This is a genomic window from Pseudomonas sp. LBUM1671 (genome assembly GCF_059695685.1).
Genome location: NZ_CP166782.1, coordinates 5,748,568 through 5,979,253 on the forward strand (window position 1 = coordinate 5,748,568; position 230,686 = coordinate 5,979,253).

A 230,686-nucleotide genomic window follows, 5' to 3' on the forward strand; every position below is an offset into this window, starting at 1 on the left:
ATTCGCCGGCGGGTACGTAAGCTCGGCAGTGGCCTGGCCAGCATCATCGCAGTGATCGGACTGGCGCTGTTCACCGGTGATCGTTATCTGCCCATCGACTATTGGCTGGCCGACCAGCGCACCGCCACCGGCGAGCAGCGCACCCTGCGCCTGACCGACGGCACGCTGATCAACCTCAACACCCACAGCGCCGTGGATGTGCGCTTCGATGAGAAGCAGCGGCTGATCATCCTTCAGGAAGGCGAGATTCTCGTCGAAACCGGTCACGGCGATGCCCGGCCGTTTATCGTCGAAACCCGCGAAGGCAGCCTGCGCGCGCTGGGCACGCGGTTCCTGGTCAAACGCGAGGACGACGGCACGCGGCTGAGCGTGTTGCAGTCCGCAGTGGCGGCCCATCCGGAATCGAGTCCTGAGGAGCAGATCCTGCGTGAAGGCCAGCAAGTGCTGATGCGCAGCAATGGCCTGGGCCCAATCGTCGCGCTGAACCTCGGCGCCGATGCCTGGACCCGCGGCATGCTGGTGGTGGACAACGCACGACTGGAAGACCTGGTGCACGAACTCGGTCGCTATCGACGCGGGCATTTGGGCGTTGCGCCGGAGGTTGCTGACTTGCGGATCACCGGCAGCTTCCCCCTGCACGACACCGACAAGGCCTTGAGTGCGCTGCTGCCGACCCTGCCCGTGCAGATTGAACAGCACACGCCGTGGTGGGTGACGGTGGCGAAGGCTGAAGCCAAGCCCTGAGAGGTGTTGCGCCTGCTAGGCCGCCTTCGCGGGCAAGCCCGCTCCCACAGGGTTTGGTGTCATTCACAGATTTCCTGCTCGACACAAAACCTGTGGGAGCGTGGCTTGCCCGCGATGGGGTCATCAGCCTCACCGCAATTGATGAATCGAAATTATTTTCATCCAGCCCTATCACTTTTGGATTCTCGTTCGGCACCTAGGCAATTGAGAAATATTTCCATTCAGGAGCCGCTGTATGTCCCGCTCGCTAGACACCTTGTTGCGCCCCAGCTTGCTGGCAGTTGCCATTGCCCTTTGCGCCCCGCTGGCCAGCAGTCAGCTGATTGCCGCCGAACAGGCGTCCAGCGTTCGCGCCTACAACCTGCCGGCCGCGCCGCTGGCCAGCACCCTGAATCAGATCGCCGGCCAGGCGGGCCTCGCGCTGTCGTTGAATCCATCGCTGGCCGCGGGCAAGACTTCCGCGCCGGTCAAGGGCCAGTTCGACGCCGCTACCGCCCTGCGTGAAGCCCTGCGCGGCACCGGTCTGCAATTGGAACAAAGCAGCGCCGGCACCTACAGCCTGGTCGCCATCCCCGAGGGCACGCTGGCCCTGCCGGAAACCGCCGTCATCGGCGTCGAAAATACTGAAAGCGCCTGGGGCCCGGTCGAAGGCTACGTGGCCACGCGCACCGCCGCCGGCACCAAGACCGATACCGCGCTGGTCGAAGCGCCGCGCTCGATTTCGGTCGCGACCCGCCAGCAAATGGAAGATCGCAATGTGCAGAACCTCGACGACGCCGTGCGCTACATGCCCGGTATCGTCGCCAGCAGCTACGGCAGCGACACCCGCGCCGACTGGCTGCGGGTACGCGGTTTCGAACCGACCCAGTTCCTTGACGGCCTGCCGCTGCCAAAAGGCGTCTACGCCAACCCGAAACAGGAAACCTGGAACCTCGATCGCCTCGCCCTGCTGCGCGGCCCGGCGTCGTCGGTTTACGGCCAGACCCCGCCGGGCGGCCTGCTCGACATGGTCAGCCGCCGTCCAACCGCTGAAGACAGCCACGAGATCCAGCTGCAATACGGCAGCGACAACCAGCGCCAGATCAACTTCGCCAGCACCGGCAAGATCGATGATGAAGGTCAGTTCCTCTACAGCCTGAGCGGCGTGGTGCGCGACAGCGGCACGCAGATCGACCACGTCGACAACAAGCGCTACAACATCGCGCCAAGCCTGACCTGGAACATCGACGAAGACACCAGGTTCACCCTGCTCACGCAATTCACCCGCGACGATACCGGCATTACCAGCCAGTTCCTGCCGGTGCAGGGCACCAAGATCGACATGCCGTTCGGCAAGGTTTCCCATCACAAGAACCTCGGCGATCCGGACTGGGAATACTACGACCGCACCTACTACGCGCTGGGCTATGCGTTCGAACATCGTTTGAACGATGTCTGGCAGTTCAAGCAGAACCTGCGTTACACCAAATCCGATCTGTCGTTCCAGGGGCTCACCGTCGGCTCCTACCCGTTCACCCAGGTGGATAGCGACGGCAACGTCGGGCGCACCAGCACCATCGTCGATGAAGACATCAGCCAGTTCGCCGTGGACAACAATTTCCAGGCCGACTTCGCCACCGGCGATGTCCGTCACACCCTGCTGCTGGGTCTCGACCACCAGCGCAGCAACACCAACTACACCTCGATTTTCGGCGACGGGCTGACCACCAACGTCAACAACCCGATCTATGGCCAGCCAATCGTTCGTCCGCCGCGTTCTACCGCGTTCTACGACTACAACCAGAAGACCTATCAGACCGGCCTGTATGTGCAGGATCAAATGGTCCTCGACCAATGGCGCCTGACCGTCGGCGGACGTGAGGATTGGGTCCACACCAGCACTGAGTTCTTCAACAAGGGCGACGCCACCAACACCGAGCGCGACAAGGCCTTCAGCGGCAACGCGGCGATCAGCTACGTGTTTGACTCGGGCTTCGTGCCGTACCTGTCGTACGCCGAATCGTTCCAGCCGACCACCGGCGCATCGGCTTCGACCACCGAGTCGTTCAAGCCGACCGAAGGCAAGCAGTGGGAACTGGGCATCAAGTACCAGCCACCGGGCAGCAACACCCTGCTCAGTGCGGCGGTGTATGACCTGACCCAGAAAAACGTTTCGGTCACCACCACCGTCGGCGCCACACCGATCACCAGCCAGACCGGCGAAGTGAAAGTGAAAGGCCTGGAGCTGGAAGCGGTATCCGACGTCACCGAAAACCTGAAAATCATCGCCGCCTACACCCTGGCCAAGTCCGAAGTGCAGAAAGGCGACAACAAGGGCAATCGCCTGCAATTGATGCCTAACCAACAGGCTTCGCTGTGGGCCGATTACACCTGGCACGCCGGCGTGCTGGACGGCTTCGGCATTGGTGCCGGCGCTCGCTACACCGGCAATACCTACGGTGATCAGGGCAACACCTGGCTGGGCAAGGCCGATGCCTATACCGTGTTCGACGCGGCGGTCCATTACGACCTAGGCCGTCTGGACAACAGTCTGAAAGGCGCATCGCTGGCACTGAACGCGACCAACCTGCTGGACAAGGACTACATCTCCACCTGTGACAGTTTCTATTGCTACTACGGCGACCAGCGCAGCGTCGTCGCCAGTGCAACTTACAAGTGGTAATTGCCTGATCTGAACGCTCCAAGACCAAGCCGTCCCTCGAGGACGGCTTTGGTATTTCTGAAGGCCAACAAATGAAAAGCAAAACGATTCGCCGCTGGTCATGTATTCACACCTGGACCAGCCTGATCTGCACCGTGTTCCTGTTGATGCTGGCACTGACCGGCCTGCCGTTGATCTTTCACCACGAGATCGACCATCTGCTGGGCGATGCCGCCGAGTTGAAGCACATGCCGGCGGACACCCCGCAACTGAATTTGCAGCAGTTGGTGCAGGCGGCGGAAAAACATCGCCCCGGTGAAGTCATGCAGTATTTCGGCTTCGACGAGGAAGAACCCAACGCCGCGATCGCCATCATGGCCGCCACCGCCGGCACCGAACCCAATTCGTCGCACACCTTCATGCTCGACGCCCGCACCGGTGAAGCGCTGGAGATGCCGTCGGCCAATGGCGGTTTCATGATGGTGATGCTGCGTCTGCACGTGGACATGTTCGCCGGTCTGCCGGGCAAGTTGCTGCTGGCGTTCATGGGACTGATGTTTGTCGTGGCGATTGTTTCCGGGATGGTGCTGTACCTGCCGTTCATGCGCCGCTTGAAATTCGCCACCGTGCGTCAGGACAAATCCACTCGCCTGCGCTGGCTCGACCTGCACAACTTGATCGGGGTGGTCACCCTGACCTGGGCGCTGGTGGTCGGGGTTACCGGCGTGATCAGTGCTTGCGCCGACCTGCTGATCGCCGCATGGCGTAACGACGCCTTGAGCACGATGATCGCGCCGTATCGCGATGCGCCACCGCTGACGCAATTGGCGCCGGCGACTCGTTTGCTCGACATCGCCAAAGACGTCGCACCGGGCATGCAACCCGATTTCATCGCCTTCCCCGGCACACGGTTTTCCAGCGAACACCATTACGCTGTGTTCATGAAAGGCAGCACCCACCTGACGTCGCACCTGCTGACCCCGGTGTTGATCGACGCCAGTACCCTGCAAGTTACGGCGGTGGCCGAACGACCGTGGTACATGGACGCCATGGGCATGTCGCAACCGCTGCACTTTGGTGATTACGGCGGAATGCCGATGAAAATCCTCTGGGCGACCCTGGATGTGCTGACCATCGTCGTGCTGGGCAGTGGGGTTTATCTGTGGGTGGTGCGGCGCAGGGCGGCGAAAAAACCGGTGCTCGAACAGGCGGAGGCTCAAGCATGAGGCCACGACAGTCGAACTTCTGGAAGGTCTTCGCCACGCCCACCGTAATTGCGCTGCTCAGCGCCGCGGGGCTGTTCGCCGCGCTGCTGGGCGATGGCGTTTGGGATGCCTTGAGCTGGCTTGGCTTGGGCGTCCCCGCTGTGCTTGCCCTGCGCGGCCTGCTGCAACGCCGCTGATCCTTGTGGGAGCGAGCCTGCTCGCGATGGCGGCCTGACATTCAACAGGGGTGCTGAATGTAAACGACCTCTTCGCGAGCAGGCTCGCCCCCACGATTTTGAGCAATCTCTTGAACGCGCTATGCTGCCCAGCACTGCCCAACTCCGAGACGCTGCCATGTCCGCCCCCAGCATGACCCTGTTCCACAATTCGTTATCGCCCTTCGTTCGCAAAGTCATGGTGCTGTTGCACGAAACCGGTCAGACCGACCGCGTGGCGTTGCAAGACTGCGTGCTCACACCGGTTAGCCCGGATCAGGCGCTCAACGAAGACAACCCGCTGGGCAAGATCCCGGCCCTGCGCCTGGCCGACGGCAACGTCATCCATGACAGCCGGGTGATCCTCGATTACCTCGACCATCAACACGTCGGCAATCCGCTGATCCCCCGCGACGGTTCGGCCCGCTGGCGCCGTTTGACCCTGGCCTCCCTGGCCGACGGGATCATGGACGCTTCGGTGATGGTTCGGTATGAAATGGTCCTGCGAGCCCCCGAGAAGCATTGGGACGAATGGCTCGATGGCCAGCGCAACAAGATTCGTCGCGCATTGGCGCTGTTGGAGAAGGATGCGATTGCCGAGCTGACCAGCCATTTTGATGTGGCGGCGATCAGCGTGGCATGTGCGTTGGGTTACCTCGACTTGCGCCATCCGGATCTGGGATGGCGCGAGGCGAATCCGCAGTTGGCGGCCTGGTATTTTGAAGTGAGTCAGCGGCCTTCGATGGTGGCGACGATGCCTAAGGTATAGACCTGCGCCGACTGTTCCGGCCTCATCGCGAGCAGGCTCGCTCCCACAGTTGATCGGTGGTGTGCACGAACCTTGTGTTCACTGGAGATCCCTTGTGGGAGCGAGCCTGCTCGCGATGGCACCACACCGGATCCATCGGAAACAGCCCATGAACCAGCGTCGCCAACACTTGCCCTTCCCGCTGATCCTCACGCAACCCCAGCGACCGGCTCATTCCACCGCTCCAATATCAAACGCCAGCGGCTTGGCCGGCTTCGGCCCGATTCCGTACCAATCCAGCTTGCGGGTCAGCACCATGAACACACCGAGCAAGCCGAACAGCAACAGCGAGCCCATCAACAGCGCGTAATCCTCGGCACTCAACAAGCCGTAGAGCAAGCCATACAGCGCCGCCAACCCCGCCGAAAAGCTCAAGCCGTGACGCACGCTGCGCAGCACATGGCAGACATAAAAGCCGATCAACAACACGCAGCCGCCCGCCGACAACAGATAAGCCAGGGCAAAACCAATGTGCTCGGACAGCGACAGCAGCAACAGGTAAAAGAACGCCAGCGCCACGCCCACCAATGCGTATTGCACCGGGTGCACCGCCAGGCTTTTCAGCACTTCGAAGAGGAAGAATCCGGCGAAGGTCAGCACGATGAACAGCAGTGCATATTTGATCGCCCGATCGCTCTTCAGGTACTGGTCCACCGGATCGATGAAGCTCACGCCGAAGCTGCGGCCGTTGTATGCCTCGCAACCACCGCCAGACACGCAGCTGCTTAGCGCTTCCTGCAGATTGGTGGAGAAAAACGAGGTCTGCCAGTTGGCGGTAAAGCCTTGATCGGTGACTTCACGCTGGGCCGGCAGGTAATTGCCTATGAAGCTTGGGTGCGGCCAGTTGGCGCTCAGCGACACTTTGCTGGTCTTGCCCACTGGAAGGATCTGCAACTGACCGGTGCCTTGCAGCCGCAGGTCGAAACCGAAGGTCAACTCCGTGGCTTGCTTCGCATCCAGCGCCGGCAACGTCACGTGAACACCTTCGCCTAACCAGCCCACCTGAGTGCCTGGAACAAAGTCCAGGCGCTGGTCATTGAGTTCGAGTTTCAGGGCGTTTTCGATGCCGCGAATGTCGCTGATGCCGACGGCCAGAAACGGCTGGTCGAACTGGTAATCAGCGAAGTCCTCCTTGATGCCCAGTTGCGCCGGGACCGAGAAATGCCCGCTGATACGGTTGTCGGCGTGGAACAGCCGCGCCTCGTAAATGCCTCGGGAACGCAGTTCGGTCTGCACCTGGCCGTCGAGCTCGAAGCGCTCCGGGAGGAAATAAAGACGACCGCGTTCTTCACCGACTTCCTGATAGCGCTCGTTGGTTTTCTCGTTGAGTTTCCAGGTGCGCACCACTTTGCGATACGGCACCACCATCAACGGTCCGCTCAGTTGCTGGCTGTAGCTGGAACTGCGGGCAATGTCTTCAAGCACGCCATCACGCAATTGCTGGCGGTCCTGGATGACGCCGTTAATCATCAGCAACGGAATGAGCAATAACAGAATCAGAAGGGCAATGGCCCCGAGTTTTATGGTCAGGCTGCGGTTCATGGGACTCTCCCTGTTTGGATGGGGAGAGTCTGGGAGGGGTGTGTGGGGGTTTTGTGGGGGGAATGTGGAGACTTTGTGGAGAGTGTTTCAGCGGAAGATCCACCCCTCACCCCAACCCTCTTCCCAGAGGGGAGAGGGGGAAAGGGAGCCGATCTTCAAGTCTTTCAAATGATGAGTCCCACTCGATATCTCAAGTCGCCAATTTTCTACATAACACATCGGTTAGTCCCCTCGCCCCCTGGGAGAGGGTTAGGGTGAGGGGTGATTCTAAGCAGGCATACACAATTTGACTTCAACACCGCCGTCAATATTGCCGATGCTCAATGTCCCGCCATGCAACTTGACCACTTCTTCCACAAAGTTAAGCCCCAACCCGGTGCTCTTGCGCCCACTGTCCGGTCGCGGCAAGGAATAGAAGCGCTCACTCAAACGCGGTAACGCATAGTCAGGAATCGCCTCAGCCTGGTTGAACAGCCTGAACTCGATCTGTTCACCGACCCTCTCGGCGCTGAATCGCAGCACGCCCTGAGGCGGAGTGAAATCCAAAGCATTTTCCAGCAGATTCCCCAACGCCTGACGCAGCAGAAACGGCTCGCCATGCAGGTTCATGTCCGGGGTAATCCGCTGTTCCACACGCAACTTCTTGCCTTCGATTCGCGCGGCCTGTGCATTGAGCAACTCATCCACCAGCCCCGCCAAGGGCACCGCCACCCGCTCTTCCAGCCCTTGGCGCTGCTCAACCTGGGCCAGGTTCAGCAACCGTTCAATCAACTGCTGCATGCGCACACTTTCGCTGTCGATGTTGCTGACAAAACGCTGCCGCTGATCCAACGGCATTTCCCCTTGCAGTAACTCCGCCGCACCGCGAATCGCCGCCAACGGGCTCTTCAATTCATGGGTCAACGTGTGCACATAACGCTCGACGTAGGCTTTGCCTTCCAGCTGCGTTCGCATCTGTTCCACCGCCGTCGCCAGTTGCTCCAGCTCACCGCCGCGATAATGCGGCACCTCGACGCGCCGCCCTTCGCTGACGGCCTGCGCATAGACTGTCATCCGCCGTAACGCCGCACTCAACCACCACGACAACAGCGCGCCGAACAGCAGGCCCAAGCCGATCAACCCGGCGCCATAGGCGAGTAATCGACGCTCGGTGCGATCCACATAAGGCTGCAACGAACTGTTGGGCTTGGCCACGGTGACCACGCCGATGATCCGGCCGTTGTCGCGAATCGGGGCGCCGACGTGCATCACCGAGGAGTTCGCATCATTGGGATCGCTGCGAGTGGAACGCGCACCGTATTCACCGCGCAACGTCAGGTAGACGTCGTTCCAGCGCGAATAATCCTGGCCCACCGCTACGCCGCTGGAATCCAGCACGACGGTGCCTTTGGCGTTGGTGACGTAGATGCGGTGGTTGACCTGATTCTTCGGCAAACCCCAGATGCTTGCCTTAGGCTGCCGTTCGCCATAGGCCTTGAGCAGTTCGGGCCAGCGGTTCTGATTGAGGGTGCCGGCCTTGAAGTCGTCGCGCAGGATCTCGGCCATCAGGTTTGCTGTATCCACCAACGTTTCTTCGGTGGATTGACGCACCCCGGGGCGGATTTCTTCCATCACCGTGTTGAGCACGAAATAACCGGTCAGGCCGATAAACAGCACGTAGACCAGGAAGATCCGGATCCCCAACGGCATCAGCTGTGCCCCGGGCTGTAGCTGTAGCCGAGGCCGCGATGGGTCTGGATCGGTTCGGCGTCAGCCTTCACCAGTCGCAACTTGGCGCGCACGCTTTTGATGTGGCTGTCGATGCTGCGCTCGTAACCGGCATCGGCGGCGACCCCCAGCGCATCGAGCAACTGCTCGCGACTGAAGACCCGTTCGGGTTGTTCCACCAAGCATCGCAGCAGACGGAATTCGTGCCGCGTGAGGATCAATGGCTGATTGCGATAGCTGATCTGCACGCGTTCGCTGTCGATCCGAAACAGCGTCGACGAAACCTCGGCCACCGGGCGCGGCGCCATACGCTTGAGAATCGCCCGGACCCGCGCCGCGACTTCCCGGGGGCTGAACGGTTTGACCACGTAATCGTCGGCGCCGATTTCCAGGCCCACCACGCGATCGATTTCCGCATCACGGGCACTGAGAAAGATCACCGGCACTTCGCTGAAACGCCGCAATTGCTTGCAGGTTTCAAAACCGCTGATGTCCGGCAGGCCAATGTCGAGAATGATCAGGTCGGCCGGCGTCTGGCGCTGATGCTCCAGCGCCGCCACGCCGAGGCTCAACCAGGTCGTGGTGAACCCCTCGCCCTGCAACGCGAATATCAGGGTGTCGGCAATCGCCGCTTCGTCTTCAACAATCAGGATATGAGGCATGGCGTCCGAGCCCGGCAGTTAAGTGGGCGAACGGTGCCCCAAGCCTCACATTCCGTCAATCAGCAGTCGGGTTTGTCGGCGGTGAAACGTCGCGCCGGGTTTACCGCTGCGCCGAATTCACGCAAGGCCTTGGCACCGATCAGCAACGGGTAGTTGAAGCTGCTGCGGTCGGTGAGGTTGACCTCGACGGTGCGCTTGACGTTGCCCAGGCACAGCTCCAGATCCACCACCGGACGCTTGGTTGGCTCGATGGCTTCCTTGTCATCATCGTCTTCTTCGGAGCGGGTCTTGATCTTGCTGATCCGCGCGACCTTGTGTTCGTAGACCTTGTTGCTCGCGTCTTTGGTGGCGAGGCGGAAACGTACCCACTCGTCGCCGTCGCGGCTGAAGGTTTCGATGTCCTTGGCCGACAGCGATGCCGTGAGGGCGCCGGTGTCCATTTTGGCTTTAAGGACTTCGCCGCCGATTTCCGGCAGCGCAATGTATTCGTAACGCCCGTACAGCGTCGGCTCAGCGGCCAGGACCGGCAGGGCCACGAGGGAAAGCAGTGCAAGGAGGGATTTCACGTAGTGGGCATCCTTTGGGAATGGGGGCACAGTGGCCGAATTCTAGACCGCAAACAACAACGATAGTTGGACGAGCATATACCTTTGTGGCGAGGGAGCTTGCTCCCGCTGGGCTGCGAAGCGGCCCCAAAGCTATGTGAATTGACTTGTCAGGAACACCGAATTGAATGGATTTACGGCGGCTTCGCCGCCGAACGGGAGCAAGCTCCCTCGCCACAGGGATCTCATCAGGCTGCAAGCATAACGATGTAAAGGTGAAACATTCGTCACCGCCGATTTGGCCTGCCGCCCGAAGCTGCATATCATGGCGCGCCCAAAGGCTTTCAAGAGTTACTTATGCGCCGCCTGCTCACCGGCTGTTTCGTTACCCTGCTGCTGTTGCTCAACACCCTGGTCCTGTTCGGGCCGCTGATGGTGTTTGCCCTGCTCAAACTGATCCTGCCCGGGCGCTTTCGCGACTACGCCTCATGGGCCGTCATGTGGATCGCCGAGACCTGGGCCGAAATCGACAAGCTGGTTTTCCGCCTGTGCATCCCCACCCAATGGGACATCCGCGGCGGCGATGACCTGCGCCGCGACACCTCGTACCTGGTGATCAGCAACCATCAATCCTGGGTCGATATCCCGGCGCTGATCCAGACGCTGAATCGCCGCACGCCATTCTTCAAGTTCTTCCTCAAGAAAGAACTGATCTGGGTGCCGTTCCTGGGCCTGGCGTGGTGGGCGCTGGATTACCCGTTCATGAAGCGCTACACCAAGGCATTCCTGGCGAAGCACCCGGAACTGGCCGGCAAGGATCTGGAAATCACCAAAGCGGCGTGCGAGTTGTACAAGCGTCAGCCGGTCACCGTGGTCAATTACCTGGAAGGCACTCGATACACCACGGCGAAAAGCGCTCAGCAGCAATCACCGTTCACCCACCTGCTCAAGCCCAAGGCCGGCGGCGTGGCGTTCGTATTGGCGGCGATGGGCGAACAGCTGGACGCCGTTCTCGATGTGACGGTGGTGTATCCGCAGCAGCAGATTCCGGGGTTTTGGGACTTGATCAGCGGCAACGTGCCGAGGGTCATCATCGACATCAAGACCCGCGAACTCGACCCGGCCCTGTGGCAAGGCGATTACGAGAACGACCCGGTGTTTCGCGAAACGATCCAGAACTGGGTCAACCAGCTCTGGATCGAAAAGGATCAACGCATCGACGCCTTGCGCGCCGAACGCCGCTGAATCAACTACCGGTGCCGGCGCCCCAGATCCCGCCCAGGCTTTCCAGCAGCGAACCGCCGACGCCCTGCTGACCCAGGAATTGTAAAAGCACCGGGGCAAACTGACCGATCATGCCGCTGTCCATGCCCAACGCGCTGAAAGCGTTGTTCAGGTCATTGGTGTTTTTCACGCTGCCCAAGGCGTTTTCCAGACCGGCCGATTTACCGGACGATCCGAGCAATCCAGCGAGGGCGCCAAGCTCACCGCCGCCGGACAGCTTGTCGATACCCGGTACGCTTTTCGCCAATTCCGAATAGTCGGTCGAGCTCAACTGATTCTTGGCCAGCCCCAACATCGCCGCGGTGCCGCCGACGGCTTGCTCGGGTTTGACGTTCAACTGCGAAGTCAGCGCGCCCAGCAACCCGGCGGTTTCCTGCGTCGGCGCGGCGGCAGTGGCGGCGTTACCGCCCTGCATGCTCGCGGCCGCTTTGGTCACATCTTCCAGGCTGAAACCGGCGAAGACCGGACTGGCCGCGAGGGTCATCAGCGAAGCCAGTGCAAAACCGCGTGAAATCTTCATCCAGACATCCTCTTGCGCCATGAAAACCGCCCGTGTGTGAGCGGGAAAACTGCCGGTTTGACAGGGGTTTGCTGGGCAATGTTCCTTGCTGCCGCATTTTTACCCCGTTCACACACCTGTGGAGAGAGAGCTTGCTCCCGTTTGGCGGCTAAGCTGTCGCGAAACTGTCAGACACGTTGTGTCTTACAGATAGAAATCACAGCGTTTCGAGCCGCTTCGCAGCTCAACGGGAGCAAGCTCCCCCGCCACAGGGTTGATGTAAAACATCAACAAAAACGGCGACCCTCGGGTCGCCGTTTTGCATTGCGTGAAGGCTTACGCCGCGCTGAACAGTTTGTGCGGATCAATCACAAACTTCTTCGGCACGCCCGCATCGAACTCGCCATAGCCTTGTGGTGCCTGATCCAGGCTGATCACCTGAACGCCCACCACTTCGGCGATGTTGATGCGGTCCCACATGATCGCCTGCATCAGCTGGCGGTTGTACTTCATCACTGGCGTCTGGCCGGTGTGGAAGCTGTGGGATTTTGCCCAGCCCAGGCCGAAGCGGATGCTCAGGCTGCCCATTTTTGCGGCGGCATCTACTGCACCTGGATCTTCGGTCACGTACAGGCCCGGGATACCGATTTTGCCGGCAACCCGCACAACGCCCATCAGCGAGTTGAGCACGGTGGCCGGGGCCTCGTGTTTCACGCCGTCATGGCCGTGGCCGCGCGCTTCGAAGCCTACGGCGTCGACGGCGCAATCCACTTCTGGTTCGCCCAGCAGTGCAGCGATTTGTTCATGCAGCGGGGTGTCAAGGGACAGGTCGGCGATTTCGAAACCCTGCGCCTTGGCGTGTGCCAGGCGGACAGTGTTGACGTCGCCGATGATCACTACCGCAGCGCCCAACAGGCGAGCGGAAGCGGCCGCGGCCAGACCGACAGGACCGGCACCGGCGATGTATACGGTGCTGCCCGGGCCAACGCCGGCAGTGACTGCTCCGTGGTAACCGGTGGGCAGGATGTCGGAGAGGCAGGTCAGGTCGCGGATTTTTTCCATCGCGCGATCGCGATCAGGCAGTTTCAGCAGGTTGAAGTCAGCGTACGGCACCATCGCGTATTCAGCCTGGCCGCCGGTCCAGTCGCCCATGTCGACATAACCGTAGGCGCCGCCCGGACGCGCCGGGTTAACGCTGAGGCAGACACCGGTGTGCATCTCTTTGCAGGAACGGCAGCGCCCGCAAGCGACGTTGAACGGTACGGACACCAGGTCGCCGATCTGCAGGTTCTCGACGTCGCTGCCCTTCTCGATCACTTCACCGGTGATTTCGTGGCCCAGCACCAGGCCGGTTTGAGCGGTGGTACGACCGCGCACCATGTGCTGATCGGAACCACAGATGTTGGTGGAAACCACACGAAGGATGACGGCGTGGTTAATCTTCCTGCCACGCGGGTCCTGCATTTTCGGATATTCGATATTCTGTACTTCGACCTTGCCAGCGCCGAGATACACCACACCACGATTGCCAGACATGCTTTCACCTCGCTGTTGTTTTTATGTAGCGGTCGCGTCGCCATGGAGCGGCGGCGCGTTGATTGCTCGGGTACAGATGCTGTTTATGTGTTGCTTGTAATGGCCTCATCGCTAGCAGGCTAGCTCCCACAGTTGATCTTTGGTGTGACCGAGATCTGTGGGCAGACACAAATCCCCTGTGGGAGCTGGCCTGCCAGCGATGGCGATCTAAAGAACGACGGTTCTGTTCGCGTTGAGAAACACTCTTCGCTCGATGTGATAACCAACGGCCCGGGCCAAGGTCAGCCCTTCGATATCCCGCCCTTTGGCGATCAGATCTTCCGGGTAATGACTGTGGTCCACGGCCTCCACGCCCTGGGCAATGATCGGGCCTTCGTCCAGGTCGTTGTTGATGTAGTGCGCCGTCGCGCCGACCAGTTTCACGCCCTTGTTGTAGGCCTGGTGATAAGGCTTGGCGCCCTTGAAACCCGGCAGCAGGGAGTGATGGATGTTGATCGCCTTGCCGTCGAGTTTGCGGCACAGCTCTGGCGACAGGACTTGCATGTAACGGGCAAGGATCACCAGTTCGGCGCCGGACTCTTCGATCACCTGCCAGACCTGACGCTCCTGCGACGGCTTGTCGTTCGGGTCCAGCGGGAAGTGGTAATACGGAATCTGGTGCCAGTCGGCCAACGGCTTGAGGTCCGGGTGGTTGGAAACCACGGCGGCCACGTCCATCGACAACTGGCCGATGCGCTGGCGGTAGAGCAAATCGTTGAGGCAGTGATCGGCCTTGGAAACCATGATCACCACTTTTGGCCGGTAGTTCGGCTCGGTCAGCTCGAAGACCATGCCGAAGGCTTGACCACGTTCCGCCAAACCTGCGCGGAAGGCTTGTTCGTCGAAGCCGTCAGGCTGGCGGAATTCCACGCGAATGAAGAAACGGCCCGAAAGCCGGTCATCGAAGGAATGGTGCTCGGTGACGTAGCAGCCCTGCTCGAACAGAAAGCGGGTCACCGCGTCCACGGTGCCGAGAACGCTTGGGCAGTCGGCGGTCAGAATCCATGTGTCTGGGGCGCGGCTCATAGTGCGGTGACTCCTGTTCGAAAATACCTGCACAACTTCAAGGCTGTGCAGGATCCTGTGGCGAGGGGATTTATCCCCGTTCGGCTGCGAAGCAGTCGTAAAACCAATCGATACGGTTTAACTGATGGACTTTGGGGCCGCTTCGCAGCCCAACGGGGATAAATCCCCTCACCACAAAAGCCCCTAGCCACAAACGATCATTACGCCTGAACGCTAAGCCCGTATTCGGCCGCCGCATCCTGCAACCACAACCACCAGTAATCCGAGAAGCTGCGACGGATCAGCAGTTCCCAGGTGTCTTCGGCGGTGTGGCGGATCACCAGTTGCGACTTGGCGAACACGGTGCCGACTGCCTTGCCCACCGGGAAGCTGTTGGGGTGCACGTCGTAGCTGGTGGATTTCATCAGCACCTGGCGCACATTCGGGCCGCTCAGTTCGAGGATCTGCTGGCCGCCGCTGACGTTGGTGATCGCAATATGCAGATCGCCCAGCGCTTCACGCAGTTTTTGCTCGGCGGCGAATTCTTCACCGGTCGGCACGATCAGCAGCCATTCATCCGGCCCCATCCATTGCAGGCTGGTTTCGCCTTTGACCACGACGGTCAGCGCACCTGGCAGCTCGATGCCGAGGGCCTTGTGCACGCCAGCGGCGAAGGCAGCATCATGGCCATCGCCACGAATGGTCAGGTGACCGAGGAGTTTTTTCTCACGCACGATCACGCCGGCGCTTTTGCGGCCCTTGCCCACCAGGCTGGCGAGGTCGGCATGATGCAGCGACGACTCGGCCTTGGCCCCGGTGGTTGGGCGTTGTTGGTACACATTGGCTGCGGTCATAAAGCACCTTTCCTGAATTCTGTTGGTTCCTGTGGTGGCTGCACTGCCGTCATCGCCAGCAGGCTAGCTCCCACATTCAACCGCGTTCCCCTGTGGGAGCTAGCCTGCTAGCGATTGGTAGCCCGCCAGCAGATCTCGAGGCCATCAAATGTTCTGGCGATCGCCTTTCGGATCGAAGAACACCGAAGACACAATTTCCGCCTCGATCACGCTGCCATCCGCCAGCGGTGCGAACACCCGCTCACCGATGCGCTTCAAACCGCCCTTCACCACGCCCATGGCAAACGAATAGCCCAGGGAGTTGTGCAGGTAGCTGGAAGTGACGTGACCGACCATCGTCATCGGAATCGTCTGCTTGGTGTTGAACACCAGTTGTGCCCCTTCCGGCAGCCATTTGGTCGGATCGATCGGCTTCAGGCCCACCAGCTGTTTGCGCTGGTCACGCACGCAGTCTTCGCGGTTCATGCCACGCTGGCCGATCCACGAAAACGGTTTGGTGCGACCGACACACCAGCCCATGTTCAGGTCGTCCGGGGTCATCGAGCCGTCGGTGTCCTGACCGACGATGATGAAGCCTTTCTCGGCCCGCAGAATGTGCATGGTTTCAGTGCCATACGGGGTCAGGTTGTACTGCTTGCCGGCCTCGACGATTTTCTCGAGAACGCCCATCGCATAGTCGGCTTGCACGTTGACTTCGTACGACAGCTCACCGGTAAACGAAATCCGGAAAATCCGCGCCGGCACACCGCCGACCAGCGCTTCTTTCCAGGTCATGAACGGGAAGGCTTCGTTGCTCAGATCGGCGTCGGTCACTTCGCTGAGCAGCTTGCGGCTGTTCGGCCCGGACAGGGTCATGGTTGCCCAGTGATCCGTCACGGACGTGAAGTACACCTTCAGGTCTGGCCATTCGGTCTGATGGTAGATTTCCAGCCATTGCAGCACGCGTGCAGCGCCGCCGGTGGTGGTGGTCATCACGAAATGGTTGTCGGCCAGGCATGCAGTCACGCCGTCGTCGAACACCATGCCGTCTTCTTTACACATCAGGCCGTAACGCGCCTTGCCCACATCGAGCTTGGTCCAGGCGTTGGTGTAGATGCGGTTGAGGAACTCGCGGGTGTCCGGGCCCTGGATGTCGATCTTGCCCAGGGTCGAAGCGTCCAGCAGGCCGACGCTGTCGCGCACGGCTTTGCATTCGCGTTTTACGGCAGCGTGAATGTCTTCACCGTTTTTCGGGAAGTACCAAGGACGCTTCCACTGACCGACGTCTTCAAACTCGGCGCCATTCTTCACGTGCCAGTGATGCAGCGCGGTGTGACGCACAGGTTCGAAGATGTGCCCACAGTGACGGCCGGCCACGGCGCCGAAGGTTACCGGCGTGTAGTTCGGGCGGAACATGGTGGTGCCCATTTGCGGGATGGTCACGTTCAGCGAACGGGCGGCGATGGCCAGGCCGTTGACGTTGCCGAGTTTGCCCTGGTCGGTACCGAAGCCCAGTGCGGTGTAGCGTTTGACGTGCTCGACCGACTCGAAGCCTTCGCGGGTCGCCAGTTCAATGGCGGCGGAAGTGACGTCGTTTTGCAGGTCGACGAATTGCTTGGGCCCGCGCGCGGTGCCTTTTTCATGCGGCACTTGGAACAGCGCCAGGGTGGGCTCTTCGAGACGGCTCAGGGCTTTCGGCAACGTGCCTTCGACCACGCTGAAACCGGCTTCGCTGGCTGCGCGAGCGCCGCCTTCAAAACCATCGGCCAACGAATCACCGAGGCCATAGACGCCGTTGATGCCACCGACGCACACGCGTTTCTGCGGTGCTTCGCCCGGTACGAATCCGAGGATGTCTTCACGCCAGGTCGGCTTGCCGCCCAAGTGCGAAGCCAAGTGAACCACCGGGCTGTAACCGCCGGAGCTGGCGATCAAATCGCAATCGAGCCACTCGCCAGGACTGGTCACGGCGTGTGCTTTGACATCGATCGCGGCGACGCGAGCGGCGGTCACGTGTTTGCTGCCACGGGCCTCGATCACGGCGCTGCCGGTCAGGATGCGAATGCCTTTGGCGCGTGCTTCTTCAACCAGCGCTCCACGCGGATTGCTGCGGGCGTCGGCGATAGCCACGACTTGCAGGCTGGCGTCGAGCCAATCCAGCGCTACGCGGTAGGCGTGATCGTTGTTGGTCGACAGCACCAGTTTTTTGCCCGGTGCCACGCCGTAACGGCGCACGTAAGTCGACACAGCGCCGGCGAGCATGTTGCCCGGCACGTCGTTGTTGCCGTAAACCAATGGACGCTCGCAAGCACCAGTCGCCAGCACCACACGTTTGGCGCGAACCCGGTGGATGCGCTGACGCACCTGGCCAATCGGGGCGCGGTCGCCGAGGTGATCGGTCAGGCGCTCATGAATGGTCAGGAAGTTATGGTCGTGGTAACCGTTGACCGTGGCGCGCGGCAACAGCAGCACGTCCGGGGTGTCTTTCAGCTCGGCGATGACGCTGGCGACCCACTCGGCCGCTGGTTTGCCGTCGAGGCTTTCGCGGGAGTCGAGCAGGCTGCCGCCGAACTCTTCCTGCTCATCGGCCAGGATTACGCGAGCACCGCTGCGCGCAGCCGCCAAAGCAGCGGCCAGGCCAGCAGGGCCACCGCCGACGATCAGCACGTCGCAGTGCTGGTTCATGTAGTCGTAGGTGTCCGGATCGTTTTCGGTCGGCGAGCGGCCTAAACCTGCGGCCTTACGAATGTACTTCTCGTAAGTCATCCAGAACGATTGCGGGTACATGAAGGTTTTGTAGTAGAAGCCCGGCGGCATCAGCTTGCCGCCGACCTTGCCGAGAATCCCCATCATGTCGTTGTTCACGCTCGGCCAGCCGTTGGTGCTGGTGGCGACCAGACCTTGGTACAGCGCTTGTTGCGTGGCGCGTACGTTCGGGATCTGCGTAGCTTCGGTCGCGCCGATCTGCAGCACGGCGTTGGGCTCTTCGGCGCCGGCAGCGAAGATGCCGCGCGGACGGGAATACTTGAAGCTGCGACCGATGATGTCGACACCGTTGGCCAACAGGGCAGCGGCCAGCGAATCGCCTTCAAAGCCTTTGTAGACCTGGCCGTTGAAGGTGAAGCTCAACACTTTGTTGCGGTCGATCCGTCCACCGTTGGACAGGCGATTGATCTGGCTCATACCTTCTCTCCCAGAGCCGTCGTGGCCGCTTTCGGGCTATCGGTCTTGTCGGTGAACTGCGGCTTGGCGCCGATCTTGTAGGTCTCGAGAATCTCGTAGGTCACGGTGTCGCGGGTGGCGTTGAAATACTGACGGCAACCGGCGACGTGATCCCACAGCTCGTGGTGCAGACCGCGAGGGTTATCGCGGAAGAACATGTAGTCGCCCCACTCCTCGTCGGTGCAGTTGGTCGGATCCAGTGGGCGCGGGATGTGCGCCTGGCCGGATGCGTGGAATTCCTCTTCGGAGCGCAGTTCGCCGCAGTGAGGACAGAAGATATGCAACATGGGGATTTCTCCTGTTAGTGGGCAACCGCAGCAGCGCCGTGTTCATCGATCAACGCACCGTTGTGGAAACGGTCGATGGAGAAAGGTGCAGCCAATGGGTGCATTTCACCCTTGGCCAGGCTCGCGGCAAACACGTTGCCCGAGCCAGGTGTTGCCTTGAAGCCACCGGTGCCCCAACCGCAGTTGAAGAACATGTTCGGGACCGGGGTTTTCGAAATGATCGGGCATGCATCCGGCGTGGTGTCGACGATGCCGCCCCACTGACGGTTCATGCGCACGCGGGACAACACCGGGAACATCTCGACGATGGCCTGAATGGTGTGCTCGATCACCGGGTACGAACCACGCTGGCCGTAGCCGTTGTAGCCGTCGATACCGGCGCCGATCACCAGGTCGCCCTTGTCGGACTGGCTGATGTAACCGTGTACGGCGTTGGACATGATCACGCTGTCGATAATCGGCTTGATCGGCTCGGACACCAGCGCTTGCAGCGGATGGGATTCGATCGGCAGACGGAAACCGGCGAGTTTGGCCATGTGCCCGGAGTTACCAGCGGTGACCACACCGACGCGCTTGGCGCCGATGAAACCCTTGTTGGTTTCAACACCGATGCACACGCCGTTTTCCTTGCGGAAGCCGATCACTTCGGTCTGTTGAATCAAGTCCACGCCCAAGGCGTCAGCGGCACGGGCAAAGCCCCACGCCACGGCATCGTGACGGGCCACGCCGCCGCGACGCTGGACGGTTGCGCCCATCACCGGGTAGCGGGTGTTCTTGGAGCAGTCGAGGTACGGAATCTCGTCGGCCACTTGTTTGGCATCGAGCAGTTCGCCATCGACGCCGTTGAGGCGGTTGGCGCTCACCCGACGCTCGGAATCACGGATGTCTTGCAGGGTGTGGCACAGGTTGTAAACGCCGCGCTGGGAGAACATCACGTTGTAGTTCAGGTCCTGGGACAGGCCTTCCCACAATTTCATCGCGTGTTCGTACAGGTGCGCCGACTCGTCCCACAGGTAGTTGGAGCGAACGATGGTGGTGTTGCGCGCGGTGTTACCGCCGCCCAGCCAGCCTTTCTCGACCACGGCCACGTTGGTGATGCCGTGTTCCTTGGCCAGGTAGTAAGCGGTCGCCAGACCATGCCCGCCACCGCCGACGATGACCACGTCATAGACCTTTTTAGGGGTCGGCGTGCGCCACATCTTCTGCCAGTTTTCGTGATGGCTGAGGGAGTGTTTGAAGAGGCCGAAGCCTGAGTAGCGTTGCATAGTCATTTACTCCAAAACCGCGCTCAGCGATAAACCGGGAAGTCCGCGCACAGGGCCGACACTTGCTGGGCAACATTCGCTTCCACATCGGCGTCGCCGAGGTTGTCGAGGATGTCGCAGATCCAGCCGGCCAGCGTGACGCACTGGGTCACCTTGAAGCCGCGCGTGGTCACCGCCGGGGTGCCGATGCGCAGGCCGGAGGTGACGAACGGCGACTGTGGATCGTTCGGGACAGCGTTCTTGTTCACAGTGATGTGGGCGCGACCGAGTGCTGCGTCCGCCTCTTTGCCGGTGAGGCCCTGACGGATCAGGCTGACCAGGAACAGGTGGTTATCGGTGCCGCCGGACACTACATCGTAGCCGCGTTTGATAAACACGCCGGCCATGGCCTGGGCGTTGTCGATCACTTGTTGCTGATAGGCCTTGAAACCAGGTTCCAACGCTTCCTTGAAGCACACCGCTTTACCCGCGATCACGTGCATCAGCGGGCCGCCCTGGGCACCCGGGAACACAGCCGCGTTGAGCTTTTTCTCGATTTCTTCATTGGCCTTGCACAGGATCAGGCCGCCACGTGGACCGCGCAGGGTCTTGTGGGTGGTGGTGGTGACTACATCGGCGTACGGCAGCGGGTTCGGGTACAGGCCGGCAGCGACCAAACCGGCGACGTGGGCCATGTCGACGAACAGCAGCGCACCGACCTTGTCGGCGATCTGACGGAAACGCGGGAAGTCGAGGGTCTTGGAGTAAGCCGAGAAGCCGGCAACGATCATCTTCGGCTTGCATTCGACGGCCAGGCGCTCGACTTCGTCGTAGTCGATCAGCCCGGTCTTGGTGTCGATGCCGTACTGCACGGCGTTGTACAGCTTGCCTGAGGACGACACTTTGGCGCCGTGGGTCAGGTGACCACCGTGGGCCAGGCTCATGCCCAGGATGGTGTCGCCCGCCTGGATTAGTGCCAGATAAACGGCGCTGTTGGCCGAGGAACCGGAGTGCGGCTGGACATTGGCGTAATCGGCACCGAACAGTTGCTTGGCGCGTTCGATGGCCAGGGCTTCAACCTTGTCGACGTGCTCGCAGCCACCGTAGTAGCGCTTGCCCGGATAACCTTCGGCGTATTTGTTGGTCAGGCCACTGCCTTGCGCTTCCATGACGCGTTTGCTGGTGTAGTTCTCTGACGCGATCAGCTCGATGTGATCTTCCTGGCGTTGCTCCTCGGCATTCATCGCCGCCAGCAGTGCATCGTCGTAACCCTGGATCTGGTCTTGCTTGCTGAACATCGCGTCTCTCCCAGCGGCATCTATGCGCCATTCGTCTCGGTAAGGCACCGGTGTTTCGACAGTGCCCTTTGATGCGATGGTATGACCGGCGCAGACAGGCCAAATGCCTACGGACGCCACGCAAAGGTGCGTTTACGACATGGGCTGAAATGGCTGACCGGACACAGTCTTCAATTCAGCCAGGATCCCCTGTGGGAGCGAGCCTGCTCGCGATAGCGGTGGGTCAGGCAACATCAATGCTGGCTGTGACGACCTCATCGCTAGCAGGCTAGCTCCCACAGGGTTATGCAACGATTTGGCGGACGAGTAACAGAAGTAAAAAATGCAGCGGATAAAGCGCATACGCCCAACGTCGCATCGGCGGAGGCTGGAGATGTTTGGCATGTCGCAACAAGACCAACCCCAGCAATGGCGCAATCAGACAAGCAGCGATGCCAAGGATCGCGGCACCATTACCGAAACGCGCGGAGTAAAACAGCACCTCCCATTGATTGGCCGCCAGGCACACCAGCCCCGGCAACAGGCTGAAATACCAGGGCCGCCTGATCACCAGCAGCATCGCCAGCGGCAGCAGCACGCCGAAAAAACCGAACATCAGCCACTGCGGAAAAAGCACCGCCAGCACCAGGGCGCCAACCGCGAGCAATCGCGATTGCAGCGTCCTGTCCTGCCAGCCACGCGCCACCAACAACCCCAGCGCCAACGTAGGCATCACGTTCAACGTGTCGGGATCAGGTATGAACAGCCGATACGGAATTTCACTGATGGCGCTGAACAGCAGCAACCAACCCAGATATCGCCACTGGCCGCCGGTTGTCACTGTGCGGCTCCGCGCCAGGTTGGCCGCCATCGCCAGACAAAACCACGGAAACGCCATCCGTCCCGGCACATACAGCAGATCGACGGAATAACCGATATATCGCAGGTGATCGAGCACCATGCTCAATAGCGCCAGCCACTTGAGCAGATCCAGTGCCCCATCCCTTTGCGTCATGTGCATAATTGCCCGTCGTCTTTGTATTGTTCTGTCAGACGCATCCCGTGTGCTCCCCGGATGATCTTCGGTAAAGTGCGCACCATCATTGACCACGAGACGCTTCACCATAAGCGTCTCGACCACGGAAAGCAGGGCCATGACCGATAAGAGCCAACAATTCGCCAGCGACAACTATTCCGGTATCTGCCCTGAAGCCTGGGCTGCCATGGAACAGGCCAACCACGGCCACCAACGCGCTTACGGCGACGATGAATGGACCGCTCGCGCGTCCGATGATTTCCGCAAACTGTTCGAAACCGACTGCGAAGTGTTCTTCGCCTTCAACGGCACCGCGGCCAACTCGCTGGCCCTGTCGTCGCTGTGCCAGAGTTACCACAGCGTGATCTGCTCGGAAACCGCCCACGTCGAAACCGACGAGTGCGGCGCGCCGGAATTCTTCTCCAACGGTTCCAAGCTGCTGATTGCCCGCACAGAAAACGGCAAGCTGACCCCGGAATCGATCCGCGAAGTCGCCCTCAAGCGCCAGGACATCCACTACCCGAAACCCCGCGTCGTGACCCTGACCCAGGCCACCGAAGTTGGCAGCGTCTACACCCCGGAAGAAATCCGCGCCATCAGCGCCACCTGCAAAGAGCTGGGCCTGAACCTGCACACGGACGGCGCGCGCTTCTCCAACGCCTGCGCATTCCTCGGTTGCTCGCCAGCGGACCTGACCTGGAAAGCCGGCGTCGACGTACTGTGCTTCGGCGGCACGAAAAACGGCATGGCGGTGGGCGAGGCGATCCTGTTCTTCAACCACAAACTGGCCGAAGACTTCGACTACCGCTGCAAACAGGCCGGGCAACTCGCCTCGAAGATGCGTTTCCTGTCGGCACCGTGGGTCGGGATCCTGGAAAACGACGCCTGGCTCAAATACGCCAAACACGCCAACCATTGCGCGCAACTGCTGGCGGAACTGGTCAGCGACATCCCCGGCGTGGAACTGATGTTCCCGGTGCAGGCCAACGGCGTGTTCCTGCAACTCTCGGAACCGGCCATCGCCGCGCTGACGGCCAAGGGCTGGCGCTTCTACACCTTCATCGGCAACGGCGGCGCACGCTTCATGTGCTCGTGGGACACCGAAGAAGAACGCGTCCGTGAACTCGCGGCGGATATCCGCGAAGTCATGTCCCACTGATTCCTTCAAACAGCAACCCAATACCTTGTGGTGAGGGGATTTATCCCCGTTCGGCGGCGCAGCCGTCGTAAAACCAGCCAATGCGGTCTGCCAGACAGACCGCGTTCTCAGTATTTGGGGCCGCTTCGCAGCCCAACGGGGATAAATCCCCTCGCCACAAGGGCGCTCCTCCGCTCCCCCCGCCCGCGTCAGCTCCATCGTCTACATTGTTTGTCGAGCCCTCCGCTCAGACAACAATAACCAGGAGCGTACGCATGTCCTTACAAGGCAAAACCCTGTTCATCACCGGCGCCAGTCGCGGGATTGGTCGTGAGATCGCGCTGCGGGCCGCGCGGGACGGGGCCAATATTGTGATTGCCGCGAAAAGTGCCGCGCCTCACCCCAAATTGCCGGGGACGATTTTCAGCGTGGCGCAGGAAGTTGAAGCGGCGGGCGGCAAGGCGTTGGCTTTGCAGGTGGACGTGCGCGATGAGGTCGCGGTGCGTGACGCACTGGCCCAGGCCAACGAGCATTTCGGCGCTATCGATGCACTGATCAACAACGCCGGCGCGATCAAGTTGACTGGCGTCCAACACATCGAGCTCAAACGCTTCGACCTGATGCACCAGATCAACACCCGCGCCGTTCTCCTGTGCAGCCAGGCTGCTTTGCCCTATCTGAAAAAATCCAGCGGCCACATCCTCAACCTGTCGCCGCCGCTGAATCTGGCGAGCAAATGGTTCGCCCAGTACAGCCCCTACACCGTAACCAAATACGGCATGAGCATGCTGACGGTGGGCATGAGCGAGGAATTTGCCAGTTACGGCATCAGCGTCAACTCGCTGTGGCCGCAGACCATGATCGCCACGGCGGCGATCGAGTTTCAGCTGGGTTCACGGGAGTCGTTCAAACATGCGCGCACGCCCGCGATCATGGCGGATGCCGCCCATGTCATTCTGGACAGCAGCGGTCGCAGCATCACCGGGCGGTTGCTGATTGATGAGGAAATTCTGGGTGAGAACGGGGTGACGGATTTTGAAAGGTATCGGTTTGCGCCTGACACCACCGAGCCGCTGATGCCGGACCTGTTTGTTGGTTGAGTGATTTAGGGTGTCAGTTAGATCCGCCCCTCACCCTAACCCTCTCCCCAAAGGGGCGAGGGGACTGACCGAGGCGTTCTTGGAGCTACATCGACCTGAAATATCGGAGTCGAACTCAGGCTCTGAAACCAACGCAGATCTACTCCCTTTCCCCTCTCCCCACTGGGGAGAGGGCTGGGGTGAGGGGGTGGATCTTGAAGTTAATTAACCTTCCAGCCTCAAATCAAAACTCGATCCGCACATCACCCTTCGGCACGCTGCAGCACGACAGGATGTAGCCCTCGGCTTCGTCTTCCTCGGTAATCCCGCCGTTGTGGTCCATTTCGACCTCGCCCCCCAGCTTCAACACCTTGCACGTGCCGCAAATGCCCATCCCGCAGGCCTTCGGGATCAGCAGGCCGAGCTTGGCCGCCGCCGCATGCACGGTTTCGCCCGGTGCCACGCGAATGCTCTTGCCGGACGAGATAAATTCGACTTGATGCAGGTCCGCCAGATCGACTTCCGGCGCGTCCGCAGCAATTTCGGCCTGTTCCACCGCATCCGCACGGGCTTCCGGCGGCGTGGCACCGAACGATTCCTCGTGATAACGCGACATGTCGAAGCCGACTGCTTCGAGCATGCGCTTGACCGCGTTCATGTACGGCGTCGGGCCGCAGCAGAACACTTCGCGCTCCATGAAGTCCGGGGACATCAGTTCGAGCATCTTGTGGTTCAGGTAACCGCGATAACCGGCCCACGGTTCGCCCAGACCATGCTTCTCGCAGATCAGGTGCAGGCTGAAGTTATCGATCCGCGACGCCATGTGTTCCAGCTCGCGGTGGTAAATGATGTCTTTGGGCGAACGGGCGCTGTGGATAAACACCATGTCGACGTTGCCGTTGGTGTCGTAGAACCAGCGCGCCATGGACATGACCGGCGTGATGCCGACGCCGCCGCTGAGGTACAAAACCTTCGGCGCGGTGAAGTCCATGGCGTTGAACAGCCCGACCGGCCCGTGCACCGCCAGCTCCTGGCCTTCGTGCAAGGTGTCGTGCAGCCAGTTCGAGACCTTGCCGCCCGGCACGCGCTTGATCGTCACCGAAAAGCTGTACGGCACCGACGGCGAGCTGGAAATGGTGTAGGAGCGCATGATCGGCACGCCTTCGATTTCCAGCTCCAGGGTGACGAATTGCCCCGGCTTGAAGAAGAACAGAATCGGCTGGTCAGCCATAAAGCAGAAGGTGCGCACATCCCAGGTTTCCTGGATGACTTTGACGCAACGGACGATGTGTCGACCGTTGGCCCAGGTCTGGGTGGTTACCGGATTCAGGAAGCTGTTGGACATGCTGTTCTCCACCGCCGATGGTCGGCCTTATGTTGGCGATTCTGCGTATAGCGCGAGCCACCCATTTACCTATCTGCGACATTCACATACTTATCGCGACCAGCCCGCATCTACCGGGGGTTGCGCGTCGGGAACAGATTGGGCCATGTCGCCCATGGATAAGGTTCTGCCCAGCGCCGGCCCCACACTCGCTCCATACCAAGACACAATCTTTACACCTTGCGTAGCAAACCTGATTAGCCACTTTCGCCGGCCACACAGAATGGCCTTGAGGATCAAATCGATGGACGTCACCGCAAAAATCAGCCTGGGCGATCCGCTGGAACCCGCACGCAAGGCCACCGCGCAGATGCTGCAAGAGCGCGAGCGCACTTTCTCGCTGCCGCAGCCGTTTTACTCTGACGAGCGGCTGTTTGATATCGATATGCAGGAGATCTTCCAGAAAGAGTGGTTGATCGCCGGCATGGCCTGCGAAATCCCGACCAAGGGCAACTACCTGACCCTGCAAGTCGGCAAGAACCCGATCATCGTGATCCGTGGTGCCGAAGGCGTGATCCATGCGTTCCACAACGTCTGTCGCCACCGCGGTTCACGGCTGTGCACCAGCGAAAAAGGCAAGGTCGCCAAGCTGGTCTGCCATTACCACCAGTGGACGTATGAACTGGACGGTCGCCTGTTGTTCGCCGGCACCGAGATGGGCGCCGACTTCGACATGAAGCAGTACGGCCTCAAGCCGGTGAACGTGAAGACGGCCGGCGGCTACATCTTCATCAGCCTGTCGGAAAATCCGCCAGCCATTGATGACTTCCTGTCGACGCTGAACCATTACATGGAACCGTACGACATGGAGAACACCAAGGTGGCGATTACCACCACCTTGATGGAAAAGGCCAACTGGAAACTGGTGCTGGAAAACAACCGCGAGTGCTACCACTGCAACGCGTCGCACCCGGAGCTGCTGAAAACCCTGCTGGAATGGGATGACGTTACCGACCCGCGTGCCGACCAGGCCTTCAAGGACCACGTCGCCGCCTCCGCCGCGGCCTGGGAAGCCGAGAAGATCCCTTACGCCCACGCCAGCTTCGGCCTGCGTAACCGCATCGTGCGCATGCCGCTGCTCAAAGGCACCGTGTCGATGACCCTCGACGGCAAACAGGGCTGCGCCAAACTCATGGGCCGCATCAAGAACCCGGACCTGGGCTCGATGCGCATCCTGCACCTGCCGCACTCGTGGAACCACTGCATGGGCGACCACATCATCGTGTTCACGGTGTGGCCGATCAGCGCTCAGGAAACCATGGTCACCACCAAGTGGATCGTGCACAAGGATGCGGTTGAAGGTGTGGATTACGACGTGGATCGCATGCGTCAGGTCTGGGATGCGACCAACGACCAGGACCGTCGTCTGGCTGAAGAGAACCAGCGCGGGATCAACTCCACGGCGTACCAGCCAGGGCCTTACTCCAAGACCTATGAGTTTGGTGTAGTGAATTTTGTGGACTGGTATAGCGAGCGTCTGCTGAACAATCTGGGCGCGGAACCTGCGCCTTACCTCAAAGGGGTTCCGGTTCAAGGCTGACCGATCCGCTGAGACAAAAAACCGCGAACATGTTTCGCGGTTTTTTTATTGTTCAAATTTCGACCAATCGCTTTAGAGCTGCCACTGGCATGGGGCTGTAGAGGTTCGCAAACAAGTTATCCACACCTTCGCCCACAGCAAATGGGGACAAGTGTGGATTTGCTCAAATCTTTCTCTTCATAAAGTGAATAAAAACCGTGACTTATCCAGAAGCAGGGTTTTGAACAGCGATTGGTTGTTTTTTGATCTATAGCTTGTAAGGCACGTTATACGTGGCTTGCAGCGGATGGCGAACACCTTATCCACAGAAGCGCCAACAGACTTTGGGGGCAACTTTACCGGATCTGTGGAAAACCCTTGAAAACCGCGAAATATCAGGGTTTGCAAGTGGTTTACAACCCAAAACCGTTGATTTGATCGTTTTTTAATCACCAGCCGAATAAGCCCGGTTTATATAGCCTGTAGAGGACAGCGAACATCTTATCCACAGATGCGCTAACAGAGATTGGGGGCAAGTATTGGCGGGCGTACAAAGTTATCCTCCGGAAAAAGCGTGGAAAAACCGCAAGTTAGCCTGGTTGTTTTTTGTACGAAGGGTTGCAGGGCTTGATTTGCATGGGGTGTAGCGAAGGGCAAACATGTTATCCACAGAAGCGCTAACAGGGATTGTGGGTAAAACCGCTCAGAGCCTGTTGAAACACGATAAACCAGAGTCGATGTCCAGATGGACCTCATAGTCATCGAATGCGCGCCACCCGAATAAGATCGAAGGCACGTAGCGCCCCGCCAATAACGACGGAGGAATCGTGAAGCTCGGGTAGTGTTTATAAGTGACCGGCGCGGTACTGCCTGACAAATTCAACTCGCCCTGAAAGGTTTGGTAGTTGGGCCTCGCGGCGACGTGAACGGGAGAGTTGCCCGGCGCGGCGGACGTCAGGTAATCCACGTTGCCGGTGTCGATAATCCCCAGGGTTGCCCGACGATCCAGCCGTGCCGCAATGGTCAATCGTTGATTGATGTCCATGCGCGTATAGGTGATCGGTGAATCACATCGAGTGGGAGGTCGGGCGTTGAACTCAAGGGTTTTCTTCGTGACTTTCAGGCGCCCCAACTTGCCTATCAGGTCCAGACCCAACAGGTTGTCCCGGTCACTGACAAACACCAGCACATTCCTGAACTCGCTTGCGCCGATCTTCAATGACTTGAGGATCCCAAGTTTGGCCGACAGGTCGCGCTCACCGTAAAACGTGCTGTAGCCGTAGTGGGAGTCGGTTAACAACGTGATCCCCATCAGCTTCGCGGTGTCGGCGTTGACGCGGGTTTGAGGGGCTCCGGTGTCCAGGATGAAGCGTGACGTGAAGCCATTGGCCGCTGTGACATCGATATAGGGCAGCACTTCGTCAGACACGTAATCGTCAGTGGGGTAAGGGTAAATCGCGAGGACTTCGCGGCGCTGGGTTCTTTCCACGGAAAAATCGCCGACCGTGCGCAAGGTCGCGATCGACTTGTTGCCGAACATGGAAAACAACCCCTTGAGTTCAGGGTCGTTGGCGATGGCCCGGGCATGACGACGTTTGATCGCCAGATAGTAATCGGGAAGCTGGTTGGCGGCTTTGACCTCGAAGATTCGGGCAAGCACGGTCACTGAACAATTGAGGTTTTCATCAGCCGCCAACACCTTGTCGCACTGCTGCTTCATCTGCGCCAGTGAGGCTTTTCGTCCCGGTTCCGACGCCAGCCATTGATAAAAATCGGGTTCTTTGCCGGTCTCGGCCGTCAAACGCGGGGACACAACCAGCAACACCATCACGGCACAGATCAGACATGTCTCACGTCGACTGACCGCGTTCATGTTCAACCCATTGTTGAAAACGCGTTGTATGAATTAGCGCTGCTGCCCGATCGGGCCGCTCATAGAGAAATGTAGCTCACTAGGGCCGATACATCAGGTAGGCCTCACCCGTGACCCGAATCATCGGGTGGGGCGTGATCTGGCAGGTATCGACGATGCGGAAGCCATGTCGCTCGTAGAAGCGGCGAGCGCCGGTGTTGGCGGCATAGTCGATCAGGCTCAAGCCATTGAGCCCGAGCTGGTTGGCACGGTCGTAGGCATAGGCGAGGAATTGCTTGCCCAGGCCCAGGTTGCGCCAGCCCTCATGCAGCGCCAGGCTGGAAATGTAGAGGGTGTCGGGGATTTCCATCTTCGCGTACGGCGCCAGGACCGGATCGGTCGTCGGCTCTGCCAGCGGATCGTGACGCATCACGTAGCTGTGCATCATGCCGATGACGTTGCCATCGGCCTCGGCAATCAGGCAGTTCTGCCAAGAGAAATCGACATCGTCACGGGCGTAACGAATGGCGCCGACGTCCAGCAGATCCTGACCGGGCTGGGCCAGTTGGCTCCAGATGTAATCGGCAGCCCCCTCCGAGGTGATTTGAAACAGACGCGCAATCTCTCGCGCATCGGCGCGCACTGCCGAACGGAATTCAACGGTCATTGTTTCCCCATAAATGTCGGTGACACCGGCCCCTGTGGAACACCGCCCCCTGTAGGAGCGAGCCTGCTCGCGAAAGCGGTCGTTCAGCCGCAGGGATGTTGACTGACCCACCGCTTTCGCGAGCAGGCTCGCTCCTACATTGGTTATGTGCTGATTTTCGGTTAGCGAACCACGCCTTCTTCGATCAGCAACTTGAGAATGGCTTCGGCACCGGCCTGCGCCGTCACGCCCTTGAGCACTTGCCCACCGCCACCACTGGCCTTGGCCGTCGCGGCTTTCATCCGGTCGGCGCCGCTCTTGGCCTTGATCACCTTCAAGCGTTTGGGCCGTGGTTTGGCCGGTTGCAGGGTGGCGACGGCCAGTAGTTCATCGTCGATGACTTCAACCTCGTCCGCCTGCAACACCCCGCGCCGCGCCGGGCCGTAAGCGCTCTGCCGAGGCTTCGGCGCGGCGTTATCCACAGTCGCCAGAAACGGCAGCCGTACTTTCAGGCGACGGCGCTGACCGCGCGGCAAGGCTTGCAGCACCAGTGCTGAATTACCATCGATGGATTCAACTTGAGCCAGCCCGACTACCAGCGGCCAGCCCAGATTTTCCGCCAGCAGGAACGGCAACATGCCCGAGCCTTCACCGGTTTCCGCCTGGCTACCGGTCAGCACGACCTGAGCCCCGGCGTCACGCAAATACGCGGTCAAGGCCGGCAATGCATCGGCGCCTTCCGGCTGTTCGAGCACATGCAGTTGTTCCAGGCCCATGCCCAGATAAGCGCGCAGCGCCGGTTCCGCGACATCACCGGCATGCAGCACTTGCAAGTTATCCCCAGCCAGTTGCAGACCCAGTTCCACCGCCCGCGCATCCTGCTCCGCGCGACGTGGCCGGCCGGAGGTCGGGTGGGCGCCGATGGACACCAGGCTGATGATTTTCGTGCTCATAACCCTTTCCTTTCCTTAAGCCGCATCGCGCTTGGCTTCGTTGCGGTAAGCCTCTACCGCCGCAATCAAGGCTTGAAGAATCTCGGCGCTCTCGCCGATCACCGACAGGTCGGCCCGTTTGATCATGTCGCACCCCGGATCGAGGTTGATCGCCACCACCTTGTCGCAGGCACCTATGCCTTGCAGGTGCTGGATCGCCCCGGAAATCCCCACCGCCACGTAAACCCGTGCGGTAACCCAGGTGCCGGACGCACCGACCTGACGGTCGCGGGCCATGAAGCCATCGTCCACCGCCACTCGGGACGCACCTTCGGTGGCGCCCAGCGCTTCGGCGGTCTTGTGGAAAAGTCCCCAGTCCTTGACCCCGTTGCCGCCAGAGAAGATGAACTCGGCTTCGGCCATCGGAATCGCCGCCGGGTCCACTGCCACTGCGCCCAAATCTTCGATACGCGACAAGCTGCGTGCGACGGCTGTGGATAACTCCACTGGCAACGCTTCGTGACGGGTTTCGCTGACGGGTTCGGCGCATTCGACGGCGGCCAGAATCAGGCGTGCGACCGGGCGTGCAAGGTCTTGTAACCCAGCGCCGGCGCGGCCGATGCATTCCTGATCCTTGACCTGCCAGACCCGTGTGGCAGGGCGTTCGCCCAGTGCAGCGGCAAAGCGTCGACCCAATTCACCACCGCCGCTGCGGCTGTCCGGCAGTAGCCAATGACGCGGGCTGAACTGGTTATCCACAGCCCGCAGGCCCTGGACCCTTTGTTCCGGTGCATAACCGCTGAATTCGTCGCCTTCCAACACTAGCAAGCGATCGACGCCAGCAGTGGCGAAAGCGTTTTCCTTGTGTTCGCCGAAGACCACGGCCAATACCGCGCCGTCCTTGCCGGCCAGTTGATGGGCCAAGCCGAGCAAATCGCGGTCGTGGCTGCTCAGGCGGCCACCGACCATATCTGGCACCACGCTGATGTAAAACGCAGGTGCAGGCACTTGATGCAGCGGCAATTGCACTTCAACGGCGGCCGAACGTTTGGTCGCCCCGCCCTGTTGAGCGCCGCTGCGGTCAATCCGTTTGATGCCGTTGGGGCCGATAAAACCAATGCCGTGCAGGTTCTTGCGGATGACGCCGTTGGGGCCCATCCAGCTGTGTTGAGCCGGTTGCATGGCCGCGTGCAGCGGGTGCAGGCGGTTGCGGGCAATCCATTCGGCGCGGGGGTCGCGGCGGATAATGTCGCTCATCAGTGGGCCTCCGCAGGTTCACGTTGGGCCGGTGTGGTCGGCTTGCTTGGCGCGGCATCTTCGAGCAACGCGTCGGCCACCAGTTCGGCGATGTCCTTGATCAGCGGTCGCGGTTCGACCACGCCTTCGAGCATCGCGGTGCACTGTGGACAACCCACGGCCACCAGTTCGGCACCGGTTTCGCGGATGTCTTCCATGCGCATGTCGGGGATCCGTTGCTTGCCCGGAATGTCGGTAATCGGCGCACCGCCACCCCCACCGCAGCAGCGCGAGCGGAAACCGGAGCGTTGCATCTCTTTCACTTCAATCCCGAGGGCGCGCAGCACTTCACGCGGCGCCTCGTATTCGCCGTTGTAGCGGCCGAGGTAGCACGGGTCGTGATAGGTCACGCTGCTGCCTTTGTGCTGGCCAAGGTTCAAGGCGCCAGCGCCGATGATTTCTGCCATGTAGGTGCTGTGGTGCTGCACGAGGTAGTTGCCGTCGAAGGCGCCGTACTCGTTTTTCAGCACGTGGAAGCTGTGCGGATCGCAGGTGACGATGCGGTTGAAGTTGTATTTGGCCAGGGTCTGGATGTTGCGCTTGGCCAACAACTGGAAGGTGGCTTCGTCGCCCAGGCGTCGGGCCACGTCACCGCTGTCACGCTCTTCAAGACCGAGGACCGCGAAGTCGACCTTGGCCGCTTTCAGCACTTTGACGAAGGCGCGCAAGGTGCGCTGGTTGCGCATGTCGAAGGCACCGTCGCCGACCCAGAACAGCACGTCGACGGATTTCTTCTCGCTCATCAGATTGAGGTTCAAGTCCGCCGCCCAGTTCATCCGCCCGCCCGGGGCGAAACCGCCCGGGTTATCGGTGGCAATCAGGTTTTCCAGGACTTCGGCGCCCTTGTTCGGGGTCGCGCCTTTTTCCAGGGTCAGATGGCGGCGCATGTCGACGATGGCATCGACGTGCTCAATCATCATCGGGCACTCCTCGACGCAGGCACGGCAAGTGGTGCAGGACCACAGCGTTTCGGCGTCTACCAGACCGTTAACGATCGGTTGATGCGGATTGCCGGCGTGTTCACCGATGGCTTTGCCCGGATACGGACTACCGGCGAACTTGGCGTCGGTGCCACCGGCCAGGCCGACGACCATGTCCTGAATCAGTTTTTTCGGGTTCAGCGGCTGGCCGGCGGCGAATGCCGGGCACGCGGCTTCACATTTACCGCACTGCACACAGGCGTCGAAGCCGAGCAGTTGGTTCCAGGTGAAATCCTTGGGTTTTTCCACCCCCAGCGGTGCGTTCGGATCGTTCAGGTCCAGCGGTTTCAATCCGGTGGAACGACCACCGCCAAAGCGTTCGGCGCGACGGTGCCAGGCCAGGTGCAGGGCACCGGCGAAGGCGTGCTTCATCGGCCCGCCCCAGGTCATGCCGAAGAAAAGTTCGCTAACGCCCCACAGCACACCGACGCCGAGGATCGCTGCTACTACCCAACCACCGAAGTTTTCCGGAAGGATGCCAGCGACTGGCAGGGTCAACAGGAAGAAACTCGCCGAGAACGCCAACAGGCTTTTCGGCAGGCGCATCCACGGCCCTTTGGACAGGCGCGCCGGTGGGTTGCGACGACGCAGATACACAAAGATCGCACCGACGAACATCACCACCGTCATCAACAACAGCGCGTAGCCGAGGATGCGGTTATGCAGGCCAAAACCGTGAACCAGAATCGCCAGCACGATGGACGCCACCGCGCCACCGGCCGTGGCCACGTGGGTGTTGGCGATGTATTTGTCCCGTGCCACGACATGGTGCAAGTCGACCATGTAGCGCTTGGGCATGGCGAACAGGCCGCCGATCAGGTCGACTTTCGAAGCCCGGCCTCGGCGCCACATAGCCACCCGCCGCAACGCGCCGAGGACAGCGAGGCCCAGGGCAGCGAACAACAGGATTGGAAGAAGGGTGTTCAACATGGTGGAGCTCCCAAAGACCTCGGGGTCTTGCAGGTCGAGATGCCTGACTCGGTTCCTGTGGGAGCGGGCTTGCCCGCGATTGCATTTTGTCAGTCACATCTGCATTGACTGACCCACCGCTATCGCGGGCAAGCCCGCTCCCACAGGGTCATGTGCAAGCCGTTAGAAGTCTTTGCACAACCGCAGCGCGTCATAGATCGCCGCGTGGGTGTTGCGCTGTGCCACGCAGTCGCCGATGCGGAACAGCAAGTAGCCGTCGCCCGCCTGGCTCAGCGAAGGTTGCGGCTTGATCGCGAACAGGGCTTCGATGTCCATCTGGCCTTTGTTGCGCGAGCCTTCCTTCATGGCGTAGTAGATTTCTTCGTCCGGACGCACGCCGTTTTCGACGACGACCTGGTCCACCACCCGCTCCTCTTTGGCGCCGGTATATTCGTTTTCCAGCACCGCCACCAGCTTGTCGCCTTCGCGGTAGACCTTCTCCAGCATCATGTCCCCGGTCATGATTACTTCTTTGGGGTACATGCTGCGGTAGTAAGTCGGGAACGACGTACCGCCAATCGCCACGCCCGGCTTGATGTCGTCAGTGACAATCTCGACCTGGCTGCCCTTGTCGGCGAGGAAGTCCGCAGTGGACATCCCGGTGAACTCGCAAATGGTGTCGTAGACCAGCACGTTCTTGCCCGGTGCGACCTTGCCATCGAGGATGTCCCAGCTGCTGACCACCAGGCCTTCAGCCGCGCCCCAGTGTTCGTTCTGCTCCAGGAATGGATGGCCGCCGACGGCGAGCACTACCACGTCCGGACGCAGGTCGAGAATGGTTGCCGCATCGGCGGCCACACCCAAGCGCAAATCAACCTTCAGACGTGCCAGTTCCAGTTGGAACCAGCGAGTGATACCGGCGATCTGGTCCCGTTGCGGGGCTTTCGAAGCGGTAGTGATCTGCCCGCCGATGAATTCTTTCTTCTCGAACAGGGTCACGTCGTGGCCACGTTCAGCTGACACACGCGCAGCTTCCATCCCGGCAGGACCGGCACCGACCACCACGACTTTGCGCTTCACACCGGTCGACTTTTCGATGATGTGCGGCACGCCCATGTATTCACGGGACGTCGCGGCGTTCTGGATGCACAACACGTCCAGGCCCTGGTACTGACGGTCGATGCAGTAGTTGGCGCCGACACATTGTTTGATCTGGTCGACCTGGCCCATTTTGATCTTGGCGATCAAATGCGGGTCGGCGATGTGGGCGCGGGTCATGCCGACCATGTCCACGTAGCCGCCTTCCAGAATGCGGGTTGCCTGGTTCGGGTCCTTGATGTTCTGCGCGTGCAGGACAGGAGCCTTCACCACTTCCTTGATACCGGCCGCCAAATGCAGGAATGGCTCCGGTGGATAACTCATGTTCGGGATAACGTTGGCCAGGGTGTTGTGAGTGTCGCAACCCGAACCCACCACACCGATGAAGTCGATCATGCCGGTGTCGTCGTAGTACTTGGCGATCTGCTTCATGTCCTCGTGGGACAAGCCGTCCGGGTGGAATTCATCACCGCACAGACGGATGCCGACGCAGAAATCCGGGCCGACTTCAGCCCGTACAGCCTTGATCACTTCCAGGCCGAAACGCATGCGGTTCTCGAAGCTGCCGCCCCATTCGTCGGTACGTTTGTTGACCCGTGGGCTCCAGAACTGGTCGATCATGTGCTGGTGCACTGCGGACAATTCAACGCCGTCCAGGCCGCCGGCCTTGGCCCGTGCAGCAGCGCTGGCGTAGTTGCCGATCACCCGCCAGATTTCTTCCGGCTCGATGGTTTTGCAGGTCGCACGGTGCACCGGTTCACGGATGCCCGACGGCGACAGCAGGGTTGGCCAATGCTCGCCGTCCCAACGGGAACGACGGCCCATGTGGGTAATCTGGATCATGATCTTGGCGCCATGCTTGTGCATGGCATCGGCCAGGTTCTGGAAGTGCGGAATGATCCGGTCGTCGGCCAGGTTGACCGACTTCCACCAGCCTTGCGGGCTGTCGATGGCCACGCTGGAGGAACCGCCGCAAATCGCCAGGCCGATCCCGCCCTTGGCTTTCTCTTCGTAATACTTGACGTACCGGTCGGTGGTCATGCCGCCGTCGGTCGCGTAGACCTCGGCGTGCGCGGTGCTGAGCACGCGGTTGCGGATGGTCAGTTTGCCGATCTGGATCGGCTGGAACATTGCTTCGAAAGCCATGGCGGGTTCCTCGACTTACAACGGCTTGACGGTGAACAAACCGTCGTCGTGGCCTTCTTCGGAGCCACCGTAGACTTGTTCGGCAACGGTGTGGATCTTGCTGCCGCGGGCCTGCAGAATCTGGTCCATGGCACCGGCAAACCAGCCAGTGAACATGTAATCGACCTTGCGCCCGACCTTGCCGTACACGTAGACGAACGCCGAGTGTTCGAGCTTGACGCTGGCAGTGCCTTTGTCGAGGTCGATGTCCTGGATCTTGAACAGACCCCAGCCGCGCTGCGACAGACGCTTCATGTAATGCTCGAACACCGCGACGCCTTCCAGGCCGTGGCATTCGGCTTCTTTTTCACACCAGTGCCAGGCGGATTTGTAGCCGGCCTTGTAAAGGATCTCGGCGTAGGCGTCGGCGCCCAGCACTTCCTCGATGCCCATGTGGTTGTTGACGAAGAAATGACGCGGTACGTACAGCATCGGCAGGGCGTCGGAGGTCCAGACACCGGTTTCGCTGTCGACTTCGATTGGCAATTGCGGGGCGATCTTGGCCATGGAAACTTAACTCCAGAAAAATTTGGGTGTTGCCCCCGGCGCGGATGGCCGGGGGAAAGGATTCGTCAGGTGCGGCGGCTTATTCGCCCCAAACGTCTTTCAAGACGTTGACCCAGTTCTCGCCCATGATCTTACGGACCACGCGCTCGGAGTGGCCGCGTTTGAGCAGGGTTTCGGTCAGGTTCGGGAACTCGCCGACGGTGCGGATGCCCAGCGGGTTGATGATCTTGCCGAAGCTGGTCAGGCGGCGTGCGTAGCCCTTGTCATGGGTCAGGTATTCGAAGAAGTCCTGGCCATGGCCCTGGGTGAAGTCGGTGCCGATGCCGATGGCGTCTTCGCCGACAATATTCATGGTGTATTCGATAGCTTCGGCGTAGTCGTCGATGGTCGAATCGATGCCCTTGGCCAGGAACGGCGCAAACATGGTCACACCGACGAAACCGCCGTGATCGGCGATGAACTTCAGCTCTTCATCGGACTTGTTGCGCGGGTGGATTTTCAGACCCGACGGCAGGCAGTGGGAGTAGCACACCGGTTTTTTCGATTCGAGAATGACTTCTTCGGAGGTTTTCGAGCCGACGTGGGACAGGTCGCACATGACGCCGACGCGGTTCATCTCGGCAACGATCTCGCGACCGAAACCCGACAGGCCGCCATCACGCTCGTAGCAGCCGGTACCGACCAGGTTCTGGGTGTTGTAGCACATCTGCACGATACCGACGCCGAGCTGTTTGAACACCTCGACGTAGCCAATCTGGTCTTCAAACGCGTGGGCATTCTGGAAGCCGAAGAGGATGCCGGTCTTGCCCTGCTCCTTGGCCTTGCGGATATCGGCGGTGGTGCGCACCGGAATCACCAGGTCGCTGTTCTCGCGGATCAGTTTCTGGCTGGCGGCGATGTTGTTGACGGTGGCCTGGAAGCCCTCCCACACCGACACGGTGCAGTTGGCTGCGGTCAGGCCGCCCTTGCGCATGTCTTCGAACAGCTCACGGTTCCACTTGGCAATAATCAGCCCGTCGATAACGATGCTGTCGGCGTGCAATTCGGCTGGGCTCATCAGGCTGTCCCCTATTAGCGATTCATGCGCCGAATCGTGTGCCGGCGCTTTGGGGCCAGCATATGCCTGAGGACCGGGGCAGCCGGGTGCAAAAACGACAGGGGGTTTGCCGAAAGCGTCAATCCGCGACAAAGGGTCGTTGATGGACGCAATCGCCCACCTGTTCAAGGGCCGCTGCTTGGGCCAGAATTCGCTGCATTACTGAATTGGAACTGAAAAAATAGGGGCTGCGTCGCAATGAGAACGATCTTCCTGGCTTTGGCACTGATAGCGACCGGCGTACACGCGGCTGAAGAGGCTGACGACAACCCCTGCGACAAGGTCGAAAACGACGTCCAGACCCTGGAGTGCTCCGCCTACAGCAGAACCACCGCCGAAGACCTGCTCAAAGACAACTACCAAAGCCTGAACGAGCGCATGCAGACGGCCTACGGCAAGAACCCGGCGCAACTGACCGACATCACCGCCAAGCTCAAGGCTGCGCAGCAGCAATGGCTGAAGACCCGGGATGCGGATTGCGCGGTAGAAGCGTTTCCGGCGACCAGCGGTAGCAAGGCGTTCACTATTGCGCAGAATGATTGCGTGGCGCGGATGAGTGATGAGCGGTCGGAGTTTTTGGAGTCGATTGGGCAGGAGTGATCCTGAATTTCCGTCGGACGCTGGCACCGTCTCCGGCTTTCGATCCTCAGAAATGCTGTTTCCTACAAACATCGCCGACTTAGCCGACAGCACTCCCAGCACCTCGCAGCAGACCCTGTAGCCCGGGCAACATCCCGACACGCTTCGTTAATTGGCCGACTGAGAGTTATAAGTAAAGATTGGAAAATCTTATAAAAGACTTATATTCTCCCATGAACAGCATTCACTGGACTCGAAAGGCCGTTAAGCAGCTTCTGAAATTGCATTCCGCTCACCAGATCCAGGTTCGTGATGCCGTCACGGTGCTAACTGACATGCCTGATATAAGCAATGTCAAAGCACTGGTCGGCCATGACTACGCCTATCGACTTCGAGTGGGTAACTATCGAGTCATGTTCGACTGGGATGGCGCAATCAAAGTGGTCAGTATTCAAGAGGTCAAAAAACGCGATGAACGCACCTACTGACGTTCAAATCATCAACGACGCAGAGGGGAATCCTGCGTTTGTAGTCATTCCCTACGCGCAATATGTGGCGCAGAAGATTGAGCCCGATCTGATTCCCCATGAAGTGGTCAGCCGTATTGTCGACGGCGCGACTCCGATACGTGCCTGGCGTGAACATCTGAACCTTACCCAGGACGAAGTGGCCAAACGCATGGGCATTTCTCAACCTGCTTTTGCCCAGCAAGAGACGGTCGCGAAGCCTCGCAAGGCCACCCGCGAGAAAATTGCCGCGGCGTTTGGCATCACGGCCAATCAACTTGAGCTGTAGGCTGCACACCACCATTTGTGAAAGGGATCGAAATGAAAATCTGCGGCATCGAAATCAAAGGCAGCGAAGCGATCATCGCCGTGGCCTCTCTTGACGGTCAGACGCTGAGCCACGTCGCCCTGGCCACCAAGAAAATCGCCCTCGACGATGACGACGAAGCCGCCAACGTCAAAGTCTTTGCCGCTCAGGTGGCGTCGTTTGTGCGTGAGAATTCCATCGACCGGATCACGATCAAGAAGCGAAGCAAGAAAGGTGAATTTGCCGGTGGGCCGACCACGTTCAAGATCGAGGGCGTTTTTCAGTTGCTGGAGAGTTGCGAGGTGACGTTGCTGTCGCCGCAGACGATTAATGCGCAGAACAAGAAGTTTGACTTTGCGCTGCCGGAGACGCTGAACAAGTATCAGCATGAAGCCTTCAAAGCCGCCTGTTCAATGTTGATGAAAAGCCGGTAGACAGCGGTGTCCACCTGTAATTTCTGACAGTAGACGGGAACTTCGAATGACGTAAGCATAGGTCTGGATTCTAGTCAGATGCTCCAGACCAATGATGAGCGATTCGACGGCCAACATTCATCACAATACCCCCCTGCTCTGGGGGAACGATCCGCGCGGCCTGACCATCAGGACCGTGGCTTATGAGCGTCGTGATTCCGGTCTCGCTCAGGCACGCATCTCTCGCCAGGAGTTCAATGCACACGGACGCTTGAATTCACAATGGGATTCCAGGCTTCTGGAAAACGGGAGGGGGCCGAACCTCTCGACCATTTTCACGTTGTCAGCCCAACCAATACTCACAAGGAGCGTTGATTGCGGCTGGCGCTTGCTGCTTCTGGGCCCCGCCCATCAACTCCTGCGCGCGTGGGATGGTCGTCATAGTCAGCAACAGATCAAGTACGACGGACTGCTGCGCCGAACTGAAGTGACGGAACACCTCCAAAATGAAGCGCCCTCTGTGACCGAGCGACTGATCTATGCCGATAGTCGCCCCGAACATGCTCGACACAATCAATGCGGTCAACTGATAAGCCAATTTGATTCAGCAGGACATCTTGAGATTGCGGAGTTCGACATACAGGGTCGGAGACTGAGCGAAACCAGACGGTTCTCGAGCGACTTGCAGACACCAGACTGGTCATCCAACCCGGATGAAAACACCACAAGGCTCGAAATTGAATCAAACATCACTCGCAAGAAATACAACGCTCTGGGTGCCGTACTGAATCAGACCGATGCGCGAAACAATCAGCAGATAAGGCTCTACGACGTCGCAGGACAACTTCAAAAGGTTCAGCTAAAACGCCCGAATCTACCCGTCAAAACATTGCTTAGCCACATCACTTACAGCGCAACAGGCAAGGTAGAAAAGGAGACGACAGGTAACGGCGTACAGACGACTCGCCTGTATGAACCCGAATCCGACCGATTGATTCAATACACTGTCGCGGGTCCGGATCACGACTTTCAAAATTGTTTCTATCGCTACGACCGAGTCGGCAATATCTGCGAAATCCAGGACCTGGCACAACCGACGCGTTACTTCCGAAACCAGCGGACCGCGGCTGTCAGCACGTTCAAATACGACACCCTCTATCAACTGATCGAAGCCACAGGTCGCGAATCCGTACCCAATGCTCAGGGTCCGGCCCTTCCCGAATTGCATAAACCGACTATCGATCCCACTCGAATGGGCAACTACAAGCAGACATTTACCTACGACCCGGCGGGAAACCTGAAAACCCTTTGCCATGCAGGAAGTCACCCCTACACCGTCGAAATGGCCATTGACCCCGCAAGCAATCGCAGCCTGAAAAAACCTGACGTGGGTGAACCTGATTTCACGGGCAGCTTCGACAGTAATGGCAACCTGCTGATGTTGTCGCCAGGGGCGGAAAAAATGCGATGGGACGCCCGTAATAGACTGACTGAAGTCATTCAAGTCGCCCGTCGACAAGAACAGAGCGACACTGAATCCTATTGGTATGACAGCGACGGCCAACGATTACGCAAAGTCATACACACCAAGACCAGCGCCTTGATGCGAACAGCCGAAGTTCGTTTTTTGCCGGGGCTGGATATTCATTACGACCCTGACGGAGAAACCCGTCATGTCGTCAATATCGAAGCGAGCCACAGCCGGGTACAGTCGCTGCACTGGCTCACTGACCCGCCGGAAGGCATGGCTAACAATCAGATTCGCTACAACCTGGTTGACCATCAAGGTTCCTGCACTCTTGAGGTGGACGAAGAGGCAGGCTTGCTGACGCAAGAAGGCTATTACGCGTTTGGCGGTACGGCGTGGTGGGCTGCCCGCAGTGACGTCGAGTCCAGGCACAAAAGTATTCACTACAGTGGTAAAACACGGGATACCAGCGGGTTGGTCTACTACGGGTATCGGTACTACGCCCCTTGGCTGTTTCGCTGGATTAATCCTGACCCTGCGGGGTCAGTCGACGGTCTGAACCACTTCCGGTTTTGTAGGAACAACCCCGTTACCTACAAAGACTTCACAGGGGCGCAATCGGTCATCAATGGCGATGGACCGGACGATATCAAGTTGCCGAGCGATATGACCCCCGAGCAAATCGAGACTATTCAATTATCCAAAGGCAAAGGGGCAATGTTAACGGGAACAATCGTGCATCAGATCAGCCTGCCCAAACAGTTCAAGCTCGATAACATGAGCCGCGAAACGTTCAAAAACGCCGGTCCTGGAACAGCATTTACGGCGATCGCCAATGTCTACACAGGAGATATTTACTTTTCCCCACTGGAGTCAAACGCTCGTAGCCTGCCGCCCACCAATCGAACCCGAACCGAATCCTTCGTCACCCACACCCGCCTGGGCAAAGTACCTAACCCGCCAATTGCACATCAGGGCGGTGGCGAGAACCCAAGTCATACGCAGCTGGCTCAACGTGTAGGTCTTGATCAAAAAGACGCGGTTGGTTTCGCCTTGAGTAGCGGTCTGAATCGCGGCATCTACAACATGACCTTCATGTCACGGTCCAGCCAAAACACTCCGCTTGTTGATGATGACTCGAATGACCGACTGAGTTATGTCGATCAAAAAGATCTGCAGAAATATAAATTCGTGACGGAAAGCAGCGGAGGAGTCCTCACCCGGACGCATCAAGTCAGCGTTCTGCCACCTAAGTGGGGGAATGCCATTTATGACTACTTGTCGGGTGAGTTGGGGGAAGACAGTCATGACCAGGACCCCAACGTGTTTGCCAGCAAAACGCGCTCCGAACCGACGGCGTTTGCGCCGCCACCGCCGCCTCCAATGTTGATGGCACAGAAACCGAGTCAGTCGTTACGTCCTCGGGTGGTGCATTAGAAAAAATGCCTATCCCGCACGCCTCAGGATTATTGAGGAGCCGCACGCGTGCCGAAGCCTAGGCTTGCGCTGCCGTTCCTCTACGATCCTCCCGCGGACACCGCGCAAACCTGGCCCGATAACTGCGAGTAAAATACGACGGCGACTCAAATCCGCACGCGATACTCACTTCCAGCACGCTCATGTCGGTCTGCCGCAGCAACTGCCGCGCCTTCTCCAACCGTAATCGCAGGTAGAAATTGCTTGGCGTGTCGTTTAAATGGAGACGAAACAATCGCTCCAGCTGCCGCCGTGTCACCTTGATTGACTCCGCCAATTCCAGCGTACTCAGCGGCGGTTCGCTGTGCTGTTCCATCTCACCAATAACGTGAACGAGCTTCTTGTTGCTGATGCCATACCGCGTGGCGACTTCCATGCGCTGGTGGTCTTTGCGCGGGCGGATGCGGCCGAGCACGAATTGTTCGCTGACCTGAATCGCCAGTTCCGGGCCGTGGGACTGGGCGATGAGGTCGAGCATCAGGTCGATGGACGCGGTGCCGCCGGCCGAGGTGATACGTCGGCGGTCGATCTCGAACAGCTCTTGGGTGACGCTGAGCTGCGGATAGGACTCCTTGAACGCGTCAATGGCTTCCCAGTGCAGGGTCAGACGATGGCCGTCGAGCAGGCCGGCTTCGGCGAGGACGAAGCTACCGGTGTCGATGGCGCCGAGGGTCACGCCCTCGTTGTCCAGTCGGCGCAGCCAGTGTTCCAGCGCGGGTGTGGCGAATTTCAGCGGTTCGAAACCGGCGACCACCAACAGGGTTGCACCTTTCTTCAGCGGCTCCAGCGCCGCGTCGGCGTTGACCGACATGCCGTTACTGGCCAGAACGGCGCCGCCGTCAGCACTCAGCACATGCCAGCGATACAACTCGCCGCGAAAGCGATTGGCGACCCGCAACGGCTCGATCGCCGAGATAAACCCGATGGCCGAGAAACCCGGCATCAACATGAAGTAGAAATCCTGGGACATGGAGCGCACTCGGTTGACGGGTAGCGTGTGGACGTTGATACGCCACTTGCGAGTGGCATTCAAGAGGTCAGGTCGCTGCAGTGCAAGAGCTGGTCGCCGTAGTGCGTTTTAACGGGGGCATTGGTGCGTAACTTGGTCATCACCGGCGCACGAAGACGCCCGGACCCACAATAACGTCTGCCGAGGAACCTGAGATGAAACGACTGATCAGCAGCTGTGTTCTTGCACTCAGCGGTACCGCTTTCCTGAGCGCCAGCGTCATGGCGGCCGAACCTGCTTCATGCCAGAACGTACGCATGGGCGTCGTGAACTGGACCGACGTGATCGCCACCAGTGCCATGACCCAAGTCCTGCTCGATGGCCTCGGCTACAACACCAAACAAACCAGCGCCTCCCAGCAAATCATCTTCGCCGGGATCCGCGACCAGCGCCTGGACCTGTTCCTGGGCTACTGGAACCCGTTGATGACTCAGACCATCACGCCTTTCGTCGACGCCAATCAGGTCAAGGTGCTTGAAGCGCCAAGCCTGAAAGACGCCCGCGCCACCCTCGCCGTACCGACGTATCTCGCCGACAAGGGCCTGAAAACCTTCGCCGACATCGCCAAGTTCGAAAAAGAACTGGGCGGCAAGATTTACGGCATCGAGCCAGGCTCGGGCGCCAACACCCAGATCAAGGCGATGATCGCCAAGAACCAGTTTGGCCTTGGCAAGTTCCAGTTGGTCGAGTCCAGTGAGGCCGGCATGCTCGCGGCGGTGGATCGCGCAGTGCGCCGCAAGGAGGCCGTGGTGTTCTTCGGCTGGGCTCCGCACCCGATGAACGTCAACGTGCAGATGACCTATCTCACCGGCAGCGAAGATGCCCTCGGCCCGAATGAAGGCATGGCCACGGTCTGGACCGTCACCGCGCCGAAATACGCCGAGCAATGCCCGAACATCGGCAAGTTGCTGAGTAACCTGACCTACACCGCCGAAGACGAGAGCCGAATGATGCAGCCGCTGCTGGATCACAAAGACGCTTTCGAATCGGCCAAACAATGGCTCAAAGATCACCCGCAAGACAAACAACGCTGGCTCGAAGGTGTAACCACCTTCGATGGCAAACCGGCCGCTGAGAATTTGAAACTGACCAGCAAATAAACCCCGATTGAACCACCGCATCGCAGCCCTGCGGGGCTGCGAACGGAATCATCACGCCTGCAAGGAACCCGCCTCATGAACCACGACGTCATCATCACCTGCGCACTCACCGGTGCTGGCGACACGACCAGCAAGAGCCCACACGTGCCGGTCACCCCGAAACAAATCGCCGCTGCCGCCGTGGAAGCCGCCAAGGCCGGCGCCACCGTCGTTCACTGCCACGTCCGCAACCCGGAAACCGGCAAGTTCAGCCGTGACGTGGCGCTGTACCGCGAAGTGATGGAGCGCATCCGCGAGGCCGACGTCGACATCATCGTCAACCTCACCGCCGGCATGGGCGGCGACCTGGAAATCGGCGCGGGTGAGAACCCGATGGAGTTCGGCCCGAACACAGATCTGGTCGGCCCGCTTACCCGTCTGGCCCACGTTGAAGAGCTGCTGCCGGAAATCTGCACCCTCGACTGCGGCACCCTGAACTTCGGCGACGGCGACACCATTTACGTGTCCACCCCAGCGCAGCTGCGCGCTGGCGCCAAACGCATTCAAGAGCTGGGCGTGAAGGCCGAGCTGGAAATCTTCGACACCGGTCACCTGTGGTTCGCCAAACAGTTGATCAAGGAAGGCCTGCTCGACGACCCGCTGTTCCAGCTCTGCCTGGGGATCCCGTGGGGCGCCCCGGCCGACACCACCACCATGAAAGCCATGGTCGACAACCTGCCGGCGAACGCTGTGTGGGCCGGGTTCGGGATTGGTCGCATGCAAATGCCGATGGCGGCGCAAGCAGTGCTGCTCGGCGGCAACGTGCGGGTCGGTCTGGAAGACAACATCTGGCTGGACAAGGGTGTGCTGGCGACCAACGGCCAACTGGTCGAACGCGCCTCGGAAATCCTCAGCCGCCTCGGCGCCCGCGTTCTGACCCCGGCGGAAGGCCGGGCAAAAATGGGCCTGACCAAGCGCGGTTGATCCGCACCTACACCTAACCCTGTGGGAGCGGGCTTGCCCGCGATAGCGCCGGTACTACCGATACACCTTCTTCGGCAGGAATACCGTCATCGCAGGCAAGCCAGCTCCCACAGGGATCACCGAACTCTTTAGGACGTCGCCATGAGCTTTATCACTGATATCAAAACCTTCGCCGCCCTGGGCAGCGGTGTCATCGGCAGCGGTTGGGTGTCCCGCGCCCTCGCCCACGGCCTCGACGTTGTCGCCTGGGACCCGGCGCCCGGTGCCGAAGCCGCGCTGCGCAAACGCGTCGCCAACGCCTGGGGCGCGCTGGAGAAACAAGGCCTGGCGCCGGGTGCCTCGCAGGATCGGTTGCGCTTCGTCGCGACCATTGAAGAGTGCGTTCGAGACGCAGACTTCATTCAGGAAAGCGCCCCTGAACGCCTCGATCTGAAACTGGAACTGCACAGCAAAATCAGCGCCGCTGCCAAGCCCAACGCCTTGATCGGCTCCAGTACTTCGGGCCTGTTGCCGAGTGAGTTTTATGAGAGTTCGACCCACCCGGAGCGCTGCGTGGTCGGGCACCCGTTCAACCCGGTTTACCTGTTGCCATTGGTGGAAGTGGTCGGCGGCAAAAACACGGCGCCTGAGGCGATTCAAGCGGCAATGAAAGTGTATGAATCCCTGGGCATGCGTCCGCTGCATGTGCGCAAGGAAGTGCCAGGGTTTATCGCCGACCGCTTGCTGGAAGCGCTGTGGCGCGAGGCGCTGCACCTGGTCAACGACGGTGTGGCAACCACTGGCGAAATCGACGATGCGATCCGTTTTGGCGCGGGGTTGCGCTGGTCGTTCATGGGCACATTCCTGACCTACACCCTGGCGGGTGGCGATGCGGGGATGCGCCACTTCATGGCCCAATTCGGTCCGGCGTTGCAGTTGCCGTGGACGTATCTGCCAGCACCAGAGCTGACCGACAAGTTGATTGATGATGTGGTGGACGGGACCAGTGAACAGCTGGGCAATCACAGCATTTCCGCGCTGGAGCGCTATCGTGATGATTGCTTGCTGGCGGTGCTTGAAGCGGTGAAGACCACCAAAGAGAAGCATGGGATGGCGTTTAGCGAATGATTGCACTTGGCTTGAGATCCCCCTCACCCTAACCCTCTCCCCAGAGGGTAGAGGGGACTGACCGAGGTGTTCTTAGAGCGACATCGACCTGAAAGAACTGAGTCGAACTCAGGCTTTGAACAGCATGGAGATCGGCCCCCTTTCCCCCTCTCCCCTATGGGGAGAGGGCTGGGGTGAGGGGTGGATCTTGAATTACAACCAAATCCTCAAGCGGACACCCGTCATGCCCACCCTAACTACCCACCAAACCAAAATCATCCCCGACTGGGTCGACTACAACGGCCACCTGCGCGATGCCTTCTACCTGCTGATTTTCAGCTACGCCACCGACGCGCTGATGGATCGCCTGGGTATGGACAGCAACAACCGCGAAGCCAGCGGCAATTCGTTGTTCACCCTCGAACTGCACCTCAATTACCTGCACGAGGTGAAGCTCGACGCCGACGTCGAAGTGCACACCCAAATCATCGGCCACGACAGCAAACGCCTGCACCTCTATCACAGCCTGCATCTGGTCGGCGATGACAAAGAACTGGCTGGCAACGAACAAATGCTCCTGCACGTCGACCTCGCCGGGCCGCGATCCGCACCGTTCAGCGAAGACACCTTGAGCAAGCTGCAAGCCATCGTCGCCGAGCAAGCCGACCTGCCTACCCCCGCCTACATTGGCCGAGTGATCGCGTTACCCCCTAAAAAATAACAAGGAGATCGCCATTGAACACCGCCGCTTTTGCCGACTTCCGTACCTACCCGTTGATCAGCGCGTTGACCGCCGTGCATTCCTTGGCGGACCGAATTCAAGTGCAGTGGGCTGACGGCCGGGTCAGCCCGTTTCATCATCAATGGCTTCGCGACAACTGCCCGTGCGCGCAATGCGTCTACACCGTGACCCGCGAGCAAGTGCTGGAAATCGTCGACGTCGCAGAGGACCTGAGGCCGACAGCGGCACACCTCGATGCCGAAGGTTGCCTCAGCGTCGAATGGCACGACGGCCACCTCAGCCGCTTCGACCCGGGCTGGCTGCGGGCTCACGCCTATGACGACGAGTCCCGCGCCGAGCGCCGGGCTGGCAAGCCAACATCCAGGCTGTGGAAAAGCGACTTGCAGCTGCCGGTGTTCGACTACCAGGCGCTGATGAACGACAACGACGCCCTGCTGCAATGGCTGCTGGCGGTGCGCGATATCGGCCTGACGCAAGTGCGTGGCGTGCCCACCGAAACCGGCTCGCTGAAGCTGATTGCCCAGCGGATTTCCTTCATCCGCGAGAGCAATTTCGGCGTGCTGTTCAACGTGCAATCCAAGGCCGACGCCGACAGCAATGCCTACACCGCTTTCAACCTGCCGCTGCACAGCGATTTGCCGACCCGGGAGTTGCAACCGGGGCTGCAATTTCTGCATTGCCTGGTCAATGACGCGGACGGTGGCGAGAGTATTTTCGTCGACGGATTTGCCATCGCCCACGCACTGCGCGAGGAAGATCCCGAGTCGTTCAAGGCCCTGTGTGAAATCCCCGTGGAGTTTCGCAACAAGGACCGTCACAGCGACTATCGCTGCCTGGCACCGATCATCGCCCTCGATGCGTTGGGGCAGGTTTCGGAGATCCGCATGGCAAACTTTCTGCGTGGGCCATTTGATGCCTCGATTGAGGACATGCCCAAGCTATACCGGGCGTATCGGCGGTTTATTGCGATGACCCGTGAAGCGCGCTTTCGGGTGATGACGCGGCTCAATCCCGGCGAGTTGTGGTGCTTCGACAACCGCCGCACTCTTCACGCCCGCAACGCCTTCGACCCCGCCAGCGGCGCCCGGCATTTCCAAGGGTGCTATGTCGATCGGGATGAATTGCTGTCGCGGATTTTGGTGTTGCAACGGTAAACCGCGTCATCGTTCTGCGCGGGCAAGCCTCGCTCCTACAGGGGATCGTATACCTCTGTAGGAGCGAGGCTTGCCCGCGAAGCCGTCAGCCCAGACACCCCGTCCCTTCCTGATTCACAGGCAAAAAAAACCCCGATCAAGCCGTGACAGGATCGGAGCTGAGGAGGGTACTGTTGAGGAGCCGTTGCGCGAGGGTGACCAAACCTTCGTGTTACCAGCTGAGTCCAGTGTGCCCACTCCCTTGATTCACAAGTTAGCCGAAAACGACCTGTTCATAGGTATTGCGGCCATTGCGACAAATCGTCCTTGCCGCCACCCCCTGCCCCTACGAGAATCGATCCACGACACCGTTCCCTGAAGAAGGATTGCGTCATGATGTACGCCGATTTGATAGACCAGGAAGACCTGTTGGGCCAGCTCAAGGCATTGGGATTTGCCGTGCCCCCTGGCGCTAACGCCGAGCAGGCCTGCGAGTGCGCGGTACGAGGTTTGAACAACGAACGGGCAACGGAACTGCGCACGATGGTCAAGCAGATGTACACCAGCAGCGCGACCATCCTGCCGGCGGTGCGCCAGGCGATCGACAAGCAATTGCTGCCTGCGTTGGCGGAGTATCAGCAGAGCCGTAGCGCCTGAGCGGACGCCTTCGCGGGCAAGCCTCGCTCCTACAGGTTTGGCGTCGTATCGAAACATCGCGATCGACACAAAACCTGTAGGAGCGAGGCTTGCCCGCGAATGAAGGCGCCTCGGTCTAGAGCCTTACGCTGGCGAACGTCGACTCATTGCGCGCCTGGCTCAGCGCCGACAACGGCCCGGACAGTGGCGACAGCACCAGCGCTTGCGGCAGCGGCATCATCGCCACTTGTTGCGTGGTGTTGGAGCCTACGCGCTCGTCACGCGGCGGAATGCCGAAGTATTCGCGGTAGCACTTGGAGAAGTGCGGCGTGGACACGAAGCCGCACACCGACGCCACTTCGATGATCGACATCGGCGTTTGCTTGAGCAACTGCCGGGCACGGATCAGGCGCAGTTTCAGGTAGTAACGTGACGGCGAGCAGTGCAGGTATTTCTGGAACAGCCGCTCCAGCTGACGACGGGAAACAGCGACGTACACCGCCAGTTCGTCGAGGTCGATCGGTTCTTCCAGATTGGCTTCCATCAGCGCAACGATTTCCTGCAACTTCGGCTGGTTGGTGCCGAGCATGTGCTTGAGCGGCACACGCTGGTGATCCTGCTCGTTGCGGATGCGCTCGTAGACGAACATCTCCGAAATCGCGGCGGACAGTTCACGGCCGTGATCGCGACTGATCAGGTGCAGCATCATGTCCAGCGGCGCCGTGCCGCCAGAGCTGGTGAAACGGTTACGGTCGAGGGTGAACAGGCGTGTGCTCATGGCCACGCGCGGAAACGCTTCCTGCATCGAAGCCAGGCATTCCCAGTGCACGCTGCAATCAAAACCGTCCAGCAGGCCGGCGCAGGCCAGGGCCCAACTGCCGGTGCAGACCGCGCCGAGACGGCGGGACTGACGCGCCTGGCTTTGCAGCCACGAGACGTGTTCACGGGTAACGGTGCGCTGAATGCCGATGCCGCCGCAGACAATGATGGTGTCCAGAGGGGGCGCTTTGTGCATGGAGCAATCGGGAGTGATCTGCAGACCATCACTGGCCCAGACCTGACCGCCGTCGACGGTGAGCGTGGTCCAGCGATACAGCTCGCGACCGGACAATTGGTTGGCCATGCGCAGGGGTTCCACTGCGGAGGCCAGAGAAATAAGCGTGAAATTGTCCAGCAGCAAAAAGCCGATGGATTGAGGCGCACGGTTCTGGGGTTGGGCCCCGGAGTTGAACGTCGTCATCGCGGTATCTCCTCACACAAAGCGGGTGATGGCCTCAGGCGGAGGCTCTTGTTATTGCCATCGTTCTCGCGTGGGAGACGGGCTTTGTAATGACAGAGCAATTGCCATGCCTAAAGTTGAATGGTCATTCAATAACTCCTGAAAACGACGTCGCGGCGTGTCTATATAAGCCGTGCCGCGAGTAGGGGTTATAAGTGCCATTAACGGAGGGAGGCGCTCTGCCCCGTTGGGCTTGAGCAAATCGGTAGCACTTGTGGGAACAGGGCTACGGCGACCTGATGGAGAGTGTCACCGCAAGCACAGGTGACAGGCGGTAATGGCCAATCTGGATCCCGGATCTTGGACAAGTGGCTTATCTGTAAGCGACGCTCTAAAAGGTGGCGCGTCCAGGATTATGTGTTCACTTAGCGCGCAGTTTTGACTGGTCTGGCGCCTTCGCGGGCAAGCCTCGCTCCTACAGGGATCGCGTGATTCTGTAGGAGCGAGGCTTGCCCGCGAACGGGGTCACCTCGGATTCAGCACTCGACGGCACTAACCGCCAACCCACCCCGCGATGTCTCTTTATATTTGTCATGCATATCAGCACCGGTATCACGCATCGTTCGGATCACCCGATCCAGCGAGATAAAGTGCTGACCATCCCCGCGCAACGCCATCTGCGCCGCGTTGATGGCTTTCACCGCGGCAATCGCATTGCGCTCGATGCACGGCACTTGAACCAGCCCGCCCACCGGATCGCAGGTCAGGCCCAGGTTGTGTTCCAGACCAATTTCCGCCGCATTGCACAGTTGCTCCGGCGTGGCGCCAAGGATCTCCGCCAAGCCAGCCGCCGCCATTGCGCAGGCCGAACCAACCTCGCCCTGACAACCGACTTCCGCACCGGAAATCGAAGCATTCTTCTTGCACAGAATCCCCACCGCTGCAGCACTGAGGAAATAGTCGACCACGTTGGCGTCCGTCACCGCTTCACTGAATTTCATGAAGTAGTGCAACACCGCCGGGATGATCCCCGCCGCGCCATTGGTCGGCGCCGTCACCATGCGCCCGCCGGCAGCGTTCTCTTCGTTGACCGCCAGAGCGAACAGGTTGACCCATTCCATGGCGCTCAAGGTCGAACCGATGACGTTGGGTTTTCCCAGTTCCTGCAAGCTGCGGTGCAACTTGGCCGCGCGACGGCGCACATTCAGTCCGCCGGGCAAGATGCCTTCGTGTTTCAGGCCTTGATCGACGCAATCCTGCATGGCGCGCCAGAGCTTCATCAGGCCACTGCGGATTTCATCCTCGCTGCGCCAGACTTTCTCGTTGGCCATCATCAATTCGGCGACGCGCAGGTTGTGCTGCTTACAGAGGCTGAGCAGTTCGACAGCGCTGGAGAAGTCGTACGGCAATACGGTGCGATCCAGATCAACCACACCGCTGGAAGCCTGCGCTTCGTCCACGACAAAACCGCCGCCGATGGAATAGTAGGTGTCGCGATGCAGCTCGCCGTTATCGCCCTCGGCAACCAGGGTCATGGCGTTGGGGTGAAAAGGCAGGTTTTCGTCGATCAGGCGCATGTCGCGAGCCCAGATAAACGGCACCGACAGGCGACCATCGAGCAACAGGGTGTGGGTCTCGCGCAGGGTGGCGATGCGGATGCCGATTTGCGACGGATCAATCGCGTCCGGCCACTCGCCCATCAGGCCCATGATCACCGCGTTGTCGCTGCCGTGACCAATGCCGGTGGCCGACAGCGACCCATAAAGCTGAACTTCGACGCGCCGCACTTGTTCCAAAAGACCCTGCTCACGCAAACCTTGCACGAACAGCGCGGCGGCCCGCATGGGTCCAACGGTGTGCGAACTGGAAGGGCCGATGCCGATTTTGAACAGGTCGAAAACACTGATAGCCATTACTGCCGAACTCCTGGATGTGCCAACTCCAGGCGCAAAAGCGCCCAGTGACGGAGCTGCTACGCTCAAGCTGCAATCCGCCGGGATGGCCGCATCATCAGGCTTTTGCCGTGTCGTTCGACGTCTCACACCGACGCACTCATGCTCAGCAACGCCGCGGGCGTTTTACGCTGCGTTTTCGCCGTTTTTTTGCGGATCAGTGGGGTAAAGGGGGCTGAAAAAAGCTGTAAACGACGTCACCGACACTGGATGCGACCATCCCTGTACTGGTTACGACGCACCCTGTAGGCGTCAGATTTTCACTGGTACATGATCGTATCGACTCGATTGCAAGGCGCCGTGGTAGAGCTGTCTCCAAAACGCCATCCAACCGCAACCTATAAGTGCGGTGGTCCAGTCGGAACACTGCCAAAAAAAACACCAAGGAGTCCATCCATGAAAGGTTCCCCGTCGTTGTTGTTGGCCGCCATGCTGAGTCTGCCGTTACTGGCTCAAGCTGCAGAACCCGCTCAATGCAGCACCGTAAACTTCTCCGATGTCGGCTGGACTGACATTACTGTCACCACCGCCACCACCAGCGTCGTTCTCGATGCCCTGGGCTACAAAACCAAAACCACGATGATTTCCGTCCCGGTGACCTACAAGTCCCTGGCCGACGGCAAGAACATGGATGTGTTCCTGGGTAACTGGATGCCGACCATGGAAAACGACATCAAGGCCTACCGCGATGCCGGCACCGTGGAGACCCTGCGCGCCAACCTCGAAAACGCAAAATACACACTCGCCGTGCCCGAAGAGTTGTATAACAAGGGTCTGAAAGATTTCGCCGACATCGCCAAGTTCAAGAAAGAACTCGACGGCAAAATCTACGGCATCGAACCAGGCAACGACGGCAACCGCCTGATCCAGAGCATGATCGACAAGAACGCCTTCGGCCTGAAAGACGCCGGCTTCAAGGTGGTCGAGTCCAGCGAGGCAGGCATGCTCTCGCAAGTCGATCGCGCCCAGCGCCGCAACACCGCCGTGGTGTTCCTGGGCTGGGAACCGCACCCGATGAACACTCGTTTCAAGATGAAGTACCTGACGGGCGGCGACGACTTTTTCGGCCCGAACTTCGGTCAGGCGACCATCTTCACCAACACCCGCAAGGGCTACGCGCAGGAATGCAGCAACGTCGGACAGTTGCTGAAAAACCTGGTGTTCACCCTCGACATGGAAAGCACGCTGATGGGCAACGTCCTGGACGACAAAATGAAGCCTGACGCGGCCGCCAAGGCCTGGCTGAAAAAGAATCCACAGGTGCTCGATACCTGGCTCGCTGGCGTGACCACCATTGACGGTAAACCAGGCCTGGAGGCCGTGAAAGCCAAGCTCGCGCAGCCTTGAATTAAGAAGCACCGCTTACGCCGGGCGGGTTCGCTCGCCCGGGCTGTTTATTTCCTTGCATGCGGACGTTCACTACCATGCTGATTGATCAGAAAATACCTCTAGGCCAGTACATCGCAGGCTTCGTTGAATGGTTGACGCAACACGGCGCCAACACCTTCGACGCCATCGCCGTGTCACTGGAAACGATGATCCACGGCGTGACTTTCGCGCTGACCTGGTTCAACCCGCTGGCATTGATCGGCCTCATCGCGCTACTGGCACACTTCATTCAACGAAAGTGGGGGCTGACCGTTTTCGTCATCGCTTCCTTCCTGCTGATCCTCAACCTGGGGTACTGGCAGGAAACCATGGAAACCCTCGCCCAGGTGCTCTTCGCGACCCTGGTCTGCGTGGTCATCGGCGTGCCGTTGGGCATCGTCGCCGCGCACAAACCGATGTTCTACACACTGATGCGTCCGGTGCTCGATCTGATGCAGACCGTGCCGACCTTCGTGTACCTCATTCCTACCCTGACCCTCTTCGGTCTGGGTGTGGTCCCGGGCCTGATCTCCACGGTAGTGTTCGCGATTGCCGCGCCTATCCGCCTGACCTACCTGGGTATCCGCGATGTTCCCGCAGAATTGATGGACGCCGGCAAAGCCTTCGGCTGCTCGCGCCGTCAACTGCTCGCACGCATCGAATTGCCCTACGCCATGCCAAGCATCGCGGCCGGCATCACCCAGTGCATCATGCTGTCGCTGTCGATGGTGGTGATCGCGGCACTGGTGGGCGCCGACGGCCTGGGCAAACCCGTGGTCAACGCACTGAACACTGCTGATATCGCCCTGGGCTTCGAAGCCGGCCTGGCGATCGTATTGCTGGCGATCATGCTCGACCGTATCTGCAAACAACCCGACGCTAAAGTAGGGGGTGACGCATGAGCATTATTCGCTTCGAAGACGTCGACGTAATCTTTTCCAAAGACCCGCGCGAGGCGCTCAAGCTTCTCGACCAGGGCATGACCCGCGACCAGATCCTGAAAAAGACCGGGCAGATTGTGGGCGTTGAAAAAGCCAGCCTGGACGTCGAAAAAGGTGAAATCTGCGTATTGATGGGTTTGTCCGGCTCCGGCAAATCCAGCCTGCTGCGCTGCATCAACGGCCTCAACACCGTCAGCCGCGGCAAGCTGTTCGTCGAGCACGAAGGCAGGCAGATCGATATCGCGTCCTGCACCCCGGCAGAGCTGAAAATGATGCGCACCAAGCGCATTGCGATGGTGTTCCAGAAATTCGCCCTGATGCCTTGGCTGACGGTGCGCGAGAACATCAGTTTCGGTCTGGAAATGCAGGGTCGCCCGGAAAAGGAACGGCGCAAGCTGGTGGACGACAAGCTTGAGCTGGTGGGCCTGACCCAGTGGCGCAACAAGAAGCCTGACGAACTCTCCGGCGGTATGCAGCAACGTGTGGGCCTGGCCCGTGCACTGGCGATGGACGCCGACATTCTGCTGATGGACGAACCGTTCTCGGCACTCGACCCGCTGATCCGCCAAGGCCTGCAAGACGAACTGCTGGAACTGCAAAGCAAGTTGAACAAAACCATCGTGTTCGTAAGCCACGACCTCGATGAAGCCCTGAAGCTCGGCAGCCGTATCGCGATCATGAAAGACGGCCGGATCGTGCAGTACAGCAAGCCTGAAGAAATCGTGCTGAACCCGGCAGACGACTACGTGCGGACCTTCGTCGCGCACACCAACCCGCTGAACGTTCTGTGCGGTCGCAGCCTGATGCGCACCCTGGACAACTGCAAACGCATCAACGGTTCGGTGTGCCTCGATCCGGGCGGCGATTCGTGGCTGGACCTGGCCGAAGGCAACACCATCAAAGGCGCCCGCCAGAACGGTGCGAGCCTGGACCTGCAGAACTGGATTCCAGGGCAAGCGGTTGAGGGCTTGGGTCGTCGACCAACGCTGGTGGACTCCAACATCGGCATGCGCGATGCGCTGCAGATTCGTTATCAGACGGGCAACAAGCTGGTGCTGCACGACAACAACAAGGTTGTGGGAATTCTGGGCGACAGCGAGCTGTACCACGCGCTGCTCGGCAAGAACCTGGGGTAAGGCAGCAGACACAAAAACGCCGCGAGAGGATCGCGGCGTTTTTGTTTATGGGATATCGGGTGATGCAGCGTTGCAGTTGCAACCCCCATCGCCAGCAGGCTGGCTCCCACATTGGAATGCATTCTCTTGTGGGAGCCAGCCTGCTGGCGATGAAGCCGACGCGGTGCTTCAGAGCGAAACACCGCGTCCTTGATTACTTAGCTATAGACCCGGCCAAGGAGCTGCCGATGGCTTTCAAACTGATCGAGCACGTCACGGGTGATCTGATCCTGAGTGAAGCCCATCAAGTCGTAATCCTGGCTGCCGTTGTGCAGGTAAACCTCGGCGCGGTAGTAGCGCGCACGCGGTTCATCAGCGCTTTCAGCCGAGACCGTATCGCTCGCCGCCGCCAGATAGCCATCCAGGCTCACTTCGTAGACAAAAGGGTTGCCCTCTTCCATCTCGATGCGCACACCCATGCAACGCTTGGATTTACCCAGCAACGTTTGCACTTCCAGGCCTTGACCGCGCAATTGCACCGCCGCCTCTTCCAGCGCCGGGCTGACTTGCTTGTCCATGAAGCGCTGAACGATCGACTGGTTCGGTTGCAGGTCCAGCTGCGTCAGACGCTCGCTGAAACCACGACGACCGCGGGCTGCGAGCTCCGCTTGCTCTTGTTCGATCTGCACGTCCTGGCGCATGGCCTTGTGCAAGCCGAACATGAAGAACACCAGCACCACCGAGAACGGCAGACCGGCCAGCACCACCATGGTTTGCATGGCTTCGAAGTTACCGGCGAACAGCAGGCCGATGGTCACCAGCGTAATCACCGCCGACCAAAAGATCCGCAGCCAGTGCGGGGCGTCTTCGTCAACATTGCCGCCCTTGCAGGAAAGGTTGGCCATCATCACCGCGCCAGAATCCGCCGGGGTCAGGAACAGCACGAAACCGACGAAGATCGACACGCCGATCACAATCTTCGACGCCGGGTAATGCTCAAGCAGCTGATAAATCGCCATCGACGGCTGTTCCAGCGCCGTCTTCCCGAGCTCCACCGCCCCATGGTTCATCACCAGGTCCAGGGCCGAGTTACCGAAGATCGACAGCCACGCCAGAGTGAAACCCAGCGGGATCAGCAGCACGCCGGCCACCAGTTCGCGCACCGTGCGACCACGGGAAATACGCGCGATAAACATGCCGACGAATGGGGCCCAGGAAATCCACCAGGCCCAGTAGAACAAGGTCCACAGGCCCATCCAGCGCTCGCTCTTCTCGCCACTGCCTTCGTACACATAGAGGTCGAAGGTTTTCAGTACGATACCGTTGAGGTAGTCACCGATGTTCTGCACGAAGCCGTTGAGCAGGTGCAACGTCGGGCCGAACAGCAGCACGAAAATCAGCAGGCCGCTGAACAGCACGATGTTCAGGTTGGACAGACGACGAATGCCGTTTTCCACGCCGGACACGGCGGCGATGGTCGCCACGGTGCTCATCACAATGATCACGATCAGCAGGTTGGTGTTGTTGTGTTCCATGCCGAACAGGTTTTCAAGGCCCGACGACACTTGCAGCGATCCAATCCCCAGGTTCGTCACCAGACCCAGCAGGGTCACGAACATGCCGAAACCGTCCACCGCGTGACCGGCCGCGCCTTTGACCCAGCGCTCGCCCACCAGCGGATACAGCGCCGAACGCAACGCCAACGGCTGGTTATGACGGTAGGCAAAATACGCCACCGCCAGGCCGACCAAGGCGTAGATCGCCCAGCCATGCAGGCCCCAATGCAGGAACGTCAGCTGTACAGCCTGACGGGCGGCCATATTGCTGCCGGCCACGCCTTCCGGCGGATTGAAGTAGTGGTCCAGCGGCTCGGAAGCACCGAAGTACAGCAGCGAAATGCCGATACCCGACGAGAACAGCATCCCCGCCCAGGCGCCGTAGCTGAAGTCCGGGGTGTCGTCCTTGCTGCCCAGCTTGAGTTTGCCGTAGGACGAAAACGCCAGGCCGACGACGAATACCAGATAGGCAGCGATCACTACCATGTAGTACCAGCCGAAGCTGCGGGACAACCAGGCCTGGGCGATACCGAGCAATCTGCCGGCCTCTTGCGGGGCGATGATCAGAATGGCGGTCAACAACAGAATCAACGCGGTAGAGGTGTAGAACACCCAACCGTTGACCGTCACCTTCTGGGGTGGGGTCTTTATAAGAGAGGCAGAACTCATGGCACAGATGCTCCAGGCAGTGCGAGAGAAGAACACAAGGCAACGCGTTACCCGACTAATCGGTTAGTTGGCAGCCGACCGACGGGTGATATAAAGAGACCCCGAAAAAAGCCCGAAGCCCGGGAGCGCCAGTGCGCGTGGGTTTCGAGCGTTTTCGGATGTCGTTTTTCCGCCCACTACACGTAGGAAAAACCTGTAGGCAGCGACGATTTGTCGCAGATCTTATTCTTTGTTGATTGAACGTTCAATCAAAACAAAATAGACTGGCCTTCAATCCGATAGACGTTTGACGTCCACCGGAAGGCCTAAGGAGATGTGCAAGATGCCCAAGGTCGGTATGCAACCCATCCGCCGCCAGCAGTTGATCGAAGCCACATTGCAGGCGGTCGATCAGGTCGGAATGGGGGACGCCAGCATTGCGCTGATCGCCCGTTTGGCCGGTGTCTCGAATGGCATCATCAGTCACTATTTTCAGGACAAGAACGGCCTGATTGCTGCCACGGCGCAGTATCTGATGAGTGTCCTCAGCGAGAACGTCACCGCGCGCCGTCAGGCGCTGGAGGACAGCAGCCCGCGGGCGCACCTCCAGGTGATCATCGAAGGCAACTTCGACGCCAGCCAGGTCAATGGCCCGGCAATGAAAACCTGGCTGGCCTTCTGGGCCACCAGCATGCACCACCCGTCTTTGCACAGGTTGCAGCGGATCAACGATCACCGCCTGTATTCCAACCTGTGCTGCCAGTTCCGCCGTGTACTGCCGCTGGATGATGCACGCAGCGCAGCACGAGGCCTGGCAGCCCTCATCGACGGTTTGTGGTTGCGCGGAGCCCTGTCGGGAGATGCTTTCGACACTGAGCAAGCGCACCAGATCGCTTACGAATACATGGATTTCCAACTGGCCAAGCAGGTGAGTTAGAGCACACATAACCGCTCAACCCCTGAACTGCTACTGATCGGTGTTGCCACACCTATATGGCTTCACCGCAGTGGTCAACGCCAACCACTTATGCACTTGCGAGGACTTTATGGCCCGTTTCGAACTGCAAAAACTCTACATCGATGGCGGCTACAGCGACGCCAGCAGCGACGCCACTTTCGAAGCCATCAACCCGGCTAACGGAGAAGTCCTCGCAAAAGTACAGCGTGCGACCAAAGAAGACGTCGAACGCGCTGTGGTCAGCGCCGAAAAGGGCCAGAAAATCTGGGCCGCGATGACCGCCATGGAGCGTTCGCGCATCCTGCGTCGTGCCGTGGACATCCTGCGCGAGCGCAACGATGAACTGGCAGCCCTGGAAACCCTGGACACCGGCAAGTCGTTCTCCGAAACCAAGTATGTCGACATCGTCACCGGTGCTGACGTGCTGGAATACTACGCAGGCCTGGTGCCCGCCATCGAAGGCGAGCAGATCCCGCTGCGTACCACGTCGTTCGTCTACACCCGTCGCGAGCCGCTGGGCGTCGTGGCCGGTATCGGCGCGTGGAACTACCCGATTCAGATCGCCCTGTGGAAATCCGCTCCTGCCTTGGCAGCCGGTAACGCGATGATCTTCAAGCCAAGCGAAGTCACTTCCCTGACCACGCTGAAACTGGCCGAGATCTACACCGAAGCAGGCCTGCCAGCCGGCGTGTTCAACGTCCTGACCGGCAGCGGCCGTGAAGTCGGCACCTGGTTGACCGAGCACCCGCGCATCGAAAAAATCTCCTTCACCGGCGGTACCGACACCGGCAAGAAGGTCATGGCCAGCGCTTCCGCTTCGTCGCTGAAAGACGTGACCATGGAACTGGGCGGCAAATCCCCGCTGATCATCTTCGACGACGCCGACCTCGATCGCGCCGCCGACACCGCGATGATGGCCAACTTCTATAGCTCCGGCCAGGTCTGCACCAACGGCACACGCGTGTTCGTACCGACTCACCTGAAAGCCGCTTTCGAAGCCAAGATCGCTGAGCGCGTTGCCCGTATCCGCATCGGCAACCCGGAAGACGAGAACACCAACTTCGGCCCGCTGGTCAGCTTCGCCCACATGGAAAGCGTGCTGGGTTACATCGCCAAAGGTAAGGAAGAAGGCGCTCGCGTGCTGTGCGGCGGCGGTCGTCTGACCGAAGGCGAATTCGCCAAAGGCGCGTTCGTGGCACCGACCGTGTTCACTGACTGCACCGACGAGATGACCATCGTTCGCGAAGAAATCTTCGGCCCGGTGATGGCGATCCTGACTTACGACACCGAAGAAGAAGTGATCCGTCGTGCCAACGACACCGACTTCGGCCTGGCTGCCGGTATCGTCACCAAGGACCTGAACCGCGCTCACCGCGTGATTCATCAACTGGAAGCCGGTATCTGCTGGATCAACGCCTGGGGCGAGTCCGACGCCAAGATGCCGGTCGGCGGCTACAAGCAGTCGGGCGTGGGCCGTGAGAACGGCATCAGCTCGCTGAACAACTTCACACGCATCAAATCGGTACAGGTCGAACTGGGCGATTACGCCTCGGTTTTCTGATCTGCGCGAAGTCTGGAGCGAACGCCATTGTGGCGAGGGGATTTATCCCCGTTGGGCCGCGCAGCGGCCCCTATCCAGACACCGCGACTCTTCAGATAGAACCAGTCGCTGAGTTTACGACTGCTGCGCAGCCGGACGGGGATAAATCCCCTCACCACAGGTTGCGCGGCGTCAAGGCGATCTGCGACCTGACCAACTTCAAAGAGGGTGCATTCAATGTCCCAAGAATTCGATTACATCATCATCGGTGCCGGCTCGGCCGGTAACACCCTGGCGACCCGTCTGACTGAAGACGAAGGCGTCACCGTCCTGCTGCTCGAAGCAGGCGGCCCGGACTACCGTCTGGACTTCCGCACGCAAATGCCAGCCGCCCTGGCGTTCCCGCTGCAAGGCCGTCGGTACAACTGGGCCTACGAAACCGATCCAGAGCCACACATGGACGGTCGCCGGATGGAATGCGGTCGCGGCAAGGGTCTGGGCGGTTCTTCGCTGATCAACGGCATGTGCTACATCCGTGGCAACGCGATGGACTACGACAACTGGGCCAAGCTTCCAGGCCTTGAAGACTGGGACTACCTGAACTGCCTGCCGTATTTCCGCAAGGCCGAAACCCGCGACATCGGCCCGAACGACTACCACGGTGGCGACGGTCCGGTCAGCGTGACCACGCCGAAAGCCGGCAACAACCCGCTCTTCCACGCGATGGTTGAAGCAGGCGTGCAAGCCGGTTATCCACGCACCGAAGACTTGAACGGTTACCAGCAAGAAGGCTTCGGCCCGATGGACCGTACCGTGACGCCGAACGGCCGTCGCGCCAGCACCGCTCGCGGTTACCTGGACGTCGCCAAGAAGCGTTCGACCCTGACCATCGTCACCCACGCGCTGACCGACAAGATCCTGTTCGAAGGCAAGCGTGCCGTTGGCGTGCGTTACCTGATCGGCGCCGCTGAAGAGCGCGTTGAAGCCCGTGCCCGCAAAGAAGTACTGCTGTGCTCCGGCGCCATCGCTTCGCCGCAGATTCTGCAACGCTCCGGCGTCGGCCCGGCTGAACTGCTGAACAAGCTCGACATCCCGGTGGTCCATGACCTGCCAGGCGTCGGCGAAAACCTGCAGGATCACCTCGAGCTGTACCTGCAATACGCCTGCACCCAACCGGTCTCGCTGTACCCGTCGCTGCTCTGGTACAACCAGCCGGCCATCGGTGCCGAATGGCTGTTCAACGGCACCGGCATCGGCGCCAGCAATCAGTTCGAAGCCGGCGGTTTCATCCGTACCCGCGAAGAGTTCGATTGGCCGAACATTCAGTACCACTTCCTGCCAGTTGCCATTAACTACAACGGCAGCAACGGCGTGAAAGAGCACGGTTTCCAGGCGCACATGGGTTCCATGCGTTCGCCGAGCCGCGGTCGCATCCAGGCCAAGTCCAAGGATCCGCGCGAGTACCCAAGCATCCTGTTCAACTACATGGCCACCGAGCAGGACTGGCAGGAATTCCGCGACGGCATCCGCCTGACCCGTGAAATCATGCAACAGCCTGCACTGGACGCTTTCCGTGGCCGCGAAATCAGCCCGGGCATCGACGTGCAAACCGATGAGCAGCTCGACAAGTTCATCCGCGAGCACGCCGAAACCGCGTTCCACCCGTCTTGCTCCTGCAAGATGGGCACCGACGACATGGCCGTGGTCGATGGCGAAGGTCGTGTACACGGCCTGCAAGCCCTGCGCGTGGTCGATGCCTCGATCATGCCGATCATCACCACCGGCAACCTGAACGCACCAACGATCATGATCGCCGAGAAAATCGCCGACAAGATCCGTGGTCGCCAGCCGTTGCCGCGCAGCAAGGCCGATTACTTCGTGGCCGGCGATGCGCCGGTGCGTGGCAAGCCGATGCGGGATGTGAGCCTTACCGCTCAGTAAGACCGTTACACCGCGTCACGGCCAATCGCGGGCAAGCCCGCTCCCACAGGTTTCGAGTAGGATTACATATTTGTGATTCACTCGCGATCAGTGTGGGAGCGGGCTTGCCCGCGATGGGGCCCGCCGCTACAACACATCTCTGCCTGACGCACCCTGGTAATCCCTTCCTACACCGCACCGCCCTTGATCCTACCCCCACGCAGGCCTAATCTAGCGCCACGCAAACGTTTCACCCCCCCTCGCAACATCGATACACCGCCACTCCAGACCAAGGAGGTTCCTGAATGTTCGATTTCCACCCCCAGCTCAAGCAGCGCTTCGCTGCCTTGCGCACGGGCGCTGAATTCTTTTCGCTGCGTTATGTGCGCGAGTCCGGCCAGTACCTGTCGGTGCGCAAGAATGTCGCCGAACCTCCAAGCCTGAGCCGTGACGAAGGCGCGATGCTGACCGTGCGCGTCAACGGCGTCGAAGCCTACGCCGCGACCAACGACCTGTCGCAACAAGGCCTGCAAGCGGCTCTTGAGCGCGCCGAGCAACAAGCCCGCCGACTCAAGCCCCACGCCCTGCTCGACCTGCGCGAGCAAGCCGTCTCCAGCGACCGCGCCGACTACTTTTCGCCGAACCTCGACCAGCCCTTCCCGTCCCTGAGCGATTGCTACCAACTGCTCGGCGCCGAATCCGCGTCCGTGCCCAAGGACGAGCGTCTGGTGAACTGGCAAGTGAGCATCGGTATCACCCATGTCGAGCAGATCTACCTCAACAGCGCCGGCGCGGAACTGCGTCAGGCCCAACGTTTTGTGTACCCGGGCCTCGATGTCACCGCCTACGACGGCAGCGACAGCCAGACCCGCAGCCTGGGCCGCGAGAACTTCGGCCAGCAAGGCAGTGCCGACGTCATCAGCCGCTGCGGCCTGGTCGGAGCGGGGCCGAAAGTCGCCGATCAGGCGCTGCAATTGCTGCTGGCGCCCAACACTCCGCAAGGCCCGCGCGATTTGCTGTTAATGCCCGACCAGATGATGCTGCAGATCCACGAATCCATAGGTCACCCGCTGGAGCTGGATCGCATCCTCGGCGATGAACGCAATTACGCCGGCACCAGTTTCGTCAAGGCAGAAGACTTCGGTCATCTGCAATACGGCTCGAAACTGCTGAACGTAACCTTCGATCCCGATATTCCCGAGCAACTCGCCAGCTACGGCCATGACGACGACGGCACGGCCGCGAGCAAGCAATTCCTGATCAAAGAAGGCCTGTTGCTGCGTCCATTGGGCGGTGCGCTGTCGCAATTCCGTGCCGGCATGGACGGCGTTGCCAACAGCCGCGCCTGTGGCTGGAACCGTCCACCGATCGACCGCATGGCCAACCTGAACATCGAGCCCGGCGATCAACCGCTGGAACAACTGATCGGCAATATCGAACACGGCATCATGATGTCGACCAACCGCTCGTGGTCCATCGACGATGCGCGCAACAAGTTCCAGTTCGGTTGCGAATGGGCGCAGTTGATCGAAAACGGCGAGCTCAAAGGCGTGGTGAAGAACCCGAATTACCGGGCGATTTCCGCGCACTTCTGGAAGAGCCTCAGCGCCGTCGGCGACGCCAGCACCTTCAAGGTCCTGGGCACGCCAAACTGCGGCAAGGGCGAACCGAATCAGGTGATTCGCGTCGGCCATGCCTCGCCGGCCTGCGTGTTCAGCAACGTAGATGTATTTGGGGGAGACGCCTGATGAGTACGTCAAACACTCAGGCCGAGTCGTTCAAAGCCTTGGTCAATTGGCTGCGCGATGCGATTCGCGAGCCGGAGCAATTCACCCTCAGCTACGCCGCCGAGTCCTCGGCCTTCGTGCGCTTCAATCACGGCAAGGTGCGCCAGGCTGGTCAGGTGCAGCAAGCGAGCGTCGGTTTCAAACTGATCAACGACGGTCGGCATGCCGACCTGAACATTACCCTTTCCGGTGATGCTGAAGTTGACCTTCAACGGCTGGCCGAAGGTCTGCAACAGTTGCGCGAAACCTTGCCGCTGCTGCCGCAGGATCCGTATTTGATGCTCAACCACAACGGCTGGCAGAGCAAGAACGTGCAGGCGCATCCGCTGCCGGACACCGAGCAAGTGGTAGCCGAAATCACTCAGGCGGCCGCAGGTCTGGATCTCGTGGGATTCTATGCCGCCGGGCCGATCAGTCGTGGCTTCGCCAGTTCTTCAGGCTCGTTTGGCTGGCATCAGGCCAACAGCTTCAACTTCGATTTCAGCCTGTTCCATGACAATGGCCAAGCGGTGAAAGCCAGCTACGCCGGGCACGACTGGAGCAGCGAAGGATTTGCCAGACGCTTTGCGCAGGCGCGCGAGCAGTTGGAATTCCTGGGCAAACCGCAACGCACCCTGGCGCCGGGTCAGTACCGCGCCTATCTGGCGCCGGCCGCCCTGGGGGAAATCATGGACATGCTGGGCTGGGGCGGTTTCTCGGCGCAGTCGATTGCCAGCAAACACAGCCCATTGCAGAAGCTTTATGCGGGCGACAGCTCGTTCAGCGCGCTGGTGTCGGTCGATGAAAAGGTCAGCGGTTCCTTGAGCCCGGCGTTCTCCGGCGAAGGTTATCCGCGCAGCGATCTCGGCTTGATCGTCGAAGGCAAGGCCGGCGCGCAGATGGTCAGTTCACGCAGCGCCGCCGAGTACGGCCTGACCGCCAACGGCGCCAGCGGTGGTGAAATGCCGAGTGCGGTGAACATGGCAGCCGGCACGTTGCCTGACGCAGAGATTCTCAAGCAACTGGGCACCGGTTTGTACATCAGCAACCTCTGGTACCTGAACTACTCGGATCAACCGGCGGCACGCCTGACCGGCATGACGCGGTTTGCGACGTTCTGGGTCGAGAACGGCGAGATTCAGGCGCCGGTGAGCACCATGCGCTTTGATGACAGTGCCTACAGCTTGCTCGGTTCGCAGCTGGAAGCGTTGACCGAAGAACGTGAGCTTATGTTGTCGGCCAGCACCTACAGCCAGCGGGCCACGGCCTCGGCGTTGTTGCCGGGCGCGCTTGTCAGCCGATTGACCTTAACTCTGTAAACACAAATCCCCTGTACACAGGGGATCCTGTGGCGAGGGGATTTATCCCCGTTGGGCTGCGCAGCGGCCCCAAATTGGTAAACGCGGTTTGACAGACAGACCGCATCAGCCGGATTTACGACTGCTGCGCAGCCGAACGGGGATAAATCCCCTCACCACAGAGTCAGTCCCGCCATGACTTTGCAGTAACTTCGACTCACAAGAGGTCCCATGCCCAACCGCCCGCCTCTCGACGCTGTCACCGCCCGCTGGGTGCCGTGGGTCGTCGCCATTGCTTTCTTCATGCAATCCCTCGACGGGACCATCCTCAACACCGCCCTGCCCGCCATGGCCCGCGACCTGGCCGAAGATCCGCTGCGCATGCAGGGCGTGATCATTGCCTACATGCTCACCGTCGCACTGCTAATCCCCGCCTCGGGCTGGATCGCCGACCGCTTCGGCACCAAGAAAATCTTCTTCGGCGCGATCCTGCTGTTCAGTCTCGGCTCATTGCTCTGTGCGTTGTCGAGCACCCTGAGCATGCTGATCGGCGCCCGGGTGATCCAGGGCCTGGGCGGTGCACTGATGCTGCCGGTCGGGCGATTGGTGGTGCTGCGCGCCTATCCGCGCTCGGAACTGGTGCGGATCATGGGCTTCATCACCATTCCCGGCCTGCTCGGCCCGTTGATCGGCCCGACCATGGGCGGCTGGATGGTCGAATACCTGACCTGGCACTGGATCTTCCTGATCAACTTGCCGGTGGGCGCCGTCGGTTGCTACGCCGTATGGAGGTTCATCCCCGACCTGCGTGGCAGCGAACGCACCCGCTTCGACAGCCTCGGCTTCTTGCTGTTTGGCGCAGCGATGGTGCTGATCACCATCGCCATGGAAGGCCTCGGCGAACTGCACCTGCCGCACCTGCGCGTGATGTTGCTGCTGTTCGGCGGCATGGCGTGTCTGGCGGCGTATTGGCTGCGCGCCGGGCACATCGATAATCCGCTGTTCGCGCCGTCGCTGTTCAAGACCCGGACGTTTGCCGTGGGCATCCTCGGCAATCTGTTCGCCCGCCTGGGCAGCGGCGCCCTGCCGTTCCTTGTGCCGTTGCTGCTGCAAGTGGCGCTGGGTTATTCGCCGTCCCAGGCCGGGATGAGCATGTTGCCGCTGGCCGCTGCGGCGATGGTCGCCAAGTCGGTGGCGCGGCCGCTGATCGAGCGTCTGGGCTATCGCATTGTGCTCACCGGCAACACCCTGGCGCTGGGGCTGATGCTGGCGAGCATGGGCCTGGTCAGCGAGCAGACGCCGTACTGGCTGCTATTGGTGATGCTGTCGATTCTGGGGGCGATCAACTCCTTGCAGTTCACCGCCATGAACACCGTAACCCTGATCGACCTCGACGACGCCAGCGCCAGCAGCGGCAACAGCCTGCTGTCGGTGGTCGCGCAATTATCCCTGAGCCTCGGTGTTGCCTGCGCCGGCGCCTTGCTCGGCGGCTTCACCGCGGAGATCGGCAACGACGGTGTGGACACGGTGCTGGGTGCGTTCCAGCTGACCTTTGTAACGGTCGGGATCATGGCGATGCTGGCCGCGACGATCTTCTCACAGCTTTCACCAAAGGATGGCCGACGGACAGTCAGCCGCGAGCACGATATAGAGCACTGACCTGTAGCAGCTGCCGAGGCACGAGGCTGCGTTGCGTGTCCGCAGGACCGCCCGGGGTCCTCGAGGGCCGCTTCGCAGCCCAACGCAGCCTCGTGCCTCGGCAGCTGCTACGACTATTCGTCCAGAATTTGCAGGTGGAGAGCGCGGGACTGATACACTGCGCGACATTTTGTTTTGCAGGCCAGTCCCGTGACCACCATCGCCACCGCTTTTAATACTTTGCCGCTGTCCGCCGCCATGCTGGCTAACCTCGACTCTTTGGGTTATGCCGAGATGACGCCGATCCAGGCGCAAAGCTTGCCGGTGATCCTCAAGGGGATGGACCTGATCGCCCAAGCCAAGACCGGTAGCGGCAAGACTGCCGCCTTCGGTGTCGGCCTGTTGAACCCGATCAATCCGCGCTTCTTCGGTTGCCAGGCGCTGGTCATTTGCCCGACGCGCGAACTGGCCGACCAGGTTGCCAAGGAAATCCGTCGCCTGGCCCGCGCCGAAGACAACATCAAGGTCCTGACCCTGTGCGGCGGCGTGGCTTTCGGCCCGCAGATCGGCTCGCTGGAGCACGGCGCGCACATCATCGTCGGCACCCCGGGCCGCATTCAGCAGCACCTGCGCAAGGGCTCGTTGATTCTCCATGGCCTCAATACCCTGATCCTCGATGAAGCCGACCGCATGCTCGACATGGGCTTCTACGATTCCATCGAAGAAATCATCGCCCAGAGCCCTGAACGTCGTCAGACCCTGCTGTTCTCCGCCACCTACCCGACGGGCATCAAGCAATTGGCGGCGAAGTTCATGCGTAACCCGCAGATCGTGAAAGCCGAAGCGTTCCACGACGACACGCAGATCGAACAGCGTTTCTACGAGATTTCCCCGGAAGAGCGCATGGACGCCGTGGTCAAAGTCCTCGCGCATCATCGTCCGGCGTCCTGTGTCGCCTTCTGCTTTACCAAGCAGCAGGTTCAGGAAACCGTTGATCATCTGACCTCCAAAGGCATCTCCGCCGTCGGCCTGCACGGCGATCTGGAGCAGCGTGACCGTGACCAGGTGCTCGCCATGTTCGCCAACCGCAGCACTTCGGTACTCGTCGCTACCGACGTCGCCGCTCGCGGCCTGGACATCGATGCGCTGGACATGGTGATCAACGTCGAACTGGCCCGTGACTCGGAAATCCACATTCACCGTGTCGGCCGTACCGGTCGCGCTGGCGAGAAAGGCATCGCGATCAGCCTGGTCGCGCCGTCCGAAGCGCACCGCGCCCAAGCCATCGAGCAATTGCAGAAGTCGCCGTTGAGCTGGGATCAGCTGGACAACCTCAAATCCCAGGGCGGCGCACCGCTGCTGCCGGTGATGAGCACGCTGGTCATTGGCGCTGGCCGTAAAGACAAGGTTCGTCCGGGCGACATTCTTGGCGCACTGACGGGCGATGCCGGTATTCCGGGCGCTCAGGTCGGCAAGATCGCGATTTTCGACTTCCAGGCCTATGTGGCCGTGGAACGCGGGATCGCCAAGCAAGCCTTGCAGCGCCTGAACGACGGCAAGATCAAAGGCCGTTCGCTGCGCGTTCGCATCCTCTAAGAACGCCGCGCCCCCCCTGTAGGAGCGAGGCTTGCCCGCGAAGAACGAACACTCGGTGTATCTGATTCACCGCGTTATCGTTCTTCGCGGGCAAGCCTCGCTCCTACAGGGATCGGGGTAAACCCTGAGATTTGTGTGAGGACACCGTTTTGCGCTCTACCGAAGTCGTGATCATTGGCGCTGGCGCCGCAGGGTTGATGTGCGCACTGACCGCCGCCGGGCGTGGGCGCAAGGTGATGTTGCTCGACCATGCGAACAAGGCCGGCAAGAAAATCCTGATGTCGGGCGGTGGCCGCTGCAATTTCACCAACATGTACACCGAACCTGGCAATTTTCTCTCGCAGAACGAACACTTCTGCAAATCCGCACTGGCGCGCTATACCCAGTGGGATTTCATCGGCATGGTCGCCAAGCACGGCGTGCCGTACCACGAGAAGAAACTCGGCCAGCTGTTCTGCGATAACAAATCCAGCGACATCCTCGAGATGCTGCTCAACGAGTGCGATCAGGTTGGCGTCAGCCTGCACCTGGACACGTCGATCCAGACCATCGAGAAGCTCGAAAGCGGTTATTTGCTGGACACCACGCTGGGCCAGATCACCTGTGAATCCTTGGTGATCGCCACCGGAGGTCTGTCGATTCCGACCCTGGGCGCCACCGGTTTCGGTTATCAAGTGGCCAAGCAATTCGGCCACGACTTGCTGCCAACCCGCGCTGGCCTGGTGCCGTTCACCATCACCGATCAGCTCAAGGAACTGTGCACCGAGCTGTCCGGCACCTCGGTGGATTGCCTGGTGAGCTGCAACGATCAGAGCTTTCGCGAGAACATCCTGTTCACCCACCGCGGCCTCAGCGGTCCGGCGATTTTGCAAATTTCCTCGTTCTGGGAATCCGGCGATACGGTTGAGATCAACCTGATGCCAGACCACGACGTGCCGACCTGGCTGCAACAACAGCAAGCAGAACGCCCGAACAGCGAGTTGAAAACCCTGCTCGGTGAAATCTTCACCAAGAAGATGGCCAACCTGCTGGCGGACAACTGGTTCGTTTCCAAGCCGATGAAGCAGTACACCCACGCGGAAATCGCCGACATCGCCGAAAAACTGGCGGGCTGGAAAGTGGTTCCTGCCGGGACTGAAGGCTACCGCACTGCCGAAGTGACGCTGGGTGGCGTTGATACTCATGAAGTGTCGTCCAAGACCATGGAATCGCTGAAAAGCCCTGGCCTGTACTTCATCGGCGAAGTGCTCGATGTCACCGGCCACCTGGGCGGCTTCAACTTCCAGTGGGCCTGGGCCTCGGGTTACGCCGCCGCGCAATTTGTCTGACCCGCATCAATATGGTATTGGGCTTTTGTGGCGAGGGGATTTATCCCCGTTCGGCTGCGAAGCAGTCGTAAATTTGCAAGCAAGGTCTACCTGACGTAACGCGTTTGCCGATTTGGGGCCGCTTCGCAGCCCGGCGGGGATAAATCCCCTCGCCACAGGGTCAATTCAGACCTGACACCTCCACCAGGAAGGAACAGATTTTGCTGTCAGATGTGATCGGCGCCATTGCGTCGGCGTCATTACTGGCTCAATTTAGCGGCATTGCCTCGGAAGGCCTTCGCACTTCATGTCATCGACCTCATTTCGTCAGTCTCTGCGCCGTCTCTGGGCGCTGGATAAATTCAGCTACAGCGTGCGGGTATTCATCGCCCTGACCGGCAGCATGGCCGTCTGTTGGTATCAGGATGAAATGGGGCTGTTGATCCCGTTGTTCCTGGGGATCATCGCCAGCGCCCTGGCCGAGACCGACGACAGTTGGCAGGGCCGCCTCAACGCGCTGGCCGTGACGCTGGTGTGTTTTCTGGTCGCCGCGTTATCGGTCGAGCTACTGTTCCCTTATCCCGTCTTTTTCATCATCGCCTTCGCCCTCGCCGCCTTCTGCCTGACCATGCTCGGCGCCCTCGGCGAGCGCTATGGCGCGATTGCCTCGGCGACGTTGATTCTGTCGGTGTACACCATGATCGGCGTCGACCAACGCGGCGGCGCGGTCACCGATTTCTGGCACGAACCGGTGCTGCTGGTGGCCGGTGCAGCCTGGTACGGCTTGCTCTCGGTGCTGTGGCAGGCGATGTTTTCCAACCAGCCGGTGCAGCAGAGCCTGGCGCGCTTGTTCCGTGAGTTGGGTTATTACCTGAAACTCAAAGCGTCGCTGTTCGAGCCGATCCGGCAGATGGACGTGGAAGCGCGCCGTCTGGAACTGGCCCAGCAAAACGGACGCGTGGTGGCAGCACTCAATGCGGCCAAGGAAATCATCCTGCACCGGGTCGGCAATGGTCGGCCGGGCTCGAAGGTCAGCCGCTACCTCAAGCTGTATTTCCTCGCCCAGGACATCCACGAGCGCGCCAGCTCTTCGCACTACCCTTACAACGCGCTGGCCGAGGCGTTCTTCCACAGCGACGTGCTGTTCCGCTGTCAGCGCCTGCTGCGCCAGCAAGGCAAAGCCTGCCGGGCGCTGGCGGAATCGATCCAGATGCGCCAGCCATTCATCTACGACGCCAGCTTCGCCGAAGCGTTAAGCGACCTGCACGCTTCCATCGAGCACCTGCGCATCCAGAGCAATCCGGCCTGGCGCGGTCTGCTGCGTTCATTGCGGGCCTTGGCCGCCAACCTCGGCACTCTCGACCGCTTGCTCAGTGACGCCAGCAACCCCGACGCCCTCGCCGACGCCACCGACAGCAGCCTACTCGACCGCTCGCCGCGCAACCTCAAGGATGTGTGGATTCGCTTGCGCACGCAGCTGACGCCGACCTCTCTGCTGTTCCGTCATGCACTGCGTCTGCCCCTGGCGCTGAGCATCGGTTACGGCATGGTGCATTTGATTCACCCGTCGCAGGGTTACTGGATCATCCTCACCACGCTCTTCGTCTGCCAGCCGAACTACGGCGCCACTCGGCGCAAACTCGGCCAGCGGATCATTGGCACCGCAATTGGTCTGACGGTGGCGTGGGCGTTGTTCGACCTGTTCCCCAATCCGCTGGTCCAGTCGTGCTTCGCGATTGCTGCCGGGGTGGTGTTCTTTATCAACCGCACCACCCGCTACACCCTGGCCACGGCCGCGATCACCCTAATGGTGCTGTTCTGCTTCAACCAGGTGGGCGACGGCTACGGACTGTTCCTCCCGCGGCTGTTCGATACCTTGCTCGGCAGCCTGATCGCCGGGCTGGCGGTGTTCCTGTTCCTGCCGGACTGGCAGGGCCGACGCCTGAACAAGGTGCTGGCCAATACCCTGACCTGCAACAGCATTTACCTGCGCCAGATCATGCAGCAATACGCCGCCGGCAAAAGCGACGACCTGGCCTATCGCCTGGCCCGACGCAACGCGCACAACGCTGACGCGGCACTGTCGACGACGCTGGCCAACATGCTCATGGAACCGGGGCATTTCCGTAAGGAAGCGGATGTCGGGTTTCGTTTCCTGGTGTTGTCGCACACCTTGCTCAGCTACTTGTCGGGCTTGGGTGCGCACCGTGAAACCCAGTTACCGGCGGATGTTCGCGAGCATTTGATCGATGGCGCGGGCGTGAGCCTGGCGGCCAGCATCGACGAGATCGCCCAAGGGCTGGCAAGCAAACAGCCGATTGCGATTCAAAGCGATGCGGAAGAGGCGCTGGCCAATACGCTTGAGCAAATGCCGGATGAGATCGATGAAGGGCAGCGGCTGGTGCAGACGCAACTGGCGTTGATTTGCCGGCAGTTGGGGCCGTTGCGCACGTTGGCGGCGCATCTGATCAAGGACACCAGCGAAGCCTGAGATCTGTGGTGACTGGGCGGGCCTCTTCGCGGGCAAGCCCGCTCCCACATTTGGAATGCGTTCCCTTGTGGGAGCGGGCTTGCTCGCGAAGGGGCCATCAGCCGCACCACAAATCTTTGGCTCTACATCCCATGCTGCTTCATCAACCGTTCATAACTCCCATCAGCCTTCATCTCCGCAATCTCACGGTCGAAACTGGCGACGATCTGTTCATGCTGCGGATTCTTCAGGCTGACCAATATGTGCAGGCTGTTCTCGCTCAGCGGTTTGGGCAGGAACTCCACTGAATTGCGCACCTTGGATGATTCCCGAGCCAGGTAATAACGGGCGACGTATTCATCTTCAAGCGTCAACTTGACCCTATCCGCCGCGACCATGCGCACGGCCATGGCGAAGTTATGCACAGGGACTTTCTGCAGCGACACGTCTTCGTCGAATTCCGATGAATAGGCATACCCGCGCACCACCGCAATCGGATAGGTGTGCAGTTGCTGCAGGTTGTTGAACTCGATGGGCGCGTCCTTGCGCTTGAGAAAGCGCACGCGGTTGATCAGGTATTCGCCGGAGAACTGGCCCAGTTTGGTGCGTTCATCGGTGTACCAGGCGTTGACCAGCACGTCGTACCGGCCCTCGCCCACCCCGAGCAACGCTCGCGCCCAAGGCACTTGTTCGAAATCACTGGCGTAACCGGCCCGGGCCAGCGCGGTGCTGACAATGTCCGTGGCCAGGCCGCCATTGACCAGCGTGGCGTCGGTAAACGGCGGCCAGGCGTCCGCGACCAGACGCAGCTTTTCTGCTGCCGCGCTCTGTGTCAGCAACAGCAGCACGATCAAAGCACAAGCTTGATGCAATCGCGGCATGCCAGAAATCCTTAGCGGGCGCGTTGCCCGGCGTGTTTTTCAGCCAAAACTCCAAGACTCATGTACCGACCAGCCAGGTACTCAACATTAGCTCATTGGAGCCACTGCACAGCGCTTCATCGCAGATTACACAAAGAAGACAACCCCGCGCGAAATGAATGGTGGCATTTTGGCCTTTGTCACAGATTTCTCCGCCATAAAGACATCTATCACCGGGACGCTTAGTATCGGAACGACGTTGCTCAAGGAAAGTGAAGATGACAATCGATTGGGTCTGCAAACACCACAGCGATCTGGGGAAGGAGCAGCTGTACGCCATTCTCCAGTTGCGCGCGGAAGTATTCGTCGTCGAACAGAAATGCGCTTACCAGGATGTCGATGGCCAGGATCTGGAAGGTGACACCTGCCATTTGATGGCGTGGGACGGGGATCGGCTGGTGGCCTATCTACGCTTGCTCGACCCAGAAACCCAGGGCGGCGACGTGGTGATCGGGCGGGTGATCATTGCACCTGGCGCCCGTGGCACCGGGCTTGGGCATGAGTTGATGGCCCAGGCGCTGAGGCAAGCCGAAAAGCGCTGGCCTGAAGTGCCGATCTATCTCTCGGCGCAATCGCATTTGCAGGGGTATTACGGGCGATACGGGTTTGTGGTGTCGGGCGAGGAGTTTCTGGAGGATGACATTCCGCATATCGGGATGCGTCGCCCTTGAGGGCCTCTTAGCGGGCAAGCCTCGCTCCTACAGGGATTTCACCGCACCTGTAGGAGCGAGGCTTGCCCGCGAAGACGTCAGCTGCAACGCCACAAAATCACGGGTACTCCAACACCGCTTTGATCTGCCGCAAATTGCGCTCTATCCACCCCCGATCAATCGCCCCCCACTCGCGAATCCGATAGCGTCCCGCATGATTGCGCGCACCCTCTTCCTGCTCGAACTCGCAAATGATGTCCAGGTCCGCCAACGCCGCAATCGTATCCTGCGCCGTGCGCCGGGGCATGCCGGTCACTTCGGTCAGCGCCGGGACACTGCTCGCCAACCCGCTATCGATCAGGTACGCCACGTACAACCGGCGATAGAAGCTGCTTTTGGTTTTGCTTACATCCATCCAGTCACTCCCTTTACTGCATATCCCGCCACGTCAAGTACACCCGCAGATCAAACTCCACCTGGTGATACCCCGGCAACATGTGTTCGCAGAGCTTGTAGAACGCCTTGTTGTGATCCGATTCCTTAAAGTGCGCCAGCTCATGCACAACGATCATTTTCAGAAACTCGGAGGGCGCTTCCTTGAACAACGAGGCCACGCGGATTTCTTTCTTGGACTTGAGCTTGCCGCCCTGCACCCGCGAGATCGTCGTGTGCAAACCGAGGGCGCGGTGGGTCAGGTCGAGGCGGTTGTCGAATAGCACCTTGTCGATGGCCGGCGCATTGCGCAGGTATTCCTGTTTGAGATCCAGCGCGTAGGTGTACAGCGCCTTGTCACTCTGCACTGCGTGTTTTTCCGGGTAGCGCTGGCTCAGGTAGTCGCCCAGCCGATCTTCGACGATCAACTGGCGCACCTGGTCTTGCAAAGCAGCGGGATAGGCCTGGAGGTATTTCAACGCGGTCATCAGGGGCGGCAACACAATCACGGAAAAGGTCGCCAGTGTAGCGAATTCAGCCGGTCAGCGCGCTCCAGTCAAACGGCTCCACAAAGTCGCCAGCGTCTTCGGCCATCATCGGCCGCCCCACCAGAAAACCTTGCACGTACTGGCAACCATTGGCTTGCAGCCACTCATATTGCGCAATGGTTTCCACCCCTTCGGCAATCACCAGCATGCCGTATTGCTTGCACAGATCGATCACATTGCGTACCAGCGCCGCATCCCGTTCGGACGCCGGCAATCGAGCGATCAGATGCCGATCAAGCTTGAGCGTGTCCAGCTCCAGGTCGCGCAGATGCGCCAGTGAGCACGGCCCGGAACCGAAATCATCCAGCGCCACCCGCACCCCGAGATTGCGTAGCAGGCGCAACGTCTTGCGGGTTTCTTCGGGGTTTTGCATCAACGCTTCTTCCGTCACTTCGACTTCCAGATGACGGGGCTGCAAACCGTGACGCTCCAGCACCTGGCGCAATTCAGTGACCAGATTGGGCATGCCGAACTGAGTGCTGCTCAAGCTGACGCCCAACACCAGATCCTCGGCGAACAAGGTTTCCCAGGCTTTGCGCTGGCCAGCCCCGCGATGATAAATCCAGCTGCCCAGACGACTGATCAGCCGCGCCTCTTCCAGCAATGGCAAAAACAGCCCCGGCGGTACATCGCCGACACTCGGGTGTTGCCAGCGCAGCAACGCTTCAAAGCCACGAATCTGCCCGCTGCCAATGGCCACCTGCGGCTGATACACAAGGTTGAAATCACGGTTCTCAATGGCGGCGCGCACGCTTTCTTCGAGCATCAATCGCGAGCGTGCCCGACCGTTCATGTCGTGGTCGTAGAAACGGTATTGCTGGCGGCCGGCACGTTTCGCTTCGTACATGGCGATGTCCGATGCACGCAGCAAGCCATCAAGATTTGAACCGCAATCCGGGTAAGTGGCGATGCCGATGCTGGCGCCCAACGCGATATCCAGGCCATCAATCTGCTGACAGATCGACACCCGCTCGATGAGCTTCTCCGCAATCTTCGCCGCTTGCTCCGGGAACTCCAGATCCAGCAGCGCCGTGAACTCGTCGCCGCCCATGCGCGCCAGAATGTCGAAGGGCCGCAGACAGGCTTTCAATTGCTCTGACACCCAGCGCAGCACTCGGTCGCCGGCATCGTGACCGAGGGAATCGTTGACGCGTTTGAAGCCGTCGAGGTCCAGATACAACAGCACCCAAGCACTATCGGACCGTTCGCCGCGCAGCAGCAGATTTTCAACCGTCTGGTAAAAACCGCGACGGTTGAGCAGCCCGGTCAGCGGATCCGTCACCGCCTGGAATTCCAATTGCTGATGCAGATGGCGCACCACCGACATGTCCAGCACCGTCACCACCATCGCATGCTGCTCGCTGGGCAAAGGCGCGCAAGACAGCGCCACCGGCACTTGCTGGCCGGGCGCCGTTCGCAGCAGCGCGTCGTGCAGGCGCAGTGTTTCGCCACGTTTGTAACCGGTGTAAAGATCAGAATCCGCCCAGACCGGGATATGCGGTTTTTGCAGGAAATCCAGAAACTCCCGGTCTTGCAGGTCCTTCACCGTTGCATTGAGCAAGCGCGACATTGCCGGGTTGGCAAAGCGGATCAGACCGTCCTCACCGACCACCAGGATGCCTTCGGCGGCATTGTCCAGCACCGAGGCATTAAACGCGCGCGCGACCTCCAGATCGTGGCTCAGGCGCTGCAACGCACGGCGATTGCGCTGATGCTCGAGCAACGCCTGGACTTTTGGCTTGAGAATTTGCGGGTCGAACGGCTTGAACAGGTAATCCACCGCGCCACTGGCATAGCCCTTGATCACGGCGTCCTGGGACTGTTCGTTGGCGGTCAGGAAAATAATCGGCGTAAGACGGGTTCGCTGGCTGCCGCGCATCAGGCGCGCCACTTCAAAACCGTCCATGCCCGGCATCTGCACATCCAGCAGCACCAGGTCGACATCGTGTTCGAGTAAAAGACTGAGGGCCTCAAAACCGGAAGCCGCGGTAATAACCTGCCAATCCTGGCGCTGGAGCAACGCGCGCATGCTGATCAGATTTTCAGGGTAGTCATCGACGATTAAAAGGATCGAGTTGCCTTCAGCTGGCGTGGGGGGCGCGCATTCCATGCTGCTTCTCTTGTTCGGGGCGTCAGGCCGGTTTCTCGTGAAAACCGGACAAATACTGAGCCTTCACTCTAGACCGGGATCCGCAAAAGCAGAAGCAGCCAATGCGCCATCATTTAACCATCACGTACATTTGCCGACTAACGGTCGCTTCTACAGCCCCCTGAAACCGGGAAAGATGGCCTTTTAACAGGATTTTGACGCCATCCGTTTGTCATTTACGCATTAACAAATTGAACTTCTGCGCTTATAAGGACTGCCCCCAAGGCGCGTGCCAGAGCTTCTGGCACGCGCGTGCAGTAAAAAATTCGTGGAAGCTTTTGTCTATGATCGATCTCGCAACCTGGAACCTCAGCGTTCCTGTCGGCAATCCGCCGTACACTGTCGACACGCCAAAACTGGTGAACGGCTTCAAGGATCAATACTTCCACTCCGACACCGGCACCCTGTTTTTCTGGTCACCGGTCACCGGCTCCAAAACTGAAAATGCAAAATACCCCCGCACCGAACTTCGCGAAACCTACAGCAACGGCACCCTGAAAAACTGGCTCTACCCGGACGCCGACAACTCCCTGCGCGCCACCCTCGCGGTCAACCAGGTACCGAGCACAGGCAAAATCGTCATCGGCCAGATCCACGCCTATGAAAGCCAGAAACCCATGGTGAAGCTCGAGTATCAGTACAAGACCAGCACACAGTCGGGCAACATCGTCGCCAAGGTACGCATGCGCCCGGATGACGACGAAGGTCGGGTCATCACCATCGCCACCGGGGTGAAGCTTGACCGGGAGTTTTCCTACCTCATCCACCTGAGCCCGGGCGGTGCACTGGGTATCAGTGCGGCGGGTTATCAGTGGGACACCGACATTAGCGCGACATGGCGCGATAAGCCGCTGTATTTCAAGGCCGGGGTCTATGTGCAAGACCACACCGGGTACACCAGCGAAGGCGGGAAAGTGACGTTCAGCAAGCTGGATATTGATCACGATAAGTAAACCTCGCAGCCCGCAATCCCTGTAGCAGCCTGCCGAGCAGCGCGAAGCTGCGTCCGACTGCAAAGCAGTCGTAAAACCACCTGACGCGTTTTTTCAGGAGAAAGCGGTTGCCCGGATTGCCACCGGACGCAGGCTCGACAGCTGCTACAAACCAATCATCTGAGCGTCCGAAAAACTCGTAGGACGCCTCCGACCGTGGCGAGGGAGCTTGCTCCCGCAGGACGGCGAAGCATCCGCACACCCTGCCACCCCATTCCCCAGATCCACCGTACCGCCCCAATTGCGCCGGATGCGCCGCCGAACGGGAGCAGGCTCCCTCGCCACAGGGACCGCGCAACGGTCCTACACCCCGGGGTTCCAGCTATCAAAGTCGCCGCTTATAGATCGCCCCGTCGCTGACAGCAGTCGGCGATAGGGCTTCGCAACCCTACCGAGTTAGAACCACAAAAACCGTCAAAATACGAAACGGGCAGCATTTGCCCGTACTCATCTTTTATGGCGCCTATGCGCGGGAACCTTTAGGGTTTACCGGGTCTTGACCGCTCGGTCTGCGAACCAACGGATAGTTGCCATCCAATTTGTTTCGCAACAAACGATGGAAAATTCTTTCTTATAGTTAAGAATTTTCCAAGTTTAATCACCTACCGCCCCGCCACTTTACCCTGTGTATCACTTCGCCACTGATCACCCCGTCTTGTCCGTCGTTTAGCCGCTAAATAAATGCCTTCAGGCTGCCCCATATTTTATTTTCTAAAAATGGAAACCTTTCTCTAATGCGACAACTTCGCCCGGGATGTCGCGAACCGCAATAAAAAAAGCACCAAACATAACTAAAGCGTCTAAAAAACTGTTACTTCTTACAGTTTCGCTTTATTCCACCGCCTGATTAACTACTCCTCACACAACTAAAAACTATTCGAGAAAAACATGACAACTTTAACCGTCTACTTCTGCGGCACCAGCTCCAGCAAATTTGATAACAACAATGCAAATTACTGGAACGGGGAGCTAATCTCTACGCTTGCTCAAAACAATCTGGGCAAGGAATTTGCCGAGTGGATCGTGATCAACGGTCCAGGAAGTGGCAACTTGCAAGATGATGAACTTTTTACAAAACCGGCCGGTTATTATAAGTGGAATGGAACATTATTTGGTGCGGGGTGGGAGGAAAATGTAAAACATGCAACGCATATTATGAAGGGTAAATTCGACTGGCAGCGAGAAACTTTAACTCAAGAAAACTACCAACAACTTCAGAATGCAGGTATCCCAATAAACGAAGTCACAACCGAAGGTTGCTGGTTCTGGCGAAAGTACGACTATGGTAGTCGCCATGTCACACAACAACAACTGCAAGAACAAATTATCAAAACATTCCGCAGAGACGGAATAATTCCTACTCAAGTCAATCTTGTTGGCTGGAGCCGTGGCGGAATCAGTTGTCATATGCTGGCCAACGACATGCTTAACGATAGCGAACTTCGGGATATACCAGTAAACATACTTGCTATTGATCCCGTTCCGGGACTTTTATATTCAAAAGATAAAAAGGTAGAAATCGGTAGCAACGTCAAAAAATATGTAGCCTTCTATGCTAGGGACGAACGATCAAGGGGATTTGACTGCGTCGTTCCGAAAACGTGTGCATACACCGAGATCTACATTTATCCAATGGCCGGGCGCCATGCGACGTTGGTAGGTAATGCGTCAGTTACCGGTGCACACGGAGATAAAGTACTCCCGGAACCAGGTGAAATAATCCGCCATTACGCTGAAACTTGTTTAAGCCGCTGGGGTGTGCCTATGCAAAAAAAACTCAATTTAACAATCGCAGAACTTGATGAAAAATTAACAAAAATAAAAAACGACTTCGGAAAATATACCGTCATGCGCAGCACAACATATCCTACCGGCAGTAACGAAACTTCGGGAGAACGTACCATATCATCAGGTAGCGAAACTACCAATTTTACAGCAATGAGCGGCGACCGATTTACACCGAATAAGGGACTTTCCGTTGGACATATCTTGACCAGTGAATATTTTTGCGACATCGCTTATTAAAGTACACGTGCAATCACCTAAACAATATTGAAAATATTATTTATTCAAGCACAAGAAATTCAGGATAGCTAACCTATCATTAGCCAAGAGAAGGAACTTCATAATGTCCGATCAACCAGTGAACCTCATCACTCCCGCTCCCATTCTTACCCCCGACGAGATTGCGTATATTAAAAAATACGTCTGGCGGGCGAGTGGACTCAGCGCAAACCTTGAACAAATGAATGATTTTTGGGGAGATGAGAGAACGCCTATAAACTATGAAGAAACTACCACTCTTTACAGCGACGGCATAGTCCGCTTTATCAATAAGGTTGTGAAGCACGCAAAAGAGTGGCCAATTATAGAAACCGACTTAAAAAGTTATTGTTCAACAGCGTCACAAAACTACCAAATCTTCGAGACACAGGTTCTTTCAATAGTGGACACGATCGAAAACCTGTCAGGATACATTGATTACTCCCGTACTCTTCAACAACAAATTGATGCATCACTGGAAAATCCGTCTTCATCTTATTGCCCTTTATGCAATGAAGATCTTGCCAGGCTCTCAGATATTAAGCTTAATATCGACAGTACAAAACCCCACCTCGAAGAACTGGAGAAAGGCAGCAAAGATATTGGCGCAAGCATCATGTCATTTAAAACATCTCTAATGAACATTGTTCAAACAGGTAATGATAGCTATGTGAACTTGGATACAGCGACAGAGATGGCCGAAAAATTGAATTTCATACCGATGGAACAATACCAACGAGTATTTTTCAACACCTACATGAGCATTATACTTGGCCTAGTGCTAAAGGTGATAAAGGAGGCTTCCGGTCAGCAGGTAGAAAACATTGAAGCTGCCGTGACCGCACAGTTGCACCCTAATCATGTAAAAGAATACGACGATACACTTAACGACTTGCCCGTTGACAGTAGAGCCCCGGTAATTGCATTAATAACGCAAACGAAAAAAGGACAAGTCTTATTCCGACAGTTAGAAAGCATGCATGACTGGCTGAAATTGTTTGACAAGCCTTTGACCGATGCCAATAAAGGCGTCGGACAAGTTCGGACCCTCTGGACGAATACAGCTGTAGAACTGGACCGTATTAATGCTAGGGTTACACAAGTGACGCAGTACTCGGATCTGCAGAGTGTTGTGAAATCCCTGAAGTCAGCACTGAAGACTTGGCAAGAAACCGATAAAAACCTACGAACTTTAAATGAACTACTAGAACGAGTTTACCAATAGATCCTTCCATCACTGCTTTATAGAATATTCCGCTATTAATTCTTAACGACAGCAAAAAAAAAGACAAACCGCTACTGGCGTCGTTTGCCGACACCAACAGCCGAGTTGACTTTTGAGCAGATCAACTTTCGTATTGTTCAATAGGACTATTTCAAAACCCACACACAAACCTTTGTAATTCCCCATACAGCGTTCAAAACACCAACCTATTAAAGGAAACTTATCATGGCATACAGCGAGAACTATCCTATTCCCGTAGCAACCGAAAATGATGTATTTGTCATTGAACGCTATGCCAGGAGCGGCAAGGCTATTCCTACAACAGAAGCCGGAGTGCAAGCCAAGTACAAGGACGCAAAACCAGAATGGTTAAAAGACATAACGGCAAACTTTTGTATAATCAACACACACGCTAATTCTTGGGAGAGTGTTCAATCAAACATGATTGAGGTTGCGGCTCTTCTAGTGGGTTTTGCAAAAGACCTTCGCGAATACGGGGATGAAGCCGTCAATATTATTAAAGCCATGGACGGCTATAAGACGCACAAAATTGCAGACTTGACACCTGACCAGCTTGATCAATTTCCTAGTATATCCCTGGATAACGGCGATCAAGAAAACATCCGCGGATTAGATAAAACAGTGGGCTATATAAAAAATTCAATTGCAGAAAAACGAGGCCGTAGCGTCACCATACTAAACGAACTTAGAACTTTTCAAAGAACGATCAGCGAAACAATTAAACCATGGGTCGGGTCAATGATAACCAGTTCAAACCCTGACAAGTTGGACGAAGAAATTTCAGATTTAACAACCCGACTCCTAAAACTCAAAGATGATAAGACAGCCGCTGCCGGGCTCAAAAAATACTCGCAAGATGATACAACACATAAACCTCAAATGTTGTACGAATGGGCCCACGGCAAGAAAAGCATCTCAGATGACCCTACAGTGAGGGAGCTTGCCAAACAGATAGAAGATAATATCGCCCTACTCAGCCAAGACAAAAAATTTAAGGGTTTTCTTCAAATTCTCCACACCAGCATGATTTCGTTATATGACGTAGTCACGCCTGCCATCACCGCTGTCATTCAACTTCAAAGTCATTGGACAGCGACCGAAAAACTTGTTTCTCACTCATCCGATCAATTCACGAACTACAAACTGTTAGGCCAATTTGTTAACAGAATGGAGGAGATGTTAGGTGATTGGCGTACTATTGAGCAAAACTCTTCGGCGCTACAAGAAGCGTTTAGAATTCAGTAATAAGTTTCTTCCCCACCCCCCGATTGAGAATTTTAAGAATGAGCATTGTCAACCTTGTAAAACCGAATCTTCTGGCAACAAAAGACTGCCGAGACTATATCAGCTACTATGCAAACATAAAGCTTAGCAATATTGCAAACGAAACATTAAAGAGTGATCTCCTAGCCGTTGCAAAATATCAAACAGGTGTAGACCAGAGCGTCAATGACATCGTACGCAGCAGCATTGATTTAATGAATTCGGATGACATCCAAAATGTACTGAATGATTATGGCTTAGCTCCAGAATATAAAAACGATCTTAAAACCATTATTGAGCAGAGAAAAAAAGATTTTCTTGCATTACGCAACACTCTTCAGAAGAAGATATATAACCTTGATACAATGAGCTACACAAGCAACCAATATAGATTGGACGAGTTAAGACTGACACTTAAAAACTTACAAGACGTTGCTATAAAAGATAAATCTACGCCTCACTATGATCAACTTCTAACGGCAAGATATGAACTTGACGTATCAATTGACGCGATTCAAAATCAGAGTACATTAGATAAACTAGCGCCTATATTGAACCAAGTGATCAAGACAGCCCAGGATGTTCTGGACAAACCAGCCGATTTCAAAAAGAAGTTAATCGACCAAGGATTGACTATTGCGGCAAGTGCATTAAAATTGTACCAAGAACAAGTCCGCTTAGAAAATATGATATCCGCTCGTAGCAATATCATTGGCCAACTTAATAATCGCGAACTACGCGCCGATGATATTGATCGCCAAATCAAAGCCTGCGTTAATGAAATCAATGATATAAAAGAATACGAATCTATCCCAACTATAAAAAAACAATACGTTGATGAGGCCAATAAAATACTCACTTCTTTTGACTCATTCATTGCTGTTGTATTTTCAAATGAAGACCCGAAAGAAAGTGCAAGTAGTTTCTTAATGCACGCTCCTGCATTTCATGCATATACAGATACTCTCTTCCGGGAATGGCTCCGCGGTTAAATAGAGGGGCGATCATATTGATCGCCCCTTTACCCAACCAGTTTTACCACTTTCCTATCATTGCAGGCGTAGCCTGCACACAAGACCGTTGCTTTACCCGTCGCGTCCAATGAGATCTGCTAGGTCTTCGAAGCGCTACCCCAGCGCCGAAAGCTTCGTAACGAGGGATACTCACGTCACGCATCGCACTAACGGACACGCCGAAGAATTCGAGTGGATCGAATTTTTTCGGGTTTTGCACCGGTAGATGCCAAACGCAGGTCAGTTGATATTGACCTTACGCACGCTATGCTTGAGGACTTCGAAAATCTCTTCAACCGGGACACCGTAGGTTTCTTTGATGTCGAGCTGACCGATGAAGTTCGCAGCGCTAATCAGAGGCACCAACACCTTGGGCTGCACTCCCGAAACACCCGACTCGAAGCAGTGTCTACGAGAATTGCGAAAACGCCTTGCGAGACGTCCGCCGAAAACGAGAAAAGCCCTGCAAGCGTAAACCTGCAGGGCTTCTCGGTCAGGTGACCATCTCATTAAACCCGCCTCTCGGCGGGTTTTTATGCGGTTCAAACACTTAAGGATTAATTAACCTTAGCGTTCAACTCACCCTTCAAATACCGCTGATACATCCCTTCCAACGAGATCGGCTTGATCTTCGAAGCATTACCCGCCGTACCAAACGCCTCATAACGTGCAATACACACATCGCGCATGGCAGTAACAGTCGCGCCGAAGAATTTACGCGGATCAAACTCGCTAGGGTTAGTCGCCATCAACCGACGCATCGCACCAGTAGAAGCCAGACGCAGGTCAGTATCGATATTGACCTTACGCACGCCGTGCTTGATGCCTTCGACGATTTCTTCAACCGGTACGCCGTAGGTTTCTTTGATGTCGCCGCCGTACTGGTTGATGATCGCCAGCCAGTCTTGTGGCACCGAAGACGAACCATGCATCACCAGGTGGGTGTTCGGGATGCGTTTGTGGATTTCCTTGATGCGGTCGATGGCCAGCACGTCGCCGGTAGGCGGCTTGGTGAACTTGTACGCGCCGTGGCTGGTGCCGATGGCGATGGCCAGGGCGTCGACCTGGGTGCGTTTGACGAAGTCAGCGGCTTCTTCCGGGTCGGTCAGCATTTGGCTGTGATCCAGAACGCCTTCGGCGCCGATGCCGTCTTCTTCACCGGCCATGCCGGTTTCCAGCGAACCCAGGCAGCCCAGCTCGCCTTCTACCGAAACGCCGCAGGCGTGAGCCATGGCCACGGTTTGTTGGGTGACGCGCACGTTGTAGTCGTAGTCGGTCGGGGTCTTGCCGTCTTCGCCCAGGGAACCGTCCATCATTACCGAGCTGAAGCCCAGTTGGATGGAACGCTGGCAGACGTCAGGGCTGGTGCCGTGGTCCTGGTGCATGCACACCGGGATGTGCGGGAATTCTTCGATGGCGGCCAGGATCAGGTGACGCAGGAACGGTGCGCCGGCGTATTTGCGAGCACCGGCCGAGGCCTGGACGATCACCGGGGAGTCAGTCTTGTCAGCGGCTTCCATGATGGCGCGCATCTGCTCAAGGTTGTTGACGTTGAAGGCTGGAACGCCGTAGCCGAACTCGGCTGCGTGGTCCAGCATCTGGCGCATGCTGATAAGTGCCATTATGTGTGTCTCTCCCGGTTTGGGTCGTTAATCGTGCCAGCCTGCCGGAGCGGCGGCGGCTATTCAAGTTATTGCAGATCGGGGGTTGGCCCGGGCTGCGAATTCGGTCTTGCCAAAATCTCTATAAGCCATCGAGTTCCCGTAGGAGCGAAGCTTGCTCGCGAAAGCGGTTTTACTGGCAACACATGTGTTGAATGTGATGACGTCTTCGCGAGCAAGCTTCGCTCCTACAGGTTTCGCACAAGCCTTCAATTACTGCGCTTTACAACCGCGGCCAATCAAATCATTGGTGGCGACCCAGTAAACCAGGCCTTCCTCACCTTTTACGTGAAACGCCAGCATGTCGTTGCTGTACAGCGAACCTTCGGCACCCGGCTCAAGCTTCAAGCGGTAGACCTGATCGGCCCCGCCGAGGCGCACGTCGACTTCCTTGCGGCTGTCGTCGCTGTAGCGCCAGAGCACTTTGGCCTGGCTGTCGCAGGTCCAGGTGGTCCAGTTGTCCGTCGATTCGGCAGGCGTGAACAGGTTGAAATTCGAGCAACCGGCCAGCAATGCCAACGCCGTAACGGCGATAAAACCTTTCATCCATGTTCCTCGACTGACGGCGCACGCCGCCAGCCCTGAGTAAAGTGTCTGACCCGTCAAGGGCAACCATGTTCCTTGGCCGGGGTCTGGGTCTCGTATTTCTCCAGGCCATCGGGTCCGGAGCGCTTGTTGATCACCGGGTTGGTTTCCGCTTGCCAGTCGGCCTGGTAGCAGCCTTTTTCCACCGACTGCGGCGCAGGTTCCGGCTTGGCTTTCGGGTTACTCCCGCAAGCCACCAGCATACCCGCAGCGATCAAAAGCGCTAACGGCTTGACCATGGGAACACTCCTTTGCGTAGTCAAATGGACGACCTCAGGCCTTGGCCCGGCTTTCCAGGACTTCAACGGCTGGCAACACCTTGCCTTCCACGAACTCGAGGAACGCACCGCCACCGGTAGAAATGTAGGAGATCTGATCGGCAACGCCATATTTATCGATGGCCGCCAGGGTGTCGCCCCCGCCAGCAATCGAGAACGCAGAGCTTTCCGCGATGGCCTGGGCCAGGACTTTGGTGCCGTTACCGAACTGGTCGAATTCGAACACGCCGACCGGGCCGTTCCACAGGATGGTCTTGGACGACTTCAGCAGCTCGGCAAAATTCGCCGCGGTCTGTGGGCCGATGTCCAGGATCATGTCGTCGGCGGCTACGTCAGCAATCAGCTTGACGGTAGCGGTGGCGCTTTCAGCGAATTCCTTGGCAACCACAACGTCGACCGGCAGTGGCACGCTGACTTTGGCGGCGATTTCGCGCGCGGTGTCCAGCAGGTCCGGTTCGTACAGGGACTTGCCGACCGGGTGACCGGCTGCGGCCAGGAAGGTGTTGGCAATGCCGCCGCCGACGATCAGTTGGTTGCAAATCTGGCTCAGGCTGTTCAGTACGTCGAGCTTGGTCGAGACCTTGGAGCCGGCAACGATCGCAGCCATCGGCTGGGCCGGGGCGCCAAGGGCTTTGCCCAGTGCGTCCAGTTCGGCGGCCAGCAGCGGGCCAGCAGCGGCGACCTTGGCGAACTTGGCCACGCCGTGGGTCGAACCCTCGGCGCGGTGAGCGGTGCCGAAGGCGTCCATCACGAACACGTCGCACAGGGCGGCGTATTGCTGGGCCAGTTCGTCAGCGTTCTTTTTCTCGCCTTTGTTGAAGCGCACGTTTTCGAACAGCACGATGTCGCCGGCTTTGACGTCGACGCCGCCCAGGTAATCGGCGACCAGCGGCACTTCGCGGCCCAGGGCCTTGCTCAGGTAATCAGCGACAGGCTTGAGGCTGTTCTCGGCCGAGAACTCGCCTTCGGTCGGACGGCCAAGGTGCGAGCAGACCATCACGGCCGCGCCTTTTTCCAGGGCCAGCTTGATGGTCGGCAGCGAAGCCAGGATTCGCGCATCGCTGGTGACTACACCGTCCTTGACTGGGACGTTGAGGTCTTCGCGGATCAGTACGCGCTTACCTTGCAGATCGAGGTCGGTCATCTTCAACACGGTCATGGGTCGCATTTCCTACTGTTTTGGAGAGGCTGCTGTTTGCAGATAGTGTTCCGCAACGTCCAGCATTCGGTTGGCAAAACCCCATTCGTTGTCGAACCAGGCCAGGATGTTCACCAGCCGTGGGCCGGAAACTCGGGTCTGACTGGCATCGACGATGGCCGAATGTGGGTCATGGTTGAAATCACAGCTTGCATGGGGCAGCTCGGTGTAGGCCAGAAGGCCTTTGAGCGGGCCACTGGTGGCGGCCTCGCGCAAAATCCGGTTGACCTCGGTGGCGTCGGTGTCGCTGACGGTCTGCATCGTAATGTCGAGGCAAGACACGTTAACCGTCGGCACTCGCACGGCTTTGGCCTGAATTCGCCCGGCAAGTTCCGGCAGCAGGCGTTCGATGCCACGCGCCAGACCAGTGGACACCGGAATCACCGACTGGAACGCCGAACGCGTGCGGCGCAGGTCTTCGTGATGATAGGCGTCGATGACCGGCTGATCGTTCATCGCCGAGTGAATGGTGGTGATCGACACGTATTCCAGGCCAATGGCCTGATCCAGCAGGCGCAATAGAGGAACGCCGCAGTTGGTGGTGCAAGACGCGTTGGACACCAGTAGCTCGTCGCCGGTCAGGCAATCCTGGTTCACGCCGTAGACGATGGTCGCGTCGACATCCGCCTCGCTGGCCATCGGCTGGGAAAACAGCACACGCGGTGCGCCAGCGTCGAGGAACCGCTGGCCATCGGCACGCGTGTGGTAAGCGCCGGAGCACTCCAGCACCAGATCGACGCCCAAGGACGCCCAATCGATGCCTTCAGGGGTGGCACTGCGCAGGACCTTCACGCAGTCGCCATTAATATGCAGACAATCGCCGTCGACCTTCACTTCGCCGGGAAAACGCCCGTGAGTGGAGTCGAAGCGTGTCAGGTATTCGATGCTGGCCATGTCCGCCAGATCGTTGATCGCGACAATTTCAAACCCGGCCTTTTCGCCTCGCTCAAACAACGCACGCAAGACGCAACGACCAATCCGGCCGTAGCCGTTGAGTGCAACTTTGTAAGGACGCGGTTGAGGCATGGGGTTCTCGATTACCGTGGTGAATCTGTCATTGCAGTGTTGGCAGGGCCGACGCCTTCGCGAGCAAGCCCGCTCTCACAGGAGAATGCATTTCCATGTGGGAGCGGGCTTGCTCGCGAAAGCGGCAGTCCAGACGCCGCAACTTCTGGATCAGTCTTCCAGCAGCTCTTCAGCCTGACCCAGGATGTTTTCCAGGGTGAAGCCGAACTCTTCGAACAAGGCCGGCGCAGGTGCCGACTCGCCGTAGGTGGTCATGCCGATCACGCGACCTTCCAGGCCCACGTACTTGTACCAGTAGTCCGCGTGGGCGGCTTCGATGGCGATACGGGCGCTGACCTGCAATGGCAGAACCGCTTGCTTGTAGCCGGCGTCCTGGGCATCGAACACGCTGGTGCACGGCATCGAAACGACGCGAACCTTGCGACCTTGTTCGGTGAGCTTGTCGTAAGCCTGAACCGCCAGGCCCACTTCCGAACCGGTGGAGATCAGGATCAGCTCAGGCTCGCCCGCGCAATCCTTCAACACGTAACCGCCACGGGCGATGTCGGCGATCTGCAGCGCGCTGCGGTCCTGATGCTGCAGGTTCTGACGCGAGAAGATCAGCGCCGAAGGGCCGTCCTTGCGCTCGATGGCTGCTTTCCAGCAAACGGCCGATTCAACGGCATCGGCTGGACGCCAGGTGTCGAGGTTCGGCGTGCTGCGCAGGCTGGTCAGTTGCTCGATCGGCTGGTGAGTCGGGCCGTCTTCGCCCAGGCCGATGGAGTCGTGGGTGTAGACGAACACCACGCGTTTCTTCATCAGCGAAGCCATGCGTACCGCGTTGCGAGCGTATTCCATGAACATCAGGAAGGTCGCGCCGTAAGGCACCAGGCCGCCGTGCAAGGCCACGCCGTTCATGATTGCGCTCATGCCGAATTCGCGAACGCCGTAGTACATGTAGTTGCCGCTGGCGTCTTCAGCCGTAACACCTTTGCAACCTTTCCACAGGGTCAGGTTGGAACCGGCCAGGTCAGCGGAGCCGCCCAGCAGTTCAGGCAACAGCGGGCCGTAGGCATTCAATGCGTTCTGGCTGGCTTTACGGCTGGCGATGGTTTCGCCCTTGGCCGCGACTTCAGCGATATAAGCCGAGGCTTTTTCGGCGAAGTCTTCCGGCAGGTCGCCGCCCAGACGACGGACCAGTTCGTTGGCCAGCTCAGGGAAAGCAGCAGAGTAGGCAGCGAAACGCTGATCCCACTCGGCTTCGGCCGCACGACCGGCTTCCTTGGCGTCCCACTCGGCATAGATGTCAGCCGGGATTTCGAACGGACCGTGGTTCCATTTCAGCGCAGCACGGGTCAGCGCGATTTCCGCGTCACCCAGTGGGGCGCCGTGGCAGTCTTCTTTACCTTGCTTGTTCGGCGAACCGAAACCGATGGTGGTCTTGCAGCAGATCAGGGTCGGTTGCTCGCTTTTGCGTGCAGTCTCGATCGCGATCTTGATTTCTTCCGGGTCGTGACCGTCGACGTTGCGGATCACTTGCCAGTTGTAGGCTTCGAAACGCTTCGGGGTGTCATCGGTGAACCAGCCTTCGACTTCGCCGTCGATGGAGATGCCGTTGTCATCGTAGAAAGCGATCAGCTTGCCCAGACCCAAAGTACCGGCCAGGGAGCCGACTTCGTGGGAAATGCCTTCCATCATGCAGCCATCACCCAGGAACACGTAGGTGTGGTGGTCGACAACGTTGTGGCCAGGACGGTTGAACTGCGCCGCCAGGACTTTTTCAGCCAGGGCGAAACCTACGGCGTTGGCCAGGCCTTGGCCCAGCGGACCGGTGGTGGTTTCAACGCCCGGGGTGTAGCCGAATTCCGGGTGACCCGGGGTGCGGCTGTGCAGCTGGCGGAAGTTTTTCAGGTCATCGATCGACAGGTCGTAGCCGGTCAGGTGCAGCAGCGAGTAGATCAACATCGAGCCGTGACCGTTGGACAGCACGAAGCGGTCACGGTCGGCGAACGATGGATTGCTCGGGTTGTGCTTCAGGTAGTCACGCCAAAGTACTTCGGCGATATCCGCCATACCCATCGGGGCACCGGGATGGCCGCTGTTGGCTTTTTGCACGGCATCCATGCTGAGGGCACGAATGGCGTTGGCACGCTCACGACGGCTGGGCATCGCTGTTCTCCTGCGGGTTCTGTATCGAGAGTGAATAAAACGAAACGGAAAAAAGGCGAGCATTTTCCCTCACCGACCCGCCTCGGGGCAATGACAGATAGTCATCTGAAGGCGTTTTTCCAATGGTTAACAGCGGTTTCGACTGATGAAACCTTTCTGCAGTTCGTTTGTTGACTGAACCTAACGTCTGTAAGTGCCATCTATCGACCAATATCAAAACTTTTTGATATTGCCCTTGCGATGATTTCTACCCGTCACTAGACTGCTGGCCTTATGAATTTACGCGTGCCTTCCATTCGACATGACGATTGCGATGAGCTGGCGGCCCTGTGCAAGGCCGGCGGCGATCCTCTGCGGCTGAATGTATTGCGCGCACTGGCCAACGATTCGTTTGGCGTACTGGAACTGGCGCAGATTTTCGGGATTGGTCAATCCGGCATGAGTCACCACCTCAAGGTCTTGGCCCAGGCCGACCTGGTGGCGACCCGCCGTGAAGGCAACGCGATTTTCTACCGTCGCGCCCTGCCCCACACCGACCTGCTGGGCGGCAAGCTGCACGCCGCCTTGCTCGAAGAAGTGGACAACCTGACCCTGCCGGACGATGTGCAGTCGCGGATTGCTCAGGTCCATGGGCAACGAGCGGCGGCCAGCCAGGACTTTTTCTCCCGGGTGGCGGAGAAGTTTCGCGCCCAGCAAGACTTGATTGCCGGCCTGCCGCAATACCGCGAAAGCGTGGTGACGTTGCTCGACAAGCTGAGTTTCAGTGACGGCGCGACGGCCATCGAAGTCGGCCCCGGCGACGGTGAATTCCTGCCGGAACTGGCGCGCCGCTTCACCCAGGTCACGGCGCTGGACAACAGCCCGGCGATGCTCGAACTGGCGCGTCAGGTCTGCGAACGTGAAACGCTGGCTAACGTCAGCCTGCAACTGGCCGATGCATTGAATGGCGTCAGCCTTCAGGCCGATTGCGTTGTACTGAACATGGTGCTGCACCATTTCGCCGCGCCGGCCGAAGCGCTCAAGCACATGGCCGATTTGCTGCAACCGGGCGGTAGCCTGCTCGTGACAGAGTTATGTAGCCACAACCAGAGTTGGGCCAGGGAGGCCTGCGGTGATCTGTGGTTGGGGTTTGAACAGGACGATTTGGCCCGTTGGGCCACCGCTGCGGGACTCGTTCCCGGGGAAAGCCTCTATGTAGGCTTACGTAATGGTTTCCAGATCCAGGTCCGCCATTTTCAGCGACCGGCTGGCGACACTCACCATCGGTAAATTCAGGAAAAAATCGAGATGAGCGAATACTCCCTCTTCACCTCCGAGTCCGTGTCCGAAGGGCATCCGGACAAAATCGCCGACCAGATTTCCGATGCGGTGCTGGACGCCATCATTGCTGAAGACAAGTTCGCCCGTGTGGCGTGCGAGACGCTGGTCAAGACCGGCGTGGCAATCATTGCAGGTGAAGTCACCACGTCGGCCTGGGTCGACCTGGAAGAAATCGTGCGTAACGTCATTCTGGACATCGGCTACAACAGCTCCGATGTCGGCTTCGACGGTGCCACTTGCGGCGTGATGAACATCATCGGCAAGCAGTCCCCTGACATCAACCAGGGTGTCGACCGTGCCAAGCCTGAAGATCAGGGCGCCGGTGACCAGGGCCTGATGTTCGGCTACGCCAGCAACGAAACCGATGTGCTGATGCCAGCACCGATCACCTTCTCGCACCAGCTTGTGCAACGCCAGGCCGAAGCCCGTAAATCCGGTCTGCTGCCTTGGCTGCGCCCGGACGCCAAGTCGCAAGTGACTTGCCGTTACGAAGGCGGCAAGGTTGTCGGTATCGACGCCGTTGTTCTGTCGACCCAGCACAACCCGGAAGTGTCGTACAAAGACCTTCGCGAAGGCGTGATGGAGCTGATCGTCAAGCACGTACTGCCTGCCGAACTGCTGACCAAAGACACCCAGTTCCACATCAACCCGACTGGCCAGTTCATCATCGGTGGCCCGGTGGGTGACTGCGGCCTGACTGGTCGCAAGATCATCGTCGACAGCTACGGCGGCATGGCCCGTCACGGCGGCGGCGCGTTCTCCGGTAAGGATCCATCGAAGGTTGACCGTTCGGCTGCCTACGCCGGTCGTTACGTGGCCAAGAACATCGTTGCCGCCGGCCTGGCCGAACGTTGCGAAATTCAGGTTTCCTACGCGATCGGTGTTGCCCAGCCTACGTCGATCTCGTTGAACACCTTCGGCACCGGCAAGATCAGCGACGACAAGATCGTCAAACTGGTTCGCGAAATTTTCGACCTGCGTCCATACGCGATCACCACCATGCTCGACCTGCTGCACCCGATGTACCAGGAAACCGCTGCGTACGGCCACTTCGGTCGTACCCCGGCAACCAAGACTGTGGGCGAAGACACCTTCACCACGTTCACCTGGGAAAAGACCGACCGCGCCGACGACCTGCGTACTGCAGCCGGCCTGTAAGACTTTCCTGGCGGCACCAAAAGCCCCGCACGGTTCGCCGTGCGGGGCTTTTTATTGCGTGCAATTCGATAGAACGCAGCCTCGTCTCACTCGACAGCAGCTACAAAAATATCTGTAGGAGCTGTCGAGTGAAACGAGGCTGCGATCTTTTGATCTTTATATCGAAACACACCGAAAAACATCGCTGCTGCCGACGCCCGAAAGCTGACTAACCTTGAAAGCATTCCCCCTGAGCAAGGACGCTCACGATGCTTCTGCGCCTGTTTTCCGCTTTGTTCCTGACCCTGTTTTGCCTGAGCTCAACGGCCAACGACTGCCCCGACTGGTCACCCGCCCGCGCCCTGGACGAAATTACCGCCCTGCAACAACAAATCGATTTCTGGGACGACCACTATCACCGCAACGGACGCTCACTGGTCGCCGACGAAATCTATGATCAGTCCCGCGCACGATTGAGCGAATGGCGTGAATGTTTTGATTTGAGCCTGGCGCCCGACCCCTTGCGTACGGCGGGCGGCAAGATTGCCCACCCCATCGCCCACACGGGCCTGGAAAAACTGCGAGATGGGCCGGCGGTCGAGCATTGGCTACGCAAGCGCGATGACCTCTGGATACAGCCCAAGGTCGACGGCGTGGCCGTGACGTTGATCTATCGCAACGGCTCGCTGCATCAAGCGATCAGTCGGGGTGACGGCTTGAACGGTCAGGACTGGACCGCATCGGCCCGACTGATTGAAGCCATCCCCCGGCAACTGCCGCACCCCTTGAATGTGCTGGTGCAAGGCGAACTCTATTGGCGCCTGACCGACCATGTGCAAGCCAAGGCAGGCAGCCTCAACGCCCGCTCCACGGTGGCCGGGTTGATGGCGCGCAAAGAGCTGAACGCCGAACAGGCCGGTGGTATCGGGTTGTTTGTCTGGGACTGGCCACAAGGTCCGGCAAGCCTGCCGGCCCGCGTGGCGGCGCTCGGTGAAATGGGTTTTCCGAGCACGGCGCCTTACAGTCAGCCGATCAAGGGATTCGCCGACGCGCAACGATGGCGCGATCACTGGTACCGCACGCCCCTGCCCTTCGCCAGTGATGGCGTCGTTTTGCGGCAGAGTCAGCGTCCACCCGCCGAACGCTGGCAGGCGCGGCCGTCATTCTGGAGCGTTGCCTGGAAATACCCCTTCGCCCAGGCACTGGCCGAAGTGCGCAAAGTCCATTTTAAAATTGGCCGCACGGGGCGGATTACACCGGTGCTGGACCTCACACCAGTGAAGCTCGATGACCGACAGATCAAGCGGGTGAGCGTCAGCTCCCTGCAACGCTGGGAGGCGCTGGATATCCGCCCCGGGGATCAGGTGTCCATCAGCCTGGCGGGCCTGACCATTCCAAGGCTCGATAGCGTCGTGCTGCGCAGTACCGAACGCACTGAATTGAACGTGCCATCGGCAGCAGACTTTCATCAATTGAGTTGCTGGCAACCGACATCAGGCTGCGAGAGCCAATTTCTCGCGCGCCTGACCTGGCTCAGCAGCAAACAGGGACTGGCTTTGCCTCATCTCGGCCCTGGCACCTGGGAGAAACTTTTCGAAACAGGCCGCCTCAACAGCCTGCTGGATTGGTTGACCCTCGATGCTCAAGAGCTTGCTAACATTGATGGCTTCGGCGAACGCAGCGCGGCTCGCCTTTTAAACAGTTTCAACAGCGCCCGGCAACGTCCGTTTGCTCGCTGGCTCAAAGCCTTGGGGTTGCCGCCCACCGGCCAGGCACGGCTTGCCGATTCATGGCAGGAACTGGCGAATCGAAATACCGAACAATGGCAGGCAGAAGCCGGTATCGGCCCGGGACGCGCGGCGCAATTGAACGCCTTTTTTCGCGACCCGCACGTCCTGGCACTGAGTCAAACATTACGCATGGCCGGGATTGACGGCTTTTAAACGCCGAGACACCTGGCAGCCCGGGAACCCAAAGGTGGCGACGGGCTCAAACGCCCATCGCCACATCGACCCGATTGTCTTTGCACATGGAGCTTTTATGAAATTTCTTTCACCGCTCGCCTTGCTGACCCTTTGCAGCGTGATGGCCGCTCCCCTGATGGCCGCCGAAGAAGCCCCGGAACTGACCGGCTGTGCCGCGAAGAAACAGGGGATCATCACTCAGATCGAACTGGCCAAATCCCACGGCAACGCCGAACAGCAGGCCGGCCTCGAAACGGCCCTGAGCGAAGTCACCGCCCATTGCACCGACGCCTCGCTGAAGAAGGAACGGGAAAACAAGGTGCTCGACGCCAAGCATGAAGTCAGCAAGCGTCAGGCCGACCTGGACAAAGCCATGAAGAAAGGCGACCCGGAGAAGATCAACAAACGCAAAGACAAACTCGCCGAGTCTCGCAAGGAATTGCAGGACGCGCTCGATGAGCTGGATAAATAAGCCATCACAGAATCGTGCGGCTTGCCTGTGGCGAGGGAGCTTGCTCCCGCTGGGCTGCGAAGCGGCCCTAAACGCGCTTATCCAGGCAGACCGCATTTTCCTGGTTTACGACGGCTTCGCCGCCCAGCGGGAGCAAGCTCCCTCGCCACAGTTGCGCAGCAGGTCTCCCCAGATCACACCCGAGAATCAATGATCCCGAAATTCTTTATGGCAGGCACTGCAGGCATCTTCGACTTTCTGTACCGCCGGCCCCAGGTTACTGGCCTTGTAAGGTTGAACCTTGCTGGCAATCACCAATTCACCGGTGGCGGCTTCAAGGGTGCGGGCCATTTCCTGGAAGCGTGTCTGCTGCTGCCACACATTGTCCTTGGCGCTGGTGTGATCTTCTTCGCGCACCTGCGGGAAATGTTTCCACGGCTCACGGGACAACGTGTCGAGCTTCACGGCGCCTGCCTCGAATTTCGGACCGTCGAAGGGAATACGACCACGCAACATGCCGCCCAAGTCTTCGCCGGTCTTGAGCATCTGTTTGAAGATCGCCTTGCGTTGGCCCAGTGGCGAACTCGGGTCGACACCACCGCAAGCAGACAACGTCAGGCAGGCCAGCAATACAACAGAAAGTCTTTTAAGAGTCATGGTGGCTTCAGGTCACGGGAAACGGCGGCCAGTATCCTCGTGTCATCGGCAAAGACCAATAGCCCTATTATCAATACGGGTTGTTTGAGCGCATGGAGCACTCAGGCAACCGGCAAAGGAATTACTCCATGAACAGCCGTTTCAAGGCATTGCGTCACCACCTCGTGTGGACTCTTCCAATGGTGGCCGTGCTTGCTGGCTGCACCGGCGGCGATAAAAGCACGCCTAAAACCCACGCGCTGGCGACCTACTCCAGTGCCACTTGGGAAGCGCTGCCGGCCGTGTCCGACAACGACCTCGTCGCCGGTTTCGGCTCGTGGCGCAGCGCCTGCACCCGACTCAAGGCCGACCCGGTCTGGGGTGCGACCTGTGCGGCTTCAGCTAATGTGCCGCAAACCGCCAACGACATCCGCGGCTTTCTCAAGCAGAACCTCGACGTCTACGGCCTGCGCGCCGCCAATGACAACCCCAACGGTTTGATCACCGGCTATTACGAACCGGTCTACCCCGGCAGCCTGACCCAGACCGACGTGGCAAACATCCCGGTGTACGGCGTGCCCGAGGACATGATTATCGTCTCCCTGGACAGCATTTACCCCGAACTCAAAGGCAAACGCCTGCGCGGACGCCTCGAGGGTCGCGTACTGAAGCCTTACGACGATGCGGCAACGATTGAGACCAATGGGGTGAAGGCGCCAGTGGTTGCCTGGCTGACCGACCCGATGAACCTGCAATTCCTGCAAATCCAGGGTTCGGGTCGCATCCAGCTCGACGACGGTCGTCAGTTGCGCATCGCTTACGCTGACCAGAACGGCCATCCGTACCGACCAATCGGGCGCTGGCTGGTGGAGCAAGGCGAGCTGAAGAAAGAAGACGTGACCATGGGCGCCATCAGCACATGGGCCAAGGCCAATCCGTCGCGCATTCCGGAATTGCTGGGCAGCAACCCGAGTTATGTGTTCTTCACCCGCAACCCGGACAGCAACGAAGGGCCTCGCGGCTCGCTGAACGTTCCGCTGACCGCCGGTTACAGCGCGGCAGTGGACCGCAAGGTGATACCGCTGGGCAGTCTGTTGTGGCTGTCCACCACCAAACCGGACGGCACCGCACTGGTACGGCCCGTGGCAGCGCAAGACACCGGCGGCGCGATTGCCGGCGAAGTGCGTGCGGATCTGTTCTGGGGCACCGGCGAGGCCGCCGGGCAATTGGCCGGGGACATGAAACAGCAGGGGCAGATCTGGATGCTGTGGCCTAAAGGCGCGGCGTTGCCGCAAGTGCCGCAGGTGGCTGATGCGGTGAAGGCGAATCCTTAAGTTCTACGGTGGCTGATGCATAGCCTTCGCGAGCAAGCCCGCTCCCACATTTAATACAGGTCGCGCACCAATCAAATGTGCACTGAAGATCAAATGTGGGAGCGGGCTTGCTCGCGAAGGGGCCAGCACAATCACCGAAGAATTTTCAGACCGACACCACAAAGAAACTGACAATCAACCCCATCCCCACAAACCACACCAGCGACCGCAAAATCGCCCAGTCCGCCAGGTAGCAAATGATGTACAGCAGCCGACTGGTGATAAACAGCACCGCCAGCACGTTGACCGTCACCAGCTGCGCCGTGCCCACCAGATGCGCCACAATCACCGCCGCCGCGAACGCCGGGGTCACTTCAAAACTGTTCAGTTGCGCCGCATACGCGCGTCTACCCAAACCATTCAGCGAATCAAGAAAGTCCCGGGGGTCATGGTTGTCTTGCAGCCCAAACCTGCCACTGACCTTGGCAATGCCCGTGCAGATATAAGGCAGGAAGATCGCGATCAAAACGCACCACAGAGCAACCGTCATAAAGCAATCCTTTCTTCAGTTTTAGAAATTCGGGGCCCGGTCAAAACTTCATCACCAACATGCCGATCAGTACCAGCCCACAGGCTAAGAGCCTTGGCCTGCCGAAAGGTTCTTTCAGGTACCGCATGCCGAACAGCACGACCAGGATCACGCTGATCTCGCGCAACGCTGCCGCTTCGGCAATCGATCCCAGTTGCATCGCCCACAGCACCAGAGCGTAGCTGAACAACACGCAGAACCCGACCGCCAGACCCAATCGCCACTGTTCTCGCCAGAACAGCATGAACGCCGGGCGCTTGCGCACCAACGCCAGCAACGGGAACGGCCAGGCGCTGAGCAGCGTGACCCAGACCAGATAATCCAGAGGGTGCGACCAGCGCCGCAGCGCCTGGCCATCGATGAAGGTGTAGCAGCCGATGCACAGGCCGATCAGCGCCACCACCGGCAACATCGACCACGGCAGACGCGCCCCGCCGCCGCCCTGCCAGAGCAGGCATAGCATGCCGAACGGGATCAGCAGGATTCCGAAGATCTGCTGGTTCGTCAGCACTTCCCCGGCGAAGATCAGCGTCAACGCCAGCACCACCAGCGGCGACAGCCCACGCATCAACGGATAGACCAACCCGAGGTCGCCGACCCGATAGGCCTGGATCAGCAGGTAGCGATAGAGCAGTTCGAACGCCGCCGATGCCAGGATCCATGGCCAGATTTCAATCGGCGGCAGCGCCACGAACGGCAGCATCAGGGCGACAAACAACATCGCGACGCTGTCCATGCAGGCCACCACCAGCAGCCGTTCGGCGCTGAACTTGATCAGGGTATTCCACGCCGCGTGCAACAGCGCCGCCACCAACACCAGAGCCGTCGCAAGCACGGCACACTCCTTTTGTTAACCGCCGCGCCTCCTGCAAGAAGCGCGTGGATAATTGATTCGCCATATGTCAGCAGCTGTTTATACTGCAAGCGACCACGCCGCACTCAGTTGCGCACAGACTAATTCCAATAATTTCTGCCCCTGCCCGCTCTCTTCGAGAACGGTCATCGGCATGCGTATGCCTGATCAAAGCGTCAAGACTACCGACAGAGACCTTGCGCATGCCACTCGCCTTGCTTGCCCTCGCTGTTGCCGCGTTCGGCATCGGCACCACTGAATTCGTCATCATGGGCTTGCTGCCCGACGTCGCCCGCGACCTCGCCGTGAGCATTCCCCACGCTGGCCTGCTGATCACCGGCTACGCCCTGGGCGTGGTGTTCGGGGCGCCGATCCTCGCGATCGGTACCGCCAACATGCCGCGCAAAGCCACACTGCTGGGCATGACGCTGATGTTCATCCTCGGCAACGTGCTGTGCGCACTGGCGCCGAACTACGCCACGCTGATGGCCGCGCGCGTGGTCACCGCGCTGTGCCACGGTGCGTTCTTCGGCATCGGCTCGGTGGTCGCGGCCGGGCTGGTCGCACCGAACAAACGGGCGCAGGCGATTGCCATGATGTTCACCGGCCTGACGCTGGCCAACGTGCTCGGCGTGCCATTGGGCACCGCGCTCGGGCAATACGCCGGCTGGCGCTCGACGTTCTGGGCGGTCTCGGTGATCGGTGTGATTGCCGCGTTAGCGCAGTGGCTCTGGCTACCGAAGGACATCGCGATGGACAAGGCCAACCTCGCCAGCGAGTTCAAAGTGCTGGGCAAGATCAATGTGCTGTTAGCGTTGGGCATGAGCGTGCTGGCGTCGACCAGCCTGTTCAGCGTGTTCACCTACATCGCGCCGATCCTCCAGGACATCACCGGTGTCAGCCCCCACGGCGTGACGATCATGCTGCTGTTGTTTGGCGTCGGCCTGACGGCGGGCAGCATGCTCGGCGGACGTCTGGCGGACAGCCGTTTGTTGCCTTCATTGGTGGGCATGGCGCTGGCCGTCGCGGTGGTATTGGCTGTGTTCAGCCAGACCAGTCATTCGGTGATTCCGGCGGCGATCACGCTGGTGCTGTGGGGGATTTTCGCGTTTGCCCTGTGCCCGATCCTGCAACTGCTGATCATCGATCAGGCGCATGAAGCACCGAACCTCGGTTCGACGCTGAACCAGAGCGCCTTCAATCTCGGCAACGCGGCCGGTGCGTGGATTGGCGGGCTGGTAGTTGCCAGCGGTGCGGATCTGGCGGACCTGCCGTGGACCGGCGCGCTGGTCAGTGGCCTGACGGTGCTGACTGCGTTGTTCTACATCTATCTGCAACGTCGCGGTGCGACTGCGGTCAATGTGTCCGGCTGAATAATCGCTTCGCTCATGCAAATGCATTCGCGAGCAAGCCCGCTCCCACATGGATTTCGGTCGTATACAGAATCTGTGTTCACTGGAGATCCACTGTGGGAGCGGGCTTGCTCGCGAAGAAACAGACTCGCTGCAACTGTCTGAAACCCCATTTCTCACCCCCCATCCAAGGACCCCGGATGCTCGAGCTTGTCGCTGCCTTTATCTGCCTCACCACCCTCCTCACCTACGTAAATTTCCGCTTCATCGGCTTGCCTCCGACCATCGGAGTCATGGTCACGGCGCTGATGTTTTCCCTGCTGCTGCAAGGTCTGAGCTTTCTCGGCTACCCCGGCCTTGAAGAACGTATCCAGCAGTTGATCGGCCAGATCGATTTCGGCGATCTGCTGATGAACTGGATGCTGTCCTTCCTGCTGTTCGCTGGCGCCTTGCACGTCAACCTGAATGACCTGCGCAGTTATCGCTGGCCCATCGGACTGCTGGCGACTGTCGGCGTATTGATTGCAACAGCGGTGATCGGCAGCCTCGCCTATTACATTTTTGCCCTGTTCGGCTGGCACGTGAGCTTCCTCTATTGCCTGCTGTTCGGCGCGCTGATTTCCCCCACCGACCCGATTGCGGTCCTCGGCGTGCTGCGAACCGCCAATGCGTCCAAGCCTCTGAAAACCACCATCGTCGGCGAGTCGCTGTTCAACGACGGCACGGCCGTCGTGGTCTTCACCGTGCTGCTGGGCATCGCACAACTCGGTGAAACCCCGACCGTCGGCGCCACGGCGATGCTGTTTGCACACGAAGCGATTGGTGGCGTGCTGTTTGGCGGGCTGATCGGTTATCTGGTGTACCTGATGATCAAGAGCATCGAACAGCATCAAATCGAGGTCATGCTGACCCTGGCGCTGGTGATCGGCGGCTCGGCCATGGCGTCGGAGCTGCATGTATCCGCGCCGATCGCGATGGTCGTCGCCGGCCTGATCATCGGCAACCTGGGCCGCAACCTGGCGATGAACGACATGACCCGCAAGTACCTGGACGGTTTCTGGGAACTGCTCGACGACATGCTCAACGCCCTGCTGTTCGCCCTGATCGGCATGGAACTGTTGCTGCTGCCGTTCAACTGGCTGCACGTGCTGGCCGCGAGTTTGCTGGCGTTGGCAATTCTGCTCTCGCGCCTGCTGACGGTCGCACCGGCCATCGTGCTGTTGCGGCGCTGGCGCACAGTACCGCGCGGGACGATCCGGATTCTGACTTGGGGTGGTCTGCGCGGTGGTGTTTCGGTCGCGCTGGCCTTGGCCCTGCCGCTGGGCCCGGAACGTGACTTGCTGTTGAGCATCACCTACATCGTGGTGCTGTCGTCGATCCTGTTGCAGGGGCTGAGCATCGGCAAACTGGTCAAGCACGTGACTCGGGACGAGCCTGCGCCAGCGGCACAGGCCGAGCATCACTGATTATTTTTTGCTCTTCTGCGGATCGGGCGCCTGGCCCTGATCCGCCGTCTTCTTCGGCGGCCCACTTTCGCTGCGGATCTGCGCATGGCTGATCAGCGCGAAGATGAAGCTGCCGCCGATGATGTTCCCTGCCAGCGTCGGCCCGGCGAACACCAGCCAGAAATCCTTCCACGGCAACTCGCCGGCAAACACCAGGTACGAGACTTCGGCCGACCCCACCACGATGTGGGTGAAATCCCCGAGCGCCATGAGGTAGGTGATGAGGATGATGATCCACATCTTGGCGCTTTCCATGGACGGGATCATCCAGACCATGGTGGCAATCATCCAGCCCGAAACGATGCCTTTGGCGAACATCTGGCTGGCATCGTTCTCCATGATCTTGCGGCCGATATCGAGAAAAGCCAGATCGGTCTTGCTGTCGAAAATCGGCAGATGCAACATCACGTAGGCCACCAGCAACGTGCCGCAGAGGTTGCCTACCAGCACCACCGACCACAGGCGTAGCAGCCGGCCGAAATTGTTCAGTGTGGGTTTGGTCATGATCGGCAGCACGGCCGTCAGGGTGTTCTCGGTGAACAGTTGCTGACGGGCCAGGATCACCGCGAGAAAGCCTGCGCAGTAACCGAAGCTGGCGATGACCTTGAAGCCTTCACCGTCCGGCAGTCGGGAATTGAGCAGACCCATGGCCATCAGCGACAGGCCCATGGTCAGGCCAGCGGCCAGGGCCGACCACCACAAAGCGGCGACACTGCGCTCGAGTTCCTGATCGCCCTGGGTGCGGATGATTTCGTGCAGCACCGCGGCGCGCGGTGGCTGGTTCTTGTCGACGTCGTGCTGTTCTTCCGGCGACAGGTTTGGGGTTTTGCCTTCTTTCTTGGCGTCCATAAAGCTCCGGAACCGGTGGTGTGTCATGTAGGTACGACACGCGGGGTTCGGAGCTGTTCACTGGTCCGCTGAATCATCGTTGAACCGTAGCCCGCCTTCGCGAGCAAGCCCGCTCCCACAGAGGATCTTCAGCGAACGCAATTCCGGTGAACGACTGAGATTAAATGTGGGAGCGGGCTTGCTCGCGAAGGGTGCGCCGCCGATATCACTCGCTGGCAATATCATCCTTGAACTGGTCTTTGACGTACTTGATCTCGGTCTGGCCGTGTGGCGCAGGCAAACCGTCTTCACCCAGATTGACGAAGACAATCTTGTCCACCGTCAGGATGCTTTTGCGAGTGATCTTGTTGCGCACTTCGCACTTCAGGGTGATCGAGGTGCGACCGAACTCGGTGGCGGTGATGCCCAGTTCGATGATGTCGCCCTGGCGCGAGGCGCTGACGAAGTTGATCTCGGAAATGTACTTGGTGACCACACGCTGATTGCCCAGCTGGACGATGGCGTAGATCGCCGCCTCTTCGTCAAGCCAGCGCAACAGGCTGCCGCCGAACAGCGTGCCGTTGGGGTTGAGGTCTTCGGGTTTTACCCATTTGCGGGTGTGGAAATTCATATTCACTCCTGAGCGTCTTGCCGAATGATGGGGGGCATCATGGCAGAGCCCGGCCTAGAGCTCTATTGGGCATCGACTATGGCCTCGATTACCGTTCGGACATTCATCAACAGAAACGCTTTGGAAGATAAGAATAGCCCGCTATAATCGCCACCGTTTCAAAACGGTAACGTTCACTTGCTACCGTTTTCCCGCCACCTGTCCGAGGGGCGCTGCAGCAGGTTCGACCTGTCAGGCTCGGATGGGGCGTTGACTGGCCATGATTGGCCGGACACTAAACGCACAACGGCGCCCATTCGCATACATTACGAATGGAGGCTCATCATGAGCGCTGTTATCACGCCTGCAGATTTTAACGATTACAAAGTGGCCGACATGTCCCTGGCTGCCTGGGGCCGTCGCGAAACCATCATCGCCGAATCCGAAATGCCTGCCCTGATGGGTCTGCGCCGCAAGTACGCCGGTGAGCAGCCGCTCAAAGGCGCAAAAATCCTCGGCTGCATCCACATGACCATTCAGACTGCCGTGCTGATCGAAACCCTGGTTGCCCTGGGTGCCGAAGTGCGTTGGTCGTCCTGCAACATTTTCTCGACTCAAGACCAGGCCGCTGCTGCTATCGCTGCTGCCGGTATCGCGGTTTATGCCTGGAAAGGCGAAACCGAAGAAGAGTACGAGTGGTGCCTGGAGCAAACCATCCTCAAAGATGGCGCGCCTTGGGATGCCAACATGATCCTCGACGACGGCGGCGACCTGACCGAGCTGCTGCACAAGAAATACCCGGCGATCCTGGACCGCGTCCACGGCGTCACCGAAGAAACCACCACTGGCGTTCACCGCCTGCTGGACATGCTGGCCAAGGGCGAGCTGAAAATCCCGGCCATCAACGTCAACGACTCGGTGACCAAGAGCAAGAACGACAACAAGTACGGCTGCCGTCACAGCCTGAACGATGCGATCAAGCGCGGTACCGACCACCTGTTGTCCGGCAAGCAAGCGCTGGTCATCGGTTACGGTGACGTGGGCAAGGGCTCCGCTCAGTCCCTGCGTCAGGAAGGCATGATCGTTAAGGTTTCCGAAGTCGACCCGATCTGCGCCATGCAAGCCTGCATGGACGGCTACGAGCTGGTTTCGCCGTTCATCGACGGTATCAACAACGGCACCGAAGCCAGCATCGACAAAGCCCTGCTGGGCAAGATCGACCTGATCGTGACCACCACCGGCAACGTCAATGTTTGCGACGCAAACATGCTCAAAGCCCTGAAGAAGCGCGCTGTTGTCTGCAACATCGGCCACTTCGACAACGAAATCGACACTGCTTTCATGCGCAAGAACTGGGCATGGGAAGAAGTGAAGCCACAGGTTCACAAGATCCACCGTACCGGTCCTGGCGCATTCGATGCCCAGAACGACGACTACCTGATCCTGCTGGCCGAAGGCCGTCTGGTTAACCTGGGTAACGCCACCGGTCACCCAAGCCGCATCATGGACGGTTCGTTCGCCAACCAGGTTCTGGCGCAGATCTTCCTGTTCGGCCAGAAGTACGCCGACCTGTCGCCAGCCCAGAAAGCCGAGCGCCTGACCGTTGAAGTACTGCCGAAGAAACTCGACGAAGAAGTGGCCCTGGAAATGGTCCGCGGTTTCGGCGGCGTTGTGACTCAACTGACCAAGACCCAGGCCGACTACATCGGCGTGACCGTCGAAGGCCCGTTCAAGCCGCACGCTTACCGCTACTGATCGACCTGCAGCCTGCTCTCCCTTGTGGGAGCGGGCTTGTGTGGCGAGGGAGCTTGCTCCCGCTCGACTGCGAAGCAGTCGCAAAGCTTTGAGGTCGCTGCGCGACCCAGCGGGAGCAAGCTCCCTCTCCACACAGACCCGCTCCCACACGGGATATGCAAGCCTCTGGCTTCCCGTTTTCAAGGGTATTCCCATGTCCCAAGACCGTCGCTACAGCTTCGAGTTCTTCCCTACGAAGACCGACGCTGGGCATGAAAAGCTACTCGCCACTGCCCGTCAGCTGGCCACGTACAACCCCGATTTCTTTTCCTGCACCTACGGCGCTGGCGGTTCGACCCGTGATCGCACGCTCAACACTGTGTTGCAGCTTGAAAGCGAAGTCAAAGTCCCGGCCGCACCGCATTTGTCCTGCGTTGGTGACAGCAAGGACGACCTGCGCGGCCTGCTGACTCAATACAAGGCAGCCGGCATCAAGCGTATCGTTGCCCTGCGCGGTGACCTGCCTTCGGGTATGGGCATGGCCAGCGGTGAATTGCGCCACGCCAACGACCTGGTTCAATTCATTCGTGAAGAAACCGGCGATCATTTCCACATCGAAGTCGCTGCTTATCCGGAGATGCATCCGCAGGCGCGCAATTTCGAAGACGATCTGAACAATTTCGTGCGCAAGGCCAACGCTGGCGCCGACAGTGCGATCACCCAGTACTTCTTCAACGCCGACAGCTACTTCTACTTCGTCGAGCGTGTGCGGGCGATGGGCGTAAACATCCCGATCGTGCCGGGGATCATGCCGATCACCAACTACAGCAAGCTCGCGCGCTTCTCCGACGCTTGCGGTGCGGAAATCCCGCGCTGGATCCGCAAGCAGCTGGAAGCCTACGGCGACGACACCCAGAGCATTCAAGGCTTTGGTGAGCAAGTCATCACCGAAATGTGCGATCGCCTGCTGCAAGGTGGCGCGCCGGGGCTGCACTTCTACACACTGAACCAGGCTGAAGCGAGCCTGGCGGTGTGGAACAACCTGAAGCTGCCTCGTTAAAAGCAAGATCAAGAGATCGCAGCCTCGTTTCACTCGACAGCTCCTACAAGGGAATACGTACTCTGTAGGAGCTGTCGAGTGAAACGAGGCTGCGATCTTTTGCGTTTAACGCCCGAACCAGAGCTTCTGGATCCGGTTTCTGGCTCTTTATGATTTCTCGTCGTAATCTCAAGCCATGCCCCTGATCGCACAGTTACTCACCGTGTTTCTTTTCTCTTGCCTGAGCTTTGCCGCCCGGGGCGAAAAGCTGCGCATTGTCACCGAGCCGTGGGCGCCTTATGTCTATGAGGAAAACGGCAAATCCCTGGGCCTGGATTACGAAACCACGGCGATCGTGTTCAAACGCCTGGGGATCGAAGTGGACTGGCAATTCCTGCCGTGGAAACGCTGCCTGTCGATGCTTGAAACGGGTCAGGCGGATGGTGCGCTGGACATTTTTCACAGCGATGAGCGGGAGGCCACCTTGCTCTATCCCAGCGAACCGCTGTCGGAAGTCGAGTTCGTGATGTTCTACGCCAACGAGCGCCCCCATCCCTTCCGCACCCTGGACGACCTGAAAGGCCTGACCGTCGGCACTTCGCCAGGCTACCTCTACAGCAAGGATTTCAGCGATTCGACCCTGTTCACCCGGGAGCCGGCGCCGACCCACGAAGCCAATTTCGGCAAACTGGTACGCGGGCGGATCGACCTGTTGATCACCGATCGCCGGGTCGGCCAGCATTTGCTCGACGAATTGGGCATCCGCGACAAGATCACTGAAAACCCGACAGTCATCAGCCATCAGAGCCAGTTTTTGGCGGTACGCCGTAATGCGGGCATGGATTTACTGGTGCAGCGTTTCGGTGCCGAGCTCAAGCGTTTCAAGCGCGAGCCCGCCTACGCTGAGCTGAGCGCCCGTTATGGCGCAGGTCCCGGCACCGGAGGGCAACCCACCACCGCCACCACGGCCACGGTAAAAACCGTTGAGCAGCAGGAAAGCGGCGCGCAGTGATTGCTCTGTTATACTCCGGCGTTCCCGCCAGGCTCACGCCCGGACGCTCGGACTTGTTCAAGGCATCTCGATCCGCTACAGCGCAGCTTTCCAGCCCGCGCGAGCGCTCCAGACGAGCTTTCAAGGCCCAGCAGGACCGGACGGGATTGCGTTCCTCTTAAACGCCATTCGCGCCAGGCAAGACTCCCATTGGGCCAAGCCCTAACTAAAACAGGATTACTCATGTCCTTTGCTTCCCTCGGTCTCTCCGAGGCTTTAGTCCGCGCCATCGAGGCAGCGGGCTATACCGAGCCTACTCCGGTGCAACAGCGGGCTATCCCCGCCGTGTTGCAAGGTCGCGACCTGATGGTCGCGGCACAGACAGGTACTGGTAAAACCGGCGGCTTCGCCCTTCCGATTCTGGAGCGGTTGTTCCCCAACGGTCACCCGGACAAATCCCAGCGTCACGGCCCGCGCCAACCGCGCGTACTGGTCCTGACCCCTACCCGCGAACTCGCGGCTCAAGTCCACGAGAGCTTCAAGGTCTATGCCCGTGACCTGAAGTTCGTCAGCGCCTGCATCTTCGGCGGCGTCGGCATGAACCCGCAGGTTCAGGCCATGTCGCGCGGTGTTGACGTGCTGGTGGCCTGCCCTGGCCGCCTGCTCGACCTCGCCGGTCAAGGCAGCGTCGATCTGTCCCACGTGGAAATCCTCGTGCTGGACGAAGCCGACCGTATGCTCGACATGGGCTTTGTCCATGACGTGAAGAAAGTCCTGGCTCGTCTGCCGAGCAAACGCCAGAACCTGCTGTTCTCGGCGACCTTCTCCAAAGACATCACCGACCTCGCCGGCAAACTGCTGCACAACCCGGAACGCATCGAAGTCACGCCGCCGAACACCACGGTCGAGCGCATCGAGCAACGCGTCTTCCGCCTGCCAGCCAACCACAAGCGTTCGCTGCTGGCGCACCTGATCACCGCTGGCGCCTGGGAACAGGTCCTGGTGTTCACCCGCACCAAGCACGGCGCCAACCGTCTGGCCGAGTACCTGGACAAACACGGCCTCAGCGCCGTCGCGATCCACGGCAACAAGAGCCAGAACGCCCGCACCAAAGCCCTGGCCGACTTCAAGGCCGGTGAAGTGCGCATCCTCGTCGCCACCGACATCGCCGCTCGCGGCCTCGACATCGACCAGTTGCCACACGTGGTCAACTTCGAACTGCCGAACGTCGACGAAGATTACGTTCACCGTATCGGCCGTACCGGCCGTGCCGGTCGTTCGGGCGAGGCGATCTCACTGGTCGCTCCGGACGAAGAAAAGCTGCTGAAAAGCATCGAGCGCATGACCAAGCAGAAGATTGCCGACGGCAACCTGATGGGCTTCGATTCCAGCGCTGTAGAAGCCGAGAAACCGGAAGTCCGTGAGCGTCCGGATGTGCGTAACCCGCGCAACCCACGTGGCCCGCGCGGCGACGGTCCGAACGGCACTGGCGGTGGCGGCGGTCGTAAAGACAAGGGCAAGGACAAGGGCGGCAAGGAAAAAGCGCCTGCCACTGGCCGAGGCGATCGCCCGGCCCGTGAACACAAGCCGCGCGAAGGTACCCCGGCTCGCGAACAACAGCGCCCGGCGCCACGTGCTGCTGCTGATCGTGCTCCGGACGAGTTCCTGGACGACGACATCGATAACTTCGGTAACCGCGTCGACTACGTGCCTCAAGCCAAACCGGCTCAGGGCCGTGGCCGCCGTCCGGGTGCTCCGGCACAAGGCACGGCAGCGGGCGCTGGTGCTGGTGCTGGTGCTCCGCGCACCGGCGGCAAGCCTCAGGGTCGCCAAAGCGGTCCGCGCAGCAGCGACGGCGCCACCACCGGCACGCCGCCGGCCAAGCGCAGTGGCCCACGCAACGGCGCTCCACGTGACGGCCAGGCCCGTCGCGAAGAGTCACGCAACCGTCGTCCGGCTCGCACCGACGAACAGCCACGTTCCGAACCTGCCGTGCAAAACCCGCGCGGCCCGGCTCCGAAGATCATTCACAAGGAGTCGAAAACCGATCGTTTCCCGACTCCAGAGCAACTTGATCAACTGCCAGGCCGTCCGCGTGGTGAGAAGCCAGCGTTGCTGACCCGCAACCGCTGATTTAGCACTGCAACGAAAATGCCCCGGATCGCGAGATCCGGGGCATTTTTGTTTTCTGAGGGTGAGCACAAATCCTCAACTCACTAAAGAACCCCTTGTCGGAGCGGGCTTGCTCGCGAAGAGGCCGTGTCAGTCGACATCAATGTTGAATGACACACCGCATTCGCGAGCAAGCCCGCCCCCACAGGGGATCTGTGGTGTCCCTTTCCAATTGTGCCAGGCAATAAAAAACGCCCCCGACCATAAGGCCGGGGGCGTTTTTGTGTCAGCGCGAAAATTACTTCGCTTTCACACCTTCAAACGAAACGTACAGCTCGACCGCGTCGGACGCTGGGCCCAGGTCTTTCTGCTTGCCGAAATCGGAACGCTTGATGCTGGTAGTACCTTCGAAGCCGGCACGGTAGCCGCCCCATGGATCCTTGCCTTCGCCCAGGAAGGTAGCCTTGACCACAACTGGCTTGGTCACGCCAAGGATGGTCAGGTCGCCGGTCACGTCGGCAGTGTCTTTGCCAGCGGCGTTTTTACCGGTGGATTTGACGCTGGTGGAGACGAACTTGGCTTTGGAGCCGTTCAGGAAGTCTTTGCTGGCGATGTGCTTGTCGCGCTCGGCATGGTTGGTGAACACGCTGGCGGTGTTCACGTTGAACTCGATCTTGCTGTCTTCAGGCTTGGCAGCGTCAAAGCTGAACGTGCCATCGATGTCCTTGAAGGTACCGGTGATAAAGCTGTAGCCCAAGTGGCTGATCTTGAAGTCAACGAAGGCGTGCTGGCCTTCCTTGTCGACGACGTAGTCAGCCGCCATCGCGTTGGCGGACAGCAGAGCAGAACCGATTGCCAGAGCAGCGAGTGTTTTTTTCAACATGCTTTCTATTCCTTTGGAGTCGAGGTTGAACTTCAGGCTTTGCGACCCAGCATTCGAGTGAGGGTCGCATCACGATCGATAAAGTGGTGCTTCAATGCTGCCAACGCATGGAGACCGGAAAAAATTACCAGCGCCCACGCCAGATACAGATGAATCACACCGGCGGTGTCTGCCTGGTCCGGTAGTCCGGAAACCAGCGCAGGAACTTCAAACAGGCCAAACACCGAAATCCCGACACCGTCTGCGGTGGAAATCAGGTATCCGGCAATCATCACAGCAAACAGACTGAGGTACAGGAACGAATGACCGAACTTGGCGCCAAGACGCGTCATGCGGCTATACGTTTCCAGTGTCGGCGGTGGCGGGCTGACAACACGCCACAACACCCGAAGGACCATGACGGCCAACAACACCAGGCCAATGCTCTTGTGCAATTCCGGCGCGTCTTTGCGCCAGGTGCTGTAGTAGTCGAGACCGACCATCCACAAGCCCAACGCAAACAAACCAACGACCGCCAGCGCCACGCCCCAATGCATGAAGATGCTGACCCAACCGTAGCGGGAAGAAGAGTTACGTAGCTGCATTGCCCAAATCCTGTGAGAACTGCGACCAAGACTATCGACTTATCTATCGAATTAAAGCGGAAAATTTTGCTTTGAAATATCGAGAAATACGATCAAGAGTCTGAAATAGATCAGTTAAGGAAAGATTAAAGACCAATGTGTGAGAAAAAATGAAGCCAACCAAGGAACACCTGCGCCACAGGATTTATTCGATTCTTGTGATTGGTTTCCTTCAGGCATAAAAAAACGCGGCATTTCTACCGCGTTTCTTTGAGTGCCAAAAGCTTACTGGGCTTTGGTTTCCGTTGCCGGGGTTGTAGAAGTTTTTGCCGCTGGTTTCTTCGCGGTTTCAGCCTTCTTCGCCGGGGCTTTGGCCGGAGCCTTTTTGGCTTCGGTCTTGGCAGCAGGCTTTTTCACCGGGGCTTTCTTGGCCGGCTCGGCTTTCGCTGGAACCACTGGCTTAGGCGCTTCAACCGGTGCAGGTGCTGGAGTCGGCGCTGGAGCCGGTGTCGGAGCGACTGGAGCCACTGGCTCTGGCGCCTTGACCGGTGCCGGCTTGTCATCCGAACCACCGAACAGGTTGGTGAAGAAGTTACCTTTCTTCGCCGCCACCGCACCCGCCGCTACAGCGGTCGCTGCCGGCACAACCTTCGCAGGCTCAAACGATTTGCCCGCCGCCAGGTCTTCAACCTGACTGGCCGCGCGCTGACCGGTGCGCAATGCGCCTTCCAGTGTGCCCGGGTACAAGGTGTCGGTGTGCTCGCCAGCGAACGCTACGCGCTGCAGCGGACGTTCCCACAAGCGCCAGTACTTGCTGATCTGGCCCGGGCCGAAGGCCAGGTAAGCGCCGCCCATCGACGGGTCGGTGCTGTAGCGGCGGATTTCATAACCGGTGAACGAACCGCGCGCCTGTGGATAAAACGCGTGCAGACGGATCAGCACCTGGTCGACCATCTGCTTGTCGCCGAACGCCTGCATGACACGCGCGTTGTCGCCGGACAGGTTGATCACCACATTGGCGCCGCCCTTCAGCGCCGGCTCGACCCACAACATGCCCAGGCCGGTGTTGCTGTAGATCTCGCCGGACATGCGCGCCTTGCTTTCCCATACCGGCGTCTTGAACTTCAGCATGATCTGGTCACGCCAGCCGTAGTTGGTGCCTTTGATGGCGCCCAGGTGCTGGGCATCCAGCGCCGGGATCATCTGGATCTTGTTCAGGGCGCGCAACGGCACGGCCACCACCACGTAGTCAGCCTGATAGCCGACGCTGCCGACTTTGACGGTCACGCCGTCCTTGTCCTGGTTGATGGACGACACCGGGGAACTGGTCTTGATGGTTTTCAGCTGTTTGACGAAAGCCTGGGCCAACACCGGGCTGCCGCCGAGCAGGCGCGAAGCGCGCAGGTCACGGTCGGAGACGCCACGGTAAACACGGCTTTGCTGTGCGAAATACAGCAGCGACAGGCGCGAAGGTTCGTCGTAACGGGTACGAATCTGCTGGTTCACCAACTGACGTGCCGTGGCTGGCAAGGTCAGACGGTCAAGCCAGTTGGAGACGTTGATCTGATCCAGAGCGTGCAGCGTACTGTTGGCCGCCGGGTTCTGCGGATCCTCGATCGAGCGCGCCAGGTCATCCACGGTCTTTTCGTAGCGCTTGAGCGCTTCGGCGGTGGCCGGCTCCTTGGTGGCCAGATCGGCGGCGGTGTAATACACGCCATCGATCAGGTAGCTCGGGACACGCACGAATTCAGGGGCTGGCGTGGTGCTCAGCTTGAAGGTCGAGACGTATTTGTTCAGCACCGGCTGGGTCTTGTCGTTGCCGATCCACTCGCTGGTGGCCATGCCGGAGCGACCGCCCAGGCTCGGCTTGGCTTCCAGCAGGGTCACCTGCCAGCCTTTGTTCTGCAGTTCGTAAGCCGCCGTCAGGCCCGAGAGCCCGCCGCCGATCACGATCGCCGTTTTATCCTTGGCCAGCGCAGACACGCTGAACAGCCCCAACATCACCAGCGCACAGGCGCGCAGCCAACCAGCAGACATTCAGCGAACTCCGGAAATACACGAGAAAATAGCGGTTTCACGAGTCAGACGACTCAAAGAACCGCGAAGAATACGTTAGCCATCAAAAGGCCGCCAGCGACGTCTATCGACCTATACAAAGTAGCTCAATCGACACAATGGGTTGTCCCCGTGCGATGCATTGCATAGGCTTGCGCGATTGTTTGCCCGCGAAACCAGCGAGCCGCCTCGAGGAGACTGAACATGGGCCTGAATAACCAGTGGATGCAACGCGATCTCGCGGTGTTGTGGCATCCCTGCACCCAGATGAAAGACCACGAACAGCTGCCGCTGATCCCGATCAAGCGCGGTGAAGGCGTGTGGCTGGAAGACTTCGAAGGCAAACGCTACCTCGACGCCGTCAGCTCCTGGTGGGTCAACGTGTTTGGCCACGCCAACCCGCGCATCAACCAGCGCATCAAGGATCAGGTCGATCAGCTGGAGCACGTGATCCTCGCCGGGTTCAGCCATCAACCGGTGATCGAGTTGTCCGAGCGCCTGGTGAAGATGACGCCGGAAGGCCTGACCCGGTGCTTCTACGCCGACAACGGTTCGTCCTGCATCGAAGTCGCGCTGAAGATGAGCTTTCACTACTGGCTCAACCGCGGCCAGCCGAACAAGAAACGCTTTGTCACCCTGACCAACAGCTACCACGGCGAAACCATGGCGGCGATGTCGGTGGGCGACGTGCCGCTGTTCACCGAAACCTACAAGGCGCTGCTGCTGGACACCATCAAGGTGCCGAGCCCCGATTGCTACCTGCGCCCGGAAGGCATGAGCTGGGAAGAACACTCGCGCAACATGTTCGCCGCCATGGAACAGACGCTGGCCGAGAATCACGACACCGTCGCGGCAGTGATCGTCGAACCGCTGATCCAGGGCGCCGGCGGCATGCGCATGTACCACCCGGTGTACCTCAAATTGCTACGCGAAGCCTGCGACCGCTACGGCGTGCATCTGATTCACGACGAAATCGCCGTCGGCTTCGGCCGCACCGGGACCATGTTTGCCTGTGAGCAGGCCGGCATCCGCCCGGACTTCCTCTGCCTGTCCAAGGCCCTGACTGGCGGTTACCTGCCGCTGGCGGCGTGCGTGACCACCGAAGATGTCTACAGCGCGTTCTACGACGACTACCCGACCCTGCGCGCCTTCCTGCATTCGCACAGCTACACCGGCAACCCGCTGGCGTGCGCGGCGGCGTTGGCGACGCTGGATATCTTCGAAGAAGACAACGTCATCGAGAACAACAAGGCATTGGCTCAGCGCATGGCCTCTGCCACTGCGCACCTGGTCGATCATCCGAACGTTTCGGAAGTGCGCCAGACGGGCATGGTGCTGGCCATCGAGATGGTCAAGGACAAGGCGACGAAAGAAGCCTATCCGTGGCAGGAACGTCGCGGTTTGAAGGTGTTCCAGCATGCGCTGGAGCGTGGTGCTTTACTTCGTCCGTTGGGCAGCGTGGTGTACTTCCTGCCGCCGTACGTGATTACGCCGGAGCAAATCGATTTCCTGGCGGAAGTGGCCAGCGAAGGCATCGACATCGCGACCCGTGACAGCGTCAGCGTGTCGGTACCGAAAGACTTCCACCCCGGCTTCCGCGATCCGGGCTAAAGACCCATGCAGTTCCCCTGTTGTGAGGGGATTTATTGTGGTGAGGGGATTTATCCCCGTTGGGCTGCGAAGCGGCCCCAAAAATGGGACTGCTGCGCAGTCCAACGGGGATAAATCCCCTCGTCACAAATAGTCAGCAGCCACAAAAGCAACTCCGATCCAATTTTTCGAGACCCAGCATGAGACTGTCCCGCTTCTTTATCGACGCCCCCTTGAGCACCGGCGAACACGAGTTGCCCGAGGCCCAGGCCCATTACATCAGCCGCGTGCTGCGCATGGCCGAGGGTGATGCGCTGCAACTGTTCGACGGCTCGGGCCATGAGTTTCGCGCCACGCTGGTGGAGGTCGGCAAGAAGCGCGTTGTCGTGCAGATCGATGAAAGCTTCGCCGGGCAGGTCGAGTCGCCGTTGCAGATCCATCTCGGCCAGGGCTTGTCCCGTGGCGAGCGCATGGATTGGGCGATTCAGAAAGCCACCGAGTTGGGCGTCACTGAAATCACGCCGATCTTCAGCGACCGATGTGAAGTCCGGCTGAAGGATGAGCGCGCCGACAAACGCCTGATGCACTGGCGCCAAGTGGCAATCAGCGCGTGCGAGCAATGCGGGCGTTCACGGGTGCCGGTGATTCATCCACCGCTGTTGTTGGCGGACTGGTTGAAGCAGACCGAGGCTGAGTTGAAGTTGGTGCTGCATCCGGTGGCTGAGCCGTTGGTGAGTCATGCGAAACCGGCAACCTTGGCGTTTTTGATTGGCCCGGAAGGCGGGTTGTCCGATGCTGAAGTCGAGCAGGCCAAGGCTGACGGTTTTCACGCCGCCCGCCTCGGCCCTCGCGTATTGCGCACCGAAACCGCGCCCGTCGTTGCATTAGCGGTGGCGCAACAACTGTGGGGCGACTTCTAGGGCCCTGTGGCGAGGGGATTTATCCCCGTTGGACTGCGCAGCAGTCCCATTTTTAGGACCGCTACGCAGTCCAACGGGGATAAATCCCCTCGCCACGGGTCCACAAGACATAAAACAGAATCTGATCGTTCAGAAACTACTGCACCGGATCACTCACCGGCTTGGCGATGATTGCCTTCAACTCGCTGGTCATCGGGAATTCCAGGTTCAAGCCTTTGGGCGGTATCGGTTGCTGGAACCAGCGGTTGTAGATGCTGTTGATTTCCCCTGAGCTGTACAGGTCGGCCAGCGTGGCGTTGACCAGTGCCAGGAACTGCGGATCATCCTTGCGCACCATGCAGCTGTAGATTTCTCGCGACTGCTCCTCGCCCACCACCACCCACTTATGCGGATCGCGGGCCTTGGCGCGCTCACCGTAGAGCAACGCGTCGTCCATATAGAACGCCGCCGCCCGACCCGACTGCAGCATCTGGAACGCTTCGCCATGGTCCTTGGCGCTGATCACGAACATGTCGATCTTGTGATCGACGTTGTAGCTCTTCAGAAACCGTTCATTCGTTGTGCCGGCGGTGGTCACGACGTTCTTGCCGCGCAAGTCGGCGAAACTCTTGATGCCGCTGTCCTTCGCCGTGAGCAACTGCCCCTTCACGTAGATGAACCCGTAGGAAAACGCCACTTGCTGCATACGCTCTGCGGTCACGCCGGTGGAGCCGCACTCAAGGTCGACCGTGCCGTTCTGCACCAGCGGAATGCGCGTTTGCGAGGTCACCAGGTTGTACTTCACCTGCAAATCCGGCAGTTCAAGCTTTTGCTTGATGCGCTCGACAATCTTGCTCGCCAGGTCTACCGAATAGCCCATCGGCTGCCCCGTGTGATCACCCACGTAGGAGAACGGCACCGAGGCATCGCGATAGCCCAGCGTGATGCTCTTGGCATTGGCGACCTTGTTCAGCGTGCCGGTCAGCGGCGCTTCGTTTGCCTGGACCTGGCTGGCGAGCAGCAGGCCGAGGGTGCAGCCGATCAACGTGATTTTTTGCATTGTTATTCTCCGTTGTGGGTCAAGCGATTAGCGGCGGGCGGCGATTACGGTGATTTCCACCAGCACCTCTGGACGAGCCAGTTGCGCCTGTAACGTGGTGCGCGTCGGCGCATTGCCCGGTGACAGCCACTGCGACCAGACCTCGTTCATGGCAGCGAAATCGCGGCCAATGTCGTTCAGGTAAATGGTCGCATTGAGCAGATGATCCTTGTCGCTGCCAGCCTCGGCCAGCAACGCATCGATCTTCGCCAGCACCTCGGCGGTTTGGCCGGTGACGTCGGGGCTGTCACCCGGCACCTGTCCCGAGAGAAACACCAGATCGCCAAAGGTCAGCGCGCCAGAGAGTCGACTGTTGCTGTTGATACGGTTGATGCTCATCGGTCATTCCTTTTCAAGTCAGGCGACGCGGGGTGCGAGGCCGTGCATTTCAATTGAAGGTGCGCGCCGGGCGATCAACTCGCTGAGCAACCGGGCGCTGCCACACGCCAGGGTAAAACCCAGGGCACCATGGCCGAGGTTGAGCCAAAGATTGCGGTACGCCGTGGCGCCAATCAACGGCACGCCGCTGGGGGTGGCCGGGCGCATGCCGGCCCACTCGATGGCGGCGTCGTAATCGCCGGCCTTGGGCAAGGTTTCCTGCGCCTGGCGCTTGATCAGCGCCAGCCGTTTTGGGTCGAGCGCCGGGTCGAAGCCGACAATGTCGACCATCGCCGCCACGCGCAGTTGTTCACCAATGCGGGCGTAAACAATCTTGCGGTTGTAATCGGTGATGCTCAGGTCCGGCGCACGATGCTCGGCGCGGATCGGCAAAGTCAGGCTGTAACCCTTGAGCGGGTACAGCGGCAAGTTCATGCCCGGCAGCGCCAGCGCCGGACTGCGATGTCCGGCGGCAATCACCAATTGCTCGACCGGCAGCACCTGCGACCCCATTTCTATGGCCTGCACCGCGCCGGCTGCGTGGCGAATGCCGGTGACCTTGTGGCCGAGCAAAAACGCGCAACGCCCCGACGCCTTGAGCCGAGCCAGCAGTTGCTGACAGAAAGCATGGCAATCGGCGACTTCTTCGTCAGGGGTATAAATCGCACCCACAAACGGCGCCTCGGCGAGTGCAGGCTCCAACTGTGCACACTCAGCCCGGGACAACACTTGTTGCTGTTGCGGATCGGCCAAACCCTGGCGAGCATGTTCGAAACTTGCCGCTTCACGAAACGTCACCAGTTTGCCATTGCGCCGCCAGTCGAACCCGTCGAGGCGATCTTCGTCGCGCCAGCCTTGCAGCGTGGACTGGCTCAACAGCGCCAGACGCAACAGGTGCGCGCCGTTGCGCTGATTCACCGAACGACGGCAGGCCGCCAGGAAGGACGCCATCCAGCGCCATTGCGCCGGGTCCAGGCGCGGACGCAGCTTCAGCGGCGAGTCACCGCGCAACATCCAGCCAAGTGCCTGCAACGGAACGCCGGCATCGGCCAGTGGCGCGACGTAACGGTAGGACAACTGGCCGCCGTTGGCGAAACTGGTCTCGCTGCCCAACGAATCCCGGGCCTCGACCAGCGTCACGTCGACGCCCTCGCGCACCAGTGCGTAAGCCGTCGTCAGGCCAATGACGCCACCACCGATGATGCAAACCCGCTGAGCCATGTCTGTCCTTAACCGTTGTTGAAACAGGCTTCAGGTTAGGACCAGGTGACAGACCTTGAACAATGCATAAAGATGCCTGACCCATAAACAAAGGTTATGGACTGCCATGCGACTGCGACACATCGAGATTTTCCAGGCCATCCGCCAGACCGGTTCAGTCAGTGGCGCTGCCCAGTTGCTGCACGTGTCGCAGCCGGCGGTGAGCAAAGTGCTGCAACACGCCGAACAGCAACTGGGCTTCCCGTTATTCCTGCGGGTGCGCGGGAAATTGCAGGCCACGCCCGAAGCGCTGGAGCTTGAGCGCGAAGTCGACAAGGTCACCGAAAGCCTGCAAGGCGTGCGACGTCTGGCCCAGAGCCTGCGTCGCGAGCCGGGTCACAGCGTTCGGATCGGCGCGATCCCGGCGCTGGCCCTGTCGCTGCTGCCACCGGCCATCAACGAGTGGACGCAACGCTACCCGGACATTGTCTGCGAGCTGTCCAGTGCCCACAGCCGTGAGCTGATGCAGAACTTGCTGATGCGTGAAGTGGATGTCGCGCTGACCTTGCAACCGCCAGATCACCCGGGCCTGAAGGCACAGGTCTTGGCCTGCGGGGTTTTGGTGGCGCTGGCGCCGTTGGGTTATTGGACCGATGACGCCTTGAGCCAACCGTTGCCGTTGATCGAACTGGCCGGTGCGCCGCTGATTGGCCTGTCCAGCGCTGACCCACTGGCGGCCAGGCTCGACAGCTACCTTGAGGCGGTCGATCCGCCGCCGCGGGTACGCATCGCGGTGCAAACCTATTCACTGGCGCGGGCGATGGTTGAATCCGGCGCCGGGCTGGCGGTGATCGATCCGTTTACCGCGCTCGGCGCATCCCCCGCCACCACGGCGATTCGACCGCTGGCGCCCGCGTTACCGATCACCTTGTATGCAGTCACCCGCGCCGACGAACCGCCGCCCCACACCTTGAGCGACTTGTTGCAGGTGTTCAGCCGACGGGCGCAGGCGCAACTGGATCGCTTGATCCCTTAGAGACCTCAAAGGACATAAAACAAAATCGCGACAAAGTGCAGCACACTCCCCGCTATCACGAACAAATGCCAGATCCCGTGCGCATGCCGCAGCCGATGATCCAGCGCAAAAAAGACAATCCCCACGGTGTACAACACCCCGCCCGACGCCAGCCAGGCAAAACCGGTACTGCCTAGCGCCGCGAGCAATGGCTTGACCGCCACCAGCACAATCCAACCCATCACCGCGTAAATCACGATCGACAAAACCCGCGCTTCCGACCGCGGCTTGATCTCTTGCAGGATGCCGATCAGCGCCAGCCCCCAGACAATCCCGAACAACGTCCAGCCCCACGGCCCGCGCAGGGTCACCAGGCAGAACGGCGTGTAGCTGCCGGCAATCAGCAGGTAGATCGAAAAGTGATCGACCTTCTGCATGATCGTTTTCTTACGCCCGCGCACGCTGTGGTAAACGGTCGACGCGCTGTAAAGCACCATCAAGGTAAACCCGTAAATCGCCACGCTGACGATCTTCCATGGGCTGCCGTCCATGCTGGCAATCACCAGCATCCACACCACCCCGACCGTCGCCGCCACCGCCCCGACCAGATGCGTCCAGGCGTTCAATCTTTCCCCGTGATACATGTATTGCTTCCCTCAAAATTCGCTACAACCTTGCGCAAGGCTCAGGCCTTGAGATTAAAAGCGCAATGTTTCAGATCACAATTCCCCTCATACGTGCACAATCGAGCCATTCGACCAAGAGTCCACGCCATGCTGATTGACGAAGAGTTGACCCTGAAAAAACTCGAGGTGTTCCTCGCCTTCATGCGCACCGGCAACCTGGCCCGGGCCGCCGCCGAGTTGCAGACCAGCAACGTCAGCGTGCACCGTGCCATTCACTCCCTGGAAAGCGCCCTGCGCTGCCCGCTGTTCAAACACGAAGGCCGCAACCTGACGCCACTGGAAAGCGCCTATGTGCTGGAAGAACGCGCGCAGAAGCTGATTCAGGACGTGGTCGAAACCGTGCGCCTGACCCGCGAAGCGGCGGGGTTTTCGGCTGAACGCTTCAAGCTTGGCTCGTTGTATTCGCTGACGGTGAAGACCGTGCCGCAGCTGATCATGGGCCTGAAGATCCGCCGCAGCGAGCTCAACATCGACCTGATCCTCGGCTCGAATTTCGACCTGCTGTACAAGCTCAAGAACATGGAAGTCGACGCGATCCTGGTGTCCCTGGACGACAGCGTCAACGACCCGGACTGCGAGCAGATACCGCTGTTTTCCGATGACATCTTCCTGGCCACACCGGCGGATTCGAAATTTGCCCAACGGGCGGAAGTTGACCTGGCCGAAGTGCGCGACGAAACCTTCATCACCCTGACCCAGGGCTTTGCCACGCACCAGGACGGCAATCGGGTGTTCAAGCAGGCGGGGTTCGAGCCGAAGGTGGCAATGCAGGTCAACGACATCTTCACCCTGCTCAGCATGGTCAGTTCGGGAGTGGGTTATGCGTTGCTGCCGGGGCGGATTGCGGCGGTGTATGAGAACCGGGTGAAGCTGATCCCGTTGCAGGAAAAGTATCGGTTGCAGCAGCACATCGGCGTGGTGTTTTTGAAGGCCAAGGAGCGCGATCCGAATTTGCTGGCGTTGCTGGCGGAGTGTCGAATGTATGCCAATCGCCAGGCCTGAGACCGAGTCGGCCCCAATCGCCAGCAGGCTGGCTCCCACAGTGGAAGTGCAAACCCTATTCCCCCTGTGGGAGCTAGCCTGCTAGCGATGGCGTCAGTCCAGACAACTCAGAATCTGAAGTCAGCCAACAATCCCGCGAACAATGAAGTACAACAACGAAGGCCCCAGCAAGCACCCAAGCCCGGTATGGAACGTCGCGGTCAACGCGCCATAAGGCACCAACCGCCGATCCGTCGCCGCCAGCCCGGCCGTCACACCGCTCACAGTGCCGGCCAACCCGCCAAACACCATCGCCGAACGCGGGTTATCCAGCCCCATCCAGCGCGCAGCCATCGGCGTGCCGACCATCACGAAAATCGCCTTGATCAACCCGGTGGCAATCGACAACGCCACCACGTCAGAACTCGCACCAATCGCCGCTCCGGTCACCGGCCCGACGATGTACGTCACTGCGCCCGCACCAATGGTGGTCATGCTGATCGCATCGCGATAACCGAATACCCAGGCCATGCTCGCCCCGACAATAAACGGCAGAATCGTGCCCAGCAGCAGCGCAATCACGCCGATCAAACCAGCCTTTTTCGCTTCGGTGGCCTGCACTTCGAACGCCGTTGCGACGATCGCAAAGTCTCGCAGCATCGCGCCGCCCATCAAACCAATGCCGGAGAACAGCGTCAGGTCCGCCAGGCCTTTTTGTCCGCCGGTCATGGTGCCGCCGACCCAGGCCAATACAAGCCCGATGACAATGGCAATCGCCGAGCCGTGAATCCGCCCGAACGTCAGCCGCTTGGACAACACCACCGACACCCACATGATTACGCCGACAAATGCGAACGCCGTGACCAAGCCGTTATGTTCCAGGCCTTTCTCGATGAGATCCCACATATCAACGACCTCCTACTGGCGTGCCGACCGGGGTAATTTCCTCGGGCTCATCGGGCAAGGGTTCGCCTTTGTGAGTGCGGCTGATCAGCGCAATCGTGCAACCGCAGATCACCACCGAACCAATCGCCGCCAGCACCGCCACCGGGCCACCGTGCAGCGCCGTCACGACGTTCTGTTGTGCGGCCATTGCGACCACCACCGGAATGTACATGGCGCCCCAGAAGCCGACGCCCATCTCGCAATCCTTGGTCATGCCGCCGTGCCTGTGCATCCACAACCGCGCGCAGATCAACAGGATCATCGCGATCCCGACTCCGCCCACGTTGGATTTGACGCCCAATAACACGCCAAGCGCATCGCCCATGATCACCCCTGCCAGCGTACAGATCGCCAACAGCGCCACACCGTAAATAATCATTGTTGTTGTCCTCAAAGTGCATCGTCGAATGTTGTTTTTGTTGTTCGAAGGCTTGAGTCGGTGGTCTAGGGTTGGCGGCTTCCCTCCTCACGCAACAGCGCCTGCAAGGTGTCGAGGCGAGCACCGTCGAAGGCAATCACGGTGCCCTGCTCGAACACCCGGCGCGCCAGCCCGGTCAGCACCGCACCAGGCGGCAGTTCGATCTGTAGACGCACGCCACGCTCGTAAGCGCTTTGCACGGTGCCGCGCCAATCCACCACGCGGCACATGTTGAAAGCCAGGTCGTTGCGCAAAGCTTCGATGTTGATGATCGGCCGGGCGCGGCTGCCGCTCAGGTAGCCCAATGTCGGTGTTTTCAGTTGCACGTTGGCGAAGGCTTCGGCCAGGGTTTTCGCCGGAGCTTCCAGCAGCGGGCAATGGGAAGGCACGCTGACGACCAGGCGTTTGGCCAATCCGGCACCGCGACCTTTCGCCAATTCGGCAACGGACTTCATAGCAGCATCGCTGCCGGCGATGACCACCTGATTATCAGCATTGATGTTGGCCAGATAAACCGGCGTATCGATGCTGTGAACCTGCGCCAGCAACCCTTCCACGGTCGACAGCTCCAGGCCGATGATCGCGGTCATGCCGTAGCCCTGTGGATAAGCTTGCTGCATCAACTCGCCACGCAGGCTGACCAGATGCAGCGCATCGCTGAAGCTCAGGGCGCCCGCCACCACCGCTGCCGGGTAGGCACCGATAGACAATCCCGCCACGTAATCCGGCGCCATTGATAACTGGCGTGAAGCCGCAACGCCGGCAATCAACAGGCACAGCTGAACGGCCCGTGTCGACGTCAACGCCTCGGCCGAATCCAGCAGCAAAGTGTCTTCGCCAAGCACTTCACTCGCCTCGATCACCGTTTCGCGAGGCAAACGATGGAGCATGCCCGGCTGCTGCGCGCCTTGCCCTGGGAACACCAGCAAACTGCTCACGCTGCTTGCTCCCACGGATCAATGACCAGGCAGGCCTCACGGGCGTTTTTCAGCAAAACCCGACGGGCAGGACCGGCCCATTCGCGCAGGGCGACGGCGCCGAACGGTGTTTGCAACTGCATGTCTACCTGGCACGCAGCCGTGTCCAGAATCTTCAGCAGCGCCTGCGCTTTCAGTCGATCCATTGGTTGCGGTGTGCGCAGGATCAAGTCGAGATCACTGCGCTCATGCAACGCTTGAACACCACTGGCCAGTTCAAACCCGGCACTGCCGCTGACACCCCACACCCAACCGCAACCATCGAGCATCGGCCGCAGTTGATCGAGGGCACGCAACGCCAATACATCCCGGTCGATAGAAACATGACAAAGCGCTTCCGGCCGTACCCGACGCGAAATCGAATCGATCGACATCACCGCTGCAAAGCGCTGCTCACGCAACCGCCCACGCACCCCGACCGCGATGTGATCCGGCGCACTCAGCGCACGCCGAACCACCACCGGCTGACCTGCGCGGATCGACTCGATCACCCACGCAGGCGCGTCCATCGGCAGCTTTTCTAGAGTCATGCCCCAGAGCAGGTCGTGGGCCAGAAAGGTATTCACCACTGCGCTCTCAGCAGTTCGCGAACCTTGCTCGATGCAGCGCGGTTGCTCGCACCCAATCGACCGCTCAGGTCTCGCCCCGTCGCGGCAACATCGCCGATTGCCTGATCCAGACATTCAGTCACTCGCGCCAAGTCGGCTGCGGTTGGCTGTTCAATCTGCTCGACCGACAAGGTTTCCCACAGCAATCCAAGGCTCGCGTAGCTGTCGATGTCATACGCCATCGGTGGCACGCTGGCAGCCAACGCTTCAAGCTCCTCGACGCTGCGCAACGTCACCCGCGCCGCCGACGCCTTGCCCATCGCATGCACCATCACGCCCGGATCACGCAGGGCAATCAAGCGATTGGCCTGATACCCGTGCGCCAGAAACGCCCCGGACATCGCCTTGCCCACCAGCAAACCGATCACCGCATGGCCGGCCAACCGCGCGCGGGCATAACTGTCTGCCGCGCCGGCCAAAGCCTGATGAATGCCGAGCGCTTCTTCGCGCCGACCGTAAGCCTGACTGGGCACATCGACGATGGCGATCAAGGCGCGCTTGTGCGGTTTATCCAGATCGGTTGCGATGACTTCGTCCACAGCCTTGGCCAGGCCCCAGCCCTCCAGCAGACCGACCTCGCCATTGCGGGCGCGGGCGAAACGGTTGTCGGGATCAGCCACCACGGCAATAAACCGAACTGGTTGATCACCCAACACACCATCAGCCACCTTTAAGGAAGCGGGCAAACCTTCGACCGGTTTCGCGCCAGCGCTCAAGGCGTTGAACCAGTTCAAACCTCTCAGGGAATACGTGCTCATGAGCGCTCTCCTTGATACAGATCGCGAACCACTGACGGTTCAATTTGCGGCTCGGCGTCCAGACGGGCCAGCCGTTGCAGGAACAGAACAGCCTGACGGCTGCGTTGTTGTTCCGGCAAACCTTGCTTGAGCAATTCGCCGACCTGCTGCTGAATCTGCGCCACATCATCGGCGACATAACGGTCCGCCAAACCACTGGCGAAACGCTGCTCGCCACCCGTCAGGCTCCAGATGAAAGGACGGTCGCGGGAGTCATATTCCTCAAGCCCCGCTTCCTGTTCGATCACTTGCGGGCCGTTCAAACCAAGCCGCGCTTCCTGAGTCACCAGCAAATAGCTGCACAACCCGGCGGCAATCGACATGCCGCCAAAGCAGCCGACGCTGCCGGCAACGACACCCACCACCGGCTGGTACTGGCGCAGATCGACAATCGCCGCATGAATATCAGCAATCGCTGCCAGCCCGAGGTTGGCTTCCTGCAAACGCACGCCGCCGGTTTCCAGCAGCAACACGGCGCGGGTCGGAATGCCGTTGCGGTTATCTTCGGCGGCCAGTTCCAGCGCGCCGGCCATTTTCGCCCCGCCGACTTCGCCAAGGCTGCCGCCCTGAAACGCGCCTTCGATGGCGGCGATGACCACCGGTAATCCACCGATGCTGCCCTTGGCGATCACCACGCCGTCATCGGATTGCGGCACCACGCTCTGGCGCAACAGCCACGGCGACATGACGCGTTGAAACGGGTCTAGCAGTTCGCGGAAGGTGCCAGGGTCGAGCAAGGCTTTCGCCCGTTGCCGGGCGCCGAGTTCGACGAAGCTGTGCTTGTGTAGGAGTTCTTTACTGTCAGTCATGACCGATCTCCTCAAAGCCTTGTTCCAGACGCAAACGCACCACGCCGGGTGTCGCGCCGAAATCATGGATATCGATGGCCATCGCTGGCGGAGTCTGGCCGTCGAACATCCGTGCAAACAGGTGCTGCCAGCGTTGTTGCGCGCCATTGACCGAGGTCTGCACCTTAATCGTCAGCGTGCCCGCCTGACCCGGTTCGATCAGCACTTCCAGATCGCCCGAACCGACACAGCCCACCAGCGTACGGCCCCGTGGCGGCTGCCCGGCGGGGAATTCAAAGGATAAGGTTTCCATCAGAAAGCTCCGGACTCGATGCGGTCGATAAACAGGCAGGCGGCGAGCAAATCCGCGGCACCACCGGGCGACGCATTCAATGCGATTAATTGTTCGTCCAGCTCGTGCAAACGGCGGCGACCAGCGAGGCTGGCGCTGCCACCGGCGTCGAGTACGGCCTGGGCACCGAGTTGCATGGTCTGCAGACCGTGTTCGCCAGCGCGGTAGAGCACGCAGGTGTCGGCCAGATCCGTCATGATCGCCAGCAAGGCATCGAGCCGGGCGTTCTGCTCACCATGGCCAAAGGCACGGCTGCGTTTGAGTTGCGGCAGTGCCCGTTGCTGCACCGACGGAAAGCCCAGTTGAGCTTCCTCACGGGCACCGCGCACGCCATAGCGTTGGGCGACTTGAGCGCCATGGCTGAGTGGACGTGGCGCGTAACGGTCACCAAGTAGCGCGAGGCGTGCTGCGCGCACAGCAATCGAACCTGCGGCACTGGATTCAGGTTCAAGCGCGCAGGCCGTGACCAACAGACCCAAGGCCCAGATCGCCCCGCGATGAGTGTTCACGCCGCCGGTGGTGGCGAGCATCGCTTGCTCCCCTTCCCGACCAATGCGCCCGACGGCTTCGCGCAGCGGCACGCCGACTTCGCCAAGCTCAATGGCCGCTTCCGCCATTTCCTTGAACGCAGGCCACAGGGACAGCGCCGAGGCGTGCATCAGCCCGAGGTGCAAATCGGTATGGGCGCCATTGCCACGACGGTCGACCAATGCCGGTTTCGGCGACAGGTCCGCTTCGTCGATCAGCGCGTCCACGGCCAGGTCCGCCAGCCGTTCAGCCAGGGAAAGCGTTTTCGGTTGCAGGTTGAATGCGTGCATTACCAGCTCCTGAACTTGGCGGGCGGGTTGTAGAGGCCACCGGACCACTCGACCAGATCCGCCACGCTTTTGGCGGCGAGCAATTCGCGGGTGGCGTCGGTGCGGCGAATGCCGAGGTCTTCGGGCAAGGCGATCAGGCCTTCGCGGCGCATGCGTGCGGTGTCTTTGGGGTTGTGGCGCAGGCCGATGGCGGTCACTCCGGCGACGGCGGCGATCATCGCCTGACGTTCTTCCAGCGAGCGGGCCTTGTACAGATAGGCGATGCCTTCTTCGGTCAGCAGGTGGGTGACGTCGTCGCCGTAGACCATGATCGGCGCCAGCGGCATGCCGCTTTTCTTCGCCACTTCTATTGCATCGAGGGTTTCGACGAAGGTCGGTTTTCCGCCTTCCTGGAAGGTCTCGACCATTTGCACCACGAGTTTTTTACCGCGTTCGAGCAAGGCTTCGGGCGCATCGTCGTGGCGCATGTCGAGCCAGGCCGGCGTACTGTGACGGCGACCGCGCGGGTCGTGGCCCATGTTCGGCGCGCCGCCGAAACCGGCAAGGCGTCCGCGGGTCACCGTGGAAGAATGGCCGTCGCCATCGACTTGCAGTGTGGCGCCGATGAACAGGTCCACCGCGTATTGCCCGGCGAGTTGGCAGAACATCCGGTTGGAGCGCAGAGAGCCGTCGCGCCCGGTGAAGAACACGTCCGGCCGTGCGGCGATGTAGTTTTCCATGCCCAGTTCGGTGCCGAAGCAATGCACGCTTTCGACCCAGCCGCTTTCAATCGCGGGGATCAAGGTCGGGTGCGGATTGAGTGTCCAGTTGCGGCAGATTTTGCCTTTGAGGCCAAGGGATTCGCCATAAGTCGGCAGGATCAGTTCGATGGCGGCGGTGTTGAAACCGATGCCGTGGTTCAGCGACTGGACGTTGTGTTTCTCGTAGATCCCGCGGATCGCCATCATCGCCATCAACACGTGCACAGGCTTGATGTGCCGTGGGTCGCGGGTGAACAACGGCTCGATGTAGAACGGCTTGTCCGCCACCACCACGAAATCCACCCAGGAGGCTGGGATGTCGACGCGCGGCAGGTCGCTGACATCGTCCACCAGTTGATTGACCTGGACGATGACGATGCCGTCGCTGAAGGCGGCCGGTTCGATCAATGCGGGGGTGTCTTCGGTGCTCGGGCCGGTGTAGATGTTGCCGGCGCGGTCGGCCATGAAACCGGCCGAGAGCACGACGTTGGGAATCAGGTCGACCACCAGCCGCGCATAGAGCTCGATGTAGGTGTGGATCGCGCCGATTTCCAGCAGGCCGTCTTCCAGCAACTGGCTGATGCGCAGGCTTTGGGTGCCGGCAAAGGAGAAGTCGAGCTTGCGGGCGATGCCGCGTTCAAACAGGTCCAGGTGCTCGGAGCGGCCGACGCTGGGCATGATCATGTGCAGGTCATGCAGCTTGGCGGGATCGGCCTTGGCCAGGGATCGGGAGAGAAAATCCGCCTGCTTCTGGTTATTGCCCTCCAGCACCACACGGTCGCCGGGCAGGATCAAGGCCTCCAGCGCTGCGACGATGTTGTCGGTGGGCAGCACCACACCGTCGGCCAGACCGCGCACAAGCTCGAGACGCCGCTGCTTTTCGCTGCGCCGCCGCGTCCATCGCGAGTCGGGGGATATTGTTGTTGTCATGACCACTCCACGGGTTCGCTGTCGTGGGAGTCACCTTAGGAGTGTTGGGTGGGGGGCATCAATCAAGCAGAGCGTTGGATCGTTACGGTCAGGGTAATGGTTTCCAGGGCCGACGCCATCGCGAGCAGGCTCGCTCCCACATTGGATCTGCGGCGCACACAAAACCCCTGTGGGAGCGAGCCTGCTCGCGATGGGGCCAGAATGGTCGCCGCAGTTTTCAATGAAGAATAATTACAGCCCCGCCATCTGCTGTTGCACACGAACTAGCAACTGCTCAGCACTTTCCAACAGCTGCGCCAACAACGCCGGATCTTCATCCATATAGCCTTCGTACTCCGCCAGGTTCCGTCGCTCATGGCACAGGGCGAACAACCGAACCGGTACTTTGCCGATATCAGCGGTATGAACCAGACACTGGAACACCAGATATCGCTTGTCCGAACGGTAACCACACAAGCGAAGAGCCGTCAGTGCAAGCGCGTGGGCAGCGTTGTAAGCCAGGTCGAATCGACTTGCGAAGGACAGCGAGCATGTTTGCGCATCTTTCAATCGATCCACAGCCGAACGCATCAGCCCTTCACATTCCTTGCGATCCGGCGGCTCGGCTTTCAGTCCACCGCTACGTAACAGGTTCTCCAGATTCTCGTTGCTGCCCATCCTTGGACTCCAAAGGGTTTTCCCCCATCAGGTTGATCTTGTCCTGCTGCGCTACCCGCACGACGAAGCTGTTTTCAGCCGTCAGTTTTGCGGCCCAGTCGTCGGGGGTGTAGAGCGTCGGATTGAGGACGCGGCCTGATTGCTCCTCCAGAGGCATAAGCCGTTCCATCACTTCACTGTAGTGCAGGCCTTCGCCGATCAGCATGAGATCAATGTCACTGGATGCGTTTGCCGAATCCTTGGCGATTGAACCGTACACAAATGCCCAGGTGATCTGTTCAGCAAAGGGTTGAAGCGCCTGACGCAGAGGCTCGGCAATGCCAAACGTTTTGCGGGCGATGCCCAACAGCTCGGCATAGATCGGGCACTGCGGATTGGCTTGATAGTGGGTCTGGTTGCCCTGGCGGCTCAGGGTCAACACGCCGGCCTGCTGCAACCGATCCAACTCGCGCATGAGGCTGCCTTTGCCCACTTGAGCCCAGCGGGCGATCTCGTTGGCGTAAAAACTTCGGTCGGGTTTGCCGAACAACAAGCCCAGCACTTTTTGCTGAGTGGTGGTGAACAGGGCTTCGCTGAGGGAAAGGTTTTTCACAGTGGCAACCGATGAGTCCCAAAAAGGGAACGATAGGTCCCTTTTTGGGAATCTTCAACCTTCGACGGCCGATTGGGGGTTTGTGTTTAAAAGTTTGTCCGCAGAAACGGTGAGAGGCTACGCGGTCTGGCGTCGCGGCCTACAGCAATGCCGGAAGCCGCTGACTGGTGGGGTTTTGCGCTGATCGTTATCGTTTATGGGTCGCTGCCAATTCAGCGACCGGGATTGGAAACCCCGAGGAGCAAACGGCATAAAAGCGCCACTCATGACGTATGCTTGCGCACTTTTAAAGTGTGCACTCCGTTATGGCGGCTGTGCGCGGGAGACCTTCGGGTCATCCGGGTTGCCGTTTCCCGGGTTTCCAGCCTGCGTACAGCTGCCACCCTTTCGATCGGAAACCGAAAGGGCCAGCTTCAAACCATAAGCGGAGATTCACAATGTTCAAAGCTACTCCCAACCCCCCGGAAACCGACACCGATCCCGAAGCAGTCCTCGAAGCCGAAAAACTCAAGGAAGCTGCCGACCGCGCCTTTGCCCATTACTTCCCCCCCGCCCACGAAAAACCGGGCAAGCGCCGCAAACACCCTCTCTTCACCGTCTCCCCCGACATAGACACAGAAGCCCTTCTGGCCAATGCCTCCGAAGACCTGCTGTCCATCAGCGCCATTGCGGCCGATCTGGCAGACGATGTGGAAGGATCACGCCGCTCGGTAGCCTTGGCGCTCAGTCGAATGGCCGATGGGGTGCAGTTGTTGGTGGAGCGGGCGCTGGATCATAACGAGGCGTTGCAGATGCAGAGGCGGGCTCAGGCCAAGGTTTAGTCGTCAGGTTTGAGGTGAATTGAAGGCCGCCATCGCGAGCAGGCTCGCTTGTATGTTTAGACTTGAAGGGGTGGGTGGGACTACAGACTCGATTCTGACTCTGACCAGTACAGACTGTGGGAGACTTCTCGTCCCGCCCCTTCTACCCAAAGCGCCGATAAGGAATTCATCGGTAAACCGACGATAGAGACAAGCCAGCGCAACGGTAGACCCCAACAAGCACTTAAACCCTAGCTCCGAGGATTCGTCATGACAATCCTTACTTCGCAGACGGTTGTTGGTATCGATATCGCCAAGGCCCAAATTGCTGTCTATCGCACCGACCTGCAAATCATTCAAGACATCAAGAACGATCGAACCGCCCTCAAGCGTTGGCTTAAAACCCTGCCTGCCCAAAGCGCTATCGCCGTTGAAGCCACCAACATCTACCACTTGGACACGGTAGAGCTGGCCCATGAGATGGGTCATCAGGTCTACGTGGTGGATGCTTATCGCGTGAGTCATTACCGCCGTGGCGTTGGCCAACGAGCCAAGAACGATCCCTGCGATGCGCGTTTGCTGGCGCGTTACCTGGAGAATGAACAAAGCAAACTGCGGGTCTGGAGCCCGCCACCCAAGGCCTACAGCTCGCTGAAAAGCCTGCTTCACAGACGTGCAACGCTGATCCAGAACCATGCTGGGCTGATGTTGAGTTGGGCCAATGAACCCTTGTTGAAGAAAGTGCAGGTCGCTCAGCAGAAGGCGTTCAAGCAAGCGGATCAGGCGATTCAGAAACTGCTGCGCAAGGTCAGCAAAGAGGCGGGAATTGAGGCGAATATTGATCGCTGCAAAGCCATCGAAGGCGTTGGGGAACTGACCGCAACCGGGTTGGCGACGACCTTTATGCGGGGCGATTTTGCGAACAGCGATGCGTTCATCGCATTCCTGGGAATGGACTTGGCAGTCGAAGACTCCGGCAAGAAGAATGGGCAGCGGTACCTGACCAAAAAAGGAGATCCGGAGGTTCGTCGTTTGGCGTACAACGCCGCAATGGCGGCGTGTCGCTCGCCTAAATGGAAGCCGTTTTACGAGGCATACCTGGCTAGAGGCTTCTCGAAAACCCAGGCCTTGGTTGCCTTGGCCCGAAAGCTCTGTCGAGTGGCATTTGCCCTGATGAAAAATCAGAGCGAATACCTGTCAGCCTGAGAATTCAGGGTTGCCGGGCAACATAGAATCTCCCACAGGTTTTGCGTACGCCGCAAATTCAATGTGGGAGCGAGCCTGCTCGCGATGGGGCCAGTCAGATCAACCCGGCATTCACAAGTAGTTCTTCCAGCGCCAGCAAGTCCGGCACCTTCGCCACTTGCTCCCCCACCTGCACCGCCGCCTGCTCCAGCGGACACAACGGCACATCCACGTAACTCAACTGACTGTCGAGCTTGTACGACCGCGGAATCCCCTGCACCAGCAACGCAATGAACTTCAACTCCGGCCGTCCACCCAGTGCATTGAGAATCACGATCCGCGCCCGCTCGCCGATGACGATTTTCTGGCCGCACGCCGACTCGAAACTGAGCAACGGAATCTGCCGGTCCCGCCACGTCACCAACCCCAGGTACCACGGCGGCGTGTCAAGATCGAACGCCCCCGGTTGATAGTCAATCAACTCCGCCACTGCCACATTGGGCAGGATCAGGTTGCGGTCGGCCAGGGGCAACAGCAGGCCGGTGAGATTGGAGGTACGGTGCTCAAGCATGGGTTTTGCTCCACAACGCGATGCTGTCGAGCAGCACCGATTCCTGGTACGGCTTGCCGAGGTAGTCGTTGACGCCGATGGCCATGGCGCGGTCGCGGTGTTTCTGGCCGGTGCGGGAGGTGATCATGATGATCGGCAGGTGCTGCAAACGTTCGTCGCTGCGCACTTGGGTCGCCACTTCGAAACCGTCCATGCGCGGCATTTCGATGTCCAGCAGCATCACGTCCGGCAGGTGATCTTCGAGCAGCAGCATGGCGTCGACACCGTCCTTGGCGGTCAGCACGTTCATGCCGTGGCGCTCCAACAGACGGCTGGTGACCTTGCGCACGGTGACCGAATCGTCGACCACCAGCACCAGCAGCGGTTTATGCGGCTCGACCTCAACGTCCTGTGTCGCTGGCTGTTGCGGCACACGGGCCTGCATGGCGCGGATCGGCGCGAGCAAATCGAGAATCAGCACCACCCGGCCATCGCCCAGAATCGTCGCCCCGGACAGCCCCTGCACCGCCGCAAACTGCGGGCCGAGGCTTTTGACCACGATCTCGCGTGTGCCGGCCATGGAATCAACTTGCACGGCGATATGCCGCTCGTTGCATTGCACCAGCAACACCGGCAGCGGCAGGCTCTGGCCCAACAGTTTCGGACGAGTGCTGGTTTTCAGCAGCTCGCCCAGATAACACAGTTCATAACGCTGCCCGGCGTATTCGTAAGTCGGCGGATCAAGCCGGTAATGCCCTTCGAGTTCATTGGGCAGCACGCGAACGATGCCATCGATGGTGTTCAGCGGGATCGCGTATTGATCCTCCAGGCACTGAACCATCAACGCTCGGTTGACCGACACGGTGAACGGCAGGCGGATCCGGAAGTGCACGCCCTGCCCCGGTATCGAGTCGATGACCATGGTGCCGCCGAGCTGCCGAACCTCTTCGTGAACCACGTCCATGCCCACGCCACGCCCGGAAATCTGGGTGATTTTCTCGGCGGTGGAGAACCCCGGTTGCAGGATGAATTGCAGCACGTCGCGGTCGCTGATATCGGCGTCCGGGGCCAGCAAGCCGCGTTTGATCGCCTTGCGTCGCACCGCCTCCAGCGGCACGCCTGCGCCGTCATCGCGGATGTCGAAAATGATGTCGCCGCCCTCGCGGGACAGGTCGAGGGTGATCCGCCCTTGAGCCGGTTTGCCCGCCGCGATACGCACCTCGGCCGATTCCAGGCCGTGGTCCACAGCGTTGCGCAGCATGTGTTCCAGCGGTGCCGCCATGCGTTCGAGGACGTTGCGGTCCATCTCGCCTTCGGCGTTGCCGACCACGAACTCGACGTCTTTGCCAAGCTCACCAGAGACCTGGCGGACGATGCGTTTCAGGCGCGGCAGCATGCGTTCGAACGGCACCATGCGCGTGCGCATCAGGCCTTCCTGCAATTCGGTATTGATGCGGCCCTGTTGTTGCAGCAGGTTTTCCGCGTCCTGATTGCGTCGGTCGAGGGTTTCCTTGAGGTCGAGCAGGTCGGAGGCGGATTCGAACAGCGCCCGCGACAGTTGCTGCAACTGCGAGTGACGGTCCATTTCCAGCGGATCGAATTCTTCGTAGCCCAGGCGTTCGGCGTCGACTTGCTGACGACTGAGTATCCGTCCCTGGGTTTCGGTATCGAGCCGGCGCAACTGGTCGCGCATGCGCTCGATGGTGGTTTCCATCTCGCTCAGGGCCACCTGCGCATCGTTGACCTGTTGCTCGATACGGCCACGGAAGATCGATGTTTCGCCGGCGAGGTTGACCAGATCGTCGAGCAGTTCAGCCGAGACCTTGACCATGTCGGCGCCCGCTTCGACTTGCGGCGCCGGGGTCTCGGGTTTCGGCGTGGCGGGCACCACCAGCGGCGTATCGGGAACGGATGGATGACTGAAATTCTTGATCGCGTCGATCAACCGATCGGCCGACGGCAACGGCTGAACGGCGCGGGTCGCGTCGAGCATTTGCGCCAGTCGGTCATGACTGCTTTGCAGCAGCGCGAACAGCGCCGGGGTCGGTTGCAGCACGCCCGCGGACAAGCCTTCGTAGAGAAATTCCAGCTCATGGGCGAGGTCGCCGATGGGGGCGATTTCCACCATCCGCGCGCCGCCCTTGAGCGTGTGCAGATCGCGCAACAGGGTTTCCACTTCCTGACGGTTCGACGGCTCGGCTTGCCAGCGCACAAGGGCCGCGCCGGAGTTTTCGATGATGTCGAAACCTTCCTCAAGGAAGATCTCCAGCAGCTCCGGGTCATGGCCCGGCGAGTCATTGGCCGGCGCGGGTTCTGCCGCTTCGGCGGTGTGGGTGTTGCCCTGACGGAACTCGCGAATCGCTTCGATCAGCTCGTTCGGGGCACCCAGGGTGTGCTGGTTCTGCAACTGCTCAAGCAGCACCGCGAGGCGGTCATGGCTTTGTTGCAGCAGCTGCGCCAGGGTTTCGCTGTGGCTGTAACGGCGATCCACCAGGCCTTCGTAAAGGCTTTCCAATTCATGAGCCAGGTCGCCGACCGGCTCGACCTCGGCCATCCGCGCCCCGCCCTTGAGGGTGTGTAAATCGCGCTGCAAGGATGACAACGGCGCGGCGTTGTCCGGGTCGCTCAGCCAGCGCTGCAAGGCCTGGCCGGCGCTCTCGAGAATATCCACTGCCTCTTCGAGGAAGATCGAAACGATCTCGTCATCGAGTTCGACCTGAGTCGCGGTCTGTTCCAGTTCGGCGGTGGCGCTGCCCAGTTCGCGGATGCTCAGGGTGCGGCTGCCGTCGCTGCGGATCAGGCCCATGGACGACGGATCCAGGCTTTCATCGAGCAAGCCACGCAACGCCCGGATGCGCTCCGGTTGTGGGCTGACTTCCTGACCGGCGGCCAGTTCGTCGAGCATGTTGATCAGCGCTTCGTGGGCGCTTTGCGCCTCGTGGAAAAAGCGGTCGCTGACCGCCAGGCTGCTCTCTTCCACCGCACCGTACAGGTCGAGCAACGCTTCGCAGAGTTCGTCCACCGGGTGCAGATCGGCGAGGTGCGCGCCTTCACCCAAAGTAGTCAATTCATCCAGCAACGCGCTGAGTTCCTGACGCTCGCCGGGGTGCTGCTGCCAGCGCTGCAACAGGCTTTCGGCGTCGAGCAGGATGTCCATGCCCTGGGCCAGGAAGTTGTTGATCAGCTGCGGATCACGCTTGATTCGCAGCGCGGTGTTCGGCGCTTTCAACAGCGCATCCAGACGCTCGGCGAGCAGCGTTTTGGTGCGCTCGATAAGTGAATCAGCATCCGGTATCTCGGCCAGCGGATCATCCTTGAGTTGCCGCAGTCCGAGACGGAACAGACCTTCGGCTTCCAGCAGCAGTTCGACTTCGTCGAGGTCGAGGGCGATCAGGTGCGCCTTGTATTCGCGGGCGAGTTGATCCAGCGGCGTCGCCAGCTCGGCGATCGGCAATACGCCGGCCATCGAGGCGCTGCCCTTCAAGGTGTGCAATGCGCGCTGCAACTCGTCACTGGCCTGCAGCGGCACATGCTCGGCGGCTTGGTCGAGGAAACGGTTGAGGCTGGCGAGATGGGTCTCGGCTTCTTTGCGGAAGATCTCCAGCAACAGCGGATCGAGGGCCGCGACGTCTTGGGTGTCTTCATCGCTGGCAGGTAAATCTCCCTTGGCGAGGGCATGGGCGCGCGCGGCCAGTTGATCGACCTGATTGCATTGGCGCTGGGCATTGGCGGCAAATTCAGCCACCAGATCCGGTAGCAGATCCAGTGCATCGCGGAGCAATTGTTGCACCGCCGCCCCCGGCGCAACGCTGTGCTCCAGCACGCGGTTGAGCAGGTTTTCCACGGCCCACGCCAGCTCGCCCAGCACCAGCGCACGGACCATCCGACCACTGCCTTTCAAGGTGTGGAACGCCCGGCGCAATTCAATCAACGCGGCTTTATCGTCCGGATTGGCCGTCCAGCGCGGCATGTATTCCCGGAGGATTTCCAGGACTTCATCGGTTTCTTCGAGGAAGACTTCCCGCAGCTCATCGTCCACCGGTTCTTCGCCGGCGGGCGGTGGCAACAGGCTGCCCGGTGTAGTCAGGGCCGGCGGATTGACCGAAGACACCGGGCTGGCCAAGACGTCGGCCAGCGACTGGACGGTATCCGGATCCTCAAGTGCCTGCAGGTCCTGCATCACTTGGGCTTCACTCGGGCTGAGCACATCCTCGAGCATCGGCACTTGCTGTTCGCTGGGGAAAAACCCGAGGGATGCCAGGCTTTTTTCCGCCACGTCGAGCAGTTGTTCGCCAGGTGCCTCGGGGTCGTCGCTCAGACGCTCCAGGTAATACTCGATGCTGGTGATGACGTCGGCCAGGTTGTCCAGTTCCTGCCAGCCGGGCTGGCCTGGATCGAGCAGCAGATGTTCGCGAATGAAGTGGTTGCAGGCTTCGATCAGGCTCGCCGCACGGCTCAACGGGATCATCGACAGCGCGCCGCGCACCTGGGTCAGCAAGGCCGGTAATGCCTGCAAATGCTGGCGATCCCAGTCGGCGTCGATGTAGTCGACGATCATGTCCTTGGCCTGTTGCAGGCAGATGCGCGCTTCCTTGATCACGATCTGGTGGATCTGCGTAAGGTCGGTGGTCGGCAGGTGGCTTTCTTCCTGGCTCTCCGGCTCCACGGTGCCGACCATGCCGGCCAGCGTCGCTTCGACGTAGAGCAAGGCCCCGGCGACGTCCATCAGGATCGCGTCGTTGGGTTCACGTTGGCCCTGGGCAAGACTCAGCACCACCGCCAGTTGATCGATGATGACTTTGCGCGGCTGGCCGAAACCCAGCACCGCCAGGGTGTCGGCGATTTGCCGCAACGGCGCCAACAGGGTCTCCAGGTCGGAGGTGTGCTGGCGGTCACTGCGCACAAACAGGTCGAGGCGTTCCTTGACCCGCACCAGCTCTTCACAGAGCGCGGCCAGCACCGAGCGCATGGCGTCACGGTCGGGACCGGCCAGGCGGGCGCGTTCTTCGTCCACCATTGCGCTGTCAGGCAGCGCGTCGTCCAGTGAGTAACGATCTTTCATGGTCAGCATCTGCCCGGTGGGATGTTCGGCCTTGGCAATGTAGAACAGCAAACTCTTGAGCAACTCTGGCGGTGCCGGCTGATTGATGCCGCGTATGCCTTGTTCGAGCAGGCGCTTGAGTTCTTTGTCGGCGTCCTTGAACAGACTGCGCAGCGCCGGGCTGTTGGCGATCGAGCCCCCGCGCATGCCTTCGACCAGCGCCGAGGCGACTTGCCACAACGGGCTCAGGGGTGCGTTGCCGCACAACCCTTCAAGGCGTGAAAAAACCTTGGTCAGGTAAACGAGGTTATTGTCGTCAAACTGCTCGCGCAGCAATCCGACCAACGCCATTTGCAGCATCTGCCGCAACTTGCGCAGCACATTGGGTAAATCCGCCGGTTCAAGCAGTGCCAGCGACGCTTCGTCCAGCGCCGGCAGGTCGGGCAGTTGCGGACTGAACAGGCTGGTTTCCGACAGCAGGGTTTCGCCCCGGGCACTGCGCAAGTCGTTGATCAGCGGCAGCACCACCAAGGGTAGGTCACGGCGTGCACCTTGCACCCGGTCGAGGTAAATCGGCAGTTGCCCGAGGGCTTGCAGCAACAGGTGAAGCGCCTCGTCGCGATGGCTGACGCGGTTCTGTTGCAAGGCGGTGGCCAGGTGTTCCATTTCTTCGGCGAGCAGGGCCGCGCCGTAGAATTCGACCATCTGCAAACTGCCGTGGACCTGATGGATGCACGCCAGGCAATCGCTCAGGGCGTGCGTCGCCTGGGGGTCATCAAGCAGGGTTTCGATCGCTTGATGAGCCACTTTCAGCGTTTCGGCAATCTCGCCTTTGACCCACTCGAGGGCCACATAGTCGTGCCGATCACCCATAACCACTCCAAATCACTGCTCTACTCAAAAAAACCGAACGCCTGCGGGCGCTTCACACTTTATCCGCTGCCTGCGCCTTGGCCGCCGGCAAGGTGAACCCGGACACCGAGCGCCGCAGCTGGCTGGCCATTTTCGCCAGGTTGCCGATGCTCTCGGCGGTGGCGGTCGAGCCCGATGACGTCTGCGTGGTGATCTGCTGGATCACGTTCATGGTCAGGGAAATCTGACCGGCCGAAGACGTCTGTTGCTGCGCGGCATTGGAAATACTCTGGATCAGCGCCGCCAGGGTCTTCGATACGCCTTCGATTTCTTCCAGGGCCACCCCGGCATCCTGCGCCAGACGCGCGCCGCGCACCACTTCGGTGGTGGTTTGTTCCATGGAAATCACGGCTTCGTTAGTGTCGGTCTGGATCGCCCGCACCAGGGTTTCGATCTGCCGGGTGGCGGCGGACGAACGCTCGGCCAGGCGTTGCACTTCGTCAGCCACCACCGCAAAACCGCGCCCGGCGTCACCGGCCATCGAAGCCTGAATCGCCGCGTTGAGCGCGAGGATGTTGGTCTGATCGGCAATGTCATCGATCAGGCTGACAATGTCGCCAATTTCCTGAGAAGACTCGCCCAGGCGCTTGATGCGCTTGGCGGTGTCCTGAATCTGCTCGCGAATGTTGTCCATGCCGTGGATGGTGTTGTGCACCACCTCGTTGCCCTTGTTGGCGATTTCCACCGAACGTTCCGCTACCGCCGAGGATTCGGCAGCGTTGGCCGAGACCTGGTCGATAGACTGCGCCATGTCGTTGATCGCGGTGGAGGCTTCGCTGATCTGTTGCGCCTGATGTTCCGAAGCTTGGGCCAGGTGCATGGCGGTGGCCTGGGTTTCCTGCACGGCGGCGGCAACCTGGCCGGCGGTGAGGTTGATGGTCGCCACCAGGTCGCGCAGTTGATCGACGGAATAGTTGATCGAGTCGGCGATGGTCCCGGTGAAGTCTTCAGTCACCGAGGCGGTCACGGTGAGGTCGCCGTCAGCGAGGTCTTCGATCTCGTCAAGCAGGCGCATGATCGCGTTCTGGTTGCGCTCATTCTTCTCGGCGGTTTCACGCAGCTGACGATTGGTTTCGCGCACCATCACCAGGCCTATGAGGATGATCGACATCAGCGCCAGCAGGCCCAGCACGTAGCCACCGATGGTGTCGGTGTCGCGTCCGCCAGCGAGGTTTTCAAAACCGGTGGCCAGGAGCGAGGCTTCGTCGAGCAGGGTCTGTGACAGGCTGAAAATGTTGGTCGCCGATTCGCGAACCTTGAACAGCTCCGGCGAGGTTTCGAGGATTTCATCCACCGAGCCGGAGACGAATTCGAACAGCTCGGAAATTTCGGTCAAGCGTGCGCGCGCGTCGCGGTCTTCGACCTGGCTGACTCGCAGCGAAGTATTGCCCTGGAGCATGCCGTTGAGCACCTGACCGAACCGCGCGGCGTCTCGACCAAACGCGTCGGCGGCCTGTTGCGAGTTTTCATCGCCGGACAGCACGGTGTTCACCGCGCCCAGGATGCGTTCGGCCAGCAGCGACTGACGCTGGGCCATGGCCACCTGAGCGGCCGGCGCGCCGCGCTGCAAAAGGATCTCGACGACTTTTTCGTATTCCACCTGCAACTGCGGCACGGTTTCGGCCAGGGTGGCGGCGACCTGATGCAGCGACAGCACGGTCTGCTCGCTGGAGAGGATCGCATCGGTGTTTTTCAGCAGGCGTTCCCAATCCAGCTGCACGGCGCGCATTTCCGGGCGCACGGCAGACGGTGCCGGCGGCAGGCCTGTGGCCGGGTCGCCCTTCTTCAGGTAACCCCAGCGCTGGGCGAAGTCGTTGCGCGCATCGCTCAGCAGCTTGAACGCCGCCGCTTTGCCGGCAGCGGCTTCGGTGGCGTTCTTGGCGATACGCTGGGACAGCACGCGCAGCTCGCCGGCGTGGCCAATGTACTGTTTGTCGTACGTGGCTTGTGTGTTGAGGTAAGCGAAGTTGGCGAACAGCAGCATGATGAAGATGATCAGCGCGATGAACAGCACGATGATCTGCGAGCGGCTGCGCGATCCTTCTGGCTTGCCTGTTTTTGTTTTTATCATCGGTCCTCGCCTGTACTGCCCAATTCAACGACGCCCTTGTAGGAGCGAGGCTTGCCCGCGAAGCAGGCGCTACGGTCTTACAGGAACACCGCGTTTTCGTTCTTCGCGGGCAAGCCTCGCTCCTACAGGATTGCGGCGTTGCCTTGATTACAACGCTACATGCATGAAGCTTTGCGACTGCGCCAGCGTAAACGGGCTGAATATTTGCCACGTCTGCTCACGCTGAAACCGGCCTTGGACGAACGCTGCGATCGGCCCGTGCAGATCGGCCAACGCCACCGGCTCCAGGCTGTCCTGGGCAAAGTGCTGCAAACCGAAGACTTCATCGACCATCAACCCGGCAAACACTTCGCCTTGCTCCACCACCAACACCCGACGCTGTTTGCGCAGGGTCGACTGCTCATGGCCGAAGAAACTGCACAAATCCATGATCGGCAGCAATCGCCCCCGCAGGTTGGCCACGCCCTTGACCCAGGGTTTGACGCCCGGCAATTGGGTGAAACGCGGTTCGTGCAGGACCTCGCTGACTTCGCCCATGGGCGCGACGTACCAGTGCTCGCCCAGGCGAAAACCGATGCCGCTCCAGCGATCCTGCCGGGTCGGCTGGGACGGCAGATCCGCCGCCAGCAGACGACAGCGCTGGTCGATCTGCAGCAGCAGTTCGAAAGCCGTCAGCGACTCGGTCATGGCCGCACGATCAACCGGCCAGCACGTTGTTCAGGGTTTTGATCAGGGTGTCTTCGTCGACCGGTTTGGTCAGGTAATCCTTCGCGCCCTGACGCGTGCCCCAGACCTTGTCGGTTTCCTGATCCTTGGTGGTGATGATGATCACCGGGATGTGGCCGGTGTCCGGGTCTTTGGTCAACTGGCGGGTCGCCTGGAAACCGTTGAGGCCGGGCATGACGATGTCCATCAGTACGGCGTCAGGTTTTTCCTGACGGGCAAGGGCCACGCCGTCGGCGCCGTTTTCGGCCTTCAACACTTCATGACCGTGCTTTTCCAGCATGCCGGTCAGTTTGTACATTTCAGTCGGCGAGTCATCGACGATCAGAATACGTGCCATGGTCTTCCCCATTCTTGTCGACGCCGGGCCCGCTGGCCGAGCGTCACTGTGCGTGTCCTACTGCGGCAAAACGGCGGCGAAACCCGGTACATGGGCCTGGATCGCGTTCAGCAGTTCTTCCTTGCTGAAAGGCTTGGTCAAAAACTGGTCGGAGCCGACGATTCGCCCCTTGGCCTTGTCGAACAGCCCGTCCTTGGACGACAGCATAATCACTGGCGTGGACTTGAACGCACTGTGGTTCTTGATCAACGCGCAGGTCTGATAGCCATCCAGGCGCGGCATCATGATGTCGACAAAAATGATGCCGGGGTGATTGTCGGCAATCTTGGCCAGGGCATCGAAACCGTCGATGGCCGTGATGACTTCACACCCCACGTTCTTCAACAGCGTTTCGGCGGTGCGGCGAATCGTCTTCGAATCGTCGATCACCATGACCTTCAAGGCGCTGGAATGCTGTTCCATAAATGCTCTGCCGTCGCCTTTGCGAATCAAATTGTCCATTTCCGATAACCGGAGGCTCGAAACCCTTGATGTTTAAGGGCCAGAACGATATGGCAGCCTTTTTAGCACAGTCTCCATAACCAATCTATCGGCCGACCTTCGCGGTGGTTTTTCCTTGACCGGGAACACAGCGGGAGCCAATCTGACGCCACTTTTTCGTGTCCATCCGGACCACCCAAATTCGAGGAAAAACCCATGAGCGTTCGCGTCGGGATTGTCATGGATCCTATTGCCAGCATTTCCTATAAAAAGGATAGCTCGCTGGCCATGCTGCTGGCCGCACAGAAGCGCGGCTGGGAACTGTTCTATATGGAACAGAGCGATTTGTACCAGGCCGAAGGCGAAGCCCGGGCGCGGATGCGTCCGCTGAAAGTGTTTGCCAACCCGGAAAAATGGTTTGAACTGGAAGCCGAGACCGACGCGCTGCTGAGCGATCTGGACGTGATCCTGATGCGCAAGGATCCGCCGTTCGACATGGAGTTCGTCTACTCCACGTATCTGCTGGAACAAGCCGAGCGCGCTGGCGTGCTGGTGGTCAACAAACCGCAGAGTCTGCGCGACTGCAACGAAAAGCTGTTCGCCACCCTCTTCCCGCAGTGCACGCCGCCGACCATCGTCAGCCGTCGCCCGGACGTGCTGCGCGAGTTCGCCGATCACCACGGTGACGTGATCCTCAAGCCGCTGGACGGCATGGGCGGTTCGTCGATCTTCCGTCACACCGCCGGCCACCCGAACCTGTCGGTGATTCTCGAAACCCTGACCTTGCACGGCAAGCAGCAGATCATGATCCAGGGTTACCTGCCGGCGATCGTCGATGGCGACAAACGCATCCTGATGATCGACGGCGAGCCGGTGGATTACTGCCTGGCGCGGATCCCGGCTGCCGGTGAAACCCGTGGCAACCTTGCGGCCGGTGGTCGTGGCGAAGCCCGTCCGCTAACCGACAAGGATCGCTGGATCGCCGCCCAGGTCGGCCCGACCCTGCGTGAGAAAGGCTTGCTGTTCGTAGGCCTGGACGTGATCGGCGAGCATCTGACGGAAATCAACGTCACCAGCCCGACCTGCATTCGCGAGATTGATAATGCGTTCGGCACCGACATCGGCGGGATGCTGATGGATGCCATCGATCAGAAGCTAAAGGCTCGTTGATATAGAACAGCCAAGAAACGACCAACATTGCGTTATCATCCGCGGCCTGTGAAAAACGCGATGTTGGTTTTTTGTCATGACGCTCCCGTCCGATCTACCCGCTGAACTCGCCCATCGTGGCGTGCGCCCGGCCGATCGCCTCGGATTTACCCTGTTTCTCGCGGCGTTGATTCACCTGGCCTTGCTGTTGGGCGTCGGGTTCACGATGGTCGAACCCAAGCAAATCAGCAAAACCCTGGAAATCACCCTCGCCACCTTCAAGAGCGAAAAGAAGCCGACGAAGGCTGACTTTCTCGCCCAGGAAAATCAGGAAGGCAGCGGCACCCTGGATAAAAAGGCGATTCCCAAGACCACCGAGGTCGCGCCCTTCCAGGACAACAAGGTGCAGAAAGTCACGCCACCGCCGGCCGCCAAGCCGCCAGTGCCGGAAGCCGCGCCCAAGGCTGCCGTGACCACCGTTGCGCCGAAGCCGAAAAAAGCCCCGGCCAAGAACGAAGAGGTCAAGCCACTCACCAAACCTGCCGTGGCGGCACCGACGTTCGACACTGAACAGCTGTCCAGCGACATCGCCAGCCTGGAAGCGGAACTGGCCAACGAACAACAGCTGTACGCCAAGCGCCCGCGCATCCACCGCCTGAGCGCTGCTTCCACCATGCGCGACAAAGGTGCCTGGTATAAGGATGAGTGGCGCAAGAAGGTCGAGCGCATCGGCAACCTGAATTACCCCGACGAAGCGCGACGCAAGCAGATCTACGGCAATTTGCGATTGATGGTCTCGATCAACCGCGATGGCTCGCTGTATGAAGTATTGGTGCTGGAATCGTCCGGGCAACCGCTGCTGGACCAGGCGGCGCAGCGCATTGTGCGACTGGCGGCACCGTTTTCACCGTTTACCGGGGATTTGTCGGACATTGACCGGCTGGAAATCATCCGCACCTGGAAATTCGCCCGCGGGGACAGACTCTCCAGTAATTGATCGATTGATTTGTGGTGATTGAGCCGACGCCTTCGCGGGCAAGCCTCGCTCCTACAGGTTTTGTATGTTTCGCGACAATGGCACATGACCTGTAGGAGCGAGGCTTGCCCGCGAAGAGGCCCTCAAGCAAAACCCGGATCAAAAGAACACCCGCCCAGGCAATTCCTGTGCATCCCCAGCTTGTCAGTTCGCCCCTCCAACGCCACACTAGCGCTCATGAAGAACGTCAGCCCCAGCTACCTCAAGCATCACTTCCTGATCGCCATGCCTCACATGGCCGACCCGAACTTTGCGCACACCTTGACCTACATCGTCGAGCACACGGCCAATGGTGCCATGGGGCTGGTGGTCAACCGCCCGCAAGACCTGAATCTGGCCGATATCCTCGAGCAATTGCGCCCCGATATTGAACCACCCGTGCTCTGCCAGCATGTGCCGATCTTTATCGGCGGCCCGGTGCAAACCGATCGCGGCTTTGTCCTGCACCCCTCGGGCAAAACCTTCCAGGCAACCGTTGATCTGGAAGGCGAGCTTTCCTTGTCCACCTCCCAGGATGTGCTGTTCGCCATCGCTGACGGCGTCGGCCCGGCCAAAAGTGTGATCGCCCTCGGTTATGCCGGCTGGGAAGCCGGGCAGCTCGAAGCCGAACTGGCGCAGAACGCCTGGCTCACCTGCCCGTTCGACGCCGATATCCTGTTCAACATCAGCAGCGAACTGCGCCTGGAAGCGGCGGCCAAGCACCTCGGGGTCAATCTCAGCCTGCTGACCAGCCAGGCGGGCCACGCCTGATGGCCCTGCGACTGATTCTGGGTTTTGACTACGGCACCAAACAGATCGGCGTTGCGGTCGGCCAGGTAATTACCGGCCAGGCCCGCGAGCTGTGTACCTTGAAGGCACAAAACGGTATTCCCGACTGGAATCAGGTCGAAGCCCTCATTAAAGAGTGGAAACCCGACGCTGTAGTCGTCGGCCTGCCGCTGAACATGGACGGCACGCCAAGCGACATGTGCCTGCGCGCAGAGAAATTCGCCCGTCGCCTCAATGGCCGCTACAACCTGCCCTTCTATACCCACGACGAACGCCTGACCACCTTCGAAGCCAAGGGTGAACGGCGTGATCGTGGCGGACAAAAGGGCAGCTATCGCGACAACCCGGTCGACGCCATCGCCGCCGCCCTGCTGCTGCAAGGCTGGCTCGACGAAAACACCGCACTGTTCGAATCCTGAAGAGCCGTCACAGCGTCTCTCTTAGCTACAACCCGAGCCAAACCCCGCAGCCTTACTCAAAGGCAGGGCTCGGGCCCAAGAAGGAGCAACCATGAGCCTGCCCAATCCCGCCGAACTGATCAGCCAGATGGCGATCCGTCTCAAGGCACACCTGGAACACCGTGGCATCAGCGAACCGCGCTACATCGGTATTCGTACCGGCGGCGTCTGGGTCGCCCAGGCGTTGCTCGAAGAACTGGGCAGCGATTCGCCCCTCGGCACCCTGGACGTGTCCTTCTACCGCGACGATTTCAGCCAGAACGGCCTGCACCCGCAAGTGCGCCCGTCCGCCCTGCCGTTCGAAATCGAAGGCCAGCATCTGGTGCTGATCGACGACGTGCTGATGAGCGGTCGGACCATCCGCGCCGCCATGAACGAGCTGTTCGACTACGGCCGCCCGGCCAGCGTGACACTGGTGTGCCTGCTGGATCTGGATGCCGGTGAGCTGCCGATCCGCCCGAACGTGGTCGGCGCGACGCTGGAACTGGCCGCTCACGAGCGCGTGAAGCTGTCCGGCCCGGAGCTCAAGCTCGAACTGCAAGACCTCGCCCTTTAATTCGCCCTATTGAGAGTCCCCCTCGCGATGACGCCTCTAGAAACCAAGCGCCCGCTGCAGCTCAATGATCAGGGCCAGCTGCGACACTTCCTCTCGCTCGACGGTTTGCGCCGCGAGTTGCTGACGGAAATCCTCGACACCGCCGACTCGTTCCTCGAAGTCGGCGCCCGGGCGGTGAAGAAAGTCCCGTTGCTGCGCGGCAAGACCGTGTGCAACGTGTTCTTCGAGAACTCCACCCGCACCCGCACCACCTTCGAACTGGCGGCCCAGCGTCTGTCGGCCGACGTGATCACGTTGAACGTGTCGACATCGTCGGCGAGCAAGGGCGAAACCCTGCTCGACACCCTGCGCAACCTGGAGGCCATGGCCGCCGACATGTTCGTCGTGCGCCACGGTGATTCCGGCGCGGCACACTTCATCGCCGAACATGTCTGCCCGCAAGTGGCGATCATCAACGGTGGCGACGGCCGTCACGCGCACCCGACCCAAGGCATGCTCGACATGCTGACGATCCGTCGGCACAAGGGCGGTTTCGAAAACCTCTCGGTGGCCATCGTCGGCGACATCCTGCACTCGCGGGTCGCGCGGTCGAACATGCTCGCGCTGAAAACCCTCGGCTGCCCGGACATCCGCGTCATCGCGCCGAAAACCCTGCTGCCGATCGGCATCGAGCAATACGGTGTGAAGGTTTACACCGACATGACCGAAGGCCTGAAAGACGTCGACGTGGTGATCATGCTGCGCCTGCAACGTGAACGCATGACTGGCGGCCTGCTACCGAGCGAAGGTGAGTTCTACCGCCTGTTCGGCCTGACCACCGCGCGCCTCGCCGGGGCCAAGCCGGATTGCATCGTCATGCACCCAGGACCGATCAACCGCGGGGTAGAGATTGAGTCGGCGGTGGCCGACGGTCCGCACTCGGTGATCCTCAACCAGGTCACCTACGGCATCGCGATTCGTATGGCCGTGTTGTCCATGGCCATGAGCGGGCAGACTGCCCAGCGCCAATTCGAGCAGGAGAACGCCCAGTGAAGCTCAGCATTCTCGGCGCCCGCGTCATCGATCCAGCCACGGGCCTGGATAAAGTGACCGACATTCATATTGAAGCCTGCAAGATCGTCGCTTTGGGCGCCGCGCCAGCCGGTTTTGTGCCCGTCGACACCCTCGACGCCAAAGGCCTGGTGGCCGCCCCTGGCCTGGTTGACCTGAACGTCGCCCTGCGCGAGCCGGGCTACAGCCGCAAAGGCTCGATCGTCAGCGAAACCCGCGCCGCTGCAGCCGGTGGCGTGACCAGCCTGTGCTGCCCGCCAAAAACCAAGCCGGTGCTCGACACCTCGGCTGTGGCCGAACTGATCCTCGACCGCGCCCGCGAGGCCGGCAACACCAAGGTTTTCCCGATCGGCGCCCTGAGCAAAGGCCTGGACGGCGAACAGCTGGCGGAACTGGTCGCCTTGCGCGATGCCGGTTGCGTGGCGTTCGGCAACGGCCTGGAGAGCTTCCGCAATACCCGCACGCTGTGCCGGGCGCTGGAATACGCGGCGACCTTCGACCTGACGGTAATTTTCAATTCGCAGGACCATGACCTGGCTGAAGGTGGTTTGGCCCACGAAGGCCCGACTGCCAGTTTCCTCGGCTTGCCGGGCATTCCGGAAACCGCTGAAACAGTGGCGTTGGCCCGGGATCTGCTGCTGGTTGAGCAAAGCGGCGTGCGTGCACACTTCAGCCAGCTCACCAGCGCGCGCGGCGTGGCCCTGATCGCTCAGGCTCAGGCTCGTGGCTTGCCGGTGACCGCCGATGTGGCGCTGTATCAGCTGATCCTGACCGACGAAGCGCTGATCGACTTCAGCAGCCTATACCACGTCCAGCCGCCGCTGCGCACCCGCGCCGACCGCGATGGCTTGCGTGCCGCAGTGAAGTCAGGCGTGGTTTCGGCCATCTCCAGCCATCACCAGCCGCACGAACGCGACGCCAAACTGGCACCGTTTGGCGCGACCGAGCCGGGTATCAGCAGTGTTGAACTGCTGCTGCCGCTGGCGATGACGCTGGTGGAGGATGGGTTGCTGGATCTGCCGACGTTGTTGGCGCGCTTGAGCACCGGGCCTGCCGAGGCGTTGCGCCTGCCGGCGGGTAAGTTAGCCGTGGGCGGACCGGCCGATATCGTGCTGTTTGATCCGGCGGCTTCGACCGTGGCCGGTGAGACCTGGTTGTCCAAGGGCGAGAACTGCCCGTTTATTGGGCATACCCTTCCGGGCGTCGTGCGCTACACCCTGGTGGATGGGCGCATTAGCCACCAGGCTTAACACTGAGTTGTCCCAATCGCTAGCAGGGCTAGCTCCCACACAGGATCTGTGAACAACACAAATCCCCTGTGGGAGCTAGCCTGCTAGCGATGGCTTACTGGAAAGTGCCGCGATTCTGAGCGTTGCGCACGGAAACCTGGTCATTCAGCGTCCAGAAGTCATACAAAACCCCCAGAAAGAACAACCCGCCCGTCACCAGGTACAGCAATCCGCTGATCCACTTCCCCTGATACATCCGGTGTACGCCGAATACCCCGAGAAACGTCAGCAGAATCCACGCCACGTTGTACTCGATAGGCCCGGGGGTAAAACGCAGGTCCGCTTCACGGTCCATCGCCGGGATCAGGAAGACGTCGATCAGCCAGCCAATGCCCAGCAAACCCAAAGTGAAAAACCAGATCGTCCCGGTCACCGGCTTGCCGTAATAGAAGCGGTGAGCCCCGGTAAAACCAAAAATCCACAGCAGGTAACCGATCACTTTGCTGTGCGTGTCGTGCTGCGGGCCGGCCTGTTGATAGGTGTTCATGAAGGACCTCGATTCACACGATAGATAAATATTCTTGAATTCTTTGTGACTTTTTTACAGGTTGCCGACGTATGGCAAATGTTAACGTGGGTTCCGTCAAAGCCTTATACCACCTGAGTTCTGTCCGACAATTGCGTCCATTTGCCGCTTATTTGGTTCCGTTGACCACAACTTGAATCGACCAACGGCCTCGGAAGGGCAAAAAACTCTGTTATAAAGTTGCGCGCTAACTTATATGAGCCTTGCCTAATGCGTCCATTTTTCAAGACATGGCTAACCATTTGCCTTTTGATGCCACTGGCCGCCCACGCCACCAATCGTGAGCAACGTCTTCCAAACGTTAATGGTTACACCCAAAAATCCCATGTTTCTGCTCCTTCGAGCAAAAACAAGAAATCCGAAAAACGTGCTCCACAGCTGGTCAGCAAAAGCAGCCTTGTTCCGCCGATGGCGACCAAGGAAAGCAGCAACGTGCTGAGTCGCGCCGTCAACGTCCTCGGTACACCTTACCGTTGGGGCGGCAGCAGCCCAAGTAAAGGGTTCGATTGCAGCGGCCTGGTGAAATACGCGTTCAACGACGCCACGTTCGACCTGCCGCGCACATCGAATGCCATGGCCAGCGGTCATGGCGAGAAAGTCGATCGCAAGGATCTGAAGCCGGGCGACCTGATTTTCTTCAACATCAAGAGCCGTCGGGTCAATCACGTTGCCATCTACCTGGGCAACGACCGCTTCATCCACGCACCGCGTCGTGGCAAGTCGGTGACCATCGACACCCTGAAGAAACCGTACTGGGAAAGCCACTACGTGGTTGCCAAGCGGGTTCTGCCGAAAGAGAAGAACACGCTTCAGGTGGTTCAGCGCTGATCTGCTGACGCCCTCCTGAAGGCGGGCCTTTGTGGCGAGGGAGCTTGCTCCCGCTGGGCTGCGAAGCGGCCCTAAAAAACCGGGAGCGCTGCGCACTCCAGCGGGAGCAAGCTCCCTCGCCACAGGTCCGCGTTTTCAACCCTCAGAAATTATCCGGCGTCCGCGCCTTCTCCCGCGCATGCTCCCGGCTGATCAAGCCCTTGGTCACCAAGTCCTTCAAACACATATCCAGCGTCTGCATCCCCAGATTGCCCCCGGTCTGAATCGACGAATACATCTGCGCCACCTTGTCTTCGCGGATCAGGTTACGGATTGCCGACGTGCCGAGCATGATTTCGTGCGCCGCAATCCGCCCGCCACCGATCTTCTTGATCAAGGTCTGCGACACCACCGCCAGTAACGACTCGGACAGCATCGAACGCACCATCGACTTCTCGTCCCCCGGAAACACGTCCACCACCCGGTCGATGGTCTTGGCCGCCGACGTGGTGTGCAGCGTGCCGAATACCAAATGGCCAGTCTCGGCGGCGGTCAGCGCCAGGCGAATGGTCTCCAGATCACGCATCTCCCCCACCAGAATTACGTCCGGGTCTTCCCGCAGCGCCGAGCGCAGGGCCGTGGCGAAGCTGCGGGTGTCGCGATGGACTTCACGCTGGTTGATCAGGCATTTGCGCGATTCGTGGACGAATTCGATAGGGTCTTCGATGGTGAGGATGTGGTGATGGCGATGGTTGTTCAGGTAATCGATCATTGCCGCCAGGGTGGTGGACTTGCCGGAACCGGTCGGACCGGTCACCAGCACCAGCCCGCGCGGAGCCTCGGTGATCTTGCGAAACACCTCGCCCATGCCGAGGTCGTCCATGCTCAGGACCTTCGACGGGATGGTCCGGAACACCGCGCCCGCCCCCCGGTTCTGGTTGAAGGCATTGACCCGGAAACGCGCCACACCGGGCACTTCAAAGGAAAAATCAGTTTCCAGGTGTTTCTCGAAGTCCACCCGCTGGGTGTCGTTCATGATGTCGTAGATCAGCTCGTGCACCTGTTTGTGGTCCAGGGCCGGCAGGTTGATGCGCCGCACATCGCCGTCAACGCGAATCATCGGTGGCAGTCCGGCAGACAGGTGCAGGTCGGATGCGCCCTGTTTAGCGCTGAAGGCCAGCAGCTCAGTGATATCCATAGCGCTCCTCAATTCCAGTAGAATGCCGCCAACCTTCAAACCGCCGGCGCCTCTTGATGTCCACGATAGCAGACAACATTCTTCAGGTTAGTTCGCGCATCCGCGCCGCCGCCCTTGCCGCCCACCGCGACGAGCACAGTGTTCAACTGCTGGCGGTGAGCAAGACCAAGCCTGCCGAGGCCGTGCGCGAAGCGTATGCCGCAGGCGTGAGCGATTTTGGCGAGAATTACTTGCAGGAAGCCCTGGGCAAACAGCTCGAATTGGCCGACCTGCCCTTGATCTGGCACTTCATCGGCCCCATTCAATCGAACAAGACTCGCGCTATCGCCGAGCACTTCGCCTGGGTGCATTCCGTGGATCGCTTGAAAATCGCACAACGTCTGTCCGAGCAACGTCCGGCCGATCTGCCTCCCTTGAACATTTGCATCCAGGTCAACGTCAGCGGTGAAGCCAGCAAATCCGGCTGCACCCCGGCCGACCTGCCGGCCCTGGCCAAGGCCATCAGCGAATTGCCGCGCATCACGTTGCGCGGGTTGATGGCGATCCCTGAGCCGACTGAAGACCGCGCCGCCCAGGACGCCGCTTTTGCTGCCGTGCAAAGCCTGCAAGCCAGCCTGAACCTGCCGCTCGACACACTTTCCATGGGCATGAGCCACGACCTCGAGTCGGCCATCGCCCAGGGCGCCACTTGGGTCCGCATCGGAACGGCCCTGTTTGGCGCTCGCGACTACGGTCAACCATGAACAATGGCTGACGCCTCTCTTTATAAGGACCTGACATGAGCAAGACTCGTATTGCCTTTATCGGTGCCGGAAACATGGCTGCCAGCCTGATCGGCGGCCTGCGCGCCAAAGGCCTGGACGCCGCACAGATCCGCGCCAGCGATCCGGGCGCTGAAACCCGCGCCAAGGTGCAGGCCGAACACGGTGTTGAAGTTTTCGCCGACAACGCCGATGCCATTCAAGACGCGGGCGTGGTCGTGCTGGCGGTCAAACCCCAGGCGATGAAAGCCGTGTGCGAAGCGATTCGCCCAAGCCTGAAACCGAATCAACTGGTGGTTTCGATTGCGGCCGGCATCACCTGCGCCAGCATGAACAACTGGCTTGGAGCCCAGCCGATCGTGCGCTGCATGCCCAACACCCCGGCGCTGTTGCGTCAGGGCGTAAGCGGTTTGTTTGCCACGGCCGAAGTGAATGCTGAACAACGCCAGCAAGCTGAAGAACTGTTGTCGGCCGTCGGCATTGCCCTGTGGCTGAACGAAGAGCAGCAACTGGACGCGGTCACCGCCGTCTCCGGCTCGGGCCCGGCGTACTTCTTCCTGCTGATCGAAGCCATGACCGCTGCCGGCGTGAAGCTCGGCCTGCCAGCGGACATCGCCGCCCAACTGACGGTGCAAACCGCATTGGGCGCCGCACACATGGCGGTTGCCAGCGATGTCGACGCGGCTGAATTGCGTCGTCGCGTGACCTCGCCTGCGGGCACCACGGAAGCAGCAATCAAATCGTTCCAGGCCGGCGGCTTCGAAGCGCTGGTCGAAAAAGCACTCGGCGCCGCTGCGCACCGCTCGGCCGAGATGGCTGAGCAACTTGGCCGTTAATCAGCTCTTACAAAGGAATCAATGATGCTTGGACTCAATGACGCTGCCATTTTCATCATCAAAACCCTGGGCAGCCTGTACCTGCTGATCGTACTGATGCGCTTCATCCTGCAACTGGTTCGGGCGAATTTCTACAACCCGCTCTGCCAGTTCATCGTGAAAGCCACTCAACCGTTGCTCAAGCCGCTGCGCCGGGTCATCCCGAGCATGTTCGGGCTGGACATGTCGTCACTGGTATTGGCGCTGATCATTCAGATGCTGCTGATTGCGGTGATCCTGCTGCTCAAAGGCTTCATGGTCGACTGGCTGTTCCTGGTGCCGTGGGCCCTGATCGCGCTCTTCTCGCTGTTTTTGAATATTATTTTCTGGGCGATGATCATCAGTGTGATTCTGTCCTGGGTCGCCCCGGGCAGCCACAATCCGGGTGCAGAGCTGGTCGCGCAGATTACTGAACCGGTACTCGCCCCGTTCCGTCGGATCATTCCGAACCTGGGCGGCCTCGATATCTCGCCGATCTTCGCGTTCATCGTGATCCAGTTGCTGCAAAGCTGGCTGATCCCGCGCCTTGCGAACTTCGCTCTCATGCCGATGGGGCTGCTCGGCCTGATCTGATGAGCTACTTTCGCTGGGACGGTGACGACCTGATTCTGGAGTGTCACCTGCAACCGGCAGCCCGCAGCGATGATTTCTGCGGGCTGCACGGCGATCGGCTGAAGATCCGCCTGACGGCACCACCGGTTGAAGGCAAGGCCAATGCGTATCTCATGGCGTTCCTGGCCAAGGCGTTTGGCGTGTCCAAGAGTCAGGTCAGTTTGATCAGCGGGGAGTTGAACCGGCAGAAACGGGTGCGGATCTGTTCGCCGAAGAAGCTGCCGGATTTGCCCGATCTGCTGCGTCCGGCAGGTTAACCGCGTCATCGTTCTTCGCGAGCAAGCCCGCTCCCACATTGGAATGCGTTCCCCTGTGGGAGCGGGCTTGCTCGCGAATGCCGCACCTCGGACTAACCGAATGAAATCAGGCCCGCCCTTTGCTTGCCGCTAACCCCAGCGGTCTTTAGACTTACGCCTCATTTCAACGAGAGCAGGGTCGATGCCAACTGCCTTTCCCGCCGATTCTGTTGGTCTGGTGACGCCGCAAGTGGCGCACTTCAGTGAACCCCTGGCCTTGGCCTGCGGCCGTTCGCTTCCAGCTTATGACCTCATTTACGAAACCTACGGCACGCTGAACGCCACGGCGAGCAACGCCGTGCTGATCTGCCACGCCCTTTCCGGTCACCACCACGCTGCCGGCTTCCACAGCCCTGACGATCGCAAACCCGGTTGGTGGGACAGCTGCATCGGCCCCGGCAAGCCGATCGACACCAACAAATTCTTCGTGGTCAGCCTGAACAACCTCGGCGGCTGCAACGGCTCCACCGGCCCGAGCAGCGTCAACCCGGAGACCGGCAAGCCGTTCGGCGCCGACTTCCCGGTGCTGACCGTGGAAGACTGGGTGCACAGCCAGGCGCGCCTGGCCGACCTGCTCGGCATCCGCCAATGGGCCGCGGTGATTGGCGGCAGTCTCGGCGGCATGCAGGCGATGCAGTGGAGCATCACTTACCCTGATCGCATTCGTCATTGCCTGGCTATCGCCTCGGCCCCCAAGCTGTCGGCGCAGAACATCGCCTTCAACGAAGTGGCGCGCCAGGCGATCCTCACCGACCCCGAATTCCACGGCGGCTCGTTCCAGGAAGCGGGCGTGATCCCCAAGCGCGGCTTGATGCTGGCGCGAATGGTCGGGCACATCACCTACCTGTCGGATGACTCGATGGGTGAAAAATTCGGCCGTGGCCTCAAGAGCGAAAAGCTCAACTACGACTTCCACAGCGTCGAGTTCCAGGTCGAAAGCTACCTGCGTTATCAGGGTGAAGAGTTCTCCGGGCGTTTCGATGCCAACACTTATTTGCTGATGACCAAGGCGCTGGACTACTTCGACCCGGCAGCTAACTTCGACGATGACCTGGCGAAGACCTTCGCCCATGCCCAGGCCAAGTTCTGCGTGATGTCGTTCACCACCGACTGGCGCTTCTCCCCTGCCCGCTCGCGGGAACTGGTGGACGCGCTGATGGCGGCGAAGAAAGACGTCTGTTACCTCGAGATCGATGCTCCGCAAGGCCACGACGCCTTCCTGATTCCGATCCCGCGCTACTTGCAGGCCTTCAGCAATTACATGAACCGCATTACGTTGTGAGAAAGCCATGAGAGCTGATCTGGAAATCATCCAGGAATGGATCCCCGCCGGCAGCCGCGTGCTCGACCTCGGTTGCGGCGATGGCGAATTGCTGACCTGGCTGCGCGATAACAAGCAAGTCACCGGCTATGGCCTGGAAAACGACCCGGACAACATCGCCGAATGCGTGGCCAAGGGCATCAACGTGATCGAGCAGGACCTGGATAAGGGCCTGGGCAACTTCGCCAGCAACAGCTTCGACGTCGTGGTCATGACCCAGGCGCTGCAAGCTGTGCATTACCCGGACAGAATCCTCGACGAAATGCTGCGGGTCGGCCGCCAGTGCATCATCACCTTCCCGAATTTCGGTCACTGGCGCTGCCGCTGGTACCTGGCGAGCAAGGGCCGGATGCCGGTGTCCGAGTTCCTGCCGTACACCTGGTACAACACGCCGAACATCCACTTCTGCACCTTCGAAGACTTTGAAGCACTTTGTCGCGAACGTGAAGCGAAGGTCATTGATCGGCTTGCCGTGGATCAACAGCACCGCCACGGGTGGGCCAGTAAGCTATGGCCTAATCTATTAGGTGAAATCGGTATTTACCGCGTCAGCAGCCCAGGGCTGCAGGATCACAAGATTGCGGTTTGACCACGACATTCCAAGGAGAACGATCATGGGTCGTCTAGCGCTGTTTGTACTTACTGCCTGCCTGAGCGTCACCGCGATGGCCGCCGACGTCATCAAAGGTGATCGTCAGGAAAAGTTTGGCGATGTGACGGTGCATTACAACACCTTCAACTCCACCTTCCTGACACCCGATATCGCTAAAGCCGCTGAGCTCACCCGCAGCAAGAATCAAGGCGTGATCAACGTTTCGGTGATCAAGGACGGCAAGCCGCTGATCGCTCAAGTCAGTGGTACGGTCAAAGACCTGACCAGCCAAAGCGTGCCGCTGAAATTCAAACAGATCACCGAACAAGGCGCGATCTACTACATCGCCCAGTTCCCGGTCGACCAGCAGGAAGTCCGCACCTTCGAGATCAAGGTGCAGAGTGGCGACAAAACCAACACCATCAATTTCAACCAAGAGCTTTTCCCCGGCGAATGATCAACTTCACGCAACTCGTACTGGCCAGCCACAACGCCGGCAAACTCAAGGAACTCCAGGCCATGCTCGGTGCGTCGGTGCAACTGCGCTCGATCGGCGAGTTCAGCAGCGTCGAGCCTGAAGAAACCGGCCTGTCGTTCGTCGAAAACGCCATCCTCAAGGCCCGCAATGCCGCGCGCATCTCCGGTCTGCCGGCGCTGGCCGACGATTCCGGGCTGGCAGTGGATTTCCTTGGCGGTGCGCCGGGCATCTACTCGGCCCGTTACGCCGATGGCCAAGGCGATGCGGCGAACAACGCCAAACTGCTCGACGCCATGAAAGACGTGCCGGAAGCCGAGCGCGGCGCGCAGTTCGTTTGTGTGCTGGCGCTGGTGCGTCACGCCGACGATCCATTGCCGATCCTCTGCGAAGGCCTGTGGCACGGACGCATCCTGCACGCCGCCAGCGGTGAACACGGGTTTGGCTACGACCCGCTGTTCTGGGTGCCGTCGCGCGATTGCTCCAGCGCCGAGCTGAGCCCGAGCGAGAAGAACCTCATCAGCCACCGCGCCCGTGCAATGGATCTGCTGCGCCAGCGTCTAGGCCTGTTATGACCCTTGAATCATCCGCATCACCGCTGATCTTCGGCGGTGCCGCCTCATCGCCTCGGACCGCGCTCCCCGTGCTGCCGCCCTTGGCGCTGTACATCCACATCCCGTGGTGTGTGCGCAAATGCCCTTATTGCGACTTCAACTCCCACACCGCCAGCCCGGTGCTGCCGGAGCAGGAGTACGTCGACGCGTTGCTGGCCGACCTCGATCAGGACCTGCATGCGGTTTACGGCCGTGAACTGAGCTCGATCTTCTTCGGCGGCGGCACGCCGAGCCTGTTCAGCGCCGAAGCCTTGGGCCGTTTGCTCAAAGGCGTCGAGCAGCGCATCCCGTTTGCCAGCGACATCGAAATCACCCTGGAAGCCAATCCGGGTACCTTCGAGCAAGAGAAATTCGTCGCCTACCGCGCACTGGGCATCAATCGCCTGTCGATCGGCATTCAGAGTTTCCAGGAAGAGAAACTCAAGGCGTTGGGGCGAATTCACAACGGCGACGAAGCGGTTCGAGCCGCCGGCATGGCGCGTCAGGCTGGGTTCGATAACTTCAACCTGGACTTGATGCACGGCTTGCCGGATCAGTCGCTGGACGATGCGTTGAGCGACCTGCGCCAGGCCATCGCCCTGAAGCCGACCCATCTGTCCTGGTATCAGCTGACGCTGGAGCCGAACACGGTGTTCTGGAACCAGCCACCGACGCTGCCGGAAGACGACACGTTGTGGGACATTCAGGAAGCCGGCCAGGCGCTGCTCGCCGAACACGGTTACGCGCAATACGAGGTCTCGGCCTATGCGCAACCCGGTCGCCCGGCGCGGCATAACCTCAATTACTGGAGCTTCGGCGACTTCATCGGCATCGGCGCCGGCGCCCATGGCAAGCTCAGCCATCCGGACGGGCGCATTGTGCGCACCTGGAAGACGCGCCTGCCGAAGGATTACCTGAACCCGGCGAAAAGCTTCAAGGCTGGCGAGAAAGCGCTGACCAACGAAGAGCTGCCGTTCGAGTTTTTGATGAATGCGTTGCGCCTGACTGAGGGCGTCGAGTCGCGGCTGTACCCGGAACGCACCGGGCTGAGCCTGGAAAGCCTCGCCGAAGGCCGCCGGGAAGCCGAACAAAGCGGCCTGTTGCAGGTCGAACCGTCACGTCTGGCGGCGACTGATCGCGGACAGCTGTTTCTCAATGACTTGCTGCAAACATTTCTGAGCTGATTTCAGCCTTAGGGGAAAACGAATGGATTTGATACTCGACCTGCTCGCCACCGTCTCTCGCTGGAGCCGCAGCAACCTGTCAGAGATTTCTCTGGCATTGGTGGGCTGCCTGCTAGTGCTGTTTGGCGCCGATATCAAAGGCTGGGTCGACCAACGCCTGGGCAGCATCGCCGGCGCGTTGCGCGTGCCGTTGCTCGCTCTGGTGTGCATGATCGGGAGCGGCGTGGCGCTGATCTACGCCACGCCATGGATCATCAAAGGCCTGAGCCAGTTCAACAACTACAGCCTGGCACCGGTGTTGTTGGTGGTGCTGGTGCTGATCGGCGTGGTAGCTGACCGCCGCTGACCTTTGACTACACCCAAAACAACTGTGGGAGCGAGCCTGCTCGCGATGGCGTCATAACATTCAACATCTTCGTTGACTGTCAGACCGCAATCGCGAGCAGGCTCGCTCCCACAGTTTTTACAGCGATACGGCTCAGGACTGTTTTTCGAACTTCAGGTCCCACACGCCATGCCCAAGACGTTCGCCGCGGCGTTCGAACTTGGTGATCGGGCGTTCGGTCGGGCGCGGGACGCATTTGCCGTCTTCGGCCAGGTTGCGATAACCCGGCGCGACGTTCATCACTTCCAGCATGTACTCGGCATACGGCTCCCAGTCGGTGGCCATGTGCAGGATGCCGCCGACCTTCAACTTGCTGCGCACCAGTTCAGCGAAGGACGCCTGAACGATACGGCGCTTGTGGTGACGGCTCTTGTGCCATGGGTCCGGGAAAAACAGCATCAGGCGATCGAGGCTGTTGTCGGCGATGCAACGGTTGAGCACTTCGATCGCGTCGCAATCGTAGACCCGCAGGTTGGTCAGGCCCTGAGTCAGCACGCCATTGAGCAGCGCGCCCACACCCGGACGGTGCACTTCCACGCCAATGAAATCCTGTTCCGGCGAGGCTGCGGCCATTTCCAGCAGCGAATGGCCCATGCCGAAACCGATTTCCAGCGAACGCGGTGCCGAGCGACCGAATACCTGGTCGAAGTCCACCGGCGCGTCGGCCAATGGCAGCACGAACAGCGGCGTGCCCTGGTCCAGACCACGTTGCTGGCCTTCGGTCATGCGCCCGGCGCGCATCACAAAACTCTTGATGCGGCGATGTTGGCGCTCGTCGCCTTCTTCCGTCTGGATTGGCGTGTCGTTTGATTCAGTCATCAATGGCTCTTACTTGATCAGACCATCCAGCGGCGAGGAGGCGCTGGCATAGAGTTTTTTCGGCATGCGGCCGGCGAGGTAGGCCAGGCGGCCCGCGACGATGGCGTGTTTCATGGCTTCAGCCATCATGATCGGCTGCTGGGCGTGGGCGATGGCCGAGTTCATCAGCACCGCTTCGCAACCCAGCTCCATGGCGATGGTGGCGTCGGAAGCCGTACCGACACCGGCATCCACCAATACGGGAATCTTGGCTTCTTCGAGGATGATCTGCAGGTTGTACGGGTTGCAGATCCCCAGGCCCGTGCCGATCAGACCGGCCAGCGGCATCACTGCAATAACACCAATTTCCGCCAGTTGACGGGCAATGATCGGGTCATCGCTGGTGTAGACCATCACGTCGAAGCCTTCCTTGACCAGCACTTCGGCGGCCTTGAGGGTTTCGATCACGTTGGGGAACAGGGTTTTCTGGTCCGCCAGCACTTCCAGCTTCACCAGGTTGTGGCCACCGAGCAGCTCACGGGCCAGGCGGCAGGTGCGCACAGCCTCGGTCGCGTCGAAGCAACCGGCGGTGTTCGGCAGGAAGGTGTAGCGATCCGGCGACAGGACTTCGAGCAGGTTCGGTTCGCCCGGGTTCTGGCCGAGGTTGGTGCGGCGAACGGCGAAGGTCACGATCTCGGCACCCGAGGCTTCGATGGCCAGGCGGGTTTCTTCCATGTCGCGGTACTTGCCGGTGCCTACCAGCAAACGCGACTGGTAAGTACGACCGGCCAGGACGAAGGGCTTGTCGCTACGAACGATGCTCATGGGAAATCCTCTGTAGGGGTGAGGTTCTTGCAGAATTCTGTGCTCTTGCGGGCCGGGCGACTAGCCACCGCCGATGGCGTGGACGACTTCGACGCTGTCGCCGTCGTTCAGCGTGGTTTCCGCATGCTGGCTGCGCGGGACGATATCCAGATTGAGTTCGACCGCCACCCGGCGTCCGGTCAGTTCCAGACGGGTCAGCAGGGCCGCAACGGTTTCACCGTCGGGCAGTTCAAGGGATTCGCCGTTCAACTGAATGCGCATGCCGGAAGCCGCCATCATTTTTAGGGGCTGGCATTCTAGCCCGATCAGTCTTGGCGACCCAAGCCATTCGTCATGAAATGGACCGCCCGGTCAGCTCAACCGCCAGGCGGCAAGCCCCAGGCAGAACCAGCCGACCAGGAATGCCAGGCCGCCGAAGGGTGTGACGATCCCGAGCTTGCTGATGCCGGTCAGTGTCAGCAGGTACAGACTGCCGGAAAACAGCAGGATGCCGATGGCAAACGAGGCGCCAGCCCAGGTCATCAAGCGCCCAGGAATCTGCGTGGCCAGAAATGCCACGCCCAGCAGGGCCAGGGTGTGCACCAATTGGTAGGTGACGCCGGTGTGGAAAATTGCCAGGTATTCAGGCGTCAGACGGTTTTTCAGGCCGTGGGCGGCGAACGCGCCAAGGGCAACGCCAGTGAAGCCGAAGAAAGCGGCCAGCATCAGAAAGCCACGCAGCATGAAGAACTCCAGTCAGACTCGATCAACAGGGTCTGTATAATGGCCCGCTCAACGGGTTCGGCCAAGCCATCTCTATGCTGCGTATATTTTTGCGACGATTCACTAAGGCCCTGCTCTGGTTCGCGGGCGGCAGCGTATTGCTGGTGCTGATTTTTCGGGTAGTCCCACCTCCGGGAACGGCGTTGATGGTCGAGCGCAAGGTCGAATCCTGGTTCGACGGCGAGCCCATCGACCTGCAACGCACCTGGAAACCCTGGGATGAAATCTCTGACGACCTGAAAGTCGCAGTGATCGCGGGCGAGGATCAGAAATTCCCGGAGCATTGGGGTTTTGACTTTGGGGCGATCCAGAAAGCCTTGGCCCATAACGAGCTCGGCGGTTCGATTCGCGGTGCCAGCACCCTGAGCCAGCAGGTCTCGAAGAATCTGTTTTTGTGGTCCGGCCGCAGCTGGCTGCGTAAAGGCCTGGAGGCGTGGTTCACCGGGCTGATCGAAGTGCTCTGGCCCAAGCAGCGGATACTTGAGGTGTACCTGAACAGCGTCGAGTGGGATGACGGGGTGTTTGGCGCGGAAGCGGCGGCCCGGCATCACTTTGGCGTTGGTGCCAAGTCTCTTTCCCGGCAGCAGGCGAGCTTGCTGGCGGCAGTACTGCCTAACCCGCGGGTTTGGAGTGCAAGTCATCCAACCAACTATGTTGCGCGTCGGGCTGGGTGGATTCGTCAGCAGATGAGTCAGTTGGGGGGCGATAGCTATCTGGTTGGCATCAATGATTCACGCCGGGCGCCTTGGTCCCAATAACACTGCAAATCCCCTGTGGGAGCGAGCCTGCTCGCGATAGCGGTAGATTATTCAACATCTGTACCGACTGACCTGACGCCATCGCGAGCAGGCTCGCTCCCACAGGGGCCGGCGCCAGCCGGATAAATGGGCACAAAAAAAACGCCCCGATCAATGATCGGGGCGTTTTTTATTGCCTGTTCGCTGCGTTAAGCGGCGATCGACAACTTGAGCTTGTTCATCGCGCTCTTCTCGAGCTGACGAATACGCTCGGCCGACACGTTGTACTTCTGCGCCAGGTCGTGCAGCGTCGCTTTTTCTTCTGCCAGCCAGCGCTGGTAGAGGATGTCACGACTGCGGTCGTCCAGCACTTCCAGCGCTTCGTGCAGGTTGTGGTTGGAGTTGTCGCTCCAATCGGCATCTTCCAGTTGACGGGCCGGGTCGTACCGGTGGTCTTCCAGATAGTTGGCCGGCGACTGGAAAGCACTGTCGTCGTCCGCTTCCGCGGCCGGGTCGAAGGCCATGTCATGGCCGGTCAGGCGACTTTCCATCTCGCGCACTTCCCGCGGCTCTACGCCGAGGCTTTCCGCCACACGGTGGACTTCCTCGTTGTTCAGCCACGCCAGGCGTTTCTTCTGGCTGCGCAGGTTGAAGAACAGCTTGCGCTGGGCCTTGGTGGTCGCGACTTTCACAATGCGCCAGTTGCGCAGGATGAACTCGTGAATTTCCGCCTTGATCCAGTGCACCGCGAACGAAACCAGACGCACACCCATTTCCGGGTTGAAGCGCTTAACGGCCTTCATCAGGCCGACGTTGCCTTCCTGGATCAGGTCAGCCTGAGCCAGGCCGTAGCCGGAATAGCTACGGGCGATATGTACGACAAAACGCAGGTGGGCGAGCACCATCTGCCGAGCCGCCCCCAAATCCTGCTCATAATAGAGACTCTCGGCCAGTTCACGCTCCTGCTCCGGCGTCAGCAATGGAATGCTGTTCACGGTGTGCACATAGGCCTCCAGGTTCGCACCCGGGACCAGAGCATATGCAGGTTGCAAAGAATTGGTCATACGAAAAAACCTCCGACTTACATAACTCGTGCAGTTCAGCACTGCGAAAATTGACCGGAAACCGAAAGACAAGTTCCCATAAACGCTGAAAGGTCAATACGAGCAAAATGATACTACTTAGGCGCAAGCTCCCTCAGGTGGCGTGCGACTGCAATCCATGCACCGATATACCCCAACAGCACCGCGCCAAGCAAGAGAGACAGACCATCGGCCACTGGCACTCCGGCCAATGCGAAATCACTGCCGTACAAACCGGCCAGCCCGACGACCGCGTCGTTCAGCCAATCAAGGCCAAACGCCAATACGCCCCATGAAAGAATCCCCGCACCGAAGCCGTAAAGCGCACCCATATAAAGAAAGGGCCTGCGCACATAGCTGTCCGTGCCGCCGACGAGTTTAATCACTTCTATCTCTGTGCGGCGGTTTTCAATATGAAGACGAATGGTATTGCCTATCACCAAAAGTAATGCAGAAACCAGAAGCACGGTCAGACCGAAGACAAAACGGTCACCCAGCTTGAGGATCGCTGCCAGACGCTCGACCCAGACTAGATCAAGTTGCGCCTGTTGTACCTTCGGCAACTCGGAAAGTTTTTGTCGTAATGCTTCAAGCGCGGGCTTGTCGACCTCGTTCGGCGTTACCAGAACAACGCCAGGCAGCGGGTTTTCCGGCAATTCCTTGAGCGCCTCGCCCAGGCCGGACTGTTGCTGGAACTCTTCCAGCGCCTGATCACGACCGACATATTCCGCATCTGCCACACCAGGCATGCCTTTGATCTGCTCGCGCAACGATTCGCCTTCAGCAGGGCTGGCCTCGAGTTGCAGGTACAGGGAAATCTGCGCCGCTCGCTGCCAGGAGCCGCCCAGACGCTCGACGTTACTTAGCAAAAGTGACAGGCCCATCGGCAAACTCAGGGCAACCGCCATCACCATGCAGGTGAAAAAGCTGCCGATCGGCTGCTTGCCCAATCGACGCAGGCTGTCCAGCAAACTGGCGCGATGACTTTCAACCCAGGCGCGGAACAGCGTGGCGAAATCCGGGCCGTCGTCATCGTCGCGTTTTTTCTTCTGCGGTTGCGGATCGGCGGCTTTCGGCGCCACACGCTCGGAAACCTTGGGGCTGCGTGTCGCACTCATACGCCCGCCTCCCCGTCGCCGATCAATCGGCCGCGTTGCAGGGTCAGCATGCGATGACGCATGCGGGCAATCAGCGCCAGGTCGTGACTGGCGATCAACACGCTGGTGCCCAGACGGTTGATGTCTTCGAACACGCCCATGATCTCGGCCGCCAGGCGCGGGTCGAGGTTACCGGTCGGTTCGTCCGCCAGCAGCAAGGCCGGACGATGGACGATGGCGCGGGCGATGCCGACGCGCTGTTGCTGACCGGTGGACAGGTCGCCGGGGTACAGATCGGTTTTATCCGACAGCGCCACGCGCTCAAGTGCCGAATCCACGCGCTTGACGATCTCGGCCTTCGACAGACCGAGGATCTGTAGGGGCAGCGCAACGTTGTTGAACACCGTGCGATCGAACAGCAACTGGTGATTCTGGAACACCACCCCGATCTGCCGGCGCAAGTAAGGAATCTGCGCGTTGCTGATGGTGGCGAGGTCCTGGCCGGCCAGCAGCAATTTGCCGGTGGTCGGACGCTCCATCGCCAGCAGTAGCCGCAACAAGGTGCTTTTACCGGCGCCGGAATGGCCGGTCACAAACAAAAACTCCCCCCGACGGACTCGAAAACTCAGCTCATGCAAGCCGACGTGACCGTTCGGGTAGCGTTTACCGACCTGTTCGAAACGAATCATGAACGCTCCCGCTCGGCAAACAGTGCCTGGACAAAGGGTTCTGCTTCAAAAGTACGCAAGTCGTCGATGCCTTCACCGACGCCGATGTAGCGAATCGGCAAACCAAACTGCTTGGCCAGGGCGAAAATCACCCCGCCCTTGGCGGTGCCGTCGAGCTTGGTCAGCGCCAGGCCGGTCAGTTCGACGGTCTGGTTGAATTGCTTGGCCTGACTGATGGCGTTCTGGCCAGTACCGGCGTCGAGCACCAAGAGCACTTCGTGCGGCGCGTCGGCGTCGAGTTTGCTGATGACCCGGCGAACCTTCTTCAGCTCTTCCATCAAGTTGTCTTTGGTGTGCAGACGACCGGCGGTGTCGGCGATCAGCACGTCAATGCCACGAGCCTTGGCGGCTTGCACTGCATCGAAGATAACCGAAGCCGAGTCGGCGCCGGTGTGCTGGGCGATGACCGGGATCTTGTTGCGCTCGCCCCAGACTTGCAATTGCTCGACGGCGGCGGCGCGGAAGGTATCACCGGCCGCGAGCATGACTTTCTTGCCCTCGAGTTGCAGCTTCTTCGCCAATTTGCCGATGGTGGTGGTTTTGCCAGCGCCGTTGACGCCGACCACCAAAATCACGAAAGGCTTGTTCTGCGAGGTGATTTTCAGCGGCTGCTCGACAGGCTTGAGCATCGCGGCGAGTTCAGCCTGCAGGGATTTGTACAGCGCGTCGGCATCGGCCAGTTCTTTGCGCGCGACCTTCTGGGTCAGGCGCTGAATGATCACCGAGGTCGCCTCGACGCCAACGTCGGCGGTCAGCAGACGGGTTTCGATGTCTTCGAGCAACTCGTCATCGATGATTTTCTTGCCAAGGAACAGGCTGGCCATGCCTTCGCCGATGCTGGCGCTGGTCTTGGACAGGCCTTGCTTGAGGCGAGCGAAGAAACCGGCTTTGGTTTCTTCGGTGCGCGGCGGCTCGGCCGGGGCTTCGACGGGAACGGCGGGCGCGGCGGGCGCGGCGACTACCGGGGCAATCACGGGGGCAGGCGCAGGCGCTTCAACCACAGGAGCGACGAACGCAGGAATCACCGGTTCTGGAGCTACCGGCTCAGGTTCGGCCACGACAACTGGCGCAACGACAGGCTCGATAACCGGCGCCTGAACAGGCTCTGGCGCAAAGGCCGTCGGGGCAGGAATCGGCGGCGTCACATGCGGCGCCAGTGCATCTTCGACCAAGGCCACCGGCTCTTCCGCCACCGGCAACGTCAACCACGGCTCTGGAGCGGGTGCCAGCGGCTGCTCGGCAATCACTTCAGGTTCAGCGACCGGTTGCAACACCGGCTCGGCCATCGGCAGGACAACCGGCACCGGCTCTTCTTCTATTACCGGCGCAGGTGTTGGCTCAGGCAGTGGTTGTGGCTGTTCGACGACGGGTTCCTGCGGCTTTTTGCGCAGCCATCCGAACAGGCTTTTCTTCTCGCCAGCCGCAGCTGGGGTCTTCTTGTCGTCGTTGGAACCAAACATGGAGGACGGCTATCTCACGGTAGCGACGCGCCTAAGGGCGCCCCGGCAAATAAATATTCGATGCAGAACAGACTGCGATTGACCCAGCTTGTTCACGCGCAACATTTTGTCGAGGTGCAAACTGCACCTCAAAGGTTGACTAATACGAAGGACTGGAACGGCATCGTCGGCGAAAACGCAGAGTTTAGCTGACAAACTCAAAGCTTCCGCAGGTAACCCATGCAACCTTCCGGCCGATCAAAGGCCTGATAGGCGTGGCCGCCAGTAAAACGGACCAGTATCCTAGCACCCTCTCGCCCGCCGACGCTAAGACCTAGCGGGCAGTCCCAAAGGTTTAAAAACGAATGAATGCTTTAGCCCGCCGCGCTGCAGGCCTGCTGCTCAGCACAGTTTGTCTGCCCCTCTCGGCCCTGGCTGCCGATCCACAACCCACCCACGAATTCACTCTGGATAACGGCCTGAAGGTCGTTGTGCGCGAAGACCATCGCGCGCCAGTGGTGGTTTCCCAAGTCTGGTACAAGGTCGGCTCAAGTTACGAGACGCCGGGCCAGACCGGTTTGTCCCACGCCCTGGAGCACATGATGTTCAAGGGCAGCGAGAAAGTCGGCCCGGGTGAAGCTTCGCTGATCCTGCGCGACCTCGGCGCCGAAGAAAACGCGTTCACCAGCGATGACTTCACTGCTTATTACCAAGTGCTGGCCCGCGACCGCCTCGGCGTGGCCTTCGAGCTGGAAGCCGACCGCATGGCCAGCCTGCGTCTGCCGGCCGACGAGTTCGCCCGTGAGATCGAAGTCATTAAAGAAGAACGTCGACTGCGCACCGACGACAAGCCGATGTCCAAGGCCTACGAGCGCTTCAAGGCCATGGCTTACCCGGCCAGCGGTTACCACACGCCGACCATCGGCTGGATGGCTGACCTGGACCGCATGAAAGTCGAAGAGCTGCGCCACTGGTACCAATCCTGGTACGTGCCGAACAACGCCACGCTGGTGGTGGTCGGCGACGTGACCCCGGACGAGGTCAAAACCCTGGCCCAGCGTTATTTCGGTCCGATTGCCAAACGCGACGTGCCACCGGCGAAAATCCCTGTGGAACTGGCCGAGCCCGGCGAACGCCAGATCACTCTGCACGTGCAGACCCAACTGCCGAGCCTGATGCTGGGCTTCAACGTGCCGAGCATCGCCACCGCTGAAGACAAACGCTCGGTCAACGCCTTGCGCCTGATCTCGGCCCTGCTCGACGGTGGCTACAGCGGACGCATCCCGACGCAACTGGAACGCGGCGAAGAGCTGGTGTCCGGCGGTTCGTCGAGTTACGACGCCTACACCCGCGGCGACAGCCTGTTCACCCTGTCGGCCACGCCGAACATCCAGAAAAAGAAAACCATGGCCCAGACCGAAGCGGGCCTGTGGAAGTTGCTCGAACAGCTGAAAACCACCGCGCCGTCCGCCGAAGAACTGGAACGCGTCCGCGCCCAGGTCATCGCTGGCCTGGTCTACGAGCGTGACTCGATCACCAGCCAGGCCACCTCCATCGGCCAACTGGAAACCGTCGGCCTGTCCTGGAAGCTCATGGACACCGAACTCGCCGACCTCGAAAGCGTGACACCGGAAGATATCCAGAAAGCCGCCAAGCTGTATTTCACCCGCGAACGTCTCAGCGTCGCCCATGTACTGCCACTGGAGACGACTCATGAGTGAGCGTAAAAAACCCCGTCTGGCCCTGATCGGCCTGATTGCAGCCGTGCTGATTGGCTCCGCTGCGTTTTATCTGTCGAAAAGCGATGACACCAAGGCCAGCGAAGCGCTCGACAAGGCCAAGGCCAGCCAGAAGCTGCAATCGCTGACCGAACTCGACGGCAAGGCGCCGAGCCACCGTTCGCTCGACGTCCAGACCTGGAACACCGCCGAAGGCGCCAAGGTGATGTTCGTCGAAGCCCGTGAGCTGCCGATGTTCGACCTGCGCCTGATCTTCGCCGCCGGCAGTAGCCAGGACGGCAACGCGCCCGGTCTCGCGATGCTGACCAACGCGATGCTCAACGAAGGGGTGGCCGGTAAAGATGTCGGCGCCATCGCTCAGGGCTTCGAAGGCCTGGGCGCAGATTTTGGCAACGGCGCGTTCAAGGACATGGCACTGGCTTCCCTGCGCAGCCTCAGCGCCGCGGACAAGCGCGAACCTGCGCTGAAGCTGTTCTCTGAAGTCGTCGGCAAGCCGACCTTCCCTGCCGACTCCTTTGCGCGCATCAAGAATCAGATGCTCGCCGGTTTCGAATACCAGAAGCAGAACCCCGGCAAACTGGCGAGCCTGGAGCTGATGAACCGCTTGTACGGCGATCACCCCTATGCACACTCCAGCGACGGCACGGCGAAAACCGTTCCGGCGATTACTGCGGCGCAACTCAAGGCGTTCCACGAGAAAGCTTACGCAGGTGGCAATGTGGTGATTGCGCTGGTGGGTGACTTGTCCCGCGCTGAAGCCGAAGCGATTGCCGCGCAAGTCTCCAGCGCGCTGCCAAAAGGCCCGGCTTTACCGAAAATCCCGCAGCCTGAAGAACCGAAAGCCAGCATCGGGCACATCGAGTTCCCGTCCAAGCAAACCAACCTGATGCTCTCGCAACTGGGCATCGACCGTGACGATCCAGACTACGCGGCACTGTCCATGGGCAACCAGATCCTCGGCGGCGGTGGTTTTGGCACTCGCTTGATGAGCGAAGTGCGCGAGAAGCGTGGCCTGGCATACGGCGTGTATTCGGGCTTCACCCCGATGCAGGCGCGCGGCCCGTTCATGATCAACTTGCAAACCCGCGCCGAGATGAGCGAAGGCACGCTGAAACTGGTGCAGGACGTCCTCGCCGACTACCTTAAAACCGGCCCGACCGAGAAAGAACTCGACGATGCCAAGCGTGAACTGGCCGGCAGCTTCCCGTTGTCCACCGCCAGCAACGCCGATATCGTTGGGCAACTGGGCGCGATGGGTTTCTACAACCTGCCGCTGAGTTATCTCGATGACTTCATGCGTGAGTCGCAGAGCCTGACCGTCGAACAAGTCAAAGTTGCACTGAACAAACACCTGAGCACGGACAAAATGGTCATCGTCAGCGCTGGCCCGACCGTGCCGCAAAAGCCGTTACCGGCCCCAACTGATAAACCTGCCGAGCAGCCGCTCGGGGTTCCGGAGCATTAATGGCCACTCGTCCTAAAAAACCCGTTCACAACGTACACAACGGCGTGAACCAACTGCGCATCATCGGTGGCGAATGGGGCAGCCGCAAGCTCAGCTTCCCGGACGCCCCGGGTCTGCGCCCGACCCCGGACCGGGTGCGTGAAACCCTGTTCAACTGGCTCGCGCCGTACGTGGCCGGAGCCAAAGTGTTTGACCCGTTCGCCGGCAGCGGCGCGTTGTTCCTCGAGGCCATGTCCCGTGGCGCCGCGATGGGTCAGGCGCTGGACGCCAGCAACATCGCGGTCGCCAGCATCAAGGAACACCTGGGAACACTGCGCTGCACCACCGGCCAGATCCAGACCGCCGATGCGCTGCGCTATCTGGAAACCCAGACCGCGACCGCTTACGACTTGGTGTTCCTCGACCCGCCGTTCAACCAGGATCTGTTGCCGACCGTGTGCACGCTGCTTGAAGAGCGTCAGTGGCTGGCCAATGAAGCCTGGATCTACACTGAAAGCGAAAACGCGCCGTCGAGCCTTGGCTTGCCGGGCAACTGGCGCCTGCACCGGGAGCAGAAATCCGGGCGGGTGTATTACGCATTGTGGCAACGTATGGCAGAGATCGCCGGTTAATCGACCGGCCTGAAAAAGGTGCGCACCGGTTGCGCACCGCTGCATCGAGAGCAATCGTGTCCTTTCCGTCAGAACGCTTCACCCCCGCCTTCGGCCTCGGCAACCCGCACCTGCAAACCTTGTGGGGACCGCTGTGGCGCAAAACCACGCACATCGAACGCGAGCGCGAGCGCTTGTGGCTTGAGGATGGCGACTTTCTCGACTTGGACTGGCACGGCCCACACACCGTCGATGCGCCGCTTGTGCTGGTGCTGCACGGGCTGACCGGTTCTTCAAATTCGCCTTACGTGGCCGGGGTGCAGAAAGCGCTCGGTGCCCAGGGTTGGGCCAGCGTCGCATTGAACTGGCGTGGCTGTTCGGGCGAGCCGAATCTGTTGGCACGCAGCTACCATTCCGGTGCCAGTGAAGACTTGGCCGAAGCCATCAAACACCTGCGGGCCAAGCGCCCTCTCGCCCCGCTCTATGCGGTCGGCTATTCCCTGGGCGGCAATGTCTTGCTCAAGCATTTGGGCGAAACCGGCAGTGACAGCGGCGTGTCGGGTGCCGTGGCGGTGTCGGTGCCCTTTCGTCTCGATCATTGCGCCGATCGCATCGGCCAGGGTTTCTCCAAGGTGTATCAGGCGCATTTCATGCGCGAGATGGTCGCCTACATCAAGAACAAGCAGCGCCAGTTCCAGCATGACGGGCGCGAAGACGGACTGGCGGCATTGGCGGCGCTGGGCTCGCTGGAGAACATGCGCACGTTCTGGGACTTCGATGGCCGGGTCACGGCGCCGCTCAATGGTTTTGTCGATGCCGAGGATTACTATCGCCGCGCTTCGAGCCGGTACTTCCTTGGAGAGATTCGCACGCCAACCCTGATCATCCAGGCGGCCGACGATCCTTTTGTGTTCCCCCATAGTCTGCCGCAAGCGTCGGAATTGTCCGCCTCCACTCAATTCGAGCTGCAAGCCAAAGGCGGGCATGTCGGTTTTGTCGATGGCTCGTTCCGGCAACCGGGTTATTACCTGGAACGGCGGATTCCGCAGTGGCTGAGCGCCGTGGGTCGCGGGTAAGCCATGGACGCCGATCAGGGCGAGTCGATCCGTTTCTGGCAAACGGCGCCGTTGGCCGGCGTCGAGTTATTGTCCGCACGCTACATCGAACATCGCTTCGCGCCCCATGTGCATGACGGTTATGTGATCGGCATGATCATGGCCGGCGCCCAGCGTTATCGCTATCGCTATCGCGGCGCCGAACACCTGGCCGGCAGCGGCACGCTGGTGTTGATCAACCCCGATGAACTGCACACCGGCCACAAAGGCACGGAGGATGGCTGGTTGTACCGGGCGTTTTACCCGGACAGCGAGCAGATTCTCTCGCTGCTGGACGAACTGGAGTTACCGACCACCAACCTGCCGGGGTTTGGCGCAACGCTGTATCGCGATCCGGACCTGGTGAAGGGTTTCTGCCAATTGCATCGCTTGCTGGAAAGTCCATCCACGGCCCTGCAACAGCAAACGGTCTGGCGCGAGATGATGCTGTTGCTGCTGCAACGTCATGCGGCCGTGCCGGTTGCCGGCAAACCCGGCAAGGAACACCGGGCAGTGACGCTGGCCAAGGACCTGCTGCAAGCGCAATTAGCTGCGCCGCCTTCGCTGGAAGAACTGGCGGCAGCGGTCAACCTGTCACCGTTCCACTTCGCCCGGGTGTTCCGCCACGCCACGGGCATGCCACCGCACACCTGGCTGATGCAGCAACGCATCGCGCGCGCGCGGGTGTTATTACAGAATGGGTGTTTGCCGCTGGAGGTTGCGACGCAGCTGGGATTTGCCGACCAGAGTCATCTGAGTCGGCAGTTCAAGCAGGTTTACGGGGTGGGGCCGGGGGCGTATCGCAGTGCCCGGCTGTTCTGAAATCTCGAAACAACCCCAATACCCTGTGGGAGCGAGCCTGCTCGCGATAGCGGTTTAACATTCGACATCTCTGCCGCCTGATCCACCGCTATCGCGAGCAGGCTCGCTCCCACAGAGTTTTGTGTTTATTCGCCGGTTGCGATGCCGTGCGCAGGATCGTTGATCCACTCGCTCCACGACCCGGCGTACAACGAACCCAACGGATAACCCGCGAGGCACAGTGCAAACAGGTTATGGCAAGCCGTCACGCCGGATCCGCAATACGCCACCAGATCGCTCGGCGAGCGATTCCCCAGTTTCGCGGCAAACCGCTGCTTGAGCTGATCCGCCGGCAAGAAACGCCCGTCGCTACCCAGGTTCTCGGTGAACGCCGCACATTGCGCGCCGGGAATGTGCCCGGCAATCGGGTCGATCGGCTCGACTTCGCCCTTGAAACGCGGCAATGTCCGGGCATCGAGCAAGGTCAGCGCCGGTTGGCCGAGACGTTGTTGAAGCTCTTCAGCACTCACGATCAGCGCATTGTCCGGCGTCCCGTTGAAGGTGCCACGCTCGATATCACAAGCATCCAGACTCAGCGGCAAACCCGCCGCGTGCCAGGCCTTGAGCCCGCCATCGAGGATGAACACTCCGTCACGCTTGCCCAGCCAGGCCAGCAACCACCAGGCCCGCGCTGCGTAGGCACCGGGGCCGTCATCGTACAAAACCACTTCACTGTCGGCGTTGATGCCCCAGGCTTGCAGGCGCTCGATCAAGTCTTCAGGTTCAGGCAGCGGATGGCGCCCGGTCACGCCCTTGACCACTGTCCCACTCAAATCACGCTCAAGATCGGCAAAGCTCGACCCGGCGATATGCCCTTCGGCATAGCTGCGCTGGCCGTAGTCCGGGTCTTCGAGGGCAAAACGACAATCCAGAATGACCAGCCCAGGCTGCTCCTTTCTCAGGTCCAACGCTTGCGGGCTGATCAGTTGCGCAATGGGCATAACAGGCTCCTGTGATTAAGTCGGTCTTGAATCCTACTGCACTTCTTCCAGCGCTTGGGCCAGTGGCACGTAAAACTCTTCATACAACGCGTTGACCGCGTCGCGTGACTGGTCCGTGACGAAACCGGCCTCAAGCACCAGCACCTGATACACCCCACGTTTAATCGCCTGCTCGCTCAGGTGATTGGAGTTTTCCCGCGTGGTGCACAGAAAACGCACCCAGGACGTCAGGATAATCCAGGCATTGAGCGTCAGGGATTCGATCTGGACCTTGTCCATTTGCAAGATGCCGGCGTCGACGAAGGCCGCGTAGATGTGGGTGCCATGGATCAGGCAGCGCTGGGAGAAACGCCGATAACGGGCGGCCAGTTCTGGATCGCTGTCGAGCAAATGCTCAAGATCTCGATGCAAAAACCGGTAGCGCCACATCGCCGCCAGCAGTTCCTGGAGGTAGAAGCGCTTGTCTTCCACCGTGGACGCGCGGCCCTGGGGCGGGCGCAGGAAGCTGTCCACCAGGCTTTCGTACTCACTGAACAGCACGGCGATAATCGCCTGCTTGTTGGGGAAGTGGTAGTACAGGTTGCCCGGAGAAATCTCCATGTGGGCAGCAATGTGGTTGGTGCTGATGCTGCGCTCGCCCTGTTGATTAAACAGCTCCAGGCTGTTCTGCACGATGCGCTCGCTGGTTTTGATCCGAGGGGCCATGGCTTGAGCTTTAATTCAGAGTGCGTTGGCGGGCATCTTACGACCTATCGGCGAGTGGATAAAACCATGCTGTACTCAGGATGCCATTTGACTTTCTAGAGCATAGACTCTAAAAAGTGCCTCATTACAACAAAAACCGGAGCCGATCATGACCGCTGACATCGCGTACCTGCAGAACCTGCAACAGCCTCTGGACGAGCTCCAGGCCCTGTTCGATGCGCAGCGTACGGCGTATGCAGCCAACCCGATGCCGCCGGCCGCCCAGCGCCAGCAATGGCTCAAAGCCCTGCGGGATCTGCTGAGCAATGAACGCCAGGCCTTGATCGATGCCATCAGCCAGGACTTCAGCCACCGCAGCGCCGATGAAACCCTGCTCGCCGAACTGATGCCCAGCCTGCACGGTATCCATTACGCCAGTCAGCACCTCAAAGGCTGGATGAAAGCGTCGCGGCGCAAGGTCGGCATCGCGTTTCAGCCGGCGTCGGCCAAAGTGGTTTACCAACCGCTGGGTGTGGTCGGCGTGATCGTGCCCTGGAACTACCCGCTGTATTTGGCCATAGGGCCGTTGGTGGGTGCATTGTCGGCGGGCAATCGGGTAATGCTCAAACTCAGTGAGTCGACCCCTGCCACCGGTTTGCTGCTCAAGGAGTTGCTCGGCCGGATCTTCCCGCAAGACCTGGTCTGCGTGGTGCTGGGCGAGGCGGATATCGGTGTCGCATTCTCCCGACTGCGTTTCGATCACCTGCTGTTCACCGGCGCCACCAGCATTGGCAAACACGTGATGCGCGCGGCGGCTGAAAACCTGACCCCGGTGACCCTTGAGCTGGGCGGCAAATCCCCGGCCATCGTGTCCCTCGACGTGCCGCTCAAGGACGCCGCCGAGCGCATCGCTTTCGGCAAGACCCTCAATGCCGGACAAACCTGCGTGGCCCCGGACTACGTGCTGGTGCCGGAAGATCGCGTGGGTGCTTTCGTCGAAGCCTATCGGCACGCGGTTCGCGGGTTTTATCCGACACTGGCCGACAACCCGGACTACACCGCGATCATCAATGACCGACAACTGGCGCGGCTCAATGGCTACGTCAGCGACGCCACCAGCAAGGGTGCGCTGCTGATTCCGTTGTTCGATCAGGGCCAGGGACGGCGCATGAGCCATAGCCTGCTGCTCAACGTCAGCGACGACATGACCGTGATGCAGGACGAAATCTTTGGCCCGCTGCTGCCGATCGTGCCGTACAAGACGCTTGATGAGGCGTTTGCCTACATCAATCAGCGACCTCGTCCGCTGGCGCTGTATTACTTCGGCTACGACAAGCGCGAACAAAACCGCGTCCTCCACGAAACCCATTCCGGCGGTGTTTGCCTCAACGACACCTTGCTGCACGTGGCGCAGGACGACATGCCGTTCGGCGGCATCGGCGCCTCGGGCATGGGCCACTACCACGGCCACGAAGGCTTCTTGACCTTCAGCAAGGCCAAAGGCGTGCTGATCAAGCAACGCTTCAACGCGGCGAAACTGATTTACCCGCCGTACGGAAAAGCCATTCAGAAACTGATCCAGAAACTGTTTATCCGCTAACGATCACGCCGCCGGGTAATAACAATAATGAGCCCAAGCCTGTCCGATACACCCGCGCTGTCTCGGCGCGGCCTGCTTAAATTCAGCCTCGGCGCGAGCGCTTTCCTGGCCACCGCCGGATTGGGCGCGAGCCTCAGCGGTTGCTCATCGAGCATCCCGGCCAGTGGTTTCGCGATTTTGCGCAGCGGTGACCTGCTGTTTCTGCGGGCGCTGATCCCGGTGATGATCGAGGGCGCCGTGGCTGCCGAGAAGATGCCGAAGGCCGTCGATGAAACCCTGCACTGCCTGGATAACGGTCTGAATCACCTGTCGCCGGAAATGCTCAAGCTCACTCAGCAATTGTTCGACGTGCTGGGGATGGCAGTGACCCGCGGACCACTGACCGGGATCTGGGGCAGTTGGGAAAACGCCAGCGCCGATGAGATCCGGCACTTTCTCGATCGCTGGGAAAACAGTTCGTTGAGCCTGTTGCGCATGGGGCATAGCTCATTGCTGCAACTGGTGATGATGGCGTGGTACAGCCGCGCGGAATCGTGGGTGCATTGCGGGTATCCCGGACCGCCTACAGTTTGAGACCGAGGCGCCCCCTTCGCGGGCAAGCCACGCTCCCACAGGATTTGAGGTGGACCACCTTTTTGTGAACGACTCGGAACCTGTGGGAGCGGGCTTGCTCGCGAAGACGTCAGCCGCCTCACCACCGCATCCAAACCCATAACAGCAAGAGAACCCGAAGATGCCCGTACCCGACCCGTTCCGCGAAGGCATGGCCCGTGGCTGGAAAACCTACAACGGCTCGCAACTGACCCAGGACCTGACCCTCGAAGCGGACGTGGCGATCATCGGCAGCGGCGCGGGCGGCGGGACCACCGCGGAAATCCTCAGCGCCGCGGGCTACAAGGTTCTGCTGATCGAAGAAGGTCCGCTCAAGACCAGCAGCGACTTCAAGATGCTCGAAGACCAGGCTTACACCAACCTCTATCAGGAAGGCATCGGCCGCATGAGCAAGGACGGCGCGATCACCATCCTCCAGGGCCGCGCGGTAGGCGGCACGACGTTGATCAACTGGACATCAAGCTTTCGCACCCCCGCCCCGACGCTTGAGCATTGGGCCAAGGAGCATGACGTCAAAGGCCACAGCCCGGCCGAGATGGCGCCGTGGTTCGAGAAAATGGAACAACGCCTGGGCGTTGCGCCGTGGATGGTTCCGCCCAACGCCAACAACGACGTGATCCGCAAAGGCTGCGAACAACTCGGATACGCCTGGCATGTGATCCCGCGCAACGTGCGCGGTTGCTGGAACCTTGGCTATTGCGGCATGGGCTGCCCGACCAACGCCAAGCAATCGATGATGGTCACGACCATTCCCGCGACCCTGGAAAAAGGCGGCGAGCTGCTCTATCTGGCCCGCGCCGAAAAGCTCTCGATCAAGGACGGCCAGGTCACGGGCCTGCAATGCATGGCGATGGACGACCGTTGCGTCGCGCCTACCGGACGTACGATTACGGTCAAGGCGCGGCATTACGTGCTGGCGGGCGGCGGGATCAACAGCCCGGCGCTGCTCCTGCGCTCGGAAGCGCCCGATCCGCACAAACGGTTGGGCAAACGCACGTTCCTGCATTTGGTGAACATGTCTGCCGGGCTGTTCGACGAGGTGATCAATCCGTTCTACGGTGCGCCGCAGTCGATCTATTCCGACCATTTCCAATGGCAGGACGGCACCACCGGCAAGATGTCCTACAAACTCGAAGTCCCGCCGCTGCACCCGGCGCTGGCCGCCACTTTGCTCGGTGGTTTCGGCAAGGAAAACGCCGCGCACATGGAAAACCTGCCCCACACCCACGCGATGCTGGCGCTGTTACGCGATGGTTTTCATCCGGACAGTCCCGGCGGCACCGTCGAATTACGCGGCGACAACACGCCGGTGCTCGACTATCAGGTTTCACCCTATGCCTGGGACGGCTTGCGCCGGGCCTTCCACAGCATGGCCGAAATCCAGTTCGCCGGCGGCGCCAACGCGGTGATGCCGATGCACGCTGACGCGCGCTATGTGAAAACCCTGTCCGAAGCGCGCGCGATGATCGACGGTTTGAGCCTTGAGTTGTATCGCACCCGCCTGGGCAGCGCTCATGTGATGGGCGGTTGCGCCATGGGCGAGGACCCGAAAAACGCCGTGACCGACAGCCTCGGCCGGCACCACCAGATCAGCAATCTGTCGATCCACGACGGCTCGCTGTTCCCCACCAGCATTGGCGCAAACCCGCAATTGTCGGTCTACGGGCTGACGGCGCAACTGGCGACTTCCCTCGCCGAACGTTTGAAAAACCCATGAAAACCGAGAATATTCCAATCGTCTATAGTGCTTTCTTACCCAACAGGCGACTTGGCCGACCGGGAAGGCTGCGATACCATCCGACTCCCCAACGGACTCCCGCCAGGACGACGCGATGAACCGAGTGTTGTACCCAGGTACCTTCGACCCTATTACCAAGGGCCATGGCGACTTGGTCGAACGCGCCGCGCGCCTGTTCGATCATGTGATCATCGCCGTCGCTGCCAGCCCGAAGAAAAACCCGTTGTTTCCCCTGGAACAACGAGTGGCGCTGGCCCGCGAGGTCACTAAACATCTGCCGAACGTTGAAGTCGTCGGCTTCTCGACGTTGCTGGCGCACTTTGCCAAAGAGAAGAACGCCAACGTGTTCCTGCGTGGCTTGCGCGCGGTGTCGGACTTCGAATACGAATTCCAGCTGGCCAACATGAACCGCCAACTGGCGCCGGATGTGGAAAGTCTGTTTCTTACTCCGTCCGAGCGTTATTCGTTCATTTCCTCGACGCTGGTCCGTGAAATCGCAGCGTTGGGCGGCGATATCACCAAGTTCGTCCACCCTGCGGTGGCGGATGCCCTCACCGAACGCTTCAAGAAGTAACGACCGCTCAAGCGGCGCCCGCGTGCACTGTGGGCGCCAATGCGGCACAATTGCGCGCATTGGTTTATTGCGCCCGGGCCTTGCGCCCCGGCTGGAGTTAGCATGTCCCTGATCATCACCGACGATTGCATCAACTGCGACGTCTGCGAACCCGAGTGCCCGAACGCCGCCATTTCCCAAGGCGAAGAGATCTACGTGATTGACCCGAACCTGTGCACGCAGTGTGTCGGCCACTACGACGAGCCTCAGTGCCAGCAAGTGTGCCCGGTGGATTGCATTCCACTGGATGAAGCACATCCGGAGACTGAAGAGCAGTTGATGGCCAAGTATCGGGTTATTACCGGGAAGGCTTGATTCAGAGTTCTGTAGCGTCTGTTTGGCCCCCTTCGCGAGCAAGCCCGCTCCCACATTAAACCGAGTCCCTTCAGTGGAACGCGGTTGAATTTGGGAGCGGGCTTGCTCGCGAAGGGGCCATCAACCACACCGAAGATTCAACTGATTCACTCCCGCTGCTCAAACCCCTCCCCGATACACCCCAGGCACCTTACAAACGCAGCCCTCGCCGGATCAACCACCAACGCCTGCCCCGCATCGCCAACTCCGCCACCCAGCGCGGTAAACGGCAACGACACCACAAACGCCCCGGCACCGATCACCGTCGCCACGACCAGCAAGGGTCGGGCGATCAATAAGTCGCCGAGCATGGCGTAGGCCGGGGGATTCTGGATGGTATAGCGCGGGTCACCGCTGCCGCTACTTGCCGCCAGCGCGGGCGCACCGACGCTCAGCAGCAGCGCAAAAACAAGGGTTCGAAACGAATTCATGACACGATCCTTCGGCTAGGCAGTGAGAACACTGACTATAGACCGTAGGTCGTATCAGCTCTGGCAGCGTGGGCAAAAGACGCTGGCGCGCTGCCCCAGTTTCACTTCCCGCAGCTCGGTGCCACAGACTTTGCACGGTTGACTGCCACGTCCGTAGACGAACAATTCCTGCTGGAAATACCCCGGCTGACCGTCGCCGCCGATAAAGTCCCGCAACGTCGTGCCGCCACGCTCAATGGCGGCAGCCAGAATGCGTTTGATCTCGATCGCCAGTTTCAAATAGCGCGCTCGGGAAATGCTCTTGGCTTCACGACGCGGGTCGATGCTGGCGGCGAACAGCGCTTCGGTCGCATAAATATTGCCGACGCCGACCACCACCGCGTTATCCATGATGAACGGCTTGACCGCCATGGATCGTCCGCGAGACTGCTGGAACAAGCGATCGCCATCAAACAGGTCGGTCAACGGCTCCGGCCCCAGGCGAATCAGCAGTTCATGGTTGAGCGGATCGAGGCTCCAAAGCATCGCGCCGAACCGACGCGGGTCGGTATAACGCAGGGCCAGCCCGGACTCGAGTTCGATGTCCACGTGCTCATGCTTGGCCGCCGGCATACCGACTTCTACCAGTCGCAGATTGCCCGACATGCCCAAATGGCTGATCAGCGTGCCGACTTCGGCATTGATCAACAGGTACTTGGCCCGCCGTTCCACCAGCACGATGCGCTGACCGGACAGGCGCACATCGAGGTCTTCAGGAATCGGCCAGCGCAAGCGGCGGTCACGCACGATTACCCGGCTGACGCGCTGGCCTTCCAGGTGCGGCGCAATCCCGCGGCGGGTGGTTTCGACTTCCGGCAGTTCAGGCATGGTGTTCTCGAATCAGGGCTCTCGAATAAATGAAGCAGTCGATGCTCAGCGGTGAGCGCCGAGGTCGCGAATCGTTTGCTTGAGGGTCTCGAAGTCGTAGTCCGAAAGGCCGACATAATCGAGCACCAGATGCCCGATGCAGTTCCATTCGTGGTCTTCGGTCTGATTACCCAGCACCCGGTAAGACGCACAAATGTGCTCGGCCATTTTCAGGATCGCCAGCAGGTTCTTGAGCTGGGCATTGCGCGAAGACTCATCGCTGAAGATCGCCAGGGCGTTGTGGTGATTGGCGATCGCGGCGGTCACATGCTCCGGCAGGCGCCAAGACTTGGCCGTGTAATAACCGACCACCGCGTGGTTGGTGTTGAACACCCGGTTCTCGGTGTCGACCACCCGGCATTCGGCACTGGCGTTGGCGTAGGCCTCTTCCAGGACGGTCATGTAATTGGGGAAACGCTGCAACATCAGCGGCACGCCGCAGTCGTGGAACAGCCCCAGCGCGTAGGCTTCATCGCCGGCCTGGGCGCCGATGCGCTTGGCCAGGGTCAGGCAGGTCATCGCCACGTCCTGAGCGGTATCCCAGAACCGGTTCAGGGTGACGATGGTGTCGTCATTCATCTCGCCCTTGATCGACTGCGCGTTGATCAGGTTGATGATCGAACGGCTGCCCAGCAGGTTCACCGCGCGCTGGATCGAGGCGATCTTGTTACTCAAGCCGTAATACGGTGAGTTGACGATCTTCAGCAAGGCGCCAGAGAGCCCCGGGTCCTGGGAGATCAGCTTCGCGATCACTTCCAGGTCCGGGTCGGGCATGTACTGCTCCATCTGCAAATCCACCATGATTTGCGGCTGGGCAGGCACGCTGATGCCTTGCAGGGACTGTTGAATCTGTTCGGAAGTCAGCTCTTGGGACATAAGTACACACTCTGGGCCAGGGGGCGATTCTAACCTTTATAAAGTTGGATCCGACACACTGGCCGACACATTGGCGAAAGTTTCATCGTTGGCGCTGCATTCAAAATCGCCTTCGCGAGCAGGCTCGCTCCAGGTCATGCGCTAACCCTGTGGGAGCGGGCTTGCTCGCGAAGGCGTCATCAGCGTTTCATCGCCCACCCAGCCCGCCACAACTCTCAACACGCTATACTCCCGCTCTTTTTTCCGGAGCGACGTCATGTCCCTGCCTAGCCTGCGCCTCAAAGCCAACGCCGACCGTCGCCTGCGAAACGGCCACTTGTGGGTCTACAGCAACGAAATCGATGTAGCGGCGACCCCTTTGCACGGTTTTCAAGCCGGCGACCAGGCGATCCTCGAAGCCGCCGGCGGCAAGACGCTGGGCATCGTGGCCATGAGCCCGAACAACTTGATTTGCGCCCGCCTGCTGTCGCGCGACATCAAGTTGCCGCTGGACAAGTCGCTGCTGGTCCATCGCCTGAACGTTGCGCTGTCCCTGCGCGATCGGCTGTTCGACAAGCCGTTCTATCGCCTGGTCTACGGCGACTCCGACCTGCTGCCAGGTCTGGTGGTCGATCGTTTCGGCGACATCCTTGTGGTGCAGATCGCGTCGGCGACCATGGAAGCCCATAAAGAAGACGTGATCGCCGCACTGACCCAAGTGCTCAAGCCAAGCGGCATTCTGTTCAAGAATGATTCCGCCGCCCGTGACGCCGAAGGCCTCAACCGTTATGTCGAAACCGTGTTCGGCCTGGTGCCGGAATGGGTCGCGCTGGAAGAGAACGGCGTGAAATTCGAAGCCCCGGTCATCCAGGGTCAGAAAACCGGCTGGTTCTACGACCACCGCATGAACCGCGCGCGCCTGGCCCCTTATGCCAAAGGCAAACGCGTGCTGGATCTGTACAGCTACATCGGCGGCTGGGGTGTGCAAGCGGCCGCGTTCGGTGCCAGTGAAGTGTTCTGCGTCGATGCCTCGGCCTTCGCCCTCGATGGCGTCGAGCGCAACGCCGCGCTGAACGGTTTCGCCGAGAAAATGACCTGCATCGAAGGCGACGTGTTCGAAGCCCTAAAAGAGCTGAAAGCCAGCGAAGAACGCTTTGACGTGATCGTTGCCGACCCGCCCGCCTTCATTAAACGCAAGAAAGACATGAAGAACGGTGAAGGCGCCTACCGCCGCCTGAACGAGCAAGCCATGCGCCTGCTCAGCAAGGACGGCATCCTGGTCAGTGCATCGTGCTCGATGCACCTGCCGGAAGACGATCTGCAGAACATTCTGCTGACCAGCGCTCGTCATCTGGACCGCAACATCCAGATGCTCGAGCGCGGCGGTCAGGGCCCGGATCACCCGGTTCACCCGGCCATTGCCGAAACCCGCTACATCAAGAGCATCACCTGCCGGTTGCTGCCAAACAGCTGATGACACCGGTTTGACGGGGAGCCAGCCGGCTCCCCGTTTTATTATCTGTTACTGACCCACCCTCAAACTTCCTACACTTTCGATCCTACAAACTTGCAGGACGTTTCTCTGCGTCTTTAACTTTAAAGAATACGACTGACAAAACTTGTTCACAACCTTGATCATTCCGACAAAATTACTGGAAGTTTCCTACCCAATATCGCCTTGATAAGCGCTCATAACGCTCTATCATTAAGCGTGTCACAACGAAGTGACACTCACTTTCAATTACAAGGAGTTCCAAATGAAAGCAATTACTCTGGAAGTTAACAGCATCGCCAACCTGGCTTTTCTGGTTGCCCCTAAAACCCGCTAAGTAAATGAGACGCTGGGGAGTGCCGGCTACCCAGCGTTTTCCATGGCCTTGCCCAGAGCGAAACGCCCATCATGCAGATCAGCCCTCACTTATTCATACTTCCTCGTACGCCCGGCCAAATAGTTTGGGATTACAAGAATCACAAGCAGTTTGAACTGAACCTCAAATATTCCACCCGCCTGGCAGTACTTGTCGACAACCCGGAAAAGTTCAACGAACGTAATACAATCGACACCCAACTACTGAACGCCGGAATACTGACAACAGTAACAACAGACAGTATTGAATGGGGCTGGGACGAACTCTCGAAAATATTTCATATCGGCACCAAGAACATCCCTTGCGAACACATCCCGCAAAATATTAATGAGTGGTCAAAACAATACCTTGATCATTGCACCGACGTGCTGAGCACACCCTCGCCGAAAGCCAGGCGCTCGGAACGCCTGGGAGGTGAGTTGATTGCCCTGCCAAAACCTTCCTGCCTGCCGGAAGGCTCCCTGGCAAATGCCTTGGTCAATCGCAAAACCTGCCGCACGTTTACCGGTGAAGCGGTTTCCCTCGAAGCAGTGAGTACATTGCTGTACCTGTCCCTCGGCTATCTGCATGAGCGCGAAAACGACATCGACGAAAGCATCGTCGAAGGTCTCGGCGCACGACGAAGCAGCCCGTCCGGTGGCGGACTGAATGCCTGCGAAGGCTTTCTCCTGGCGCAAAACGTCAGCGACCTGCAACCCGGCCTCTACGCCTACCACCCCGCCGGGCACGCACTGAGTTTCGTCAATCCGCTGCCCGCAGAGCCTTTGGGGCAATTGATGTGCGGGCAACACTTCATCAATAACCTGCCCGCAGGCCTGTTCATCACCAGTCGATTCGACAAGCTGTGGTGGAAGTACGAGCACTCACGGGCCTACCGAATGGCCTACGTCGAAGCCGGCCACATTTCTCAGACCTTTCAACTGGCGGCCACTTCGCTGGGGTTGAACACCTGGCTGACCGGCGCCTTGACCGATGATCGGGTCGAAGCGCTGTTGGGACTTGAAGACAGTGCAGAGCAACCACTGTTTTTTGTCGGCTGCGGCCAGAGCGACGGGCAAGTGATGTGCAAGGAGTTGAAAGCGCTGCTGAGCGATCGGGAGCAGGAACAATGACCGAGCCCCTCAACGACCCTGCGTCCTACCCCGCCTCATGGGCCAATCGTTTCACGCTTGGAGACTGGAATACCCGGGCCTCGGTGCGCATCAGCGACCACGCCTATCAACTGCCCTCGGACCTGGGACGGCAACTGGAAACCCGCCACTGGTTTCCGCCATCCTTTTTGCCTTACCTGAAACACCCGGCGGTCAAAGCGGCCGGCAGTTCGATTGTTCATCGCCTGACCGCCAATCATCTGGTGTATTTCCTCGACTACACCACCCTGCTCGAACACCGCATCGTCAACCGATCCGTGGAAACCATCGTCCACAACGAACTGGGCATTTCCATCCCCCCTCGGATGAAAACCGCCGCGCTGCAGCTTTACACCGACGAGGCTTATCACGCGCTGTTCTCCAACACCCTCGCCGAGCAGATTGCCGACATTTACGGCATGACTGATCGCCCCGTCATGCCCCAGCGGATTGCCCGGCTGAACGCCCTGATCGACCGCACACCGGACAAGCACAAGGCACTGGCGTGGTTTCTCGTCGGCTTCGTCTCGGAAACGATTATTGCCAAGGAACTGCTCGACGTTTGCCGCGACACATTGGTCAGTAGCGTTCAGGAAATGCTTCGGGACCACCTTGCCGACGAGGCACGGCACAGTCGCTACTTTTGCGAAGTATTCCATTATCTGTGGTTGCAACTGAGCTGCGGCCAACGCACGTTCACTGCCAGGCTGCTCCTGGAAATCCTGCTGGTTTTCTTTGAAGTCGATGAACGCTGGCTTGGCGAAAGCCTGTGCAGCGCCAGCCTGAGCGAAACGTCTGTCGCGCAAATCCTTTGTGATCTGACCGGCCCGCAAGCACAGCGCCTGCGCGCCCGATCGGGTGCAAGTGCCACGCTGGACGCCATGAAAAAAGCGGGCTTCTTCGATCTGCCTGCCAATCGGCAACTTTTCTACAGGGCAGGGCTTCTCGATGAATGACAGAAACCGTGTAGCCCGTGTCGCACAACATCGTGTCATGGTCATTCTGTTGATGACCATGACACTGCTTGGCGTTTTCCCCCTGGATGTGGTGCTTCCGTCCTTTCCCGATCTTTCCGACTACTTTCGGACCTCGCCGTCCGATATCGCCCTGTCCGTCAGCCTGTTCGCCATTGGCCTGGCGTTGTCCGTGGTGCTGGTCGGACCGCTGTCAGACTTGTGGGGGCGCAAGAAGCTGCTACTGGCCGGTATCGCAATCGCGGTGATCGGTGCGGCGGGGTGCGTGGCGTCCCGCGAGTACAGCTGGTTTCTGTTCTTTCGGGTGATCCAGGCAGTGGGTTGCGGATCGTTCGTCCTGTCACAGGCACTGGTTCAGGATCTGTTCGTTGGCAAGGAACAGGAGCGAATCAGAATCTGGATGGTGACCGGCGGCGGGGTGTTCATTTCGATTTCGCCGCTGCTGGGGACGTGGTTGCAATTGCAGTTGGGCTGGCAGGGCAGCTTTTATGTATTTATCACCCTGGCTGTCATTGTCTGGCTTAAAGCCTTTTTCCTGCTCAGGGAAAACTCGCACCTGCACAACCCGACACCTGAACGATTTTTCAGTGCCTATTGGCGGGTGTGCTCGGATGTTCGTTTCATGGGTTACTGGTTGATTTCAGCCTTGGCCTTCGCCTGCCACTTCTCGTTCATCGTCACTTCACCGATCATTTTCATGGAGCGGCTGGCGCTTTCACCTTACGAGTTTGCCTGGGCGTTGCTGCTGTATGGCGTGGCCTATGTGTTTGGAGGGATTGTCGCCAGCGCCCTGCATCGGCGGCTGCAGGCCAACACGCAGATAGTCATTGGCCTGGGACTGATCGCTTTGTCCGGGCTGGTCATGCTGTGGTTGGCGGAACAGTTCGGGCTCACTGCGGCGGTGGTGCTGATACCCATGCTGATTTGTACGGCAGGCACCACCATTGCCAGACCCATCGCCAACTCCAAAGCCATGAGTCTCTACCCACAGAATGCCGGAACCTCTACATCGGTCGGCGGCGTGTTGATTTTCATGTCCGGCGGCGTGATCAGCGTGGTGATCAACCTCGCCTCCGAAGATTTGACCACAGCGCTGGCCCTGTGCTTCCTGACTTTGAGTGCCACGGGTCTCGGCTTGAATGTATTGATTACACGACGGCATCTGGCGCTGAACCCGGGCTGAAACCTGCCAGTCGTCATCCCGCACGTTGTGTCAGCGCCGGATCAACGCTTCCCGGCATTCCCTCCTGACGCCAGCCGTGTAGAATCGCGACATTCATCGCCAGTCATCCCCCGGCGGGTTTATGAGCTCAAGCTGAAGCGCGCGGCGATCCCGCAAAGTTATCGGCAACTTCCGGACACACGGCCATTTCTGGGTGTTCCAGACGTCAATAGAAGCTCACTTCCCTTTTGATACCTGATTAGCCGCCCGGAGTGCTTCATGCCTGATTACCGCTCGAAAACATCCACCCATGGCCGCAACATGGCCGGAGCCCGCGCACTGTGGCGCGCCACGGGGATGAAAGATGACGACTTCAAAAAGCCGATCATCGCCATTGCCAACTCGTTCACCCAATTCGTACCGGGCCACGTCCACCTCAAGGACCTCGGCCAGCTGGTCGCCCGCGAAATCGAACGCGCCGGCGGTGTAGCGAAAGAATTCAACACCATCGCCGTGGATGACGGCATCGCCATGGGTCACGACGGCATGCTCTATTCGCTGCCGAGCCGCGAGATCATCGCTGACTCCGTCGAGTACATGGTCAACGCCCACTGCGCCGACGCCATCGTCTGCATTTCCAACTGCGACAAGATCACCCCCGGCATGCTGATGGCGTCTCTGCGCCTGAACATCCCGGTGATCTTCGTCTCCGGCGGTCCGATGGAAGCCGGCAAGACCAAACTGGCCAGCCACGGTCTCGACCTCGTCGACGCCATGGTCATCGCCGCCGACTCCAGCGCTTCTGACGAGAAAGTCGCTGAGTACGAGCGCAGCGCCTGCCCGACCTGTGGTTCGTGCTCCGGCATGTTCACCGCCAACTCGATGAACTGCCTGGTCGAAGCCCTGGGCCTGGCGTTGCCGGGCAACGGTTCGACCCTGGCCACCCACAGCGATCGCGAACAGCTGTTCCTGCAGGCCGGTCGCACCATCGTCGAGTTGTGCAAACGTTATTACGGCGAGAACGACGAATCGGTATTGCCGCGCAACATTGCCAACTTCAAGGCGTTCGAAAACGCCATGACCCTGGACATCGCCATGGGCGGCTCCACCAACACCATCCTGCATTTGCTGGCCGCCGCCCAGGAAGCCGAGATCGATTTCGACCTGCGCGACATCGACCGTCTCTCCCGCCACGTGCCGCAACTGTGCAAAGTCGCGCCGAACATCCAGAAGTACCACATGGAAGACGTGCACCGTGCCGGCGGGATCTTCAGCATCCTCGGCTCCCTGGCCCGTGGTGGTCTGCTGCACACCGACCTGCCGACCGTGCACAGCAAAACCCTGGCCGAAGGCATTGCCAAGTGGGACATCACCCAGACCGACGACGAAGCCGTGCATCACTTCTTCAAGGCCGGCCCTGCGGGCATCCCGACACAAACCGCGTTCAGCCAGTCGACCCGCTGGGAAACCCTGGACGACGACCGTGAAAACGGCTGCATCCGCAGCGTCGAACACGCCTACTCGAAAGAAGGCGGCCTGGCCGTTCTCTACGGCAACATCGCGCTGGATGGTTGCGTGGTGAAAACCGCAGGCGTCGACGAATCGATCCACGTGTTCGAAGGCAACGCGAAAATCTTCGAAAGCCAGGACAGCGCCGTACGCGGCATCCTCGCTGACGAAGTAAAAGCCGGCGACATCGTGATCATCCGTTACGAAGGCCCGAAAGGCGGCCCGGGCATGCAGGAAATGCTCTACCCGACGTCGTACCTGAAATCCAAAGGCTTGGGCAAAGCCTGCGCCCTGCTCACCGACGGTCGCTTCTCCGGCGGCACCTCGGGCCTGTCCATCGGCCACGCTTCGCCAGAAGCCGCTGCAGGCGGCGCGATTGGTCTGGTGCAGGACGGCGACAAAGTGCTGATCGACATTCCGAACCGCTCGATCAACCTGTTGATCAGCGACGAAGAAATGGCTGGGCGCCGCGCCGAGCAGGATCAGAAAGGCTGGAAGCCTGTGGAAAAACGGCCACGTAAAGTGACCACTGCGCTGAAGGCCTACGCTCTGCTGGCAACCAGCGCCGACAAGGGTGCCGTGCGTAACAAGGCGATGCTCGACGGGCTGTAAGTCTTAACCGTTGAACAAAAAATGCCCCGCCAAGTACGGGGCATTTTTTTGGACTGAACTCGATTAAATGTGGGAGCGGGCTTGCTCGCGAAGGCGGTGGGCCAGTCGACATCAATGTCGGATGTGACGGACCCATCGCGGGCAAGCCCGCTCCCACAGGGATCTTGGGTGTTCACACAATCTGTGATTCACCCGAAACCTTGTGGGAGCGGGCTTGCCCGCGATTGAAGCACCTCGGTCTTACTGAATTTCTTCAGGCTTGACGATCACCCAGTTCTTGTCCGCCGTCACGGGTAACCCTTCCTTGGCCTGAGCCGCGGCGTGCTTGGCCATCATGCCGTTAATCTGGGTCATGTATTTGTCCTTGCGGTTGACCCACAAGTGGATGCCGCCCTTGGCCACGTCGACGCTGTGGAACAGCATGAAACCGTCGCTGGTCGGAGTGTCGCCGCCCACCAGCACCGGTTTTTTCCATTCATCGATATAGGTCAGGATCGCCGCTTGTTTACCCGCCATCCAGGTTGCCGGGGTCCACAGGTACGGGGTCAGTTCGAGGCCGAGGTTGGCTTTCTCGTCATACTTGCCGGCGGTGATTTGCTTGCGTGCCGTGGTCAACTCGCCCGACTTCGGGTCCTTGAGCAACAGACTCACACCAATGACGTTTTGCGGTTTGACGTTGTAGCCGTACTTCGGATCGGAAGCGACCATGCGCACCAGCTCTTCGGAGGCGGCGGTCATCACGTAGACCTCGATGCCGTTTTCCATCAGCTTGTTGTAGAGCTCTTTCTGACCGGTGAAGATTTTCGGCGGGTTGACGTCAAGGTTCTTCACCACGTCGCCTTCGTAATACGTGGCCGGCACCGGTTTGCCCGAAGCCATCAACTCATCGACGTAGCCTTTGAGTTCCTGGAGGGTGAAACCGGAGAACACTTGCGCGACCCATGGATAGCAAACCATGTCGTCGAGTTCGCAGAGGCGATAGTAGTAGCTGAACAGGCTTTCCTTATGGTCGGCGGTGTCCTTGAACGGAATCAGTTTCAGGGAGGGATCGAGTTTGTCGCGGGTGATCAGGCCCTTGTTTTCCATGTACGGCAGCAACGACTCTTCGAGGTCGTAGCGGTAACTGGTGTTGTCCATGTCGAACACCGCGTAGTTACCTTTGTTGGCGTTGGCCGCAATCATCGCGTCCAGCGCCTTGGCCTGATCGGCGGGCCAATGCTTTAGATCCGTGGCGAGTACCTGGCCGGCGAGGCCAAGACAGAGTGCGGCAACCAGAAATTTTGGTGCGAACTTCATCTTCATTTCTCCCTGATTCAAAGATATCGACGCTATCAAATTAGTGTGACAGTCCCCGTCTGCCTACGACCGCCCGCGTCCCTTCCGCGTCAGCTGCATCCCCGACAACGACATCCTCTTATTCCAAAAACGACAGTTAACAGACTTTTTTGATATTAATTCATTAGTTTTCAAGCTGTTAGGCTTGCCGGTTCGCAGCTGCCCCGGAAGGTGGCTGGCACAAGTCTCTCTCGGAGTTCACATGAATCTGCCGCTGATCCTCAATCTGCTGGTATTCCTCGCCCTGCTCTTTGGCTTGGCGCAAACCCGTCATACGGCGTGGAGCTTAGCTAAAAAAGTCCTGCTCGCCTTGGTGTTGGGCGTAGTGTTCGGTGTGGCGCTGCACACGATTTACGGTGCCGGCAACCCGGTGCTGAAAGCCTCGATCGGCTGGTTCGATCTGGTGGGCAACGGTTACGTGCAGTTGCTGCAAATGATCGTCATCCCGCTGGTGTTCGCCTCGATCCTCAGCGCCGTGGCCCGTCTGCACAACGCGTCGTCGCTGGGCAAGATCAGCTTCCTGACCATTGGTACGCTGCTGTTCACCACCGCCATCGCAGCGCTGATCGGCATCGGCTTGACCAACCTGTTCGGTCTGACCGCCGAAGGCCTGGTGGCCGGCACGCAGGAAATGGCCCGTCTGCAAACCATTCAGAACGACTACGCGGGCAAGGTTGCCGACCTGAATGTGCCGCAGCTGCTGCTGTCGTTCATTCCGCAAAACCCGTTCGCCGACCTCGCTCGCGCCAAGCCAACCTCGATCATCAGCGTAGTGATCTTCGCGGCGTTCCTCGGTGTCGCGGCGCTGCAACTGCTCAAGGACGATGTCGAGAAAGGTCAGAAAGTGATCAACGCCATCGACACATTGCAAGCCTGGGTGATGCGCTTGGTGCGCCTGGTGATGAAGCTGACCCCGTACGGCGTCCTGGCGCTGATGACCAAAGTGGTCGCCGGTTCCAACCTGCAAGACATCATCAAGCTCGGCAGTTTTGTGGTGGTTTCCTACATCGGCCTGGGCCTGATGTTTGTGGTCCATGGCCTGCTGGTGTCGGCGGCCGGGATCAACCCGCTGCGGTTCTTTCGCAAGATCTGGCCGGTGCTGACGTTTGCGTTCACCAGCCGTTCGAGCGCGGCGACGATTCCGCTGAGCATCGAAGCGCAGACCAGCCGCCTGGGTATCCCGCAGTCCATCGCCAGTTTCGCCGCTTCGTTCGGCGCGACCATTGGCCAGAACGGCTGTGCCGGTCTGTACCCGGCGATGTTGGCGGTGATGGTAGCGCCGACTGTCGGCATCAACCCTCTGGACCCGCTGTGGATCGCGACGCTGGTGGCGATTGTGACCTTGAGTTCGGCCGGTGTGGCGGGCGTGGGCGGTGGCGCGACGTTTGCTGCGCTGATCGTGCTGCCGGCGATGGGCTTGCCGGTGTCATTGGTGGCGCTGCTGATTTCGGTTGAGCCGCTGATCGATATGGGCCGCACGGCGTTGAACGTGAGTGGTTCGATTACGGCGGGGGCGATTACCAGCCAGATGATGCAGCAGACGGATAAAGAGCTGCTGGGGGCGGATGAGCATGCGGAGTTGGCGCACGCTTAAATTCTTCAGCGTCTGATCTGGCCTCATCGCCAGCAGGCTGGCTCCCACAGGGATTTGGGGTGTTCACACAATCTGTGTTTCACCTCAAACCCACTGTGGGAGCCAGCCTGCTGGCGATGCTTTCAGGCCTTTTCCCAAACTTCAAAGTTGTATGCTGGTTTGTCGCCTTCAGCCGGATTCGGGGTGTTGGACACCAATGTCCACTGCGTCAAATCAAACTCCGGAAACCACGCGTCCCCTTCCGGGCTCAACGCCACGCGCGTCAAATACAGCCGATCCGCCTGCGCCAACCCCTGCGCATATAACTGCGCCCCGCCAATCAACATCACCTCATCGACGCCCTGCTCGTTCGCCCATTCCTGCGCGCGAACCACGGCCGCCTCCAGCGACGGATAAACTTCCGCGCCTTCCAGCACCAGGTCCGCCTGACGGCTGACCACGATGTTCAACCGGCCCGGCAGCGGACGACCGAGGGAATCCCAGGTCTTGCGACCCATGATGATCGGCTTGCCGAGGGTGGTGGCCTTGAAGTATTTGAAGTCCCCCGGCAAGTGCCAGGGCATGCTGTTGTCGACGCCGATCACACGGTTTTCACCGAGGGCTGCGATCAGGCTGAGGGGGAGTGATTTAGTCATGCCGGCGAGGATACCAGAGCCTCCCGTACCCCGATAAGCGCCACAGCGGTTATGCTCACAGCTCATTTGAGCGACGGGATGCCGCGTGACGGAACTGACTCCACTGCAAAACCTCTGGCTGACCGAGACGGTGCGCCTGCGTGAAGAACACGCGGGGCCCCTGGATGATCTGGAAGCCAACCGACTGGCCCGCAGCGCCGGCGGCGACCTGCCGACGCGGATTCAGCGCCGGGCCGTATGGCTGGCCGAACGCGACGGCTTGGCCGACGCCCTCAAACATTGGCTGCAAGGCGCGCGACTGGCGCTGATCGTCATGGCAGTGCTGGCCATCGTCAGTGGCGCGGGCCTGGCATTCGCCGCGCTGGGTGACGGCCAGACACCGGTGAATGTGTTCTGGGCCCTGGGCAGTCTGCTGGGGCTCAATCTGATTCTGCTGTTGAGCTGGGCATTGGGCCTGGTGTTTGCCGGTGAACACGGCGCCAGCCTCGGACGCTTGTGGCTGTGGCTCAGCGAAAAACTCGCGCGCGATGCCAAAGCCGCGCAACTGGCGCCGGCCCTGCTGCTGTTATTGCAGCGACGCAAACTCAATCGCTGGGCGATCGGCGCGCTGGTCAACGGCTTGTGGTTGCTGGCGATGCTCAGCGCCCTGGCGATCTTGCTGACGTTGATGGCGACCCGGCGCTACGGCTTTGTCTGGGAAACCACCATTCTGCGCGGCGACACCTTCGTCGCCATGACCCAGGCCCTCGGCGCCCTGCCGGCCTTGCTCGGTTTCAGCGTGCCGAGCGTGGAGATGATCCGCGCCAGTGGCGATGCCGCGCTGAACATCGAAAGCGCCCGCCAAGCCTGGGCTGCATGGCTGGTCGGCGTGTTGCTGGTCTACGGCGTGTTGCCGCGTCTGCTGCTGGCGCTGTTCTGCCGCTGGCGCTGGACCTCCGGCCAAGCCGCGTTGCGCCTGGATTTGAACCTGCCCGGCTATGCCCAATTGCGCGAACGCCTGATGCCCACCAGCGAACGCCTCGGCATCAGCGATGCCGCACCGGCGCAACTGCATCGCGTCGAAAGCGGCGTCAGTGAACAGCAAAGCGACGGCGCACTGCTGGTGGCCATCGAGCTGGACGATCAACGCCCGTGGCCGCCGCCACTGCCGAAAACCGTGAACAACGCAGGCATTCTCGACAGCCGCGAGTCGCGCAACAAACTGCTCGAACAGCTGAGCCGTTTTCCTCCGGCACGCCTGGCGATTGCCTGCGATCCGCGTCGCTCACCGGACCGTGGCAGCCTGGCCCTGATCGCCGAACTGGCGCGCAATGCCGCCGCCACCCGTGTCTGGTTGCTGCAAGCGCCGCCCGGCGAAGCACTGGATGCCGAACGCCTCGGCGACTGGCATGTGGCGCTGCAACAGCTGGACCTGCCGTTCGCCGATTGCGTGCCTGTGAACTGGCTGGAGACCGGTCATGACTAATGCCTGGAAAGCGCCTTTGAAACTGGCGGTGGTCGGCCACACCAACGTCGGCAAAACCTCGTTGCTGCGCACCCTCACCCGGGATGTCGGTTTCGGCGAAGTGTCCCATCGCCCCAGCACCACCCGCCACGTCGAAGGCGCGCGGTTGTCGGTGGACGGCGAGCCGTTGCTCGATCTCTACGACACGCCTGGCCTTGAAGACGCCATCGCCCTGCTCGACTACCTCGAACGCCTGGAACGTCCCGGCGAACGCCTCGACGGCCCGGCACGGCTGGCCCGATTCCTCGAAGGCAGCGAAGCCCGCCAGCGCTTTGAACAGGAAGCCAAAGTGCTGCGGCAATTGCTCGCCTCGGACGCCGGCCTGTATGTGATCGATGCCCGGGAGCCGGTTCTGGCCAAGTACCGCGACGAACTGGAAGTGCTGGCCAGTTGCGGCAAACCACTGCTGCCGGTACTGAATTTCGTCAGTAGCGCCAACCATCGCGAGCCGGATTGGCGTGAAGCCCTGGCACGCTTGGGCCTGCATGCCCTGGTGCGTTTCGACAGCGTTGCACCGCCCGAGGATGGCGAGCGTCGCCTCTATGAAAGCCTCGCCCTGTTGCTGGAAAACTCCCGCGAACAACTGGAGCGCCTGATCGCCGATCAACAGGCTCAACGCCTGGCCCGTCAGCAAAGTGCGGCGCGGTTGATTGCCGAGTTGCTGATCGATTGCGCCGCGTGCCGGCGCAGTGTGGTCAGCGATGCGGAACAGGAACAGCAGGCGATCAGCGAACTGCGCAAAGCCGTTCGCCAACGGGAGCAGCGTTGCGTTGAAGGCTTGCTCAAGCTTTATGCCTTCCGCCCACAGGACGCGGCGGCCAGTGATCTGCCGCTGCTCGATGGCCGTTGGGGCGATGATTTGTTCAACCCGGAAACCCTCAAGCAATTGGGTGTTCGAGTCGGTGGCGGTATCGCTGCCGGTGCGGCCGCCGGTGCCGGGGTCGACTTGCTGGTGGGCGGCCTGACCCTTGGCGCAGCGGCGCTGGCCGGTGCGATTGCTGGCGGCGCCCTGCAAACCGCGCGCAGTTATGGCAGCCGGCTGATGGGCAAGATCAAGGGCCAGCGAGAATTGACGGTCGACGACAGCGTGTTGCGGCTGTTGGCCCTGCGTCAGCGGCAGTTGCTGCAAGCGTTGAACGTGCGCGGGCATGCGGCGATGGACAGCATCCAGGTGGCCACGCCGCAGGACAAGACCTGGCGCGAAGGCAAACTGCCCGAAGCCCTGAACAAGGCCCGGGCGCATCCGCAGTGGTCGTCACTGAATCCGCAGGCGAAGTTGAGTCAGGCGGAGCGGCAGGAGCAGATAGAGGCGTTGGCGCAGCAGCTATAAACCCTGGTGATTGTGGTGCCTGGGCTGACCTCATCGCGAGCAGGCTCGCTCCCACAGTTGGAATGCGTTCCCCTGTGGGAGCTAGCCTGCTAGCGATGGCTGCGACTCGGTTTCGCGGTCATGCGCTGATCTTCAAGAACTCCCGCACCAGCGCCCTGATCCGGTTGCGATCCGTGCGATCCGCCCGCCCGTCATTGTCCACATCCGAAGCCAATATCAGCTCGAACACCCCGTCGTTATCCAGATCACGGACGGCGGCTTTATAGGCAATCACTGGCCCTTCATGAAAATGCAGGCGCACCGTTTCAGGCGTGCCGTCTGCGGATGGATTCTGCGAGAAGATGCGCAAGTGACGCGCCTCGCCTTCACCGCTGTTGAACCAGGCACACTTCAAATAGGTGTTACCCAAAGCCTTGAGGCGCTGCCGGTCAGTCTCTGTCGCCTCACGCGGCATTTGCTCCTCTTCATGAAACCGGAAACGAACCGTATCCGCCGCCCCTGCCCCGCTTCGATCCTGTGCAATCACTTCCAAATAACGCATCCGTGCACTTCCTTGCGAAAAGCCCAGACTGAGCTGTTGCCGCAAGGTAATCGATCCGCCGTTTCGCTATTACCTGTGAGACAACTCAACGCGACTCGCCGGACAAGAGGTTCACTGCCTTGCGCTTCAACACCTCGAGATCCATCACCGGCACCCACTGCTCCTTGGCCAACTCATCCCACTGCCGCATGCGCAAACTGACTTTGCACAATGGGTCCTGTTCGAAGGCTTCAGCCTCGGCAGCCGTCATCACCCCGCCTTGATATTCCAGGGTCCGGCGGCTGGCTTCGCTCAATCGTTCGTAGTACCCGGGCTCTTTGAGCGTCAGATAACGCTTGGCCTGAACGTGGTATTCCACCAGCCGCGCCAGGCGCTCGCTGAAACCTGCACGACGCAAGTAATCGGCGCCCAGACGCTCGTGGCTGACCACGCCGAAGCCGCCCATGTTCTCGGCGCTCTCGCCGCAGATATGCCCGATGTCGTGGAAGAACGCGGCCAACACCACTTCATCATCAAAGCCTTCGGCCATGGCCAGTTCGGCCGCCTGGGACATGTGTTCGATCTGCGACACCGGCTCGCCGATGTAATCGCTGTCGCCAAAGCGCTCGTACAAACCGAACACCTCAGCGATTACTCGTTCATGACGCACCATCAGCCTTCCCCCAACAATTGAGCGACATTGCGTTCGGCCATCGCCGGCCCGACGCTCATGCCGACGCCGGTGTGCATCAGCGCCACGCTCACACCGGGCATCGGCCGCAGGAACGAGAACGGCGCCGGCCCTCGTGAACCATAGACACCCTGCCAGCGTTCGACCACTTGCACCTTGCAGCCGAGGGTTTGTTCAGCGAGTTCGATCATCCAGTTATCCACTTGCTCGGCGTTGAACGGCGACGGATCGCGGCCGTAATGGTGGGAGTCGCCGATGATCAATTCGCCATAAGGCGTCGGGCTGATCAGCAGGTGGATGCCGTTTTCATGCAGGTGCGGTTCCTCGCGCAGGATTTGCGCCTGCACCGCCGCCGCTTCCGGCAGATCGGCGAAGGCGCCGTAGTGCACGCAACTCAACCCGGTGAGCAATGCGTGTTGCAGATTGAGGTTGATCTGCGGTCGGGCGCGGAGCATTTGCAGGCGGCAGATTTGCGGGTTGAGCGCGGCGATTGGCTCGGCCAGCAAGGTCTGATAGTCGTGGCCGGAGCAGACAATGATCTGCTCGGCGCTGAAGGTGCCGGCGGTGCTGTGCAGGCGACCCGGTTCGATGTCGCGAACCAGGGTGGAGAAGTGAAACTCGACGCCGAGGTCGCGGCGCAGGTAGTCGATCAACGCTGGAATCGCTTCGCGGGAATACAGTTGTTGATCGTCCAGGCCGTGCAACGCGGCGCGGTGATGGCGGAACTGGCCACCGTAGAGATCGCGTAAAGCAGCACCGCGCAGCAGGTCGACGCGGTAACCGTGTTCCACGGCGCGGCCGGTGCAGAAGGCTTCGAGCAGGTGTTCTTCGGCTTCGGTGCGGGCGAACAGGTACGAGCCGTTGCGCTTGAGTTGCAGGCCGGCCAGTTGCGCCCACTGGCCCCAGATGTCGCGGCTGGCCCTGGCCAGTTCGAGCATCGGGCCCGGGGGTTGGCCGGTGACGAGGGCTTGGCCGAAATTGCGGACCGAGGCGCCCAAGGGGGTTTCGCTACGTTCGAAAACCGCGACTTTGAGACCGCGCCTGGCGGCGGCGTAGGCGTGGGACAGGCCGAGAATGCCGGCGCCGACGATCAGCATGTCGTTGTGTTGTGTCATGTGGATTTGTCCTGAATTCAAAGCCGCCATCGCTGGCAAGCCAGCTCCCACAGGGTCTCTGGTGTTCACAAAACCTGTGTTCACCCTGAATCCCTGTGGGAGCTGGCTTGCCAGCGATGGGGCCCTGTCAGCCGATAGAGATCTTACTTGGCAGCCACTTTCTCGGACTTGCCGTCATACCGCTTGCGCCACTCGGTCAGGATCTCGTCGCGATGCTTCGACGCCCAGGCAAAATCGTTTTTGATCAAACGCTGCTCGTAATCCGCCGGCAATTCGGTCTGCGGCTTGGCAATCCCCGGCTGCGCGAGCACCGCGAAGTTCTCTTTATAAAGCTCCATCGCCGCCGGGCTGGCCGAGAAGTCAGCCAGTTTCTTCGCGGCGTCTTCATGCGGTGTGCCTTTGATCACAGCGGTCGCTTCGATCTCCCAGCCCAGGCCTTCCTTCGGCAGGATGATGTCCAGCGGTGCGCCCTGGCGCTTCAACTGAACAGCCGGGTATTCGAAGGAAATGCCGATCGGAAACTCTCCCGCCGCCGCCAGTTTGCAAGGCTTGGAACCGGAGTGAACGTACTGGCCGATGTTCTGGTGCAGGTCGTCCATGTACTGCCAGCCCTGCTTCTCGCCGAAGGTCTGCAGCCAGGCGCTGACGTCGAGGAAGCCGGTGCCGGACGAGGCCGGGTTGGGCATCACGATTTTGCCTTTGTACTCAGGCTTGGTCAGGTCCTGCCAGCTCACCGGTTTGGTCAAACCCTGCTTTTCGGCTTCGACCGTGTTGAAGCAAATGGTCGCGGCCCAGACGTCCATGCCGACCCAGGCGGGCGGGTTGGCCGCGTCGCGGTAGTTGCCGCCGATCTTGCCCAGGTCTTTCGGCGCATAGCTTTGCAGCATGCCTTGCTGATCGAGAATCGCCAGGCTCGAGGCCGCCAGGCCCCAGACTGCGTCAGCCTGTGGACGGGCTTTTTCAGCCAGCAGTTTGGCGGTGATGATCCCGGTGGAATCGCGCACCCACTTAATCTCGATGTCCGGGTTGGCTTTTTCGAAGGCTTCTTTGTAGGTCTTCAGTTGCTCGGCTTCGAGGGCGGTGTACACCGTCAACTCGGTTGGCGCCGCGAAGGCGTTCAGGCTGAAAGCGGTGAGGACAGCAGCGGCCAGGGCCAAGGGCTTGAACATGATCTTTTCCTGTTTTGAGTTGAGGTTTGCGGGATGGGGAATCAATTGCCAGGCGCGGTCTGCCGCCAGGCCTGAGAGCGGCGCAGCAACCCGCGCGAAGCCCAGGCCAGCAGCAGGGACACGCCCGCCGAGGTAAAGAGAATCAGGGTCGACATCGCCGCCGCGCCGCCGACGTTGCCGGCATCGTCCATGTTCAGCACCGCCACCGCCGCGAGGATGGTGTCGGGGCTGTAGAGGAAGATCGCCGCCGAGACGGTGGTCATGGCCGAGACGAACAGGTAGCGCACGATGTCCAGCAGCGCCGGCAGGCAGATGGGCACGGTGACCCGCAGGTAGTGCCGATACAGCGGCGCCTTGAGCGACAGTGCGGCGGCTTCGAACTCGGCGTCGAGCTGGCGCAGCGCCGTGGTCGCGGTCATTTGCGCGGTGGTCAAATAGTGAGCAATGGTGCAGACCACCAGCAGGGTCATGGTCCCGTAGAGCACATGCAGCGGGTTGCCGCTGAGGTTGAAGAAAAAAACGTAACCCAGGCCCAGCACCAGACCTGGCACCGCCATCGGTACGAAACTGAGCATGCGCAGGGTCAGGTTCAGTCCGCGCTGGCCCTTGGTTTTTTCCATCAGGTAGGCGCCGGTGAAAATCAGCACGCTGCCGATCAACGCCGTGCCCAGGGCCATCTGCACGCTGTTGCCGTAGGCCAGCCAACCACCGCCCGCGGTGTCGTTGAACTGGTAGTGGTTGAGCGACAGCGACAGGTTGTACGGCCAGAATTTCACCAGTGAGGAGAACACCGCCATGCCGAACACCAGCAGCAACACCGCGCAGATCAGCAGCACGATGACCAGGTAGCAACCGTCCCGCAGCTTCGACGGTGCCGGTTGAAACACCTGAGCCCGGCCGCTCATGGAATCGCCGTGACGTCGACGCAACCAGGCATCGACCCCGAAACTGAATAGTGCCGGCAGTAACAGAACCATACCGATCAAAGCGCCGCGACCGAATTGCTGCTGGCCGACCACCGCTTTGTAGGCCTCCAGCGCCAGCACTTGATAATCGCCACCGACCACCACGGGCACGCCGAAGTCAGTGACCGTCAGGGTGAACACCAGACAAAACGCCGCGAACACGGCCTGACGCGTTGCCGGCCAAGTAATGCTGCGAAAGGCCCTTGCCGGACTGGCGCCCATGCTGGAGGCGGCATCGAACAGTCGCGCATCCGCCAGGGAAAGCGCCGACAGAAGAATCATCAAGGCGTGTGGGAAGGTGTAGATGACCTCGCCCAGAACAATGCCCCAGAAGCCGTAGATATTGTCCGAGAGCAAACCGCGCAGCATGCCCTGGTTGCCGAACAGATAAACCAGCGCAATCCCCGGCAACATCGACGGCGCCATCAATGGCAGCAGCGACATCCCGCGCCAGATGCCTTTGCCGGGAATCAAGGTGCGTTGCAGCGCGTAGGCAAACAGGTAGGCCAGCGGTACGACAATCGCCGCGACGCTGAGGGACACTTTCAAACTGTTGCCCAGCAACCAGTGGAAGTTCGCACTGGTCACCAGTTCACGAGCCGCGACCAGGCCGCCACCCTGCCCCGCTTCCGAGCTGAAACCGCGCCAGAAGATCGCCAGCAACGGCATCAACACCGCGATGCCAAGCAACACCAATAAAAGGACTTTGCCACCGACCACGAACACCCGGTCGCCGATCTCGGCACGGGAGGTCTGCCGAACCTGCTTGTGCGGTATCGGCAGCGCGATGTTCGCGCTCATCAGGCAAACACCTGCAGGCTGCGTGGCGGCAAGGCGACCATGATCTGCTGCGCGCCAAGACGCGGCATCGCTTCCGGTGCCAGTTCCGCCAGCAAGGCGTGGCCGGGCAGTTGATCGAGTTCGAAGCTCATGCGGCAGCGGTTGCCGAGGAAGGTGATTTCGCGAACCTTGGCCGGAAACAGGTTTTCTTCGTGTACCGGCGGGTTGACGTTGATCGCCTCCGGGCGGCAAAACAGACGGCCCGACGTGGTTTTGGCGCTGCCATCCACCAGGCGCATGCTCATTCCGCCGACTTGGGCGTGGCTGTCGCTGCTGCGGCTGAATGGCAGCCAGTTGCCCTGGCCGACAAACTCCGCCACAAACGGTGTGGCCGGGCGGTCGTAGATTTCCTGCGGCGTGGCGTACTGCTCGACCTTGCCGTTGTTCATCACGGCGATGCGGTCGGCCATCAGCATGGCCTCGTCCTGATTGTGCGTGACCATCAAGGTGGTAACGCCGAGGTTGCGTTGCAATTGGCGCAGTTCGGTGCACAGATGCTCGCGAACCCGGGCGTCGAGGGCCGACATGGGTTCGTCGAGCAACAACAAGGACGGCGCTGGCGCCAATGCCCGAGCCAGTGCCACACGCTGCTGTTGGCCGCCAGACAATTGGCCGGGGTATTTTTTCTCGCTGCCGGTCAGGCCGACCAGTTCCAGCATCTGACCCACGCGTTTTCGCACTTCATCGCGACCACTGCCAGCGAGGCCGTAGGCAATGTTCGCTTCGACGGTGAGATTGGGGAACAGCGCGTAGGACTGGAAGAGAATGCCGTAGTCCCGCACCTGGGGTGCCAAGTGGGAAACGTCGCGATCGCCGAGGTACAACTCGCCGCTGTCCTGTTTCTCCAGACCGGCGATGCAGCGCAGCAAGGTGGTTTTGCCACAGCCCGACGGGCCCAGCAGACACACCAGCTCACCGGCGGCGACGTCGAGGGAAACATTGTCCAGCGCGGTGAAGGCGCCAAAGCGTTTCTGCACGCCGCGCACTTTCATCGGCGCGCCGGGGTTGGTCAGGGCAGTTGTGATCGAGTGGTTCATGGACGGACCTCATCAAGCAGATGAGAGCCATCCTAGGTTTGTAATGCGTCGGTCATGTGGCAGTGAGGCAAAAACGGCTGATAGTGGTATTCGGGGATTTGGGTTGATTGAAAGAGCAGTGAGTAACCCGTGGCGAGGGGATTTATCCCCGTTGGGCAGCGAAGCGGCCCTAAAATCTGCGACTGCTGCGCAGCCGAACGGGGATAAATCCCCTCGCCACGGGGGTCTATGCCGGCGCCATTTCCTGCGCCAGCCCCAGAAACGCCGCCGGCAACCGCGCGCCTTTGCGTTCCTTCAGGCAGTACAAATACTCCGGAATCTGCGGTGCATTCTCAATCGTCAGCACCCGCAGTTGCGGGTCATGCGGCACTTCCTGCCGGGCAATGATGCTGATGCCGATGTTACGCAGCACCGCCTCGCGAATCGATTCACGGCTGCCAATCTCCAGCAACGGCCCGAAACTCACCCCGGCGCTGGCCAGTAACTCTTCGGTCAATCGCCGAGTCGTAGAACCCGACTCGCGCATTAGCAACGTATGCCCGGCCAGCGCACTCAACGTCACGTGATCATGCACCGCCAGCGGATGATTGCGATGCACCGCCAGCACCAGCGGATCGCTGCCGAGCACCCGGCGAATCAGCCGCGCATCGTCGAGCAACTGCGACGACGCCGCGACATCCACCCGGTAATCCTCCAGCGCTTCGAGCACTTGCTGGGAGTTACCGATCTCCACCGACACTTCCACCTGCGGCAAGCGCTCGCGAAAGGTCTTCACCAGGTCGAGGATGTAATACGGCGCGGTGGCGGCGATGCGCAGCGTACCCTGGACCTGACCGCTGTTGCGCAGGAAAAACTCGATGTCGGCTTCCTGCTGCAACAGCGCCTTGACCATCGGCAGCAACCGCGCGCCTTCATCGCTGACGCTGAGGCGGCGGCCGCCACGGTAGAACAGCTCCACCGAGTACTGGCTTTCCAGATTACGGATCTGCGTGGTCACCGTAGGCTGGCTCAGGCCGAGCTTTTTTGCCGCCAAGGTGATGCTGCCCAGTCGGGCCACCATGTAAAACGCCTTCAGCTCGGCACTCAGCACACCCGTTCCTCATCGCTTATTTGCGCAGCAGGCGCAAACCGTTGAACACCACCAACAGGCTCACGCCCATGTCGGCAAACACCGCCATCCACATGGTGGCGATCCCGGCGAAGGTTACCCCAAGAAAGATCGCCTTGATGACCAACGCGAGGGCGATGTTCTGTTTGAGGATACTCGACGTCTGCCGCGACAGACGAATGAACGCAGGGATCTTGCGCAGATCGTCGTCCATCAGGGCGACATCGGCGGTCTCGATGGCGGTATCGGTGCCGGCCGCCGCCATGGCGAAACCGATCTCGGCCCGGGCCAGCGCCGGCGCATCGTTGATGCCGTCGCCGACCATGCCGACGCGATGACCCTGTGCATAAAGCGCCTCGATGGCTTGCAGCTTGTCGGTCGGCAGCAGATCGCCCTTGGCCTCGTCGATGCCGACTTGTGCAGCAATCGCCTGAGCCGTGTGGACGTTGTCGCCGGTCAGCATCAGGGTTTTGATGCCCAGGTCGTGCAGTTGCTGGATCGCTTCGCGGCTGGATTCTTTCACCGTATCGGCCACGGCAAACAGCGCCAGCGGGCCGGACGTGTCGAGCAACAACACCACGGACTTGCCTTCTTTTTCCAGCGCGAACAGCTTCTCTTCCAGCGCTGGCGAACACAGGCCAAGATCTTCCACCAGGCGATGGTTGCCCAGGTGGTAGACCTGACCATTGATCTCACCGCGAACACCGCGACCGGCCAACGCTTCGAAGTTATCCACAACGAGCGACACAGATTGTTTATCCACAGCCGCATTGGCGATGGCCAACGACACCGGGTGATCCGAGCGGCCGGCCAGGGCTGCCGCAATCGCCGGGGCGGTACCGTCAGCGGTGGGATCAAGCGACAAATAATCGGTCTGCACCGGTTTGCCGTGGGTGATGGTGCCGGTCTTGTCCAGCGCCAGGTAATCGAGCTTGTAACCGCCCTCCAGGTAAACACCGCCCTTCACCAGGATGCCTTTGCGCGCCGCGGCCGCGAGGCCGCTGACGATGGTCACCGGGGTGGAAATCACCAATGCGCAGGGGCAAGCGACGACCAGCAACACCAGCGCCCGGTAGATCCAGTCGAACCAGACGGCGCCCATGAACAGCGGCGGAATCACGGCGACGGCGAGGGCCAGCAGGAATACCGCAGGGGTATAGATTTTCGAGAACTGATCGACGAAGCGCTGGGTCGGTGCCCGCGCGCCCTGAGCCTGCTCCACGGCGTGGATGATCCGCGCCAAGGTCGAGTTATTGGCCGCAGCGGTCACGGTGTATTCCAGCGAGCCCGCCTGGTTGATGGTGCCGGCGAAGACTTTATCGCCCACGGTCTTCTCGATCGGCAGGCTTTCGCCGGTGATCGGCGCCTGATCGATGGTCGAACTGCCCGACACCACTTCACCGTCCAGACCAATCCGCTCGCCGGGACGCACCCGCACGCGCACACCGAGTTCGATGGTCTTGACGTCTTGCTCGACCCAACTACCGTCGGCTTGCTGCACCGTCGCCTGTTCCGGGGTCATCTGCATCAGGCCGCCAATGGCGTTGCGCGCCCGGTCCAGGGATTTGGCTTCGATCAATTCGGCCACGGTGAACAGAAACATCACCATCGCCGCTTCCGGCCATTGGCCAATCAGGATCGCGCCGGTCACCGCGATGCTCATCAACGCGTTGATGTTCAGGTTGAGGTTCTTGAGCGCGATCCAGCCTTTCTTGTAAGTGGTGAGGCCGCCACTGAGGATCGAAATCAATGCGATGATGGCCACCACCCAAATCGGTGCGGCGTCGGTGAAGTGGATCACTTCTGCAGCCAGCGCACCCACGCCGGACAGCGCCAGGGGCCACCAGTGTTTTTTCTCGGGGATCGGTGCTGGCGCTTCGCTGCCCTGCTCCATCGATTCGGCCACCATGCCCAGCGACTTGATCGCCTCGATAATCGGCGCAGTGCTCGGCAGGTCATGGGTCACGCCCAGTACCCGATTGATCAGGTTGAATTCCAGCTGCTGCACACCCGCGAGCTTGCCCAGTTTGTTCTGGATCAGCGTCTGCTCCGTCGGGCAATCCATCGCGTCGATGCGGAAACTGCTGAGCCGCGCGCCGTCGGTCGGCTTGTCGCTCAACTTGATCAGCGAAGGCGCCGCCTTGGACGAACAGCAGGAGTCGCCATGACTGCCATGGTCATGCTTCTGCACAGGCTGCAGCTTGTGGCTGTGATCGTGATCGTGATCGTGATCGTGATCGTGATCGTGACCAGCCTCGGGTTTGTGGGTGTGAAGGGAATCGCTCATTGGTTGCGTCCATGAAGGTGCCTGTTGCCAAGTAAAGACCCTGTAGCCACTATAGGGTCAAGCACCTATTTGGAGATTGTCGTCATGAAGATCGGAGAACTGGCGAAACTCACTGACTGCGCCGTCGAAACCATCCGTTACTACGAGCGCGAAAACCTGCTGCCGGAACCGGCCCGCAGCGACGGCAACTACCGCGTCTACACCCAGGCCCACGCCGAACGCCTGACCTTCATCCGCAACTGCCGCACCCTCGACATGACCCTCGAAGAGATCCGCAGCCTGCTGGCCCTGCGCGACAGTCCGCAGGATCAATGTGAAAGCGTGAATGCGTTGATCGACGAGCATATCCATCACGTGAAGGCGCGGATCGATGGGTTGATTGCGTTGCAGACACAACTGCTCGACCTGCGCCAACGCTGTGGTGAGGGGCCGGATATTGATCAGTGCGGGATTTTGCAAAGGCTGGAAGTGAGTGGCGGGGTTGTGACGACGGAGGTTGAGCATTCTCATGTCGGCCGAAGCCACGGCCATTGAGCCCAACACAGAACCCAAGGTGGGAGCTAGCCTGCTAGCGATAGCGGTTTTTCAGTCACATCATTACTGGATGTGCCGTCGCTATCGCTAGCAGGCTAGCTCCCACGGGGTATTGCGTGCTACATCAGACCGCCATCGGCGCGGTCATCGGTGGGTGATGCTCATAACCCTCAAGCGAAAAATCGCTCGGCTCGATTAACTCCAGCCACTCCGGCTGATACTCACCGGTCTTGGCAAACTCCGGCACTCGATCACTGATCACCAGTTTCGGCATCGGGAACGGCTCGCGTTTGAGCTGTTCATTGAGCATGTCCAGGTGGTTTTCGTAGACGTGGGCATCACCGATGAAATAGGTGAACCAGCGCGGCGTGTAGCCGGTCAGGCGACCGATCAGGCTCAGCAACGCAGCGCCTTCGGTGAGGTTGAACGGCGTGCCCAGGCCCAGGTCGTTGGAGCGGATGTAGAGGGTCAGAGAAATCTCTTTGGTCTCGACATTCGGGTGGAACTGGTACAGCAGATGGCACGGCGGCAAGGCCATTTCATCGAGCTGCGCGACGTTCCAGCCATGGAACAGGATGCGGCGGCTGCCCGGGTCTTTGATGATGGTGTCGACGCACTGGCGGATCTGGTCGATCGCCTTGTACAGCACCACGTAAGCCTGACCGTCCTCTTCGCCTTCGGCAATCTGACGATAGCCTTGGCTCAGGGTCTGCTCGATGGCAGCCTGGTTGCTGACCGGGATCTGTTTGTACGCCGGCCATTTGCGCCATTGCACTCCGTAGATCTCGCCGAGGTCGTCTTCGCCCTGACGGAACGGATTGGCCAGCCACTGCGCGTTTTCGTTGGCGTTCTGATCCCAGACCTTGCAGCCCAGCGCGCGGAATTCGGCGGCGTTGTTCACGCCACGCAAGAAACCACACATCTCGCCGATGGCCGATTTGAAGGCCATCTTGCGCGTGGTGATCGCCGGAAAACCTTCTTTCAGGTCATAACGCAGCATCGCACCCGGAAAGCTGATGGTGTTCACGCCCGTACGGTTGGCTTGCTTGGTGCCGTTCTTGATGACGTGGGCGACCAGTTCGAGATATTGCTTCATGAGTTACCTGTGTCCTTGAACCCGGGGTCGTCACCCCGGGATTCGAATTTATACGGCTGCAGCCGGAGTCGCCGGGGCGCGGTGATACGCCAGCCAGATCAGGAACAGCCCGCCGACGATCATCGGTACGCACAGTACCTGGCCCATGGTCAGCCAGTTCCAGGCCAGATAGCCCAGTTGCGCGTCCGGTACACGGACGAATTCGACGATGAAACGGAAGATGCCATAGAACAGCGCGAACATACCGGAAACCGCCATGGTCGGCCGCGGCTTGCGCGAGAACAACCAGAGGATGGCGAACAGCGCCACGCCTTCGAGGGCGAACTGATACAGCTGCGACGGGTGGCGCGGCAGCTGCGCCGGATCGCTGAACGGCGGGAAGATCATCGCCCACGGCACGTCGGTCGCCTTGCCCCACAACTCGGCGTTGATGAAGTTGCCGATGCGCCCGGCGCCCAGGCCGATCGGCACCATCGGCGCGACGAAGTCCATCAGCTGGAAGAACGACTTGTTGTTCTTCTTGCCGAACCACAACGCTGCCAGCATCACGCCGATGAAGCCGCCGTGGAACGACATGCCACCCTTCCAGACCTCGAAAATCAGCGTCGGGTTGGCCAGGTAAGCGTGCAGATCGTAAAACAGCACATAACCCAGGCGTCCGCCGACGATAACGCCCATCGACATCCAGAAGACCATGTCGGAGAGTTTCTCCTTGGTCCAGGTCGGGTCGAAACGGTTGAGCCGGCGCGATGCCAGCAGCCACGCACCGCCGATGCCGATCAGGTACATCAGACCGTACCAGTGGATTTTCAGCGGACCGATGGCCAGGGCCACCGGGTCGATCTGCGGGTAAGGCAGCATTGCGACTCCTTGTTAGAGTTGAAACCAGAATTCCCGGGCGACGCTGTCACCTCAGGATTAAGCCAGCATTGCGAGCTAGAGAAGGAAGCTCAGGCCAACGCAGAACAGCAAAGCGGCAAACAGCCTTTTCAACAACTTCGGCGACAGCCTGTGGGCCAGTCGCGCGCCGAGACGGGCGAACACCATGCTGGTCAGGGCAATCCCCAGCAGCGCCGGCAAATAAATAAAACCGAGACTATGGGCCGGCAGCAGCGGATCGTGCCAGCCCAGAATCATGAAACTTAATGCACTGGCCAAGGCGATGGGCAGACCGCACGCCGACGAAGTCGCCACGGCTTGCTGCATCGGCACGCTGCGCCAGGTCAGGAACGGCACGGTCAACGAGCCGCCGCCAATGCCGAAAATCGCCGAGGCCCAGCCAATCACACTGCCGGCCACGGTGAGACCGAGTCTGCCGGGCACCGTTCGACTGGCCTTGGGTTTGACGTCCAGCGCCAGTTGCGCGGCGATGATCAGCGCAAACACACCGATGATCTTTTGCAGGTTCGGGCCGGAGATCGCTTCGGCCGTCAGCGCCCCGAAACCGGCGCCCATCAGAATGCCCACGGTCATCCACACGAATATCGGCCAACGCACCGCGCCGCGACGGTGATGTTCGCGGACCGCATTGACTGATGTAAAGATGATCGTCGCCAGGGACGTGCCGACCGCCAGGTGGGTCAGGATCGAAGCGTCGAAGCCCTGCAAGGTGAAACTGAACACCAGCACCGGGACGATGATGATCCCGCCGCCAACCCCGAACAGCCCGGCCAGCACGCCTGCGCAGGCGCCCAGCGCCAGATAGAGCAGAAATTCCATGGCCGTCCTTATACGCTTCTCAAAAAAAGCACCGGCATAGTAACGGATGCAGGGGCCACGGCTCCACTACGCAAGGCGATGGAACGACAAGCGACGACTGCGTAGAGTGGGCAAAAAACACACAAGGACCACCTTATGTGCCTGATTGTTTTTGCCTGGCGACCGGGCCACACCCAGCCGCTGATCGTGGCGGCCAACCGCGACGAGTTCTATGCCCGGCCCAGCCAGCCCCTCGCGCAATGGCCGCACGCACCGCACGTTTACGCCGGTCGCGACCTGGAAGCCGGCGGCACCTGGCTCGGTATCGGGGCCAACGGGCGCTTTGCTGCGCTGACCAATATTCGCGATCCGCACCAGCCTCCTTCGCGAAAATCCCGGGGTGAGCTGGTGGCGGGTTTCCTCTTGGGCAACATGCCGATTGATGATTACTTGAACGACATTGTCGGACGCTCGCTGGAATATGCCGGGTTTAATCTGCTGATCGGTAATGCCAACGAACTGTGGCACTTCAATGCGCGCGAGTCTGAGGCGGTGATGCTGCCACACGGGGTTTATGGGTTGTCGAATGCCGGACTGGATACACCGTGGCCAAAACTGCTCAAGGCACGGGCGGCGTTGGAGGGAGTGTTGGAAGATCCGCAGCCAGAGGCATTACTGGCGTTGCTGAATGATCCGCAGACCGCACCGTTTGCCGAGCTGCCGGATACCGGGGTGGGGTTGGCGACCGAGACGTTGTTGTCGAGTGTGTTTATTGCCAGTCCCACGTATGGGACGCGGGCGAGTACGGCGTTGATTGTTCAGGCGGACGGGACGCGGCATATGGTCGAACGGAGTTTCGGGCCGTATGGGGGGCATTTGGGGGAGGTTGAGGTGCGGGTTTAGATTGTGAGGTGTCAGTTAGAACCACCCCTCACCCTAACCCTCTCCCCAAGGGGTAGAGGGGACTGACCGAGGTGTTCTTTCGAGCTACATCGACCTGAGATATCGAGTCGAACTCATATTAGAACAGCATGAAGATCGGCCCCCTTTCCCCCTCTCCCCTCTGGGGAGAGGGCTGGGGTGAGGGGTCGATTTTAGAGGCGCCGTAGGTTTAGAGAGCCTTGACCGCAGCCGGATTGACCATCTTCGCCAACCCAAGATTCTTCAGCGCCAATTGCAGCGAGCTGTGGATAACTTGCGGATTGTCGATGGTCATCAGCTCGGCCAGCAATTCCTTGGCCTTGCTCAGGTTGACCTGACGCAGCATCCACTTCACTTTCGGCAGGTTGGTGGCGTTCATCGACAGGCTGTCGAAGCCCATCGCCATCAACAGCACCGCCGCCGCCGGGTCACCGGCCATCTCGCCGCAGATGCTCACGGGCTTGCCTTCGGCATGCGCGTCACGCACCACGCTCTGCAGGGCTTGCAGCACCGCCGGATGCAGGTAGTCGTAGAGGTCGGCAACCCGCGGGTTGTTTCGATCCACTGCCAGCAGGTACTGGGTCAGGTCGTTGGAGCCGACCGACAGAAAGTCCACTTGCCGCGCCAGCTCCTTGGTCTGATAAACCGCCGCCGGAATCTCGATCATCACACCGATCGGCGGCATGGGCACATCGCAGCCTTCGTCGCGGACTTCGCCCCAGGCCCGGTGAATCAGGTGCAAGGCTTCTTCGAGTTCATGGGTGCCGGAGATCATCGGCAGCAGAATCCGCAGGTTGTTCAGGCCTTCGCTGGCCTTGAGCATCGCGCGGGTCTGCACCAGGAAGATTTCCGGGTGGTCGAGGGTGACGCGAATGCCGCGCCAGCCGAGGAACGGGTTGTCTTCCTTGATCGGGAAGTACGACAGCGACTTGTCACCGCCGATGTCCAGGCTGCGCATGGTCACCGGTTGCGGGTGGAACGCGGCGAGTTGCTCGCGATAGATCGCCAACTGCTCCTTTTCGCTCGGGAACCTCTGGTTGATCATGAACGGCACTTCGGTGCGGTACAGACCGACGCCTTCGGCGCCACGCTTCTGCGCTCGCGCCACGTCCGCCAGCAGGCCGGTGTTGACCCACAGCGGCATGCGATGGCCATCGAGGGTCACGCACGGCAAGTCGCGCAGGGAGTCGAGACCGAGCGCCAGTTGTTTCTCTTCTTCCACCACTTCGGCGAACTGCTTGCGCAGCACGTCGCTGGGGTTGGTGTAGACCTCGCCGCGATTGCCATCGACGATCAATTCAATGCCGTCGACCTTGGCATAAGGCAGGTCGACCAGGCCCATCACCGTCGGGATGCCCATCGCCCGGGCGAGGATCGCGACGTGGGAGTTGCCTGAACCGAGGACCGAGACCAGGCCGACCAGCGTGCCTTCCGGCACCTCGCCGAGCATCGCCGGCGTCAGTTCTTCGCTGACCAGAATGGTTTTTTCCGGGTAGATCAGGTTCTGCTGACGCTCTTCCTGCAAGTAGGCGAGCAAACGGCGGCCAAGGTCCTTGACGTCCGAGGCGCGCTCACGCAGGTAGGCGTCGTCCATCAATTCGAAACGGTTGACGTGCTCGGTGACCACCTGGCGCAACGCGCCCTGGGCCCACTGACCGGTCTTGATCACCGTGGTCACTTCGTTGCCCAGCGCTTCATCGGCGAGCATCATCAGGTAGACGTCGAACAAGGCCCGCTCTTCAGGGCGCAGCTGCGAGGCCAACTTGGCGGACAACGCACGCATGTCGGCGCGCACGCCTTCGATGGCGGTCTTGAACAGCCCGAGTTCGGCTTCGATATCGGTGATGGTCTTGTCGGGCACCACGTCCAGATCGGCCGGTGGCAGCATGACCACCGCGGTCCCGACCGCCGCACCCGGCGAACCCGGTACGCCGACGAACTTGGCTTCCTGGATGCCTTTGCCCTGACGGCCCAGGCCACGGATCGAACCGGTGGCTTCGGCGTGGGCGATAACACCGGCAAGCTGCGCGCTCATGGTCACGAGGAAGGCTTCTTCACCTTCATCGAACTGGCGGCGTTCTTTTTGCTGGATGACCAACACGCCGACGACGCGGCGGTGGTGAATGATCGGCGCCCCGAGGAAGGAGGCGTAGCGCTCCTCGCCGGTTTCGGCGAAGTAACGATAGCGCGGGTGATCCGCGGCGTTTTCGAGGTTCAGGGGTTCTTCGCGCGTGCCGACCAGGCCAACCAGACCTTCGTTGGGCGCCATGCTGACTTTGCCGATCGAGCGCTTGTTCAAGCCCTCGGTCGCCATCAGCACAAAGCGGTTGGACTCAGGGTCAAGCAGGTAGACCGAGCAGACCTGGCTGCCCATGGCCTCTTTGACGCGCAACACAATAATCCCCAACGCCGCCTTGAGATCCTTGGCGGAGTTAACTTCCTGGACGATCTTGCGCAGCGTATTGAGCATGGCTCGGGGTCGAACTCCGTCGTCAGTCGCGCGTTAAAAGGCGCGGGGCAAGCTCTTTGAGAGCGCGTCGATACACCTCGCGCTTGAATGTCACCACCTGGCCCAACGGATACCAATAACTGACCCAGCGCCAGCCATCGAACTCCGGTTTACCGGTCAAATCCATCCGCACCCGCTGCTCGTTGGAGATCAGGCGCAGGAGAAACCATTTCTGTTTCTGGCCGATGCACAGCGGTTGGCTGTGCGTCCTGACCAGACGTTGCGGCAAACGATAGCGCAACCAGCCCCGGGTGCAGGCGAGAATTTCAACATCTTCGCGCTCAAGACCCACTTCTTCGTTCAACTCGCGATACAAGGCGTCTTCCGGCGTCTCCTGGGGGTTGATCCCGCCCTGTGGAAACTGCCAGGCATCTTGATTGATACGGCGAGCCCATAGCACCTGTCCGGCATCATTCGTGAGAATGATCCCGACATTGGGGCGGAAACCATCGGGGTCGATCACGGCAACAACCTCGCAAACGCATGTCGCCGCATTGTTCCACAAAGGTTGTGAAGGCAGCAACGAGCCGACCTACCTTATGTGCACTCTTGTGAAAAGTCCGTATTCTGGACGCCTTTCTACAGACTTTTCAGCGAGTAACTGCAATGCGGCTGGCTTTATTCGACTTGGACAACACGCTTTTGGGCGGTGACAGCGACCACGCCTGGGGCGATTACCTGTGCGAGCGCGGTTTCCTCGACGCCGTCGCCTACAAGGCACGCAACGACGAGTTCTATCAGGATTACCTGGCCGGCAAGCTGGATAACGATGCCTACCTGAACTTCTGCCTGGAAGTCCTCGGCCGCACCGAGATGGCCACGCTGGATCAATGGCACCTGGATTACATGCGCGATTGCATCGAGCCGATTGTGCTGCCCAAGGCTATTGAATTGTTGGCCAAGCACCGTGACGCTGGCGACAAATTGGTGATCATCACCGCGACCAACCGCTTCGTTACCGGGCCGATTGCAGCACGCTTAGGCGTTGAGACACTGATCGCCACCGAATGCGAAATGATCGACGGCCGTTACAGCGGGCGTAGCACCGATGTCCCATGCTTCCGTGAAGGCAAGGTGACCCGGTTGATTCGCTGGCTGGAAGAGACCGGCCACAATCTGGAAGACAGCTATTTCTACAGCGATTCGATGAATGACCTGCCGTTGCTGGAGCAAGTGGCGAATCCGATCGCTGTCGATCCGGATCCTAATTTGCGGGCCGAGGCTGAGAAGCGGGGTTGGCCGGTGATTTCGTTGCGCGGCTGATATCGCCTTCGCGAGCAAGCCCGCTCCCACAATTGATCTTCAGTGGACACAGGATTTGTGTACAGCCGAGATCAATGTGGGAGCGGGCTTGCTCGCGAAGGGGCCGACTCGGTCTGTAGCTTTAAACCGGCTTGGCGCCCATCAAACCCGCAATCGCGATGAAACAAACAAAGCTGAACAGTGCGAGGGCAAAGGTGAATTTGCCGTTCCCCGCCGGCGCCTTGCGCAACTTGTTCAGTCGCACCAGCAACCAGAACCAGCCCAACGCCGCCACGGTGTAGAGCACACTGGAAGCCAGCAGCCAGGTCTGCCCCAACGGCCAGCCCACCAGATGCACCATCCACCAGCCGGTGAACGGCATGCTCAGCAACGCCAGGCCCATCAGCAGCCAGACAAACACTCGCGGCCGCTGCAGCGTGCGTGCCGCAGCAGTCGCATCGCCATTACGCCGCGTTTGCCAAACCCATATCCCCAAGCCCAGCGCACAGCCCAACAATATTGCCGTCGCCGCGGTGTGCGCCATTTTCAGGGCGGTTAACGTTTCCATTGTTCGATGTCCTTAAGGTCTGCCCACCAGCGTAGCCGCTCAGCCGAGAAACAGCTGATAGGCCGGGTTATCACTTTCATCCCAGTACGGGTAGCCGATTTCTTCCAGCGCCGCAGGAACCAGGTGACGTTCATCGTGAGGCACTTGCAGGCCCGCGACCACACGGCCATCCGCCGCGCCGTGGTTGCGGTAGTGGAACATCGAGATGTTCCAGCGCCCGCCGAGCTTGTTGAGGAAGTTGAACAGCGCGCCCGGACGCTCCGGGAATTCGAATCGCAGGATCACTTCATCGACCACGTGGGCCGCACGACCGCCCACCATGTGGCGGATGTGCAACTTGGCCAGTTCGTTGTCGGTCAGGTCCAGCACCGGGAACCCCTGCTCGCCGAGGCTGGCGATCAGCGCGCTGCGCGGGTCGGTTTCCGGATGCGTCTGCACGCCGACGAAGATGTGCGCTTCGCTGCCAGTGTTGTAGCGGTAGTTGAATTCGGTGATCTGGCGCTTGCCGATGGCTTCGCAGAACGCCTTGAAGCTGCCCGGTTTCTCGGGGATGGTCACGGCGATGATCGCCTCGCGACCCTCGCCCAGCTCGGCGCGCTCGGCGACGTGGCGCAGGCGGTCGAAGTTGACGTTGGCGCCGGAGTCGATAGCCACGAAGGTGTGTCCGGTGACGCCGCGTTGCTCGACGTACTTTTTGATCCCGGCCACGCCCAGGGCGCCGGCAGGTTCGGTGATCGAGCGGGTATCGTCGTAGATATCCTTGATCGCCGCGCAGATCTCGTCGGTGCTGACGGTGATCACTTCATCGACGTAGTCTTTGCAGATATCGAAGGTGTGCTGACCGATCTGCGCCACGGCGACGCCATCGGCAAAGAGGCCCACGGTCGGCAGTACCACACGCTCGCCGGCCGCCATAGCCGCTTGCAGGCAGTTGGAATCGTCCGGCTCGACGCCGATGATCTTGATTTCAGGCCGCAGGTACTTCACGTACGCCGCGATCCCGGCGATCAATCCGCCACCGCCCACCGGAACGAATATCGCATCCAGACGCCCCGGGTGCTGGCGCAGAATCTCCATGGCCACCGTGCCCTGCCCGGCAATGGTGTGGGGATCGTCGTACGGGTGGATGTAGACGTAGCCTTTTTCGTCGACCAGTTTCAGCGAGTAGGCCAGGGCTTCCGGGAACGAATCCCCGTGCAGCACCACTTTGCCGCCGCGGGAACGCACGCCTTCGACCTTGATTTCCGGGGTGGTCTTGGGCATGACGATGGTGGCTTTCACGCCTAACACTTTCGCCGCCAGGGCCAGGCCCTGCGCGTGGTTACCCGCCGAAGCGGTGACCACACCGCGAGCGCGCTCTTCATCGCTCAGTTGGGTCAGCTTGTTATAGGCACCGCGAATCTTGAACGAGAACACCGGCTGCAAGTCTTCGCGCTTGAGCCAAATGGAGTTGCCCAGCCGCTCGGAGAGCTGGCGGGCCGTCTGCAATGGGGTTTCTACGGCAACGTCATAAACGCGCGAGGTGAGGATCTTTTTGACGTACTGTTCGAGCATCGGAAAGCATCACTGAGCGGGTTGGGCAGGGCCAAGGAGTCTAACCCGGCTTTCGGGCGGACGACCACACTAAACAGGTGGTTTTAAGGTTACCCGCGATCCCTGTGGCGAGGGGATTTATCCCCGTTCGGCGGCGCAGCCGTCGTGAAACCTGAGAACGGGGTGTGTCTGGGGGAATGCAGGGAGGAGCGCTTCGCACTCCAACGGGGATAAATCCCCTCGCCACAAAAGTAACGGTCGTGGCCCGCCAATCGGGCAATGACCTTCCCTGCCCCGAAGCCTATAATGCCGGCCTTTCGTTCCCTCCTTCGGCACCTCGGAGCCCGCATGACCCAGGATCAACTCAAACAGGCAGTGGCTCAGGCCGCCGTCGACTTCATCCTTCCGAAACTCGACGACAAGAGCATCGTCGGGGTCGGCACCGGCTCCACCGCCAACTGCTTCATCGACGCCCTGGCCAAGCACAAAGGCGCGTTCGATGGCGCGGTCGCCAGTTCCGAAGCCACCGCTGCCCGCCTCAAGGGCCACGGCATTCCGGTGTATGAGCTGAACACCGTCAGCGACCTGGAGTTCTACGTCGACGGCGCCGATGAAAGCGACGCGCACCTGAACCTGATCAAGGGCGGCGGCGCAGCCCTGACCCGCGAGAAGATTGTCGCGGCCGTGGCCAAGACCTTCATCTGCATCGCCGATGGCAGCAAACTGGTGCCGGTACTTGGCGCGTTCCCGCTGCCGGTCGAAGTGATTCCGATGGCCCGCAGCCACGTGGCTCGCGAGCTGGTGAAGCTCGGTGGCGACCCGGTTTACCGTGAAGGCGTGCTGACCGACAACGGCAACATCATCCTCGACGTGTTCAACATGCAGATCACCAACCCGGTGGAGCTGGAGACGCAGATCAACGCGATCGTTGGCGTGGTCACCAATGGTCTGTTCGCGGCGCGTCCGGCGGATTTGCTGCTGTTGGGCACCAGCGAAGGTGTGAAAACCCTGCGCGCCCAGTAAATCTGGCACGCCGATAAACCTGTGGGAGCGGGCTTGCTCGCGAATGCGGTGTGTCAGTTGATAGAAATGTCGACTGACACACCGCATTCGCGAGCAAGCCCGCTCCCACATTGGTTTTGCAGTGTTGGTCAGGGCTGCGGTGGTTTCTTGAAGACGTAGAACAGGTTGGGTTCGCTGACGAGGTACATCGTGCCATCGTCATCCATCGCGATGCCTTCCGCCTGCGGCACTGTCTTCTGCAAACCCTGACGCCCCTTGCTCAGTGACATGGTGCTCAGCGGTCGCCCGTCCACATCCAGTTCCAGAATCAGCCGCGACTCGTCGGACAGCGCCAGCAGATGGCCGCTGCGCTCGTCGTATTGCAGGCTCGACAGGTCTCGCACAAACATCCCGGCATCGCGCTTGGGATTGTTGACCACGTGCACCGCGTAGGATTTCTCCGGGTTGTAATGCGGGAAGCCCTGCACTTCGTAGATCAGCATCGGGTCGCGTTCCTTGGCGACAAACAGGCGCTTGCCCACCGAGTCGTAAGCCAGGCCTTCGAAACCCTTGTTGCCGCTCATATGCACACCAAGAGTCATCTGTTCGGCGTCCGCCGCGTCGAGGAAGGTGGTGTCCTTTTCCAGATGAATCTTGATCAGCCGTTGCTCGCGCTCATCGGTGATCACGTAAGTGTCGGCGCTGATGAACTCCACCGCCTCCGGATCACCGAAGCCCACCAGCGAAATGCGTCGAATGATCCGACCGTCCAGCGACAGCTCGATCAGCTCGGCGTTTTTGTTGGTGACGGTGAACAGGCTTTTGCGCACCGGATCGAAGGTCAGCGCCGACACGTCGTCGTTCAGCCCATCGATGACCCGGGCTTCGATTTCCACCCGATATTGATCCAGACCGATGGACTCGCTGCTCAGCGGTTGCCAGAGGGTGTGCAGGTTGAACCAGGCGCGCTCGAACAGACGCATGTATTGGCCGATCGCAACCAGCACGACCAAGGCAATCACTGTCAGGATCAAAATAAGGGGTTTGGGACGGGCAAGTCGGCGCATTAAGTCGAGCTCGGAAACAGAAACAGGCGGATGAAATATCACGCCTGTATGAATTCAAGCTTAATGGCCAGTTGCCTTTGACCACAACTGCTGGATTCGCGGCGTCTATTTCTGCTTTTCGAAACGGTAGAACAGGTTCGGCTCACTCACCATGTACAGCGTGCCCACATCGTCCATGGTCACGCCTTCGGCACGGGGAATGGTCTTCTTCAAGCCGTTGAAGCCGCCCAGCAAGGTCATGAAGCTGACCTGCTCACCCTTCTCGTCCAGCTCCAGCAACAAGTGTGAATCGGCGGACAGCACCAGGGTGTGACCCGTGCGAGGGTCGATGGCCAGCCCCGACAGGTTGCGGATGTCCAGTTCGTCATTGGCGAGTTTCTGCTTGTCGCCCTTGAGGATCGGGCTGCCGTCGCTTTTCCAGCTGAACAGCGCCGGCGGACGCTCCTCACCCAGGAGGATTTGCTGATTGCGCGAGTCATAGACGATGGCTTCGAAGGCCTTGTTCTGGTCCTTCGAAGGGCCGAGGTCGTATTTCGGGAAGTTGGCGATGTTCAGTTCGCGAGTGTCGGCATCGACCTTGACGATGGAGAGCATGTGTTCACGCTCATCGACGATGGCCAGCATGCCGTTGCCCATCACGGTCAGGCCTTCCGGGTTGCTCCAGCCCACCAGCGGCATCTTGCGCAGGACGTCGCCCTGCAAGCTCAGCTCAACGAGGAACGGGTTCTTGCCCATGACCGAAAACAGGGTTTTGGTTTGCGGGTCGTAGGCCAGGTCCGACGCTTCGTCCTTCTCCATGCCCGGCAGCAGCTTGGCGTCGATCACCGCGCGGTAATCCGGCAGCCAGATACTTTCCTGACGCTCGTCCGGGCTTTCAAAGCGCTCACGCAGCCAGAGCACACCGCGATCATCCCAATGCATCGCAAAGGCGAGGCCATAAGCGGCGGCGGCCACCAGCAAAAGCCAGAAATACCAACGCATGACGAAGCGCGAGCGGCGGGCAGTTTTGACAGTGGGCAGCGGTCGAGAGGCCATTCAGGATGCGTTCCAGAAATTCAGGCTACGGGTAATAGCACAATTGGGACCGGCTCAGACGCCAGAATCCGCGGAATTATCCAGACAAGATGTGAAAAAAACGGGAAATGGCGGGATTGCCATGTGCAGACACAGAACTTGAGACAACCAAAAACCAATGTGGGAGCGAGCTTTGCTCGCGATGAGGCCGTGTCAGTCAACTGAGATGTCGAATGACAAGCCGCTATCGCGAGCAAGCTCGCTCCCACAGGGTTTCGCGGTGTTTCGGTTAGCGGACGCTGCTGGTGAAGCGGCTGGCGCCCGGCAATTCGATTACCAGTTCATCACCGACATTCAGCGGACCAACACCCACCGGCGTGCCGGTCAGGATCACGTCACCGGCCTGCAGCGAGAAGCAGCCGGCCATGTGCTGGATCATCGGCACGATCGGGTTAAGCATGGCGCTGCTGTTGCCGTCCTGGCGCACTTCGCCATTGATGGTCAGGCGAATGCCGATGTCGGCCAGGTCGGCGAAGGTGCTGCCGGACACGAACGGCGCAATCACCGCTGCACCGTCGAAGGACTTGGCGATTTCCCACGGCAGGCCCTTGGATTTCAGCTCGGCCTGCTTGTCGCGCAGCGTCAGGTCCAGGGCCGGGGCGAAACCGGAAATCGCATCCAGCACTTCTTCACGGCTTGGCTTGGTCGACAACGGCTTGCCGATCAACACCGCGATTTCCGCTTCGTAATGCACCGAGCCGCGCTCGGTCGGAATGCTGAAACCGCCTTCCAGCGGCACCACGCAACTGCCCGGCTTGATGAACAGCAGCGGCTCGGTAGGCACCGGATTATCCAGTTCCTTGGCGTGTTCGGCGTAGTTACGGCCGATGCACACCACTTTCCCCAGCGGGAAATGAATACGCGTACCGTCGACATACTGGTGCTGATAGCTCATTACCGACTCCTGTTCCGTAGCACTTAAGTTCGAAAGTCAAACAGCGAAGATTTTGCCCGGGTTCATGATCCCGTTCGGGTCGAACACCGCTTTGACCGCTTTCATGTACTCGATCTCAACCGGCGAGCGGCTGTAGGTCAAGTAATCACGCTTGGTCATGCCCACGCCGTGTTCGGCGGAAATCGAGCCGTTGTACTTCTCGACGGTTTCGAACACCCACTTGTTGACGGTCGCGCACTTGGCAAAGAACTCGTCCTTGCTCAGATTTTCCGGCTTGAGGATGTTCAAGTGCAGGTTGCCGTCGCCGATGTGGCCGAACCAGACGATTTCGAAGTCCGGGTAGTGTTCGCCGACGATCGCGTCGATTTCCTTCAGGAACGCAGGGACTTTCGACACGGTGACCGAAATGTCGTTCTTGTACGGCGTCCAGTGGGAAATGGTTTCGGAGATGTACTCGCGCAGCTTCCACAGGTTTTGCAACTGGGTTTCGCTCTGGCTCATCACGCCGTCCAGCACCCAGCCCTGCTCGACGCAGTGCTCGAAGGTTTCCAGGGCGTGGTTGGCCACTTCTTCAGTGGTCGCTTCGAATTCCAGCAGCGCATAGAACGGGCAATCGGTTTCAAACGCCGCCGGCACGTCGCCGCGGGCCATGACCTTGGCCAGGGCTTTGTCGGAGAAGAATTCGAAAGCGGTCAGGTCGAGTTTGCTCTGGAACGCATGCAACACCGGCATGATCGAGTCGAAATCGGCAGTGCCGAGGACCATCGCGGTGAGGTTTTTCGGGGCACGGTCGAGGCGCATGGTCGCTTCGACGACAAAACCGAGTGTGCCTTCAGCGCCGATGAACAGCTGACGCAGGTCGTAGCCGGTGGCGTTCTTGATCAGGTCGCGGTTCAGCTCCAGCAGATCGCCCTTGCCGGTGACGACTTTCATGCCGGCCACCCAGTTGCGGGTCATGCCGTAGCGAATCACCTTGATCCCGCCGGCATTGGTGCCGATATTGCCGCCAATCTGGCTCGAACCTGCCGATGCGAAGTCCACCGGGTAGTACAAGCCTTTTTCTTCGGCGACGTTCTGCAAATGCTCGGTGACCACACCTGGCTGGCACACGGCCGTGCGGTCGGTGAGGTTCACCTCGAGAATCTGGTTCATGTAGTCGAACGAGACAACCACTTCGCCATTCGCGGCCACGGCAGCGGCGGAAAGACCGGTACGCCCCCCGGACGGTACCAGCGCCACCTTGTGCTCATTGGCCCAACGGACAATGGCCTGGACCTGCTCGGTGGTCTTGGGGAACACGATGGCGGTCGGGGCTGGGGCGAAATGCTTGGTCCAATCCTTGCCGTAAGCATTCAGGGAGTCGGCGTCGGTCAGCACCTTGCCAGGCTCAACCAGGGTCTTCAGCTCATCAATCAGGGCAGGATTGGTCATCGACAGAACTCTCGAACAATTCATGGTCATCCTGAGAACGCTTCACGTCGCAGGAATGAGTGTTTAGCGGGGTGCGTATGCTAGCATACCGACCCCGCAGCATAGTGCCCAACGGCCTTCTGCGGCGACGGCATTCTTGCCGTCCGGGTCAGCGTCTGCTGGCTTCCTGCCATTTTTCTCCGGGATACAGGTTTACGCAGATGAGCAAGACTTCTCTCGATAAGAGCAAGATCAAGTTCCTTCTTCTCGAAGGCGTCCACCAATCGGCTGTCGACGTTCTCAAGTCGGCGGGCTACACCAGCATCGAGTACCTCACCGGTTCTCTGCCGGAAGCCCAGCTGAAGGAAAAGATCGCTGATGCGCACTTCATCGGCATTCGCTCTCGCACTCAACTGACCGAAGAGATCTTCGATCACGCGAAGAAACTGGTGGCTGTCGGCTGTTTCTGCATCGGCACCAACCAGGTCGACCTGAACGCGGCTCGCGAACGCGGCATCGCGGTGTTCAACGCACCGTACTCCAACACTCGCTCCGTTGCCGAGCTGGTGCTGGCCGAAGCGATCCTGTTGCTGCGCGGCATTCCTGAGAAAAACGCTTCCTGCCACCGTGGCGGCTGGATCAAGAGCGCGGCCAACTCCTTCGAGATCCGCGGCAAGAAGCTGGGCATCGTCGGTTACGGCTCGATCGGTACGCAATTGTCGGTCCTGGCGGAAGGCCTGGGCATGCAGGTGTACTTCTACGACACCGTGACCAAGCTGCCACTGGGCAACGCCACTCAGGTCGGCAACCTGCACGATCTGCTGGGCATGTCCGACATCGTCACCCTGCACGTTCCGGAAACCGCGGCGACCCAGTGGATGATCGGCGAGAAGGAAATCCGCGCCATCAAGAAGGGCGGCATTCTGATCAACGCGGCTCGCGGCACCGTGGTCGAACTGGACGCTCTGGCGGACGCGATCAAGGACAAGCACCTGATCGGCGCGGCCATCGACGTGTTCCCGGTGGAGCCTCGCTCCAACGACGAAGAGTTCGAAAGCCCGCTGCGTGGCCTGGACAACGTGATCCTGACCCCGCACATCGGCGGTTCCACCGCTGAAGCGCAAGCCAACATCGGCCTGGAAGTGGCAGAGAAACTGGTCAAGTACAGCGACAACGGTACGTCGGTATCGTCCGTGAACTTCCCGGAAGTGGCCCTGCCGGCTCACCCTGGCAAGCACCGCCTGCTGCACATCCACGAGAACATCCCGGGTGTGATGAGCGAGATCAACAAGGTCTTCGCCGAAAACGGCATCAACATCTCCGGTCAGTTCCTGCAGACCAACGAGAAAGTCGGCTACGTGGTGATCGACGTCGACGCCGATTACTCGGAAATTGCCCAAGAGAAGCTGCAGCACATCAACGGCACCATTCGTTGCCGCGTGTTGTTCTGACAGTGACGTGAGCGACAAAAAAAGGAGCCCTTCGGGGCTCCTTTTTCATGGGCGCTACTAACGTTACTTAACGTTGACGGTGATCTTCTCGGAGACGATCGGTGGATCGAAGGCCATATGATTCATGTCGCCCAACTCCAACTGCAAGGTGTGCTTGCCAGGTGTCAGCGTCAGCTCGGTTTCGGTTTGCGCCTTGCCGAAATGAACGTGATTGGCATCTGCCGGGATGACTGCCCCTGCAGCCACGACATCCTTGGCATCAATCAGCAAATGGTGGTGACCAGTATTCTTGGTGGTATCGCCCGCTGGCGCCAACGCAACGTTCTCAACAGCGAATTTGACTTTGAAAGTTTGCGGGACAGTCCCACCATCTTCAGGAGAAACAATGGACACTTCAGCACCCTTGGGTGCCGGTGTAGCCGCACTGGCCAGCACCGAAACGCCCATCAGCAGGCCAGTCAACGCAGCACGTGACATAAACGTTTTCATTCTCTTCTCCAGTTTTTCCGTAAAATCCGCGTGGCCGAGACAACTTCACGGCCATTCGTTGTCGAAGGATCTCGACAACCATAGCAAAGCGAGCCTGAACCAGCGCATCGCAATAATGAATTCAAAGGAGTGACCATGCGTTTTTTGCCTGGCCTGATCTGCCTGCTACCCCTTTTGAGCCCTTTGGCTCATGCCGAACTGATTGACGATGTATTCGACCGCGGCGAATTGCGAATTGCTCTTGAGGCTAATACACCGCCCTTCAATTTCAAGGACGACGGCAAACTCACCGGTTTCGAAGTCGAATTGGGCCAACTGCTGGCCAATGAGCTGGATGTGCGGGCCGACTTTGTCGTCACTGATTCCAATGATCTGTTGCCCGGTGTTGAAACCGGTAAATACGACATCGCCATCAACCACATAGCAATGACCCCGGAACTGAAAGATCGTTTCGACTTCACCGAGCCTTACATTCACACCAATGCGCAATTGATCGCGCAGAAGGAAGAAGAGCCACGTTCGATCCTGCTGGTGCAATCGCTGACGGAAGAAAAGCCGAAAGCCGCCCCGGCTGTGGACCTGGCGATTCCGTTTCAGAAAGGCAATCCGGCATTTCAAGCGAGCCTGGAAGCTGCTTTGAAGCGGATCAAGGCGGATGGGCGACTGGGGGCACTGGAGCAGAAATGGTTTGGGGCGGATGCGAGTGTGGCGCCCAAACCTTGAGATTTTTGTCGCTCTCTAGATCCAGCCCTCACCCTAGCCCTCTCCCCAAGGGGGCGAGGGGACTGATCGTGGGGATCTGTAGAAATTTTGCGACCTGAAAGTCTTTGTGTTGAATCCATAATCGACTCGATCTTTCAGGTCGATGGATAGCGTCTGACCCCTCGGTCAGTCCCTTCGCCCCTTGGGGAGAGGGTTAGGGTGAGGGGATGGATTCTGGATCAGCCCAAAGCCCCCAAAGCCACCGCCACCTCAACCATCTCCAGTTCGCTGAAAACCTGAACGCCGTGACGCCTGAGCAACGCCGCAGTCACTCCCTCGCCACTCACCTTCACTCCACTGAACGTCCCGTCATAGGTCAACAAATTCCCGCAAGACGGGCTATTAGCCTTGAGCACCGCAATCCGGATGCCGTGCTTTTGCACCAGTTCCAACGCCTGATAGGCCCCCGAAAGAAACTCGGCACTCACGTCCTCTCCCTCGGTGTTGATCACAGAGGCGTGGCCATCCAGCACTTCACCGCCCTGCCCGCCCGGAATTTCCGCCGCGGCCCTGGGTGTCGGCAAACCACCGGCAACCTCTGGGCACAGCGGCACCACCCGCCCCTCATCAAGCCACTGCTGCAGCTGATCGAACGGCCCGCTCGCCCCGCCGTCGTACCGCACGCGGTGGCCCAGCAGGCAGCGGCTTACCAGAATTTTCTGCATGATCAGAACGGCTCGTTACCACGACGGCGGAACCAACCCGTCAATGACAGGCGATCTCGGGTCGCGGGCAGGACTTCGTGGGGCACCTCGCCCGACAGGAACACCACCAGGCATCCGCCGGTGGGCACCACATCGTGTTCGACGCCGCCCTTCAGGTACATGCGCAACTGACCGCCGTGCTCGGGTAGCCAGGCGTCGTTGAGGTAGATCACTGCCGAGACCATGCGCCGGTCATCATCACGAAAACGATCGACATGCTTGAGGTAAAACGCCCCGGGCGGGTACAGCGCGAAATGGCTTTCGAAATCTTCCAGGCCCAGGAAGAGCCCGCGATTCATCGCCTCGCGCAGACTGTCCATCAAACCCAAGTAACTGTCGCACGCCACCGCCTGGCCGGGCTCGATCCATTGGATATGGTCGCCTCGAATCCCCTCGCGAATCTCCGACGTCGGCCCGCGCCCCACAGCCGCCGGGGCCAGTTCGCCCTCAGCTGCACGTTTACGGCACTCAGCCGCCAGTTCCCGGGTCAGACCCAGAGGCAGGAAAATATTCTGCTGCGACCAGCCGCGCTCGGCCAGGTCGTCGACGATACGTAACAGCAGCGGGTGATCAGAGGATATTTGCATGGCGCGCATAGTATTCCTGTGCCTGCAAATCCGACAGAGCCGCGCGGCGGAGGATTTGTCGGATTACTGATACGAATTCTCGACAAGTACGAAAGCCGCACGGAGAATAGTCGCCTGCTGACAGGAGTCCCTATGCGCCGTTTGCTTTTTTCACTGCTGATGCTCTGTGTGTTGCCCGCTTGGGCAGACGGCCACGACCAGTTGTACAAGGTCGCCGGTTGGCCAGATCAGCGCGCGCATTTTAACGACGCCCTCTCAGCCGCCCAACAGCGCTACCAGAACAGCCTGCCACCAGCGGTGTTTCAAGCCTTGGTGAACAACAGCAATCAACGCTTCGCCCCCCAGGCCGTGGACCAGCGCGCCGAAGCGCAACTGCGCAAAAGCCTCGCCGATCCGAAACCCGCACTGACCTTTTTTCAATCGCCCCTAGGCAAGAAAATCGTCGCCGCCGAACTGCTGGCGACCCGTCGCGATCAGCTGGCGAAAAACGCCAAGGGTCTGCCGAAAATTCAAGCCAGCGACAGCCGCATGCTGATCATCGGCCACCTGGCCCAGGCCTTGCCCGCTCGCGAAGCTGGCGCGGAAGTCAGCCTGGCGATTGCCGGCGTCGCGGCCGATAGCCTGAGTTCGATGATTCCGGGTTTGCTCGGCGGTGGTCAGGCTCAGGGAATGTTGAATGGTCAGCGCCAGCGGTTGATGGATCAGATCGGGGCTGATCTGAACAACACGCTGCTGTATGTCTATCGCGACTTGTCGGATGAAGAACTGGAAGAGTTCGCCACGTTTGCCGAGTCCACCGAGGGCAAGGCGTATTACCAGGCGGCGTTGGCGGCGATTCGGGCGGGGTTGGCGGTGGGGCAGGATCCGGCGAATCTCAGCCAGTAATCTTTAGCGCCTGATACACCGCTATCGCTGGCAAGCTCGCTCCCACAATGGCTGGGTGTAAAACACAAATTTGTGTTCAACACAAAAACCTGTGGGAGCGGGCTTGCCCGCGATGAGGCCCTGAAGATCGCTAAAGATTCCGGCCTTTAATTCGCTTGCTCAAAAAACCGAAATACTCCTCCCGCATCGCCAGAGTCTCATTCGCCAAATGATGCCGCGCCTCCGGCAACATCAACACCTGCGGCCGATCAAACTTGGCCTTCAACACCTCAAGGTTATGCTCCCAATCCACCGTCATGTCCGCCTGCCCCTGCACAATCAGCGGTCGCCGTGGGCTGTTCGGCGCTGCCTCGATGCGCTTGATCCACCGCGCCAACGCTCCAACCCACGCCGTTGGCAGTCGCAGCGGTTGCAACGGATCGGCTTGCAGGAATGGCAAGAAGTCCGGGTCGTTGGAGTTCTCGCTGAAGCGCCGGGCGATGGCTTTCACGAAAGGCTTGAGCAAGTAATAACTGAGCTGCGACCAGCCCCAGGCGCGTGGTCGAACCAACGGTGACAGCAAAATTACCTGGCCTTGGGCCGGACTGTTCGCGCCCTGGTTGAGCACGTGATCGATCACGATCGCGCCGCCGGTACTCTGCCCGCACAGGTGCCACGGCTGCGGAAGGTCCAGCGACTGCGCCTCGGCAAGCAACCCTTGCAGCGTGTGCTGATACTCGGCGAAATCCTTGATGCTCGCCCGCTCGCCACTGGACAGACCATGCCCCGGCAAGTCGCAGGCAATCACCGCGAAGCCTTGGTCCAGCGCCCACTCGATCACATGCCGGTAGAGCCCGGTGTGGTCGTAGAAGCCGTGGAACAGAAACAACGTCGCCTTCGCCTGCTCGGGCCACCAGACCTGACTGACCACTTCATAGCCATCAACCTCGAAACGCCCCAACCCGCTGCGCTGCGTTCGCCCTGGAAAATCCAGCCCGTAGAACCGCTGATAGGCCAGCGCTTCCACCGAAAGCGGCTGCCACTCGGCCAGTGGCCGCAGGCTGGCTCGCAAATGATCGGGGTCGAAAGTGGCAGACATGAAGTATTCCAGAGCGCTAAACAGACTTTATGGGCCTGCGATATTCATCTGTCGCGGCAAGCATGGCAAGCTAGCCGACCTTCGAGGATTGAAACCCATGCGTCCGGCCTACCGCACCACACTGCTTGCCAGCCTGCTCGCCCTCGTGTGCGCCGGCGTCTTGTGGGCGGCTTATGACTGGTTTCAGGGTCGCTACCTGCGCGCCTTCAGTTCGCACACCGCGGTATTTTCCGGCGACCCGCTGCGCCTGCCCGACGACCTCGCCGGCCCCGGCGCCATTCGCCTGGTGCATTTCTGGGACCCGGCCTGCCCGTGTAATGTCGGCAATCAACAACACCTGACCGAACTGGTCGAGCACTACGTACCGCAGGGTGTGGAGTTTTACTCGGTACAAAAACCTGGCAGCCACGGACAGTTGCCCAACACCTTGAGCAGCCTGAAAACCATCACCGTGCTCCCGGGTTCCGAACAGATCCCCGCCAGCCCGGCGGTGGCGATCTGGGACCGCAGCGGCAAACTGGCCTATTTCGGCCCGTACAGCGAAGGCCTGACCTGCAATTCGAACAACAGCTTCATCGAGCCGATTCTGCAAGCACTCAGCGAAGGTCGCGCGGTGGGCGCCACCCATACGCTGGCGGTCGGATGCTATTGCCCTTGGCCGGAGGAAGTGAAGTAAGGCAATCCTGACTTTTCCAGGACCGCGATGCCCGGCACAGGAGGTCTGTGCTACATGTTTGCAGCCCGCACGGGCGGCAATCCCGAAGAACAAGGAGTCACCATGAAACGCGTCCTGACCGTACTTGTATTGCTGATCGTCACGCTCGTCATCGGGGTCGGCGGGTACGTGTACATCAAGCAGCCGACGCGTCAGGGCCAGGTGGAGTTGCAGCATCTTCAGGGTTCGGTGACCGTGCGTTACGACGAGCGCGGGGTGCCGCATATCCGCGCCGAAAACGAAACCGACCTCTACCGCACCCTCGGCTACGTGCAGGCCCAGGACCGCTTGTTCCAGATGGAAGCCATGCGCCGCCTCGCTCGGGGCGAGCTGGCGGAAATCCTCGGGCCGAAACTGGTCGACACCGACAAACTGTTTCGCGGCTTGCGCATCCGTGAACGCGCCGAGAGCTACGTGGCCGCGCTGGATCGTCAGTCACCGGCGTGGAAGGCGCTGGAAGCCTATCTGGATGGCATCAATCAATATCAGGACACTCACGCGGCGCCCATGGAGTTCGACGTGCTGGGCATCCGCAAGCGTCCTTTCACCGCCGAAGACAGCATCAGCGTCGCCGGTTACATGGCTTACAGTTTCGCCGCCGCATTTCGCACCGAACCATTGCTGACGTTTGTGCGCGATCAACTGGGTGCCGAGTACCTGAACATCTTCGAACTCGACTGGCAGCCCAAAGGCGTGTTGGCCAAATCGCGCTCCACACCCGGCCCCGCCCTCGCCGCCGGTGACTGGAAAGACCTGAACGCTCTCGCCCGCCTCAGCGAACAAGCCCTGGCCGACAACGGCCTGCCGCAATTCGAAGGCAGCAATGCCTGGGTGATTTCCGGTAACCGCAGCAAAAGCGCCAAACCGCTTCTGGCCGGTGACCCGCACATTCGTTTCTCGGTGCCGTCGGTGTGGTACGAGGCGCAACTGTCGGCGCCAGGCTTCGAGCTCTACGGCCACCATCAAGCGCTGGTGCCGTTTGCCTTTCTCGGCCACAACCTGGATTTCGGCTGGAGCCTGACGATGTTCCAGAACGACGACCTCGACCTGATTGCCGAGAAGGTCAACCCGGACAACCCGAACCAGGTCTGGTATCGCGGCAAATGGGTGGACATGGTCAACACCGAGCAACAGATCGCGGTGAAGGGCCAGGCGCCGGTCACGTTGACCCTGCGTCAGTCGCCCCACGGCCCGATCATCAACGACGCACTCGGCACCGCCGCCGGCAAGACACCGGTGGCCATGTGGTGGGCGTTCCTTGAAACGCCGAACCCGATCCTCGACGGTTTCTATCAGCTCAATCGCGCCGACACCCTGGCCAAGGCCCGCGCCGCAGCGGCCAAGGTTCAGGCGCCGGGCTTGAATATCGTCTACGCCAGCGCCAAGGGCGACATCGGCTGGTGGGCCTCGGCGCTGCTGCCCAAACGCGCAGCCGGGGTGAAGCCCGGTTTCATCCTCGACGGCAGCACCAATCAGGCGGACAAGGAAGGCTTCTACCCGTTCAGCGCCAACCCGCAGGAAGAGAACCCGGCGCGCGGCTACATCGTCTCGGCCAACTTCCAGCCTGTCTCGCCGACCGGCATGGAGATTCCCGGTTACTACAACCTCGCCGATCGCGGCCAGCAACTCAATCGCCAGCTCAGCGACAAGAATGTGAAGTGGGACAACGAGGCCAACCAGAAGCTGCAACTGGGCACCACCACCGCCTACGGCCCGCGTCTGTTGGCGCCGCTGTTGCCGGTACTGCGTGAAGTGGTGAGCGATCCCGCCGAGCTGAAACTGGTCGAGCAACTGGCACAATGGAAAGGCGATTACCCGCTGGATTCCACCAGCGCCACGCTGTTCAACCAGTTCCTGTTCAACCTGGCCGACGCGACAATGCACGATGAGCTGGGCAATGATTTTTTCGAAACCCTGCTCTCGACCCGTGTGATCGACGCCGCGCTGCCACGCCTGGCCGCGACCGCTGACTCGCCGTGGTGGGACAACCGCCACACCCTCGGCAAGGAAACCCGCGCCGACACGGTGAAGGTGGCGTGGCAAGCGAGCCTCGCTCATCTCAAGACCACCCTTGGCACTGACTTCGCGCAATGGCAGTGGGGCAAGGCGCACACCCTGACCCATGGTCATCCATTGGGCATGCAGAAGCCGCTGGACCGAATCTTCAACGTCGGCCCGTTCGCGGCGCCCGGCACCCATGAAGTGCCGAACAACCTCTCGGCCAAGATCGGCCCGGCGCCGTGGCCGGTGACGTATGGCCCGTCGACACGGCGTCTGGTGGACTTTGCCGACCCGGCCCACAGCCTGACCATCAACCCGGTCGGCCAGAGTGGCGTGCCGTTCGACAGTCACTACGACGATCAGGCTGAGGCGTATGTCGAAGGGATTTACTACGAGGCGCATTTCAATGACGAAGAAGTCACGGCCAATACGCGCAGTACGTTGAAGTTTTTGCCAGTGCGCAACGCTCAGTAGATTTGTATTGGCTGGACTGGCCTCATCGCTAGCAGGCTAGCTCCCACAGTGGTCCTGTGCACGCGGATCCATTGTGGGAGCTAGCCTGCTAGCGATGAGGCCCGCAAGAACACCGCATATTCATGGCTCAAACCATCGCCGCAAAGTTCTGCCTGAACTGCTGCGGCGTCACCCCCAGCCGGCGATTGAACACCGTGCGCATATGCTGGGCATCGCGAAACCCGCACTGATACGCCACGGTCTTGAGCGGCGAATGAGTGCTTTCAAGCAGCACCCGCGCCGCATCCACCCTCGCCCGCTCGACGAATTCCGCCGGGGTGATTTTCGCTTCCTTGGCGAACACCCGGGAAAAGTTGCGCGCGCTCATGTTGGCTGCGTTCGCCAAGTCGGCAATGGTCAAGTCGCCGGTCAGATTCGCCAGAACGTAAAGCTGCGCTAGCGCCACCGCCGACGTCGGTTCGGCGTGGGGCGTGAGGAATGGACTGAACTGCGATTGCCCGCCCGAGCGCTGGGTGAACACCACCAGCCGCTTGGCCACGCTCAATGCCACTTCCGGCCCGTGGTCCTGGGCCAGCAGGTACAACGACAGATCGATTCCCGCCGTGACACCGGCCGAGGTGAAGAGCTCGCCGTCCTGAACGTAGAGGCGATCGGCTTCAACCTGGGTCGACGGGCACAACACGGCCAGCGCCGCGGCATCGCCCCAGTGAGTAGTCACCGTGCGCCCTTCCAGTAACTCGGCCCGGGCGAGCATGAACGCGCCGTTACAGATCGAGCCAAACCGCTGCGAGCGCGCACAGGCACCACGCAACCAGGCATCGAAGGCCGCGCCAAAATCCAGGAACGGCAACTGCGGCCCGCCGGCCACCAGCAGCAAGTCATAGCCCTCCAGCGATTCACTGAAATGCCGATGGGCATTGAGTGACAAACCGTTGGAGCACGCCATCATCCCGCGTTCGACACCGATGACCTCCAAACGGTAATGGTCTTGCGGTTCGAGGAACCGATTGGCTTCGGAAAACACATCCATGGGACCGGTGACGTCCAGCGACTGGACGCCGGCGAACACCACGATGGCAACGGTTTTACTCATGGCAGGAATCGTCTCAATTGTGAGCCATCACACGACCTGTAGCAGCTGTCGAGCCTGCGAGGCTGCGTTCGGCTGCGAAGCAGTCGTGAAATCAGGCAACTCGGTCATCCAGGTGAACCGAGTACACAGGGTTTACGACTGCTTCGCAGCCGAACGCAGCCTCGCAGGCTCGGCAGCTGCTACAGGGCATGCGTACAACCCGGGTTACCTGCGTCAAACTTAGCCAATCCGGGCGCAACAAGCGAGGTTGGCGCGATATGCATGCTCATTGGCCGGGATCGCAGCCATGGATCGATTGTCCGGTTTTGGAGGCGGGAACAGACTTGTTCCATCAGCGCCGCCACGGCGTTCCCCACGAGGAAAGCACCATGAGCAGCATCATTGCCGGTATCAAAATCCCTGACAGCGCGTTGGCCCGGGCCACCACTGAATACATCCGTGACGCCGAGTCCGACTTGCTTTACCACCACTCGCGCCGGGTGTTTCTGTTCGGCGCCCTGAGCGGTGAACGCAAGCAGTTGGCCTACGATCCGGAGATGCTCTACGTCGGCGCCATGTTCCATGACCTGGGCCTGGTGGAAGGTCATCGCACCGACGACGAGCGTTTCGAAGTCGATAGCGCGAATGCCGCCAAAGCGTTCCTCAAACCTTATGGCTTGTCGGATGGCGATATCGAACAGGTGTGGCTGTCGATCGCCCTGCACACCACGCCAGGCGTGCCGCAACACTTGCGGCCTAACGTGGCGCTGGTCACGGCCGGTGTGGAAATGGATGTGCTGGGTATCGACTACGCGGCATTCCCCACCGTGCAGCGTGAGGCAGTGGTGCATGCGCATCCACGGGGCGAAGGGTTCAAGGAATGCATCCTGTGCGCGTTCGCCAATGGCTTCAAACACAAACCGGACACCACGTTCGGCACGGTGAACGCAGATGTGCTGGTGGACAGCGAGCCAGGGTTCAAGCCGATGAACTTCGTCGAGATCATCCGCAAATCCCCTTGGGTTTCCTAAAACGACTGTGGGAGCGGGCTTGCTCGCGATGGCGTCATCACAGTCAACATTGATGTTGAATGTGAGATCGCAATCGCGGGCAAGTCCGCTCCCACATGGGATGTGGGTTGACCACAGAGTTGTGATCAACCCGTCAGGCTCAAGCCGCTTCTGGCGCCTGGGCGCGACGCACGTCCGGCTGTTTCCAGGAGTCGGCAGCGCTTTCTTCGATCGCCTGCTGGATCGCACGCTTGCGCGCTTCTTCGGCACGGCGGCTGAAGAACCAGACCAGGAAGGTCATCAACGAAACGGCCAGCAGAATCAGGCTGGCCACGGCGTTGATCTCGGGTTTAACCCCCAGACGCACCGCCGAGAACACTTCCATCGGCAGGGTCGTGGAACCCGGGCCCGATACGAAGCTCGCCAACACCAGGTCATCCAGCGACAGGGCGAACGACATCATGCCGCCGGCACCCAGCGAGGGCGCGATCATCGGGATGGTGATCAGGAAGAACACCTTCCACGGCCGCGCGCCCAGATCCATGGCCGCCTCTTCGATGGACAGGTCCAGCTCACGCAAGCGCGCCGAGACCACCACCGCCACATACGCCGCACAGAACGTCGTGTGGGCGATCCAGATGGTGACGATGCCGCGTTCCTGTGGCCAACCGATCATCTGCGCCATCGCCACGAACAGCAGCAACAGCGACAGACCGGTGATCACTTCAGGCATCACCAGCGGCGCGGTAACCAGGCCACCGAACAGCGTACGCCCCTTGAAGTGGGTGATACGGGTCAGCACGAATGCCGCCAACGTACCCAGTGCCACCGCCGCCACCGCCGTGTAGCAGGCGATTTCCAGCGAGCGCACCACCGAGCCCATCAGTTGCGTGTTGTCCATCAAACCGACGTACCACTTGATCGACCAGCCACCCCACACCGTTACCAGTTTCGAGGCGTTGAACGAGTAGATCACCAGGATCAGCATCGGCGCGTAGATGAACAGCAAGCCCGCGATCAGCATGAAACTCGAGAAACGGAAGCGCTTCATTCTTTACCCTCCATTTCTTTGGCCTGACTACGGTTGAACAAGATGATTGGCACAATCAGGATCAGCAGCATGACCACCGCCAGCGCAGAGGCCACCGGCCAGTCACGGTTGTTGAAGAACTCTTGCCAGAGCACCTTACCGATCATCAGGGTTTCCGGACCGCCGAGCAGTTCCGGGATCACGAACTCACCCACCACCGGGATGAACACCAGCATGCAGCCGGCGACGATGCCGTTCTTGGACAGAGGGATGGTGATCTTCCAGAAGCTG

211 protein-coding genes, 1 pseudogene and 1 riboswitch (2 of these 213 running past the window's edge) are annotated in these 230,686 nt (G+C 60.0%); of the genes and pseudogenes, 102 read left to right on the forward strand and 110 right to left on the reverse strand.

What is annotated here, in order from left to right:
- The 5 genes from ACA060_RS26635 to ACA060_RS26655 all read left to right on the forward strand — a co-directional run.
- Window positions 1–744: the 3' portion of a FecR domain-containing protein gene (locus ACA060_RS26635; RefSeq protein WP_497314137.1), read on the forward strand. Its footprint begins 228 nt before the window's first position; the window shows 744 of its 972 coding nt (coding positions 229–972); its start codon lies beyond the left edge, outside the window; the stop codon is at window positions 742–744.
- A gap of 235 nt (window positions 745–979) precedes the next feature.
- A complete protein-coding gene (locus tag ACA060_RS26640; RefSeq protein WP_497314139.1) occupies window positions 980–3,406 on the forward strand; it encodes a TonB-dependent siderophore receptor in 2,427 nt (808 codons plus the stop codon).
- Window positions 3,407–3,477: 71 nt separating this feature from the next.
- On the forward strand, window positions 3,478–4,611 hold the full coding sequence (locus tag ACA060_RS26645; RefSeq protein ID WP_497314141.1) for a PepSY-associated TM helix domain-containing protein: 1,134 nt from the start codon (window positions 3,478–3,480) through the stop codon (window positions 4,609–4,611).
- Complete coding sequence (locus ACA060_RS26650) at window positions 4,608–4,787, forward strand: hypothetical protein (protein WP_010467072.1); 180 nt, start codon at window positions 4,608–4,610, stop codon at window positions 4,785–4,787. The genes ACA060_RS26645 and ACA060_RS26650 overlap by 4 nt, the downstream gene beginning before the upstream one ends.
- Before the next feature lie 157 nt (window positions 4,788–4,944).
- Window positions 4,945–5,574, forward strand: a complete 630-nt coding sequence (locus ACA060_RS26655; RefSeq protein ID WP_497314143.1) for a glutathione S-transferase — start codon at window positions 4,945–4,947, stop codon at window positions 5,572–5,574.
- Window positions 5,575–5,596: 22 nt separating this feature from the next.
- Here ACA060_RS26655 and ACA060_RS26660 read toward each other — a convergent pair whose 3' ends face one another.
- The 5 genes from ACA060_RS26660 to rloA2 all read right to left on the reverse strand — a co-directional run bounded on the left by ACA060_RS26660 (window position 5,597) and on the right by rloA2 (window position 10,090).
- Window positions 5,597–5,788, reverse strand: coding sequence for a hypothetical protein (locus ACA060_RS26660; RefSeq protein ID WP_497314145.1), 192 nt, complete (start codon window positions 5,786–5,788; stop codon window positions 5,597–5,599).
- Window positions 5,785–7,155 carry a cell envelope integrity protein CreD gene (creD, locus tag ACA060_RS26665; RefSeq protein WP_109635408.1) on the reverse strand — a complete coding sequence of 457 codons (1,371 nt, stop codon included), beginning with the start codon at window positions 7,153–7,155 and terminating at the stop codon, window positions 5,785–5,787. Before creD ends, ACA060_RS26660 begins: the two co-directional genes overlap by 4 nt.
- 267 nt (window positions 7,156–7,422) lie before the next feature.
- Window positions 7,423–8,844: a two-component system sensor histidine kinase CreC gene (gene creC, locus ACA060_RS26670; protein ID WP_497314147.1), complete on the reverse strand. Its 1,422-nt coding sequence runs from the start codon at window positions 8,842–8,844 to the stop codon at window positions 7,423–7,425.
- Window positions 8,844–9,524, reverse strand: a complete 681-nt coding sequence (gene creB, locus ACA060_RS26675) for a two-component system response regulator CreB (protein WP_497314149.1) — start codon at window positions 9,522–9,524, stop codon at window positions 8,844–8,846. The genes creC and creB overlap by 1 nt, the downstream gene beginning before the upstream one ends.
- A 59-nt stretch (window positions 9,525–9,583) precedes the next feature.
- Complete coding sequence (gene rloA2 / locus ACA060_RS26680) at window positions 9,584–10,090, reverse strand: retropepsin-like aspartic peptidase RloA2 (RefSeq protein ID WP_497314150.1); 507 nt, start codon at window positions 10,088–10,090, stop codon at window positions 9,584–9,586.
- A gap of 336 nt (window positions 10,091–10,426) precedes the next feature.
- On the opposite strand from rloA2, the gene yihG reads away from it, so the two are divergent.
- On the forward strand, window positions 10,427–11,314 hold the full coding sequence (gene yihG, locus ACA060_RS26685) for a 1-acylglycerol-3-phosphate O-acyltransferase, YihG family (RefSeq protein WP_497314152.1): 888 nt from the start codon (window positions 10,427–10,429) through the stop codon (window positions 11,312–11,314).
- A gap of 1 nt (window position 11,315) precedes the next feature.
- Here the strand turns inward: yihG and ACA060_RS26690 are convergent, their stop codons facing one another.
- From ACA060_RS26690 to ACA060_RS26730, 9 genes are all read right to left on the reverse strand, one after another.
- The gene (locus ACA060_RS26690) at window positions 11,316–11,873 is read right to left on the reverse strand and encodes a DUF2780 domain-containing protein (RefSeq protein WP_497314154.1); all 558 of its coding nucleotides are present in this window, start codon (window positions 11,871–11,873) and stop codon (window positions 11,316–11,318) included.
- Window positions 11,874–12,188: 315 nt separating this feature from the next.
- Complete coding sequence (fdhA, locus tag ACA060_RS26695) at window positions 12,189–13,388, reverse strand: formaldehyde dehydrogenase, glutathione-independent (RefSeq protein ID WP_059407445.1); 1,200 nt, start codon at window positions 13,386–13,388, stop codon at window positions 12,189–12,191.
- A 207-nt stretch (window positions 13,389–13,595) separates the two neighbouring features.
- A complete protein-coding gene (gene purU, locus ACA060_RS26700) occupies window positions 13,596–14,453 on the reverse strand; it encodes a formyltetrahydrofolate deformylase (protein WP_109635419.1) in 858 nt (285 codons plus the stop codon).
- A 200-nt stretch (window positions 14,454–14,653) separates the two neighbouring features.
- Window positions 14,654–15,286: a sarcosine oxidase subunit gamma gene (locus tag ACA060_RS26705; protein WP_497314156.1), complete on the reverse strand. Its 633-nt coding sequence runs from the start codon at window positions 15,284–15,286 to the stop codon at window positions 14,654–14,656.
- Between the two features lie 144 nt (window positions 15,287–15,430).
- Window positions 15,431–18,448 carry a sarcosine oxidase subunit alpha gene (locus ACA060_RS26710; protein ID WP_497314158.1) on the reverse strand — a complete coding sequence of 1,006 codons (3,018 nt, stop codon included), beginning with the start codon at window positions 18,446–18,448 and terminating at the stop codon, window positions 15,431–15,433.
- The gene (locus ACA060_RS26715) at window positions 18,445–18,774 is read right to left on the reverse strand and encodes a sarcosine oxidase subunit delta (protein WP_109635425.1); all 330 of its coding nucleotides are present in this window, start codon (window positions 18,772–18,774) and stop codon (window positions 18,445–18,447) included. The genes ACA060_RS26710 and ACA060_RS26715 overlap by 4 nt, the downstream gene beginning before the upstream one ends.
- A gap of 14 nt (window positions 18,775–18,788) precedes the next feature.
- Window positions 18,789–20,039, reverse strand: coding sequence for a sarcosine oxidase subunit beta (locus ACA060_RS26720; protein WP_007947735.1), 1,251 nt, complete (start codon window positions 20,037–20,039; stop codon window positions 18,789–18,791).
- 23 nt (window positions 20,040–20,062) lie between these two features.
- Window positions 20,063–21,316, reverse strand: a complete 1,254-nt coding sequence (gene glyA / locus ACA060_RS26725) for a serine hydroxymethyltransferase (protein ID WP_109635427.1) — start codon at window positions 21,314–21,316, stop codon at window positions 20,063–20,065.
- 283 nt (window positions 21,317–21,599) lie between these two features.
- A complete protein-coding gene (locus ACA060_RS26730; RefSeq protein ID WP_497318358.1) occupies window positions 21,600–22,316 on the reverse strand; it encodes a TraX family protein in 717 nt (238 codons plus the stop codon).
- 133 nt (window positions 22,317–22,449) lie between these two features.
- Here ACA060_RS26730 and ACA060_RS26735 point away from each other — a divergent pair, with 133 nt between their 5' ends.
- Both ACA060_RS26735 and ACA060_RS26740 read left to right on the forward strand, forming a co-directional pair.
- Window positions 22,450–23,490 (forward strand): threonine aldolase family protein, encoded by a 1,041-nt coding sequence (locus ACA060_RS26735; RefSeq protein WP_497314160.1) that lies wholly within the window; start codon window positions 22,450–22,452, stop codon window positions 23,488–23,490.
- Between the two features lie 254 nt (window positions 23,491–23,744).
- Entirely contained in the window at window positions 23,745–24,569 is an 825-nt protein-coding gene (locus ACA060_RS26740) for an SDR family oxidoreductase (protein ID WP_497314162.1), read from the forward strand.
- A 223-nt stretch (window positions 24,570–24,792) separates the two neighbouring features.
- Here ACA060_RS26740 and gbcB read toward each other — a convergent pair whose 3' ends face one another.
- Window positions 24,793–25,893 (reverse strand): glycine betaine monooxygenase reductase subunit, encoded by a 1,101-nt coding sequence (gene gbcB, locus ACA060_RS26745; RefSeq protein ID WP_109635434.1) that lies wholly within the window; start codon window positions 25,891–25,893, stop codon window positions 24,793–24,795.
- Between the two features lie 283 nt (window positions 25,894–26,176).
- Here gbcB and gbca point away from each other — a divergent pair, with 283 nt between their 5' ends.
- Window positions 26,177–27,472 carry a glycine betaine monooxygenase oxygenase subunit gene (gbca, locus tag ACA060_RS26750; protein WP_109635436.1) on the forward strand — a complete coding sequence of 432 codons (1,296 nt, stop codon included), beginning with the start codon at window positions 26,177–26,179 and terminating at the stop codon, window positions 27,470–27,472.
- 682 nt (window positions 27,473–28,154) lie between these two features.
- Here the strand turns inward: gbca and ACA060_RS26755 are convergent.
- The 8 genes from ACA060_RS26755 to ACA060_RS26790 form a co-directional block, all read right to left on the reverse strand.
- Window positions 28,155–29,324 carry a retropepsin-like aspartic protease gene (locus ACA060_RS26755; protein ID WP_497314165.1) on the reverse strand — a complete coding sequence of 390 codons (1,170 nt, stop codon included), beginning with the start codon at window positions 29,322–29,324 and terminating at the stop codon, window positions 28,155–28,157.
- 79 nt (window positions 29,325–29,403) lie between these two features.
- The gene (locus tag ACA060_RS26760) at window positions 29,404–29,970 is read right to left on the reverse strand and encodes a GNAT family N-acetyltransferase (RefSeq protein WP_497314167.1); all 567 of its coding nucleotides are present in this window, start codon (window positions 29,968–29,970) and stop codon (window positions 29,404–29,406) included.
- A gap of 161 nt (window positions 29,971–30,131) precedes the next feature.
- Window positions 30,132–30,902, reverse strand: a complete 771-nt coding sequence (gene etfB / locus ACA060_RS26765) for an electron transfer flavoprotein subunit beta (RefSeq protein ID WP_415758825.1) — start codon at window positions 30,900–30,902, stop codon at window positions 30,132–30,134.
- A gap of 15 nt (window positions 30,903–30,917) precedes the next feature.
- Window positions 30,918–32,138, reverse strand: coding sequence for an electron transfer flavoprotein subunit alpha (gene etfA, locus ACA060_RS26770; protein WP_497314169.1), 1,221 nt, complete (start codon window positions 32,136–32,138; stop codon window positions 30,918–30,920).
- Window positions 32,138–34,087 (reverse strand): dimethylglycine demethylation protein DgcB, encoded by a 1,950-nt coding sequence (dgcB, locus tag ACA060_RS26775; protein ID WP_497314171.1) that lies wholly within the window; start codon window positions 34,085–34,087, stop codon window positions 32,138–32,140. Before dgcB ends, etfA begins: the two co-directional genes overlap by 1 nt.
- A gap of 162 nt (window positions 34,088–34,249) precedes the next feature.
- A complete protein-coding gene (gene dgcA, locus ACA060_RS26780) occupies window positions 34,250–36,310 on the reverse strand; it encodes a dimethylglycine demethylation protein DgcA (RefSeq protein WP_008151900.1) in 2,061 nt (686 codons plus the stop codon).
- A 15-nt stretch (window positions 36,311–36,325) separates the two neighbouring features.
- Window positions 36,326–36,856 carry a DUF5943 domain-containing protein gene (locus tag ACA060_RS26785; RefSeq protein WP_127881618.1) on the reverse strand — a complete coding sequence of 177 codons (531 nt, stop codon included), beginning with the start codon at window positions 36,854–36,856 and terminating at the stop codon, window positions 36,326–36,328.
- A gap of 79 nt (window positions 36,857–36,935) precedes the next feature.
- Window positions 36,936–37,913, reverse strand: coding sequence for a dipeptidase (locus ACA060_RS26790; protein WP_008033250.1), 978 nt, complete (start codon window positions 37,911–37,913; stop codon window positions 36,936–36,938).
- A 237-nt stretch (window positions 37,914–38,150) separates the two neighbouring features.
- Here ACA060_RS26790 and ACA060_RS26795 point away from each other — a divergent pair, with 237 nt between their 5' ends.
- The 5 genes from ACA060_RS26795 (at window position 38,151) to ACA060_RS26815 (ending at window position 42,662) form a co-directional block, all read left to right on the forward strand.
- Window positions 38,151–38,552, forward strand: a complete 402-nt coding sequence (locus ACA060_RS26795) for a lysozyme inhibitor LprI family protein (protein WP_094470273.1) — start codon at window positions 38,151–38,153, stop codon at window positions 38,550–38,552.
- 212 nt (window positions 38,553–38,764) lie between these two features.
- Window positions 38,765–39,019: a type II toxin-antitoxin system RelE family toxin gene (locus tag ACA060_RS26800; RefSeq protein WP_497314173.1), complete on the forward strand. Its 255-nt coding sequence runs from the start codon at window positions 38,765–38,767 to the stop codon at window positions 39,017–39,019.
- Entirely contained in the window at window positions 39,003–39,326 is a 324-nt protein-coding gene (locus ACA060_RS26805) for a helix-turn-helix domain-containing protein (protein WP_027926651.1), read from the forward strand. Before ACA060_RS26800 ends, ACA060_RS26805 begins: the two co-directional genes overlap by 17 nt.
- A gap of 32 nt (window positions 39,327–39,358) precedes the next feature.
- A complete protein-coding gene (locus ACA060_RS26810) occupies window positions 39,359–39,778 on the forward strand; it encodes a DUF3010 family protein (RefSeq protein ID WP_497314175.1) in 420 nt (139 codons plus the stop codon).
- A gap of 94 nt (window positions 39,779–39,872) precedes the next feature.
- Window positions 39,873–42,662: an RHS repeat domain-containing protein gene (locus ACA060_RS26815; RefSeq protein WP_497314177.1), complete on the forward strand. Its 2,790-nt coding sequence runs from the start codon at window positions 39,873–39,875 to the stop codon at window positions 42,660–42,662.
- Window positions 42,663–42,720: 58 nt separating this feature from the next.
- Here ACA060_RS26815 and ACA060_RS26820 read toward each other — a convergent pair whose 3' ends face one another.
- Window positions 42,721–43,671, reverse strand: a complete 951-nt coding sequence (locus ACA060_RS26820) for a GlxA family transcriptional regulator (protein WP_109635460.1) — start codon at window positions 43,669–43,671, stop codon at window positions 42,721–42,723.
- A gap of 194 nt (window positions 43,672–43,865) precedes the next feature.
- On the opposite strand from ACA060_RS26820, the gene choX reads away from it, so the two are divergent.
- From choX to ACA060_RS26850, 6 genes are all read left to right on the forward strand, one after another.
- The gene (gene choX / locus ACA060_RS26825; protein WP_109635461.1) at window positions 43,866–44,810 is read left to right on the forward strand and encodes a choline ABC transporter substrate-binding protein; all 945 of its coding nucleotides are present in this window, start codon (window positions 43,866–43,868) and stop codon (window positions 44,808–44,810) included.
- A 75-nt stretch (window positions 44,811–44,885) separates the two neighbouring features.
- Window positions 44,886–45,773, forward strand: a complete 888-nt coding sequence (gene cdhC, locus ACA060_RS26830) for a 3-dehydrocarnitine:acetyl-CoA trimethylamine transferase CdhC (RefSeq protein ID WP_017341199.1) — start codon at window positions 44,886–44,888, stop codon at window positions 45,771–45,773.
- Window positions 45,774–45,914: 141 nt separating this feature from the next.
- Window positions 45,915–46,880, forward strand: coding sequence for an L-carnitine dehydrogenase (locus ACA060_RS26835; protein ID WP_497314179.1), 966 nt, complete (start codon window positions 45,915–45,917; stop codon window positions 46,878–46,880).
- A 223-nt stretch (window positions 46,881–47,103) separates the two neighbouring features.
- Window positions 47,104–47,580, forward strand: a complete 477-nt coding sequence (locus tag ACA060_RS26840) for a thioesterase family protein (RefSeq protein WP_497314181.1) — start codon at window positions 47,104–47,106, stop codon at window positions 47,578–47,580.
- Between the two features lie 14 nt (window positions 47,581–47,594).
- Complete coding sequence (locus tag ACA060_RS26845) at window positions 47,595–48,755, forward strand: gamma-butyrobetaine dioxygenase (RefSeq protein ID WP_497314183.1); 1,161 nt, start codon at window positions 47,595–47,597, stop codon at window positions 48,753–48,755.
- Window positions 48,756–49,127: 372 nt separating this feature from the next.
- Entirely contained in the window at window positions 49,128–49,391 is a 264-nt protein-coding gene (locus tag ACA060_RS26850) for a hypothetical protein (RefSeq protein WP_109635469.1), read from the forward strand.
- 115 nt (window positions 49,392–49,506) lie between these two features.
- Here the strand turns inward: ACA060_RS26850 and gbdR are convergent, their stop codons facing one another.
- Together gbdR and ACA060_RS26860 are read right to left on the reverse strand one after the other, a co-directional pair.
- Window positions 49,507–50,610 carry a choline metabolism transcriptional regulator GbdR gene (gbdR, locus tag ACA060_RS26855; protein WP_109635472.1) on the reverse strand — a complete coding sequence of 368 codons (1,104 nt, stop codon included), beginning with the start codon at window positions 50,608–50,610 and terminating at the stop codon, window positions 49,507–49,509.
- 515 nt (window positions 50,611–51,125) lie between these two features.
- Window positions 51,126–52,502: an L-serine ammonia-lyase gene (locus ACA060_RS26860; protein WP_497314185.1), complete on the reverse strand. Its 1,377-nt coding sequence runs from the start codon at window positions 52,500–52,502 to the stop codon at window positions 51,126–51,128.
- Between the two features lie 435 nt (window positions 52,503–52,937).
- Here ACA060_RS26860 and ACA060_RS26865 point away from each other — a divergent pair, with 435 nt between their 5' ends.
- The 3 genes from ACA060_RS26865 (at window position 52,938) to choV (ending at window position 55,986) form a co-directional block, all read left to right on the forward strand.
- Window positions 52,938–53,888, forward strand: a complete 951-nt coding sequence (locus tag ACA060_RS26865) for a choline ABC transporter substrate-binding protein (protein ID WP_010466989.1) — start codon at window positions 52,938–52,940, stop codon at window positions 53,886–53,888.
- Window positions 53,889–53,965: 77 nt separating this feature from the next.
- Window positions 53,966–54,811: a choline ABC transporter permease subunit gene (gene choW / locus ACA060_RS26870; RefSeq protein ID WP_109635476.1), complete on the forward strand. Its 846-nt coding sequence runs from the start codon at window positions 53,966–53,968 to the stop codon at window positions 54,809–54,811.
- Window positions 54,808–55,986 carry a choline ABC transporter ATP-binding protein gene (gene choV, locus ACA060_RS26875; RefSeq protein ID WP_109635477.1) on the forward strand — a complete coding sequence of 393 codons (1,179 nt, stop codon included), beginning with the start codon at window positions 54,808–54,810 and terminating at the stop codon, window positions 55,984–55,986. Before choW ends, choV begins: the two co-directional genes overlap by 4 nt.
- 197 nt (window positions 55,987–56,183) lie before the next feature.
- Here choV and ACA060_RS26880 read toward each other — a convergent pair whose 3' ends face one another.
- Complete coding sequence (locus ACA060_RS26880) at window positions 56,184–58,133, reverse strand: BCCT family transporter (protein WP_497318360.1); 1,950 nt, start codon at window positions 58,131–58,133, stop codon at window positions 56,184–56,186.
- A gap of 379 nt (window positions 58,134–58,512) precedes the next feature.
- Between ACA060_RS26880 and betI the strand changes: the two genes are divergently transcribed.
- The 9 genes from betI to yccS all read left to right on the forward strand — a co-directional run bounded on the left by betI (window position 58,513) and on the right by yccS (window position 72,683).
- On the forward strand, window positions 58,513–59,106 hold the full coding sequence (gene betI / locus ACA060_RS26885; protein WP_008151939.1) for a transcriptional regulator BetI: 594 nt from the start codon (window positions 58,513–58,515) through the stop codon (window positions 59,104–59,106).
- A gap of 109 nt (window positions 59,107–59,215) precedes the next feature.
- Window positions 59,216–60,688 carry a betaine-aldehyde dehydrogenase gene (gene betB / locus ACA060_RS26890; RefSeq protein ID WP_109635480.1) on the forward strand — a complete coding sequence of 491 codons (1,473 nt, stop codon included), beginning with the start codon at window positions 59,216–59,218 and terminating at the stop codon, window positions 60,686–60,688.
- 216 nt (window positions 60,689–60,904) lie between these two features.
- Window positions 60,905–62,608 carry a choline dehydrogenase gene (betA, locus tag ACA060_RS26895; protein ID WP_497314187.1) on the forward strand — a complete coding sequence of 568 codons (1,704 nt, stop codon included), beginning with the start codon at window positions 60,905–60,907 and terminating at the stop codon, window positions 62,606–62,608.
- A gap of 284 nt (window positions 62,609–62,892) precedes the next feature.
- Window positions 62,893–64,335, forward strand: coding sequence for a TldD/PmbA family protein (locus tag ACA060_RS26900; protein WP_497314189.1), 1,443 nt, complete (start codon window positions 62,893–62,895; stop codon window positions 64,333–64,335).
- A complete protein-coding gene (locus ACA060_RS26905; protein ID WP_497314191.1) occupies window positions 64,335–65,672 on the forward strand; it encodes a TldD/PmbA family protein in 1,338 nt (445 codons plus the stop codon). Before ACA060_RS26900 ends, ACA060_RS26905 begins: the two co-directional genes overlap by 1 nt.
- 210 nt (window positions 65,673–65,882) lie before the next feature.
- Window positions 65,883–67,310, forward strand: coding sequence for a multidrug transporter subunit MdtD (gene mdtD, locus ACA060_RS26910; RefSeq protein WP_497314193.1), 1,428 nt, complete (start codon window positions 65,883–65,885; stop codon window positions 67,308–67,310).
- Window positions 67,311–67,547: 237 nt separating this feature from the next.
- The gene (dbpA, locus tag ACA060_RS26915; RefSeq protein ID WP_497318362.1) at window positions 67,548–68,885 is read left to right on the forward strand and encodes an ATP-dependent RNA helicase DbpA; all 1,338 of its coding nucleotides are present in this window, start codon (window positions 67,548–67,550) and stop codon (window positions 68,883–68,885) included.
- 149 nt (window positions 68,886–69,034) lie between these two features.
- Complete coding sequence (locus tag ACA060_RS26920; RefSeq protein WP_497314195.1) at window positions 69,035–70,213, forward strand: BaiN/RdsA family NAD(P)/FAD-dependent oxidoreductase; 1,179 nt, start codon at window positions 69,035–69,037, stop codon at window positions 70,211–70,213.
- A gap of 286 nt (window positions 70,214–70,499) precedes the next feature.
- A complete protein-coding gene (yccS, locus tag ACA060_RS26925) occupies window positions 70,500–72,683 on the forward strand; it encodes a YccS family putative transporter (protein ID WP_497314197.1) in 2,184 nt (727 codons plus the stop codon).
- Window positions 72,684–72,805: 122 nt separating this feature from the next.
- Here the strand turns inward: yccS and ACA060_RS26930 are convergent, their stop codons facing one another.
- Entirely contained in the window at window positions 72,806–73,543 is a 738-nt protein-coding gene (locus ACA060_RS26930) for a substrate-binding periplasmic protein (protein WP_109635492.1), read from the reverse strand.
- 257 nt (window positions 73,544–73,800) lie between these two features.
- Here ACA060_RS26930 and ACA060_RS26935 point away from each other — a divergent pair, with 257 nt between their 5' ends.
- A complete protein-coding gene (locus tag ACA060_RS26935; protein ID WP_497314199.1) occupies window positions 73,801–74,253 on the forward strand; it encodes a GNAT family N-acetyltransferase in 453 nt (150 codons plus the stop codon).
- Window positions 74,254–74,350: 97 nt separating this feature from the next.
- Here the strand turns inward: ACA060_RS26935 and ACA060_RS26940 are convergent, their stop codons facing one another.
- Genes ACA060_RS26940 through ACA060_RS26950 form a run of 3 tightly spaced genes read right to left on the reverse strand, consistent with a single transcriptional unit; the run spans window position 74,351 to window position 77,322 of the window.
- A complete protein-coding gene (locus ACA060_RS26940) occupies window positions 74,351–74,647 on the reverse strand; it encodes a winged helix-turn-helix domain-containing protein (protein WP_090178776.1) in 297 nt (98 codons plus the stop codon).
- Between the two features lie 13 nt (window positions 74,648–74,660).
- Entirely contained in the window at window positions 74,661–75,152 is a 492-nt protein-coding gene (locus ACA060_RS26945; protein WP_109636241.1) for a M48 metallopeptidase family protein, read from the reverse strand.
- 46 nt (window positions 75,153–75,198) lie between these two features.
- Window positions 75,199–77,322, reverse strand: a complete 2,124-nt coding sequence (locus tag ACA060_RS26950; RefSeq protein ID WP_109635495.1) for a putative bifunctional diguanylate cyclase/phosphodiesterase — start codon at window positions 77,320–77,322, stop codon at window positions 75,199–75,201.
- 323 nt (window positions 77,323–77,645) lie between these two features.
- Between ACA060_RS26950 and ACA060_RS26955 the strand changes: the two genes are divergently transcribed.
- From ACA060_RS26955 to ACA060_RS26975, 5 genes are all read left to right on the forward strand, one after another.
- Window positions 77,646–78,314 carry a polysaccharide lyase family 7 protein gene (locus ACA060_RS26955; protein ID WP_497314201.1) on the forward strand — a complete coding sequence of 223 codons (669 nt, stop codon included), beginning with the start codon at window positions 77,646–77,648 and terminating at the stop codon, window positions 78,312–78,314.
- A gap of 927 nt (window positions 78,315–79,241) precedes the next feature.
- Window positions 79,242–80,378 (forward strand): hypothetical protein, encoded by a 1,137-nt coding sequence (locus ACA060_RS26960; protein ID WP_109635499.1) that lies wholly within the window; start codon window positions 79,242–79,244, stop codon window positions 80,376–80,378.
- 103 nt (window positions 80,379–80,481) lie between these two features.
- The gene (locus ACA060_RS26965; protein WP_497314203.1) at window positions 80,482–81,621 is read left to right on the forward strand and encodes a hypothetical protein; all 1,140 of its coding nucleotides are present in this window, start codon (window positions 80,482–80,484) and stop codon (window positions 81,619–81,621) included.
- Window positions 81,622–81,846: 225 nt separating this feature from the next.
- Window positions 81,847–82,887, forward strand: coding sequence for a hypothetical protein (locus ACA060_RS26970; RefSeq protein ID WP_497314205.1), 1,041 nt, complete (start codon window positions 81,847–81,849; stop codon window positions 82,885–82,887).
- 38 nt (window positions 82,888–82,925) lie between these two features.
- A complete protein-coding gene (locus ACA060_RS26975; RefSeq protein ID WP_497314207.1) occupies window positions 82,926–83,897 on the forward strand; it encodes a hypothetical protein in 972 nt (323 codons plus the stop codon).
- A gap of 145 nt (window positions 83,898–84,042) precedes the next feature.
- On the opposite strand, the pseudogene ACA060_RS26980 reads toward ACA060_RS26975, so the two are convergent.
- From ACA060_RS26980 to tkt, 7 genes and pseudogenes are all read right to left on the reverse strand, one after another.
- A pseudogene (locus tag ACA060_RS26980) lies at window positions 84,043–84,242 on the reverse strand (class II fructose-bisphosphate aldolase); the annotation flags it as partial.
- A 233-nt stretch (window positions 84,243–84,475) separates the two neighbouring features.
- Window positions 84,476–85,540 (reverse strand): class II fructose-bisphosphate aldolase, encoded by a 1,065-nt coding sequence (gene fba, locus ACA060_RS26985; protein WP_109635505.1) that lies wholly within the window; start codon window positions 85,538–85,540, stop codon window positions 84,476–84,478.
- Between the two features lie 252 nt (window positions 85,541–85,792).
- Window positions 85,793–86,125: an MliC family protein gene (locus ACA060_RS26990; RefSeq protein ID WP_497314209.1), complete on the reverse strand. Its 333-nt coding sequence runs from the start codon at window positions 86,123–86,125 to the stop codon at window positions 85,793–85,795.
- Between the two features lie 56 nt (window positions 86,126–86,181).
- Window positions 86,182–86,403 (reverse strand): hypothetical protein, encoded by a 222-nt coding sequence (locus ACA060_RS26995; protein WP_010466937.1) that lies wholly within the window; start codon window positions 86,401–86,403, stop codon window positions 86,182–86,184.
- A gap of 34 nt (window positions 86,404–86,437) precedes the next feature.
- The gene (locus tag ACA060_RS27000; RefSeq protein WP_150633739.1) at window positions 86,438–87,601 is read right to left on the reverse strand and encodes a phosphoglycerate kinase; all 1,164 of its coding nucleotides are present in this window, start codon (window positions 87,599–87,601) and stop codon (window positions 86,438–86,440) included.
- Between the two features lie 12 nt (window positions 87,602–87,613).
- Window positions 87,614–88,666: an erythrose-4-phosphate dehydrogenase gene (gene epd, locus ACA060_RS27005; protein WP_109635511.1), complete on the reverse strand. Its 1,053-nt coding sequence runs from the start codon at window positions 88,664–88,666 to the stop codon at window positions 87,614–87,616.
- Between the two features lie 150 nt (window positions 88,667–88,816).
- Window positions 88,817–90,814: a transketolase gene (tkt, locus tag ACA060_RS27010; RefSeq protein WP_497314211.1), complete on the reverse strand. Its 1,998-nt coding sequence runs from the start codon at window positions 90,812–90,814 to the stop codon at window positions 88,817–88,819.
- Window positions 90,815–91,087: 273 nt separating this feature from the next.
- Here tkt and ACA060_RS27015 point away from each other — a divergent pair, with 273 nt between their 5' ends.
- From ACA060_RS27015 to ACA060_RS27030, 4 genes are all read left to right on the forward strand, one after another.
- Window positions 91,088–92,083, forward strand: coding sequence for an ArsR/SmtB family transcription factor (locus tag ACA060_RS27015; RefSeq protein ID WP_497314212.1), 996 nt, complete (start codon window positions 91,088–91,090; stop codon window positions 92,081–92,083).
- An 18-nt stretch (window positions 92,084–92,101) separates the two neighbouring features.
- A complete protein-coding gene (gene metK, locus ACA060_RS27020; RefSeq protein WP_010466931.1) occupies window positions 92,102–93,292 on the forward strand; it encodes a methionine adenosyltransferase in 1,191 nt (396 codons plus the stop codon).
- 248 nt (window positions 93,293–93,540) lie between these two features.
- Window positions 93,541–95,214 carry an NAD-dependent DNA ligase LigB gene (ligB, locus tag ACA060_RS27025; RefSeq protein WP_497314214.1) on the forward strand — a complete coding sequence of 558 codons (1,674 nt, stop codon included), beginning with the start codon at window positions 93,541–93,543 and terminating at the stop codon, window positions 95,212–95,214.
- 97 nt (window positions 95,215–95,311) lie between these two features.
- The gene (locus ACA060_RS27030) at window positions 95,312–95,707 is read left to right on the forward strand and encodes a DUF1090 domain-containing protein (RefSeq protein WP_497314216.1); all 396 of its coding nucleotides are present in this window, start codon (window positions 95,312–95,314) and stop codon (window positions 95,705–95,707) included.
- Window positions 95,708–95,893: 186 nt separating this feature from the next.
- Here ACA060_RS27030 and ACA060_RS27035 read toward each other — a convergent pair whose 3' ends face one another.
- The gene (locus tag ACA060_RS27035) at window positions 95,894–96,343 is read right to left on the reverse strand and encodes a c-type cytochrome (protein ID WP_109635519.1); all 450 of its coding nucleotides are present in this window, start codon (window positions 96,341–96,343) and stop codon (window positions 95,894–95,896) included.
- A gap of 128 nt (window positions 96,344–96,471) precedes the next feature.
- On the opposite strand from ACA060_RS27035, the gene mltA reads away from it, so the two are divergent.
- The gene (gene mltA / locus ACA060_RS27040) at window positions 96,472–97,656 is read left to right on the forward strand and encodes a murein transglycosylase A (protein WP_497314218.1); all 1,185 of its coding nucleotides are present in this window, start codon (window positions 96,472–96,474) and stop codon (window positions 97,654–97,656) included.
- A 145-nt stretch (window positions 97,657–97,801) separates the two neighbouring features.
- Here the strand turns inward: mltA and ACA060_RS27045 are convergent, their stop codons facing one another.
- Both ACA060_RS27045 and ACA060_RS27050 read right to left on the reverse strand, forming a co-directional pair.
- A complete protein-coding gene (locus ACA060_RS27045; protein WP_109635522.1) occupies window positions 97,802–98,185 on the reverse strand; it encodes an MAPEG family protein in 384 nt (127 codons plus the stop codon).
- Window positions 98,186–98,225: 40 nt separating this feature from the next.
- Window positions 98,226–99,059, reverse strand: coding sequence for an EamA family transporter (locus ACA060_RS27050; protein ID WP_497314220.1), 834 nt, complete (start codon window positions 99,057–99,059; stop codon window positions 98,226–98,228).
- A gap of 221 nt (window positions 99,060–99,280) precedes the next feature.
- On the opposite strand from ACA060_RS27050, the gene ACA060_RS27055 reads away from it, so the two are divergent.
- Together ACA060_RS27055 and ACA060_RS27060 are read left to right on the forward strand one after the other, a co-directional pair.
- Window positions 99,281–100,450, forward strand: coding sequence for an MFS transporter (locus ACA060_RS27055; RefSeq protein ID WP_497314222.1), 1,170 nt, complete (start codon window positions 99,281–99,283; stop codon window positions 100,448–100,450).
- Between the two features lie 179 nt (window positions 100,451–100,629).
- Window positions 100,630–101,895: a cation:proton antiporter gene (locus ACA060_RS27060; RefSeq protein ID WP_497314224.1), complete on the forward strand. Its 1,266-nt coding sequence runs from the start codon at window positions 100,630–100,632 to the stop codon at window positions 101,893–101,895.
- On the opposite strand, the gene ACA060_RS27065 is transcribed toward ACA060_RS27060, so the two are convergent.
- The gene (locus ACA060_RS27065) at window positions 101,896–102,783 is read right to left on the reverse strand and encodes a formate/nitrite transporter family protein (protein ID WP_109635528.1); all 888 of its coding nucleotides are present in this window, start codon (window positions 102,781–102,783) and stop codon (window positions 101,896–101,898) included.
- A gap of 205 nt (window positions 102,784–102,988) precedes the next feature.
- Complete coding sequence (locus ACA060_RS27070; RefSeq protein ID WP_109635529.1) at window positions 102,989–103,393, reverse strand: acyl-CoA thioesterase; 405 nt, start codon at window positions 103,391–103,393, stop codon at window positions 102,989–102,991.
- A gap of 198 nt (window positions 103,394–103,591) precedes the next feature.
- Window positions 103,592–103,694, forward strand: a riboswitch (S-adenosyl-L-homocysteine riboswitch).
- Between the two features lie 23 nt (window positions 103,695–103,717).
- On the opposite strand from ACA060_RS27070, the gene ahcY reads away from it, so the two are divergent.
- The 4 genes from ahcY (at window position 103,718) to rhlE2 (ending at window position 109,269) form a co-directional block, all read left to right on the forward strand.
- A complete protein-coding gene (ahcY, locus tag ACA060_RS27075; protein WP_077747242.1) occupies window positions 103,718–105,127 on the forward strand; it encodes an adenosylhomocysteinase in 1,410 nt (469 codons plus the stop codon).
- Window positions 105,128–105,320: 193 nt separating this feature from the next.
- The gene (metF, locus tag ACA060_RS27080) at window positions 105,321–106,166 is read left to right on the forward strand and encodes a methylenetetrahydrofolate reductase [NAD(P)H] (protein ID WP_109635533.1); all 846 of its coding nucleotides are present in this window, start codon (window positions 105,321–105,323) and stop codon (window positions 106,164–106,166) included.
- Between the two features lie 175 nt (window positions 106,167–106,341).
- Entirely contained in the window at window positions 106,342–107,157 is an 816-nt protein-coding gene (locus tag ACA060_RS27085; protein WP_497314227.1) for a substrate-binding periplasmic protein, read from the forward strand.
- Between the two features lie 222 nt (window positions 107,158–107,379).
- On the forward strand, window positions 107,380–109,269 hold the full coding sequence (rhlE2, locus tag ACA060_RS27090) for an RNA helicase RhlE2 (protein ID WP_497314229.1): 1,890 nt from the start codon (window positions 107,380–107,382) through the stop codon (window positions 109,267–109,269).
- A gap of 277 nt (window positions 109,270–109,546) precedes the next feature.
- On the opposite strand, the gene ACA060_RS27095 is transcribed toward rhlE2, so the two are convergent.
- From ACA060_RS27095 to ACA060_RS27105, 3 genes are all read right to left on the reverse strand, one after another.
- Window positions 109,547–110,131 carry a YceI family protein gene (locus ACA060_RS27095; RefSeq protein ID WP_497314231.1) on the reverse strand — a complete coding sequence of 195 codons (585 nt, stop codon included), beginning with the start codon at window positions 110,129–110,131 and terminating at the stop codon, window positions 109,547–109,549.
- A gap of 32 nt (window positions 110,132–110,163) precedes the next feature.
- The gene (locus ACA060_RS27100) at window positions 110,164–110,715 is read right to left on the reverse strand and encodes a cytochrome b (protein WP_497314233.1); all 552 of its coding nucleotides are present in this window, start codon (window positions 110,713–110,715) and stop codon (window positions 110,164–110,166) included.
- Between the two features lie 264 nt (window positions 110,716–110,979).
- A complete protein-coding gene (locus tag ACA060_RS27105) occupies window positions 110,980–112,731 on the reverse strand; it encodes a flavin monoamine oxidase family protein (RefSeq protein WP_497314235.1) in 1,752 nt (583 codons plus the stop codon).
- Window positions 112,732–112,953: 222 nt separating this feature from the next.
- On the opposite strand from ACA060_RS27105, the gene ACA060_RS27110 reads away from it, so the two are divergent.
- Complete coding sequence (locus ACA060_RS27110) at window positions 112,954–114,360, forward strand: adenosylmethionine--8-amino-7-oxononanoate transaminase (protein ID WP_109635542.1); 1,407 nt, start codon at window positions 112,954–112,956, stop codon at window positions 114,358–114,360.
- 179 nt (window positions 114,361–114,539) lie between these two features.
- Window positions 114,540–115,259 carry a 16S rRNA (uracil(1498)-N(3))-methyltransferase gene (locus tag ACA060_RS27115; RefSeq protein WP_497314237.1) on the forward strand — a complete coding sequence of 240 codons (720 nt, stop codon included), beginning with the start codon at window positions 114,540–114,542 and terminating at the stop codon, window positions 115,257–115,259.
- Window positions 115,260–115,395: 136 nt separating this feature from the next.
- On the opposite strand, the gene ACA060_RS27120 is transcribed toward ACA060_RS27115, so the two are convergent.
- From ACA060_RS27120 to ACA060_RS27130, 3 genes are read right to left on the reverse strand one after another with little or no spacing between them, the layout of a single operon-like run.
- Window positions 115,396–116,298 (reverse strand): transporter substrate-binding domain-containing protein, encoded by a 903-nt coding sequence (locus ACA060_RS27120; RefSeq protein ID WP_109635545.1) that lies wholly within the window; start codon window positions 116,296–116,298, stop codon window positions 115,396–115,398.
- Between the two features lie 27 nt (window positions 116,299–116,325).
- The gene (locus ACA060_RS27125) at window positions 116,326–116,676 is read right to left on the reverse strand and encodes a RidA family protein (RefSeq protein ID WP_497314239.1); all 351 of its coding nucleotides are present in this window, start codon (window positions 116,674–116,676) and stop codon (window positions 116,326–116,328) included.
- 18 nt (window positions 116,677–116,694) lie between these two features.
- Window positions 116,695–117,936, reverse strand: a complete 1,242-nt coding sequence (locus tag ACA060_RS27130; protein ID WP_497314241.1) for a D-amino acid dehydrogenase — start codon at window positions 117,934–117,936, stop codon at window positions 116,695–116,697.
- A gap of 106 nt (window positions 117,937–118,042) precedes the next feature.
- On the opposite strand from ACA060_RS27130, the gene ACA060_RS27135 reads away from it, so the two are divergent.
- Window positions 118,043–118,951 (forward strand): LysR family transcriptional regulator, encoded by a 909-nt coding sequence (locus tag ACA060_RS27135; RefSeq protein WP_109635550.1) that lies wholly within the window; start codon window positions 118,043–118,045, stop codon window positions 118,949–118,951.
- A gap of 5 nt (window positions 118,952–118,956) precedes the next feature.
- Here the strand turns inward: ACA060_RS27135 and trhA are convergent, their stop codons facing one another.
- On the reverse strand, window positions 118,957–119,574 hold the full coding sequence (trhA, locus tag ACA060_RS27140; protein WP_109635552.1) for a PAQR family membrane homeostasis protein TrhA: 618 nt from the start codon (window positions 119,572–119,574) through the stop codon (window positions 118,957–118,959).
- Window positions 119,575–119,703: 129 nt separating this feature from the next.
- Between trhA and ACA060_RS27145 the strand changes: the two genes are divergently transcribed.
- Window positions 119,704–120,618 carry a LysR family transcriptional regulator gene (locus tag ACA060_RS27145; protein WP_077747236.1) on the forward strand — a complete coding sequence of 305 codons (915 nt, stop codon included), beginning with the start codon at window positions 119,704–119,706 and terminating at the stop codon, window positions 120,616–120,618.
- Window positions 120,619–120,738: 120 nt separating this feature from the next.
- On the opposite strand, the gene madM is transcribed toward ACA060_RS27145, so the two are convergent.
- The 11 genes from madM to ACA060_RS27200 all read right to left on the reverse strand — a co-directional run bounded on the left by madM (window position 120,739) and on the right by ACA060_RS27200 (window position 129,219).
- Window positions 120,739–121,503, reverse strand: coding sequence for a malonate transporter subunit MadM (madM, locus tag ACA060_RS27150; protein WP_150658389.1), 765 nt, complete (start codon window positions 121,501–121,503; stop codon window positions 120,739–120,741).
- Between the two features lies 1 nt (window position 121,504).
- A complete protein-coding gene (gene madL / locus ACA060_RS27155; protein WP_497314244.1) occupies window positions 121,505–121,921 on the reverse strand; it encodes a malonate transporter subunit MadL in 417 nt (138 codons plus the stop codon).
- Between the two features lie 65 nt (window positions 121,922–121,986).
- Window positions 121,987–122,898, reverse strand: coding sequence for a malonate decarboxylase subunit epsilon (gene mdcH / locus ACA060_RS27160; RefSeq protein WP_497314246.1), 912 nt, complete (start codon window positions 122,896–122,898; stop codon window positions 121,987–121,989).
- A complete protein-coding gene (locus tag ACA060_RS27165) occupies window positions 122,895–123,506 on the reverse strand; it encodes a malonate decarboxylase holo-ACP synthase (protein WP_497314248.1) in 612 nt (203 codons plus the stop codon). The genes mdcH and ACA060_RS27165 overlap by 4 nt, the downstream gene beginning before the upstream one ends.
- Window positions 123,500–124,303, reverse strand: a complete 804-nt coding sequence (gene mdcE / locus ACA060_RS27170; protein WP_497314250.1) for a biotin-independent malonate decarboxylase subunit gamma — start codon at window positions 124,301–124,303, stop codon at window positions 123,500–123,502. The genes ACA060_RS27165 and mdcE overlap by 7 nt, the downstream gene beginning before the upstream one ends.
- Entirely contained in the window at window positions 124,300–125,151 is an 852-nt protein-coding gene (locus ACA060_RS27175) for a biotin-independent malonate decarboxylase subunit beta (protein WP_497314252.1), read from the reverse strand. Before ACA060_RS27175 ends, mdcE begins: the two co-directional genes overlap by 4 nt.
- The gene (locus ACA060_RS27180) at window positions 125,144–125,443 is read right to left on the reverse strand and encodes a malonate decarboxylase subunit delta (protein ID WP_109635561.1); all 300 of its coding nucleotides are present in this window, start codon (window positions 125,441–125,443) and stop codon (window positions 125,144–125,146) included. The genes ACA060_RS27175 and ACA060_RS27180 overlap by 8 nt, the downstream gene beginning before the upstream one ends.
- Entirely contained in the window at window positions 125,443–126,300 is an 858-nt protein-coding gene (locus tag ACA060_RS27185) for a triphosphoribosyl-dephospho-CoA synthase (protein ID WP_497314254.1), read from the reverse strand. The genes ACA060_RS27180 and ACA060_RS27185 overlap by 1 nt, the downstream gene beginning before the upstream one ends.
- Window positions 126,300–127,970, reverse strand: a complete 1,671-nt coding sequence (gene mdcA / locus ACA060_RS27190; RefSeq protein WP_010466882.1) for a malonate decarboxylase subunit alpha — start codon at window positions 127,968–127,970, stop codon at window positions 126,300–126,302. Before mdcA ends, ACA060_RS27185 begins: the two co-directional genes overlap by 1 nt.
- A 231-nt stretch (window positions 127,971–128,201) precedes the next feature.
- Window positions 128,202–128,627 carry a hypothetical protein gene (locus tag ACA060_RS27195; protein ID WP_497314256.1) on the reverse strand — a complete coding sequence of 142 codons (426 nt, stop codon included), beginning with the start codon at window positions 128,625–128,627 and terminating at the stop codon, window positions 128,202–128,204.
- Complete coding sequence (locus tag ACA060_RS27200) at window positions 128,590–129,219, reverse strand: transcriptional regulator (RefSeq protein WP_497314258.1); 630 nt, start codon at window positions 129,217–129,219, stop codon at window positions 128,590–128,592. Before ACA060_RS27200 ends, ACA060_RS27195 begins: the two co-directional genes overlap by 38 nt.
- Before the next feature lie 437 nt (window positions 129,220–129,656).
- Between ACA060_RS27200 and ACA060_RS27205 the strand changes: the two genes are divergently transcribed.
- Window positions 129,657–130,040: a DUF6124 family protein gene (locus ACA060_RS27205; protein ID WP_497314260.1), complete on the forward strand. Its 384-nt coding sequence runs from the start codon at window positions 129,657–129,659 to the stop codon at window positions 130,038–130,040.
- A gap of 249 nt (window positions 130,041–130,289) precedes the next feature.
- Window positions 130,290–131,225 (forward strand): IS110 family transposase, encoded by a 936-nt coding sequence (locus ACA060_RS27210; protein WP_497312732.1) that lies wholly within the window; start codon window positions 130,290–130,292, stop codon window positions 131,223–131,225.
- A 94-nt stretch (window positions 131,226–131,319) separates the two neighbouring features.
- Here the strand turns inward: ACA060_RS27210 and ACA060_RS27215 are convergent, their stop codons facing one another.
- The 6 genes from ACA060_RS27215 to pilG form a co-directional block, all read right to left on the reverse strand.
- The gene (locus ACA060_RS27215; RefSeq protein ID WP_497314261.1) at window positions 131,320–131,775 is read right to left on the reverse strand and encodes a chemotaxis protein CheW; all 456 of its coding nucleotides are present in this window, start codon (window positions 131,773–131,775) and stop codon (window positions 131,320–131,322) included.
- On the reverse strand, window positions 131,768–137,668 hold the full coding sequence (locus tag ACA060_RS27220; protein ID WP_497314263.1) for an Hpt domain-containing protein: 5,901 nt from the start codon (window positions 137,666–137,668) through the stop codon (window positions 131,768–131,770). The genes ACA060_RS27215 and ACA060_RS27220 overlap by 8 nt, the downstream gene beginning before the upstream one ends.
- A gap of 52 nt (window positions 137,669–137,720) precedes the next feature.
- Window positions 137,721–139,778 (reverse strand): methyl-accepting chemotaxis protein, encoded by a 2,058-nt coding sequence (locus ACA060_RS27225; protein WP_109635575.1) that lies wholly within the window; start codon window positions 139,776–139,778, stop codon window positions 137,721–137,723.
- A gap of 147 nt (window positions 139,779–139,925) precedes the next feature.
- Window positions 139,926–140,465: a chemotaxis protein CheW gene (locus tag ACA060_RS27230; RefSeq protein WP_497314265.1), complete on the reverse strand. Its 540-nt coding sequence runs from the start codon at window positions 140,463–140,465 to the stop codon at window positions 139,926–139,928.
- 10 nt (window positions 140,466–140,475) lie between these two features.
- Complete coding sequence (pilH, locus tag ACA060_RS27235) at window positions 140,476–140,841, reverse strand: twitching motility response regulator PilH (RefSeq protein ID WP_109635579.1); 366 nt, start codon at window positions 140,839–140,841, stop codon at window positions 140,476–140,478.
- A gap of 57 nt (window positions 140,842–140,898) precedes the next feature.
- The gene (pilG, locus tag ACA060_RS27240; RefSeq protein ID WP_010466861.1) at window positions 140,899–141,303 is read right to left on the reverse strand and encodes a twitching motility response regulator PilG; all 405 of its coding nucleotides are present in this window, start codon (window positions 141,301–141,303) and stop codon (window positions 140,899–140,901) included.
- Between the two features lie 234 nt (window positions 141,304–141,537).
- Between pilG and gshB the strand changes: the two genes are divergently transcribed.
- The 7 genes from gshB to ACA060_RS27275 all read left to right on the forward strand — a co-directional run bounded on the left by gshB (window position 141,538) and on the right by ACA060_RS27275 (window position 147,588).
- Window positions 141,538–142,491: a glutathione synthase gene (gene gshB, locus ACA060_RS27245; protein ID WP_109635581.1), complete on the forward strand. Its 954-nt coding sequence runs from the start codon at window positions 141,538–141,540 to the stop codon at window positions 142,489–142,491.
- Window positions 142,492–142,567: 76 nt separating this feature from the next.
- The gene (locus tag ACA060_RS27250) at window positions 142,568–143,467 is read left to right on the forward strand and encodes an energy transducer TonB (protein ID WP_109635582.1); all 900 of its coding nucleotides are present in this window, start codon (window positions 142,568–142,570) and stop codon (window positions 143,465–143,467) included.
- Between the two features lie 216 nt (window positions 143,468–143,683).
- On the forward strand, window positions 143,684–144,256 hold the full coding sequence (locus tag ACA060_RS27255) for a YqgE/AlgH family protein (RefSeq protein WP_497314268.1): 573 nt from the start codon (window positions 143,684–143,686) through the stop codon (window positions 144,254–144,256).
- The gene (gene ruvX / locus ACA060_RS27260) at window positions 144,256–144,693 is read left to right on the forward strand and encodes a Holliday junction resolvase RuvX (protein WP_005792259.1); all 438 of its coding nucleotides are present in this window, start codon (window positions 144,256–144,258) and stop codon (window positions 144,691–144,693) included. The genes ACA060_RS27255 and ruvX overlap by 1 nt, the downstream gene beginning before the upstream one ends.
- 91 nt (window positions 144,694–144,784) lie before the next feature.
- A complete protein-coding gene (gene pyrR / locus ACA060_RS27265; protein WP_462029647.1) occupies window positions 144,785–145,288 on the forward strand; it encodes a bifunctional pyr operon transcriptional regulator/uracil phosphoribosyltransferase PyrR in 504 nt (167 codons plus the stop codon).
- Window positions 145,289–145,315: 27 nt separating this feature from the next.
- On the forward strand, window positions 145,316–146,320 hold the full coding sequence (locus ACA060_RS27270) for an aspartate carbamoyltransferase catalytic subunit (protein ID WP_007897943.1): 1,005 nt from the start codon (window positions 145,316–145,318) through the stop codon (window positions 146,318–146,320).
- Window positions 146,317–147,588 (forward strand): dihydroorotase, encoded by a 1,272-nt coding sequence (locus ACA060_RS27275; RefSeq protein ID WP_497314270.1) that lies wholly within the window; start codon window positions 146,317–146,319, stop codon window positions 147,586–147,588. Before ACA060_RS27270 ends, ACA060_RS27275 begins: the two co-directional genes overlap by 4 nt.
- Before the next feature lie 94 nt (window positions 147,589–147,682).
- Here the strand turns inward: ACA060_RS27275 and ACA060_RS27280 are convergent, their stop codons facing one another.
- Window positions 147,683–148,114, reverse strand: coding sequence for an NINE protein (locus ACA060_RS27280; protein WP_497314272.1), 432 nt, complete (start codon window positions 148,112–148,114; stop codon window positions 147,683–147,685).
- A 249-nt stretch (window positions 148,115–148,363) separates the two neighbouring features.
- Here ACA060_RS27280 and ACA060_RS27285 point away from each other — a divergent pair, with 249 nt between their 5' ends.
- Window positions 148,364–148,981 carry a C40 family peptidase gene (locus ACA060_RS27285; RefSeq protein WP_461956131.1) on the forward strand — a complete coding sequence of 206 codons (618 nt, stop codon included), beginning with the start codon at window positions 148,364–148,366 and terminating at the stop codon, window positions 148,979–148,981.
- 142 nt (window positions 148,982–149,123) lie between these two features.
- On the opposite strand, the gene ACA060_RS27290 is transcribed toward ACA060_RS27285, so the two are convergent.
- Window positions 149,124–150,158, reverse strand: a complete 1,035-nt coding sequence (locus ACA060_RS27290; RefSeq protein WP_497314274.1) for a type IV pilus twitching motility protein PilT — start codon at window positions 150,156–150,158, stop codon at window positions 149,124–149,126.
- Window positions 150,159–150,214: 56 nt separating this feature from the next.
- Here ACA060_RS27290 and ACA060_RS27295 point away from each other — a divergent pair, with 56 nt between their 5' ends.
- From ACA060_RS27295 to ACA060_RS27340, 10 genes are all read left to right on the forward strand, one after another.
- Window positions 150,215–150,901: a YggS family pyridoxal phosphate-dependent enzyme gene (locus ACA060_RS27295; protein ID WP_109635593.1), complete on the forward strand. Its 687-nt coding sequence runs from the start codon at window positions 150,215–150,217 to the stop codon at window positions 150,899–150,901.
- Between the two features lie 35 nt (window positions 150,902–150,936).
- Window positions 150,937–151,755: a pyrroline-5-carboxylate reductase gene (gene proC, locus ACA060_RS27300; RefSeq protein ID WP_497314276.1), complete on the forward strand. Its 819-nt coding sequence runs from the start codon at window positions 150,937–150,939 to the stop codon at window positions 151,753–151,755.
- A 24-nt stretch (window positions 151,756–151,779) separates the two neighbouring features.
- On the forward strand, window positions 151,780–152,367 hold the full coding sequence (locus tag ACA060_RS27305; protein ID WP_010466835.1) for a YggT family protein: 588 nt from the start codon (window positions 151,780–151,782) through the stop codon (window positions 152,365–152,367).
- Window positions 152,367–152,663: a DUF167 domain-containing protein gene (locus tag ACA060_RS27310; protein ID WP_008007416.1), complete on the forward strand. Its 297-nt coding sequence runs from the start codon at window positions 152,367–152,369 to the stop codon at window positions 152,661–152,663. The genes ACA060_RS27305 and ACA060_RS27310 overlap by 1 nt, the downstream gene beginning before the upstream one ends.
- Before the next feature lie 181 nt (window positions 152,664–152,844).
- Window positions 152,845–153,984: a homoserine O-succinyltransferase MetX gene (gene metX / locus ACA060_RS27315; protein WP_109635598.1), complete on the forward strand. Its 1,140-nt coding sequence runs from the start codon at window positions 152,845–152,847 to the stop codon at window positions 153,982–153,984.
- Window positions 153,985–153,991: 7 nt separating this feature from the next.
- Window positions 153,992–154,612: a methionine biosynthesis protein MetW gene (gene metW, locus ACA060_RS27320; protein ID WP_010466828.1), complete on the forward strand. Its 621-nt coding sequence runs from the start codon at window positions 153,992–153,994 to the stop codon at window positions 154,610–154,612.
- Between the two features lie 25 nt (window positions 154,613–154,637).
- A complete protein-coding gene (locus tag ACA060_RS27325) occupies window positions 154,638–155,072 on the forward strand; it encodes a DUF4426 domain-containing protein (protein WP_109635600.1) in 435 nt (144 codons plus the stop codon).
- Window positions 155,069–155,665: an RdgB/HAM1 family non-canonical purine NTP pyrophosphatase gene (gene rdgB, locus ACA060_RS27330; protein WP_109635601.1), complete on the forward strand. Its 597-nt coding sequence runs from the start codon at window positions 155,069–155,071 to the stop codon at window positions 155,663–155,665. Before ACA060_RS27325 ends, rdgB begins: the two co-directional genes overlap by 4 nt.
- A complete protein-coding gene (gene hemW, locus ACA060_RS27335; RefSeq protein ID WP_497314280.1) occupies window positions 155,662–156,867 on the forward strand; it encodes a radical SAM family heme chaperone HemW in 1,206 nt (401 codons plus the stop codon). The genes rdgB and hemW overlap by 4 nt, the downstream gene beginning before the upstream one ends.
- A gap of 22 nt (window positions 156,868–156,889) precedes the next feature.
- Window positions 156,890–157,213, forward strand: a complete 324-nt coding sequence (locus ACA060_RS27340; protein ID WP_131061120.1) for a DUF3392 domain-containing protein — start codon at window positions 156,890–156,892, stop codon at window positions 157,211–157,213.
- A 132-nt stretch (window positions 157,214–157,345) separates the two neighbouring features.
- On the opposite strand, the gene trmB is transcribed toward ACA060_RS27340, so the two are convergent.
- The 4 genes from trmB to ACA060_RS27360 form a co-directional block, all read right to left on the reverse strand.
- Window positions 157,346–158,071, reverse strand: a complete 726-nt coding sequence (trmB, locus tag ACA060_RS27345; RefSeq protein ID WP_497314282.1) for a tRNA (guanosine(46)-N7)-methyltransferase TrmB — start codon at window positions 158,069–158,071, stop codon at window positions 157,346–157,348.
- Between the two features lie 9 nt (window positions 158,072–158,080).
- A complete protein-coding gene (locus ACA060_RS27350; protein ID WP_008068101.1) occupies window positions 158,081–158,875 on the reverse strand; it encodes a thiazole synthase in 795 nt (264 codons plus the stop codon).
- 60 nt (window positions 158,876–158,935) lie between these two features.
- Window positions 158,936–159,136 (reverse strand): sulfur carrier protein ThiS, encoded by a 201-nt coding sequence (gene thiS, locus ACA060_RS27355; RefSeq protein WP_007897898.1) that lies wholly within the window; start codon window positions 159,134–159,136, stop codon window positions 158,936–158,938.
- A 90-nt stretch (window positions 159,137–159,226) separates the two neighbouring features.
- On the reverse strand, window positions 159,227–159,598 hold the full coding sequence (locus ACA060_RS27360; protein ID WP_497314284.1) for a DUF423 domain-containing protein: 372 nt from the start codon (window positions 159,596–159,598) through the stop codon (window positions 159,227–159,229).
- A 74-nt stretch (window positions 159,599–159,672) separates the two neighbouring features.
- On the opposite strand from ACA060_RS27360, the gene mtgA reads away from it, so the two are divergent.
- On the forward strand, window positions 159,673–160,395 hold the full coding sequence (gene mtgA / locus ACA060_RS27365; protein WP_497314286.1) for a monofunctional biosynthetic peptidoglycan transglycosylase: 723 nt from the start codon (window positions 159,673–159,675) through the stop codon (window positions 160,393–160,395).
- A gap of 188 nt (window positions 160,396–160,583) precedes the next feature.
- Here the strand turns inward: mtgA and rpoH are convergent, their stop codons facing one another.
- The 4 genes from rpoH to ftsY form a co-directional block, all read right to left on the reverse strand.
- Window positions 160,584–161,438, reverse strand: a complete 855-nt coding sequence (gene rpoH / locus ACA060_RS27370; protein WP_007897890.1) for an RNA polymerase sigma factor RpoH — start codon at window positions 161,436–161,438, stop codon at window positions 160,584–160,586.
- Between the two features lie 113 nt (window positions 161,439–161,551).
- A complete protein-coding gene (ftsX, locus tag ACA060_RS27375) occupies window positions 161,552–162,574 on the reverse strand; it encodes a permease-like cell division protein FtsX (RefSeq protein ID WP_497314288.1) in 1,023 nt (340 codons plus the stop codon).
- Window positions 162,571–163,242, reverse strand: a complete 672-nt coding sequence (gene ftsE / locus ACA060_RS27380; protein ID WP_010466809.1) for a cell division ATP-binding protein FtsE — start codon at window positions 163,240–163,242, stop codon at window positions 162,571–162,573. Before ftsE ends, ftsX begins: the two co-directional genes overlap by 4 nt.
- A complete protein-coding gene (gene ftsY, locus ACA060_RS27385) occupies window positions 163,239–164,741 on the reverse strand; it encodes a signal recognition particle-docking protein FtsY (protein WP_497314290.1) in 1,503 nt (500 codons plus the stop codon). The genes ftsE and ftsY overlap by 4 nt, the downstream gene beginning before the upstream one ends.
- 344 nt (window positions 164,742–165,085) lie before the next feature.
- On the opposite strand from ftsY, the gene ACA060_RS27390 reads away from it, so the two are divergent.
- Genes ACA060_RS27390 through ACA060_RS27410 form a run of 5 tightly spaced genes read left to right on the forward strand, consistent with a single transcriptional unit; the run spans window position 165,086 to window position 170,430 of the window.
- Window positions 165,086–166,441 (forward strand): M16 family metallopeptidase, encoded by a 1,356-nt coding sequence (locus tag ACA060_RS27390; RefSeq protein WP_109635615.1) that lies wholly within the window; start codon window positions 165,086–165,088, stop codon window positions 166,439–166,441.
- The gene (locus tag ACA060_RS27395; protein ID WP_497314292.1) at window positions 166,434–167,924 is read left to right on the forward strand and encodes a M16 family metallopeptidase; all 1,491 of its coding nucleotides are present in this window, start codon (window positions 166,434–166,436) and stop codon (window positions 167,922–167,924) included. The genes ACA060_RS27390 and ACA060_RS27395 overlap by 8 nt, the downstream gene beginning before the upstream one ends.
- Entirely contained in the window at window positions 167,924–168,535 is a 612-nt protein-coding gene (gene rsmD, locus ACA060_RS27400; protein ID WP_497314294.1) for a 16S rRNA (guanine(966)-N(2))-methyltransferase RsmD, read from the forward strand. Before ACA060_RS27395 ends, rsmD begins: the two co-directional genes overlap by 1 nt.
- Window positions 168,536–168,591: 56 nt before the next feature.
- Window positions 168,592–169,590 carry a hydrolase gene (locus tag ACA060_RS27405; RefSeq protein ID WP_497314296.1) on the forward strand — a complete coding sequence of 333 codons (999 nt, stop codon included), beginning with the start codon at window positions 168,592–168,594 and terminating at the stop codon, window positions 169,588–169,590.
- 3 nt (window positions 169,591–169,593) lie between these two features.
- Entirely contained in the window at window positions 169,594–170,430 is an 837-nt protein-coding gene (locus ACA060_RS27410) for an AraC family transcriptional regulator (protein WP_497314298.1), read from the forward strand.
- Window positions 170,431–170,555: 125 nt separating this feature from the next.
- Here ACA060_RS27410 and ACA060_RS27415 read toward each other — a convergent pair whose 3' ends face one another.
- Both ACA060_RS27415 and ACA060_RS27420 read right to left on the reverse strand, forming a co-directional pair.
- Complete coding sequence (locus ACA060_RS27415; RefSeq protein ID WP_497314300.1) at window positions 170,556–171,410, reverse strand: sulfurtransferase; 855 nt, start codon at window positions 171,408–171,410, stop codon at window positions 170,556–170,558.
- A 33-nt stretch (window positions 171,411–171,443) separates the two neighbouring features.
- Window positions 171,444–172,115, reverse strand: a complete 672-nt coding sequence (locus ACA060_RS27420) for a TetR/AcrR family transcriptional regulator (RefSeq protein ID WP_109635625.1) — start codon at window positions 172,113–172,115, stop codon at window positions 171,444–171,446.
- Window positions 172,116–172,263: 148 nt separating this feature from the next.
- On the opposite strand from ACA060_RS27420, the gene ACA060_RS27425 reads away from it, so the two are divergent.
- From ACA060_RS27425 to ACA060_RS27445, 5 genes are all read left to right on the forward strand, one after another.
- Complete coding sequence (locus tag ACA060_RS27425; RefSeq protein ID WP_497314302.1) at window positions 172,264–173,694, forward strand: coniferyl aldehyde dehydrogenase; 1,431 nt, start codon at window positions 172,264–172,266, stop codon at window positions 173,692–173,694.
- A gap of 27 nt (window positions 173,695–173,721) precedes the next feature.
- Window positions 173,722–174,267, forward strand: coding sequence for a twin-arginine translocation pathway signal protein (locus ACA060_RS27430; protein WP_497314304.1), 546 nt, complete (start codon window positions 173,722–173,724; stop codon window positions 174,265–174,267).
- Between the two features lie 160 nt (window positions 174,268–174,427).
- Entirely contained in the window at window positions 174,428–176,023 is a 1,596-nt protein-coding gene (locus tag ACA060_RS27435) for a GMC family oxidoreductase (RefSeq protein WP_497314306.1), read from the forward strand.
- Between the two features lie 115 nt (window positions 176,024–176,138).
- Entirely contained in the window at window positions 176,139–176,618 is a 480-nt protein-coding gene (gene coaD, locus ACA060_RS27440; protein ID WP_109635631.1) for a pantetheine-phosphate adenylyltransferase, read from the forward strand.
- Window positions 176,619–176,720: 102 nt separating this feature from the next.
- The gene (locus ACA060_RS27445) at window positions 176,721–176,972 is read left to right on the forward strand and encodes a YfhL family 4Fe-4S dicluster ferredoxin (RefSeq protein ID WP_048722619.1); all 252 of its coding nucleotides are present in this window, start codon (window positions 176,721–176,723) and stop codon (window positions 176,970–176,972) included.
- Window positions 176,973–177,118: 146 nt separating this feature from the next.
- Here ACA060_RS27445 and ACA060_RS27450 read toward each other — a convergent pair whose 3' ends face one another.
- Genes ACA060_RS27450 through ACA060_RS27460 form a run of 3 tightly spaced genes read right to left on the reverse strand, consistent with a single transcriptional unit; the run spans window position 177,119 to window position 179,170 of the window.
- Entirely contained in the window at window positions 177,119–177,442 is a 324-nt protein-coding gene (locus ACA060_RS27450; RefSeq protein ID WP_109635633.1) for a multidrug transporter, read from the reverse strand.
- Between the two features lie 54 nt (window positions 177,443–177,496).
- Window positions 177,497–178,309, reverse strand: coding sequence for a bifunctional DNA-formamidopyrimidine glycosylase/DNA-(apurinic or apyrimidinic site) lyase (gene mutM, locus ACA060_RS27455; RefSeq protein WP_497314307.1), 813 nt, complete (start codon window positions 178,307–178,309; stop codon window positions 177,497–177,499).
- Between the two features lie 45 nt (window positions 178,310–178,354).
- A complete protein-coding gene (locus ACA060_RS27460; protein ID WP_497318365.1) occupies window positions 178,355–179,170 on the reverse strand; it encodes an HDOD domain-containing protein in 816 nt (271 codons plus the stop codon).
- A gap of 310 nt (window positions 179,171–179,480) precedes the next feature.
- On the opposite strand from ACA060_RS27460, the gene ACA060_RS27465 reads away from it, so the two are divergent.
- The 5 genes from ACA060_RS27465 to ilvD all read left to right on the forward strand — a co-directional run bounded on the left by ACA060_RS27465 (window position 179,481) and on the right by ilvD (window position 186,458).
- Complete coding sequence (locus ACA060_RS27465) at window positions 179,481–180,677, forward strand: class I SAM-dependent rRNA methyltransferase (protein ID WP_003195152.1); 1,197 nt, start codon at window positions 179,481–179,483, stop codon at window positions 180,675–180,677.
- A 426-nt stretch (window positions 180,678–181,103) separates the two neighbouring features.
- Window positions 181,104–182,183: a SagB family peptide dehydrogenase gene (locus tag ACA060_RS27470; protein WP_497314309.1), complete on the forward strand. Its 1,080-nt coding sequence runs from the start codon at window positions 181,104–181,106 to the stop codon at window positions 182,181–182,183.
- The gene (locus ACA060_RS27475; RefSeq protein ID WP_109635638.1) at window positions 182,180–183,157 is read left to right on the forward strand and encodes a diiron oxygenase; all 978 of its coding nucleotides are present in this window, start codon (window positions 182,180–182,182) and stop codon (window positions 183,155–183,157) included. Before ACA060_RS27470 ends, ACA060_RS27475 begins: the two co-directional genes overlap by 4 nt.
- Complete coding sequence (locus ACA060_RS27480) at window positions 183,150–184,358, forward strand: multidrug effflux MFS transporter (protein WP_497314311.1); 1,209 nt, start codon at window positions 183,150–183,152, stop codon at window positions 184,356–184,358. Before ACA060_RS27475 ends, ACA060_RS27480 begins: the two co-directional genes overlap by 8 nt.
- Before the next feature lie 258 nt (window positions 184,359–184,616).
- Entirely contained in the window at window positions 184,617–186,458 is a 1,842-nt protein-coding gene (gene ilvD, locus ACA060_RS27485) for a dihydroxy-acid dehydratase (protein ID WP_007945541.1), read from the forward strand.
- A gap of 240 nt (window positions 186,459–186,698) precedes the next feature.
- Here the strand turns inward: ilvD and ACA060_RS27490 are convergent, their stop codons facing one another.
- Window positions 186,699–187,754 (reverse strand): HAD family hydrolase, encoded by a 1,056-nt coding sequence (locus tag ACA060_RS27490; RefSeq protein WP_497314313.1) that lies wholly within the window; start codon window positions 187,752–187,754, stop codon window positions 186,699–186,701.
- A 241-nt stretch (window positions 187,755–187,995) separates the two neighbouring features.
- Here ACA060_RS27490 and ACA060_RS27495 point away from each other — a divergent pair, with 241 nt between their 5' ends.
- Window positions 187,996–189,387, forward strand: coding sequence for an L-cystine transporter (locus tag ACA060_RS27495; protein WP_497314315.1), 1,392 nt, complete (start codon window positions 187,996–187,998; stop codon window positions 189,385–189,387).
- A gap of 122 nt (window positions 189,388–189,509) precedes the next feature.
- Here ACA060_RS27495 and ACA060_RS27500 read toward each other — a convergent pair whose 3' ends face one another.
- Window positions 189,510–190,022: a dihydrofolate reductase gene (locus ACA060_RS27500; RefSeq protein WP_109635646.1), complete on the reverse strand. Its 513-nt coding sequence runs from the start codon at window positions 190,020–190,022 to the stop codon at window positions 189,510–189,512.
- A gap of 85 nt (window positions 190,023–190,107) precedes the next feature.
- Between ACA060_RS27500 and ACA060_RS27505 the strand changes: the two genes are divergently transcribed.
- Together ACA060_RS27505 and ACA060_RS27510 are read left to right on the forward strand one after the other, a co-directional pair.
- Window positions 190,108–191,487: a DUF2868 domain-containing protein gene (locus ACA060_RS27505; RefSeq protein WP_109635648.1), complete on the forward strand. Its 1,380-nt coding sequence runs from the start codon at window positions 190,108–190,110 to the stop codon at window positions 191,485–191,487.
- Entirely contained in the window at window positions 191,480–192,856 is a 1,377-nt protein-coding gene (locus tag ACA060_RS27510; RefSeq protein WP_497314318.1) for a GTPase/DUF3482 domain-containing protein, read from the forward strand. Before ACA060_RS27505 ends, ACA060_RS27510 begins: the two co-directional genes overlap by 8 nt.
- 118 nt (window positions 192,857–192,974) lie before the next feature.
- Here the strand turns inward: ACA060_RS27510 and ACA060_RS27515 are convergent, their stop codons facing one another.
- The 8 genes from ACA060_RS27515 to ACA060_RS27550 form a co-directional block, all read right to left on the reverse strand.
- Window positions 192,975–193,442 carry a hypothetical protein gene (locus tag ACA060_RS27515; RefSeq protein ID WP_497314320.1) on the reverse strand — a complete coding sequence of 156 codons (468 nt, stop codon included), beginning with the start codon at window positions 193,440–193,442 and terminating at the stop codon, window positions 192,975–192,977.
- 40 nt (window positions 193,443–193,482) lie between these two features.
- Window positions 193,483–194,049 (reverse strand): phosphonate degradation HD-domain oxygenase, encoded by a 567-nt coding sequence (locus ACA060_RS27520; protein WP_497314322.1) that lies wholly within the window; start codon window positions 194,047–194,049, stop codon window positions 193,483–193,485.
- A complete protein-coding gene (locus tag ACA060_RS27525) occupies window positions 194,049–195,182 on the reverse strand; it encodes a TIGR03364 family FAD-dependent oxidoreductase (protein WP_497314324.1) in 1,134 nt (377 codons plus the stop codon). Before ACA060_RS27525 ends, ACA060_RS27520 begins: the two co-directional genes overlap by 1 nt.
- Before the next feature lie 143 nt (window positions 195,183–195,325).
- Window positions 195,326–196,351, reverse strand: a complete 1,026-nt coding sequence (locus ACA060_RS27530; RefSeq protein WP_109635657.1) for a putative 2-aminoethylphosphonate ABC transporter substrate-binding protein — start codon at window positions 196,349–196,351, stop codon at window positions 195,326–195,328.
- 41 nt (window positions 196,352–196,392) lie between these two features.
- The gene (locus ACA060_RS27535; RefSeq protein WP_497314326.1) at window positions 196,393–198,117 is read right to left on the reverse strand and encodes a putative 2-aminoethylphosphonate ABC transporter permease subunit; all 1,725 of its coding nucleotides are present in this window, start codon (window positions 198,115–198,117) and stop codon (window positions 196,393–196,395) included.
- Entirely contained in the window at window positions 198,117–199,193 is a 1,077-nt protein-coding gene (locus ACA060_RS27540; RefSeq protein ID WP_497314328.1) for a putative 2-aminoethylphosphonate ABC transporter ATP-binding protein, read from the reverse strand. Before ACA060_RS27540 ends, ACA060_RS27535 begins: the two co-directional genes overlap by 1 nt.
- A gap of 226 nt (window positions 199,194–199,419) precedes the next feature.
- Window positions 199,420–200,283, reverse strand: a complete 864-nt coding sequence (locus tag ACA060_RS27545; protein ID WP_497314329.1) for a LysR family transcriptional regulator — start codon at window positions 200,281–200,283, stop codon at window positions 199,420–199,422.
- A gap of 16 nt (window positions 200,284–200,299) precedes the next feature.
- Window positions 200,300–202,588, reverse strand: a complete 2,289-nt coding sequence (locus ACA060_RS27550; RefSeq protein ID WP_497314331.1) for a heavy metal translocating P-type ATPase — start codon at window positions 202,586–202,588, stop codon at window positions 200,300–200,302.
- A gap of 84 nt (window positions 202,589–202,672) precedes the next feature.
- Here ACA060_RS27550 and cadR point away from each other — a divergent pair, with 84 nt between their 5' ends.
- On the forward strand, window positions 202,673–203,122 hold the full coding sequence (cadR, locus tag ACA060_RS27555) for a Cd(II)/Pb(II)-responsive transcriptional regulator (RefSeq protein ID WP_497314333.1): 450 nt from the start codon (window positions 202,673–202,675) through the stop codon (window positions 203,120–203,122).
- A 124-nt stretch (window positions 203,123–203,246) separates the two neighbouring features.
- Here the strand turns inward: cadR and ACA060_RS27560 are convergent, their stop codons facing one another.
- From ACA060_RS27560 to ACA060_RS27570, 3 genes are all read right to left on the reverse strand, one after another.
- Complete coding sequence (locus ACA060_RS27560) at window positions 203,247–204,218, reverse strand: thymidylate synthase (protein WP_497314335.1); 972 nt, start codon at window positions 204,216–204,218, stop codon at window positions 203,247–203,249.
- Between the two features lie 48 nt (window positions 204,219–204,266).
- Window positions 204,267–205,079, reverse strand: coding sequence for a prolipoprotein diacylglyceryl transferase (lgt, locus tag ACA060_RS27565; RefSeq protein ID WP_109635668.1), 813 nt, complete (start codon window positions 205,077–205,079; stop codon window positions 204,267–204,269).
- A gap of 75 nt (window positions 205,080–205,154) precedes the next feature.
- A complete protein-coding gene (locus tag ACA060_RS27570; protein WP_109635669.1) occupies window positions 205,155–205,937 on the reverse strand; it encodes a sulfite exporter TauE/SafE family protein in 783 nt (260 codons plus the stop codon).
- Between the two features lie 135 nt (window positions 205,938–206,072).
- Here ACA060_RS27570 and ACA060_RS27575 point away from each other — a divergent pair, with 135 nt between their 5' ends.
- A complete protein-coding gene (locus tag ACA060_RS27575; protein WP_497314337.1) occupies window positions 206,073–206,819 on the forward strand; it encodes an NRDE family protein in 747 nt (248 codons plus the stop codon).
- 208 nt (window positions 206,820–207,027) lie between these two features.
- On the opposite strand, the gene ptsP is transcribed toward ACA060_RS27575, so the two are convergent.
- Together ptsP and ACA060_RS27585 are read right to left on the reverse strand one after the other, a co-directional pair.
- Entirely contained in the window at window positions 207,028–209,307 is a 2,280-nt protein-coding gene (gene ptsP, locus ACA060_RS27580; RefSeq protein WP_109635672.1) for a phosphoenolpyruvate--protein phosphotransferase, read from the reverse strand.
- A gap of 22 nt (window positions 209,308–209,329) precedes the next feature.
- On the reverse strand, window positions 209,330–209,809 hold the full coding sequence (locus tag ACA060_RS27585) for an RNA pyrophosphohydrolase (RefSeq protein WP_007945562.1): 480 nt from the start codon (window positions 209,807–209,809) through the stop codon (window positions 209,330–209,332).
- A gap of 143 nt (window positions 209,810–209,952) precedes the next feature.
- Between ACA060_RS27585 and ACA060_RS27590 the strand changes: the two genes are divergently transcribed.
- On the forward strand, window positions 209,953–210,609 hold the full coding sequence (locus ACA060_RS27590) for a histidinol-phosphatase (RefSeq protein WP_109635673.1): 657 nt from the start codon (window positions 209,953–209,955) through the stop codon (window positions 210,607–210,609).
- A 121-nt stretch (window positions 210,610–210,730) separates the two neighbouring features.
- Here the strand turns inward: ACA060_RS27590 and ACA060_RS27595 are convergent, their stop codons facing one another.
- Window positions 210,731–211,156, reverse strand: a complete 426-nt coding sequence (locus ACA060_RS27595) for a DUF2269 domain-containing protein (protein WP_109635675.1) — start codon at window positions 211,154–211,156, stop codon at window positions 210,731–210,733.
- 39 nt (window positions 211,157–211,195) lie between these two features.
- Window positions 211,196–212,710: a threonine ammonia-lyase, biosynthetic gene (gene ilvA, locus ACA060_RS27600; RefSeq protein ID WP_403107561.1), complete on the reverse strand. Its 1,515-nt coding sequence runs from the start codon at window positions 212,708–212,710 to the stop codon at window positions 211,196–211,198.
- 327 nt (window positions 212,711–213,037) lie between these two features.
- On the opposite strand from ilvA, the gene rpiA reads away from it, so the two are divergent.
- A complete protein-coding gene (rpiA, locus tag ACA060_RS27605; RefSeq protein WP_461977620.1) occupies window positions 213,038–213,712 on the forward strand; it encodes a ribose-5-phosphate isomerase RpiA in 675 nt (224 codons plus the stop codon).
- 128 nt (window positions 213,713–213,840) lie between these two features.
- On the opposite strand, the gene ACA060_RS27610 is transcribed toward rpiA, so the two are convergent.
- The 4 genes from ACA060_RS27610 to ACA060_RS27625 all read right to left on the reverse strand — a co-directional run bounded on the left by ACA060_RS27610 (window position 213,841) and on the right by ACA060_RS27625 (window position 218,158).
- Window positions 213,841–214,758: an SdiA-regulated domain-containing protein gene (locus ACA060_RS27610; protein WP_109635680.1), complete on the reverse strand. Its 918-nt coding sequence runs from the start codon at window positions 214,756–214,758 to the stop codon at window positions 213,841–213,843.
- 105 nt (window positions 214,759–214,863) lie between these two features.
- Window positions 214,864–215,793, reverse strand: coding sequence for an SdiA-regulated domain-containing protein (locus ACA060_RS27615; protein ID WP_497314341.1), 930 nt, complete (start codon window positions 215,791–215,793; stop codon window positions 214,864–214,866).
- 268 nt (window positions 215,794–216,061) lie between these two features.
- A complete protein-coding gene (locus tag ACA060_RS27620; RefSeq protein ID WP_497314342.1) occupies window positions 216,062–216,727 on the reverse strand; it encodes a fumarylacetoacetate hydrolase family protein in 666 nt (221 codons plus the stop codon).
- Between the two features lie 36 nt (window positions 216,728–216,763).
- On the reverse strand, window positions 216,764–218,158 hold the full coding sequence (locus ACA060_RS27625) for a D-2-hydroxyglutarate dehydrogenase (protein WP_109635685.1): 1,395 nt from the start codon (window positions 218,156–218,158) through the stop codon (window positions 216,764–216,766).
- 200 nt (window positions 218,159–218,358) lie between these two features.
- Here ACA060_RS27625 and serA point away from each other — a divergent pair, with 200 nt between their 5' ends.
- On the forward strand, window positions 218,359–219,588 hold the full coding sequence (gene serA, locus ACA060_RS27630; RefSeq protein WP_109635687.1) for a phosphoglycerate dehydrogenase: 1,230 nt from the start codon (window positions 218,359–218,361) through the stop codon (window positions 219,586–219,588).
- Between the two features lie 63 nt (window positions 219,589–219,651).
- Here serA and ACA060_RS27635 read toward each other — a convergent pair whose 3' ends face one another.
- Entirely contained in the window at window positions 219,652–220,077 is a 426-nt protein-coding gene (locus ACA060_RS27635) for a DUF4399 domain-containing protein (protein WP_109635689.1), read from the reverse strand.
- Between the two features lie 135 nt (window positions 220,078–220,212).
- Here ACA060_RS27635 and ACA060_RS27640 point away from each other — a divergent pair, with 135 nt between their 5' ends.
- The gene (locus tag ACA060_RS27640) at window positions 220,213–220,800 is read left to right on the forward strand and encodes a transporter substrate-binding domain-containing protein (protein ID WP_497314345.1); all 588 of its coding nucleotides are present in this window, start codon (window positions 220,213–220,215) and stop codon (window positions 220,798–220,800) included.
- A gap of 218 nt (window positions 220,801–221,018) precedes the next feature.
- On the opposite strand, the gene ACA060_RS27645 is transcribed toward ACA060_RS27640, so the two are convergent.
- On the reverse strand, window positions 221,019–221,504 hold the full coding sequence (locus tag ACA060_RS27645; protein ID WP_109635692.1) for a 2-thiouracil desulfurase family protein: 486 nt from the start codon (window positions 221,502–221,504) through the stop codon (window positions 221,019–221,021).
- A 2-nt stretch (window positions 221,505–221,506) separates the two neighbouring features.
- Complete coding sequence (locus ACA060_RS27650) at window positions 221,507–222,139, reverse strand: 2OG-Fe(II) oxygenase (RefSeq protein ID WP_497314347.1); 633 nt, start codon at window positions 222,137–222,139, stop codon at window positions 221,507–221,509.
- Between the two features lie 123 nt (window positions 222,140–222,262).
- Here ACA060_RS27650 and ACA060_RS27655 point away from each other — a divergent pair, with 123 nt between their 5' ends.
- Window positions 222,263–223,015, forward strand: a complete 753-nt coding sequence (locus ACA060_RS27655; protein WP_109635695.1) for a DUF2059 domain-containing protein — start codon at window positions 222,263–222,265, stop codon at window positions 223,013–223,015.
- Window positions 223,016–223,145: 130 nt separating this feature from the next.
- Here ACA060_RS27655 and bipL read toward each other — a convergent pair whose 3' ends face one another.
- Window positions 223,146–224,093, reverse strand: a complete 948-nt coding sequence (gene bipL / locus ACA060_RS27660) for a phospholipase BipL (RefSeq protein WP_497314348.1) — start codon at window positions 224,091–224,093, stop codon at window positions 223,146–223,148.
- 97 nt (window positions 224,094–224,190) lie between these two features.
- Between bipL and ACA060_RS27665 the strand changes: the two genes are divergently transcribed.
- Window positions 224,191–224,769, forward strand: a complete 579-nt coding sequence (locus ACA060_RS27665; RefSeq protein WP_497314350.1) for a DUF6436 domain-containing protein — start codon at window positions 224,191–224,193, stop codon at window positions 224,767–224,769.
- 102 nt (window positions 224,770–224,871) lie between these two features.
- Window positions 224,872–227,283 carry a penicillin acylase family protein gene (locus ACA060_RS27670; protein ID WP_497314352.1) on the forward strand — a complete coding sequence of 804 codons (2,412 nt, stop codon included), beginning with the start codon at window positions 224,872–224,874 and terminating at the stop codon, window positions 227,281–227,283.
- A gap of 127 nt (window positions 227,284–227,410) precedes the next feature.
- On the opposite strand, the gene ACA060_RS27675 is transcribed toward ACA060_RS27670, so the two are convergent.
- Window positions 227,411–228,376 carry a GlxA family transcriptional regulator gene (locus ACA060_RS27675; protein ID WP_497314354.1) on the reverse strand — a complete coding sequence of 322 codons (966 nt, stop codon included), beginning with the start codon at window positions 228,374–228,376 and terminating at the stop codon, window positions 227,411–227,413.
- 368 nt (window positions 228,377–228,744) lie between these two features.
- Between ACA060_RS27675 and ACA060_RS27680 the strand changes: the two genes are divergently transcribed.
- On the forward strand, window positions 228,745–229,386 hold the full coding sequence (locus ACA060_RS27680) for an HD domain-containing protein (RefSeq protein WP_497314356.1): 642 nt from the start codon (window positions 228,745–228,747) through the stop codon (window positions 229,384–229,386).
- A 139-nt stretch (window positions 229,387–229,525) separates the two neighbouring features.
- On the opposite strand, the gene ACA060_RS27685 is transcribed toward ACA060_RS27680, so the two are convergent.
- The gene (locus ACA060_RS27685) at window positions 229,526–230,416 is read right to left on the reverse strand and encodes an ABC transporter permease subunit (protein ID WP_403107591.1); all 891 of its coding nucleotides are present in this window, start codon (window positions 230,414–230,416) and stop codon (window positions 229,526–229,528) included.
- Window positions 230,413–230,686, reverse strand: partial view of an ABC transporter permease subunit gene (locus ACA060_RS27690; RefSeq protein WP_178082364.1) — the 3' end only. It continues 608 nt past the right edge of the window; only the last 274 of its 882 coding nucleotides appear in the window; the start codon falls outside the window, past its right edge; its stop codon occupies window positions 230,413–230,415. The genes ACA060_RS27685 and ACA060_RS27690 overlap by 4 nt, the downstream gene beginning before the upstream one ends.

Coding starts and splice junctions, on each gene's coding strand:
- ACA060_RS27410 (WP_497314298.1), top strand. CDS start 169,594: ATGGACGCCGATCAGGGCGAGTCGATCCGTTTCTGGCAAACGGCGCCG.
- ACA060_RS27670 (WP_497314352.1), top strand. CDS start 224,872: ATGAAACGCGTCCTGACCGTACTTGTATTGCTGATCGTCACGCTCGTC.
- ACA060_RS27270 (WP_007897943.1), top strand. CDS start 145,316: ATGACGCCTCTAGAAACCAAGCGCCCGCTGCAGCTCAATGATCAGGGC.
- ACA060_RS27105 (WP_497314235.1), bottom strand. CDS start 112,731: ATGTCTGCTGGTTGGCTGCGCGCCTGTGCGCTGGTGATGTTGGGGCTG.
- ACA060_RS26860 (WP_497314185.1), bottom strand. CDS start 52,502: ATGGCTATCAGTGTTTTCGACCTGTTCAAAATCGGCATCGGCCCTTCC.
- mdcA (WP_010466882.1), bottom strand. CDS start 127,970: ATGACAACAACAATATCCCCCGACTCGCGATGGACGCGGCGGCGCAGC.
- ACA060_RS27520 (WP_497314322.1), bottom strand. CDS start 194,049: ATGGTGCGTCATGAACGAGTAATCGCTGAGGTGTTCGGTTTGTACGAG.
- tkt (WP_497314211.1), bottom strand. CDS start 90,814: ATGCCCAGCCGTCGTGAGCGTGCCAACGCCATTCGTGCCCTCAGCATG.
- ACA060_RS26760 (WP_497314167.1), bottom strand. CDS start 29,970: ATGACCGTTGAATTCCGTTCGGCAGTGCGCGCCGATGCGCGAGAGATT.
- ACA060_RS27095 (WP_497314231.1), bottom strand. CDS start 110,131: ATGTTGAAAAAAACACTCGCTGCTCTGGCAATCGGTTCTGCTCTGCTG.
- madL (WP_497314244.1), bottom strand. CDS start 121,921: ATGATTATTTACGGTGTGGCGCTGTTGGCGATCTGTACGCTGGCAGGG.
- ACA060_RS27540 (WP_497314328.1), bottom strand. CDS start 199,193: ATGAACCACTCGATCACAACTGCCCTGACCAACCCCGGCGCGCCGATG.
- ftsX (WP_497314288.1), bottom strand. CDS start 162,574: ATGAGTGCGACACGCAGCCCCAAGGTTTCCGAGCGTGTGGCGCCGAAA.
- ligB (WP_497314214.1), top strand. CDS start 93,541: ATGCTTCTGCGCCTGTTTTCCGCTTTGTTCCTGACCCTGTTTTGCCTG.
- ACA060_RS26930 (WP_109635492.1), bottom strand. CDS start 73,543: ATGCCGCGATTGCATCAAGCTTGTGCTTTGATCGTGCTGCTGTTGCTG.
- ACA060_RS27060 (WP_497314224.1), top strand. CDS start 100,630: ATGCTCGAGCTTGTCGCTGCCTTTATCTGCCTCACCACCCTCCTCACC.
- ACA060_RS27590 (WP_109635673.1), top strand. CDS start 209,953: ATGCGGCTGGCTTTATTCGACTTGGACAACACGCTTTTGGGCGGTGAC.
- gbca (WP_109635436.1), top strand. CDS start 26,177: ATGGACGTCACCGCAAAAATCAGCCTGGGCGATCCGCTGGAACCCGCA.
- purU (WP_109635419.1), bottom strand. CDS start 14,453: ATGAGCCGCGCCCCAGACACATGGATTCTGACCGCCGACTGCCCAAGC.
- ACA060_RS27225 (WP_109635575.1), bottom strand. CDS start 139,778: ATGATAAAAACAAAAACAGGCAAGCCAGAAGGATCGCGCAGCCGCTCG.
- ACA060_RS27685 (WP_403107591.1), bottom strand. CDS start 230,416: ATGAAGCGCTTCCGTTTCTCGAGTTTCATGCTGATCGCGGGCTTGCTG.
- ACA060_RS27425 (WP_497314302.1), top strand. CDS start 172,264: ATGACCGCTGACATCGCGTACCTGCAGAACCTGCAACAGCCTCTGGAC.
- ACA060_RS26650 (WP_010467072.1), top strand. CDS start 4,608: ATGAGGCCACGACAGTCGAACTTCTGGAAGGTCTTCGCCACGCCCACC.
- ACA060_RS26835 (WP_497314179.1), top strand. CDS start 45,915: ATGAGCTTTATCACTGATATCAAAACCTTCGCCGCCCTGGGCAGCGGT.
- ACA060_RS27035 (WP_109635519.1), bottom strand. CDS start 96,343: ATGACTCTTAAAAGACTTTCTGTTGTATTGCTGGCCTGCCTGACGTTG.
- creC (WP_497314147.1), bottom strand. CDS start 8,844: ATGCCGTTGGGGATCCGGATCTTCCTGGTCTACGTGCTGTTTATCGGC.
- ACA060_RS27480 (WP_497314311.1), top strand. CDS start 183,150: ATGAATGACAGAAACCGTGTAGCCCGTGTCGCACAACATCGTGTCATG.
- ACA060_RS27620 (WP_497314342.1), bottom strand. CDS start 216,727: ATGAGCTATCAGCACCAGTATGTCGACGGTACGCGTATTCATTTCCCG.
- ACA060_RS27495 (WP_497314315.1), top strand. CDS start 187,996: ATGAATCTGCCGCTGATCCTCAATCTGCTGGTATTCCTCGCCCTGCTC.
- ilvD (WP_007945541.1), top strand. CDS start 184,617: ATGCCTGATTACCGCTCGAAAACATCCACCCATGGCCGCAACATGGCC.
- rsmD (WP_497314294.1), top strand. CDS start 167,924: ATGGCCACTCGTCCTAAAAAACCCGTTCACAACGTACACAACGGCGTG.
- ACA060_RS27230 (WP_497314265.1), bottom strand. CDS start 140,465: ATGACCGAGTCGCTGACGGCTTTCGAACTGCTGCTGCAGATCGACCAG.
- rdgB (WP_109635601.1), top strand. CDS start 155,069: ATGATCAACTTCACGCAACTCGTACTGGCCAGCCACAACGCCGGCAAA.
- ACA060_RS27525 (WP_497314324.1), bottom strand. CDS start 195,182: ATGACACAACACAACGACATGCTGATCGTCGGCGCCGGCATTCTCGGC.
- ilvA (WP_403107561.1), bottom strand. CDS start 212,710: ATGCTCGAACAGTACGTCAAAAAGATCCTCACCTCGCGCGTTTATGAC.
- ACA060_RS26720 (WP_007947735.1), bottom strand. CDS start 20,039: ATGCAACGCTACTCAGGCTTCGGCCTCTTCAAACACTCCCTCAGCCAT.
- yccS (WP_497314197.1), top strand. CDS start 70,500: ATGTCATCGACCTCATTTCGTCAGTCTCTGCGCCGTCTCTGGGCGCTG.
- glyA (WP_109635427.1), bottom strand. CDS start 21,316: ATGTTCAGCAAGCAAGACCAGATCCAGGGTTACGACGATGCACTGCTG.
- creB (WP_497314149.1), bottom strand. CDS start 9,524: ATGCCTCATATCCTGATTGTTGAAGACGAAGCGGCGATTGCCGACACC.
- ACA060_RS26785 (WP_127881618.1), bottom strand. CDS start 36,856: ATGGCCAAGATCGCCCCGCAATTGCCAATCGAAGTCGACAGCGAAACC.
- ACA060_RS27625 (WP_109635685.1), bottom strand. CDS start 218,158: ATGACCAATCCTGCCCTGATTGATGAGCTGAAGACCCTGGTTGAGCCT.
- ACA060_RS26755 (WP_497314165.1), bottom strand. CDS start 29,324: ATGAACGCGGTCAGTCGACGTGAGACATGTCTGATCTGTGCCGTGATG.
- ACA060_RS27065 (WP_109635528.1), bottom strand. CDS start 102,783: ATGGACGCCAAGAAAGAAGGCAAAACCCCAAACCTGTCGCCGGAAGAA.
- ACA060_RS26810 (WP_497314175.1), top strand. CDS start 39,359: ATGAAAATCTGCGGCATCGAAATCAAAGGCAGCGAAGCGATCATCGCC.
- cadR (WP_497314333.1), top strand. CDS start 202,673: ATGAAGATCGGAGAACTGGCGAAACTCACTGACTGCGCCGTCGAAACC.
- dbpA (WP_497318362.1), top strand. CDS start 67,548: ATGCTGGCTAACCTCGACTCTTTGGGTTATGCCGAGATGACGCCGATC.
- ACA060_RS27295 (WP_109635593.1), top strand. CDS start 150,215: ATGTCCACGATAGCAGACAACATTCTTCAGGTTAGTTCGCGCATCCGC.
- ACA060_RS27560 (WP_497314335.1), bottom strand. CDS start 204,218: ATGAAGCAATATCTCGAACTGGTCGCCCACGTCATCAAGAACGGCACC.
- ACA060_RS27220 (WP_497314263.1), bottom strand. CDS start 137,668: ATGGGTGATCGGCACGACTATGTGGCCCTCGAGTGGGTCAAAGGCGAG.
- creD (WP_109635408.1), bottom strand. CDS start 7,155: ATGAACCGCAGCCTGACCATAAAACTCGGGGCCATTGCCCTTCTGATT.
- ACA060_RS26840 (WP_497314181.1), top strand. CDS start 47,104: ATGCCCACCCTAACTACCCACCAAACCAAAATCATCCCCGACTGGGTC.
- ACA060_RS27615 (WP_497314341.1), bottom strand. CDS start 215,793: ATGGCCTCTCGACCGCTGCCCACTGTCAAAACTGCCCGCCGCTCGCGC.
- coaD (WP_109635631.1), top strand. CDS start 176,139: ATGAACCGAGTGTTGTACCCAGGTACCTTCGACCCTATTACCAAGGGC.
- ACA060_RS26790 (WP_008033250.1), bottom strand. CDS start 37,913: ATGAGCCCAGCCGAATTGCACGCCGACAGCATCGTTATCGACGGGCTG.
- madM (WP_150658389.1), bottom strand. CDS start 121,503: ATGTGGGATCTCATCGAGAAAGGCCTGGAACATAACGGCTTGGTCACG.
- ACA060_RS26965 (WP_497314203.1), top strand. CDS start 80,482: ATGTCCGATCAACCAGTGAACCTCATCACTCCCGCTCCCATTCTTACC.
- hemW (WP_497314280.1), top strand. CDS start 155,662: ATGACCCTTGAATCATCCGCATCACCGCTGATCTTCGGCGGTGCCGCC.
- ACA060_RS27445 (WP_048722619.1), top strand. CDS start 176,721: ATGTCCCTGATCATCACCGACGATTGCATCAACTGCGACGTCTGCGAA.
- metF (WP_109635533.1), top strand. CDS start 105,321: ATGTCCCAAGACCGTCGCTACAGCTTCGAGTTCTTCCCTACGAAGACC.
- ACA060_RS27450 (WP_109635633.1), bottom strand. CDS start 177,442: ATGAATTCGTTTCGAACCCTTGTTTTTGCGCTGCTGCTGAGCGTCGGT.
- ACA060_RS27640 (WP_497314345.1), top strand. CDS start 220,213: ATGCGTTTTTTGCCTGGCCTGATCTGCCTGCTACCCCTTTTGAGCCCT.
- ACA060_RS27255 (WP_497314268.1), top strand. CDS start 143,684: ATGAAGAACGTCAGCCCCAGCTACCTCAAGCATCACTTCCTGATCGCC.
- ACA060_RS27550 (WP_497314331.1), bottom strand. CDS start 202,588: ATGAGCGATTCCCTTCACACCCACAAACCCGAGGCTGGTCACGATCAC.
- gshB (WP_109635581.1), top strand. CDS start 141,538: ATGAGCGTTCGCGTCGGGATTGTCATGGATCCTATTGCCAGCATTTCC.
- ACA060_RS27635 (WP_109635689.1), bottom strand. CDS start 220,077: ATGAAAACGTTTATGTCACGTGCTGCGTTGACTGGCCTGCTGATGGGC.
- ACA060_RS27610 (WP_109635680.1), bottom strand. CDS start 214,758: ATGCGCCGACTTGCCCGTCCCAAACCCCTTATTTTGATCCTGACAGTG.
- ACA060_RS27125 (WP_497314239.1), bottom strand. CDS start 116,676: ATGAGCATCAACCGTATCAACAGCAACAGTCGACTCTCTGGCGCGCTG.
- ACA060_RS27280 (WP_497314272.1), bottom strand. CDS start 148,114: ATGAACACCTATCAACAGGCCGGCCCGCAGCACGACACGCACAGCAAA.
- ACA060_RS26730 (WP_497318358.1), bottom strand. CDS start 22,316: ATGCACATGACGCAAAGGGATGGGGCACTGGATCTGCTCAAGTGGCTG.
- pilG (WP_010466861.1), bottom strand. CDS start 141,303: ATGGAACAGCATTCCAGCGCCTTGAAGGTCATGGTGATCGACGATTCG.
- ACA060_RS26645 (WP_497314141.1), top strand. CDS start 3,478: ATGAAAAGCAAAACGATTCGCCGCTGGTCATGTATTCACACCTGGACC.
- ACA060_RS27430 (WP_497314304.1), top strand. CDS start 173,722: ATGAGCCCAAGCCTGTCCGATACACCCGCGCTGTCTCGGCGCGGCCTG.
- ACA060_RS27340 (WP_131061120.1), top strand. CDS start 156,890: ATGGATTTGATACTCGACCTGCTCGCCACCGTCTCTCGCTGGAGCCGC.
- ruvX (WP_005792259.1), top strand. CDS start 144,256: ATGGCCCTGCGACTGATTCTGGGTTTTGACTACGGCACCAAACAGATC.
- ACA060_RS26795 (WP_094470273.1), top strand. CDS start 38,151: ATGAGAACGATCTTCCTGGCTTTGGCACTGATAGCGACCGGCGTACAC.
- mltA (WP_497314218.1), top strand. CDS start 96,472: ATGAACAGCCGTTTCAAGGCATTGCGTCACCACCTCGTGTGGACTCTT.
- ACA060_RS27575 (WP_497314337.1), top strand. CDS start 206,073: ATGTGCCTGATTGTTTTTGCCTGGCGACCGGGCCACACCCAGCCGCTG.
- ACA060_RS26800 (WP_497314173.1), top strand. CDS start 38,765: ATGAACAGCATTCACTGGACTCGAAAGGCCGTTAAGCAGCTTCTGAAA.
- ACA060_RS27490 (WP_497314313.1), bottom strand. CDS start 187,754: ATGAAGTTCGCACCAAAATTTCTGGTTGCCGCACTCTGTCTTGGCCTC.
- ACA060_RS26960 (WP_109635499.1), top strand. CDS start 79,242: ATGACAACTTTAACCGTCTACTTCTGCGGCACCAGCTCCAGCAAATTT.
- ACA060_RS27175 (WP_497314252.1), bottom strand. CDS start 125,151: ATGACTGACAGTAAAGAACTCCTACACAAGCACAGCTTCGTCGAACTC.
- metX (WP_109635598.1), top strand. CDS start 152,845: ATGCCAACTGCCTTTCCCGCCGATTCTGTTGGTCTGGTGACGCCGCAA.
- ACA060_RS27195 (WP_497314256.1), bottom strand. CDS start 128,627: ATGGGCAGCAACGAGAATCTGGAGAACCTGTTACGTAGCGGTGGACTG.
- betB (WP_109635480.1), top strand. CDS start 59,216: ATGGCCCGTTTCGAACTGCAAAAACTCTACATCGATGGCGGCTACAGC.
- trmB (WP_497314282.1), bottom strand. CDS start 158,071: ATGACTGAATCAAACGACACGCCAATCCAGACGGAAGAAGGCGACGAG.
- pyrR (WP_462029647.1), top strand. CDS start 144,785: ATGAGCCTGCCCAATCCCGCCGAACTGATCAGCCAGATGGCGATCCGT.
- ACA060_RS27180 (WP_109635561.1), bottom strand. CDS start 125,443: ATGGAAACCTTATCCTTTGAATTCCCCGCCGGGCAGCCGCCACGGGGC.
- etfA (WP_497314169.1), bottom strand. CDS start 32,138: ATGAGCGACATTATCCGCCGCGACCCCCGCGCCGAATGGATTGCCCGC.
- ACA060_RS27665 (WP_497314350.1), top strand. CDS start 224,191: ATGCGTCCGGCCTACCGCACCACACTGCTTGCCAGCCTGCTCGCCCTC.
- dgcA (WP_008151900.1), bottom strand. CDS start 36,310: ATGGCTTTCGAAGCAATGTTCCAGCCGATCCAGATCGGCAAACTGACC.
- ACA060_RS27205 (WP_497314260.1), top strand. CDS start 129,657: ATGTTCAAAGCTACTCCCAACCCCCCGGAAACCGACACCGATCCCGAA.
- ACA060_RS26640 (WP_497314139.1), top strand. CDS start 980: ATGTCCCGCTCGCTAGACACCTTGTTGCGCCCCAGCTTGCTGGCAGTT.
- metW (WP_010466828.1), top strand. CDS start 153,992: ATGAGAGCTGATCTGGAAATCATCCAGGAATGGATCCCCGCCGGCAGC.
- ACA060_RS26995 (WP_010466937.1), bottom strand. CDS start 86,403: ATGGTCAAGCCGTTAGCGCTTTTGATCGCTGCGGGTATGCTGGTGGCT.
- proC (WP_497314276.1), top strand. CDS start 150,937: ATGAGCAAGACTCGTATTGCCTTTATCGGTGCCGGAAACATGGCTGCC.
- ACA060_RS27215 (WP_497314261.1), bottom strand. CDS start 131,775: ATGCTTGAGCACCGTACCTCCAATCTCACCGGCCTGCTGTTGCCCCTG.
- ACA060_RS27465 (WP_003195152.1), top strand. CDS start 179,481: ATGTCCCTGCCTAGCCTGCGCCTCAAAGCCAACGCCGACCGTCGCCTG.
- ACA060_RS26900 (WP_497314189.1), top strand. CDS start 62,893: ATGTTCGATTTCCACCCCCAGCTCAAGCAGCGCTTCGCTGCCTTGCGC.
- ACA060_RS26950 (WP_109635495.1), bottom strand. CDS start 77,322: ATGGAATGCGCGCCCCCCACGCCAGCTGAAGGCAACTCGATCCTTTTA.
- ftsY (WP_497314290.1), bottom strand. CDS start 164,741: ATGTTTGGTTCCAACGACGACAAGAAGACCCCAGCTGCGGCTGGCGAG.
- mtgA (WP_497314286.1), top strand. CDS start 159,673: ATGCTGCGTATATTTTTGCGACGATTCACTAAGGCCCTGCTCTGGTTC.
- bipL (WP_497314348.1), bottom strand. CDS start 224,093: ATGTCTGCCACTTTCGACCCCGATCATTTGCGAGCCAGCCTGCGGCCA.
- ACA060_RS27500 (WP_109635646.1), bottom strand. CDS start 190,022: ATGACTAAATCACTCCCCCTCAGCCTGATCGCAGCCCTCGGTGAAAAC.
- ACA060_RS27645 (WP_109635692.1), bottom strand. CDS start 221,504: ATGCAGAAAATTCTGGTAAGCCGCTGCCTGCTGGGCCACCGCGTGCGG.
- ACA060_RS27000 (WP_150633739.1), bottom strand. CDS start 87,601: ATGACCGTGTTGAAGATGACCGACCTCGATCTGCAAGGTAAGCGCGTA.
- ACA060_RS26940 (WP_090178776.1), bottom strand. CDS start 74,647: ATGGATGTAAGCAAAACCAAAAGCAGCTTCTATCGCCGGTTGTACGTG.
- gbdR (WP_109635472.1), bottom strand. CDS start 50,610: ATGACGACGTTCAACTCCGGGGCCCAACCCCAGAACCGTGCGCCTCAA.
- yihG (WP_497314152.1), top strand. CDS start 10,427: ATGCGCCGCCTGCTCACCGGCTGTTTCGTTACCCTGCTGCTGTTGCTC.
- ACA060_RS27350 (WP_008068101.1), bottom strand. CDS start 158,875: ATGAGCATCGTTCGTAGCGACAAGCCCTTCGTCCTGGCCGGTCGTACT.
- ACA060_RS26905 (WP_497314191.1), top strand. CDS start 64,335: ATGAGTACGTCAAACACTCAGGCCGAGTCGTTCAAAGCCTTGGTCAAT.
- ACA060_RS27055 (WP_497314222.1), top strand. CDS start 99,281: ATGCCACTCGCCTTGCTTGCCCTCGCTGTTGCCGCGTTCGGCATCGGC.
- ACA060_RS27185 (WP_497314254.1), bottom strand. CDS start 126,300: ATGCACGCATTCAACCTGCAACCGAAAACGCTTTCCCTGGCTGAACGG.
- ACA060_RS27510 (WP_497314318.1), top strand. CDS start 191,480: ATGACTAATGCCTGGAAAGCGCCTTTGAAACTGGCGGTGGTCGGCCAC.
- betI (WP_008151939.1), top strand. CDS start 58,513: ATGCCCAAGGTCGGTATGCAACCCATCCGCCGCCAGCAGTTGATCGAA.
- pilH (WP_109635579.1), bottom strand. CDS start 140,841: ATGGCACGTATTCTGATCGTCGATGACTCGCCGACTGAAATGTACAAA.
- fdhA (WP_059407445.1), bottom strand. CDS start 13,388: ATGTCTGGCAATCGTGGTGTGGTGTATCTCGGCGCTGGCAAGGTCGAA.
- rhlE2 (WP_497314229.1), top strand. CDS start 107,380: ATGTCCTTTGCTTCCCTCGGTCTCTCCGAGGCTTTAGTCCGCGCCATC.
- ACA060_RS26975 (WP_497314207.1), top strand. CDS start 82,926: ATGAGCATTGTCAACCTTGTAAAACCGAATCTTCTGGCAACAAAAGAC.
- ACA060_RS26660 (WP_497314145.1), bottom strand. CDS start 5,788: ATGAGCCGGTCGCTGGGGTTGCGTGAGGATCAGCGGGAAGGGCAAGTG.
- ACA060_RS26805 (WP_027926651.1), top strand. CDS start 39,003: ATGAACGCACCTACTGACGTTCAAATCATCAACGACGCAGAGGGGAAT.
- ACA060_RS27135 (WP_109635550.1), top strand. CDS start 118,043: ATGCGACTGCGACACATCGAGATTTTCCAGGCCATCCGCCAGACCGGT.
- rpoH (WP_007897890.1), bottom strand. CDS start 161,438: ATGACCAATTCTTTGCAACCTGCATATGCTCTGGTCCCGGGTGCGAAC.
- ACA060_RS27415 (WP_497314300.1), bottom strand. CDS start 171,410: ATGCCCATTGCGCAACTGATCAGCCCGCAAGCGTTGGACCTGAGAAAG.
- betA (WP_497314187.1), top strand. CDS start 60,905: ATGTCCCAAGAATTCGATTACATCATCATCGGTGCCGGCTCGGCCGGT.
- choV (WP_109635477.1), top strand. CDS start 54,808: ATGAGCATTATTCGCTTCGAAGACGTCGACGTAATCTTTTCCAAAGAC.
- ACA060_RS27535 (WP_497314326.1), bottom strand. CDS start 198,117: ATGAGCGCGAACATCGCGCTGCCGATACCGCACAAGCAGGTTCGGCAG.
- ACA060_RS26655 (WP_497314143.1), top strand. CDS start 4,945: ATGTCCGCCCCCAGCATGACCCTGTTCCACAATTCGTTATCGCCCTTC.
- ACA060_RS26970 (WP_497314205.1), top strand. CDS start 81,847: ATGGCATACAGCGAGAACTATCCTATTCCCGTAGCAACCGAAAATGAT.
- ACA060_RS26820 (WP_109635460.1), bottom strand. CDS start 43,671: ATGTCCCAGGATTTCTACTTCATGTTGATGCCGGGTTTCTCGGCCATC.
- choW (WP_109635476.1), top strand. CDS start 53,966: ATGCTGATTGATCAGAAAATACCTCTAGGCCAGTACATCGCAGGCTTC.
- ACA060_RS26815 (WP_497314177.1), top strand. CDS start 39,873: ATGAGCGATTCGACGGCCAACATTCATCACAATACCCCCCTGCTCTGG.
- ACA060_RS27680 (WP_497314356.1), top strand. CDS start 228,745: ATGAGCAGCATCATTGCCGGTATCAAAATCCCTGACAGCGCGTTGGCC.
- mutM (WP_497314307.1), bottom strand. CDS start 178,309: ATGCCTGAACTGCCGGAAGTCGAAACCACCCGCCGCGGGATTGCGCCG.
- trhA (WP_109635552.1), bottom strand. CDS start 119,574: ATGTATCACGGGGAAAGATTGAACGCCTGGACGCATCTGGTCGGGGCG.
- ACA060_RS27120 (WP_109635545.1), bottom strand. CDS start 116,298: ATGCAAAAAATCACGTTGATCGGCTGCACCCTCGGCCTGCTGCTCGCC.
- ACA060_RS27015 (WP_497314212.1), top strand. CDS start 91,088: ATGAATTTACGCGTGCCTTCCATTCGACATGACGATTGCGATGAGCTG.
- ACA060_RS27085 (WP_497314227.1), top strand. CDS start 106,342: ATGCCCCTGATCGCACAGTTACTCACCGTGTTTCTTTTCTCTTGCCTG.
- ACA060_RS26990 (WP_497314209.1), bottom strand. CDS start 86,125: ATGAAAGGTTTTATCGCCGTTACGGCGTTGGCATTGCTGGCCGGTTGC.
- fba (WP_109635505.1), bottom strand. CDS start 85,540: ATGGCACTTATCAGCATGCGCCAGATGCTGGACCACGCAGCCGAGTTC.
- ACA060_RS26945 (WP_109636241.1), bottom strand. CDS start 75,152: ATGACCGCGTTGAAATACCTCCAGGCCTATCCCGCTGCTTTGCAAGAC.
- mdcE (WP_497314250.1), bottom strand. CDS start 124,303: ATGAGCACGTATTCCCTGAGAGGTTTGAACTGGTTCAACGCCTTGAGC.
- ACA060_RS26705 (WP_497314156.1), bottom strand. CDS start 15,286: ATGACCGCAGCCAATGTGTACCAACAACGCCCAACCACCGGGGCCAAG.
- ACA060_RS27030 (WP_497314216.1), top strand. CDS start 95,312: ATGAAATTTCTTTCACCGCTCGCCTTGCTGACCCTTTGCAGCGTGATG.
- ACA060_RS26850 (WP_109635469.1), top strand. CDS start 49,128: ATGATGTACGCCGATTTGATAGACCAGGAAGACCTGTTGGGCCAGCTC.
- ACA060_RS27110 (WP_109635542.1), top strand. CDS start 112,954: ATGGGCCTGAATAACCAGTGGATGCAACGCGATCTCGCGGTGTTGTGG.
- ACA060_RS27395 (WP_497314292.1), top strand. CDS start 166,434: ATGAGTGAGCGTAAAAAACCCCGTCTGGCCCTGATCGGCCTGATTGCA.
- ACA060_RS27210 (WP_497312732.1), top strand. CDS start 130,290: ATGACAATCCTTACTTCGCAGACGGTTGTTGGTATCGATATCGCCAAG.
- cdhC (WP_017341199.1), top strand. CDS start 44,886: ATGAACCACGACGTCATCATCACCTGCGCACTCACCGGTGCTGGCGAC.
- ACA060_RS26935 (WP_497314199.1), top strand. CDS start 73,801: ATGACAATCGATTGGGTCTGCAAACACCACAGCGATCTGGGGAAGGAG.
- lgt (WP_109635668.1), bottom strand. CDS start 205,079: ATGCTGCCTTACCCGCAGATCGACCCGGTGGCCCTGGCCATCGGTCCG.
- ACA060_RS27530 (WP_109635657.1), bottom strand. CDS start 196,351: ATGTTCAAGCCCTTGGCCCTGGCCGCTGCTGTCCTCACCGCTTTCAGC.
- ACA060_RS26710 (WP_497314158.1), bottom strand. CDS start 18,448: ATGAGCCAGATCAATCGCCTGTCCAACGGTGGACGGATCGACCGCAAC.
- ACA060_RS27285 (WP_461956131.1), top strand. CDS start 148,364: ATGCGTCCATTTTTCAAGACATGGCTAACCATTTGCCTTTTGATGCCA.
- ACA060_RS27420 (WP_109635625.1), bottom strand. CDS start 172,115: ATGGCCCCTCGGATCAAAACCAGCGAGCGCATCGTGCAGAACAGCCTG.
- ACA060_RS26735 (WP_497314160.1), top strand. CDS start 22,450: ATGACCGATAAGAGCCAACAATTCGCCAGCGACAACTATTCCGGTATC.
- ACA060_RS27595 (WP_109635675.1), bottom strand. CDS start 211,156: ATGGAAACGTTAACCGCCCTGAAAATGGCGCACACCGCGGCGACGGCA.
- etfB (WP_415758825.1), bottom strand. CDS start 30,902: ATGAGCACGAAAATCATCAGCCTGGTGTCCATCGGCGCCCACCCGACC.
- ftsE (WP_010466809.1), bottom strand. CDS start 163,242: ATGATTCGTTTCGAACAGGTCGGTAAACGCTACCCGAACGGTCACGTC.
- ACA060_RS27475 (WP_109635638.1), top strand. CDS start 182,180: ATGACCGAGCCCCTCAACGACCCTGCGTCCTACCCCGCCTCATGGGCC.
- metK (WP_010466931.1), top strand. CDS start 92,102: ATGAGCGAATACTCCCTCTTCACCTCCGAGTCCGTGTCCGAAGGGCAT.
- epd (WP_109635511.1), bottom strand. CDS start 88,666: ATGCCTCAACCGCGTCCTTACAAAGTTGCACTCAACGGCTACGGCCGG.
- ACA060_RS27070 (WP_109635529.1), bottom strand. CDS start 103,393: ATGAATTTCCACACCCGCAAATGGGTAAAACCCGAAGACCTCAACCCC.
- ACA060_RS27115 (WP_497314237.1), top strand. CDS start 114,540: ATGAGACTGTCCCGCTTCTTTATCGACGCCCCCTTGAGCACCGGCGAA.
- ahcY (WP_077747242.1), top strand. CDS start 103,718: ATGAGCGCTGTTATCACGCCTGCAGATTTTAACGATTACAAAGTGGCC.
- ACA060_RS27360 (WP_497314284.1), bottom strand. CDS start 159,598: ATGCTGCGTGGCTTTCTGATGCTGGCCGCTTTCTTCGGCTTCACTGGC.
- ACA060_RS27390 (WP_109635615.1), top strand. CDS start 165,086: ATGAATGCTTTAGCCCGCCGCGCTGCAGGCCTGCTGCTCAGCACAGTT.
- ACA060_RS27325 (WP_109635600.1), top strand. CDS start 154,638: ATGGGTCGTCTAGCGCTGTTTGTACTTACTGCCTGCCTGAGCGTCACC.
- ACA060_RS27675 (WP_497314354.1), bottom strand. CDS start 228,376: ATGAGTAAAACCGTTGCCATCGTGGTGTTCGCCGGCGTCCAGTCGCTG.
- ptsP (WP_109635672.1), bottom strand. CDS start 209,307: ATGCTCAATACGCTGCGCAAGATCGTCCAGGAAGTTAACTCCGCCAAG.
- ACA060_RS27145 (WP_077747236.1), top strand. CDS start 119,704: ATGCTGATTGACGAAGAGTTGACCCTGAAAAAACTCGAGGTGTTCCTC.
- choX (WP_109635461.1), top strand. CDS start 43,866: ATGAAACGACTGATCAGCAGCTGTGTTCTTGCACTCAGCGGTACCGCT.
- ACA060_RS27130 (WP_497314241.1), bottom strand. CDS start 117,936: ATGGCTCAGCGGGTTTGCATCATCGGTGGTGGCGTCATTGGCCTGACG.
- ACA060_RS27435 (WP_497314306.1), top strand. CDS start 174,428: ATGCCCGTACCCGACCCGTTCCGCGAAGGCATGGCCCGTGGCTGGAAA.
- gbcB (WP_109635434.1), bottom strand. CDS start 25,893: ATGTCCAACAGCTTCCTGAATCCGGTAACCACCCAGACCTGGGCCAAC.
- ACA060_RS27650 (WP_497314347.1), bottom strand. CDS start 222,139: ATGCGCGCCATGCAAATATCCTCTGATCACCCGCTGCTGTTACGTATC.
- ACA060_RS27100 (WP_497314233.1), bottom strand. CDS start 110,715: ATGCAGCTACGTAACTCTTCTTCCCGCTACGGTTGGGTCAGCATCTTC.
- ACA060_RS27310 (WP_008007416.1), top strand. CDS start 152,367: ATGAGCTACTTTCGCTGGGACGGTGACGACCTGATTCTGGAGTGTCAC.
- rpiA (WP_461977620.1), top strand. CDS start 213,038: ATGACCCAGGATCAACTCAAACAGGCAGTGGCTCAGGCCGCCGTCGAC.
- ACA060_RS26865 (WP_010466989.1), top strand. CDS start 52,938: ATGAAAGGTTCCCCGTCGTTGTTGTTGGCCGCCATGCTGAGTCTGCCG.
- ACA060_RS27570 (WP_109635669.1), bottom strand. CDS start 205,937: ATGGAATTTCTGCTCTATCTGGCGCTGGGCGCCTGCGCAGGCGTGCTG.
- thiS (WP_007897898.1), bottom strand. CDS start 159,136: ATGCGCATTCAGTTGAACGGCGAATCCCTTGAACTGCCCGACGGTGAA.
- serA (WP_109635687.1), top strand. CDS start 218,359: ATGAGCAAGACTTCTCTCGATAAGAGCAAGATCAAGTTCCTTCTTCTC.
- ACA060_RS27470 (WP_497314309.1), top strand. CDS start 181,104: ATGCAGATCAGCCCTCACTTATTCATACTTCCTCGTACGCCCGGCCAA.
- dgcB (WP_497314171.1), bottom strand. CDS start 34,087: ATGTTGAACACCCTTCTTCCAATCCTGTTGTTCGCTGCCCTGGGCCTC.
- ACA060_RS27250 (WP_109635582.1), top strand. CDS start 142,568: ATGACGCTCCCGTCCGATCTACCCGCTGAACTCGCCCATCGTGGCGTG.
- ACA060_RS26740 (WP_497314162.1), top strand. CDS start 23,745: ATGTCCTTACAAGGCAAAACCCTGTTCATCACCGGCGCCAGTCGCGGG.
- ACA060_RS27045 (WP_109635522.1), bottom strand. CDS start 98,185: ATGACGGTTGCTCTGTGGTGCGTTTTGATCGCGATCTTCCTGCCTTAT.
- mdtD (WP_497314193.1), top strand. CDS start 65,883: ATGCCCAACCGCCCGCCTCTCGACGCTGTCACCGCCCGCTGGGTGCCG.
- ACA060_RS27290 (WP_497314274.1), bottom strand. CDS start 150,158: ATGGATATCACTGAGCTGCTGGCCTTCAGCGCTAAACAGGGCGCATCC.
- ACA060_RS27655 (WP_109635695.1), top strand. CDS start 222,263: ATGCGCCGTTTGCTTTTTTCACTGCTGATGCTCTGTGTGTTGCCCGCT.
- ACA060_RS26690 (WP_497314154.1), bottom strand. CDS start 11,873: ATGAAGATTTCACGCGGTTTTGCACTGGCTTCGCTGATGACCCTCGCG.
- ACA060_RS26955 (WP_497314201.1), top strand. CDS start 77,646: ATGATCGATCTCGCAACCTGGAACCTCAGCGTTCCTGTCGGCAATCCG.
- ACA060_RS26715 (WP_109635425.1), bottom strand. CDS start 18,774: ATGTTGCATATCTTCTGTCCTCACTGCGGCGAACTGCGCTCCGAAGAG.
- ACA060_RS27305 (WP_010466835.1), top strand. CDS start 151,780: ATGCTTGGACTCAATGACGCTGCCATTTTCATCATCAAAACCCTGGGC.